The organism is Campylobacter sp. 2014D-0258, from assembly GCF_008000495.1.
In the GTDB taxonomy this organism is placed as follows: Bacteria; Campylobacterota; Campylobacteria; order Campylobacterales; family Campylobacteraceae; genus Campylobacter_D; species Campylobacter_D jejuni.
The window spans coordinates 1-164,267 of the sequence record NZ_VOAR01000029.1 but is presented as its reverse complement, the minus strand read 5'-3'; the positions used below and the strand labels follow the sequence as shown (position 1 = coordinate 164,267).

General features: G+C 30.5%; 168 protein-coding genes, 2 tRNA genes, 2 rRNA genes and 3 pseudogenes. 78 read left to right on the top strand and 97 right to left on the bottom strand.

Annotated elements, in window-relative coordinates:
* The 6 genes from SR62_RS08570 to SR62_RS08545 form a co-directional block, all read right to left on the bottom strand.
* Nucleotides 1–393 (bottom strand): 23S ribosomal RNA (locus SR62_RS08570); the annotation flags it as partial.
* A gap of 534 nt (nt 394–927) precedes the next feature.
* Nucleotides 928–1,004, bottom strand: a tRNA-Ile gene (locus SR62_RS08565).
* An 8-nt stretch (nt 1,005–1,012) separates the two neighbouring features.
* A tRNA-Ala gene (locus SR62_RS08560) sits at nt 1,013–1,088 on the bottom strand.
* A 102-nt stretch (nt 1,089–1,190) separates the two neighbouring features.
* Nucleotides 1,191–2,703 (bottom strand): 16S ribosomal RNA (locus tag SR62_RS08555).
* A 465-nt stretch (nt 2,704–3,168) separates the two neighbouring features.
* Complete coding sequence (locus tag SR62_RS08550; RefSeq protein WP_002868719.1) at nt 3,169–3,906, bottom strand: hypothetical protein; 738 nt, start codon at nt 3,904–3,906, stop codon at nt 3,169–3,171.
* On the bottom strand, nt 3,899–5,125 hold the full coding sequence (locus tag SR62_RS08545) for a membrane protein (RefSeq protein WP_002868718.1): 1,227 nt from the start codon (nt 5,123–5,125) through the stop codon (nt 3,899–3,901). The genes SR62_RS08550 and SR62_RS08545 overlap by 8 nt, the downstream gene beginning before the upstream one ends.
* A gap of 127 nt (nt 5,126–5,252) precedes the next feature.
* Here SR62_RS08545 and SR62_RS08540 point away from each other — a divergent pair, with 127 nt between their 5' ends.
* Nucleotides 5,253–5,837 carry an IMPACT family protein gene (locus SR62_RS08540; protein WP_147502357.1) on the top strand — a complete coding sequence of 195 codons (585 nt, stop codon included), beginning with the start codon at nt 5,253–5,255 and terminating at the stop codon, nt 5,835–5,837.
* A gap of 43 nt (nt 5,838–5,880) precedes the next feature.
* Here SR62_RS08540 and SR62_RS08535 read toward each other — a convergent pair whose 3' ends face one another.
* The 6 genes from SR62_RS08535 to SR62_RS08510 form a co-directional block, all read right to left on the bottom strand.
* Nucleotides 5,881–6,264, bottom strand: coding sequence for a hypothetical protein (locus SR62_RS08535; protein ID WP_002858752.1), 384 nt, complete (start codon nt 6,262–6,264; stop codon nt 5,881–5,883).
* Between the two features lie 74 nt (nt 6,265–6,338).
* Entirely contained in the window at nt 6,339–6,674 is a 336-nt protein-coding gene (locus SR62_RS08530; RefSeq protein ID WP_002859498.1) for a hypothetical protein, read from the bottom strand.
* On the bottom strand, nt 6,664–8,241 hold the full coding sequence (locus SR62_RS08525; RefSeq protein ID WP_002858735.1) for an ABC-F family ATP-binding cassette domain-containing protein: 1,578 nt from the start codon (nt 8,239–8,241) through the stop codon (nt 6,664–6,666). Before SR62_RS08525 ends, SR62_RS08530 begins: the two co-directional genes overlap by 11 nt.
* 129 nt (nt 8,242–8,370) lie before the next feature.
* Entirely contained in the window at nt 8,371–8,787 is a 417-nt protein-coding gene (locus SR62_RS08520) for a hypothetical protein (RefSeq protein WP_002824822.1), read from the bottom strand.
* Between the two features lie 12 nt (nt 8,788–8,799).
* Nucleotides 8,800–9,432, bottom strand: a complete 633-nt coding sequence (locus SR62_RS08515) for a toxin-antitoxin system YwqK family antitoxin (protein WP_002818736.1) — start codon at nt 9,430–9,432, stop codon at nt 8,800–8,802.
* A gap of 8 nt (nt 9,433–9,440) precedes the next feature.
* The gene (locus SR62_RS08510; RefSeq protein WP_002858641.1) at nt 9,441–9,668 is read right to left on the bottom strand and encodes a superinfection immunity protein; all 228 of its coding nucleotides are present in this window, start codon (nt 9,666–9,668) and stop codon (nt 9,441–9,443) included.
* A gap of 168 nt (nt 9,669–9,836) precedes the next feature.
* On the opposite strand from SR62_RS08510, the gene SR62_RS08505 reads away from it, so the two are divergent.
* Entirely contained in the window at nt 9,837–10,046 is a 210-nt protein-coding gene (locus tag SR62_RS08505; RefSeq protein ID WP_002858725.1) for a transcriptional regulator, read from the top strand.
* A gap of 88 nt (nt 10,047–10,134) precedes the next feature.
* Nucleotides 10,135–11,064: a hypothetical protein gene (locus tag SR62_RS08500; RefSeq protein WP_223209688.1), complete on the top strand. Its 930-nt coding sequence runs from the start codon at nt 10,135–10,137 to the stop codon at nt 11,062–11,064.
* A 4-nt stretch (nt 11,065–11,068) separates the two neighbouring features.
* On the opposite strand, the gene SR62_RS08495 is transcribed toward SR62_RS08500, so the two are convergent.
* Complete coding sequence (locus SR62_RS08495; protein ID WP_002855621.1) at nt 11,069–11,641, bottom strand: YceI family protein; 573 nt, start codon at nt 11,639–11,641, stop codon at nt 11,069–11,071.
* 73 nt (nt 11,642–11,714) lie between these two features.
* A complete protein-coding gene (locus SR62_RS08490) occupies nt 11,715–12,077 on the bottom strand; it encodes an HIT family protein (protein ID WP_002858673.1) in 363 nt (120 codons plus the stop codon).
* Nucleotides 12,078–12,184: 107 nt separating this feature from the next.
* Here SR62_RS08490 and SR62_RS08485 point away from each other — a divergent pair, with 107 nt between their 5' ends.
* Nucleotides 12,185–12,889 carry a putative metalloprotease CJM1_0395 family protein gene (locus SR62_RS08485; RefSeq protein ID WP_002858642.1) on the top strand — a complete coding sequence of 235 codons (705 nt, stop codon included), beginning with the start codon at nt 12,185–12,187 and terminating at the stop codon, nt 12,887–12,889.
* A 123-nt stretch (nt 12,890–13,012) separates the two neighbouring features.
* Here SR62_RS08485 and SR62_RS08480 read toward each other — a convergent pair whose 3' ends face one another.
* The 11 genes and pseudogenes from SR62_RS08480 to lgt all read right to left on the bottom strand — a co-directional run bounded on the left by SR62_RS08480 (nt 13,013) and on the right by lgt (nt 25,130).
* Entirely contained in the window at nt 13,013–13,159 is a 147-nt protein-coding gene (locus SR62_RS08480; RefSeq protein WP_002858682.1) for a hypothetical protein, read from the bottom strand.
* A gap of 31 nt (nt 13,160–13,190) precedes the next feature.
* Nucleotides 13,191–13,277, bottom strand: a pseudogene (locus tag SR62_RS09435) (hypothetical protein); the annotation flags it as partial.
* Between the two features lie 168 nt (nt 13,278–13,445).
* Entirely contained in the window at nt 13,446–15,167 is a 1,722-nt protein-coding gene (locus SR62_RS08470; protein ID WP_002872556.1) for a GMC family oxidoreductase, read from the bottom strand.
* A gap of 1 nt (nt 15,168) precedes the next feature.
* The gene (locus SR62_RS08465; protein WP_147502356.1) at nt 15,169–15,897 is read right to left on the bottom strand and encodes a gluconate 2-dehydrogenase subunit 3 family protein; all 729 of its coding nucleotides are present in this window, start codon (nt 15,895–15,897) and stop codon (nt 15,169–15,171) included.
* A gap of 135 nt (nt 15,898–16,032) precedes the next feature.
* On the bottom strand, nt 16,033–16,737 hold the full coding sequence (locus SR62_RS08460; protein WP_002889906.1) for a tetratricopeptide repeat protein: 705 nt from the start codon (nt 16,735–16,737) through the stop codon (nt 16,033–16,035).
* The gene (locus tag SR62_RS08455) at nt 16,737–18,566 is read right to left on the bottom strand and encodes a dynamin family protein (RefSeq protein WP_002875093.1); all 1,830 of its coding nucleotides are present in this window, start codon (nt 18,564–18,566) and stop codon (nt 16,737–16,739) included. Before SR62_RS08455 ends, SR62_RS08460 begins: the two co-directional genes overlap by 1 nt.
* Nucleotides 18,556–20,742: a dynamin family protein gene (locus SR62_RS08450; RefSeq protein WP_147502355.1), complete on the bottom strand. Its 2,187-nt coding sequence runs from the start codon at nt 20,740–20,742 to the stop codon at nt 18,556–18,558. The genes SR62_RS08455 and SR62_RS08450 overlap by 11 nt, the downstream gene beginning before the upstream one ends.
* 27 nt (nt 20,743–20,769) lie before the next feature.
* Nucleotides 20,770–21,495, bottom strand: coding sequence for a fumarate reductase iron-sulfur subunit (locus SR62_RS08445; RefSeq protein WP_002854302.1), 726 nt, complete (start codon nt 21,493–21,495; stop codon nt 20,770–20,772).
* Nucleotides 21,488–23,479 (bottom strand): fumarate reductase flavoprotein subunit, encoded by a 1,992-nt coding sequence (locus SR62_RS08440; protein WP_002854193.1) that lies wholly within the window; start codon nt 23,477–23,479, stop codon nt 21,488–21,490. The genes SR62_RS08445 and SR62_RS08440 overlap by 8 nt, the downstream gene beginning before the upstream one ends.
* Complete coding sequence (locus SR62_RS08435) at nt 23,463–24,245, bottom strand: fumarate reductase cytochrome b subunit (protein WP_002854660.1); 783 nt, start codon at nt 24,243–24,245, stop codon at nt 23,463–23,465. The genes SR62_RS08440 and SR62_RS08435 overlap by 17 nt, the downstream gene beginning before the upstream one ends.
* Nucleotides 24,246–24,314: 69 nt before the next feature.
* The gene (gene lgt, locus SR62_RS08430) at nt 24,315–25,130 is read right to left on the bottom strand and encodes a prolipoprotein diacylglyceryl transferase (protein WP_002854600.1); all 816 of its coding nucleotides are present in this window, start codon (nt 25,128–25,130) and stop codon (nt 24,315–24,317) included.
* Nucleotides 25,131–25,219: 89 nt separating this feature from the next.
* Between lgt and SR62_RS08425 the strand changes: the two genes are divergently transcribed.
* Nucleotides 25,220–26,119 carry a membrane lipoprotein lipid attachment site-containing protein gene (locus SR62_RS08425; RefSeq protein ID WP_147502354.1) on the top strand — a complete coding sequence of 300 codons (900 nt, stop codon included), beginning with the start codon at nt 25,220–25,222 and terminating at the stop codon, nt 26,117–26,119.
* 73 nt (nt 26,120–26,192) lie between these two features.
* Here the strand turns inward: SR62_RS08425 and SR62_RS08420 are convergent, their stop codons facing one another.
* The 8 genes from SR62_RS08420 to gatC form a co-directional block, all read right to left on the bottom strand.
* Nucleotides 26,193–26,981, bottom strand: a complete 789-nt coding sequence (locus SR62_RS08420; protein WP_002872551.1) for a shikimate dehydrogenase — start codon at nt 26,979–26,981, stop codon at nt 26,193–26,195.
* Complete coding sequence (locus tag SR62_RS08415; protein ID WP_002892632.1) at nt 26,978–27,799, bottom strand: SPOR domain-containing protein; 822 nt, start codon at nt 27,797–27,799, stop codon at nt 26,978–26,980. Before SR62_RS08415 ends, SR62_RS08420 begins: the two co-directional genes overlap by 4 nt.
* 13 nt (nt 27,800–27,812) lie before the next feature.
* A complete protein-coding gene (locus tag SR62_RS08410) occupies nt 27,813–28,358 on the bottom strand; it encodes a DUF1882 domain-containing protein (protein ID WP_002859481.1) in 546 nt (181 codons plus the stop codon).
* Nucleotides 28,355–29,599, bottom strand: coding sequence for a serine hydroxymethyltransferase (locus SR62_RS08405; RefSeq protein WP_002880821.1), 1,245 nt, complete (start codon nt 29,597–29,599; stop codon nt 28,355–28,357). Before SR62_RS08405 ends, SR62_RS08410 begins: the two co-directional genes overlap by 4 nt.
* On the bottom strand, nt 29,596–31,101 hold the full coding sequence (gene lysS, locus SR62_RS08400; protein ID WP_002880819.1) for a lysine--tRNA ligase: 1,506 nt from the start codon (nt 31,099–31,101) through the stop codon (nt 29,596–29,598). The genes SR62_RS08405 and lysS overlap by 4 nt, the downstream gene beginning before the upstream one ends.
* Nucleotides 31,102–31,575, bottom strand: coding sequence for a Fur family transcriptional regulator (locus tag SR62_RS08395; RefSeq protein ID WP_002854230.1), 474 nt, complete (start codon nt 31,573–31,575; stop codon nt 31,102–31,104).
* Between the two features lies 1 nt (nt 31,576).
* On the bottom strand, nt 31,577–32,140 hold the full coding sequence (locus SR62_RS08390) for a CvpA family protein (protein WP_002880818.1): 564 nt from the start codon (nt 32,138–32,140) through the stop codon (nt 31,577–31,579).
* A gap of 67 nt (nt 32,141–32,207) precedes the next feature.
* Nucleotides 32,208–32,492, bottom strand: a complete 285-nt coding sequence (gene gatC / locus SR62_RS08385) for an Asp-tRNA(Asn)/Glu-tRNA(Gln) amidotransferase subunit GatC (RefSeq protein ID WP_002858734.1) — start codon at nt 32,490–32,492, stop codon at nt 32,208–32,210.
* A 143-nt stretch (nt 32,493–32,635) separates the two neighbouring features.
* Here gatC and SR62_RS08380 point away from each other — a divergent pair, with 143 nt between their 5' ends.
* The 7 genes from SR62_RS08380 (at nt 32,636) to SR62_RS08350 (ending at nt 38,801) form a co-directional block, all read left to right on the top strand.
* A complete protein-coding gene (locus SR62_RS08380; RefSeq protein ID WP_002851102.1) occupies nt 32,636–33,214 on the top strand; it encodes a hypothetical protein in 579 nt (192 codons plus the stop codon).
* Nucleotides 33,211–34,209 (top strand): hypothetical protein, encoded by a 999-nt coding sequence (locus SR62_RS08375; RefSeq protein WP_002861152.1) that lies wholly within the window; start codon nt 33,211–33,213, stop codon nt 34,207–34,209. Before SR62_RS08380 ends, SR62_RS08375 begins: the two co-directional genes overlap by 4 nt.
* A complete protein-coding gene (locus SR62_RS08370; protein ID WP_002880816.1) occupies nt 34,206–34,496 on the top strand; it encodes a hypothetical protein in 291 nt (96 codons plus the stop codon). The genes SR62_RS08375 and SR62_RS08370 overlap by 4 nt, the downstream gene beginning before the upstream one ends.
* The gene (locus tag SR62_RS08365) at nt 34,483–35,112 is read left to right on the top strand and encodes a type III pantothenate kinase (RefSeq protein ID WP_002854234.1); all 630 of its coding nucleotides are present in this window, start codon (nt 34,483–34,485) and stop codon (nt 35,110–35,112) included. Before SR62_RS08370 ends, SR62_RS08365 begins: the two co-directional genes overlap by 14 nt.
* Nucleotides 35,113–35,230: 118 nt before the next feature.
* Complete coding sequence (locus tag SR62_RS08360; protein ID WP_002880815.1) at nt 35,231–36,577, top strand: FAD-dependent oxidoreductase; 1,347 nt, start codon at nt 35,231–35,233, stop codon at nt 36,575–36,577.
* 48 nt (nt 36,578–36,625) lie between these two features.
* The gene (gene pyk / locus SR62_RS08355; protein WP_002892634.1) at nt 36,626–38,068 is read left to right on the top strand and encodes a pyruvate kinase; all 1,443 of its coding nucleotides are present in this window, start codon (nt 36,626–36,628) and stop codon (nt 38,066–38,068) included.
* A 97-nt stretch (nt 38,069–38,165) separates the two neighbouring features.
* Nucleotides 38,166–38,801 (top strand): hypothetical protein, encoded by a 636-nt coding sequence (locus SR62_RS08350; RefSeq protein WP_002860276.1) that lies wholly within the window; start codon nt 38,166–38,168, stop codon nt 38,799–38,801.
* Nucleotides 38,802–38,831: 30 nt separating this feature from the next.
* Here the strand turns inward: SR62_RS08350 and pflB are convergent, their stop codons facing one another.
* From pflB to der, 5 genes are read right to left on the bottom strand one after another with little or no spacing between them, the layout of a single operon-like run.
* Nucleotides 38,832–41,294 (bottom strand): motility protein PflB, encoded by a 2,463-nt coding sequence (gene pflB / locus SR62_RS08345; RefSeq protein ID WP_002892804.1) that lies wholly within the window; start codon nt 41,292–41,294, stop codon nt 38,832–38,834.
* A gap of 9 nt (nt 41,295–41,303) precedes the next feature.
* Complete coding sequence (gene serS, locus SR62_RS08340; protein WP_002880290.1) at nt 41,304–42,539, bottom strand: serine--tRNA ligase; 1,236 nt, start codon at nt 42,537–42,539, stop codon at nt 41,304–41,306.
* A 10-nt stretch (nt 42,540–42,549) separates the two neighbouring features.
* On the bottom strand, nt 42,550–43,509 hold the full coding sequence (gene trpS / locus SR62_RS08335) for a tryptophan--tRNA ligase (RefSeq protein ID WP_002858719.1): 960 nt from the start codon (nt 43,507–43,509) through the stop codon (nt 42,550–42,552).
* A complete protein-coding gene (locus SR62_RS08330; RefSeq protein ID WP_002860280.1) occupies nt 43,506–44,003 on the bottom strand; it encodes a shikimate kinase in 498 nt (165 codons plus the stop codon). The genes trpS and SR62_RS08330 overlap by 4 nt, the downstream gene beginning before the upstream one ends.
* Nucleotides 43,990–45,372, bottom strand: a complete 1,383-nt coding sequence (der, locus tag SR62_RS08325; RefSeq protein ID WP_002892807.1) for a ribosome biogenesis GTPase Der — start codon at nt 45,370–45,372, stop codon at nt 43,990–43,992. The genes SR62_RS08330 and der overlap by 14 nt, the downstream gene beginning before the upstream one ends.
* Nucleotides 45,373–45,473: 101 nt before the next feature.
* On the opposite strand from der, the gene SR62_RS08320 reads away from it, so the two are divergent.
* The 8 genes from SR62_RS08320 to SR62_RS08285 are packed head-to-tail and all read left to right on the top strand — an operon-like array spanning nt 45,474 to nt 51,216.
* Nucleotides 45,474–46,406, top strand: a complete 933-nt coding sequence (locus tag SR62_RS08320) for a DMT family transporter (RefSeq protein WP_002865582.1) — start codon at nt 45,474–45,476, stop codon at nt 46,404–46,406.
* Nucleotides 46,403–47,218, top strand: coding sequence for a 3-deoxy-8-phosphooctulonate synthase (kdsA, locus tag SR62_RS08315; RefSeq protein ID WP_002858652.1), 816 nt, complete (start codon nt 46,403–46,405; stop codon nt 47,216–47,218). The genes SR62_RS08320 and kdsA overlap by 4 nt, the downstream gene beginning before the upstream one ends.
* Nucleotides 47,215–47,679 (top strand): 6,7-dimethyl-8-ribityllumazine synthase, encoded by a 465-nt coding sequence (gene ribE / locus SR62_RS08310; protein ID WP_002854278.1) that lies wholly within the window; start codon nt 47,215–47,217, stop codon nt 47,677–47,679. Before kdsA ends, ribE begins: the two co-directional genes overlap by 4 nt.
* On the top strand, nt 47,679–48,077 hold the full coding sequence (nusB, locus tag SR62_RS08305; RefSeq protein WP_002824771.1) for a transcription antitermination factor NusB: 399 nt from the start codon (nt 47,679–47,681) through the stop codon (nt 48,075–48,077). The genes ribE and nusB overlap by 1 nt, the downstream gene beginning before the upstream one ends.
* The gene (pyrF, locus tag SR62_RS08300; protein ID WP_002869748.1) at nt 48,074–48,913 is read left to right on the top strand and encodes an orotidine-5'-phosphate decarboxylase; all 840 of its coding nucleotides are present in this window, start codon (nt 48,074–48,076) and stop codon (nt 48,911–48,913) included. The genes nusB and pyrF overlap by 4 nt, the downstream gene beginning before the upstream one ends.
* Nucleotides 48,910–49,695, top strand: a complete 786-nt coding sequence (locus SR62_RS08295; protein WP_002824766.1) for a hypothetical protein — start codon at nt 48,910–48,912, stop codon at nt 49,693–49,695. Before pyrF ends, SR62_RS08295 begins: the two co-directional genes overlap by 4 nt.
* Nucleotides 49,696–49,750: 55 nt before the next feature.
* On the top strand, nt 49,751–50,644 hold the full coding sequence (msrP, locus tag SR62_RS08290) for a protein-methionine-sulfoxide reductase catalytic subunit MsrP (protein ID WP_002858649.1): 894 nt from the start codon (nt 49,751–49,753) through the stop codon (nt 50,642–50,644).
* Nucleotides 50,644–51,216, top strand: a complete 573-nt coding sequence (locus SR62_RS08285) for a sulfite oxidase heme-binding subunit YedZ (RefSeq protein WP_002857273.1) — start codon at nt 50,644–50,646, stop codon at nt 51,214–51,216. The genes msrP and SR62_RS08285 overlap by 1 nt, the downstream gene beginning before the upstream one ends.
* Here SR62_RS08285 and SR62_RS08280 read toward each other — a convergent pair.
* The 8 genes from SR62_RS08280 to rpsU all read right to left on the bottom strand — a co-directional run bounded on the left by SR62_RS08280 (nt 51,181) and on the right by rpsU (nt 57,749).
* A complete protein-coding gene (locus SR62_RS08280) occupies nt 51,181–52,893 on the bottom strand; it encodes an AAA family ATPase (RefSeq protein WP_002892808.1) in 1,713 nt (570 codons plus the stop codon). The two genes, SR62_RS08285 and SR62_RS08280, sit on opposite strands and share 36 nt — an antisense overlap.
* Nucleotides 52,893–53,717: a hypothetical protein gene (locus SR62_RS08275; protein ID WP_002933966.1), complete on the bottom strand. Its 825-nt coding sequence runs from the start codon at nt 53,715–53,717 to the stop codon at nt 52,893–52,895. Before SR62_RS08275 ends, SR62_RS08280 begins: the two co-directional genes overlap by 1 nt.
* Before the next feature lie 10 nt (nt 53,718–53,727).
* On the bottom strand, nt 53,728–54,204 hold the full coding sequence (locus tag SR62_RS08270) for a hypothetical protein (protein WP_002854442.1): 477 nt from the start codon (nt 54,202–54,204) through the stop codon (nt 53,728–53,730).
* A gap of 8 nt (nt 54,205–54,212) precedes the next feature.
* Nucleotides 54,213–54,704 carry a YajQ family cyclic di-GMP-binding protein gene (locus tag SR62_RS08265; RefSeq protein WP_002854188.1) on the bottom strand — a complete coding sequence of 164 codons (492 nt, stop codon included), beginning with the start codon at nt 54,702–54,704 and terminating at the stop codon, nt 54,213–54,215.
* Nucleotides 54,694–55,629: a D-2-hydroxyacid dehydrogenase gene (locus tag SR62_RS08260; RefSeq protein ID WP_147502353.1), complete on the bottom strand. Its 936-nt coding sequence runs from the start codon at nt 55,627–55,629 to the stop codon at nt 54,694–54,696. The genes SR62_RS08265 and SR62_RS08260 overlap by 11 nt, the downstream gene beginning before the upstream one ends.
* A 3-nt stretch (nt 55,630–55,632) precedes the next feature.
* Nucleotides 55,633–56,802 carry a glutathionylspermidine synthase family protein gene (locus SR62_RS08255; RefSeq protein WP_002868684.1) on the bottom strand — a complete coding sequence of 390 codons (1,170 nt, stop codon included), beginning with the start codon at nt 56,800–56,802 and terminating at the stop codon, nt 55,633–55,635.
* Between the two features lie 9 nt (nt 56,803–56,811).
* Nucleotides 56,812–57,417 (bottom strand): UPF0323 family lipoprotein, encoded by a 606-nt coding sequence (locus tag SR62_RS08250; RefSeq protein ID WP_002934929.1) that lies wholly within the window; start codon nt 57,415–57,417, stop codon nt 56,812–56,814.
* Between the two features lie 119 nt (nt 57,418–57,536).
* Complete coding sequence (gene rpsU, locus SR62_RS08240; protein WP_002780697.1) at nt 57,537–57,749, bottom strand: 30S ribosomal protein S21; 213 nt, start codon at nt 57,747–57,749, stop codon at nt 57,537–57,539.
* Between the two features lie 159 nt (nt 57,750–57,908).
* Between rpsU and ccoG the strand changes: the two genes are divergently transcribed.
* The 5 genes from ccoG (at nt 57,909) to cmeC (ending at nt 65,693) form a co-directional block, all read left to right on the top strand.
* Nucleotides 57,909–59,285, top strand: coding sequence for a cytochrome c oxidase accessory protein CcoG (ccoG, locus tag SR62_RS08235; RefSeq protein ID WP_002858753.1), 1,377 nt, complete (start codon nt 57,909–57,911; stop codon nt 59,283–59,285).
* Nucleotides 59,272–59,904 carry a multidrug efflux system transcriptional regulator CmeR gene (cmeR, locus tag SR62_RS08230; protein ID WP_002934928.1) on the top strand — a complete coding sequence of 211 codons (633 nt, stop codon included), beginning with the start codon at nt 59,272–59,274 and terminating at the stop codon, nt 59,902–59,904. The genes ccoG and cmeR overlap by 14 nt, the downstream gene beginning before the upstream one ends.
* 92 nt (nt 59,905–59,996) lie before the next feature.
* A complete protein-coding gene (cmeA, locus tag SR62_RS08225) occupies nt 59,997–61,100 on the top strand; it encodes a multidrug efflux RND transporter periplasmic adaptor subunit CmeA (RefSeq protein ID WP_147502352.1) in 1,104 nt (367 codons plus the stop codon).
* Nucleotides 61,100–64,222, top strand: a complete 3,123-nt coding sequence (gene cmeB, locus SR62_RS08220) for a multidrug efflux RND transporter permease subunit CmeB (RefSeq protein ID WP_002795255.1) — start codon at nt 61,100–61,102, stop codon at nt 64,220–64,222. Before cmeA ends, cmeB begins: the two co-directional genes overlap by 1 nt.
* The gene (gene cmeC / locus SR62_RS08215; RefSeq protein WP_147502351.1) at nt 64,215–65,693 is read left to right on the top strand and encodes a multidrug efflux transporter outer membrane subunit CmeC; all 1,479 of its coding nucleotides are present in this window, start codon (nt 64,215–64,217) and stop codon (nt 65,691–65,693) included. Before cmeB ends, cmeC begins: the two co-directional genes overlap by 8 nt.
* 22 nt (nt 65,694–65,715) lie before the next feature.
* Here the strand turns inward: cmeC and cmeU are convergent, their stop codons facing one another.
* On the bottom strand, nt 65,716–65,967 hold the full coding sequence (gene cmeU, locus SR62_RS08210; protein WP_002857293.1) for a CmeU family protein: 252 nt from the start codon (nt 65,965–65,967) through the stop codon (nt 65,716–65,718).
* Between the two features lie 127 nt (nt 65,968–66,094).
* On the opposite strand from cmeU, the gene SR62_RS08205 reads away from it, so the two are divergent.
* Nucleotides 66,095–67,441: a coproporphyrinogen III oxidase family protein gene (locus SR62_RS08205; protein WP_002851099.1), complete on the top strand. Its 1,347-nt coding sequence runs from the start codon at nt 66,095–66,097 to the stop codon at nt 67,439–67,441.
* On the opposite strand, the gene hemJ is transcribed toward SR62_RS08205, so the two are convergent.
* The 4 genes from hemJ to SR62_RS08185 all read right to left on the bottom strand — a co-directional run bounded on the left by hemJ (nt 67,438) and on the right by SR62_RS08185 (nt 70,793).
* The gene (hemJ, locus tag SR62_RS08200) at nt 67,438–67,890 is read right to left on the bottom strand and encodes a protoporphyrinogen oxidase HemJ (RefSeq protein ID WP_002854237.1); all 453 of its coding nucleotides are present in this window, start codon (nt 67,888–67,890) and stop codon (nt 67,438–67,440) included. The genes SR62_RS08205 and hemJ overlap by 4 nt on opposite strands.
* Nucleotides 67,874–68,344, bottom strand: coding sequence for a signal peptidase II (gene lspA, locus SR62_RS08195; RefSeq protein ID WP_002875814.1), 471 nt, complete (start codon nt 68,342–68,344; stop codon nt 67,874–67,876). The genes hemJ and lspA overlap by 17 nt, the downstream gene beginning before the upstream one ends.
* Nucleotides 68,337–69,674 carry a phosphoglucosamine mutase gene (glmM, locus tag SR62_RS08190; RefSeq protein WP_002875815.1) on the bottom strand — a complete coding sequence of 446 codons (1,338 nt, stop codon included), beginning with the start codon at nt 69,672–69,674 and terminating at the stop codon, nt 68,337–68,339. Before glmM ends, lspA begins: the two co-directional genes overlap by 8 nt.
* A gap of 93 nt (nt 69,675–69,767) precedes the next feature.
* A complete protein-coding gene (locus SR62_RS08185; RefSeq protein ID WP_002857587.1) occupies nt 69,768–70,793 on the bottom strand; it encodes a cytochrome-c peroxidase in 1,026 nt (341 codons plus the stop codon).
* A 199-nt stretch (nt 70,794–70,992) separates the two neighbouring features.
* On the opposite strand from SR62_RS08185, the gene plsY reads away from it, so the two are divergent.
* The 5 genes from plsY to SR62_RS08160 all read left to right on the top strand — a co-directional run bounded on the left by plsY (nt 70,993) and on the right by SR62_RS08160 (nt 74,471).
* The gene (gene plsY, locus SR62_RS08180; RefSeq protein ID WP_002860289.1) at nt 70,993–71,601 is read left to right on the top strand and encodes a glycerol-3-phosphate 1-O-acyltransferase PlsY; all 609 of its coding nucleotides are present in this window, start codon (nt 70,993–70,995) and stop codon (nt 71,599–71,601) included.
* On the top strand, nt 71,586–71,903 hold the full coding sequence (locus SR62_RS08175; protein WP_002869738.1) for a dihydroneopterin aldolase: 318 nt from the start codon (nt 71,586–71,588) through the stop codon (nt 71,901–71,903). The genes plsY and SR62_RS08175 overlap by 16 nt, the downstream gene beginning before the upstream one ends.
* A 78-nt stretch (nt 71,904–71,981) precedes the next feature.
* Nucleotides 71,982–72,653 (top strand): homeostatic response regulator transcription factor HsrA, encoded by a 672-nt coding sequence (gene hsrA / locus SR62_RS08170; protein ID WP_002857553.1) that lies wholly within the window; start codon nt 71,982–71,984, stop codon nt 72,651–72,653.
* Between the two features lie 112 nt (nt 72,654–72,765).
* Nucleotides 72,766–73,011: a YfhL family 4Fe-4S dicluster ferredoxin gene (locus SR62_RS08165; RefSeq protein ID WP_002854647.1), complete on the top strand. Its 246-nt coding sequence runs from the start codon at nt 72,766–72,768 to the stop codon at nt 73,009–73,011.
* Nucleotides 73,011–74,471, top strand: a complete 1,461-nt coding sequence (locus SR62_RS08160; RefSeq protein ID WP_002860290.1) for a Ppx/GppA phosphatase family protein — start codon at nt 73,011–73,013, stop codon at nt 74,469–74,471. The genes SR62_RS08165 and SR62_RS08160 overlap by 1 nt, the downstream gene beginning before the upstream one ends.
* On the opposite strand, the gene SR62_RS08155 is transcribed toward SR62_RS08160, so the two are convergent.
* The 9 genes from SR62_RS08155 to SR62_RS08115 all read right to left on the bottom strand — a co-directional run bounded on the left by SR62_RS08155 (nt 74,468) and on the right by SR62_RS08115 (nt 81,710).
* Nucleotides 74,468–75,265 (bottom strand): hypothetical protein, encoded by a 798-nt coding sequence (locus tag SR62_RS08155; protein ID WP_100611032.1) that lies wholly within the window; start codon nt 75,263–75,265, stop codon nt 74,468–74,470. The two genes, SR62_RS08160 and SR62_RS08155, sit on opposite strands and share 4 nt — an antisense overlap.
* On the bottom strand, nt 75,266–75,574 hold the full coding sequence (gene fliN / locus SR62_RS08150) for a flagellar motor switch protein FliN (RefSeq protein ID WP_002824739.1): 309 nt from the start codon (nt 75,572–75,574) through the stop codon (nt 75,266–75,268).
* A complete protein-coding gene (locus SR62_RS08145) occupies nt 75,574–75,996 on the bottom strand; it encodes a chemotaxis protein CheX (RefSeq protein ID WP_002854524.1) in 423 nt (140 codons plus the stop codon). Before SR62_RS08145 ends, fliN begins: the two co-directional genes overlap by 1 nt.
* A gap of 70 nt (nt 75,997–76,066) precedes the next feature.
* Complete coding sequence (trpA, locus tag SR62_RS08140) at nt 76,067–76,816, bottom strand: tryptophan synthase subunit alpha (RefSeq protein ID WP_002854645.1); 750 nt, start codon at nt 76,814–76,816, stop codon at nt 76,067–76,069.
* The gene (trpB, locus tag SR62_RS08135) at nt 76,809–77,987 is read right to left on the bottom strand and encodes a tryptophan synthase subunit beta (RefSeq protein WP_057981334.1); all 1,179 of its coding nucleotides are present in this window, start codon (nt 77,985–77,987) and stop codon (nt 76,809–76,811) included. Before trpB ends, trpA begins: the two co-directional genes overlap by 8 nt.
* Nucleotides 77,984–78,583, bottom strand: coding sequence for a phosphoribosylanthranilate isomerase (locus tag SR62_RS08130; RefSeq protein WP_002872431.1), 600 nt, complete (start codon nt 78,581–78,583; stop codon nt 77,984–77,986). Before SR62_RS08130 ends, trpB begins: the two co-directional genes overlap by 4 nt.
* A complete protein-coding gene (gene trpD, locus SR62_RS08125; RefSeq protein WP_002867764.1) occupies nt 78,570–80,171 on the bottom strand; it encodes an anthranilate phosphoribosyltransferase in 1,602 nt (533 codons plus the stop codon). The genes SR62_RS08130 and trpD overlap by 14 nt, the downstream gene beginning before the upstream one ends.
* Complete coding sequence (locus tag SR62_RS08120; protein WP_002858746.1) at nt 80,168–81,418, bottom strand: anthranilate synthase component I family protein; 1,251 nt, start codon at nt 81,416–81,418, stop codon at nt 80,168–80,170. Before SR62_RS08120 ends, trpD begins: the two co-directional genes overlap by 4 nt.
* A 202-nt stretch (nt 81,419–81,620) precedes the next feature.
* On the bottom strand, nt 81,621–81,710 hold the full coding sequence (locus SR62_RS08115; protein ID WP_042635777.1) for a hypothetical protein: 90 nt from the start codon (nt 81,708–81,710) through the stop codon (nt 81,621–81,623).
* A 122-nt stretch (nt 81,711–81,832) separates the two neighbouring features.
* Between SR62_RS08115 and SR62_RS08110 the strand changes: the two genes are divergently transcribed.
* The 3 genes from SR62_RS08110 to SR62_RS08100 all read left to right on the top strand — a co-directional run bounded on the left by SR62_RS08110 (nt 81,833) and on the right by SR62_RS08100 (nt 85,964).
* Complete coding sequence (locus SR62_RS08110) at nt 81,833–82,618, top strand: sulfite exporter TauE/SafE family protein (RefSeq protein WP_002869736.1); 786 nt, start codon at nt 81,833–81,835, stop codon at nt 82,616–82,618.
* A 72-nt stretch (nt 82,619–82,690) separates the two neighbouring features.
* Nucleotides 82,691–85,516, top strand: a complete 2,826-nt coding sequence (gene uvrA, locus SR62_RS08105; protein WP_074484204.1) for an excinuclease ABC subunit UvrA — start codon at nt 82,691–82,693, stop codon at nt 85,514–85,516.
* A gap of 4 nt (nt 85,517–85,520) precedes the next feature.
* A complete protein-coding gene (locus SR62_RS08100) occupies nt 85,521–85,964 on the top strand; it encodes a YqaA family protein (protein WP_052793950.1) in 444 nt (147 codons plus the stop codon).
* On the opposite strand, the gene SR62_RS08095 is transcribed toward SR62_RS08100, so the two are convergent.
* Together SR62_RS08095 and SR62_RS08090 are read right to left on the bottom strand one after the other, a co-directional pair.
* Nucleotides 85,920–86,927, bottom strand: coding sequence for a nucleoside hydrolase (locus tag SR62_RS08095; protein ID WP_052793951.1), 1,008 nt, complete (start codon nt 86,925–86,927; stop codon nt 85,920–85,922). The genes SR62_RS08100 and SR62_RS08095 overlap by 45 nt on opposite strands.
* Nucleotides 86,924–88,286, bottom strand: a pseudogene (locus SR62_RS08090) (MFS transporter). The gene SR62_RS08095 and the pseudogene SR62_RS08090 overlap by 4 nt, the downstream one beginning before the upstream one ends.
* Before the next feature lie 161 nt (nt 88,287–88,447).
* On the opposite strand from SR62_RS08090, the gene polA reads away from it, so the two are divergent.
* Genes polA through motB form a run of 3 tightly spaced genes read left to right on the top strand, consistent with a single transcriptional unit; the run spans nt 88,448 to nt 92,625 of the window.
* Entirely contained in the window at nt 88,448–91,087 is a 2,640-nt protein-coding gene (gene polA, locus SR62_RS08085) for a DNA polymerase I (protein ID WP_070306381.1), read from the top strand.
* A 15-nt stretch (nt 91,088–91,102) separates the two neighbouring features.
* Nucleotides 91,103–91,879: a flagellar motor stator protein MotA gene (gene motA / locus SR62_RS08080; RefSeq protein WP_002880492.1), complete on the top strand. Its 777-nt coding sequence runs from the start codon at nt 91,103–91,105 to the stop codon at nt 91,877–91,879.
* A gap of 2 nt (nt 91,880–91,881) precedes the next feature.
* A complete protein-coding gene (gene motB / locus SR62_RS08075) occupies nt 91,882–92,625 on the top strand; it encodes a flagellar motor protein MotB (RefSeq protein WP_002854333.1) in 744 nt (247 codons plus the stop codon).
* A 5-nt stretch (nt 92,626–92,630) separates the two neighbouring features.
* On the opposite strand, the gene flhB is transcribed toward motB, so the two are convergent.
* Both flhB and SR62_RS08065 read right to left on the bottom strand, forming a co-directional pair.
* Complete coding sequence (flhB, locus tag SR62_RS08070) at nt 92,631–93,719, bottom strand: flagellar biosynthesis protein FlhB (protein WP_002857279.1); 1,089 nt, start codon at nt 93,717–93,719, stop codon at nt 92,631–92,633.
* 118 nt (nt 93,720–93,837) lie between these two features.
* Nucleotides 93,838–94,434, bottom strand: coding sequence for a peroxiredoxin (locus SR62_RS08065; protein ID WP_002854219.1), 597 nt, complete (start codon nt 94,432–94,434; stop codon nt 93,838–93,840).
* Nucleotides 94,435–94,639: 205 nt separating this feature from the next.
* Here SR62_RS08065 and SR62_RS08060 point away from each other — a divergent pair, with 205 nt between their 5' ends.
* The 6 genes from SR62_RS08060 (at nt 94,640) to SR62_RS08035 (ending at nt 97,933) form a co-directional block, all read left to right on the top strand.
* Nucleotides 94,640–94,924 carry a DUF362 domain-containing protein gene (locus SR62_RS08060; protein ID WP_002854354.1) on the top strand — a complete coding sequence of 95 codons (285 nt, stop codon included), beginning with the start codon at nt 94,640–94,642 and terminating at the stop codon, nt 94,922–94,924.
* Between the two features lie 112 nt (nt 94,925–95,036).
* The gene (gene ndk / locus SR62_RS08055; protein ID WP_070318271.1) at nt 95,037–95,450 is read left to right on the top strand and encodes a nucleoside-diphosphate kinase; all 414 of its coding nucleotides are present in this window, start codon (nt 95,037–95,039) and stop codon (nt 95,448–95,450) included.
* Complete coding sequence (locus SR62_RS08050; RefSeq protein WP_002857618.1) at nt 95,451–95,804, top strand: hypothetical protein; 354 nt, start codon at nt 95,451–95,453, stop codon at nt 95,802–95,804.
* A 23-nt stretch (nt 95,805–95,827) separates the two neighbouring features.
* Nucleotides 95,828–95,974: a 50S ribosomal protein L32 gene (rpmF, locus tag SR62_RS08045; protein WP_002858674.1), complete on the top strand. Its 147-nt coding sequence runs from the start codon at nt 95,828–95,830 to the stop codon at nt 95,972–95,974.
* 5 nt (nt 95,975–95,979) lie between these two features.
* A complete protein-coding gene (plsX, locus tag SR62_RS08040; protein WP_002860304.1) occupies nt 95,980–96,966 on the top strand; it encodes a phosphate acyltransferase PlsX in 987 nt (328 codons plus the stop codon).
* Nucleotides 96,959–97,933, top strand: a complete 975-nt coding sequence (locus tag SR62_RS08035; RefSeq protein ID WP_002869731.1) for a beta-ketoacyl-ACP synthase III — start codon at nt 96,959–96,961, stop codon at nt 97,931–97,933. Before plsX ends, SR62_RS08035 begins: the two co-directional genes overlap by 8 nt.
* On the opposite strand, the gene SR62_RS08030 is transcribed toward SR62_RS08035, so the two are convergent.
* The 17 genes from SR62_RS08030 to SR62_RS07950 form a co-directional block, all read right to left on the bottom strand.
* Nucleotides 97,930–98,280, bottom strand: coding sequence for a RidA family protein (locus SR62_RS08030; protein WP_002860306.1), 351 nt, complete (start codon nt 98,278–98,280; stop codon nt 97,930–97,932). The two genes, SR62_RS08035 and SR62_RS08030, sit on opposite strands and share 4 nt — an antisense overlap.
* Nucleotides 98,277–99,353 (bottom strand): phosphoserine transaminase, encoded by a 1,077-nt coding sequence (gene serC, locus SR62_RS08025; protein ID WP_147502349.1) that lies wholly within the window; start codon nt 99,351–99,353, stop codon nt 98,277–98,279. Before serC ends, SR62_RS08030 begins: the two co-directional genes overlap by 4 nt.
* 9 nt (nt 99,354–99,362) lie before the next feature.
* Nucleotides 99,363–100,526, bottom strand: a complete 1,164-nt coding sequence (gene xseA, locus SR62_RS08020; protein WP_002859429.1) for an exodeoxyribonuclease VII large subunit — start codon at nt 100,524–100,526, stop codon at nt 99,363–99,365.
* Nucleotides 100,523–101,230, bottom strand: a complete 708-nt coding sequence (ubiE, locus tag SR62_RS08015; protein WP_002859428.1) for a bifunctional demethylmenaquinone methyltransferase/2-methoxy-6-polyprenyl-1,4-benzoquinol methylase UbiE — start codon at nt 101,228–101,230, stop codon at nt 100,523–100,525. The genes xseA and ubiE overlap by 4 nt, the downstream gene beginning before the upstream one ends.
* A gap of 2 nt (nt 101,231–101,232) precedes the next feature.
* Entirely contained in the window at nt 101,233–102,429 is a 1,197-nt protein-coding gene (locus SR62_RS08010; RefSeq protein ID WP_011049660.1) for a hypothetical protein, read from the bottom strand.
* Between the two features lie 45 nt (nt 102,430–102,474).
* Nucleotides 102,475–102,885 (bottom strand): peroxide-responsive transcriptional repressor PerR, encoded by a 411-nt coding sequence (gene perR / locus SR62_RS08005; RefSeq protein ID WP_002876900.1) that lies wholly within the window; start codon nt 102,883–102,885, stop codon nt 102,475–102,477.
* 85 nt (nt 102,886–102,970) lie between these two features.
* Nucleotides 102,971–104,818 (bottom strand): 1-deoxy-D-xylulose-5-phosphate synthase, encoded by a 1,848-nt coding sequence (gene dxs, locus SR62_RS08000; protein ID WP_002901197.1) that lies wholly within the window; start codon nt 104,816–104,818, stop codon nt 102,971–102,973.
* Nucleotides 104,811–105,641, bottom strand: a complete 831-nt coding sequence (fliH, locus tag SR62_RS07995; protein WP_147502348.1) for a flagellar assembly protein FliH — start codon at nt 105,639–105,641, stop codon at nt 104,811–104,813. The genes dxs and fliH overlap by 8 nt, the downstream gene beginning before the upstream one ends.
* A 7-nt stretch (nt 105,642–105,648) precedes the next feature.
* Nucleotides 105,649–106,677 (bottom strand): flagellar motor switch protein FliG, encoded by a 1,029-nt coding sequence (fliG, locus tag SR62_RS07990; RefSeq protein WP_002854670.1) that lies wholly within the window; start codon nt 106,675–106,677, stop codon nt 105,649–105,651.
* Nucleotides 106,677–108,359 (bottom strand): flagellar basal-body MS-ring/collar protein FliF, encoded by a 1,683-nt coding sequence (gene fliF / locus SR62_RS07985; RefSeq protein WP_002859425.1) that lies wholly within the window; start codon nt 108,357–108,359, stop codon nt 106,677–106,679. The genes fliG and fliF overlap by 1 nt, the downstream gene beginning before the upstream one ends.
* Nucleotides 108,360–108,410: 51 nt before the next feature.
* On the bottom strand, nt 108,411–109,505 hold the full coding sequence (gene hisC, locus SR62_RS07980) for a histidinol-phosphate transaminase (protein WP_002892859.1): 1,095 nt from the start codon (nt 109,503–109,505) through the stop codon (nt 108,411–108,413).
* Nucleotides 109,495–110,568, bottom strand: coding sequence for a prephenate dehydratase (gene pheA, locus SR62_RS07975; protein ID WP_002867749.1), 1,074 nt, complete (start codon nt 110,566–110,568; stop codon nt 109,495–109,497). Before pheA ends, hisC begins: the two co-directional genes overlap by 11 nt.
* Complete coding sequence (locus SR62_RS07970; RefSeq protein WP_002892860.1) at nt 110,556–111,323, bottom strand: HAD-IIA family hydrolase; 768 nt, start codon at nt 111,321–111,323, stop codon at nt 110,556–110,558. Before SR62_RS07970 ends, pheA begins: the two co-directional genes overlap by 13 nt.
* A 1-nt stretch (nt 111,324) precedes the next feature.
* On the bottom strand, nt 111,325–112,533 hold the full coding sequence (lysA, locus tag SR62_RS07965) for a diaminopimelate decarboxylase (protein ID WP_002892862.1): 1,209 nt from the start codon (nt 112,531–112,533) through the stop codon (nt 111,325–111,327).
* Between the two features lie 43 nt (nt 112,534–112,576).
* The gene (locus SR62_RS07960) at nt 112,577–113,635 is read right to left on the bottom strand and encodes an LptF/LptG family permease (protein WP_147502347.1); all 1,059 of its coding nucleotides are present in this window, start codon (nt 113,633–113,635) and stop codon (nt 112,577–112,579) included.
* 1 nt (nt 113,636) lies between these two features.
* Entirely contained in the window at nt 113,637–114,182 is a 546-nt protein-coding gene (gene pth, locus SR62_RS07955) for an aminoacyl-tRNA hydrolase (RefSeq protein ID WP_002892865.1), read from the bottom strand.
* Nucleotides 114,179–114,715, bottom strand: coding sequence for a 50S ribosomal protein L25/general stress protein Ctc (locus tag SR62_RS07950; protein WP_002791314.1), 537 nt, complete (start codon nt 114,713–114,715; stop codon nt 114,179–114,181). The genes pth and SR62_RS07950 overlap by 4 nt, the downstream gene beginning before the upstream one ends.
* 131 nt (nt 114,716–114,846) lie before the next feature.
* Here SR62_RS07950 and SR62_RS07945 point away from each other — a divergent pair, with 131 nt between their 5' ends.
* Genes SR62_RS07945 through SR62_RS07935 form a run of 3 tightly spaced genes read left to right on the top strand, consistent with a single transcriptional unit; the run spans nt 114,847 to nt 116,117 of the window.
* The gene (locus SR62_RS07945) at nt 114,847–115,185 is read left to right on the top strand and encodes a DMT family transporter (protein WP_002857302.1); all 339 of its coding nucleotides are present in this window, start codon (nt 114,847–114,849) and stop codon (nt 115,183–115,185) included.
* A 2-nt stretch (nt 115,186–115,187) separates the two neighbouring features.
* Nucleotides 115,188–115,502, top strand: coding sequence for a DMT family transporter (locus SR62_RS07940; protein WP_002857436.1), 315 nt, complete (start codon nt 115,188–115,190; stop codon nt 115,500–115,502).
* Nucleotides 115,503–115,511: 9 nt separating this feature from the next.
* The gene (locus SR62_RS07935) at nt 115,512–116,117 is read left to right on the top strand and encodes a dethiobiotin synthase (protein WP_002816248.1); all 606 of its coding nucleotides are present in this window, start codon (nt 115,512–115,514) and stop codon (nt 116,115–116,117) included.
* Here the strand turns inward: SR62_RS07935 and SR62_RS07930 are convergent.
* The gene (locus SR62_RS07930) at nt 116,104–117,387 is read right to left on the bottom strand and encodes an adenosylmethionine--8-amino-7-oxononanoate transaminase (RefSeq protein ID WP_100621790.1); all 1,284 of its coding nucleotides are present in this window, start codon (nt 117,385–117,387) and stop codon (nt 116,104–116,106) included. The genes SR62_RS07935 and SR62_RS07930 overlap by 14 nt on opposite strands.
* Nucleotides 117,388–117,454: 67 nt before the next feature.
* Between SR62_RS07930 and SR62_RS07925 the strand changes: the two genes are divergently transcribed.
* From SR62_RS07925 to SR62_RS07895, 7 genes are read left to right on the top strand one after another with little or no spacing between them, the layout of a single operon-like run.
* The gene (locus SR62_RS07925; RefSeq protein ID WP_147502346.1) at nt 117,455–118,597 is read left to right on the top strand and encodes an aminotransferase class I/II-fold pyridoxal phosphate-dependent enzyme; all 1,143 of its coding nucleotides are present in this window, start codon (nt 117,455–117,457) and stop codon (nt 118,595–118,597) included.
* Nucleotides 118,594–119,205, top strand: coding sequence for a pimeloyl-ACP methyl esterase BioG family protein (locus tag SR62_RS07920; protein WP_052775304.1), 612 nt, complete (start codon nt 118,594–118,596; stop codon nt 119,203–119,205). The genes SR62_RS07925 and SR62_RS07920 overlap by 4 nt, the downstream gene beginning before the upstream one ends.
* The gene (gene bioC, locus SR62_RS07915; RefSeq protein WP_002872410.1) at nt 119,202–119,888 is read left to right on the top strand and encodes a malonyl-ACP O-methyltransferase BioC; all 687 of its coding nucleotides are present in this window, start codon (nt 119,202–119,204) and stop codon (nt 119,886–119,888) included. Before SR62_RS07920 ends, bioC begins: the two co-directional genes overlap by 4 nt.
* A gap of 50 nt (nt 119,889–119,938) precedes the next feature.
* Nucleotides 119,939–120,688 carry a molybdate ABC transporter substrate-binding protein gene (modA, locus tag SR62_RS07910; RefSeq protein WP_002872409.1) on the top strand — a complete coding sequence of 250 codons (750 nt, stop codon included), beginning with the start codon at nt 119,939–119,941 and terminating at the stop codon, nt 120,686–120,688.
* A complete protein-coding gene (locus SR62_RS07905; RefSeq protein WP_002872408.1) occupies nt 120,685–121,086 on the top strand; it encodes a molybdopterin-binding protein in 402 nt (133 codons plus the stop codon). Before modA ends, SR62_RS07905 begins: the two co-directional genes overlap by 4 nt.
* On the top strand, nt 121,079–121,753 hold the full coding sequence (gene modB / locus SR62_RS07900) for a molybdate ABC transporter permease subunit (RefSeq protein ID WP_002901204.1): 675 nt from the start codon (nt 121,079–121,081) through the stop codon (nt 121,751–121,753). The genes SR62_RS07905 and modB overlap by 8 nt, the downstream gene beginning before the upstream one ends.
* A complete protein-coding gene (locus tag SR62_RS07895; RefSeq protein WP_147502345.1) occupies nt 121,750–122,634 on the top strand; it encodes a sulfate/molybdate ABC transporter ATP-binding protein in 885 nt (294 codons plus the stop codon). Before modB ends, SR62_RS07895 begins: the two co-directional genes overlap by 4 nt.
* An 84-nt stretch (nt 122,635–122,718) precedes the next feature.
* Here the strand turns inward: SR62_RS07895 and SR62_RS07890 are convergent, their stop codons facing one another.
* Nucleotides 122,719–123,492, bottom strand: a complete 774-nt coding sequence (locus tag SR62_RS07890; protein WP_002783228.1) for an OXA-61 family class D beta-lactamase OXA-193 — start codon at nt 123,490–123,492, stop codon at nt 122,719–122,721.
* 220 nt (nt 123,493–123,712) lie between these two features.
* Here SR62_RS07890 and panB point away from each other — a divergent pair, with 220 nt between their 5' ends.
* The 3 genes from panB to panD are packed head-to-tail and all read left to right on the top strand — an operon-like array spanning nt 123,713 to nt 125,773.
* On the top strand, nt 123,713–124,537 hold the full coding sequence (panB, locus tag SR62_RS07885; RefSeq protein WP_002783229.1) for a 3-methyl-2-oxobutanoate hydroxymethyltransferase: 825 nt from the start codon (nt 123,713–123,715) through the stop codon (nt 124,535–124,537).
* A gap of 10 nt (nt 124,538–124,547) precedes the next feature.
* A complete protein-coding gene (gene panC, locus SR62_RS07880; protein ID WP_100621791.1) occupies nt 124,548–125,396 on the top strand; it encodes a pantoate--beta-alanine ligase in 849 nt (282 codons plus the stop codon).
* Nucleotides 125,393–125,773: an aspartate 1-decarboxylase gene (panD, locus tag SR62_RS07875; protein WP_002857482.1), complete on the top strand. Its 381-nt coding sequence runs from the start codon at nt 125,393–125,395 to the stop codon at nt 125,771–125,773. Before panC ends, panD begins: the two co-directional genes overlap by 4 nt.
* Before the next feature lie 62 nt (nt 125,774–125,835).
* Here the strand turns inward: panD and SR62_RS07870 are convergent, their stop codons facing one another.
* From SR62_RS07870 to surE, 3 genes are read right to left on the bottom strand one after another with little or no spacing between them, the layout of a single operon-like run.
* Nucleotides 125,836–126,294, bottom strand: coding sequence for a GNAT family N-acetyltransferase (locus SR62_RS07870; RefSeq protein ID WP_002857453.1), 459 nt, complete (start codon nt 126,292–126,294; stop codon nt 125,836–125,838).
* Complete coding sequence (locus SR62_RS07865; protein WP_002860322.1) at nt 126,278–126,937, bottom strand: tRNA cyclic N6-threonylcarbamoyladenosine(37) synthase TcdA; 660 nt, start codon at nt 126,935–126,937, stop codon at nt 126,278–126,280. The genes SR62_RS07870 and SR62_RS07865 overlap by 17 nt, the downstream gene beginning before the upstream one ends.
* Nucleotides 126,927–127,703, bottom strand: a complete 777-nt coding sequence (gene surE / locus SR62_RS07860) for a 5'/3'-nucleotidase SurE (protein ID WP_002854555.1) — start codon at nt 127,701–127,703, stop codon at nt 126,927–126,929. The genes SR62_RS07865 and surE overlap by 11 nt, the downstream gene beginning before the upstream one ends.
* 254 nt (nt 127,704–127,957) lie before the next feature.
* Here surE and SR62_RS09430 point away from each other — a divergent pair, with 254 nt between their 5' ends.
* The 15 genes and pseudogenes from SR62_RS09430 (at nt 127,958) to SR62_RS07790 (ending at nt 145,185) form a co-directional block, all read left to right on the top strand.
* Nucleotides 127,958–128,179 (top strand): glycerol-3-phosphate ABC transporter, encoded by a 222-nt coding sequence (locus SR62_RS09430; protein WP_100621794.1) that lies wholly within the window; start codon nt 127,958–127,960, stop codon nt 128,177–128,179.
* Complete coding sequence (locus SR62_RS07855; RefSeq protein ID WP_261791853.1) at nt 128,170–129,252, top strand: MFS transporter; 1,083 nt, start codon at nt 128,170–128,172, stop codon at nt 129,250–129,252. Before SR62_RS09430 ends, SR62_RS07855 begins: the two co-directional genes overlap by 10 nt.
* 141 nt (nt 129,253–129,393) lie before the next feature.
* On the top strand, nt 129,394–130,146 hold the full coding sequence (peb3, locus tag SR62_RS07850) for an AcfC family glycoprotein adhesin PEB3 (RefSeq protein WP_002886243.1): 753 nt from the start codon (nt 129,394–129,396) through the stop codon (nt 130,144–130,146).
* Between the two features lie 96 nt (nt 130,147–130,242).
* Nucleotides 130,243–130,473: pseudogene (locus tag SR62_RS07845) on the top strand (lipid-A-disaccharide synthase); the annotation flags it as partial.
* A 29-nt stretch (nt 130,474–130,502) separates the two neighbouring features.
* A complete protein-coding gene (locus SR62_RS07840) occupies nt 130,503–132,965 on the top strand; it encodes a DNA methyltransferase (RefSeq protein ID WP_147502344.1) in 2,463 nt (820 codons plus the stop codon).
* A gap of 1 nt (nt 132,966) precedes the next feature.
* The gene (locus SR62_RS07835; protein WP_147502343.1) at nt 132,967–134,475 is read left to right on the top strand and encodes a caspase domain-containing protein; all 1,509 of its coding nucleotides are present in this window, start codon (nt 132,967–132,969) and stop codon (nt 134,473–134,475) included.
* Between the two features lie 122 nt (nt 134,476–134,597).
* Nucleotides 134,598–137,441 (top strand): DEAD/DEAH box helicase family protein, encoded by a 2,844-nt coding sequence (locus SR62_RS07830; RefSeq protein WP_002893429.1) that lies wholly within the window; start codon nt 134,598–134,600, stop codon nt 137,439–137,441.
* Nucleotides 137,438–138,532 carry a lipid-A-disaccharide synthase gene (lpxB, locus tag SR62_RS07825; RefSeq protein ID WP_052785453.1) on the top strand — a complete coding sequence of 365 codons (1,095 nt, stop codon included), beginning with the start codon at nt 137,438–137,440 and terminating at the stop codon, nt 138,530–138,532. Before SR62_RS07830 ends, lpxB begins: the two co-directional genes overlap by 4 nt.
* A gap of 11 nt (nt 138,533–138,543) precedes the next feature.
* Nucleotides 138,544–139,029, top strand: a complete 486-nt coding sequence (gene greA, locus SR62_RS07820) for a transcription elongation factor GreA (protein WP_002851733.1) — start codon at nt 138,544–138,546, stop codon at nt 139,027–139,029.
* 9 nt (nt 139,030–139,038) lie between these two features.
* A complete protein-coding gene (locus tag SR62_RS07815; RefSeq protein WP_345944266.1) occupies nt 139,039–139,797 on the top strand; it encodes a UDP-2,3-diacylglucosamine diphosphatase in 759 nt (252 codons plus the stop codon).
* Entirely contained in the window at nt 139,790–140,746 is a 957-nt protein-coding gene (locus SR62_RS07810) for a chemotaxis protein (protein ID WP_147502342.1), read from the top strand. Before SR62_RS07815 ends, SR62_RS07810 begins: the two co-directional genes overlap by 8 nt.
* A gap of 3 nt (nt 140,747–140,749) precedes the next feature.
* On the top strand, nt 140,750–143,059 hold the full coding sequence (locus tag SR62_RS07805; protein ID WP_002880525.1) for a chemotaxis protein CheW: 2,310 nt from the start codon (nt 140,750–140,752) through the stop codon (nt 143,057–143,059).
* A 4-nt stretch (nt 143,060–143,063) separates the two neighbouring features.
* Complete coding sequence (locus tag SR62_RS07800; protein ID WP_002826355.1) at nt 143,064–143,585, top strand: chemotaxis protein CheW; 522 nt, start codon at nt 143,064–143,066, stop codon at nt 143,583–143,585.
* A complete protein-coding gene (gene serB / locus SR62_RS07795; protein WP_147502341.1) occupies nt 143,585–144,208 on the top strand; it encodes a phosphoserine phosphatase SerB in 624 nt (207 codons plus the stop codon). The genes SR62_RS07800 and serB overlap by 1 nt, the downstream gene beginning before the upstream one ends.
* Entirely contained in the window at nt 144,208–145,185 is a 978-nt protein-coding gene (locus SR62_RS07790; RefSeq protein ID WP_002877809.1) for a transaldolase, read from the top strand. Before serB ends, SR62_RS07790 begins: the two co-directional genes overlap by 1 nt.
* Here the strand turns inward: SR62_RS07790 and SR62_RS07785 are convergent, their stop codons facing one another.
* From SR62_RS07785 to SR62_RS07740, 10 genes are all read right to left on the bottom strand, one after another.
* On the bottom strand, nt 145,186–145,608 hold the full coding sequence (locus SR62_RS07785) for a hypothetical protein (RefSeq protein ID WP_002851686.1): 423 nt from the start codon (nt 145,606–145,608) through the stop codon (nt 145,186–145,188).
* Nucleotides 145,605–148,874, bottom strand: a complete 3,270-nt coding sequence (gene carB / locus SR62_RS07780) for a carbamoyl-phosphate synthase large subunit (RefSeq protein ID WP_147502340.1) — start codon at nt 148,872–148,874, stop codon at nt 145,605–145,607. Before carB ends, SR62_RS07785 begins: the two co-directional genes overlap by 4 nt.
* Before the next feature lie 259 nt (nt 148,875–149,133).
* Complete coding sequence (mreC, locus tag SR62_RS07775; RefSeq protein WP_004309094.1) at nt 149,134–149,883, bottom strand: rod shape-determining protein MreC; 750 nt, start codon at nt 149,881–149,883, stop codon at nt 149,134–149,136.
* Complete coding sequence (locus tag SR62_RS07770) at nt 149,873–150,913, bottom strand: rod shape-determining protein (RefSeq protein WP_002857495.1); 1,041 nt, start codon at nt 150,911–150,913, stop codon at nt 149,873–149,875. Before SR62_RS07770 ends, mreC begins: the two co-directional genes overlap by 11 nt.
* Nucleotides 150,914–150,924: 11 nt before the next feature.
* Nucleotides 150,925–152,148: an ATP-dependent Clp protease ATP-binding subunit ClpX gene (clpX, locus tag SR62_RS07765; protein ID WP_002860329.1), complete on the bottom strand. Its 1,224-nt coding sequence runs from the start codon at nt 152,146–152,148 to the stop codon at nt 150,925–150,927.
* Nucleotides 152,141–152,932 carry an acyl-ACP--UDP-N-acetylglucosamine O-acyltransferase gene (lpxA, locus tag SR62_RS07760; protein ID WP_002861057.1) on the bottom strand — a complete coding sequence of 264 codons (792 nt, stop codon included), beginning with the start codon at nt 152,930–152,932 and terminating at the stop codon, nt 152,141–152,143. Before lpxA ends, clpX begins: the two co-directional genes overlap by 8 nt.
* Nucleotides 152,932–153,372 (bottom strand): 3-hydroxyacyl-ACP dehydratase FabZ, encoded by a 441-nt coding sequence (gene fabZ, locus SR62_RS07755; RefSeq protein ID WP_002851782.1) that lies wholly within the window; start codon nt 153,370–153,372, stop codon nt 152,932–152,934. The genes lpxA and fabZ overlap by 1 nt, the downstream gene beginning before the upstream one ends.
* 94 nt (nt 153,373–153,466) lie before the next feature.
* Entirely contained in the window at nt 153,467–154,558 is a 1,092-nt protein-coding gene (locus SR62_RS07750; protein ID WP_004309091.1) for an epoxyqueuosine reductase QueH, read from the bottom strand.
* Entirely contained in the window at nt 154,558–155,013 is a 456-nt protein-coding gene (gene bcp / locus SR62_RS07745) for a thioredoxin-dependent thiol peroxidase (RefSeq protein ID WP_002877821.1), read from the bottom strand. Before bcp ends, SR62_RS07750 begins: the two co-directional genes overlap by 1 nt.
* Nucleotides 155,010–155,216: a 4-oxalocrotonate tautomerase family protein gene (locus SR62_RS07740; protein WP_002857551.1), complete on the bottom strand. Its 207-nt coding sequence runs from the start codon at nt 155,214–155,216 to the stop codon at nt 155,010–155,012. Before SR62_RS07740 ends, bcp begins: the two co-directional genes overlap by 4 nt.
* 176 nt (nt 155,217–155,392) lie before the next feature.
* Between SR62_RS07740 and ilvE the strand changes: the two genes are divergently transcribed.
* The 6 genes from ilvE (at nt 155,393) to SR62_RS07710 (ending at nt 162,044) form a co-directional block, all read left to right on the top strand.
* Nucleotides 155,393–156,307, top strand: coding sequence for a branched-chain-amino-acid transaminase (gene ilvE / locus SR62_RS07735; RefSeq protein WP_002857493.1), 915 nt, complete (start codon nt 155,393–155,395; stop codon nt 156,305–156,307).
* 12 nt (nt 156,308–156,319) lie between these two features.
* The gene (locus SR62_RS07730; RefSeq protein ID WP_002854522.1) at nt 156,320–157,408 is read left to right on the top strand and encodes a prohibitin family protein; all 1,089 of its coding nucleotides are present in this window, start codon (nt 156,320–156,322) and stop codon (nt 157,406–157,408) included.
* A gap of 12 nt (nt 157,409–157,420) precedes the next feature.
* Complete coding sequence (locus SR62_RS07725; protein WP_002851753.1) at nt 157,421–157,951, top strand: DUF2393 domain-containing protein; 531 nt, start codon at nt 157,421–157,423, stop codon at nt 157,949–157,951.
* Nucleotides 157,951–158,460 (top strand): DUF2393 family protein, encoded by a 510-nt coding sequence (locus SR62_RS07720; protein WP_002877825.1) that lies wholly within the window; start codon nt 157,951–157,953, stop codon nt 158,458–158,460. Before SR62_RS07725 ends, SR62_RS07720 begins: the two co-directional genes overlap by 1 nt.
* A gap of 481 nt (nt 158,461–158,941) precedes the next feature.
* Nucleotides 158,942–159,517, top strand: a complete 576-nt coding sequence (locus tag SR62_RS07715; protein WP_002865872.1) for a cytochrome c3 family protein — start codon at nt 158,942–158,944, stop codon at nt 159,515–159,517.
* 10 nt (nt 159,518–159,527) lie between these two features.
* A complete protein-coding gene (locus tag SR62_RS07710) occupies nt 159,528–162,044 on the top strand; it encodes a molybdopterin guanine dinucleotide-containing S/N-oxide reductase (RefSeq protein WP_147502339.1) in 2,517 nt (838 codons plus the stop codon).
* A gap of 23 nt (nt 162,045–162,067) precedes the next feature.
* On the opposite strand, the gene zupT is transcribed toward SR62_RS07710, so the two are convergent.
* Nucleotides 162,068–162,943, bottom strand: coding sequence for a zinc transporter ZupT (gene zupT / locus SR62_RS07705; protein ID WP_002851840.1), 876 nt, complete (start codon nt 162,941–162,943; stop codon nt 162,068–162,070).
* Nucleotides 162,944–163,134: 191 nt separating this feature from the next.
* On the opposite strand from zupT, the gene SR62_RS07700 reads away from it, so the two are divergent.
* Nucleotides 163,135–164,267, top strand: a 1,133-nt coding sequence (locus SR62_RS07700) for a cache domain-containing protein (RefSeq protein WP_187106220.1), incomplete at its 3' end; no start/stop codon positions are given.

Sequence of the window (164,267 nt, the reverse complement as noted above, 5' to 3'; positions counted from 1 at the left end):
CTACTCAGGATACTGCTAGCTAAGGTTTGTTTTTCGCATACGGGACTATCACCCTCTATGGTTATACTTTCCAGAATGTTCTGCTAAACTTACCTCTTGCACATTGCAGTCCTACAACCCCCAGTGCAAGCACTGGGTTTGCCCTCTTGCGCTTTCGCTCGCCGCTACTGACGCAATCTCTATTGATTTCTTTTCCTGAGGGTACTAAGATGTTTCAATTCCCCTCGTTCGCTCCTATATAGGTAATGTATATCTCTATACATTGGGTTGCCCCATTCGGAAATCTACGGATCAAAGCTTCTTGACAGCTCCCCGTAGCTTATCGCAGTCTAGTACGTCCTTCATCGCCTTTACCAGTCAAGGCATCCACCATTCGCTCTTAGTAGCTTACCTTTTTTTACCTTTTATTATTGATTCTAAAACGCATCACTTCCTTGTTAAAGTTTTTATAATAAGACTTCTTTATCTTAAGACGGAAAGCATTCAAACACTTAATATAAAACTAAATGATTTAGTCTCAACTAAGCTGTGAGTTTGAAATTTGTCTTTAATTTATAAATCTTAAATCTAATATTCTCTTTATTCATAGAAGAGAAGACAGCTAAAAGTTAAGTTAAACTAAAGAAAAGATAAATAGGTTTTATCCTTTAACAAGTCCTGTAAAATTGTTTTTATTAAAACTTGCTTGTGACTCTTAACAATGATAATTAAAAGAACATTTAGGTTTAAAACCTAAAGGAAGTATATATATTAACATAATCATTATAAATATAAATGCATAATGTATATGCTACTTATATCTATTAAAGTATATTCTTTTATAGTTAAAGATAAAAATAAATCTAAGTATAGAGTTTATATTTTATATTTAATCTATTTTATATACTTGCTTTAGATTTTAAAGCTTCTTTATTCAAATCTTTTTTATGGTGGGCCTAACAAGACTTGAACTTGTGACCTCACCCTTATCAGGGGTGCACTCTAACCAGCTGAGCTATAGGCCCTTAATAAATGGTGGAGAATAGCGGGATCGAACCGCTGACCTCCTGCGTGCAAAGCAGGCGCTCTCCCAGCTGAGCTAATTCCCCATAAACAATTAGCTTTATCATCAATCTTTGAAATCTAAACAAGAATCAATTGAGTTTATATATTGAAGTAATAGTTGTGAGACTTATTACTTTGTACTCTAGAAAGGAGGTGATCCAACCGCAGGTTCTCCTACGGTTACCTTGTTACGACTTCACCCCAGTCGCTGATTCCACTGTGGACGGTAACTAGTTTAGTATTCCGGCTTCGAGTGAAATCAACTCCCATGGTGTGACGGGCGGTGAGTACAAGACCCGGGAACGTATTCACCGTAGCATGGCTGATCTACGATTACTAGCGATTCCGGCTTCATGCTCTCGAGTTGCAGAGAACAATCCGAACTGGGACATATTTTATAGATTTGCTCCACCTCGCGGTATTGCGTCTCATTGTATATGCCATTGTAGCACGTGTGTCGCCCTGGGCATAAGGGCCATGATGACTTGACGTCGTCCACACCTTCCTCCTCCTTACGAAGGCAGTCTATTTAGAGTGCTCGGCCGAACCGTTAGCAACTAAATACGTGGGTTGCGCTCGTTGCGGGACTTAACCCAACATCTCACGACACGAGCTGACGACAGCCGTGCAGCACCTGTCTCTAAGTTCTAGCAAGCTAGCACCCTCTTATCTCTAAAAGGTTCTTAGGATATCAAGCCCAGGTAAGGTTCTTCGCGTATCGTCGAATTAAACCACATGCTCCACCGCTTGTGCGGGTCCCCGTCTATTCCTTTGAGTTTTAATCTTGCGACCGTACTCCCCAGGCGGTACACTTAATGCGTTAGCTGCATTACTGAGATGACTAGCACCCCAACAACTAGTGTACATCGTTTAGGGCGTGGACTACCAGGGTATCTAATCCTGTTTGCTCCCCACGCTTTCGCGCCTTAGCGTCAGTTGAGTTCCAGCAGATCGCCTTCGCAATGGGTATTCTTGGTGATATCTACGGATTTTACCCCTACACCACCAATTCCATCTGCCTCTCCCTCACTCTAGACTATCAGTTTCCCAAGCAGTTTAATGGTTAAGCCATTAGATTTCACAAGAGACTTGATAATCCGCCTACGCGCCCTTTACGCCCAGTGATTCCGAGTAACGCTTGCACCCTCCGTATTACCGCGGCTGCTGGCACGGAGTTAGCCGGTGCTTATTCCTTAGGTACCGTCAGAATTCTTCCCTAAGAAAAGGAGTTTACGCTCCGAAAAGTGTCATCCTCCACGCGGCGTTGCTGCGTCAGGGTTTCCCCCATTGCGCAATATTCCCTACTGCTGCCTCCCGTAGGAGTCTGGACCGTGTCTCAGTTCCAGTGTGACTGATCATCCTCTCAGACCAGTTAAGCGTCATAGCCTTGGTAAGCCATTACCTTACCAACTAGCTGATACTATATAGTCTCATCCTACACCGAAAAACTTTCCCTACTCAACTTGTGTTAAGCAGGAGTATAGAGTATTAGCAGTCGTTTCCAACTGTTGTCCTCTTGTGTAGGGCAGATTAACTATACCTTACTCACCCGTGCGCCACTAATCCACTTCTAGCAAGCTAGAAGCTTCATCGTTCGACTTGCATGTATTAGGCACGCCGCCAGCGTTCACTCTGAGCCAGGATCAAACTCTCCATAAAAAATTATAGATAGTTTAATCTTTTTCTTCAAAGAAAAAGTTATGAAAGATTAAAAGAAAAGCTTTTAATCTTTTTAATTATTAGATTGAATAGATTTTACATAATTGCTTATGCCTAAATCTTTCTGGCTCAATCGATCACTTATTTAGATTTCAAAGATTGACTAATAAGATTTGAATAACAATACTAATTTAAAAGAACAAAACAAAAAATCATTTTTAAAAGAAAAGTTTTTAAATTAAAAAACAAGATTTATAAAAAAGCTTTTAGTTTATAAGACAAAAACCAAAAGAGTTAATTTATAAAATCTACTAAGCTAGTGAAACTTTATAATTTAAAAGATTTTAAGTCCTTTTTTCAAAAAAAGGAAATGAAAGTATAACCAATTAAACTTAAAAGTGTATTAAACAAAGGATTAAATAGTATAAATATTTGTGTAAGTATTTATATTAAGTATAATGGGGGCTATATTTTAGAGCACTCGTAATTTTTATTTTTTATATTAACAAATTGACTTTTAAGTGTTTTAAAATCTGGAATATAAACATAACCGCTAAGCGTATCTATAACGATACAAAGAGCATGCTTTTTTGATAACAAACGTATAATGCAATCTGAATTATTCTTTGCTAAAGTTTTTTCATAGGCATAATTGGCATTTTTTAACGGAGAATACACTCTGCCCATTTCATCAAATACTAATCTAGTAAATCCTGAACAAGATCCTTTGAATTCAACCTTTTCTATTCCGAATCTTTTTGTAAGATTAAATCTTTGTGTAGTTTTTTCATCATCTTTACTAATAACTCCACTTTGACCTGAATTCATTAATTTGTTATGATTGATTACATCAACAGCAATTTCTCTATCTATATTGATTTCAGTTTTACCTAAATTAGCATTTCCATCGCCATTTTTATCCAAGAAAATAGTATATGTTTGATCATAACCTGTGGCAGCTGATTTTATAAAATAAATCTGCCATTTACTTTTAAACCACTCTCTTTTTGCAATAGTCAACTCATCAACTCTTATACCTTCTTGCATCATGGCTAAACTTTGGGTATATTGGATATCATTAAGAATTTGTATCGCACCTTCTAGTAGATTGTCTTTTTTTAAGTAAAGACTGCCTAAATTAAAAACTATACCTAAAATGAGAATTATAAACACAAATTCCAACAAACTGAAAGCTTTAATCATAGTTTAAAATCTGATATACTTTTTCATATTTTCCAAGTTTTACTTTAACAATTTTTTTGTCCATATCATGCTTATCGGCTTGTTTTAAAGCTTTTAAATAAAACTTATTGCTATTTTTTATTCCATAAAATCGCAATCTTTTTTGCAAACTTGGGGCTGTTGCAAGCTCTAAAACATCTTGTTTTTTTAATTCTAGTGCCAATTCTTTAGCAAAATGATAATTATTGGCAAAATGACGATTTGGATTGTTTATAAAATAATACAATAATTGATTAGCGACGATTAAAAAGTAACAAAATATCAAAAAAATTATAGAACATTCTATAAAGATTTTATACCTTAATCGAAAAACTGGTAATCTCACCCTATAACTTTGCATTAAAGTTTTTATAAGCAAAGGAGTGCAAATAACACAAAAAGGCAAAAAATCATCTAAAAAAAGTTTTTGTCTTAAAGAAAGCAACAAACAAAATACAAATGTTACGCTCATTAAAAACCATAATAAATTTTTATATTTTTGAAAAGTCAAACGATAAATAGTATAAAAAAAATACACAAAAACCAAAGGAGAAAAACATGCAGCAAAAATTCCTAAGGTATCTAAAAAATAACCTCTTGGACGACCACCTGTATCAAAACCATAAAAACTGATACTCGCTCCAAACAAAACAAGAGATAAGGTAAATAAAATAGCATTTCTTTTATAAATCCCAAAAAAGAAAAAAGTTAAAAATAAAATATTAAAAGATTTATCAACAAATAATACTATAATCAATAATATATAAAAAAGCCATTTTTTTTCATATTCGTAAGCACATAATATAGCAAGGGTTAAAAAAATCACCAAAGATGCGGCATTAACCAGTAAAGCACTTGCAACAGTACCCGGCAATAAAACAAATAACAATAAAGAAAAAAAAGCATCAATTTTAGTTTTAGTATATTTTAAAGCTAGCAAATACAAAAGCAAACAACTTAAAAAATGAAAAAATAAAAAAGGAAGCCTTAAACCAAAATCATTTTGCCCAAAAATAAAAGTTCCAAAATGAGATATATAATAAAGCAAACTATGAGAAAAAATAAGTGATTTACCCTGCTCACCAAAATAAATATCAGCTTCATCAGCACTAATACTCAGTGTTGAAGTTCCATAAAGCAAAGCCAACAAATCAAGACTAAGTAAAATGATGATAAGTTTATAATTTTTGATTTTTTCCATAATGAAAATTTTACAAAATTAAACTTAAAATATCAATGCAAATCATACAAATATCAAATATCTTAAAAATTAACATCAAATTGATTTTAGTTTTTATAAGTATAATTTTAAATAAAAGAAGGCAAAAATGCAAACTATTGATCAAATTTTTCAAACACAAATCGATATTAAAAAATCTACTTTCTTATCTTTTCTTTGCCCTTTTAAAGATTTTAAATTTTTAATAGAAACACTAAAAAAAGAACATCCAAAAGCCGTTCATTTTGTCTATGCTTATCGTGTTTTAAATGATTTCAATCAAATTGTAGAAGATAAAAGTGATGATGGAGAGCCTAAAGGAACTTCTGGAATGCCAACTTTAAATGTTCTAAGGGGCTATGATCTTATCAATGCGGCTTTAATCACTGTAAGATATTTTGGCGGTATAAAACTTGGTACAGGGGGACTTGTAAGAGCTTATAGCGATGCAGCAAATGCTGTGATAAATAATTCTTCTTTACTTTCATTCGAATTGAAAAAAAATACAACCATTACTATTGATTTAAAAAATTTAAATCGTTTTGAACATTTTTTAAAAACTTATTCTTTTAATTTCACAAAAGATTTTAAGGATTGCAAAGCTATATTACATATCAAATTAAATGAAAAAGAGGAGCAAGAATTTGAAATTTTTTGTAAAAATTTTGCACCTTTTGAAATAGAGAAATTATAAATTCTTGCAAGTAAATATAAAAGCTCCAAAATGGAGCTTTTGATTAAATTGCGTTCAATAAATCATTTAACAAAGTATTATTCTTACTTTGTTCATTTGCACCTTGTTGTGTAAGATCATTATGAACGCTAGCACTTTGAGCTCTCATAGACAGCTCGCCTTCATTTTGTCTAAAACGATAAGCGTAAACATTTGACATTTGAGCATAATTACTTAAATTTGAATTTGAGTTTTGCGCATTGCTTTGAAAACTACTGCTAGAATTTAAAGCATCTCCGCTTGACTTCTCATCCGCCTTATTTAACATATCCATAAAATCAGAATCTCCAGATGAAGAATAATCTTCAATCTGTTTATCCACCTGTTTATACTGACCACTAATAGCATCGTATTCATACGAGCTAATCGTTCTATAATTTACCTGCATAGTTTTCTCCTTTCAAAATATGCAAAAACTATACAAGCAAAAAGCGTTCCTTTTTATGTAAAAATTAATGTTTTTTAATCATGGTGAGTAGGCAAATGCTCCACATCAAGCTCATTGTTGGCTATAAATTCCTCCTTGGCTTTTTTACAGTTTTCATCACGCATTTTGCGGTATTCATTGCGAATCGTGATTTCTTTATCGCTTAGAGGTCTATCTTCTAAAAAACTGATATGAAAATAAGTATCATCGCTCTTTGAATAAGTTTTATAAAAATCTATATAGTCAAAATAATCCTTGCCATTATCAAACTCTACGACCTCTTCTATATAAATCGTAGGTCCAAAACCCTTGTGATTTTGCGTATAGTGCCCAAAACCTGCGCTGTATTGAATTCTAAATTTAGCCATCATTTTCTCCTAAAAATTCTTGATAAGTTCCACGAAAATCCGTAAGCTTACCATTTTCTAAATGCCAAATTCTATTAGCAAAAGCAGAAACTAACTCCCTATCGTGGCTGATACAAAGCACTACACCTTTGAAATTATACAAAGCTTCACCTAGTGCAATAATACTTTCAAGATCTAAATGGTTATCAGGCTCATCTAAAAGCAAGAAATTTGGACGCTCTAGCATTAAACGAGAAAGCATTAAACGGTGTTTTTCACCCCCACTTAAACTTGCTGCCATCTTTTCTTGATCACTGCCACTAAAAAGCATTCTACCTAAACACTTACGGATTTCATCTAGATCTTTAAATTTTTCACTCATCAACCATTCATAAAGTTTCAAATTTTCACAAATTAAATTACTTGTATCTTGAGGAAAATATCCAAGCTCTATAGTTGCCCCAAGATGTATGGATCCACTATCTGGACTTATAGCATGGGCGATGATTTTTGCCAAAGTACTTTTGCCCACACCATTTGCCCCAATCAAAGCGATTTTATCATTTTTTTCTATTTTTAGCTCCAAATTTGAAAACAATTGTTTATCATAAGCCTTGCCTATACCTTTAATTTCTAAAACTTCATTACCTATTTCACGATTAGTTCTAAATACTATACTAGGATCTCTACGGCTTGAAATTTTAATCTCTTCAAGCTCTAGTTTTTCAAGCGCCTTAGCACGGCTTGTGGCTTGTTTTGCCTTAGAAGCATTTGCACTAAAACGGCGAATGAAATTTTCTAATTCTTCTCTTTCTTTTAAGGTTTTATCGCGTTTAAGCTCAGCTTGTTTTGCCAAAAGCGTTGAAGCCATATACCAATCATCATAATTTCCCGCAAAATCACGAATTTGTTTAAAATCCACATCCAAAATCCTTGTGCAAATTTTATTTAAAAAATGCCTATCATGAGAGATGACAACCAAAGTTCCTTCATGTCTTAAAAGTTCATTTTCAAGCCAAGAAATCGCCTCTAAATCAAGGTTATTTGTAGGCTCATCTAAAAAAAGCGCATCGGCACCTAAAAACAAAACTTGAGCTAACAAAACTTTAAATTTATCCGCACTTTGTAAGGTGCTCATTAAAGCATCGAAATCTTTAATCTTTAAAGAACTTAAAATTTTTTCACAACGTGTTTCACAATCATAATTTGGATCTTCTTCAGCCGTTATTATCTCAAGCTCACCTAAACGCTCATTGATCTCATCAGTAAATTCCTCGCTCATATAAAGCTTTTCTTTTTCTTTTAAGGCCTCATATAAACGCTTATTTGCACACATCACTGCATCTTTGATGGTGTAGTTTTCAAAAGCAAATTGATCCTGTCCTAAAACTGCGATTTTCAAGCCTTCATCAAATACTATTTCACCACTACTTGACTCAATTTCTCCTGAAAGAATTTTCAAAAAAGTCGATTTTCCCGCACCATTAGCACCGATAAGTCCGTATCTTTGTCCTCGAACAAGTTTTAAATTAACATTTTCAAATAAAAGCTGATTTGCAAAACGCATAGTAAGATTTTTTACTTCAACCATGATTTTCCTTAAATTTTTTACTTATAAAAATTTTTAAGAAATTGTATCAAAAAAAGACTTGAAATTAATTGAGTATAAAATATTAGTAAGTCATGAAATTAATTCTATTGACTTACTTTAATAAAAATATTATTGGAAATCTCCATTGATATAAGTTATATCTGTAATTTTCACTTGATTTATGTTAGAAACCTTATAAACAACACTCCAAAGACCTTTTCTCTGTTCCCCTTTTAATGCAGCATTAATCGTAGCCATACAAGAATCAAAATTAAGATCAAAATTTGAAATGGAATTAATTTCGATCATATCAGTGTAATTTACCATTCCATCATGCTTGGCTATTTCCTTGAGGCCTTTTGCATAATCTTCATAATCAATCCCTTGGGCTTTAAGTCCGGATAATTCATAAAGATTTTTAAAAATTTCACTAGGAATTTTTTCTTTAAGATTTGAAACAACTGCCGTATTATCACATTTGTCTAATGAGTTGGCCTGAAGCAAGGCAAACCCCATTAAGAAAAATAAAATTACTTTTTTAAACATATCTAAACTCCTCTAATTTTTAGGTTTTGCTACTAAAATACCATTTTTATATTCTTCTTCTCTTACAATCTCCCCTTTTTTATATTCTCTAAAGACTCCATTTTTAAGTCCATTTTTATAATTTTCTTCGTCTTCTAAGGCGCCATTTTCATCATAACGCTTTTGTACTCCATCAAATTTACCTTTATTATCAAAATTATAATCACACATTAAAGTTCCATTTTCATAATATTCCTTGTAATTACCTTCAAATTCTGGCATACCATCTTCATTATAGCCAAGTAGTTTTCCCTTTGCTCTCATATTTCCATTCTCATAATAGCTTGCAAAATCACCATATCCGCGATTATCTTTAAAATGCACCTCCTCAAGTAATTGCCCATTTCTAGAATATTCCCTGCTAATTCCATCTTTTTTTCCATTTTTATAATTTTCTTCAGCTCTTAGCTGACCATTGTCATAAAAAGCTCTTTTTAACCCATGTATTCTTGAATCTTTATTATAGGGAATTTCTTCTTTTAAATTTCCATTTGGATATTTGTTTTGCTGAACTCTAGCCACATCGCTAGGTTGTCCAGGAAAATCACTTCCACAACCACTTAACAACATCGCAATTAAACTACAAATGCTTAAAAATTTTGTCATTTTTTCTCCTATTTCTCATTTTTTTCTTTAATAATAATAGTTTGCTTAAAACTTCCCGTAAAAGACCATATTAAACAAACAAGCCAAACAATAATAGTCCAACCAAAAAACAAATTTAGCAAAGAAATTATCAGCCAATTAGAATGCTTTCTGCTCAAACCAATAATAGCGGGCAACATGTATAATATAAACAATAATATTGTTACAAAAATAGACCCGCCACTTGCACCTTCCATGTAATTCTCCTTAAATAAAAATTTTATAAAAACTATTATTCCATACTATAACTTAATTAATATTGAAATATTAAATATATTTTATATAAAAGATTGAATATTTCAAGTGTTTTTAATAAAGAAATTTTAATGTAAAATTTTTTAAAGGCTAAATTTTTAAGGTAAAAAATGACAAAAAAGAGCAAGCGTGATATGGCATATGAACTAGACATTGATGTTAGCACTTTATATAATTGGAGAAAATATAAACCCAATTTATATCGTATTGTTATGCTTGGCTTTAAATTTGATGAACTTTTAGATAATAGCAAAAAAACTCATGAAGAATTACTCCATATAGAACAAACCATACAAGATGAAATTGCTAAATTTAAATAAAATCCGCTTTTAAGCTTTTTTCTATACAATTATCACTTTTATTAAAATCAAGGATTTGATAATGTTTTTATTAGATTTTTTAATATCATTGAGTTTTATTTTTGAAATTTCAGCACTTGTATTATCCTTTTACTTTAAAAATTCAAAAATTTTCTTTTTAACTTTAGTGCTATTAGGAGCCAAGTTGCCTTATTTTTATACAAGTTTTTTTCAAGCTAATTTATTTGTAGCTTTATTTTTACCTATGATTTTTACTCTATTTTGCGTTGGAAAACATCATGTTTTAATTTTAAATAAAAAAAATATCGCTTCAATTACAACCCTTATTTTTATAGGCATTTTAAGTATCATTTTACCTAGAAATACTACTTTTAATAGTGCTGGTTTAGAATTTCATTTTATTGCATTAGATTTTTTTAAACCTGTGAGTGAATTAGGATTTTTATTTTTTTTAGTCGGCTTAATACTCATTTTTATCAAAACCTTTAAAACTAAAGAATATTATCTTCTTATCGCATTTTTTACTGCGTATTTTCAATTTTTATTCCAAGAAGGAGCAGGAATAAGATATTTTGAATTTGCAAGTTTGGTTTTTTGTTTTTATCTTTTAAATCACGCTTATAGGTTAGCTTTTTTTGACACCTTAACAAAGCTACCCAATGAAAAAAGCCTTACACGCTTTACAAAAGGAAAAAACAACTATATCATTGCCTTGCTTCATTTTAATGAACTAAAAGATACCAAAGAAAGCTATACCAAACTCATTTTAAAACAAATTGCAAAAATTTTAAAACGCTTTAGAGCAAAAATTTTTATCGTAGAAAATGATTTTATTTTAATTTTTAATGATAAAAATCAAGCTTTAAATCATCTTGCTTTTTTAGAATCCACCTTGAAAAACACGGAATTTAATTTAGAAAATGAAAATTTTAAACCGGATTTTAAATTGATTTGGCAAGAAAGTGAAGAAAATTTGGATAAAAATTTACAAAGTCTAAGAGCAAGACTCTTAGACTAAAAAATTATTTTTCGTTCGCTTCAACTTCGATATTTAAATTAATATCATCACTTAAAGTAATAGTTGAAGTACTTGTTGCAAATTTAAAATCAGAGCGTTTGATTTTTCCATTTAAAGAAAATCCTATTTTTTCTTTTCCATCTTTGCCTTTAGCTACACCGCCGATTTCAGCATCTAAAACGATATCTTTAGAAACTCCAGCTATAGTTAAAGTTCCTGTCATTTTGCCTTTTTCATTATCGATTTTTTCATATTTTTTCATTGTAAAAGTCATATCAGGATATTTTTTTGCTTTGAAAAAATCATCTTGTTGTAAGTGATTATCTCTTGTTTGATTTTCTGTATTTACAGATGCGATTTTTATAGTTACATCAAGCTTTTTAAATTCAGCACTCGCAGGATCAAAATCAATCACCGCAGAATAATCTTTGAAATTTCCTTTTACATTGCTAATTTGTAAATGTTTGATTTTAAAACCTACATCTGTATGTGCTTTATCTAAAGTATATTCTTTAGCAAACAAACCTGTGCTTAACAAAGACACCGCAACCAATGAACTCAATAAAACTTTTTTCATTTTTTTCCTTTTTTATAGTAATTTTCAATATAAAAATTTTATTAGATAAAACATAACAAATCATTAATAAAAATCAAAAAATTTTACTATTTAAAAATTTTACAAATTCTTCAAATTTAGGCAAATCAAGCTTTATTGTTTCTCTTTGCTGTTTTCCCCACATACACTCTGGAAAAAACGCATCTTCTTTAAATCTTGCCATAACATGAAAATGCACCCTTGGCACATAATTTGCAAAAGAGGCGATATTGATTTTTTCAGGTTTGTAAAATTCTATCATAGCCTTTTCACAAAATAAAATTTTTTCAAAAAGTTCCTTTTGCAACTCTAAAGGACAATCGCTAAATTCTTTATAAATTTCTTTAGTAAAAATTTTAAGCCAAGGCACTTGAGCCTCCTCTTTCTCTATATAAATCAAATCATTTTCATAAATCATTACATTCCTTTGAAATTGTATTTATGATTATTTTACAAAATTTATCAAATTTTTAAGTCAAAATGTGTTAAAATTCCTAAAAATTTAAAAAACAAAAAGAAGGATAAATGCAAATTAGTTCAAGTTATAACTCTTATGATTACTACTCTAGCAAACCTTCTTTTGATAAAACAAATCAATCTGATTCCACTCAAAAAGATGAAAAAAATCTTAGTGAAAATAAAGATGATAAAGAAAAAAATGGCGAACAAACCCAAATGGTTAATGGCGTAGAGCTAAGCCAAAAAGAAGTAGCTCAAGTTCGCGAACTCCAAAGTATCGATAGAAATGTAAAGGCTCATGAAGCTGCACATCAAGCAGCGGGTGGCGGCTTAGCAGGTGCTGCAAGTTTTACTTACACAAGAGGCCCTGATAATCAAATGTATGCTACAGCGGGCGAAGTTCCTATCAGCATGCAAAAAGGAAACACACCAGAAGAAACTATAGCCAATGCAAGACAAATCGCAGCAGCAGCTATGGCTCCTGCTGATCCTAGCCCACAAGACTATAAAGTTGCAGCAAATGCTACAAAAATGGAATTTGAAGCAAGAGCTGAAGCAATGAAACTTAAAGCCGAAGAAGCCAAAGAAAAAGAAGAAGAAAATAAAGAAAAAGATGACAAAAATTCAGAAAATAGCTTAGAAAAAACAGATAAAGATTCAAAAAACAACGATAAAAATTCAAATTTTGATAAAGACTTTAAAAATCTTGTCACTAGAACTTATCAACAAAATTCACAAAATAACGACATTAAATTCAGCATCGCATCTTAAAATTCTTAATTTAAATAAAAAAATTATGCCAATCTTCCTTATAAATAAAGCTTTGTTTTAAAACTAAACGGACATGTCTAAAAATTTATTTTTTTATTATCTGCTTTATCTGTATTTGTAGAATTACTTTGCTCTTCTTTTTTGGCTTCTACTTTTTTTTGTACCTTCTTGCTGTTCCATAAGCTTTAAAGTATCATATATTTGATGAACTTCCTTAGGCATACATTTATGGAAACGATGACTTGAATTTGCATGTAAAATATTTAACATTTTTTATCCTTTTTATAATTTAAATTTTTGCATTTTCAATACTTTCATCTCTAATTTTAGTAAGTGTCTGCAGAGGATTATTTCCAAAATATCTATTAAAAGAACTTAAAGTAATCATCTTGCATACCACCCTCCAAGAGCAGACTACATTTGCCTTTTTGTATAATTGTAGTTTAAATAAGAATTTACACCATTAATCATTTTTGCCTTCCTTGATATTATACTATATCGGAAGAAAATTAAAAATTTATAATCTTGAGAGTTTTCAAAAACTCTCAAGTTATTATCAAGCTAAGCTTTTTCCACTTTTATGATACTTTAAAATACCTTCAGCACAGCGATAAGCCAAAGCTCCTACAGTATCAGTTGGATTATATCCACTATTGTGTTGGAAATTTCCTGCTCCTACAACAAAAAGATTATCCGCATCCCAGTGTTGTAAATAAGTATTAACCACACTAGTTTCTCTATCTGCACCCATGGTTGTTCCACCTGTGTTATGAGTAGATTGATAAGGCACAACGCTATAATCCTTAAGATAAGCACCTTTTTTGATTGATTTTACTCCTTGCATTCTTTTTGCTACCTCAGCTGTTTTATCTGTGATAAATTTATGCAAAGCTCTATCTTGATCAGTGAAATTATAAGTTAAGCGTAAAAGTGGCATACCAAAAGCATCTTTATAAGTTGGATCAAGACTTAAATAATTATTCTTATGAGGCAAAGAAGCACCTTGTCCTGCTACGGTAATAGCTCTTGTGAAATTATAGTTTAATGCTTTTTTAAATTCAGCACCCCAAGTTGGAGCTCCTGCTGGAAGTGGGGCTGATTGTATAGGGCGAGTTCCAAGCTGAACGCTATAAATCATAGCTCCATGAAGGAATTTTTCCTTAGAATGATCAAAATTATCTCCGTTAAAATCATCACTCGTAGTTCCCAAAGCACCTGAACCCATGAAGGTGTTAAATTGCTCATCAAAGAAAGCTGTTGTACCCATGTTCATTTGATAACAATAATTTCTACCTAAAGTTCCTTTACCTGTTTTTGGATCGTATTGCTCACCTATGTTGCTTACCATTAAAAGCTTAGCATTGTTAAACATATAACTTGTAAGCACAACTATATCAGCAGGTTGAATATACTCTTTCATCGTTCTAGTATCGACAAATTTTACCCCCGTTACTTTTCCGTCTTTTTTAAGAATTTGCGTTACATTGCTATAAGTGCGTATAGTGTATTTACCTGTGCTCATAGCCTTTGGAATTACTGTGTTTAAAGGACTTGCTTTTGCGCCATACTCACAACCAAAACGCTCACAATACGCACAGTATTGACAAGGAGCTAAATCTTGACCATCAGGGTTTGTATAGCCACCTTTAGAATTTGAAGCTGGCAAACGATAAGTGTGTAAATTTGAACTTTTTGCTGCACTTTCAAATCGTTTAAGCATTTTAGTATTTTCAAGAGGTTCTTGTGGATAAGGACTGGATCTAAAAGCTCCCATTTTTTCCGCTAAAGGATTTGGCTCACCTGATACCCCACAGGTTTTTTCAAATCTATCATAATAAGGCTCCATATCCTTATAAGTCACGCCCCAATCTTGCAAGGTATAATCATTACCTAATTTATTACCATATCTTTGTTTGCTTAGGGTTTGAATTTCAAAGTCATAAGGCATAAACCTAAAAGTCCAACCATTCCAATGCACCCCTGCACCGCCAACATTATTACCCAATAAAAACGAACCCATTTTACGATAAGGTAAGGCTAAACCACTAGGATCATGGCGAAAAGTCACAGTGTCTTTTGAGCAATCTTGCATCAAACCATAATTAATCCCATATCTCCACTCATCATGGATAAAATTAAAATTTTCAGTACTTTGCATATGTCCGCGTTCTAAACTAAGTACATTCAAACCTGCTTTAGTAAGCTCTGCGGCCACTATACCTCCAGTCCATCCTGCTCCAACTGTTACTACATCTACTTTTTTTAATACTTCAGCCATTTTAATTCTCCATATCTGCTAAACCCATAGGTTCAATGTTAAAAAATTCATCACTTGCAATTTTATCCACATAGCTCATTTGTGCGCCTGGATATTGCATCATTCTCCAACCATTTTTATTATCATTTCCGCCATAAATTGGATCAGCTAAAACTCCAGCTACTGTCATATCTCTTAAAAGTGTGAAAAAATAAGAAGATTTAAAACCTGTAGTTTGAATTTTTCCTTTTTCAAAATCACTTAAAATTTTATCCTGATCTCCACCTTTAAGCAAAGAAAAAGATTTTTTATAACGCTTTTGAGCATTTTCTTCAAGAGCACGCACACCTTCTAAAAAAATATCTTTGCGTTGCATAGGAGTTTGATAGCCTTGTTCAGCTTTACCCTCAATGAAAGGTCCTTGCATATATTCTCTATCATTATAACCATAAGCACTAGCTAGCTGATTATCGATAAAATAAGGCACGCCTAAACCTATAGCTCCTTCTCCTTGCTCATCTTTAGGATAAATTCTTTCACAGGCTGCACTTAAGGTATCAAATTCAGTTTGAGTTTGAAAAAACATTCTACCTCTAACTTTATTTGATTTCCTTTGTGAAGCTTGATGCGAATGCGTAAATTCTGCTGCCTTTAAAACAGCACCGCCACCTATAGTACTAGCTGCTACTACAGAACCACCTAGAAGCCCTAGTTTAAAAAAGCTTCTGCGATCAATAATATTGTCTTGCATTACTTCTCCTTGATAATAATTTAAACAAGACTATATTAGCCCTATTAATATAAATTTAACTTTAAAAAGCGATAAATTTTGTGTTATTCTTAATTTTATTTAAGTATATCTTTGAAAGTAATGAAAATAGAACTTTTAATAAAGCTCTATATCTTTAGAATTAAGTTCTTTATAAGCTGCACAAGCTTCTTGATGTTTTTGATCACAAGCCATACCAAAATATCTTTTTGCCTTTGTTAGATCTTGTTTTTCTAGTTGATTATAGCGTCCTAGCAAATAACAAGCCTCACCAAAACCTAAAGTGCAAGATTTAGAATAAAAAGCAAGAGCAGATTTTACACTTGCTTTAACAAGCTCTCCTTTATCATATAAAGATCCTAACTGATAACAAGCTCTTGCATTTTTTAAGTCACAAGATCTTTTATAAAAACTTGAGGCCATTTGTCCATCTTTTTCTTTTTCATAAAATAAAGCTATATTATTACAACTTAACGATTCTCCTAAAGTGCAAGCTTTATTAAAAGCCAAAAGAGCTTCATTTTTATAACCTTGATTTTGCAAAAGCAAAGCCATATTAGAACACGCATTTGCTAAACCTAATTTGCAAGCTTTATCATAAAATTTATAAACTTGATTTAAATCCTTACTCACGCCCTTAGCACTTTCATGCATAAAAGCTAAAGAAAAACAAGCTTTAGAAATATCTTTTTCACAAAGATTCTTAAAAATTTCATAAGCTTTATCAAATTTATTTGCCTCGTAAAGTTTTAAACCCTCTTCTAGCTCACTTAATGCAAATAATGAATTAAAAAATAAAAATAAAGTTAAAAATATTCTCATTAATCTTCCTTTATACTTTCTCTAACATTTAAAATCTGTGCTCTTCTTTTTCGAAGTTCTGCTTTTTTAAGATCTAAAAATTTACTTTTTTCTTGGATTAAAATTTGACTTTGTTCTAAAAAATTTTTTGCAATTTTTGTCAAAATAGGTTTATTAATAAGCAAAGCTTCAAACTCATAAACATTTAATTCATTTAAAACTCTTTCATAAATTTCACTTTTTTTAGGATAAAAAAGTACAAATTCAGAACTATCAAGCTCATAAAGAACACGACTTTCATTGATTTTACGACTAAAAAATGCAAGGCTTAGTTTCGTAGCATTTTCATAATTTGTAAAAGCCTTAAGATTTAATTTTTCAAAAAATAAATCAAGCTCTAAAATACTTCTAAATAAAAGCTCCTTAAAATCTTTCAAAAAGTACTCATCACTTGCATTGCAAAAAGCTCTTAATTCACTAAAATTTTTATCACTTTGGAAAATGTGATCTTTTTGTATGTTTGAAAATTCTGCTTTAAAAAGCAAAATTTCTCTCTCAAGTATGTTTATAAAATCTTTTAATTTCATCTTGATTTCTTCAAAAGATTTATAAAGTTCATTTTTGATTTTTTTAAACTCTTTACTCATTACATCACTATTGTAAAACATCGCCAAAAAAGCATCGTCGCTTGAAATATAAGGCACTTTATAATCATATCTTGTGTATAAATCTTTCTTTAAAAATCCTTTGCTTTCTTTGTAAAAATAAGCATCTTTTTCCTTAACACTTGCAAAAATTTCACTAGAAATTCTTTCGCTAATGCTTTTAAGCTGTTCTAAAATCTGATGATTTAAAATTTCAATCTCTTTTAAAAAATTTTCATACGCTAAAAGTAAATGCTTTTCATAACTTTGAAATTGATTTAATAAACGATCAAAAATACCTACAAAAAGTTGGTTTTCATCTTCTAAAATTTCGCATAAATTTAAAATTTTTCTTTTAACAAATTTTTCTTTTAAAGCTGTTGTATCTAGCTGAGTTAAAAAATCAAGCAAAGATTGAAAATTAGATTTTTCATAGCTTTGCTCATCTTTAGCTTCTTTGCAAGAAATGGCAATAAGCTCATCAAAATATTTTAAAAATACACTTTTTGCATAATTTAAAACATTATCTAGCTCTTCTGTGTTTAATTTATCTTTTTGATTTAATACACAAATGCTATTTTCTCCTAAAAGTTCTAAATTTGCTTTTATGGCATCTTCTTCACTTTTTTTACCTGCATTATCAATTAAACTTAACCAAATCGCTCCATGAATATTTTTAAGCTCATCAAGAGTTGTTAAAGTATCATTTTCATTTGCATTTAAACCCGGAGTATCTACAAGAGTGATTTTTTCAAGTAAAGGAATAGGTGCAAAAATATGCAAACTTTTTGCTTGTTTTACTTCATTTCTTTGATCCGTATAAAAGGCTAATTTTTCTATATTTGTGATAATATCACTTCTATCTTCAAATTCTACTCTTAAAAAATATTCTTTTGCATAGCGTAAAAAAGTAGGTTTAAAAGTAACAGGAACAACACCCGTAGGCAAACAATCACACCCCAAGATCAAATTTAGTAAACTTGATTTACCACTTGAAAACTGCCCTATAATAGCGATATTAACATTCTTATCCAAAGAAAATACAAGCTCTTTTAATTCATTTTCTAAAGCATAACTTGCATGCATAAAAGGCTCATTAAGTTCCTTGCAAAGCTCTTGAATACGCCCTTTAAAACTATCATCAAAACTCACACTATAAGTATTTTCATAGGCTTTTATAAAATCATTTAAAAGATTAATCTGCATTTAAAAGCCCCATTTCAAGTTGTTTTAATTTTTCAATTTTTTCTAAATTTTCTTCAAAAGAATTTAAAATATTAATATCTTGATTTTTCAGACTCTGTAAAACTTTTTCAAGACTTTCTAATTTTGATTTTTGATTTTTTTCATAATGTTTTAATTTATCATTTAAAAACTCAAAAAATGCTCCATTGATATTTAAAGAATTTAAAATTTCGCTCATTTTAAATTCTTTAAAAGTATCAAAAATAACCATATCTAAATTCGTTTCAAGCTCATATAAATCTGATTTTAGATTGCTTAATTTTTCAATTTTCAATCTTAAAAGTGCAAATTTTTCGCTTTGAAAAATACTATCTATATTTTTTGAAATTCCATCTTTAAAACCTTCAAAACCATTATCAAAATCATCTTTTAAAAAATCATATTTTAAAGATAAATTTGTTTTAAGCTCCTCGATTTTTTTAATATTTTCAAATTTAATTTCTCTTAAAATATCATTAATCCCATCTTTTGTGGTAATATCAACTATATTTAAAATACGAGAAAGATTAAGCTTTTGTGCATTATTTTTCAAATATTTAAACTCATCTATCAAACGTTCTTTTAATTTTTTAGCCAAAAGTAAAACAAGATTATCTATGCCACTATCTATATTTTTAAGTTTTGCAACGGAATTTGAAATTTCATCTTGTGCTTCTTTTAATAAGATATTTTGCTTTTGAAGTTCAAGTAAAAGCTTTTGATTTTCTTCACTTACACCTTGTTTATTCTCCTTAATAAGACGATTTTGCATTTCATATTTGCTTAGAATATTTTTAAGTTCCAAATGTAATTCTTTTTTGTAAGCTCTTAAGGCAATCTTGCTTTTTTCTCCTGTATAAAGCTCGTTAAAAAGATAGTTTTCAAATTCTTGCATACCACTTTTTTGCAAACTTTCCTTAGGTGCTAAACCCTTATAAAAATCACTTGCCATTTTAGCACTCACACATAAAAAATCAATCTTTTCAACCAAATTTTCATCTAAATCCACAAGTCTTGATTTTAAGCTTTCTTTGGTATAAACAATGACTTCTTCTAAATCCTTTTTGCTTAACAAATCCGCTTTAGTTAAAACAATTAAAAACTTACTCAGCCTTGAATTTAAAAGACAATGCACCAAAAAGTCTGCATCTTTTTGAGTTAAGCTTTGAGAAGCATTCATTAAATGAATTAAAAAATCACTTTCTCTAAGATACTCATTTGTAACAATTTCTCTTTGAACTACAACATCATCAAGCCCTGGAGTATCAACTATAGAAATATTATTTTTTAAAAATTCTAAATGACTTTTAATTTCTATTTTTTTAATTAAAGCTGAAATTTTATTTTTAGCAGAACTGAAATTTTTAAGCTCACAAAGTGCGATATTTTGTATCAAAGGTTTATCCTTAATAAAATCTTCTATATTTACACTCTTATCCAGCTTATCAATAAATTCTTTTAAATCTGCATTAAAGTGCGAACTTTCAAGTATATTTTGCCATTCTTTTTTATCCCAAAAATATATCTTTGCTTCTTCACTCTTACCATAGCTTAATACTGTTAAATTAGCTGTTTCAGGTATGTTTGAAACCCCTAAAAAATCTTCTTTTAAAAGAGCATTTAAAAGACTTGATTTTCCTGCATTCATCACGCCAGTGATGGCTATATTAAACTCTAAATTTTGAAATTTTTCCAAAGTTTTTTGAAGTCTTGATTTTAAATTTTCATCAAAACTTAGCTTTTGAAGCTCTAAATTAATGGTGTTTAATTCTTTAAAATCATTTTGAAATAAAGCTTTTTGATCTATACTTTGAACTTTTTCTTGTAAAATAAAATCAAATATTTCGGTATTTTTCGAAATTTTTTCTAAAATTTTTAGAGCCTTAAGTAAATCTTGCTTTGAAATAAAACCTGATTTAAAAAGATTTAAAATACAAATTTGAGCATTTTGCATACTAAAAATATCCACTCTTAAATCAATTTTTTTGCAAAGCTCTTGAAATTCTTTTAAGAGAAAATATCTTTCATAATTGTCTTTATTGACACTTAAAATAATCGCACACTCGGCTGTATCAAGTTTGCTTTTATCTTGAAATTTAGCATCAAAATTTAAAAATTGGAGTTCATTTTGCCAAATTTTTTGGAATAATTCTTTCACAATCTTCCCCTTAAAAAGGGGAAAGATTTATTTATTTCTTTGAGCGACAAGTTGTCTTCTCATATAAGCGATTTTACTTTGTAAAGGTAATTCTTTAGGGCAATTATCTTCACAAGCAAGCAATGACATACAACCAAAAACACCATCATCATCGCCTACTAATTCATAAAAATCTTCCACACTTCTATGGTCATGCGGATCTTGTAAATATCTAGCTGTTCTTAAAAGCCCTGTAGCAGCTATGAAATTTGGGCGCATAAGTTTAGTTGCACAAGAAGCTACACAAATTCCACACTCTATACAACGATCAAGTTCAAAAGTTTCATCCGCAACTTCTGGCTCAATGCGTTCTTCAAGTTTAGAAATATCAGTTTCTTTTTCATTATGCACCCAGCTTTCAACACGCTTACACATGTCTTCAAACCACTCGCCTGTATTCACGCTTAAATCTTTAATATGCCTAAATGCAGGCATAGGCATAAGCTCTATCACTCCATCAGGATAATCTTTAGTCAAAGTTTTACAAGCAAGTTTTGGCACTCCATTAATCATCATTGCACAAGATCCGCAAATCCCTGCACGACAAACAAAGTCAAAACTCAGATCTGCATCCATTTTTTCACGGATCAAAGTCAAACATACAAAAACCGTCATAAAAGGAGTTTCTTCAAGCTCATAAGTCACAAAATGTGGTTTAGAAATTTTGCTTAAAGGATTGTATTTAAATGCCTTTATTGTCAATTTTCTACTCATAATCAACTCCTATTCTTTGGTTTGGTGCTTTATATTTAGCTTGCAATTCATAAGGCATTAAGGCGTTTTGAATTTCATAACGACCTTTGCCTTCAGCTTCCATTTTTTCACGGATAGCATCCACTTCAGCTTGGCGTTTTTCACTTAAAGGATTTTCTATAATATTTCCTTTAGCACCGTATCCACGGAATGCTGGTGGAATTTCCATTTTCATAATATCAAGCTCTTCGTATTCTATGCGTGGTAAGGTTTCGCCTTCTACCCAAAAAGTATTGGTTCTTTTCATCCAATTTAAATCATCTCTTTTTGGATAATCTTCCCTATAATGCGCCCCACGACTTTCTGTTCTTAAAAGTGCTCCATAAGCTACGCAAAGTGCTATTTTTAACATTCTTGGCACTCTATACGCTTCTTCAAGCTCTGGATTTGCACAATCAAGTTCTTTACAATGTACTTTAACGTCTTGAGAATCTTTATAAAGTTTTTCAAGTTCATCTACTGCTTCTTTCAAACCTTCACCTGTTCTAAAGATGGCCACCTTATCCCACATGATTTCTTTCATTCTGTTTTTGATTTCAAAAACATTATGTTTACCTTCTTTATCTACTAAAGATTTTAAATATTGATACTCTTTAGTTAAGAAGTCTTTTACTACATTTGTGTCAATTACTTCACCATTATTTTTACAATAATCTGCAAAATAATCTCCCACTATCATACCTGCTACAACAGTTTCAGCACATGAATTTCCACCTAAACGATTAAATCCGTGCATATCCCAGCAAGCTGCTTCTCCACAAGCAAAAAGTCCGTTTAACCATTGACTTTCACCCGTTGGTTTAGTTCTAATTCCACCCATAGAATAATGCTGCATTGGAAGAACTGGCGCCCAACCTTTTGGACCCTCATCTGCTGGATCAATACCATTAAAAGTTTTACAAATATCTTGTACATCGCGGAGATTTTTTTCCACATGAGCTCTTCCAAGTATAGAAATATCAAGCCATAAATGATCCCCATAAGGGCTTTTTACACCTTTGCCTTTACGAATATGTTCCATCATTCTACGACTTACCACATCACGGCTTGCAAGTTCTTTTTTCTCTGGTTCATAATCAGGCATAAAACGATATCCATCCACATCGCGTAAAATTCCACCATCACCACGACAGCCCTCAGTAAGCAAAATACCGCTTGGCACAATAGGAGTTGGATGAAATTGCACTGCTTCCATATTTGAAAGTCTGCAAAGCCCTGTTTCAAGAGCGATGGCTGCACCTGTTCCTTCACAAATTACCGCATTTGTAGTTTGTTTATAAATTCTACCATAGCCCCCTGTTGCTATCATGGTTCCTCTTGCAATATAAGCAATGAGTTGTCCATTAGTTAAATCTCTAGCGATCACACCTAAGCATTTTTTACCATCATGGATAATTCTTACTGCTTCCATTCTATCAATAATTTTTACTTGATGTTTAATAGCTTCATTTGCTACACCATAAAGCATACAATGCCCTGTTGCATCTGCGATATAGCAAGTTCTCCATTTTTTAGTTCCACCAAAATCTCTAGCATTAATAAGCCCGTGCGCTTCTTCTTTTTCTTCAATCACAGTTTTTTGTGCATTGATTACAACAGTTCTTGGACCTTTAGTAACTCTAGTCCAAGGCACACCCCAAGCCGCAAGCTCACGCACTGCTTTTGGCGCAGTTTGAGCAAACATTCTTGCTACTTCTTGATCACAGCCCCAATCACTTCCTTTTACTGTATCTGCAAAGTGAAGATCTTCATTATCACCCTCACCTTTTGCCCCATTTGCTAAACTTGCCTGCATACCTCCTTGCACCGCTGCAGAGTGAGAACGCTTCACTGGACAAATACTTAAAAGTGTTACACTTTGGCCACTCTTTGCTACTTCAATAGCCGCTCTAAGGCCTGCTAATCCTCCGCCTATTACTAAAGCATCACTATATTGTATATTCATAATTTGCTCCATTGTAGTTTTTTATCATCGCAGTAGTTTGGGTTTGATTTTGGTAGTTTTCATAACCTATTTTTATAAATGCTGCAAGACTTAACACACCTAAAACTAGGAAGAAAATACTGATTATCCATTTAGCAGTTTTAAGCTTTTTGCGACTTTCTTTTACATTTTTTCCTTCAAACCAACCCCATTTAACACAAAGTCTATAAAGCCCTATACTTCCATGAAGTTCAACACAGACTAAAAGAACAGCATAAAAAAGCCACATAAAATGACTTACAACCCTATCTCCTGACATATCGCCGCTGATTTTATCTGCATTGGTTACAATAAAAATAAGATGAGCAGAACCTAAGAAAAACATAATAAAACCTGTAAAAGCTTGAACCCACCATAACGAAGTATCGCTGTGATTCATTTTTTTACTGTGTGTTCTTAGTATTTGATACTGACGGTAATTAATAGGAAATTTTCTCATTGCAAGTAAAGCATGAACGAAAAAAACCACTAAAACACAGGCGGCTAAAAATGAAGTAAGATAACTCATAACAGGATTATCGTAAACAAATTTTAATTCTAAAAAATGCACTACAGAATTAAAAAAATCCTCACTGACTAAAATTGTAGAAACAAAAAGCATATGCACCCACATAAAAAGACCTAAAAAAAGCCCTGAAGCACTTTGGATAAAGTCTAATTTCGCAGGCATTTTACTTTTTTTGCCCTCAATGCTCTTACCCAAATAACCTTCGATAAGCTCACGCATCTTTACTCCTTTGTAAAAAGAAATTAAAAAAAATCCATTTCATTATATTACAAAAGTCTTTAAGATAGATTAAATATTTACTTTTTTAAACTTTATACAAATATAAACTAACAAAGCTGTTATAAACATTATAAAACTTAAAATTTGCCCCATACTCATACCCCATAAAACAAAACCTATACCAAAATCAGGCTCGCGATAAAATTCACATATAAATCTTGCCAATGAATAAGCACCAGCATACACAAGAATCAATTCCCCTTGAAAGCTTTGCTTAAATCTTGCTAAATAAACTATAATAAAAACAACAATACCTTCTAAAAATGCTTCATAAAGTTGCGATGGATGGCGCAATACTCCATCAACATAAATTCCCCAAGGCACATTTGTAATGCGACCAAAAAGCTCTTGATTTAAAAAATTTCCTATACGACCAAAAACATAAGCCAATGGAACACTTAAAGCAACCAAATCAAGAAAAATCCAAGGATTTGTTTTATATTTTTTACAAAACAATAAAGTAGCTATCAAAAATCCTATAATTGCTCCATGATAACTCATACCTCGAATACCTACAAATTCACCATTAATATAAGGATTAAAAATTTGCCAAGGATGAGTAATATAATACATAGTATTTGCATCATAAATCAAAATATATCCAAGTCTTGCACCTAAAATAACCCCTATTTCAACCCATATAAAATAACTATCCAAATGTTTTTCATTAATGTCTAGTTGAAATTTTCTTACAAAAAATTTAGCCAAAAGCAAAGCCAAAAGCAAAGCTATAACATACATAATGCCATACCAATGCACCTTTAAACCAAAGATGCTAAAAGCTATAACATTAAAATTTGAATAAATATGCTGCCAAAATTCCATATATCTTTCCTAATTTTCTTTTATAAAAATATAACAAAAAAACTTTAACTTGCTATAATTAACACAAACACATTAAATAAAGGTAAAAAATGAAAAAATATATTTTACTTGCTAGTAGTATGTTAATTTTAGCAGCTTGTGGGGGTACAAGTAGTAATTTTGTCAATGTTTCTATGCCAAATTTTAAACCCCAAGTTCCAACAAAGGTTGAACCTATTAATTCTGGAGTAAGCATTGCTCTTGAGCCTATTAATATAGAACAAAATAACAATTATTCTGATTATTTTGAAAATTCAGTGCTTAAAATTCGCATAGAAAAAGAAATTGATCTTTTAAAACAAAATTTAGAAGAGCAGATCAAAACCATCGCTCAACTAAAAGGCTATAAAATAGTTACTACTAATCCAGACTACACTCTTAAAAGTTCAATCAGTATTTATACGGAAGAAAAAAATGCACAAAAAACAAGCAATTTTATGAGTGGAGATTATGTAAAATCCAATTTAGGTATAAATTTTAAAGGTAAAATAGATTTTATAGATGCACACAATCCACAAAATTCAACCAATCTTTCAAGTAGTACTAAACTAGATTCTTTAGTTGCACTTAACTATCCTATTAAAAATGATGATGGGGTTAATATGTTTAAAACTACTATCTCCACTGTACCAACTCAACTCAATAAAGGTTTAGAGCAACCTGCTTTTGAAATTGATAAAAGTTTTTTAGCTTTTTATAAAAATACATTAAATACACTTTATAACAATCTACCAAAAGCAACAGACATAGACAAAACTATACCTAATACAAATAGTGGTTTTAATAGTTTTGATGGCGATGCTACCTTTGAAGAAAGCTTACCTCAAACAAATTCTAATCAAAATAATACAATTGAAAACACGCCTACACAAAATATTCCTACAAATCCATCTTCAACAAATCAAAATAATCAAAGTAAAAATCAAGATGGGGTAGAAATATTTGAATGATAAAACTTGTGAGAAAATTAAACTTTCTCACACAAAAAATAAGTTTTTCTTATGCAAAAAAATAACTATCATTCTACTTTAAAATCAATGCCTGTTGCATTGCATTTTTTATCATCTCTCTTTTATCTCGTATTTCAAAAAAAAGCTCAAAAGCAAAAACCCCTTGCCATAAAAGCATATCAAGTCCATCTTTAATTTTTAAATGATACTCTTTACACAATCTATAAAAAGGTGTTTCTCTGCCATAAATTACCTCAAAAGCAAATTTAGCTTTAGGTAAAATTCTATCTAAAAGCTCTCTATCGCAAGGTAAATTTTCATCTTTTAATCCAGCAGAAGTTGAATTTACAACCAAATCAAAGTCAAAATCTTGCAAGTTTTTATAAAGATAAGTTGGATAAGCTAAAAAATCTTTAAATCTTTCTTTACTACGATTAGCTATATACACTTCTACACCTTTTTGTTTTAATGCATAAGCAAGCGCCAAAGCTGTACCTCCAGCACCCAAAATCAAAGCTTTTTTTATATTATCAAAATCCTTAATAGCTTCTAAAAAACCTAAAGCATCAGTATTATAAGCGTAAATTTTATTTTCTTTTAAGCATAAAGTATTTGCAGAGCCAATATTTCTAGCAAAATCATCCTTCACATCAGCAATATCTAAAGCTTTTTCCTTAAAAGGCAAAGTAATATTAGCTCCACTAAGTCCTAATTTAAAAAAATCTTCTCTTAAACAGTTAGCATTTCTTAAATGATAGCGTGTATAAATGCTATCAAGCCCTAAGGCTTTAATAGCATTATTATGCATTCTAGGCGATTTAGAGTGAGAAATAGGATCGCCTATAACTGCTAAAAATTTCATTTTAAAGTAAAAGAAAAAGCATCTTTTGCAATATCCTTACGGATTTTAGCAAGTTCTGCTGCAATATCTGCCTTTTCAAATGGTCCTATTAAAACCTTGGTAATTTCTTTACCTCCAACTGTAGTTTTATAAAGTTTATAATCATAACCTTTTTGTTTTACAGAAGCAAGTTCTTTTGATTTTTGATCCAAATTACTTACTGAGAAAATTTGCACATAAATACCCGATGCTAAACCACTTGGATGTACAGGTTTAGCATCAACATTTTTAAATAAATCATTTGCATTTTGTTCTTTTTTAGGGGTTTGTTTTGCACTTTCTTTTTCTTTTTTTACAGCTGTTTGTTTTTTTGCTTCTTCTTTAGGTTTTGCAGTTTGTTTTACTTCTTGTTTAGGAGTACTTGCTTGTGGAGTAGTTTCTGAAGCAGTTGCTGTTGGTTCTGCTGGAACTTCTTGATCAGGCATAGCAAAATTTGTAGTATCATTGTTATTTGAACTAGAGGTTGTTGTATTTTGTTCATCTTGAAATTGCTTTCTTAATGCCTCAAATTGATCTTCTGCTGAAGTATTATCTGTAATTGGCATACTTTCAAAAGAAGTATCATTGTTATTGTCTTGAGTTGCCATAGGTTCACTTGGCAATACACTTTGATTTTGCGTATTTTCATCACCACTACCATTAATAAGCTTCATAACTATCATAATAGCTAAAAACAAAATAACTAAAGCAATAACTCGTAAAAGAATTTTTTTTACTTTTTCACTTTTATTACTTTTTTCTAAAATAATATCATCAAATTCATTTTTTTGATTTTCCATAATTTGTCCTTTCTTACATATGCTTAGACCAAGAACTTCCTCGTTCTTTTTGATAAACCTCATAAGGCAATATTAAAATATTAAATTCCCTAGGTACATCCATGCTAGGAAACACCTTCCATTCTACTGGCATTTTACTTGCAAACATCATTGAAAGTTTAGACGCTAAAGAATAACCTTCGTTTAACGCCGTGTGTCCTTTATGAATATAAAGATGTAAATGTCCTGGAGTTTTAGTCTTATAGGCTGTGAAATTTATAAAACCTTCTTCTCTTAAAATAAGTTGTGCACGGTGATAAAATCTTTCAGCATTAAAACCATTATAATCAAAGACAATATTTTCTACTTTATTATCTTTTGTTATTAAATCATGAGCGACAACAATTTTTTTAGCAGCGTGTTCTCTCATGACATTTAAATTTAAAGGAGCATCAACTCTTTCAAATTTATCAAAAAATAAGCGACCTCTATGTGTAATTTTATTTACAATTTTATCGCGTCTTATATAATAATGATCGCCAATTATTTTAATTAGCGACATATCCATTGGTGAAATCAAAACATAGCCCTTTCATAAATAATAAAATTACTTGCAAGTTTTTTTAATTCTTGTTTAATATTCTCTTGTAATTTTTCATTATTAATATCATCTAAAATATCTGCAATATAATTTGACACAATTTCCATTTCTTTTTCTTTAAAACCTCTGGCAGTAAGGGCTGGAGTTCCAAGTCTTAATCCACTTGTGATAAAAGGACTTCTAATTTCTCCTGGAACGGTATTTTTATTTGCAGTAATACCTGCATTTCCAAGAGCTAAATCTGCATCTTTTCCACTAAATTCACGATCTAAAAAACTCATTAAAACAAGGTGATTATCCGTTCCATCGCTAACAAGTTTAAATTTTCTATCCATTAAAACATTAGCTAAAACTTGAGCATTGGTTCTTACTTGTTTTGCATAAACTTTCCACTCATCGCTAAGATTAAATTTAAATCCTACTGCTTTTGCAGCAATTACATGCATCAAAGGACCACCTTGAATACCTGGAAAAATGGCAGAATTAATTTTTTTAGCAAGCTCTTCATCATTTGTCATAATAATACCACCTCTTGGGCCACGCAAAGTTTTATGCGTAGTTGAGCTTACTACATGAGCGTGTGGAAAAGGACTTGGATGCTCACCTGCCACAACAAGACCTGCAATATGTGCTATATCAGCAAAAAGATAGGCGCCTACTTCATCAGCGATTTCTCTAAATTTAACAAAATCAATCACTCTTGCATAAGCACTAGCTCCACAAACTATAAGTTTTGGTTTTTCTTTTTTAGCAATTTCTCTTACTTTTTCATAATCAATTCTTCCATCAAGTTCTACGCCGTAAAAACAACTTTCGTACATTTTACCTGAAGAACTTACTTTTGCACCATGAGTTAAATGTCCACCATGACTTAAATCCATTCCTAAAATTTTATCACCTGGATTAATCAAAGCCGCATAAACACCTTGATTAGCTTGAGAACCTGAATTAGGCTGAACATTAGCAAATTTACAATTAAAAAGTTTTTTACATCTTTCAATAGCTAAAGTTTCAATCTCATCAACAAATTCGCAACCACCATAATATCTTTTACCTGGATAACCTTCTGCGTATTTGTTTGTCAAGATACTTCCCATAACTTCCATTACTTCAGGTAAAGTGAAATTTTCACTCGCTATCATTTCAAGACCTTCACATTGACGCTCTAACTCTTTGTTTGTCAAATCAAAAATTTCTTTATCAAACATTTCTAAACTCATTCTTTCTCCTTTAGTTCTGATTTTAATGGACGCATTGCAGGAAACAATATCACATCTCGAATAGATTTTTTATTTGTCAAAAGCATAACAAGTCTATCTATGCCTATACCCTGCCCTGCCGTTGGAGGCATTCCATAACCCAAAGCATTTACAAAATCTTCATCCATTTCGCAAGCCTCTTCATCACCTGCATTTTTAGCTTCAATTTGTTTTAAAAATCTCTCATATTGATCAAGAGGATCATTAAGCTCATTAAAACCATTTGCCAATTCTCTTCCACAAATAAACAACTCAAATCTCTCAGCAATCTGAAAATCCTCATCGCTACGTCTTGATAAAGGACTTATGGAAATAGGAAAATCAATCACAAAAGTAGGATTGATCAATTTTTCTTCCACATAATTATCAAAAAGTTCAGCTTGTAAATGTCCAAGTTCAAGCTTTTCATTCGCTTCGAAACCATCAGCTTTTAATTTAGTAAGAATTTTTTCCTTATCTTCGATTAAATCTCTATCCAAACCACCATATTTACAAAGTGCATCTTTATAGGTTATTCTTTCAAAAGGTTTAGAAAAATCTATCATTTTTCCATCAAATTCTATTGTTTTTCCCAAATTAAGTTTATCTAAAAGTAAAGCAAAAAGTTCTTCAGTTAAATCCATTAAATCTTTATAATTATGATAAGCCCAATAAAATTCTATAGTTGTAAATTCGGGATTATGAGTTAAATCCATACCTTCGTTTCTAAAACAACGATTGATTTCAAAAACCGCCTCAAAACCACCCACTACAAGTCTTTTAAGATAAAGTTCTGGAGCAATTCTTAAAAATCTTTCTACGCCTAAAGAATTGTGAAAAGTTACAAAAGGTTTAGCATTTGCTCCACCTGCAATCGGATGCATCATAGGAGTTTCTACTTCTAAAAAGCCTTTATTTTCAAAAAAATGACGGATTAAACTCACCACTTTAGAACGCACTAAAAAATCTTTTCTAACTTCTGCATTCATTATCATATCAACATAACGTTTGCGATATCTTTGCTCAATATCTGTTAATCCATGATATTTTTCAGGTAAAGGAACAATAGCTTTTGTAGCGAGTTTTACTTCACTTGCATGCAAACTAAACTCACCTGTTTTAGTTACAAAAGGAAAACCTTTAACCAAAACAATATCACCTACTTCTAAATTCTTTTTCAAAATCGCATAAAGTTCTTCGTCTACGCTATCTTTACTAAAATAAATTTGCAAATTTGTATCTTCATCTTCAATGTTTGCAAAAATCGATTTCCCAGCTATACGCAAAAGTTTCAAACGTCCTGCAACAACAGCATTGACACTTTCATCTCTTTTTTCAACTTGCTCTAAAATATAAGAAAATTTATCCTTAAAAGTCTTTAAAGACATTTCTTTTTCTAAAAAATGAGGATAAGGATTAATCCCTAAATTTTTTAATTCCTTAGCTTTTTCTATTCTTTGCTGCTCTAAAATATTATCAAACATTTATATTTTTACCTTTGCTTTTTGATTATTACAATCACCACAAACACCATAAAGCTGCATCAAATGCCCTGTAAGTTTAAAACCATGTTCTTTTGCAATCAAGGCTTGCTGTCTTTCTATAATAGGATTTTCAAACTCTATAATTTTTCCGCAATTTTTACATATCATATGATCATGGTGAGGTTTATTGGCAAGCTCGTATTTTTTACCTGCTGAACCAAAAGAAATGGAAGTTACCATTTCTGCTTCTTCAAGCAAATTTAAAGTACGATAAACAGTTGCAATTCCTACATTTAAATCGGGTTCAGCTTGTTTGATTTCCATATATAAACTTTCGGGTGTGTAATGAGTATCACTGTGATAAAGAGTTTTTAAAAGTACTTCTCTTTGCTTGGTATATTTAAGTCCGCCTTGTCTTAATATTTTTTTAAATCTCTCAAGTAAAACATCATATTCCACATTTTCTATCAGCATATCACTCCCCTTTTTGAGTATTGTTTAAATCACTTACAATATCTTGCAACTTTTCATTAGCATGATCTAGACTATTTTCTGTTAAAGGTTGATTCATAATAAAAGATCCAGTTTCTTTAAGCAAATTCAAAGTATAGCTATTTTTAGCAAAATTATCTAATTTATCATTTAAAAAATCGATTCTTGCTACACAAAAAACTAAAATTGCAAAAATTAAAAAGATTTTTGCCCCGCCAAATATAAAGCCACCAATACGATCTAAAAAACCTAGGCCACTTAATTTAATCAACTTAGAAAGAAAATTACCTGCCAACAAACAAGCTATCCAAAAAATAATTAATATGGCCAAAAATCCAGCAAATCCAGCTAAGCTTTGATTTTCTATCTTATAAAAAGTACTTTGTATAAATTCAGCTGCTTGAGTTGCATATTTTGAAGCAATAAAAACACCACCAATAATACCCAAAAGCCCAAAAATTTCTTTTATCAAACCATTGATAATACCCTTAAGCCCTAAAAGCAAGGTAAATCCTAAAATAAAAGCATCAAACCAATAAAAATTCATTTCAATCACTCTCTGATTTTTTTTGTTTTAAATTTATTCTACAAATAAGCACTAAATGCTAAGTTAATCATTCTATGATTTTAGGAACAACAAAAAAATGTTCTTGTTTTTTTGGAGCACAATCTAAAACCTCATCAATAACATTGCTATTTCTTATCTCATCAATCCTCAAAGGAGCTCCACCTTTTATAGTACTCACAGTAATCTCTTGGGAATCTAGATCAAGTTCGTTTAATTTTTCAACAAAATTCACAATTTCACTTAACTGTGCAATGGTTTCATTTCTATTTTTTGTTATTTGTAAAGCACTTAATTTTTCAAGCTTGCTTAATAATTTCTCATCTATTTGCATTTCTTAAACCTTAATAAAAAAGTTAAAATTTTGAAAATTATATCATAAAAAGCTTTAAATTGTTTAGGATATTTTGCAATTTATATGATACAATACCATAATTTTTCTATACAAAAATAAAAATATTTTTTCAAGGATAAATTTTGGGACTAAAAGATAATTTAAAAGCTGTTAAAAATGAACTTAACACAGAAGAACAATTTATAGAAAATTTTATCAAAGGAGAGAGATTTATACGCAAGTATAAATTTTATATATCTGCTGTTGTGATAATTTTAGTTGCTTGGTTTGCTGGAAATTTTATAATCTCAAAAATAAACGATTATAAAACAAAAGAAGCAAATGAAATTTATGCCAATCTAATACAAGATCCTAGCAATAAAAATCTTTTAGAACAACTTAAAAATAAAAATACCAATCTTTACGCTATCTTTTTACTAAAAGAAAATATTAATGATTTTAATAATACAACTCTCCAAAATGAACTAAAACAAATTTATAATAATGCTCAAACAAACACTTTACTTAAAAATATTATTGCATTATCTTTAGGGGATAAATCGATATTTTTAAAAAATTATGATAAATTATTAGAAGCTTACAAACTTTTAGAGCAAAATAAAATCGAAGAAGCTAATGTTTTACTTTCTCAGATAAAAGAAAATTCAAGTTTAAATCAAATAGCTAAAAACCTCAAACATTATCAAGGCATTACACAATGAAAAAAATATTTTTAACACTATTTTGTTTAATATTTCTATGTGCTTGTGGCACCAAAAGACAATATTTTGAACCAAAACAAACCGATGGAGATTTAAGTCATAATAGCAATTTAAAAAGTAAAATCGTTGATTGGAATCTAGTTTCTGCAAAACTTAGCAATAATACAGCTATCTTAAAAAATAATATCTCCATAGACAAGTTTAAACTTCCTAAAAATTATATGCTTCTAGCTTATCAAGATGGGGAATATTTTACTGCAGATAACAATGGAAATTTAAAAATTTTTGACAATTCTTATAATGAAATTTATAATTTTCAATTTGACGCTAGTGTTGTAGGAGTAGCTTCTAATGGAGATGATTTAGCCCTTGTACTTGCAAACAATACTATAGTTCTTGCAAATCGTTCTTTGGGTATTAAATTCAGTCAAACCCTAACCTCAGCTCCAGCCCAAGACAGTCGTACCGCTAATCCTATATTTTTAGACAATATCATCGTTTATCCAACACTAGATGGTAAAATTTTAATTCTTTCAAGAAACAATCTTCAAATCATTAAAGATGTGGTTATTTCAGCAGAAAATTTTTTCAACAATGTAATCCATCTAAGTGTAATCGGAGATAAACTTATAGCAGCAACAGCTAAAAAAATCATTGTTGTAAGCCCTGCTAGAACTCTTTATCTTGACGCTGACATAAAAGATGTTGCACTTAGCGATGATGGTATTTTTATACTAGAAAAAGATGGCACTATTATTAAAACTGATTATAACTTAAGAAAAATTGCGGAAAAAAAATTTGAATTTGCTATTTTTGTAAAAAGCAATATATACAATAATTATTTATATATTTTTGAAAAAACAGGCTATCTTATCAAAATGAATCTGAATTTAGATAATGCACAAGTATTTAAACTTTCAGAAGCTGTTGATAAAATTTCTTTCATGGGAAATGGTAAATTTTACTACGGAGATAAAATTTTAGATTTGCTATGATAAAAATTTTAGAACAAACAATAAAGGCTTTAAAATTAAATTTAAAGCCCTATGACTTAAGTATGTTGACTAGAAAAAAAAGTTATATTTGCGCTAAAGATCAAAATAACATTCTTTTTATGTATACAGGAAAAACAAAATTTTTAATGAAAGATGCCTTATTTTTAGAAAATCTAGCACAGCAAATTAACATAAATAGCAAATATTTTTTTAGCATGGCTTCTCTTTGCTCTAAAGCAAAAAATCATCTAGAAATGAAAGGATTTAATATCTATGCTGCTCTGTGATATTGGGAATTCAAATGCTAATTTCCTAGATGATAACAAATATTTTACTCTTAGTATAGATCAGTTTTTAGAATTTAAAAATGAACAAAAAATTTTTTATATCAATGTCAATGAACATCTCAAAGAACATTTAAAAAATCAAAAAAATTTTATCAATCTTGAACCTTATTTTTTATTTGATACAATTTATCAAGGATTAGGAATCGATCGCATAGCAGCTTGTTATACTATTGAAGATGGAGTTGTTGTAGATGCAGGTAGTGCTATTACAATTGATATTATTTCTAATTCTATACATCTTGGTGGTTTTATCTTGCCAGGTATTGCAAATTATAAAAAAATTTATAGCCATATTTCACCACGATTAAAAAGTGAATTTAACACTCAAGTTAGTCTTGATGCATTCCCACAAAAAACCATGGATGCTTTAAGTTATGGTGTTTTTAAAGGAATTTACCTACTGATAAAAGATGCCGCTCAAAATAAAAAGCTTTATTTCACTGGTGGAGATGGGCAATTTTTAGCAAATTACTTCGATCACGCAATTTATGATAAACTTTTAATCTTTCGAGGAATGAAAAAGATTATAAAAGAAAATCCTAATTTACTTTATTAAAAATGTTACAAAAATTCTCATTGATATCAAACCTTAATGAAATTTAACTTTTTGTAAAACAAATTCAATTAAACTTCTATTTAGAAAAAAGTTTATTAAAATAAAAAAAGGAAAAACAATGAGCCAACAAGAATTTGATGTGCTTGTCATCGGAGCTGGAATTTCAGGAGCAGCATTATTTTACGAGCTTGCAAGATATACAAATATTAAAAATATTGCTTTGATAGAAAAATATAATACAGCTGCAACATTAAATTCTAAGGGAACGAGTAATTCTCAAACCATTCATTGTGGAGATATTGAAACCAATTATACTTTAGAAAAAGCGCGAAAAGTAAAAAGAACAGCTGATATGATAGTTAAATATGGACTCATGCAAAATGCGCAAAATAATTTCATGTTTTCTCATCAAAAAATGGCTCTAGCTGTTGGAGATATAGAATGTGATTATATGAAAAAACGCTATGAAGAATTTAAAGAACTTTATCCTTATATAAAATTTTTCGATAAAGCAAAAATCAAACAAATTGAACCCAAAGTTGTTTTAGGAGAAGATTGCAATCAAGATAGACCTGAAAATATCTGCGCCATGGGTGTTGAAAGTGGCGAGGTTTTTACAACTGTAGATTTTGGGAAAATGAGTATAAATCTAATAGAACAAGCACAAAAACAAAATAAAAATACTTTCGTTGCCTTTAATCAAGAAATTATTCACATAGAAAAAAAAGATGATATTTTTATATTAAAAACCTCAAATCATCAAGAATACCATGCCAAAAGCGTAGTTGTCAATGCTGGAGCGCACTCTTTATATTTAGCACATAAAATGAACTTAGGTATGGATAAGTCTTGTTGGCCTGTTGCAGGAAGTTTTTATTTAACCAAACAAAAACTTTTAAATGGCAAGGTTTATATGGTGCAAAATCCTAAACTTCCATTTGCAGCTCTTCATGGAGATCCTGATTTGCTTGCTGATATGAACACTCGCTTTGGACCTACTGCACTTGTTATTCCAAAACTAGAACGTTATCATGGTCTAAAATCAGTTCCAGAATTTTTTGAAGCACTAAAACTTGATAAAACTGTTTTAAAAGTAACTTTTAATATGTTTAAAGATGCAACAATTAGAAATTACATCTTTTATAATTATCTTTTTGAACTACCTTTTATTGATAAAAGCTTATTTGTTAAAGATGCCAAAAAAATAGTCCCAAGTCTTAAAGCAAGCGATATTTATTATGCAAAAGGTTTTGGAGGCGTAAGACCACAAGTTATTGATAAAACTAAAGGAGAATTAATGCTAGGTGAAGCAAGCATCACAGAAACCCCTGGTATTATTTTCAATATGACTCCAAGTCCTGGAGCAACAAGTTGTCTAGGAAATGCTGAAAGAGATGCAAAGCTTGTATGTAATTACCTAGGAATGGAATTTAACGAAGATAAATTTTCTTCAGAATTATTGTAATCATTTTGTTTCTATTTTTAGCTACAATAATTTCAAAAGGAGTTTACCATGCTTAAAAAAACAAAAATTGTAGCCACAGTAGGTCCAGCAAGTGAAAAGGAGGAAATTCTACGCCAAATGATTATCAATGGTGTAAATGTTTTCCGTTTAAACTTTTCTCATGGAACACATGAGTATCATAAAAAAAACTTAGATACCATAAGAAGAGTAGCTAAAGAATTGCATACTCGTATTGGAATTTTACAAGACATTAGTGGTCCTAAAATTCGTACAGGTGAACTTAAAGAACCATTTGAATTAAAAAAGGGTGATAGACTTGATTTTTATCGTGAAACAATTTTAGGGGAGAAGATTGCTCAAAATCATTATAAAATCAGTATCAATCAAAAATCCATTTTAGATATGTTAAAAATTGATGAATATATTTATCTATATGATGGATCAATTCGTGCTAAAGTAGTAAACATAGATAATCAAAAAATTGAAACCATTATAGAAAATGATGGTTTTTTAAACTCAAATAAAGGTATTAATTTTCCGAATACTAAAATCAATATTGATGTTATTACACAAAAAGATAAAAATGATTTACTTTGGGGTATAAAAAATGAAGTAGATTTTTTAGCAATATCTTTCGTACAAAATGCGCACGATATTGATGAAGTTCGTGAAATTTTAGCACAAAATAACGCAAAAATATCCATTTTTGCAAAAATTGAAAAATTTGATGCAGTAGAAAATATTGATGAGATTATTAAATCTAGCGATGGTATAATGGTTGCAAGAGGAGACTTAGGTATTGAGGTACCTTATTATAAAGTTCCTAATATCCAAAAAGAAATTATACAAAAAGCAAACAATGCCTCTAAGCCTGTTATTACTGCGACTCAGATGCTTTTTTCATTAGCCAAAAGCAAAACCGCCACAAGAGCTGAAATTTCAGATGTTGCAAATGCTGTTTTAGATGGAACAGATGCAGTAATGCTAAGTGAAGAAAGCGCTGTTGGTATAGATCCTGCAAACGCTGTTGATATAATGTGCCAAACTATAGTAGAAACAGAAAAACGCTATCCATATAACAAATTTAATGATTTTAATGATTTAGACAATACAGATAAAATCATGCGTTCTTCAGCTCATCTTGCAACAGATCTTAACGCTGATGCTATTTTTTCTTTAACAAGTAGCGGAAAATCTGCTATTAAGATTGCAAGATATCGTCCAAATATAGAAATCATAGCAGTAGGGCATTCTGAAAAAACCTTAAACTCTTTAAGTATAGTTTGGGGAGTTAATCCTGCGATCTTGGTTAACAAAAGTAATGAACTTACAGAATTATTAAAAGACTCTGTAAGATCAAGTGTTGAAAAAGGTTTTATGGATGAAGACAAATGCTATCTTCTAACTGCAGGCTTTCCAACAGGAGTAGAAGGTACTAGCAATCTTATCCGCATTCTCAATAAAGAGCAAATTGCTTATTATCTACAATAAAACATTAAATTCCTTTGAAAATAAGGAATTTAATGTCCTTATAAATTTTTTAAGTCAAAAGTCGATATAAATTAAAGCCTCACACAAAGGAGCAAATATGCAAGTGAATACTTTTTCAAATATCGCTAGCATGGCACAAACACAAGTTAGCAATAAGAAGGCAGATGATGCTAAGGAAAACACAAAAGACAAAAATGTTCAAAGTGCTAATTCTAGCAAGGATGTAGATAAAAATACCCTTGAAAAATTAAATGCACTTGGTGGAAAGGGCATTACACAAATTTACCTAGTTCAGTTTCAACAGCAAACAATGAATGCTGTAATAGGTTCGAGCAATGCCCAAACTGGACTAGATAGTCTTTTAAATGGTGCCAATTTAGATACTGCGAAATCTATACTTACAAATATTGATTTTGCATCCTTAGGCTACAGTGGCAAAAATCCACTTGATATGAATACAGATGAACTTCAACAACTTGTAAGTGAAGATGGTTTTTTTGGAGTGGAAAATACAGCCAATCGCATCGCGGATTTTGTTATTAAAGGCGGTGGCGACGATGTTGAAAAATTGAAAAAAGGTCTTGAAGGTATGAAAAAAGGATTTGAGCAAGCAGAAAAAATGTGGGGTGGAGAACTTCCTCAAATCAGTCAAGATACAATAGATGCGGCACTTAAAAAAGTTAGCGATCGCATTGATGAACTAGGCGGAAAAACTCTAGATCTTCAAGCTTAACTAAAAATGCTTAGAAATTTCTAAGCATTTTTAGTTGTTATTAATATCAAAAGTAAAAAATTCACTCTTAAAATTATTAGGTAAAGTTTTATACTGAGATATCGCAGCTTCATAGTTCTTTACTTCTTGATACAACATACCAAGAGCTGCTTTACTTTCTTTGTTATTTTTATCTGTAAGTTTAGAAAGCTGCAAAAGCGCTATAGCTGAATTTGGATTATTTGCACCTACGGCTGCTACGGCTGCTAAAAATAAAGTTTTAGTATCTTTTGCTCCATAATCATCAATCAAAGAATTATAAAGCGCATAAGCCTCCTCGTATTGCTGTGCAAAAATATCCAAATAAGCTAAAGTTTGTAAAATACCCTCATCTTTTGCTCCTGAAACATTAATCAACTCTTTAAATTTCTGTCTTTCTAAATTTAAAAGCCCTGCAATATGCATTAAATTAACATAAAATTCCCTAGCGATACTTGGCCCACCAAAAACACTACGATAATCAAGTTTTAAATTTTTAAAATGAATTTGAGCATTTTGAGCATATTCTTTAATATTTAAATTTGAATTTAAAGAATTAAAATACAAAATATTTGCCAAAATATCTTCAGGCAACTCTGAACGCAATTTAGCAATTTTCACATCTACTTGATTATTAAGGTTATTATTTTTAGCAACAATAGCTTCAAAAATCAAACTCAAAGGCGTGTCTTTTTTTGTTTCATCTAAATAAGGAAGCATAGAAATATAATTATTATTAACTAAAAATAACATACTTTTTTGCATATTAGCTTTAAAATTAGAATCGGCAGCTATATTATCAAGAATTTCATTGTAAAGTTTAGTTGTATCAATATCAATTAATTTTGCACAAAACATAGCAAAAGCACCTGCTAAGTAATTTTTAGGATTAAGATGATATGAACTTGAAAAATGCTTATAAGCAAGTTCATAATTTTGCATTTGGGCATAAGTTAAAGCCAAATTATAATGTAAAATACTATGTTCTGGATAATCCTTGATAAGTTTTTGAAATTCTTGGTTAGCAAGGCGTAACTTCTGATTTAATGCATAGTTAATAATATTGGCAATTTTTACATTGGTAGATGAAAGAGCCTTGCTTATATTAAGATAAATTCCCGCATCAGTACTATCATCAACGAAATCTGTAACATTAGCTTTTTTAATATATAAAGCAGCCTGCTTACTATCAAAAACCTGATAAGGTGCAAAATAAAAAAGCAAATCGAATTGATCTTTTTGTTTTTTTAGCAAATCTTTTGAAAAAGAATTTTGAGCAACTGCTATATTAAAAAGATCCTTATTTAAACGAACTTGAATTTTATAAGTATCTAAAATCTTATATCTATCTTTATCGTTATCATAAGAATTTTGCAAGCGCGCTAACATATCTTGATAATTTCCTGTTTTAATATCAACCAATGTTAAAGCCGCCAAACTCTGATTAAAATCTCTTTCAATTTTCATCGCTGTACTTAAAGCGACTTTAGCTTTAGCATATTCTCCTATTCTAGCGTATAAAAGACCTAAAGATAAACTAGATTCAAAATTGCCTTGAGAATTTAATTGCTGTATAGCCTTGGAATCAAAGTCCATTTTTGCATAAATTTTAGCAGACAAATACTTTGCAACATCAGAATACGGCTCCACATCTGTTCTTTGTAACATTTGTAAGGCCTCAGGGTAATATCCTTTGTAATAATTAATCAAGCTTAAATAATAATCATATAATTTTGATTTTCCTTCTTTTGGAAGATACACTTGAGCTAAATCAATATAATATCTAAATTTTTCCTTATCATTAAGCTTTAAAGCACAAACAGCAGCATTGATAGCAGCTACACTTTGATTTTCCCCATTGGCTATAGCTTTCTTGAAACTTTCAAAAGCTTCTTGGAATTTATTCTCATTCATTTGAGAAACGCCTAAATTATAATTAGATAAAGATTCGTTATATACGGCAACTTGCTCATAAACTTTTAAAGCCTGTTCAACCTCACCCTTTAAATATAAAGCATTTGCTTTTTGGATCATACCATCAATTCTTTGCATATCATTGTATTTATATGATTCATCAGGCATAACAGCAGGTTGTTCTAAAGGCTTAGAAGCTATAATATCTGGTTTAATTTTTCCTTCACTAAAAGTTAAATAAAAAAGTGTAAAAACTAAAATACAAATAATCCCCAAAGATAAACCCACAAGAGACATAAACTTACGATCTTTATACCAAGGCGTAGGCTCTTGACTTTCAACTTCTTCAAAAGTTGATACATCTTCAGGCGCACTTTCTCTTGTAAATTTAAAACCACTATCACTATTTTCTTGAGGTAATTCTTCTGGCAATGATGCAAATTCTTCATCTTCTGGAGCTTGCCCCTCTTGCCCCTTAAATCCCTCTAAACTCTCATCAAGTCTTGGTTGATTTAAGCCATCTTCGGGTTTTTCTAGTATTATATCTTCTTGTTCAGCCATCTATACTCTTTAAAAATATTTTTTCAAAGCATCAGGAATATGAATTTTTCCTTCTTTATCTTGATAATTTTCCATAATCGCTACCAAGGTTCTTCCTACTGCCAAAGATGAGCCATTAAGAGTGTGGACGAGTTCATTTTTTCCTTGTTCGTTTTTATAGCGAATTTTAGCGCGTCTTGCTTGAAAATCACGACAATTTGAAACCGAGCTGATCTCACGATATTTATTTTGTCCTGGAAGCCACACTTCAAGATCTACAGTTTTTGCTGCACTAAAACCCAAATCTCCAGTGCAAAGCATCAAATGTCTATGCGCTAAACCTAAAGAACTCAGCAAATCACTTGCACACTCAAGCATTTCATTAAACACACTATCACTTTGCTCAGGTTTAGTGATACTTACAAGCTCTACTTTTTCAAACTGGTGTTGTCTTATAATACCCCTTGTATCACGCCCTGCACTGCCTGCTTCTTTTCTAAAACAAGCACTATAACAAGTCATTTTTATAGGTAAAGTTTCACTCGCTAAAATTTCTCCGCTGTAAAGATTGGTTACTGGAATTTCAGAAGTTGAGATTAAATACAAATCCTCATCATCTACCTTATACATATCTTCTTTAAATTTTGGCAACTGACCCGTCCCAAACATAGTAGCACCATTTACCAAAAAAGGTACATTAACAAATTCAAATCCACGACTTCTATTAAAATCTATCATATAATTTACCAAAGCACGGCTTAATAAAGCTCCTTCATTTTTAAGCACACAAAAACGACTTTGTGAAATTTTTACCCCACGCATAAAATCAAGCCAATTTAAACTCTCGCCTAATTCAAAATGTTCTTTTGGAGTAAAATCAAAGCTAGGTGGATTTAAAACTTTTTTAAGCTCCACATTTTCATTTTCATCTTCACCCACAGGCACACATTCATCAGGGATATTTGGGATGGCATGAGCGATTTCCTCAAGCTCATTTTCTAAAGCATTTACTTTAGCGCTTTGCTCATTAATTTTGCTTTTATTTTCGCTTAATTTTGCTTTTAAACTTTCTTTATCTTCGGCTGTAGCAAGCTCTTTACTGAATTTATTTTGAAAAGCTTGAAATTCTTCCAAGGCTATTTTTTCTTTTTTTAAACTTGCAAAAAGTTCAGCAAGTTTTTTTAAGATATTTTCATCAACTTTTTTATTTTTTAACTTTTTAGCCACTTCATCAAAATTATTTTGCAAATTTTTTAAATCTAGCATTTTCTACTCCTTAAAGTCCGATTTTTTCATAAATTTTTTGCATTTTTTCTTGGGCGATTTTTCTTGCTTTTGTCGCACCAAAATCCAAAATTTCTTTCAAATGCGAAGGCTTTTCTAAAAGCTCATTATATTTTTCTCTTGCTTCTTTAAAATAAGCATTTACAAGCTCGTTTAAATATATTTTAAAATGTCCATAACCCTCACCACCTTTTTCATAGCGTATTTGTAATTCTTTTTGCCCTGATTCATCTAAAAAAAGCTTTGCGATTTTAAAAATATTGCAGTTTTCATGATCTTTTGGATCTTCTAAAGCGGTACTATCTGTAACTATGGAAGAAATTTGTTTTTTTAAGGTTTTTTCACTGCTAAAAATATCTATAGTATTTTGATAAGATTTACTCATTTTTGCTCCATCAGTACCCACAACCACAGCTACTTCTTCATTAACTCTCGCTTCTGGAAGGGTAAAAATTTCACCCCATTCATTATTAACTTTTAAAGCAATATCGCGTGCGATTTCAACATGCTGGATTTGATCTTTTCCTACAGGGACAATTCGTGTATCAAAAAGTAAAATATCTGCCGCCATTAAAACAGGATAAGAAAAAAGCCCATGTGAAGCACTAAGTCCCTTAGCAACTTTATCCTTGTAACTATGTGCACGCTCTAATAAACCCATAGGAGTAAATTGCGATAAAATCCAATAAAGCTCCATAACTTCCTTAACATCACTTTGCAACCAAAAAACGCTTTTTTGAGGATCTATACCAAGGCTTAAAAAAGCCGCAGCAGCTTTTAAGGAATTTTGTTTAAGTTTTTCTCCATCTTGAGAAGAAGTCATGGCATGATAATTAGCAATAAACATAAACATTTGGCTTTTTTCTTGTGCATCTACCATTTGCTTAATCGCACCAAAATAATTACCTATATGCAAATCGCCACTTGGCTGAAGGCCTGTTAATACTCTCATTTTATCACCTTTTTAATCTCGCTTAAAAGCTCATCTATATTTTTATTTTCTATATTTAAAATAAAATTTGCCTTTTGTTCATACTTGCTTAAACGCTCATTATATAATTTTTTTGCTTTAATTTCATCATAAAATAAAGGTCTTTTAGAAATTTCATCTTTGTCTAAACGCTTTTTTAAATATTCAAAATCTGCTTTTAAATAAATACAAAAACCTGCTTTTTCTAAATTTGAAACATTAACAAAACCCCCACCTGTAGCAATACAAGCTTTCTCACAAGAACTAAAAAAATCAGCCATTTTTTGCTCTTGTTCTCTAAAAAAATTTTCCCCTTTTTGTTCAAAAATTTCACTGACTTTTTGATTAAATTTTTGTTCTATTAAAAAATCACTATCTAAAAAAACAAGATCTAAATCCTTAGCTAAAGCTCTTGCTAAAGTGCTTTTTCCAGAACCCATAAATCCTATAAAAACGATATTTTTAGCTTTCATCATTTTCTTTACTGCCCTTTTTACGCGAAGCAATCACTAAAGGCACACCTTCAAAATTAAATTCTTTTCTGATTTGATTTTGTAAATAACGCTTATAGCTAAAATGCAAGGCCTTAGGACGATTCATAATAAGTGCAATTTTTGGCGGTGCTAAGTCATATTGTACTGCATAATAAATTTTAACCAATTTCCCATAATCATGCGGCAAAGGATGTGCTCTTGTGGCATTTTCTATCAAGGTATTAAGCTTAGAAGTTTGGATTTTTTGAGTGAAATTTTCAAAAATTTGCAAAATTTTATCGAGTAAAACATGCACCCTTTTTCCACTTAAAGCTGATACGCTAATCACGGGTGCGTAAGCTAGAAATTTAAAACGATCAACACGCAATTCTTTTACAGTCTTATCAAAATCCATCTCACTTTTATCCCATTTATTTAAAACAATAATCACACCCAAATAATGCTTAGCCACAAGCCCAGCAATGCGTTCATCAAGCTCGTTAAAGCCCTCATGCGCATCTAAAACCAAAAGTGCTATTTGAGAATGAGATAAAATTTTTTCCGTGCGATTTAGGGCAAAGCGTTCGAGTCCTTGAATTTTACCCCTTTTTCTAATACCTGCAGTATCAACAAATTCTATCACTTTATCTTTATGAACTACACTTTCATTAACAGGATCTATAGTAGTTCCTGCAATAGAACTTACAACACTGCGTTCTTGTTTAACCAAAGCATTTAAAAGACTTGATTTTCCAACATTTACACGCCCTACAATACCCACTCTGATATGATTTTGATCGACTTCTTTAAATTGAAATTCTTTTCCTTCTTCATAATACTCTAAAAAATCTTCTAAATTTTCTTCTTCATCGGGGATTAAAAACTCTTCATGTAAAAATTTTTCAAGCCATTCATAAAGTTCATCTAAGCCTACATTATGGGTTACTGAAAGATTAAAGATTTCCTTTACGCCAAAATTTGCAAACTCCCAAGCCCTTTCTTCATCTTTTTTATTATCTACTTTATTAATCACTAAGGCTATAGGTTTTCCAAGTTTTTTTAAAGAATAAAAAAACTGTCTATCCTCATCATCAGGCGCTAATTTCCCATCAACTAGATAAAGTATGATATCGCTTTCTTTAGCTACTTTTAAAGTGTTTTTTTTCACATTTTTAAAAAGTTCATCACTTTCATTAAGCCCTCCACTATCAATAAGCATGGCTTTTTTTGAATGAATATGAATTTGCGTTTTATTTGTATCTCTAGTTGTGCCTGAAATATCACTTGTAATAGCTATTCTTTGTCTTGCCATTCTATTAAAAAGGCTTGATTTTCCCACATTTGGCTTACCTATAAGTATAATGCTTTGCATTTTTTTCCTAGAAAATTATATTTTTAAAATTATATAAAATTTGGCTTAATATTAAGCAAAAAAAGACTAGAATTAACCCAGATTTTAGTCAAGGAAAAAAAATGCTAAAAGTAATCAAGCATAATTTAGGAATTTATTTCATGATTTTAGCATGTTTGGATTTTGCACTTATGGGAGCTTGTGCAAAAATTCTTAGCAAGGAAATGAGTTCTATAGAAATTATGTTTTTTAGAAATATCATAGGAATTTTTTTCATAGTCTATCTTTTAAAACGATCTAAGGCACATAAAGAAGGGGGATATTTTTGGCTCTTGGTATTTCGTGGAGTAGTAGGCACGCTTTCACTATATATGTTTTTCTATAATGTTTCAAATATTACACTAGGTGGAGCTTTTGCTTTTCAAAAAACTGCTCCTATTTTTATTACTTTAATAGCTTTTGTTGTTTTTAAAGAAAATATTGGCATCAAAGGCTGGATAGGAATTTTAATAGCATTTGGTGGAGTGCTTTTAATCGCTCAGCCTTGGGCTCATAATTTAAATCATTCAGGCTTTGATTTAAAAAATTCAGTTATAGGTATCACGAGTGGATTTTTAGCCGCTTTAGCTCTTACAAGTGTAAGAGAACTTAGAAAATCTTACACTACAGAACAAATTGCCTTTTCTTTTATCCTTTTAGGAACCTTAATGCCTTTAATTTCTATGATCAGTGCTGAATTTTTTGAACCACAGCATCTTGATTCTTTACATTTAGATTTCATTCTAGCACCTTTTGTGATGCCAAGTCTTACAGCTTGGCTTATCATTGCCATTATGGGAACTTTAGGCACCATTTATCAAATTCATGTCACTAAAGCTTATGGTATCGCTAAACAAGCAGGAGTGGTTGCCGGAGTTAGTTATCTTGATGTAGTATTTAGTATGATAGTTGGGATAATTTTGGGAGATAATTTACCAAGTACTATGGTTTTTTTAGGTATAATAGGCATTATTTTTGGTGGATTAATTTTAGTTAAGAACAAAGGAAAAAAATGAAAAAAATGATACTCATTGCTGGTCCTTGCGTGATAGAAAGCAAAGATTTGATTTTTAAAGTTGCTGAACAGTTAAAAAATTTTAATGAAAATCCAAATATAGAATTTTATTTCAAATCAAGTTTTGATAAGGCCAATCGCACAAGTATTAATTCTTTTCGAGGTCCTGGTCTTGAAGAAGGATTAAAAATTTTACAAAGCGTAAAAGATGAATTTGGTATGAAAATCTTAACCGATATACACGAAAGCAATCAAGCAAACCCTGTAAGTGAAGTAGCTGATGTCTTGCAAATTCCTGCTTTTTTATGTCGTCAAACCGATTTACTTGTAGCCGCAGCAAAAACTAAGGCAAAAATTAATATCAAAAAAGGACAATTTTTAAACCCAAGCGATATCAAATACAGCGTTAAAAAAGTTCTACAAACCCGTGGTATAGAAGATGAAGGCTATGAAGCTGCTCAAAGAAATGGTGTTTTTGTAGCTGAAAGAGGGGCTAGCTTTGGCTATGGAAATTTAGTAGTAGATATGCGTTCTTTAGTTATCATGCGTGAATTTGCTCCAGTTATTTTTGATGCTACCCATAGCGTACAAATGCCAGGGGCTGCAGGTGGAAGTAGCGGAGGGAAAAGCGAATTTGTAGAACCTTTAGCAAGAGCGGCAGCAGCCGTAGGCATAGATGGCTTTTTCTTTGAAACACATATTAATCCTTGCGAGGCTTTATGCGATGGACCTAATATGCTTAATCTTACACGCCTTAAAAATTGCGTTAATACATTACTAGAAATACAAAATATCATAAAGGAAAACAAATGAATATTATTGAAGGAAAATTAAATTTAGACTCAAATACAAAAATTGCTATCATTAATGCAAGATTTAATCATATCATCACAGATCGCCTTGTAGAAGGAGCAAAAGATGCTTTTTTAAGACACGGGGGCAAAGAGGAAAATCTAAGCCTTATACTTGTTCCTGGTGCTTTTGAACTTCCGTATGCGTTAAAAAAAGCTATAGAAAGCAAAAAATTTGATGCAATTTGTTGCGTAGGCGCAGTAATTCGTGGCTCAACTCCGCATTTTGACTATGTTTCAGCAGAAACCACCAAAGGCATAGCCAATGTGAGTTTAAATCATAATATCCCTGTAAGCTTTGGTGTTTTAACTACAGATACAATAGAACAAGCCATAGAAAGAGCTGGAAGCAAAGCAGGCAATAAAGGCTTTGAAGCTATGACAACTGTAATCGAGATGTTAAATTTAAGCAAGGAGCTTTAATGGCAACGCGTCATCAAGTTCGCCAAAGCGTCATCTCCTTACTTTATGCTTTTGAATTAAATTCTCAAAACAACGTTTTTGTAGATGAAATTTTAGATGAAAAAAAAATACGCAATGAACAAAAAAATTTTACTTTAAATTTATATAATGGAATTTTAGATAATTTAAACAATATTGATGAAACCTTAAATTCATTTCTAAATGATAATCAAATTACAGCTTTAGGACATGTAGAAAGAGCTATACTAAGACTTGGAGCTTATGAGTTACTTTTTACCGATACTCCTAGCGCCATTGTCATCAATGAGGCTATAGAACTTGCTAAAGAACTTGCTAATGACAATTCTCCAAAATTTATAAATGGAGTTTTAGATGCCTTAATAAAGGCTAAAAAATGAAGCTTTGTGTCGCACTTGATCTTTCTACAAAAGAAGAATGCTTACAACTTGCCAAAGAATTAAAAAATTTAGACATATGGTTAAAAGTAGGTTTAAGAGCATATTTAAGAGATGGTTTTAAATTCATAGAAGAACTTAAAAAAGTTGATGATTTTAAAATATTTCTTGATCTTAAATTTCATGATATTCCCAACACTATGGCAGATGCTTGCGAAGAAGTATCAAAACTTGGTGTTGATATGATCAATATCCACGCAAGTGCTGGAAAAATAGCCATACAAGAAGTTATGACACGGCTTAGCAAATTTTCAAAAAGACCTTTAGTTTTAGCAGTTTCTGCTCTTACGAGTTTTGATGAAGAAAATTTCTTTAGTATTTATAGACAAAAAATTGAAGAAGCTGTAATTAATTTTTCAAAAATATCCTATGAAAATGGACTTGATGGTATGGTATGCTCTGTTTTTGAAAGCAAAAAAATTAAAGAGCACACAAGTTCAAATTTCTTAACCCTTACTCCTGGAATTCGTCCTTTTGGAGAAACAAATGATGATCAAAAACGTGTTGCTAATCTTGCAATGGCTAGAGAAAATTTGAGTGATTATATCGTTGTGGGAAGGCCTATATATAAAAATGAAAATCCTAGGGCTGTATGTGAAAAAATTTTAAACAAAATACACAGAAAAAATATAAGCGAAAACGATATAGAGCAAAATTATGAAGTAATTCAGCAAAAAGAATGGGATATGTGTAATCACTTTGAAGAATGGATTAAAACTCAGCCTGATAAAGAACATGCTTTAAAAGAATTTTATGCTAAGTGTGGGATAAAATATTGAATTATCAACAATTAGAATGCGATTACTTTAATCTTTACAATCAGTTTCTTAGCGTGGATTTTCAAATTTCATTATTTGAAAAAGATCATAAAGGTTTAATTAAAGATTTTATATTTTTTTATTATCAAATTTTAAAACAAAAAGACTTGAGCTACTTGCTTGAGGTAAGAAATAAAATTTCCCTGAAAGTTTATAATTATATGCAAGAGCACTCCACTTCTCCAAAAGATTTAAGTCTTATTTGTCTAAGAGAAAATAAACATATTGAATTTTTTCAAATATTTTACAAGGCTCTCGCTTATTTTGTAGCCTTTAGAAAAAAACTTGATGGAGAACAAAAAATTAAAAATTTGATTTCAAATATCAATGACTGTTTTGGCTATCATTTCTTGAATTCTGACTTTAACAATCTTCAAAATTTTCAAAAAAGCGATTTGTTCACCTTACCCGAAAAACATCTTAAATATTTTCACTTCGCCATGATTCATCTTTGTTTCATGGTTTTAAATCCTTTAAATTTTAAAGACTCTAATCGGCATCTTGATAAAGCGATTAATTATCTTGTCGATGGAACTTTTGAAATTTATGAGCTCATCTTTAAAGAATATTTTTTATTGTTTTCAAAAGATAAAGAGCTCAAGGATGAACTTAGAAAATTAAAAAAATTAGAATTTAAAATTCTAATGCAAGAAACTTCAAAAATTAAACTACTTAATCATTATAAAGAATTTTGCGAAGAAATATTCTACAATATAGAACTTGAAAAAATCACACAAAATTAATCCTGTATTAACATTGTTATAGTTTAATAATAAAAATTTTTAATAAGGAAAAATTATGCTTATAACACCTGAAAAACTTTATAAACAAAGGAGAAATTTTTTAAAACTTGGAGCGGGTGCTTTAATAAGTTCAAGCGTGCTTGCTTCTAAACTATCTGCTTTAAATTTCACAAGCGATACTAATCCAAACAAACTTGAAATCAGCGATGAAGAACTAGCTACAAATTATGTCAATTTTTATGAATTTTCAACAGATAAAAGAAAGGCTGTATCATTGGCACAAAATTTCAATACTCAAAATTGGAAAATCGATATCAGTGGAGAAATAGAAAAACCTTTAACTTTAAGCATGGAAGATATTTTAAAATTTCCACTAGAAGAAAGAATTTATCGTTTTCGCTGTGTTGAAACTTGGTCTATGGTGGTACCTTGGGTAGGCTTTGAATTGCGTCGTTTGATTGAAATGGCAAAACCTACAAGCGAGGCAAAATTTGTTAAATTCACCACTCTTTTAGATAAGAGTCAATTTCCCGATCAAGACGCTTTATTTCCAACTATAGACTATCCTTATGTAGAAGGACTTCGCATGGATGAAGCTATGCATCCTCTTACCTTGCTTGCAGTAGGAATGTATAAAAAAGCCTTAAAGCCTCAAAATGGTGCTCCAATACGCCTTGTTGTTCCTTGGAAATATGGCTTTAAAAGTATTAAATCTATAGTTAAAATAGAATTTACCAAAGAACAGCCTAAATCCACTTGGGAAAGTTACGCTCCAAGTGAATATGGTTTTTATGCTAATGTCAATCCTAATGTTTCTCATCCTAGATGGTCTCAAGCTAACGAAAGGGCTTTAGGAGACTTCTTTACCAAGCCTACTTTAATGTTTAATGGTTATGAAAAAGAAGTGGCAAGTTTATATAAAAACATGGACTTAAAAGTGAATTTTTAATGCAGACAAAATACTTTAAATTTCTTGCTTATTTTAGCTTTATTATAAGTTTAATCTATGGCTTTTATCATATCATAAAAGCCTTTGATTTTGTAAAAGAAGCCTACATTTACACTGGAATATTTGCTTTAATCTTTTTAAATTTAAGTCTTTTATTTTCTTTACTTAAATTTAAAAAAACAAAAAATTATCCTAAAATTTTAGGTATTTTTGCAGCTTTTTGGGCGATTTTGCACTTTTTAAATTATTTTATTTTTGATAGAAATGCTCAAATTTTAAGGCTTTTTGATGATATTTCACATCGTTTATTAGAAGCAAGTGGATTTATCGCATTTTTAATCATATTTTTAATGCTTTTAAGTTCTTTTAAAATCTTTAAAAAACTTAGTAAAATCAGAAAATTAGGATATTTATGCTTAGTTTTGGCAAGTTATCATTATTTTTTAACCCCAAAAATTCCTATGTTTTGGGAATGGAGTGCTTTAATTATAGCTTTGTTTTATTTTATAGTTCGCTATACAAAAACATTAAAAAAGTTAAAATCCAACAATCTTACTTTTATCAAAACTTGAATTTAATTCTTTTTGTATGCTTTCTATAAAATCTTGCATTTTAAAAACCCCATCTTTTGATACAGCTACTTTCAAAGCCGTATTCTTCACCACCATTAAAATTTGTGCTCCACTTAATTCATAATTTGATAAAATATTTATATCAAAATCTTTTTCAAATAATGCTTTTTTAGGTAGAAACTTTTCCCAAATTTTAAGCCTATCTTTAAAATCAGGTTTTTTAAATTCTATCTTATAATCAAATCTTCTTGAAAATGCACTATCTAAGCTTTCTAAAAAATTTGTCGTAGCGATAATCACACCACTAAAACGCTCAATTTGCTCTAAGAATATATTTTGCATTTGATTATGCATTTTATCGCTACCACTACTTCCATCTACACGCGTACTTAAAAACTGATCGGCTTCATTGAGAAGTAAAATAGGACTTTGTTTACAAGTTTGCACGATATTTTTATAAGTATCAAAAATTTTTCTTACATTTTGCTCACTCTCTCCAACCCATTTGCTCAAAATTTTAGAACAGTCAAAACTAAGAACAGATTTTTTCATTGATTTAGCCATAGCTAAAGCTGACATAGTTTTTCCAGTACCAGCAGGACCATAAAAAATAATTTTAGCTTCTATATTTTTATTACTCTTTATACCCCAAGAATGAAGTCTTTCTAGGACTTTTTTATCTTGTTGTTTTAAAATATTTTCTAAAAGCTCTTTTGTATTTTCAGGCATAATAATATCATTGATGTCAGTGCTTGGTTCTATAAGCTCGAAAATATCTTGATCTTTTAAAACACTTTCAATTTTGATTTTTTTACTTTGTTTTGGTTCAAAATTTATAATTCTTTGTAAAATTTCATCAATAATAAAAAAACTTTTAGAAATATCTCCAAAAGCATTTAAATATTCATCATACTCGATTAAGTTTAAAAGAGGAGCATTTTCTTGTAATAGTTTTTTGTTTTTATGCCTTTCTAAATCATTTTCACTGATTAAAGAAAGTAAAGAATTCATTTCTCTAGAAATCGAACTTTCATTACTTAAGGCGTATTCTTCTTTTAAAAGTGCTAGAAAAATAATTTGTTCTTTATGCTCAAGATTGTATTCTTTAAAAATATCAGCCAATACATTATAAAATTTACTTTTTTTTAGTCTTTCTTTGATATGTTTTTCATAAAGTTTAATTTGATTTTTTATTTCACTATTATAAGCACTTTTTTGTATAAAACTTAATCTTTCGTATAATTGAATACGCGCAAATTCATCTTTTAAATATTCTAAATAATCTGCATAAGCCTCTTGTTTCTCAAAATTTAAATGAGGTTTTGCTTCTAAAAATTCTAAAAAATATTCACTTAGACTAAGCTCACTTTGCAATAAGGCAAGAGTTAATGTTTGAGTTTTATTATTTTCTAAACTTTTAAAAAAACTCGAATTTTGATTTACAAAACCTCTTTCGATAAGTTTTTTTAAATCCTCCAAAGCATCAAGATAAAGATACTTATCATTTCCAAAAATTGTCGATAATAAAGTAAAGGCATTGATAGAAGAAATAGAAACGACATAATTTCTACAAAGCTCTCTAAGAATCAAAGCTTCATTTTTAGCACACTTAAGCTCTTTATAAATTTGAGTATCTTCTATATTTTTCAAACTTAAAAAATTTTTTAATTTTTCCATTATTTTTTAAATTCCTTAAGCTCATCTTCATTAAATTCTACGCAAATATTTTCATCTAAAAAATGACCTTCAAAAGGTAGATAACAAATTTTTAGTTTTCCATTATTAAGCAAAAAATTATTATTAAATTGTAAATTTTGCAGATCTTCAAAACACTCATCACATGTATTTTTAAGCTTCTCATGTAAAAGATTTTGAAATTTTTGATTTTCAGTATTATACAAATCATTTAGTTTTACAAATGCGTGAGCATTAATATCATAAACAAAATTATTTAACTCTAAAATAGCACGACTCATACCATCTTCATAAAAATAATACCATTCTTCAAAACTAATTTTTCCATCTTGTAAAAAAATAGGCTTTTGGCGAATTTGCTCAAAGCTAAATACACCCTTATGAACAGGATGAAATTCTTTAAAATCATCATTAAAACCTATAAAATCAAGACTACGCTTTATACGAATGCCATCTTGCGTTTCGACAAGTTCTAAAGTAGTTGTTCCTAAATTTTCTCCTTGAAAATTTTTATTATCATATGTAAGCATTTTAGAAGAATTGATTTTATATTTTTTACGCTCATCCTGCCAAAAATCATTTGTCTTAACGAGCGGAATCTCTAAATTTCCATTTATATCATCAATAATTAAAAAACTAGAACTTGTTTGATTTTTATCCCTGTCAAAAAGTGGAGTCATAGGCGCATTATCATAAACTATGGCAAAAATTTCTTTATCCTGCAAATGATAAAAATACAATTCACCTTTATAAACTTGCGCTAAAGCTAGATTTACAAAGCAAAATACCAGTAAAAAAAATTTCAAACTCTATCCTTCAATTTTGAATATGCGTTAAGATAATTTTAGTATGTGAAATTTTATCAAAAAAACTTACTTTATTATCACAAACTTGATAAAAAATTTCATAATTTTTTGCTTTTAAATTTTGTTCAAAACCACAATCAGTTTTTTCTAAATTTTTACCCTGCCATAAAGCATTTGCCTTTAAAATATCACTTAAAATATCATCATAATATACATTTTTAAAAAATTTTTGATTAAACACTTTTTTATCATAACACACTGCATTGATACAAATTTTATCTTTGATTTTGAGTTCAAAAAAAGCTTGCCCTAGTTTATAAACTTCTAAATTTAAAGCATTATTTTCTTTTTTTAAAAAAGCTGCGTCATTGATTTTTATCATAGGAGAAGCAATCAAAACCATCAAGCTTTGACTCGAAAAATTTTGATTTTTCACACTACAAGCACAAAGAAAAAAAATAAAACACAGGGCTAAACAATGCTTCAAATTTGACCTTATTTAAGATTTTTAAAACTGATATTTAACTCTAAATCAAGCTCTTTTACAAGCTTCATCACAGCTTGTAAATCATCAATTTGTTTTGCTACAACACGAATTTCTTCACCACGAATCGAAGAATTAACTTTAAGTTTGCTATCTTTGATAGCTTTATTGATTTTTTTGGCATTTTCACTATCAATAGCATCGTTTGCTTTCAAATTTAAACGAAACATTGCTCCACTTTCACGAGAAAGCTCTTTAATAGCATTAGGATTAATTCCTCTTTTGATAAGTTTAGAAATCACTATATCTTTTAAAACATCAAGCTTTCCTTCACTAGAAGAACTGAGTTTAAAAATACTCTCTTTTTCGCTTAAATCAATCTCACACTTAATTCCTTTTAAGTCATAACGACTATCAAGTTCTTTTTTAGCTTGTTCAAAAGCATTTTTTAACTCTTGTTTATCTAAAGCTGCTGAAATATCAAAACTATGTTCACTTGCCATTTTCTATCCATTCTTTTAAATTATTATAAACTATATCCATTAAAGCATTTAAAGCCTCCTTGCTCGCCCACGCAACATGAGGAGTGATAATAAGATTTTCTTTATTTTTAATGCTTAAAAGTGGATGATTTTTCATCATAGGTTCAATTTCTAAAACATCAAGCCCTACACGAATATTTTTTTCATCTATGATTTTAGCTAAATCATTTTCATTGACAATCCCACCTCTTCCTACATTAATCAAAATCGCATTATCTTTTAAAAGCTTTAATTCTTCAAAGGCGAGTAAATTTTTGGTTTTTTCATTTAAAGGTGCGTGGATACTTACAATATCGCAAGTTTTTAATAAATCTTTTAATTCCAAATGTACAAAATCTGCGTTTTTATTAGCTCCACTCGTAGAATAATAATAAATTTCGGCTCCAAAAGCCTTTGAAATTTTTGCCACTTCTTTACCTATGGTTCCTAAACCTATAATACCATGTTTTTTACCACTTAAGGTGTTTAAATTTCTACTATAATCTGTAAAAATAGGACTTTCACACCATTTACCCTCTTTGCTCCATTTGTCATAATAAAGCACTTGATTTAAAAAAGCAAACATAAACGCAAAAGTATGTTGCACCACACTCATAGTAGAATACCCAGCAGCATTTTTTACAATAATACCTTTTTCTTTAGCATACTCAATATCGATATTATTAACCCCTGTAGCAGTTTCCAAAATGAGTTTTAAATTTTTACAAGCATCAATCACATCTTTATCAATTACAACCTTGTTTGTCATGGCGACATTAGCATCTTTTAAACGCTCTATGGTTTGCTCTTTATTTGTTGTGGTATAAATTTGCAAAGAACCAAATTTTTCAAAAACACTTAAATCATAACCCCCTAAAGTTGCCGCATCTAAACAAACAATTTTCATTTTTCAATCCTTTATAATATGTCCTACAAATTTAGAATAATTATCAAGCACAAGTCCTCCTTTTCTAAATCCTAAGCCACACCCTTCATAAGCAAAGAAAACACCTGCTTGATAGTATTCGTTTTCACATGAATTAAACTCTACATATTCTTGATAAATAGCCTTATTATTCCCATAAGGACCTACATTCTCATGCAAAGTTTTTCCATCTTTAATTATACTGATATTTGCACCTTCTCTACCAAAAACAGGTTTTTTAACATAGTTTTTACCTTCCAAAGGAGTATCTTTTGTTTCTAAAAGTAATGGATGATTTGGATAAAGTTCCCATAGAATTTTTAAAATTCCCTTAGATTGAAATAAAAGCGTATAAGCAGGATTTAAAATAATTGCTCTTTGATTACGCATGATTTGAGTTAAAAGCATGGCAAGTTCACCCTCTTCTATGGCTATATCTTCCCAAGGAATAAGCTTAAACCAATACTCATAATTTTCGCCCTCTTTAAAAATACCCTCTTCGCTAAATTCCACCTCATCCACAAAGGAAAAATTAGTTTGAAAACCTGCTTCATTGGCTATATGTGCAAGCAATTTTGTAGTGATTTCTTCTTCTTTACTTCCTGCAACACTTGAAAAAAGAATTTTCCATCCTTGATAATGCTCTTCAAACCCTTCAACACTTTCATCAAGGGTAATAAGTCTTTTAAAATTATCCATCAAACTTTCATAAATGCTATTAAATTGTGCGCTTTCATCCATTCCATTTTGTTTTAAAAGTGCCCATTGTAAAATCGCACTTTCAAAAAGAGCAGTAGGGGTATCAGCATTAAATTCTATAAGTTTTATAGGCTTGCCATCAAGTCCACCCGCTAAATCAAAACGCCCATATAAATGCCAATGAACCTCATTTTCCCAACTCATCTTAATTGCATCAATAAGATTAAAAGGAATTCCAAGCTCATCAAAACGATCATTATCAATCACTTCTTGCGCTGCAGCAATAAACATATCATAAAGCTCATTTACCGCTTCATAATAAGCATTAGCTTCACTTTCCTTAACACAAACTAACTTATTGCTAATATAATCACTTCCATCTTCATCTGTATGCCAAGAAAAACCTATATTTTCTAAATAATCTTTTTGAAGTTTATCTACTTGTAGTAATTGCATTATTTATCCTTAAGAACCAAAAGAAGAACTAGAACTTGTGGCTTTAGAGCCTCCGCCAAAAAAGCCTGATTTTTTAGCACTTGAAGCAGAGCTTGTTGTGCCTGCTTTATTAAAACTATTAACACTCCTTTGATAAGCACTTTGATTTGAAAAAGCACCGCGTTGTTGGTTGGCAAAATTTTGATTATTGAAAAGTTTTGAACCTATCCAACTTCCTAAAATAGCACCTGCAGCACTTGCGAGTAAAGTTTCCCCTAAACTCAATCCCCCACTACTGATTTGTCCATTGTCTTTAGTTAAATTTGAAGTTCCATTATCAATTTTAGCTGCTTCTTCTTTAATCAAAGTATCCATTTCTTCTTTGGATAAAATTCTTTCTGTACCATTAAGATCTTTTAAAACTACCCTTGTTTCATCACTTGGATATTGATCTTTGATTTTATACTGCCCTGGAGCTGTTTCTTCGATAATTACAAAAGCTCCTTGAGCATTAGCTGCTTGATTTAAAGTATCTGCATTGTCATTATTACTTCCACAACCTGCTAAAGCACCTCCAGCAACAGCTGCTAAACCACCTATCATACCAATTTGAATGATTTTTTTGATTTTTTTCATAAGTTTATCCTAAAAACAGAAAATTTAAATTAGAAATTTTAACAAAAAATAATAAATACTTTTTAATTTAATACCAAATGAAGTTTGTAGATATAAAAAAGCCCTTTCGGGCTTTTGGGTTAGAGTCTTGACTCGTAGCGTCTAAGCATATAAAGTCTTTTAAGCATTTTTTTGCGTGCTGAAATTTTTTGTTTTTTGCGAATTTCAGTCATAGGCTCAAAAAATCTTCTTGCTCTTACTTCAGTCACAACTAGATTTCTATCTACTTGTTTTTTGAATTTACGATACGCTTCATCAAAAGACTCGTTAGGATGCACCTTGATTCCTGGCACAGTCCTCACCACCTTTCTGTGTAAATTTTTGTTGTGAAATATAATTATAAAACACTTCTTATTAATTCTAACTTAGAAAGCATTTAAAAATTGTTTTAGTTTTTATCGGTTATAATCCTTAATTACAAAGTGCTAAAAAATTATAATTAAGGTCTAAAAATGCAAGGACACATTACAAACTATACAAAAAAACGATATTTTGTATATTTAATTGCAAGTATTATCATATTTTCCCTACCTTTCATAAGAATTAATGAGAATCATTTTTTTCTTTTAAGTTTTGATCATTCTAAATTAAACCTATTTTTTATTTCTTTTTCAACACAAGAATTTTATCTCATGCCTTTTGTTCTTATATTTCTTTTTTTATTTATTTTTTTTATTACAACTTTAGGTGGAAGAATTTGGTGTGCTTGGAGTTGTCCACAAACGATTTTTAGAGTTATATATAGAGATATCATACAAACTAAATTTCTTAAAATTCGCAAAAATATCAATAACAAACAAAAAGAATATGAGAGGCAATATTTTAAAAAATTTCTTGGAGTGATAATTTTTTATTTTATATCTTTAGTTGCTGTTAGTAATTTACTTTGGTACTTTATTCCTCCTGAAGATTTTTTCAATTATATTCAAAATCCTGGCGAGCATCTACTTTTACTTGGAATTTTATTTTGTGCTAGCTTACTTTTTACTTTGGATATTACCTATTTACAAGAAAAATTTTGTGTTTATGTCTGTCCTTATGCAAGAATACAATCTGTAATGTTCGATCATGATACAATGCAAGTGATCTACGATGAAAAACGCGGGGGCTTGATCTATGATGGACACACCAAACTTCATAAAAAACCGCCTGAGGGAGAATGCATAGGTTGCGAAGCCTGTGTTAGCATCTGTCCAACTCATATTGACATACGCAAAGGAATGCAACTTGAATGTATTAATTGTCTTGAATGTGCCGATGCTTGCTCTAAGGTTCAAAGCAAATTTAATCGTCCAAGTTTGATCAATTGGACAAGTGCAAAAGCTATTGAAACGCGTTCTAAGGTTCATTATTTAAGATTTAGAACGATAGCATATTTTATAGTTCTTCTAATTGCTTTACTGGCTTTAATCATCATGGGAAGCAAAAAAGAAAGCATGCTTTTAAATATCAATCGTAGTAGTGAATTATATAATATTTCAAATGTTAAAGGTGAATTAGTCATTTCAAATGCTTATACCTTTTTGTTTCAAAATACAGATTCTAAACCTCATGAATATTATTTTACAGCAAATTTAGAAGGAATAAATGATGGAATTGAAATCATAAGACCAAACAAACCTTTTAAATTAAAAGCAGGAGAACAAGTCAAAAAAATAGTTGTTATCAGGGCTACAAAAAATTTAGCAAATAATGATAAAAAAGACGTAATCTTTCCTTTACATATAAAAGCTTACGCAAAGGATAATGAAAAAATTTCGGTTTTTAGAAAAAGTATATTTGTATACCCTAAAAGCACTCTTATAAAGGATAAAAATGAACTCAAATAGAATACCATCACAAAAAGTTTTAGCCAGACAAGAAAAAATCAAAGCAGTGGCCTTAGAGCTTTTTTTAACAAAAGGATACCAAGAAACAAGTTTGAGTGATATTATTAAATTATCTGGAGGATCTTATTCTAATATTTATGATGGTTTTAAAAGTAAAGAAGGGCTATTCTTTGAAATTTTAGATGACATATGTAAAAAACACTTTCATCTTATTTATTCCAAAACACAAGAAATTGAAAATGGCACTTTAAAAGAAATTTTAACTTCTTTTGGTTTAGCTTTTATAGAAATTTTCAATCAACCAGAAGCTGTAGCTTTTGGTAAAATTATCTATTCTCAAGTTTATGACAAAGATAGACATCTTGCCAATTGGATAGAAAACAATCAACAAAATTTTTCCTATAACATACTTATGGATTTTTTCAAGCAACAAAATAATTCTTATATGAAAAAAAATGCAGAAAAACTTGCTGTTCTTTTTTGCACCATGTTAAAAGAACCTTATCATCATCTTAATGTTTTAATTAATGCTCGTTTAAAAAATAAAAAAGAACAAAAAGAACATGTTGAATTTGTTGTAAACGTTTTTCTAAATGGGATCAATGGATCCAAAGCTTAAAAATAATTTTATTAACCAAAATTAAGATATAATTAGCCAAAAATTTTTGTAATAAAATTACAATTTTTAATTTAATTTTTCAAGGCAAAACCATGAAATTATTTCAAAAAAATACTATTTTAGCTTTAGGTGTTGTGCTTTTACTCACTGCTTGCAGCAAAGAAGAAGTACCAAAAATACAAATGCCGCCTCAACCTGTAACAACCATGAGTGCTAAATCTGAAGATTTACCACTTAGTTTTACTTACCCTGCTAAACTTGTCAGTGATTATGATGTCATTATAAAACCTCAAGTTAGCGGCGTAATAGTAAATAAACTTTTTAAAGCTGGAGATAAAGTAAAAAAAGGACAAACATTATTTATTATAGAACAAGACAAATTTAAAGCTAGTGTTGATTCGGCTTACGGACAAGCTTTGATGGCTAAGGCAACTTTCGAAAATGCAAGCAAGGATTTTAATCGTTCTAAAGCTCTTTTTAGTAAAAGTGCAATCTCTCAAAAGGAATACGACTCTTCTCTTGCTACATTTAACAATTCAAAAGCTAGTCTAGCAAGTGCTAGAGCACAGCTTGCAAATGCAAGAATTGATCTAGATCATACCGAAATAAAAGCTCCTTTTGATGGTACTATAGGAGATGCTTTAGTTAATATAGGAGATTATGTAAGTGCTTCAACAACTGAACTAGTTAGAGTTACAAATTTAAATCCTATTTACGCAGATTTCTTTATTTCAGATACAGATAAACTAAATTTAGTCCGCAATACTCAAGATGGAAAATGGGATTTAAGCAATATCTATGCAAATTTAAATCTTAATGGAGAAACCGTTCAAGGCAAACTTTATTTTATTGATTCTGTTATAGATGCTAATAGTGGAACAGTAAAAGCCAAAGCTATATTTGACAACAACAACTCAACACTTTTACCAGGTGCTTTTGCAACAATTACTTCAGAAGGTTTTATACAAAAAAATGGCTTTAAAGTGCCTCAAATAGCTGTTAAACAAAATCAAAATGATGTTTATGTTCTTCTTGTTAAAAATGGAAAAGTAGAAAAATCTTCTGTACATATAAGCTACCAAAACAATGAATATGCCATTATTGACAAAGGATTGCAAAATGGCGATAAAATCATTTTAGATAACTTTAAAAAAATTCAAGTTGGTAGCGAAGTTAAAGAAATTGGAGCACAATAATGTTTTCTAAATTTTTTATCGAAAGACCTGTTTTTGCTTCAGTTGTTGCAATTATCATTTCTTTAGCTGGAGCTATAGGTCTTACAAATTTACCTATAGAACAATATCCATCTTTAACCCCTCCTACGGTTAAAGTAAGTGCAACTTACACAGGAGCTGATGCACAAACCATTGCTTCAACAGTTGCAAGTCCTATCGAAGATGCAATCAATGGCGCAGATAATATGATTTACATGGATTCAACTTCAAGTTCTTCAGGAACTATGAGTTTGACTGTTTATTTTGATATCGGTACAGATCCTGATCAAGCCACCATAGATGTTAATAATAGAATTTCAGCCGCAACTGCAAAAATGCCAGATGCAGTCAAAAAACTTGGAGTAACAGTTAGAAAAACTTCCTCAACAACACTTGCTGCAATTTCTATGTATTCAAGTGATGGCTCAATGAGTGCAGTAGATGTATATAACTATATCACTTTAAATGTTTTAGATGAGTTAAAAAGGGTTCCAGGAGTTGGAGATGCAAACGCTATAGGAAATCGTAATTATTCTTTAAGAATTTGGCTCAAGCCTGATTTATTAAATAAATTTGGAATCACAGCTACTGATGTAATTTCTGCGGTTAATGATCAAAATGCCCAATACGCAACTGGTAAAATTGGCGAAGAACCTGTAACCCAAAAATCCCCTTATGTTTATTCAATCACCATGCAAGGAAGACTACAAAATCCTAGTGAATTTGAAAATATTATTTTAAGAACAAATGATGATGGATCATTTTTAAGACTTAAAGATATAGCTGATGTAGAAATAGGGTCACAACAATACAGCTCACAAGGACGATTAAATGGCAATGATGCAGTTCCAATTATAATCAATCTTCAATCAGGGGCAAACGCATTGCATACAGCAGAACTTGTCCAGGCTAAAATGCAAGAACTTTCAAAAAATTTCCCAAAAGGTTTAACATATAATATTCCTTATGATACAACAAAATTCGTGATAGAATCAATCAAAGAAGTAATTAAAACTTTTATTGAAGCTTTAGTTTTAGTTATTATTGTTATGTATATGTTCTTAAAGAATTTCCGTGCAACGCTTATTCCTATGATAGCTGTACCTGTTTCATTGTTAGGAACTTTTGCTGGACTTTATGTTTTAGGCTTTAGTATTAACCTGCTTACACTTTTTGCCTTGATTTTAGCTATAGGGATTGTTGTAGATGATGCGATTATAGTTGTAGAAAATATTGATAGGATTTTACATGAAAATGAGCAAATAAGCGTAAAAGATGCTGCTATCCAAGCGATGCAAGAAGTTAGCTCTCCGGTTATTTCAATTGTTCTTGTGCTTTGTGCTGTTTTTGTACCAGTTTCTTTTATATCAGGTTTTGTTGGAGAGATTCAAAGACAATTTGCTCTTACCTTAGCTATATCTGTAACCATATCAGGTTTTGTTGCTCTTACCTTAACACCTTCTTTATGTGCACTCTTTTTGCGACGTAATGAAGGAGAGCCATTTAAATTTGTAAAGAAATTTAATGATTTTTTTGATTGGAGTACCTCTGTATTTAGCGCAGGAGTAGCATATATCCTAAAAAGAACCATTCGTTTTGTTTTAATTTTTTGTATTATGCTTGGAGCAATTTTTTATCTCTATAAAGCAGTACCAAATTCTTTAGTTCCTGAAGAAGATCAAGGTTTGATGATTAGCATTATTAATCTTCCTTCAGCTTCAGCACTCCATAGAACAATTTCAGAGGTTGATCACATAAGCCAAGAAGTTTTAAAAACTAATGGAGTTAAAGATGCAATGGCTATGATAGGATTTGATCTTTTTACAAGTTCACTCAAAGAAAATGCCGCTGCAATGTTTATAGGTTTGCAAGATTGGAAAGATAGAAATGTAAGCGCTGATCAAATTATAGCCGAACTTAATAAAAAATTTGCTTTTGATCGCAATGCTTCAAGTGTATTTATAGGCTTACCTCCTATACCTGGATTAAGTATCACAGGCGGTTTTGAAATGTATGTTCAAAACAAAAGCGGAAAAAGCTACGATCAAATTCAAGAAGATGTAAATAAACTTGTAGCAGCAGCCAATCAAAGAGAGGAATTATATGGGGTTCGAACTACTCTTGATACGAGCTTTCCTCAATATAAACTCATCATTGATAGAGATAAACTAAAGCATTTTAATTTAAATATGCAAGATGTTTTCAGTACAATGAATGCAACCATTGGAACATATTATGTTAATGATTTTACTATGCTAGGTAAAAATTTCCAAGTAAATATCCGCGCAAAAGGTGATTTTAGAAATACACAAGATGCGTTAAAAAATATTTTTGTAAGATCAAATGATGGAAAAATGATACCACTTGATTCTTTCTTAACTTTACAAAGAAGTTCAGGGCCTGATGATGTAAAACGATTCAACCTTTTCCCAGCAGCACAAGTTCAAGGTCAACCCGCACCAGGTTATACTTCAGGCCAAGCTATAGAAGCGATTGCTCAAGTAGCAAAAGAAACTTTAGGGGATGATTATTCGATAGCTTGGAGTGGATCAGCTTATCAAGAAGTTTCTAGTAAAGGAACAGCAAGCTATGCTTTTGCTTTAGGCATGGTATTTGTCTTTTTAATCCTAGCTGCCCAATATGAAAGATGGCTTATACCTTTAGCAGTTGTAACAGCTGTGCCTTTTGCGGTATTTGGATCATTTTTATTGGTATATTTAAGAGGATTTAGCAATGATATATATTTTCAAACAGGACTTTTGCTCTTGATTGGACTTTCAGCTAAAAATGCTATCTTAATCGTAGAATTTGCAATGGAAGAGCGCTTTAAAAAAGGTAAAGGAGTTTTTGAAGCAGCTGTTGCAGCAGCAAAACTTCGTTTTCGTCCTATCATAATGACTTCTTTGGCATTTACTTTTGGGGTCTTGCCAATGATTTTCGCAACAGGAGCAGGAAGTGCTTCAAGACACTCTTTAGGAACAGGGCTTATCGGTGGAATGATCGCAGCATCAACTTTAGCGATATTCTTTGTGCCTTTATTTTTCTATCTTTTAGAAAATTTTAATGAATGGCTAGATAAAAAAAGAGGTAAGGTTCATGAATAAAATAATTTCAATTAGCGCTATAGCAAGTTTTACTCTTTTGATTTCAGCTTGCTCTTTAAGTCCAAATTTAAATATTCCCGAAGCAAACTATAGCATTGATAATAAGCTTGGAGCCTTATCCTGGGAAAAAGAAAACAATAGCTCTATCACAAAAAATTGGTGGAAAGAATTTGATGATGAGAAATTAAATCACGTAGTTGATTTAGCTCTTCAGAACAATAATGATTTAAAACTTGCTTTTATTCATATGGAACAAGCTGCTGCTCAATTAGGTATAGATTTTAGCAGTTTGTTGCCAAAATTTGATGGTAGCGCAAGCGGAAGTCGTGCAAAAACACCTACAAATGCTCCAAGCAACCGCACTGGGGGAGTAAGCTATGGCAATGATTTTAAAATGGGACTGGATTTAAGCTATGAAATCGATCTTTGGGGAAGATACCGCGATACTTATCGCGCTTCAAGATCAGGCTTTAAAGCCAGTCAGTATGATTATGAAGCTGCGAGACTTTCTATAGTTTCAAGCGTGGTTCAGACTTATTTTAATTTTGTAAATGCAAATGAAAATGAAAAAGCTTTAAAAGATGCTTATGAATCTGCACAAGAAATTTATCAAATTAATTATGAAAAATTTCAAGTAGGAGCAGTAGGAGAATACGAAATCGCGCAATCAAGAGCAAATTTAGAAAGTACTGCTTTACAATACAATGAAGCAAAATTAAATAAAGAAAACTATCTTAAAGCTTTAAAAATTCTAACTTCAAATGATTTAAACGATATTCTTTATCAAGATCAAGCTTATCAGGTTTTTAAACTCAAAGATTTTGATATACCGAGCGGAATTTCAAGCACTATACTCTTGCAGCGTCCTGATATTGGATCTTCTTTAGAAAAACTTACTCAACAAAATTATCTAGTAGGAGTAGCTCGCACAGCTTTCTTGCCTAATCTTTCTTTAACAGGCTTATTAGGATTTGAAAGCGGGGATTTAAATACACTTGTGGAAGCGGGCTCTAGGACTTGGAGTATAGGTGGGAATTTCGTAATGCCAATTTTCCACTGGGGAGAAATTTATCAAAATGTGAATTTAGCAAAACTCAACAAAGATGAAGCTTTTGTAAATTATCAAAATACCTTAGTTGCAGCTTTTGGAGAAATTCGCTATGCTTTAATTGCAAGAAAGACTATTCGCTTGCAATACAATAACGCACAAGCAAGCGAATTATCCTACAAAAGAATTTACGAAATAAGCAAAGAGCGTTATGATGTGGGCGAAATGTCTTTGCAAGACTATCTACAAGCGCGTCAAGACTGGTTAAATGCTACAGTTGCTTTTAATAATACCAAATATTCTTATGCTAATTCTATAGTAGATGTAATCAAAGCATTTGGTGGAGGATTTGAGCAAAGTGAAGATACGAGTAAAAATATAAAAGAAGAATCAAAAAATTTAGATATGTCTTTTAGAGAATAGTTTGTTCTATTCTCTAAATAAATTAAAAATCTTTGTCTAAATCTGCATCTGTAATTTCATAAGCCTTGTAAATAGCAGGCAATAATTTTCTTATAGCATAATCAAAATGATAAAATTGCTTATATACCTCTTCTGGATTTAAATTTTTAGCATTCTTAAAATCAAATACTTCAGTATTATTGATTTTGGCAATATTTTCATCAAAATAAGAGTAAAACTCTGCTCTTTGTTTAAACAAAGCATTTAAATTTTGAACAATTTTGGCTTTATCCATTTTATATCCTTTTTAAATAATTTAAAAACTTAATCCCATTTTTTATTTAAGAAATAAAAAATTTACTCCTATTTTAGCTAAAAATTGATAAAGTTATATCTTAAATATTTTAATATATAGGCCACTTATGAATTTATTTCAAAATTTAGCTTTAAAATACTCTCATACTATGATGGAAAAATCCCTCCAAAAAGGTTTCAATGTCGAACTTTTAAAACAACCCGAAGAAAAAATTCCAAAACAAGACAAAAGCTATATGCTTTATGCCCATGTACCTTTTTGCCATACTTTTTGTCCTTATTGTAGCTTTCATAAATATTATTATGATGAAAATTTAGCCAAAGTATATTTTCAAAATCTTAGAGAAGAAATTAAAATCATGAAAAATAAAGGTTTTGATTTTACCTCCATGTATGTGGGTGGTGGTACAACACTGATTGATGAAGAGGAATTATTAAAAACCTTAGAACTTTGTAAAAAGTTATTTAATATAAAAGAAATTTCATGCGAAAGCGATCCAAATCATATTGATCCAAATAAGCTTTCTATGTTTAAAGGTATAATTGATCGTTTAAGTTGCGGGATTCAAAGTTTTGATGATGAAACTTTGAAAAAAGTGGCAAGATATAATAAATTTGGTTCATCTAAAGAACTTCAAGAAAAAATTTCAAAAGCTTTAGGAATTTTACCTATTTTTAGTATAGATCTTATTTTCAATCTTCCAGGACAAAACGAAAAACAACTTTTAAATGACTTAGAAATTGCTAAAAATTTAGCCCCGCAACAAATCACAACCTATCCTTTAATGAAATCAAATCTTACCAAAGATAATATCGCTAAAAGTCTAGGAGTGAGCATTAAAGATAATGAATTTACTTATTATCAAATCATACGAGAATTTTTTAAAGACTATACCCAAAACAATGGTTGGAGTTTTTCTTTAGAAAAAAACAAGCTTAATGACGAATATGTCAGTTCTCATCATGAATACCTAGGAGTAGGCAGCGGAGCTTTTAGCTTTTTAGATGGGGAGCTTTTAATCAATGCATTTAATCTAAATGATTATGCTAAATTTATACAAGAAAAACAAAATGCTAATATAGCCAAAGCTTGTTTTGATAAAAAAGAAATTATCAAATATGTCTTTTTAACTGAAATTTTTTCAGGGAAAATAGAAATTGATAAATTTAATAAAACTCTAAATTGCAATCTCGAAAAAGAACTTTTCATAGAACTTTTAGGACTTAAAACAAGTGGTGCCATCATAAAAGATCAAAATGCTTTAATCGCAACTGAATTTGGTCAATATCTTTTTGTGGTTTTAATGAAAGATTTTTACACAGGAATGGATCTTGTGCGCGCAGTATTTAGAGATGATAAGCGTCTTAAAAATAAAGATTATATCGATATCATGAAAGAAAATATTGATCCGCTTAACTCCGCTAGTATGGAATTTAAAGCGGAGACAAACTAAAAGGGACGAACAACCATCATTAAAGCGATGATAATAAACATTATAGTTGGAAATTCATTATAAATTCTAAAATATTTTCCACTTTTAGTAGAAGTATCATTTGCTAAAGCTTTTAAACAATAATAATTATGTATATGAAAAATAATCAAAAGTGTAACACAGGTAAGTTTAACATGCATAAAACCCGCACCTACCATTAAAACTTCCTTATGAGCATGCAACATTAAACTTCCTGTGATTAAAGTCACAATCATGGCAGGAGTTTGTATATAATAATAAAGCTTTCTTTCTTGAATTTTTACAACCTCGACAAAACCTTTATTGTCTTTATGTTCAGCATGATACACAAAAAGACGAGGTAAATAAAAAAGACCCGCCATCCAAGAAACAAATGCCAAATAATGCACCCATTTAATCCAAAAATAATAATCATTAATCCATTCTGTCATCTTTTTTCCTTTTTTTAAATATTTCTTGTATTAAAATCAAAGCCACACTTATATTTATCATGACATCTGCAACATTAAAAATAGCAAAATTAAACCATTTATGCCAAAAAAACATATCCACTACACCTCCATGTATAAAACGATCCAATAAATTTGAAACGCCGGCACCAAGCATCATTCCAAAAGCTATGCTATGAGTTTTTAAAAGTGTTCTTTGCCAAAAAAGATAAATAAAAAGCACGCCAATTAAAGCAAGATGTAAATATTTTAAATTATGTTCTAAAAAACTCAACATTGAAAAAGCTACGCCTGTATTTAGAGCATAAGTTAAATCTAGGTATTCACTCTGCCATCTAAATCCTGCTAAAGTTAAGGATTTTACCCATTGATCAAGGGCAAAAACCAAAACAAAGGCACCCCAAAAATAAAAAATAAATTTAAAAGTTTTAGTCATTTAAAGCTTTCTTAAAAAACTCCACAACATTTTTCATTTCTTTTTCTAAGAGCTTAATATCTCTGGCTTCTAGTAAAAGTCTTATCAAATTTTCTGTTCCAGAATAGCGAAATAAGGTATTAATATTTTTATTTTCTAAATCTTTTTTTAATTCTTTTAAACCTTTAATTTTATCTAAATCTTTTTTTTCTGCAATTTTAAGATTGGTTAAAAGCTGAGGATAAGGTTTGACTTGACCCAAAATAGAGCTTGCAGATTTTTTCTTAGAAAGCATTAAAGCACTAAATTGCAAAGCAGCTATCAAACCATCTCCAGTTTTTGCATAATCACTAAAAATAATATGCCCACTTTGCTCTCCACCAAAATTTCCACCATTGGCTTTTAATTTTTCAAGCACATATTTATCGCCCACATTACAAGTATCAAGTTCTATACCATGTTTATTTAAAAATTCTTTTAAAGCACCATTACTCATTATAGTGGCTACAACACTTGATTGTAATTTACCTTGTTCTTTAAGATAAAGTGCTAAAACCCCTAATAAACTATCTCCATTAGCCACTTCGCCTTTTTCATCTACAACCACCAAACGATCTGCATCACCATCAAAAGCAAAGCCCACATCTGCACGCAAACGCTTTACCTCAGCAGCTAAATTTGCAGGATGTAAAGCTCCACAATTTTCATTGATATTAAGTCCATTAGGTTTATCGCTCATTACTATAACTTCAGCACCTAATTCCTTAAAAACAGTAGGTGCTACCTTATAAGCTGCCCCATGAGCCACATCTAAAACCACACGCAAAGACTTTAAAGTAAGATCTTTTGGAAAAGAATTTTTAATAGAAACAATATACCTTCCTATAACATCATCAATTCTTTTCGCTTGACCAATTTTCTCCATATCTACCTTAGAGGCTTGTATAAGCTTATCATCAAAATAAATTTCTTCTATTTTTTTCTCTATATCTTCACTGAGTTTGTTTCCATGAGCATCAAAAAATTTAATACCATTATCATAATAAGGATTGTGAGAAGCTGAAATCATAATCCCTGCATCACAACGCATATCTTCAGTTAAGAATGCAATCGCAGGAGTTGGCATAGGACCAATTTGTATAACATTATATCCTATAGAAGTAAGCCCTGAAACAATAGCATTTTCTATCATATAGCCGCTTCTTCTTGTATCTTTTCCTACTAAGATATTATTAGTAATACTTTTATCTTTAAAATAAATACCCGCAGCCATTGCTAAACGCATAGCCAAAAAACTATCTAAAAATTCACCCGCTTTTCCACGAACTCCATCAGTTCCAAAAAGTTTCATTGCAAACCTTTCTAGCAAAATTTAAAGACAATTATAACAAAACTAAGATAAAGAAATTTAAACAAGCTCTAAAATTAGAGCTTGTTTGGAACCTTATAGTTCAGGTTTAGGAGTTTTTTCAGTAGAAATAGGAAGTTGTGGATAAACAATTGCTGGTTTTGTTCCTGTTAAAGATTTTAAGAAAGTTTCAATACTTTTTGCTTCTTTATCAGAAATTTTAATGCCAAGTTGCACACTACCCATTTCCTTAATAGCATCTTTTAAATTCCAAATCGCACCATTATGAAAATATGGAGCAGTTTCAGCAACATTTCTTAAAGTTGGAGTTTTTACCATGCCATTTGCATCACCTTTAAAATCACCTAAATTTGCAAATTTATATTTACCAGCAACTTCAAACGCTTGCATATTGCCACCTAAATTCACACCATTATGACAAGCTACACAACCTTTATCTATAAAAAGCTTTAAGCCTTTTTGTTCTTCTTTTGTTAAAGCTTTTTCATCGCCTTCTAAAAATTTATCAAAACGAGATGGAGTGATCAAAGTTCTTTCAAAATTTGCAATTGCATCAGCAATATTGTCAAAATTTACACCGCTTTTACCATAGATTTTTTTAAACTCACTCACATATTCAGGCAAAGATGAAATTTTTTCTACTGCAAGTTTAGCAGGAGTTGCCATTTCAGGATCAGCTTGGATTGGACCTTTAGCTTGATCGGCTAATGTTCCTGCACGACCATCCCAAAATTGAGTATTATTTAAAACTGCATTATAAACTGTTGGTGAATTTAAATGATGAGGATTTGCTGTCCATTTATGACCTATTGCAGTACTGATTCCATCTGTTCCACCAAGTCCTACATTATGACAGGTATTACAAGAAATGATACCACTTTTTGAAAGACGTGGTTCAAAATAGAGCTTTTTGCCAAGCTCTGCTTTTTCAAGAGTAAATTCACTAGCCTTTACTCCATTTTGTTTTAAAATTTCATCAACGCCTTTTTGATCTTTTGGTAAGGCAACAAGACCTGAATTTTTAGCTTCATCTATAAGACTTGCAGCATTTAAGCTTGAAAAAGCAACTAAGGATGCGATTAGCAATGATTTTACTTTCATTTATAAACTCCTATTAAAGATAAATTAAAATAAAATAATAATCATTTAGAGCTTAAATAAAAATAAATATTATTAAAAAATATTTACAATTAATTAATACTATTTTTATCTTAAAAATTATTTTTTGTTTATTTATTTTCATAAGATATAATTTTTAGTTATAAATCTTAAAATTTTAAGATGATTTGAAAAGGATATTATGGAAAATTTAATAATTTACGCTTTTATATATCTTTTAGGTTCAATCCCTTTTGGGCTAATCCTAGCTAAATTTTTTGCTAAAACTGATATCAAAAAAGAAGGTTCAAAAAGTATAGGAGCAACCAATGTTTTAAGAGTAGTAAAAGAAAAAAATCCCAAACTAGCAAAAAAACTTGCCATTGCTACAATAATTTTAGATTTTGCAAAAGCAGCTATTCCTTTACTAATCTTGAAATTTCTTCATTATGATCAAGCTTTGCTTTGGAGCGTCGCAGTTTTGGCTATTTTTGGACACTGTTTTTCAATTTACTTGTTATTTGAAGGAGGGAAAGGCATAGCAACAGGAGCAGGCGCTATGATAGTTTTACTTCCATTGGAAGTGCTTACAGCATTTATTGTGTGGGTAGTTATTGGAAAAATTTTTAAAATATCTTCGCTAGCTTCTTTGGCAGCGTTACTTGCTTTTGTTATAAGTTCTTTTATATTTAATTATGACTTAGAAATTCATACACATGCACCCGTTTTCATTATCGCTTTTATTATAGTATATAAACATCTACCTAATATTAAAAGATTGATTTTTAAAGAAGAATGCAAAGTCATATAAAAATAAAATTTCACTTTAAGTGTATTATTGGTATATTAGATTTCGAAAGAAAAAAAAAACAAAAAATTATTATCAAGCTTAAAGCTAAAGCAAATGAATTTTTAAATTATGCAGAGGTAATTACCAAAATTAAAACATGGTATAAAAAAGAAGAATTTTACACCCTTGAAGAGTCTTTAGACTTTGTAAGCTTAAATTTAAAAAAAGATTTTCCTAATTTAACCAATCTTAACATAAAAATTTTCAAACCCCATATAATAAAAAATGCTACAGTTGGGGTTAAATTGAAAAAAAAATATTAATTTTTTTTTAAAGATATCTAAACATTTACTTAAGCTATGATATAATTCTTTAAATTTTTCTTAATAAGGATAGAACAAATGAGAATTTTAGTTATAGAAGATGAGATTAGCCTAAATAAAACAATTATAGACAATCTTAATGAATTTGGTTATCAAACTGATTCTTCTGAAAATTTTAAAGATGGAGAATACTTTATCGGCATTAGACATTATGATTTAGTTTTAGCAAACTGGACTTTACCTGATGGAGATGGAGCGGAACTTGTTAACACTATTAAGCATAAATCTCCAAGAACTTCGGTTATGATTATGTCTTCAAAAACAGACAAAGAAACAGAAATCAAAGCTTTGAAAGCTGGAGCTGATGATTTTGTTAAAAAACCTTTAGATTTTGATATTCTACTCGCAAGAATTGAAGCAAGACTAAGACTTGGCGGAACCAATGTTATTAAAATTGAAGACTTAGTTATTGATCCAGATGAGGAAAAAATTACTTATAAAGGTCAAGATATAGAACTTAAAGGAAAACCTTTTGAAGTTTTAACGCACTTAGCAAGACATTCGGATCAAATTGTATCCAAAGAACAACTTTTAGATGCCATCTGGGAAGAACCTGAGCTAGTAACTCCAAATGTTATCGAAGTAGCTATCAATCAAATTCGTCAAAAAATGGATAAACCATTAAATATATCTACCATAGAAACAGTTCGTCGTAGAGGATACCGTTTCTGCTTCCCTAAAAAATCTTAACAATTTTGCACCTTCGGTGCAAAAAATTTATCTTTATTTCTATTTTTATATTTTATTTAAGTTTGGTTATTGTATAAACTAAAATTATTTTTTAAATTTTTGAAAGGTTATGATGTCTCTTTTAATTACAAAAGACTGCGTATGTTGTGATGCTTGCAGAGAAGAATGTCCTGATGAAGCTATTTATGAAAATAGTCCAATTTATGTAATAGACCCTGATCTTTGTTCAGAGTGCGTTAATGATTTTTCAGAGCCTGCCTGTATTGTTGCTTGCCCATATGAATGTATCATTCCTGATCCTGATAATGTAGAAACTATAGAAGAATTAAAACTCAAACATAGAGATAGAGAATTTTAATGGCAAAAAAAACAGCCGTTGTTGATCTTGGCTCAAACTCCATTAGAATGGTGATTTTTGAAAAAACTTCTAGATATGGTTTTTATACAACTTACGAATACAAACGCAAAGTAAGACTTGGAGAAAATGCTTATAATAATGGCAAAATTCTCCAAGAAGAAGCCATGCAAAGAGCCGAAGATGCCTTAGCTTTTTTCAAACAATGCGCTTTAAAGCATAAGTGCAAAAAAATATTTATAGTAGGCACATCAGCCTTAAGAGATGCCCCAAATTCAAAAAATTTCATTAAAAGAATCAAAGATAATCTGTCTTTAAATATACGCTGTATAGATGGAAAAAGCGAAAGTTACTTAGGTGGTCTTGCAGCTCTAAATTTATTAAGTCCTTTTAAAGATGGAACCACTTTAGACATAGGTGGTGGTTCTAGTGAATTGTGTTTAATAAAAAATAATAGAATTATTTCTTGCATATCTCTTGATATTGGCACTGTTAGGCTAAAAGAATTGTTCTATGATACTGGAAAAATGGATTCTTTAGAAGAATTTATAAAACCAATTTTAGAACAAATTCCTAAAGAATTTTGCAATCAAAACCTTATTGCAATAGGTGGAAGCTTAAGAGCAATATCTAATTCCATCATGCAAAAAAATTCCTATCCACTGAAAAATTTACATGATTTTCGCTATATGCTAGATGAAGAAAAAGGGCATATTTTAAAAATTTTTAATTCAAACTTAGACTCTTTAATCAATTTTGGCATAAAAAAGGATCGTTTTGATACCATTAAAGAGGGTATATTTATTTTTTTAAAGATTGCGGAAAAAATAAAAGCCAAACAAGTTATCACGAGTGGGGTTGGAATCAGAGAAGGAGTTTATTTGCAAGATTTACTTCGTCCTAAAATCACTTTTCCACCAAATTTTAATCCTAGTTTAAAATGTTTACAAGATAAATTTTTACAATCAAAACAAAAAAATAAAACTCCACATTTTGCTCTGCAAATTTTTACAACCCTTAAAAATCTTCATAAACTTAACGATAACTATAAGCATACTTTACTAAATGCTGCTAAATTATGCCATATTGGAGAATATTTAAATTTCTATTTTGCTAATGAACACTCTGCTCATTTTGTACTAGGTGGATTAAATTATGGATTTTCACATAAAGAAAAAGCTTTAATTGCTAGCATTATTAAGCTTAATGGAAAAAAAGTTAACCCTTATAATCTTGAACCCTATAAACAACTTTTACCCAATATTCATACCATTTCATGGCTTAATTTTATTTTGTGCCTAGCTAAAACTTTAAGCACAAATGAAGATAAGATTGATTTTGCTTTTGCAAACAATACTCTTTATATATATCAAGAAAACAAAATTCTTAATTTACCCAAAGATGAGCTCAAAAAAATTGCAAAACCAGCTACCATAGCATTAGCAATCAATCAAAAAATTTAAGATTTTTTACCTTTTTGACGCTGCTCTATAAGATTTTGAATTCTTTTTTTATTCTCTTCAAAAAAAGAATCAAAATTTTTCTCTGTTTTTTCTATATGTTTTATTGTTTGTTCCTCTGGAATTTCAACACTTTCTAAAAGCACATTGGAATTACCTATTATCATTGTATAACGTTTATTAGCGTGATCAAAAATAACAAGTTGATTATTTTTATCTAAAAATCTTTGGAAAATCATAGTAAAATCTCTAGAAACATTGTTATTTTTATAAACCATAGTCTTTTTAAACCACCAAAGCACTATTAACAAAATAACTAAAATTAGCATTACTAAGATATAATTTGTATAATCATACCCTTCTAAACTTGTACTTTTTGGTTTAGGCATTAATTCTTGAGAATTATTCACAGTAGTTGTAGGTACAGATTCGATATTTGCTTTTCCTTGCTCTATAGCTCGTATCCTTACTCCAAATTTATCATTGATAGAGCTAAGTTCTAAATTAATATTTTGTTTGTTTTGTAGCATAATATAGGTATTATTATTTTTAGAACTAATACTAATTTTATCTACAAGTTGAGAGTTAAGTTCTTTTAATTCATCTTTAGAATACGTTAAATCACTAAAAGTTAAAAGAGTTAAATTTTTTTCTTTTTTTTGAGAAATCTTGCCATTATAGGCATTATCAAAAGAAAGCATTAAATCTACTCGATCATTTCTATCGTAGATATTAAAACTAATCAGCTCAACACTATATAAAGGTAAAATTAAAAAAAATAATACTAGCAATCTCATTTAAATTTCTTTTTTAAAGTATTGAAGCACAGTCTTAGAATCCAAAATTTCATTAATTCTTATAGCGAGATTTTTTTCATAAACCATAACCTCGCCTTTGCCAAAAATTCTTTTATTGATATAAAGCTCAACGCTTTCTCCAGCAGGCTTTTCAAGATCAATAACCGAACCTACTTCAAGTTTTAAAAGCTCCGCTACACTCATATTTGTAGTTCCAAGCTCGCTTACAAAATCTACTGTAATATCTAAGATATCTTCATAAGATTGTAAAAGCCCATGATGAATGTTAAACTCTATATCATCGCTCATTATTTGCAATATCCTATTCTAAAATAACAATTTTCAAATTTATAAGTTAAAGCTTCATCTAGAACTATTTCAGAAAAATCAACTTTTCCTAAATATTCCGGAATTCCGAGTTTATACTCGTCATCACCCTTGGCATCATTTAACAAATTTTTAGCATAACCTATAATCTGATTGGCACATTCTTTAGTTAAATCGCACCAGTCATCTTCTTTAAATTTTTCATCATTAATTAAAATTTCTGCAATTTTTTTTAAAAATTCTTTTGGAAAAAATAAATAAAAATTACATTCTCCTTCGCTTTTGCCCATGATAGGAATACTCGCTCCATAAAGTTCACCGCTTATATCTTGAGCTGCTTCAATGCGAAGTCTTAAGATATGCTCGCAAAAATGAGTGATGGAATACTCAAGAATCTTTAACATAACTACCGCCTTTATAAAAAACTTAATTTAAAATTATAGTAAATATAAAATAAAAATATGTTTTAAAATTTTATTTTTTGAAAATTTCTTCAATATCTTTCATTATTATATCCAAATTTCCTTGTTTAAAACACTTTACTATGCTAGTTCCCACAATCACTCCGTCAGCAACTTTTCTCATTCTTTTTACATCTTGATTATTTTGAATGCCAAAGCCTACAAAAATAGGCAAATTTGTAAAAGATCTGATTTCTTTTACTTTATCTTGTAAGATTGCTTCTTCGACACTTTTCGTACCTGTAATACCTATGCTTGCTAATAAATAAATAAAACCTTTAGCATGTTTTACTAACTTTTTAACCCTTTCTTTAGGGGTTGTAACACTTACAAGTGTAATTAAAGCTATATTATATCTTTCACACTCTTTAATCAAATCATCACTTTCTTCAAAACTCAATTCAGGCACAATCAAAGCACAAATCCCTAAAGATTTTGCTTTTTTCACAAATTTTTCCAAGCCATAAGAAAAAATTAAATTATAATAAACCATAAAAACCAAAGCTTTTTTAGTTTTTATCCTAGCTAAAAGCTCAAAAACACTATGAATATCCACGCCTTGATCAAGAGCTATTTTTGCCGCATCTGCAATAATCTCACCATCGGCAATAGGATCACTATAAGCAACACCAAGTTCTAAAATATCAATAGGACTTTGATCCAATCTTTGCAAAAAAGCTTCACTTGTTTGAAGATTTGGATAACCTAAAACCGTATAAGCCACATTTGCATTTTCTTTATAAAATTTTCTAAAATCAACCATAAATCACCCCTTTTTTATAATCTTTAATCATTTGCATATCTTTATCTCCCCTGCCTGAAAGATTTACTACTATCACGCTTTTCTTTTTTAAAGTTGGACAAAGTTTTTCTAAAAATGCCAAAGCATGCGAACTTTCAATCGCTGCAATAATACCTTCTTCTTTACAAAGTAATTTTAAAGCCTGCATACATTCTTCATCACTTATAGCATGATATTGCGCTCTTTTGCTTTCAAATAAAAAAGCATGCAAAGGACCAATTCCTGGATAATCAAGCCCTGCAGAAACACTATGTACAGGCAAGATATTGCCTAAATCATCTTGTAAAACCTTGGTTTTCATACCGTGAATAATGCCTGTTTTTCCCTTATTTAAAGTCGCTGCATGATAAGGCGTATCAATGCCAAGCCCCCCTGCTTCAATACCTATAAGTTTAACATTTTCATCTTTGATAAAATCATAAAAAATCCCAGCTGCATTGCTTCCACCCCCAACAGCTGCGATAATATAATCTACTTTTTTATTGAGTTTTTGAAGTTGCATTTTGCATTCTTTTCCTATAATACTTTGAAAATGCATTACCATTTTAGGATAAGGATAAGGACCTACCGCACTTCCAACCACATAAAAAATATTTTTAATATCTCCAACCCAAGCTTGAATAGCCGCAGTAGTAGCTTCTTTTAGAGTTTTAAGCCCACTTTGTACTGCATGAATTTTAGCACCCAAAAGCTCCATTTTATAAACATTTAAAGCCTGTCTTTGCACATCGGTTGCCCCCATATAAATTTCACATTCAAGTCCTAAAAGTGCTGCTGCAGTGGCTGTTGCAAGCCCGTGTTGACCTGCTCCTGTTTCTGCTATGATTTTTTTCTTTCCCATTTTTTTTGCTAAAAGGGCTTGAGCGATGGCATTATTGATTTTATGTGCTCCGGTATGATTTAAATCCTCGCGTTTTAAATAAATTTCATGCTGATATTTTTTGCTTAAATTTCTAGCAAAATAAAGTGGAGTAGGACGCCCTACATAAGTTTTTAAAAGCTCGTTTAATTCTTTTTTAAAGAGTTTATCTTTAGAAAATTTCAAAAAAGCACCTTCTAGCTCATTTAAAGCAAACATTGCACTTTCAGGCAAAAACTGCCCACCAAAATCCCCATAATACGCTTTTTTCATTTTTTCAACTCCTTTAAAATTTGTTTTATTTTGTTGATATCTTTTAAGCCTTTTTCATCTTCAAGTTTTGAATTAAGATCTAAAATTTTAGCTCCCGTTTGTACAGCCTTATGAACATTATCCAAACCTATGCCTCCAGCTAATGCAAAATCTTTAGTATAAGAACCTAATAAAGTCCAATCAAAACTTATTCCATTACCGCCCTTTAAAATTCCCTTAGCATCAAAAAGTACTAAATTAGCAAAAATTTCACTTTTTAAATCTAAACTATTTTCCACACTAATCACCTGCCAAACAAAAACATTTTGCACCTTTAAAATTTCAAATTCTTCTTTGGTAATAGTGCGATAAATTTGTATCCCATCAAGCTTAGCTTCTTTAATACATCTTAAAATTTGTTCCAAATTTTCATCTACAAAAACACCGACAACTTTTTTATCTTTTTCATGAAAAATTGCACTTAAATTTCTTGCTTGTTCTAAACTCACTCTTCTTGGACTTTTAGCAAAAATAAGTCCAAAAAAATCAATATTTAAAAAAGCTAAATCTTTGGCATTTTTTTCATCTTTAATACCACAAATTTTAAGCTTTAGCATAAGCTTGATACTCCTTAAAATATTCTATAACCTTACCTGAATAAATGGCTTCTAAAATCATATCTTTAGCCACTAAAGGCGAACTTGCTTTATTGGCTGTATAAAGTGCAAACATAGCATTTAAAACTACCAAATCAAATTTTGCCCCTTGCATTCTACCGCTTAAAATATCTTTTAAATCTTTAGCGTTGTCATATGCACTAGATCCTATGATTTCACTATGAAAAGCTCTTTTAAAACCAAATTGTTCAGGACAGATAGAATACTCTAAAATTTCTCCTTCACAAAGCTCATAAATTTTACTTTCATCGCAAATACTAAGCTCATCCATACCATCATTTCCTCTTACCACTAAAGCTTTTTTGCGTCCTAAATTTTTTAAAACCTCTATCAAAAGCCTATGCACAGGTGCGTGATAATTTCCCATAAGTTGATATTTTAACTTTAAATTAGGGTGCAATAAAGGACCTAAAACATTAAAAACCGTTCTTACTCCAAGTCTTGATCTGACCTCTTTAAGTTCTCCTACCAAAGGATGAAAAAATGGAGCATGTAAAAAACTAAGCCCTTGATTATTTAGTTGTTTTAAAACTGATTCTAAAGTGTTTGGAGTAGTTATATTTAAAGCTTCTAACACATCTGTACTTCCGCTAGAACTTGAAATGGCACGATTTCCGTGTTTGGCTACTTTTACTCCTAAAGCTGCTAAAATAAAAGCACTAGTCGTAGAAACATTGATACTTTTAAAACCATCTCCACCTGTTCCACAAATATCAATCATCTCACTCTCATCACTAAAAGTTTGAGAATATCTTAAAATTTGTCTTACAAAAGCACTTAAAGATTTTTCGTTTAAAGACTTTTCAGTGATTAAAATCAACAAAGCCGCTACTTGTAAAATTTCATAATCTTTAGACATAATAATCTTACAAATTTGCTCAAAATCATCGCTTTGTAAAAAATGATTTTCACTCATTTTTTGCAAATAAAAACTTAAAGGATTTTCTTGTTTTTGTGGTTTTTTTATATCTTGTTTTAAAAAATTAGAAAAAAGTTGTAAGCCATATTCACTAAAATAGCTTTCAGGATGAAATTGCACACCATAATAAGGTAAATTTTTATGTCCCAAAGCCATAATCACACCCTTTTCATCAAGGGCTAAAATTTCAAGCTCATCACTAAGCTGTTTAACCTCTAAAGAATGATAACGCATTACACTAAAATTTGAAGGCAAATTAGAAAATAATTCATTTTCCCTGCACTGTTTTATCAAAGAATTTTTTGCATGCATAGGCTCTTGCATCTTAACCACTAAAGAATCAAAAGCTAAAGCTAAAGCTTGATGCCCTAAGCAAATGCCCAAAACAGGGATATTAAGCCTTGCTTTAAAAATTTCAAGACAAATCCCACTTTGACTTGGATGCTTTGGACCAGGACTTAAAATAATATGAGTAGGATTTAAATTTTTAATTTCACTCAGAGAAATTGCATCATTTCTTCTTACTAAAATTTCATCATTGCTGAGTTGCTCTAACATGCTTTTAACATTAAAAACAAAAGAATCATAATTATCAATTAAAAGTATCATTGATTTTCCTTTTTTAAATTTTCAAAAGCTACCAAAAGCGCCTTGCGTTTAGCACAAATTTCTGCATATTCTTTTTGACTCTCACTTTGCAAAACAATACCCGCCCCACTTGCCAAATAAGCCTTATCTTGAGTAAAAAAAGCGCAACGGATTAAAATCGCTAAAGTTATGTCTTCGTTAAAATTTAAAAATCCTACTGCACCACCATAAATTCCACGATCGCAATCTTCAAGCTCGCTAGTGATCTCTAAAGCTCTTATTTTAGGAGCTCCGCTTAAAGTTCCCGCTGGAAAAACTGCTTCAATCACATCAAAAATACTCGCATCTTCTTTCATATTGGCATACACTTCACTCACTATGTGCATTACAAATTTATTTTTAATAATAGAAAAAAGATTTTCCACTCTTGTTTGAGTGCCAAATTTAGAAGCATCATTTCTTGCTAAATCTACAAGCATCTTATGTTCACTAAGTTCTTTTTCATCACTTAAAAGATCTTTTTCTAAAGCTAAAAGATCACAGTTATTTTCCAAATTTCTAGTTCCAGCAATAGGGGCTAAATAAATCTCTCTTTTTTTAATTTTCAATAAAAACTCTGGAGAAGAACCCAAAACAACACCATATTTACTTGGAAAATAAAACATATAAGCGCTTGGATTTAAAGCACTTAAACTCTCATAATAATCAAAAGCATTTACTTGATGTTTGATACAAAGTTGCTTACTTAAGACCACTTGAAAAATATCTCCACTTAAAAGATATTCTTTGGCTTTTTCGCACATTTTTAAAAAATCATTTTTTTCATCTTCTAAAGAATTTAAAATTTCAAAATCATTTTTTTGTTTCTTTTTCATTGGTTCAATATCATCTTTTAAATATTCAAAATATTTTGAAGCACCAAATTTAAAAAACATCTTGCTATTTTTCTCATAAATCAAATAAGCTTTAGCATTGGCAAATAAAAATAAAGGAAAATCATAATTTTTCTTAGAAGAAAGTGGAATTTTTTCAAACAAAGATACAAAATTTGCACTAAAAACTCCAAAAAATCCAGCAAAGTCGCAAATTTTATTCTTGCTTAAAGCTTCATAATATTTTGCCTTAAACTCGCTAAAGGATAATTCATTAGCATCTAAATAATCACAATCAATCCCTATAATTACCTTAGTCAAATCCTCTGCAAAATAAGAATTTTCAAATTTTTCAAGGATTTGTCTGTAATAAAAATTTACATTTTTAACAAACATAATAAACCTTTTTTTAAAAAAAATAAATTAAAATAATATTAAAGAAAAAATTTAGATAAAAAGAAGTTTAGAAACGCCAAGAGCGAAGAGTGTGTGTAAGTTTTAAAATCAAAGAATTACTAAAAAAATCATTTTCACTCATCTTTTACCTTTCTTATAAAATATTTCAAAAATTAAGACTTTTATGAAAATTTTTAAAGTCTTAATTAATTTTAATCAATAAATATAAATTTTGCTTTAAATTTAAAATAAATATTATAAAATCTTTATATTTTATAATATTTTGAAACATTTTTACGATGCTTAAAGTTACCAAAAAAATATTCTATTGTTATAAAAAACTAAGATAATACTTAGCTTAATAAGATAAAATTATTCCGTATTTGAAATATTTAATATTTTTTAGGAAAAGCTATGGAAATCACAGATTTACCTTATCTAATCATAGGAATCATTTCAGGTATTGCTTCTGGACTTTTTGGCATTGGTGGAGGTATGATTATCGTTCCTTCTATGTTCGCACTTGGAGCAAGTGCTCACCATGCTATCGGAATTTCAGTATTGCAAATGATTTTTGCAGCAGTTTTTGGCTCTTATATTAATTATAAGAAAAAAAATCTAAATCTTAAAGATGGTATTATGATAGGTTTTGGAGGGCTCATAGGGGCAAGCTTTAGCGGAATGCTTTTAAAAGCTTTAAGTGATGTAGCTCTTACTAGCGTATTTTTGGCGGTAAGTTGTATATTTTTTATCAAATATGCTTTTGGAATTAAAGAAAACATTGTGCAAAATCAAAGAAGCGTTTGGGTAAAGAATGTCATTTTATTTATTGCTGGAGCTTTTACTGGTATTTTTGCTATTTCTTTGGGAATTGGTGGCGGACTTTTAATTGCTCCGATTTTAGCTTATTTTTTAGGCTATGATAGTAAAAAAGTTGTTTCCTTATCCTTGTTTTTTGTTATTTTTGCTTCAGTCTCTGGTATTATATCTTTTTCAAATTCTGGAGTTATAGACTCTGAAGTTATTCATAAAGGAATACTAGTAGGTATAGCTTCTATGGTTGGAGTTTTTATAGGAATTAAAATCATAGAAAAAATGCATATTTCAGCTCATAGAAAAATTTTACTTTGCGTATATACCTTATCAATACTTGGAACCACCCACTCTTTGCTTAATAAGCTAAATTTTATAAATTTTTAACTTGGATTTATCCAAGTTCTTTTAATATTATTATGCTAAAATCTTAAATTTATTTAATGTTTAGGAAAGACTATGAACGATACCATAAAAATCATTGGCGCAAGAGAAAATAACCTAAAAAATATCCACCTTGAAATTCCCAAAAACAAACTCATTGTTTTTACAGGACTGAGTGGGAGTGGAAAATCAACCCTTGCTTTTGGCACTCTTTATGCCGAAGGACAACGCCGTTACATAGAAAGTTTAAGTGCTTATGCCAGACAATTTTTAGATAAGGTGGGCAAACCTGATGTCGATAAAATCGAAGGTTTAACTCCAGCCATTGCCATAGATCAAAAAACCACTTCTAAAAACCCACGCTCGACTGTGGGAACCATCACTGAAATTTATGATTATCTAAGACTTTTATATGCAAGAGTGGGCATTCAACATTGTCATCAATGTGGACAAAAAATCTCATCTATGAGTGTAAGTGATATAGTCAGTGAAATTTTAAAATTTCCAAAAGGTGCAAAAATCATCATCTACGCTCCACTCATACGAGAAAAAAAAGGAACTTATGCAGATTTACTTGAAAATTTACGCAACAAAGGCTATGTAAGAGCTCAAATTGATGGAGTTTTAGTAAGACTTGATGAAGAAATTGAACTGGCCAAAACCAAAAAACACACCATTAAACTTGTCATAGATAGGCTTGAAATTCAAGAAGATTTACTTTCTCGTCTTGCAAGCGATATAGAAAAAGGCTTACAAGAAAGCTTTGGAGAAATAGAAATAGAAGTTTTAAATCATGAGGAAATAAACCTTAATAAACACTATCATTTTAGTGAGCATTCAGCTTGTTTTGATTGTAAAATTTCTTTTGTTCCACTTGAACCTTTAAGCTTTTCTTTTAATTCTCCAAAAGGAGCATGTGAAGCTTGCGATGGACTTGGAATTCGTTATACTTTAGATATGAAAAAAATCATCGATGAAAATTTAAGTCTCGAAAACGGTGCTGTTAAAATCATGTATGGTTTTAATAAAAGTTATTATTATAAATTCCTAATCGCCTTTTGCGAACAAAATGAAATTCCTATCAAAATACCTTTTATGCAATTAAACGAAGAACAAAAACGCCTTGTATTGTATGGTAATGCCAAAACCATAGAATTTCTTTGGAAAAGAAATCGTCTAAAACGCACTTTTGAAGGCGTGGTTAAAATGGCTTATGAAATGCTAAAAGATGAAAAAGATTTAGCCGAATATATGAGTGAAAAAATTTGTAAAGACTGCGGTGGGCATCGTTTAAAACCGGAAAGTTTAGCCGTGAAAGTAGCCAAAAAAGGCTTGGGTGAAATTTTAGATATGAGCATAGAAGATAGTACGGCCTTTTTTGCAGATGAGAAAAATTTTTCTTATTTAAGCGAGCAACAAAAACTTATTTCTAAACCTATCCTAAAAGAAATCAACGAAAGATTGTTTTTCTTGTATGATGTGGGACTAGGTTATCTTTCCTTAGGGCGCGATGCAAGAACGATTAGTGGGGGTGAAGCACAAAGAATCCGCATAGCTTCACAAATTGGCAGTGGTTTAAGTGGAGTGATGTATGTCTTAGATGAGCCTAGCATAGGACTTCATGAAAGAGATACTGCAAAACTGATTAAAACTTTAAGAAATTTACAACAAAAGGGCAATACCCTAATTGTCGTAGAGCATGATAAAATGACTATAGAAGAAGCAGATTTTATTGTAGATATTGGCCCAAAAGCAGGAAAATTTGGAGGTGAGGTTGTATTTAGTGGAACTTATAAAGAACTTTTAAAAAGCAAAAGCGAAACTGCACTTTATATGAATGGTAAAAAACAAATTTCACAACTTCAAAACAGAGCACAAAAAGAATGGCTTGAACTTAAAAATGTAAATATTAACAATATCCAAGATTTAAGCGTAAAATTTCCTTTACAAAATTTAGTCGCTATAACAGGAGTTTCAGGTTCTGGAAAAAGTTCTTTGATACTTCAAACCCTACTTCCTTTTGCACAAGAGGAATTAAACCGCGCTAAAAAAGTTAAAAAACTTGGTGGGGTGCAAATAGAAGGACTTGAAAAACTTGATAAAGTTATTTATCTTGATCAAAGCCCAATTGGACGCACACCACGTTCAAATCCTGCCACCTATACAGGCGCTATGGATGAAATCAGAAATCTTTTTGCCGCCACTAAAGAAGCTAAAATGCGTGGTTATAAAGCAGGACGCTTTTCTTTTAATGTAAAAGGGGGAAGATGTGAGAAGTGTAGCGGAGATGGAGAAATCAAAATAGAAATGCATTTTTTACCTGATGTTATGGTGGTTTGTGATACTTGCGGGGGCAAACGCTACAATGATACCACGCTAGAAATCAAATATAAAGGCAAAAATATCAGTGAAATTTTAAATATGAGTGTTTTAGAAGCGAGTGAATTTTTTACAGCCGTTCCTAAAATCAAACAAAAATTAGACACTCTAGTAAAAGTGGGCTTAGATTATCTAACCCTAGGACAAAATGCCACCACCTTAAGTGGAGGTGAAGCACAAAGAATCAAACTTGCCAAAGAACTAAGTCGTAGCGATACAGGAAAAACCCTTTATATACTTGATGAGCCTACAACAGGACTGCATTTTGAAGATGTTAATAAACTCATCTTAGTTTTACAACATTTAGTTGATCTTAAAAATTCGGTTTTTGTGATAGAGCATAATTTAGATGTGATTAAAAATGCTGATTATATTATCGATATGGGGCCTGAAGGCGGAGTTAAAGGTGGAAAAGTTATAAGCACAGGAAGCGTGGAAAAAGTCGCTAAAGAACACAAAAAAACCCGTTCTTACACAGGATATTATCTAGACTTAGAGCTTAAAAATACACAAAAATCATAATTTTATGTTTGATTTTTTATATAATGATATAAGTTATTTAGGACTTTTTATAGTGTGTTTTCTTTCAAGCACACTATTACCCTTAGCAAGCGAAGCCTTTGTTTTAGGCTTTATAAAACTTGATTTTAATCCAAATTTGATACTTATCATAGCCACTTTGGGTAATACCTTAGGAAGTTTAAGTACTTATGCTTTAGCGTATTTTGGAAAAGAAAAAATTTTAGAAAAATACTTTAACAAATCCTTAAAAAAATTAGAAAATTTCAATGCTAATTTTGCTAAATTTGGAAGTATATTTGCTTTTTTTACTTTTTTACCTTTAGTGGGAGATCTTTTTGCCTTAGGACTTGGTTTTGCGAAATATTCTTTTTTAAAAACTATATTTTTTATCTTACTTGGAAAATTAAGTCGTTATGCTTTCATAATTTTCATAGCAAACTCCTTTTAAAAGCCTCTCTTTTATAAGTTTTAAAAGCTTTGTATTGTCTACATTTTTTAAAACTTTAACACAATTTTTAGTGCTTAAATCCACCCCCATACTCATTTTTGGTTCTTTAAAACAACGCCAACTCATACCTCTTGCCAAAGAACTATCACAAATAACATCAGCATAACACTCATCAAAATCTGCAATACTAGAATCTAATGCATAAGCTATCGTTAAAGCGTCATGCATCCAAGTTCCCTTTGTACCACGTGTTTTAGAGGCATAATCAATCCAAACACCTAAAGTTTCAACGATAAAATCGCATAAAATATTCTTAGCTTGCAACTCTTTTAAATCCTCATGAGTCAATAAAGTCTGCATGGTTACATTATAAGGTACGAGTGTAATTTTAGCTCTTGAATTTAACACTATACTAGCCGCCTCAGGATCAAAACCAAAATTTGTATCCTTAGTGTAATAAGGCATATCAAAACTACCGCCCATAATAAAAAGCTCTTTAAGATTTATATCAAAATCTTTAAAAATTTTCATAGTCATAGCGATATTTGTCAAAGGTCCTATCGCACAAATAGAAATTTCTTTAGGATTTTTACTCACCAACTCACCCATTTTAAAAATCGCATCAGGATTTATATTTTCTAAAATTTCGGGACTTTTTATATTTTCCCAAAGATATTCAAGTTTAAAATTTTTTACACTTTCATCAAGTCTTTGACGCCAAGCTTTACTTGGTTCTTTTAGGGCTTCATTCGCTCCTAAATAAACAGGAATATTTAAATTTAAACGTTTAAATAAATCCTTAGCCACACTATAGGCAACAAGGCTTGGAACATTACCGCAAACTGTGCTTAGCATTTCAAGTTTGATTTCTTTAGATGACAAAATCAAAGCAAGCGCTAAACCATCATCGGTATTTGCTCCTGCAATAGCATTGCCTATATCCGTGTCTAAGATAAGTCTCATATCGCATCTTCTATTTTATTTAAATCTCTACCTCTAGTTTCTGGCGCAAAAAATGTAGTCACAAAACCTATACCTGCAGTTAATACAAAATATGTCGCAATAGGCCACCAAGTGCCATAATACGCAAGCAAAGCAGAAGCCACCATAGGCGCTGTTCCTCCTGAAAGAATAGAACCTAGCTCCTTAGCAAAAGCCATTTTTGTATAACGGTTTTTTACCCCAAAAAGCTCCACACCCCAAGCCGCTTGCACACCAAAAATCCCTAAAGATGCTAAAGACATACCTACAATAATAGTTAAAATCACAATAATTTCATTTTTACTATCTAAAAGCATAAAAGCAGGAAAAGCATAAATCATCAAAAGCAAACAAAACATTCTATAAGTAATACGTCTTCCAAATCTATCACTTAAATAACCTGCCAAAGGAATAACCAAAAAACCCACCAATGAAGCTATCATCACCGCTGTAGTGGCAACTGATTTGTCTAAAAGTAAAATTTTAGTCACATAGCCTACAATAAAACCTTGTGCAAGATAAGAAGGTCCATTTTCACCTATTCTTAAACCCACCATAGTCCAAAAAGCACGACTTCTTTGCCAAAAATTTCTTTCATCTTTTTTCATATGCTTTTCGTTATTAAGACGCAATTTCATCATTTCATTTTTTTGCTTTTCAAAAACAGGAGTTTCTTTGACATGAAAACGAATATATACAGCAAAAAGAGCGATTAAAATACTTCCCATAAAAGGAACTCTCCAGCCCCATTCTTTAAAACTTGCTTCATCCATTTGCACCATCAAAAGCCATACAAAAGACGCAAGCAAAGTTCCGCTATTTGATCCTAAGGCAATCACAGAAGAAACAAGCCCTCTTCTCTTGCTAGGAGCATATTCTCCTAGCATAACTGTTCCACCTGAAAGTTCAGCTCCTGCACCAAAACCCTGCATAAAACGTAATATAACCAAACAAATAGGCGCCCAAACACCAATCACTGCATAGCTTGGAATAAAACCTATAAGAGTAGTTGAAATTCCCATTAAAGCTATTGTAGCCATCATAACATTTTTTCTTCCGTGTTTATCACCTAAATAACCAAAAAACAAAGCCCCAATAGGTCTTGCAATAAAACCTATGCCATAAGTTACAAAACTAAGCAAAAGTGCAATTACTGGAGTTTGCTCAGGAAAAAACACTTCTGAAAAAATTGTTGCAGCTGCTAAACCATAAAGTGCAAAATCTGCATATTCCATAGCAGTTCCCAACCAGCAAGAAAAAACTGCCTTTTTAAAAACTTTCCTACCTTCAGGTGTGTTAAAATTCTTAATCCGCAATTCCATCAATTTGCTGATTTGTCATTACATTATCCTTATATTTTAATATATTTTTTTATAAATAATTTGTAATTATGGCTAAAAATTGCAGTGTTTTTGCTTAAAGATCTTAAATTGTAGACATTTTAAGCAAAATTTTGAAATAATACAACTTAAAAATATATTTTATCAAAAGAAGAAATTATTATGAAAACTTTAACCATTATCGATACTTTTGGATTTTTTTTCAGACTTTACTACGCATTAAAAGGTTTTAAAAATTCACAAGGACAAGCTAGTGGAATGATTAGCGGTTTTGCAAATTTTATTTATAGCTTAAAAAATGAACATAAAAGTGATTATATTGTTTTTGCATTAGACTCCAAAGGAAAAACTTTTCGTAGCGAAATTGATCCAAACTATAAACAAAATCGCACTCCACCACCACCTGAACTTCTAGAACAAATTCCAATTTGCATAGAGATGATAGAAAAAATGGGTTTTATAAGCGTTTCTCAAGAAGGTTATGAAGCCGATGATATCATTGCTTCTTTTGTAAAAACTTGTGAAGATAGGGATATTTTTGTACGCATTATCACTCAAGATAAAGATCTTTATCAACTCATAAAAGATGGTAAAACAAGCATTTACAGTCCTATTTCTAAAAACGACTATGATGAAGCAGCGTGTTTAGAAAAATACGGAGTAAAACCTAATCAAATCAGAGATTTTTTAGCTCTTTGCGGAGATAGTTCTGATAATATTCCAGGCGTTAAAGGTATAGGCGCAAAAGGAGCCAAAACCTTACTTGATGAATTTGGCAGCATAGAAGGAATTTATGAAAATTTAACCCTAGTACGCAACGAAAGAAGTCGTAACTTGCTTTTAGAGGGTAAGGAAAATGCATTTTTAAGCAAAAAATTAGCCTCTTTGTATGAAAATTTAGAAGTGCAAGATCTTATAGAAAAAGCAACTTATCCTGATGAAGAACCTCTTTTAAAAATACTTGAAATTTTAGAACATTACGAACTTAATACTTTGCTTAAAAAACTGCGTCAACATCCTGATAATAAAGATAAAAATTTAGGTTTTAAGGCCACTTTAATACAAGATGAAAACAAACTTTTTGAAATTTTAAATACTCTTGATAAAGAAAGTATTATTGCTTTTGATACCGAAACTACAGGACTTGATACAAAAGAGGCAAAAATTGTTGGTTTTAGTTTTTGCATGAGTGAAAACGAAGCCTTTTATGTGCCTTTAACTCATAATTATCTTGGAGTAGGTGAGCAAATCTCATTGCAAAGTGCCAAAAAAGCTATAGAAGTAATCTTTAATCATTTTGTTATAGGACACAATCTCAAATATGATTTTAAAATCATTCAAAACAATTTTGAATTAAATTTACCTCAAAAATACGCAGATACAATGATTTTAGCATGGCTTAAAAATCCTTCTTTAAGAGTAAATATGGATGATTTAGCTTTAAGACTTTTTAATTATGAAACCTTACATTTTGAAAGCCTTGTTAAAAAAGGAGAAAATTTTGCAAGTGTAGAACTTGAAAAAGCTTGCAAATACGCCGCAGAAGATGCTTATATCACTTTAAGATTTTATCTTTATTTTTTAAAAAATCTTGAAACTCCTTTGCTAGAACTTGCTAAAAACTGCGAATTTGATTTCATTAAAATCATTATGATGATGGAAGAAAATGGGATAAAACTTAACACAAATGCACTTGAAATCCTTATGAAAAAATTTGAAAATGAAATCAAAAATTTAAGTGAAGAAATTTATACTCTTTGTGAGGATAGATTTAACCTAAACTCACCTAAACAAGTAGGTGATATACTTTTTGAAAAACTTAAACTTCCAAGTGGAAAAAAAGGAAAAACAGGATATTCTACCGATGAAAAAGTTTTAAATGCACTTTTAGATAAACATCCTGTAATTGCTAAAATTTTAGATTATAGAGAACTTGCCAAACTTTATTCCACTTATTGCGAACCTTTGTTAAAACTAGCGTTAAAAGATAAAAATTCACGCATTTATTCAAGTTTTTTACAGACTGGAACCGCTACAGGACGCCTTTCATCTAAAGATCCAAATTTGCAAAATATTCCTGCACACGGACAATACGCAAAAGATTATAAATCTTGCTTTGTAGCTAAAGATGGATTTAGTTTTATCTCTCTTGATTATTCTCAAATCGAACTGAGAATGCTTGCGCATTTTAGCGAAGATGAAAAACTTTTAAATGCTTTTGCTAACGATGAAGATATACATGCAAGAACAGCTATAATGATTTTTGGAGAAAGCAATTATGAAACCAGAAGTGTTGCAAAAAGTATAAATTTTGGACTTATTTATGGCATGGGCTATAAAACTTTAAGTCAAAATTTAAAAATAGAAGCTCATTTAGCCAAATCTTACATAGAAAAATATTTTGAAAATTTTACTAGTATTAAGAAATATTTTGAAACAGTTAAAAACGAAGCTAAACAAAATGGCTTTATCACTACTTTAAGCGGTCGCAAGCGTTATTTTGATTTTGAAAACGCAAAACCTATGCAAATTGCCATGTATGAAAGAGAAAGCATTAATTCAATCTTACAAGGCTCAGCAGCTGATGTAATCAAACTTGCAATGCTAGAAATCAATAAAGAATTAAATGAAGACAAAAAGCTTATTTTGCAAATTCACGATGAATTAATTTTTGAAGTAAAAGATGATTTATGTGAAAATTTTGTAAAAAAAACTAGAGATATTATGGAAAATATAGTAAAATTAAAAGTAAAATTAAAAACAAGCTCAAGTATCGCCAAAAATTGGGGCGATTTAAAATAATCAAGGAGATATTTAATGGATCTTTCAACCATACTGGGAATGGTGCTCGCAGTTACTAGTATTTCAGTAGGAGATATATTAGAAGGAGGAAATCCTTTACATGTTATTCACCTTTCTTCCTTTCTTATAGTTATGCCAACGGCTGCATTTTGTGCAATGACTTCTACACATAAAAAAATCGTAAAAGCAGCTTATAAAGAACTCAAAGTTGTCTTTAAAGGTTCTGGAGTAAATCTACCTGAAAGGATAGCCCAGTTAATAGAATTTGCCATTATTGCAAGAAGAGATGGACTTTTAGCATTAGAATCAAGAACCAATGAGATTGAAAATGAATTTTTAAAAAATGCTATGATGATGCTTGTAGATGGTAAAAGCTTTGAAGAAATTCACGAAAGCATGGAAATACAAACCGAACAACTTGAAGAGCATTATAAAGAATGTGCAGAATATTGGATAGTATTTGGAGAAACTTGCCCTACTATGGGACTTGTTGGTGCGGTTTTTGGTCTTATTCTAGCTCTTAAATTGCTAGATAATCCTCAAGCAATGGCAGCGGGTATTTCAGGTGCTTTTACAGCTACGGTTACTGGGATTTTTGGTGCTTATGCACTTTTTGCACCTTGGGGAAGAAAAATGAAAGCTAATGGAATGGATCTTGTAAAAGAGCAAATTGTCATCACTGAAGCCATAAAAGGAATTGCAGAAGGTGCGAACCCTAGAGATTTGGAAGCTAAGCTTTTTAATTTCTTAAGTCACGATGATCCAAAAATTTCACAATTTGACAAAGGTTAAAAATGGCCAAGAAACATAAATGTCCAGAATGTCCTGCAGGTGAAAAATGGGCTGTACCTTATGCAGACTTTCTAAGTTTGCTTTTGGCACTTTTTATTGCTCTTTGGGCAATTTCTAAAACAAATCCTGCTAAAGTAGAGGCTTTAAAAACCGAATTTGTTAAAATCTTTGATTATACCTCTACTCAAACAGTCAAAGAAGAGAGTAAAACCCAAGAAAAATATAAGGGTGCAGCAAAAGAAGAAAGCGATGAACTCAAATCGTTAAAACAAATGACTATGACACAGCAAGAAACTATCAAACGTCTTCAAGCAGCTCTAGATCAAAGCGATAATCAGGTTGCTCTTAACCTTCCATCTAAAGTTGAATTTGAAAGAGGTAGTGCTCAAATCGTTTCAGCTGATATACAAGATTATTTAAAACGTATGGCTGAGCTAACAACATATTTGCCACCTCAAGCAAAAATAGAAATTAGAGGCTATACAGACAATAGCGACTCTATTATAAGAAGTTATGAACTCGCCTACCAAAGAGCGGAAAATGTATTAAAATATTTTATAGAAGGTGGAGCAAATTTGAAAAATATTAGCATTAAAAGCTACGGGCTTAATAATCCTATCAATGGAAATCCACAAGCTCTAGAAAATAATAGAGTAGAAATATATTTTAAAGTCGATACGGCAGATACAAGCACTCAAAAATCAGTTCTTGAACTTATCAATAAAATAGGAACTAAAGCACCTTAAAAGTTTTAGTTTCCTTTTTTTACTTGACCAGCTAAACGACTCTTATTATTTGTATTATAAACAAATCCTAGCACCTCAGCTACAGCTTTAAACATTTCCCTAGGAATGAGATCATTAACATCACAAGCTTTATAAAGCTCCCTTGCTAAAGGAGGATTTTCATAAACTACAACATTATTTTCATAGGCTACTTGTTTTATACGAAGTGCGAGAAAATCCACTCCTTTGGCAACAACTCTAGGAGCTTGTTCTTTACTTGTATCATAACGAATAGCTACGGCATAATGAGTTGGATTTGTAATCACTACATCCGCACCTGCAACATCTTGAACCATGCGGCGACGGGCAGCTTCCATTTGAAGTCTACGAATTCTACCTTTAACCTGAGGATCTCCTTCCATTTGTTTATATTCATCTTTTATTTCTTGTTTGCTCATACGCAAACCTTTAAAATACTGAAAACGCACCAAAAAAACATCTAAAACAGCAATAATTAAAAAAGCAACTATAACAATAGCTGCTAAAACAATAGCCCTATCTCTTAGCCAAGTAAGCTGTGCAACCATAGTATAAAGCTCAACTCTTGGAAGCTCTTGCATAAATTTAAGCAAAACTATAAAAGCTATAGTAAAAACAATACCCACTTTTAAAATAATTTTTATACTTTCAACAATTTTTTTCAATGAAAAAAGGTTTTTTAAACCTTTCAAAGGATTGATTTTTCCTAAATTTGGCATAATAGGTTTGGTTGTAAAAATAAAACCAAATTGCATAATATTTCCCAAAACCCCAGCAATCATAATACTTAAAACAATAGGTGCAAGAATAATTAAAACCTCAAAAATGCTTTTAATCATAATGGCTTGAATAATACGCAAATCAAATTCAACACCAATAAAACTTTGATAGTATCTATATAAATTTACAATTCTCTCGCCCATAAAACTCATCATAAATAAAGTTATAGTTACTCCAATTATCAAAGTTACAATAGCTGCCGCATCTTGAGACTTTGGAACATTACCTTCTTTACGCGCATCTTCTATCTTTTTGGACGTGGGTTCTTCTGTTTTTTCTTGATCTTCGCCTGCCATATTTTAGCCTAAATAAAAATTTTAATATGTGTGTAAAATTATAGTAGAAAATTTATGAATTTCAATTAAAGAATAAAAATGAAGAAAAAGCCTCGTAAAGAGGCTTTATACTAAGAAATTAAAGTTTAGCTTCGTTTTTGCCAAGATATTCAGCCACGCCTTTAGGGTTAGCTTTCATACCTTCATCGCCCTTATTCCATCCTGCAGGACAAACTTCACCATGCTCATTTGTAAAAAGCATAGTATCAACCATTCTTAACATTTCATCTATATTTCTACCTAGTGGTAAATCATTAACCACAGCATGGCGAACTGTTCCATCAGCATCAAGCAAGAACGAACCACGAAGGGCAACTGCTTCTGCATAAAGTACATCAAAATTTCTAGCAATCTGCTTAGTTAAGTCAGCAACAAGCGGAAATTTAACCTGACCAATACCACCTTGATTTACCGGAGTATTTTTCCAAGCAAAATGTGAAAATTCATTATCTCCTGAAATTCCAATTACTTCAATGCCACGATTTTTAAATTCTTGATATCTTTTGTCAAAAGCTATAATTTCTGAAGGACAAACAAAAGTAAAATCTTTTGGATAAAAGAATACTACCGCTCCTTTTGGACCTATGTTTTTATAAAGATTAAAATCTTGAACAATTTCATTGTTTCCCAATACTGCTGGAGCAGTAAAATCTAAAGCTTTTTTAGTAACTATCATATTTTCTCCTAAATAATAAATTTTATTGATAACGAAATTATATCGTTTAAATCTTTATTTTTTTTTAAATATCTAAAATAATATTAAAAATTTAAGAAAGTTATAATTATTATCAAATAATGTAAATTTTTGATTATCAAAATTTACATTATTTAAGAATTTTATGCTAAAATCTTTTAAATCTTAATATTAAAAAGGAGAAAAAATGGCTGTAAAAATTACAGATATATGTATTGCTTGTGGTTCTTGTATTGATGAGTGTCCAGTGAGTGCTATCGTTGATGATGCTAACAATCCAGAAGGTGAAGATAGATATTATGTTTATGCAAACAAATGCGTTGAATGCGTAGGACATAATGATCAACCAGCTTGTGCCAGTGCTTGCCCAACAGATGGATGTATAGTTTGGAGTGCTGTAGAATCAGGACAACCAAGTCGTGATAATATTGGCGCTGATATGAGAAGTGGGGACACTCCAGTTTTTGCATAGTTTTAAAAAATTAAAAAGCTAGAGATTCCTAGCTTTTTCTTTTAATTTAACTTTCTTTAAACAAATTCAAGTATAATTTTAAGCTTTATTAAAATAAGGAGTTATTACAAAGATGGAAAAAACTTTATCTATAATTAAACCTGATGCTGTTAAAAAAGGTGTTATAGGAAAAATTTTAGATCGTTTTGAAAGCAATGGATTAAGAATCGCTGCAATGAAAAAAGTTCAACTTAGTAAAGAACAAACTGAAAATTTTTATGCTGTTCATAAAGAAAGACCTTTTTTTAAAGACTTGGTTGAATTTATGATTAGCGGTCCTGTTGTTGTTTCTGTACTAGAAGGAGAAGGTGCTGTATTAAAAAATAGAGATTTAATGGGAGCGACAAATCCTAAAGAAGCTAAAGCAGGAACAATTAGAGCCGATTTTGCTGAGAGTATTGATGCTAATGCTGTTCATGGAAGTGACAGCTTGGAAAATGCAAAAATAGAAATTGATTTTTTCTTTAAACCAAATGAAATTTGCTAAATGAAAATCCCTTTTTCTAAGATTAATACAAAGGAATATCCTTTTAAACTTAATCTTGAAAATATGATTTTTGAGGGAAATTTAGTAAAAATAAATCCTAAGCTTGTTAAAATAAATGCTATTATGCAAGGTTTTATCTATAGACCTTGTGATAGTTGTGGAACTGAGTTAGAACTTGAAATTAAAGAAAATTTAGAACTTTTTGCAAGTGATGGTATTTTTAAAGATGAAGCAAACGAATTGAGCAATACTATAGAATTTTTCGATGGACATATTGATTTAATAGAAGTTGCTATTAGCGAGCTTGAAGCTTATTTGAGTGATTATTTTTATTGCATAAATTGCAATAATTAATTAAATTTTATAAAGGAGAAAAAATGGCAGTACCAAAGAGAAGAGTGAGCAAAACTCGTGCAGCTAAACGCAGAACTCACTATAAAGTTAGTCTTCCTATGCCTATAAAAGACAAAGATGGAAGCTACAAAATGCCTCACCGTGCGAATCCAACAACTAAGGAATATTAAAATCAATGATTAACATTGCCATTGATGCAATGGGTGGTGATTTTGGAGAAAAACCCATTATAGAAGGCGTTTTAAAGGCACTAGAAGCAAAACCTTTTAACGCTATCTTAGTGGGAAATTCTAAAATTCTAAAACCTTTAATACCAAAAAAATTAGAACAATATATACAATACGAAGAAGCTAGTGAAATTTTTTCGATGAATGGAAATGCCACAGATGCTTTAAAAAATAAAGAAACAACCATATACAAAGCTATTAATTTATTAAAAGAAAAAAAAGTAGATGCTGTAGTTTCAGCGGGTCATAGTGGAGCAAGTATGTCTTTGGCTACCTTAAGGCTTGGAAGACTTAAAGGTATTTCAAGACCTGCTATTGCCACTTTAATGCCAAATATCGTTAACAGAACTTTACTTTTGGATGTTGGAGCTAATACAGATTGTAAAGCTGAAAATTTATTTCAATTTGCCATAATGGGTGAAGTTTATGCTAGAGAAATTATGCAAATTCAAAAACCACGCCTTGCTTTACTTTCTAATGGTGAAGAAGAATGCAAAGGCAATGAACTTACCAAAGAAAGTCATCAGCTTATGAAAAAAATTCCAAATTTTATAGGTAATGCTGAAGGTAGAGATATTTTCAATGGTGAAATAGATGTTTTAGTCTGCGATGGTTTTGATGGAAACGTTATCTTAAAGGCTTGTGAAGGTGTAGCAACAGCTATTTTTCAGCTTCTAAAAAACGAAGTAAAGCAATCTTTTATTTCTAAAATAGGTGCTTTACTTATGAAGTCATCTTTTAAAAAATTAAAAAAACACACAGATTGGCAAGAATATGGCGGAGCACCCCTTCTTGGAGTTAATGGCTGCGTGATCATAAGTCATGGAAAAAGTGATTCTAGAGCTATTAAAAATGCAATTTTTCAAGCTATAAATTTTAGCCAATCTCATATCAATGAACTTATAGAAAATGAACTTGGGAAATACAATGCTTAAAGCCGGTCTTAAAAGTATAGCTTCTTATATTCCAGAAAAAATTTTAAGCAATGCTGATCTTGAAAAAATAGTAGATACCACCGATGAATGGATCACTAGACGCACAGGTATTAAAGAAAGACGCATTGCTAGTGAAAATGAAAATTCTAGCGATTTGGGCACAAAAGCTGCATTAAAAGCCATAGAAAGAGCAAATTTAAAACCTGAAGATATTGATGCGATTCTTGTAGCCACTTTAAGTCCTGATTATTTTACTATGCCTTCAACGGCTTGTAAAATTGCTTCAAATTTAGGACTTGTAAATATTAGTGCTTTTGATATTTCAGCAGCTTGTTCTGGTTTTATCTATTTGCTTGAACAAGCTAAAGCCTTAGTAGAAAGTGGTTTGAAAAAAAATGTTTTAATCGTAGGAGCTGAAAAAACAAGTTCAATTATGGATTACAATGACAGAAGCATTTGCATACTCTTTGGAGACGGTGCGGGTGCTGGAGTTGTAAGTTTGGACAATGAAAATCATATCCTTGATGTACATACTGCAAGCAATGGTAATTATGGAGATCTTTTAATGACTCAAAGATCGCAAAAATCAAGTCTATGTCAAACACTTTCTATGCAAATGAAAGGCAATGAAGTTTTTAAAATAGCAGTAAACACGCTTAGCAATGATGTTGTAGAAATTTTAGCTAAAAATAACATTTTAGCACAAGAAATTGATCTTTTTATTCCTCATCAAGCTAATCTACGCATCATTAAAGCCGTCCAAGAAAAACTCAATCTAAGCGATGAAAAATGTGTGATTACCGTACAAAAATATGGCAATACTTCAGCTGCTTCTATACCTATGGCAATGAATGATGCCTATGAAGAAGGACGACTTAAAAAAGGAAATCTGATCTTACTAGATGCTTTTGGCGGTGGTTTTACTTGGGGATCTGCGCTTTTAAAATTTGGAGGAGAGAATTTTTAATTCTCTCTTAGCTTTCCAAAAGCTTGAATTTCTACCAAATAACCCTCTGCTAAAGCACTTCCTACACAAGCTCTAACAGGTTTAGGATAATTTTTAATCCAAGCATCATAAGTTTCATTCATTGCATCAAAATCTTGCATATTAGCTAACCAGATTTGAATTTGAATCAAATCTCCTTTGCTTGCGCCTATTTTTTCAAACAAAGCATCAAGTTCTGCAAGTGCTTCTTTGGTTTGTTTTTTAATATCTCCGCTAGGTTCAAAAGCCACTTGTCCTGCAGTCTTAAAATATTTATCAAAAACAATAATTTGCGACATTCTATCGCACTCATCAAAACGCTTTATCATACATATTTTCCTTGAAATTCTTTCATAAATTCACACAAGGTTTTTACCTGATCCAAATTAAGCGCATTATAAATACTTGCACGAATTCCTCCTAAAATTCTATGTCCTTTAAGTCCTATCATTCCAGCTTCTTCGGCTTCCTTTACAAAAAGAGGCTCTAAATCTTTATTTTTAGCAATATTAAAACTCACATTCATTAAAGATCTGTCCTTTTTATCTGCATGTCCTTTATAAAATCCATTACTTAAATCAATACACTCATAAAGCATAGCAGCTTTTTGAGAATTTTTCTCATGTACTTTATCAAGTCCGCCTTGATTTAAAAGCCAATCCATTTCAAGATTAAACATATAAATGGCAAAGGTTGGAGGCGTATTAAACAAGGACTGATTCTCAGCATGAGTCAAATAATTTAACATACTAGGAATTTGTTTATTTTTAGATCTTTCTAACATATCTTTACGGATAAAAATACAACTTAAACCCGAAATTCCAGCATTTTTTTGCACTCCGCCATAAAAAAGAGCAATATTTGAAAAATCTACTTTTCTAGAAAAAAAATCACTCGATGCATCCACAATCAAAGGAGTTTTAGTTTTAGGATAATTTTGATATTGAGTGCCGTAAATAGTATTGTTAGAACAAATATAAGCATAATCAGCATTATCTCTAAATTCCACTCTAGGAATATGATTAAAATTACTTTCCTCGCTACTTGCTACGGTTTTAACATTGACACCTAAAATTTGTGCTTCTTTAATTGCTTTTTTTGTCCAAACTCCTGTATTTGCATATTCACAAACCCCATTTAAAGCCAAATTCATAGGAATCATAGCAAATTGTAAACTTGCTCCACCTTGTAAAAATAATACTCCATAATCATCATTTAACCCGTAAAGTTTTTTAGCTTTCTCTTGTGCTCCAAAATGCACTTCTTCAAATACTTTTGTGCGGTGAGAAATTTCCATTATAGAATAACCCCTACCCTGATAATCACAGAGTTCTTTTTGAGCTTGCTCTAAAATTTCTAAAGGTAAAGTCGATGGCCCTGCACTGAAATTGATTTTTCTCATAATCTATCCTTATAAAATTTTTGCTTCTTTTTGAGAAGTTTGAGAACTTAAAATAACGATATCATCACTCTTAAGATCTTCTAAATTTGCTATTTTACCATTTTTTCTGATACAAATAAACTTTTTGCTTTTATTAAAAAAATTCTCATGTTGCAAATAAGCATTTTGCAATTTATCTAATTTTAATTCATTATAACGCATTTGATTTGCCAATAGATGATTTAATTGCTTTTCTATATTATGGCTTTGTTTTATTTTTTCATCTATTATTTTTGGCAAAGAATTAAATTTGAAAAATTTGCTTAAATTTAAAAGCAAATTTTCATAATTTTGTATTTTATAATTCCAAAGTTGCATTAATTTTTCTTCCATTAAATCCAAACTTTGCTCTATATCCAACTTAGAATAAAACAAAGTATCTATAGCAGCTGAAGGCGTTGGAGCTCTAAAATCTGCAACAAAATCACTAATAACATAATCAATCTCATGTCCTATGGCTGAAATAATAGGAGTTTTTGCTTTAAAAATCTCTCTTGCTAAATTTTCATCATTAAAACAAAAAAGATCTTCTCTGCTTCCTCCACCACGTGCTATAATAAGAACATCTAAATCCATATCATCGGCTTTTTTTAAAGCTTGTATAAGAGAAAAAGGAGCATTATTTCCTTGAGTTAAAGCATCAAAAATATAAATTTTTGCCAAAAAATATTCTTTTTGGTGAATAAGTTTTAACATATCTTGCAAAGCAGCAGAAGTTTTTGAAGTGATAATGCCTACTTTTTTAGGAAATTTTGGCAAAGATTTTTTAAAGCGTGGATCAAAAAGTCCTTCTTTTTGCAAACGCTCTTTTAAAGCCAAAAACTGTGCTTCCAAATCCCCAAAACCTGCTTTTTTCATACTAGTAGCGATAAATTGATAACGACCACTTTCAGGATATAAACTTACACTTCCACAAAGCTCTAAAAAATTCCCCACAGCTGGTTTAAATCCGACTTTTAAATTAGCTCCTTTAAACATAGCACAAGCAATGCTTGATCTTTCATCTTTTAAATCAAAATACCAATGTCCTGAACCATGCAAAGTAATTTTTGAAATTTCTCCACTTAAAACTATATCATCAAAATGTGTTTCTAATAAAGCCTTTGCTTTAAGATTTAATTCTGTTGGTGTCATAGTTTTTTTGCTATAAACATTGAACTCACGCCAAAGCTAAAACTTTTATAATCAAGTATTTCAAAACCAGCATTTTTAAGTTCTAAGATGAACTCTTCCTTACTTAAAAATCCTTCAATAGAGTTTGGCAAATACTCATAAGCACTTTTATTTTTACTGATTATCCCACCTATACTTGGTAAAATATTTTTAAGATAAAAATCTCTACAAGCTGCTATAAATCCACCCTTTTCTCTTTTTGTAAATTCCAAAACTACCAAAATACCATCTTTTTGAAGTACTCTAGCAAATTCACTTAAGGCTTTTTGTCTTTCTACAACATTGCGAATGCCATAACTAATGCTTAAAATATCTAAACTTTGACTTTCTAAAGGTAAATTTTGCGCCCCTGCTTCTATAAATTCGACATTTGGAAATTTTTCTTTTGCAACATTTAGCATGCCACTACTTGGATCAATACCTTTAATATTTAGAATATTTTTTTCCATTTTTAAAGCACTCTCTTGCCAAATCTCTATCATATCCCCTGTGCCACAGGCAATATCAGCGATTTTTAAATCTTTTTTTAAATACAAACTCATCACTCTTTGACAAGCTTTTTTGCGCCACGCTACATCAGCTCCAAAGCTTAAAATTCTATTCGCCTTATCATAAGTAGGTGCAATTTGATTAAACATTTCTATAATTTTTTCTTGTTTTTGCATTTTTATCCTTTGTAAATTTTCAAATTTTTACTTGATTTTTTAAGCAATTTACAAAATTTATTTTTATTATTGATTATTTTGGAAAAAATATTTTTATCCCTATCTTTGCAATATTTTTCATAAAGTTTGTTTAAATTTTTTATCTCTAAAAAACGATAAAAATATTCTAAAAATATTGCCAATTCAAAAAAACTATTTTCAAAAAGCTCTAAATCAAAATTTTTTAGTATATTTTTTCTAAATAAAATAATTTTTTTTCTAAGTTCTAACGCAACAAGTTGTTTAAAAAACCTATCTTTGCAATCACCTTCATAAAAAGAATTTTCCTTTATGAAAAAATCAAAATCATTAAACAAATCTTGGATTTTTTCATCGCTTAAAAATAGTAATAAATCTTGATTTGAATTTTCACTTGCTAAAATATCTTGAGTTTTTTTCGTTATATCTTTAAACTTTAAAGCCAAAATATTACTCAAATTTTTATCTAAAATAGTATTCATACTTGATAAAACTATATACAAGCTTCTTGAATAAAATAAAAATTCACATAAACTTTGCTTATCTTTTCTCTCTAAAGATAAAGTCCAATAAAATTTTAATTTTTTAAATAAATAAAATAAAAAAATTCTAAATCCATCATAAGCATTAATATAATTTGGAAAATCCAAGCTAAAATTCTGATTTTTTTCTATAATTTTAAAACATTTCTCTATATCAAAATTTTGATATTCAAAACCATATAAAACGATATGTTTAGAATTTAAATCATGATGTAATTCTTTTTGAATTTTAAAATCTTTAGGAATTTTAAATTCATTGGAACTATCCAAAGTTGGAAAAAATATTTTTAAAATACAAATTTTAGGCTCTTCATAAATATCAATATAACTTTTTAAAGAGCAAAATTTAAATTCGAAGCGTTCTTTTTTAATACTCTTTCCTATAATCTTTTTTCGAGCTTTTTCAAATTTTTTTTTAGAAATTTTCTCTTCTTGATTCTGTTCTAAAATTGAATTATTAAATTTTGTAATTTTATAAAATTCATTGCAAAAACTTTGAAATTTAACACTATGATTTGAAGTTATTTGAGTATAAAAAGTTTCAAATTTAGAATTTCGAAAAGGTATATTATCTTTTTTTAAATTCTCTAAAAGAGTGCAATCAGATAGTAAAAAGTTTTTTTGAATTTCATAAATCATTAAAATAACCCTTAAAATATATGGGTTATTTTAACCTTATTTTGCTTAATGACACTTTTTGCAACTATCAACATAAGCACAAACAGACAGATGATTGACGAGATTGCCTATCTTTTTTTCTAAATGCTCTTGATATTCATAAAGCTTAGCATCTTTAAAACTTAAATCCTCTATACCACCACATTTGGTGCAAACAACATGAATATGTTCTTCTTCATAGATATCGTAACAAGTTTTTTGATTTAAAACATTGATTTCAACAACTAAACCTTGTTCTTGTAAAGTATTAAGATTTTTATAAACCGTCGCTAAAGAGATTGAAGGGTATTCTTTTTTAATTTCTGTATATAATTCATCAATATTAGGATGCTCATGTCTTTTTAAAATTTTTAAAACACATAGTCTTTGCGGAGTAGCTTTTAACTCATGTTTTTTAAGCATTTGTAGTAATTCCATTTTATTTATTCCTTACTTTTTTAAGTAAAAATAATAATAAAATTTTTATTAAAAGAAGTTTATATTAAATAATATTTTTTATTATTTAATGATAAAATTTTAAAACTTTCGTCAACAAGCTATTGACATCTTTTTCTAGATTTTTTTCCACCTCACTTGTTTTTCCATGTTCAATAAATTTGTCTTCATATTCAAAGCTAACAACTTTTACATGCAAATCATATTTTTGTAAAAAATTATTAATTAAACTTTCTATACCGCCAATTTTAACATTTTCACTAAAAATAAACCAAATTTTACTTTTTTTAGCAAGCTCACACAAAAGCTCTTCATCTAAAGGTTTAGCAAAAATTAAATCAATCAAATTAGCATTATTATTCATTTCTTGCAAGGCTCTTAAGACTTGCCACGCTTTTGCCACACCTTGTCCATAACCTAAAAAAGCAATTTCACTACTATTTTTTACAAGCCATTGCGCCTTACCAAGTTTTATCTCACAAGGATTAAATTCTTTATCCAAAATAAAACTCCCTCTAGGATAACGAAAAGCAATAGGTCCTTGATGTAAATAAGCATACTCCATTATATTTTGCATCATTTGTTCATCTCTTGGGGCTAAAAGAGTGAAATTTGGCAAAGGAGCTAAAAAACTAAGATCAAAAACACCTTGATGCGTCTCCCCATCTTCGCCTACTATCCCTGCCCTATCCATAGCAAAAACCACATTTAAATTCATAATCGCACAATCATGGATCACTTGATCATAAGCACGCTGCAAAAAAGTGCTATATATTGCAATAAAAGGTTTAAATCCTTCTTTTGCCATAGCGGCCATAGAAGTTACTGCATGCTGTTCTGCAATAGCCACATCCCAAAAACGATTTGGATATTTTTCTATAAGCTTATCAAGACCTGTTCCACTTGGCATAGCCGCCGTAACCCCAACAATATTTTCATATTTTGAGGCTAAATCAAGCAAATTCTTAGAAAAAATTTCAGTAGCAGATTTTTTAGTATCACTTTTTTTAACACTCTCTCCACTATCTATATCAAAAGCTCCCACCCCGTGCCATTTAGCATGTTTTCCTTCAGCTAAAGCATAGCCTTTACCTTTTATAGTTTGAGCATGTATCACACAAGGCTTTTGCATAGCTTTTGCTTGTTTTAATGCAGAAATAATTTCACCTAAATTATGTCCATCAATAGGCCCTATATATTCAAGCCCTAATTCTTCAAACAAAAGCCCAGGAGTAATAAGTTTAAAACTCTCTTCAAAACGCTTAGCCATATAAGTAGCACTATCAGGCAATATATCCAACATTTTAGCAATACGCTTTTTAAAACTTTGATAAAACTGCGTTGCCATAGCCTGAGAAAGATACTTTGAAATTGCTCCAATTGGTTTTGAAATACTCATTTCATTATCATTTAAAAGTATTACGCAAGGAAATTTAGAATCACCCAATTCATTTAAAGCCTCATAGGCCATACCCGCACTTAAAGCACCATCTCCAATCAAAGCAACAGGAATACGCTTTTCACCTTTTAAAGCAATGGCCTTACAAGCACCTACTGCCAAAGAAATAGAGGTGCTAGAATGCCCTGCTACAAAATAATCTCCCTCGCTAGGTTTTGTATAACCACTTAAACCATTGATTTGTCTTAAAGTATCAAATATTTCTTCTTTTCCGCTTAAAAGCTTGTGTGTATAAGACTGATGCGACACATCAAAAATAAAAGGATCTTTTTTTGCATCAAAAACCAAATGCATTGCTATACTAAGTTCTACAGCACCCAAATTTGAACTTAAATGCCCACCATTTTTACTCACAACTTGTATGATTTTTTCACGCATAGATGCTGCTAAATTTTCTAATTCTTTTAAACTTAGCTTTTCTAACTCTTCTTGAGTATGGACAAATTTTTTACTCATTATTCACCATTTTTTTAATTTTAGCTAGACGAGAGTTAAGATTGGATTCTATATTACCTGCGTCACTTATAATAACAACACTTCCTTTGCTAATTGCATCATCAAGACTTATTTTAATATGGGCATTCTGATCAAATTGCTCTTTTAAATACTCATAATCCTCTGCATTAACCTTAAGCTCAATTGCACTAGCGCCCTTAAGCTCGCCGATTAAATCTTTGGCCAAAGCATAAGCTATCTTACTTGAATTTAGTTCAAGTTCTTTTAAGATTACTTCTTTAGCGATATCTATAGCAGTATCTGCTAATTCTTTCTCATTTTTTTCTATGAAATTTTCAAGATTTTCGCAAGCATTATCGAGTTTGGCTATACTTTTTAAATACTTATCTTTAAAATCACTCAATTCCTTTTGAAATTCTTCTTTTGCTTTCTCATAACCTTCTTTGGCAAATTTTTCTTTAGCATTTTCAAGTTCTGAATTTAAGCGGTTATTAAATTCATTCTCTTGGCTTTCTATTTGCATTTGAAGTTTAATAATATTGCTTGACATTTCATCTGTTTTTTTAAGCAAATCTTCAACAAAGCTTGGTTGAAATGTTGGAATTTGAGTTTCCATAACAGCTTGCATAGGGGTAATAGCTTGATTTTCTTCAACTGGTTTTTCGTCATTTAAAGATATATTAGCATTTTCTTCATCTGGAGTTTGAGTATGTTTTTTTTCACCTGTATGATTATCAAATTCTGAAATAACTTTAAAACGATATCCTTCAACAACATGCTGATCAGAAGCCCCACCAGAAATTACATTGCTACGATTAACCATCTCTCACCTACTCTATCATTTCATCCGCATCGCCTGTTTGAACAAGACCTTGTTCTGCAAGTTTTTGCACCACTTCAACAACCTTTCTTTGTGCATCTTCAACATCTTTAACACGCACAGCACCCAAAAAACCCATTTCTTCAAGAAAAGCTTCGCTTGCACGCGTAGACATATTGGCTAAGAATTTTTGCTTTAACTCTTCACTTGCACCTTTTAAACCTATCATTAAATCACGCTTATCAGCTACTTTTAAAATTTCTCTTATAGCTTGAGTGCTAAGTTTTTGTATATCATCGAAAGTAAACATAAGCTCTTTAATAGTCTCTGCTAAGCGTTCATCACTTTGTTCAATATAAGTAATGGTTGATTTGCTTGCTTTTTGACCCAAACGATTAAGCACTTCTGCTACCGCTCTTGGGCCGCCCACTTCAACCTTATAAGAGGTAAGACTTTCAAGCTTGCTTTCTAACACTGCAGAAACTCTTTTAATAATACTTGGAGAAATATCGCCAAGATTTGCCATTCTTATAACCACCTCAGCCCTTAATTCATCACTAAAATACTCTAAAGTTTCTGCCGCATGAATAGAATCCATGTGTGCCAAAATAAGAGCGATGGTTTGTGGGTGCTCTTTGGTAATAAAGTCTGCAAGTTGCTGTGGTTTAATTTGCGCCAAATAAGCAAAATTTTGATTATTCTCCATACTTTTAGTAAGTTTTTCAAGAATTTTATTTGCAATCTCTGGCCCAAAAGTACGAAAAAGTATTTCTTTAGCATATTCCAAACCACCACTTTTAATATATTGATTTGATTGAAGCAGAGTGTAAAATTCTTCTAAAACCGCAGTAGCTACGGATCTATCAACATTTTTAGCCATAGCAATATAACGTGAAATTTCTGTAATTACATCAATTTCCATATGTGAAAACACAGAAGTTGTTGCATCTTCGCCAAGTTGTATAAGAAATATCGCTACCTTCTCAGGCATCGATAAATCATCATAGACCATTTTTTGTTCTTCACTTAGCTTTATCATCACATATCCTTTTCGCCAAATTCACTATCATTTTGAATTAAGTTTTGTAAAAGTGCTGCAATTTCCTCGCCTTTATCACTTACTAAACCACGCAATTTTTCAAGTAAAACCTCATATTGAATAGAATCTTCATTAAAATTATCCCCAAAACCAAGTTGTTCTTCAACTTTTTTCCTTGCTGCATTAAATTTTTCCAAAGCATCTTCAGCATCATCTAAAACAGCATTTGGACCTTGCTGCATTTCTTCTTGCGCTGCGACATCTTCAAGCATTTTTTGAGTAAATGGAGCAATGACTTTTTTGTAAAAAATAAAAAGTAAAATCGCTGCAATAAAATACTTAACTGGTGGAATAAATGGCTCAACAAAACGATTGTAAAAAGTTTTAACTTTACTCTCAACTCTAATCGACTCACGATGAAATGGTAAATTTTGCACTACAACACTATCACCTCTAGTAGCGCTAAAATTAATAGTATTTTTAACTATACTCTCAACACTTGCAAGCTCTTCTTTAGTCAATGGAACATATTCGCTTTTCACATCCCCATTTTCATCAACCACATCTTGATATTTTCCATCTATAGTGACAGCTGCTGAAGTGCGTAAAACTGTTGCAAATTGTTTTTTGGTATTTGTAATAGTTTTAGAAAGTTCATTGTTTGTAGTAACTTGATTTTTTTTATAAGTGTCAATTTGACCCTTATTGTCAAGTCCTTCAACAGGACCTATATTAGAAACAGCACCTGGAACACCCTGAATTTCTGGATCTTTTCTACCTGTTCTTTCCTCGTTTAAAGTTTGCTCACTACGCACTATAGGATTTGGATCATAAATTTCACTTTGAGATTCTTGCTTGGAAAAATCAAAATCTATATTTACACTCACTTTTACTTTATCCATGCCACCTGCAAAAGGAGCTAAATTTTCTATAATCTTATCTTCTAAAGCTTTTTCTTGATCACTTTTAAATTTAATTTGCGCACGAACCAAGTCATCTTCATATGCTTCTTGCTCATCTAAAGGCACACCACTTTGATCACTAATCTTAACATTTTCTTTAGTAAGTTTTGGAACTGCCGCTGAAACAATATTTTTTATACCATCAATTTGTTTTCTAGTAAGCTTTAAGCCTTCGCGAACATTAACAACAACTGAAGCTGTAGGCGGAATTTGCCTTTCGGTAAAAACACTATCTTTAGGAAATGCTATGTGTACAACAGCACTACGAATAGGTTCTAAAGTCTCAATAGTTCTTGCAAGTTCACCTTCTATGGCTCTTTGGTATTTTACCTTTTGCTCTTCATTTGTAGCTCCAAAAGCTTGAGTATCAAAAGCTTCAAAACCCACGCGACTATCTTTTATAAGACCTTCGCTTGCAATAAACATTCTTTGACGATAAACCTGATCTTGTGGAACTAAAATTTTATTTTCACTTTCTAATTTATAGGGAATATTATTTTGTTCAAGTTTAGCTACAATTGCAGCAGAAGAACTTGGGCTTACATTTTCAACTAAAACTGCATATCCATTATTTGCATTACTACCACTTCCACGAAATAAAGCTAAAAAAACCAAAAACCCAACCACAACTATAATAGATGCAGCAATCACTATACGCTGCTTGCGAGTTAAATTTTGATAAAGTTGCCCAATTTGATGAAGCATATTTTTAAAATCCATTAATTCTCATCCCTTAGTTTAGCGAATTTTACATATTTTTATTTGATTTATCTATCTTAAAATCTTATCAAATTCTGTAAAAAATTTTTCATTTTCATAAGATGTTCCTATAGTAATGCGTATAGCATTTAAACCATAGCTTTTTAAATTTCTTATTATTATACCCTTTTTAAGCAATTTTTCAGACAAATCTGTACTATTTTTTTCATCAAAAAAATAAGTGATGAAATTTGTATAACTATCGATAATTTTGATATTATGTTTTTTGGCAAATTCTTTATAAAGCTCCATTTGAGAAAAATTATTCTCTAAAGTTTTTTCAGTAAATTCATCATCATTTATTGCTGCAACTGCTGCTTTTAAAGCAAGATTGCTCACATTAAAAGGAGCACGAAGCTTGTAAAATGCACTAATAATATTAGCATTAGCTATGCCATAACCAATGCGTAAGCCTCCTAATCCATAAAGTTTAGAAAAAGTTCCCAAATAAAGTACATTGTCAAATTCTTTAATCAATTCACAAGGTTCTAAATGTTTTTTGCTATCTTTAAAACTTGCAAATTCATTATAAGCTGCATCAATCACAACTAAACAATCCTCATCCACACCTTTAATAAACTCGGTCGCCTCACTTGCATCCAAACACTCGCCTAAAGGATTGTTTGGTAAGCATAAAAAAATAAGTTTAATTTCATCTTTGTGCGTTTCATAAAGTTTTTTAAACTCATCTAAATTATGAGTAATACTTTGAGTTTTATAACACTTTGCACCACATTGTTTGGCATAAATTTCATACATAGCAAAGGTAACTCCAGCTTGCAAAAAAGCATTTTTAGAATTTAACTTAGAATGTATAGCAAATTCAATCACTTGATCACTGCCTGCACCGATAATGATATTTTCATTTTGAACTTTGTATTTTTGAGCCAATGTGCTTTTAAGTTCTATCATACTATCATCAGGGTAAAGATGAGCTTTGTTTGCATTTTGTCTTAAGCATTCTATGGCTTTTGGTGGCGTACCAAAAGGATTTTCATTACTTGCTAATTTTATCACTTCTTTAACGCCATATTCTTTGGCAATAACTTCTATATCTTTTCCGGGTTCATAATTGCTTAAATGATTTAAAAATTCATTAAATTTCATCTTTTTCTCCTGATAAATAAGATCCAAGCCAAACAATCTCTTGTATATCTTTTAAAGCTTTTTTTACATTTTCATCATCAATATGTCCTTCAAAATCTATATAAAAACTGTGTAAAAATTCTTTTGATTTTACAGGACGAGATTCAAGCTTGGTAAGATTGATATTTTCTTTTTTAAACTGCTCTAATAAAAAGCTAAGCCCACCAGGTTTATGTGCTGTGTGTGCTAAAATAGAAGTTTTACAATTTGGCATTTTAGGATTTTTAATATCACTTAAAATTAAAAATCTTGTTTTATTAGCTGCATTATCTTCTATTTTATCAAAAAGCACAGGCACATTATAAAGCTTAGCAGCTATTTTAGAACAAATTGCTGCTGCATATTTATCTTGAGAAGCCAAATAAGCCGCATTAGCCGTAGATTTTGAAGGAACAAATTCTATAGCACTAAGTTCATGACTTTCTAAAAATTTACGACATTGATTATAGCCTTGCGGATGCGAATAAATGCGTTTGATTTCTTTTAAATTTTCATTAATCCCCACAAAAGAATGATGAATATCCATATAAATTTCGCCAAAAATTTTAAGCTCATTATACTTACCTAGACAATCTAAAGTAATACCTACTGCACCTTCAGTATTATTTTCTATAGGTACAACACCGTATTTTGCTTCTTTGTTGCTTAACTCTTTAAAAACATCTTCGATATTAGCCAAGGCTATATAACGACTCATCGCACCAAAACGACTTCTTGCTGCTTGATGAGTATAAGTTCCCTCAGGCCCTAAATAAGCTATAGTTTGAGGCATTTCTAAATTTCTTGAAACTGCAAAAATTTCTTGATAAATTGCCTCTATGGCATTTTGATCTAAAAGTCCTAAATTTGCATTTTTTAAACGATTGATAATGGCTCTTTCACGCTCAGGACGATAAATAGCTCCCCCACTGCTTTGTTTAAGCTCGCCTATACTTTTAACATAAGTCATTCTTTCATTTAAAAGTTCTAAAATTTTATCATCAACCGCATCGATTTTATTTCTAAATTCTTCTAAATTTGGCATTTTAGCTCCTTTAAAAACTCAAAAACACTAGGATAAACTCCATCAAGCAAATCCGTATCAAGCCCTTTTGTGTCGCTTATCTTTCCGCTTAAAACCAGCAAGGTTTTCATGCCAAGTTCTTTTGCCTTAAGCAAGTCTCCTCTAAAATCATCACTAATGATTTTAATATCTTCAAAATCGATTTTTGAATTTTGTTTTCTTATCAAATTTAAAGCTTCTTTATAAAAAGCAATGCTAGGCTTACCCACAACCTCGTATTCAAAATCAATAGCATTTTTAAGCATAGCCATAATGCTACCTACACCAGGATAAGGCCTACCATCTTTTTTATAAATGCTAGTTTCGTGCATAGCTATAAACCTAACTTCTCTTCTAGCCAATTCTATCATACTAGCAAAATCTACAAATTTAAAATCATCATAACTAGCTACAAGCACAGCACTAGGATTTACAAAATCAAGTTCAAAACCAAGATTTTCAAGACTTTTTACAAACTCATCTGCACCAAAAGCCGCAACTTTACAAGGTTTTAAAAGGTGTTTTAAAACGCTAAAAGGATCAATATAAGCATTTTCTTTTATAGCCAATCCTTTTTGCTGTAATTTTTCTAAAAAATCAAGTTTTTTTGTATTGTTAGTAATGATAAGATAAGGAAGATTTTTTGCATTTAAAAAATCGATCAATTCTTTAGCACCATGGATTAAACTCTTATCATGATCAGAAATTAAAGTCCCTTGAACATCTAAAAAAAACATTTTAAGCCTTTAAAAATTTCTCTTCTAAAACGATTTGATCTTCAAAATTTTCTCTTTGACGAATCAATCTTACCTGTCCTTCTTCAAGGGCTAATTCGCAAACTTTATTACGAGTGTTGTAATTACTGCTCATGCTAAAACCATAAGCTCCAGTATTTTTAATAACCATTATATCGCCACTTTGAGTGCTAGGTAAAGACCTTGCTTTAGCAAAAAAGTCTCCACTCTCACAAATTCCACCTACAACATCACATAAACTCTCTTGGGCTTGATTATAAGGTAAGATTATTTCATGATAAGCCTCGTATAAACTTGGGCGTATAAGATCATTCATCGCTCCATCTACTACAACAAAACGCTTGGTTTTATTTTGTTTTTCATAAAGTACTGAACAAACAAATTCTCCACTTTTAGCAACTAAATACCTTCCAGGCTCCATTCCTATGGTTAAATCAAGCCCATGAAGTTGTGCTAATATACCTTGTGCATAATTATAAAGATCAGGTTCACACTCATCTTTTTCATAAGCTACACCCAAACCACCGCCTATATCAAAAAATTTAAGGTCGATTTGCAAGGCTTTTAACTCTCTTACAAGTTTTGCAACAATGCCTGCTGCTTCATGAATGGGAGAAATATCTAAAAGTTGCGAACCTATATGAAAATGCACTCCAACGGGCTCTAAAAAAGATGAATTTTTTGCATAAAGATACATTTTTCTTGCTATATCAATTTCAACACCAAATTTATTTTCATTTAATCCTGTAGAAATATAAGGATGAGTTTTTGCATCAACATTTGGATTAACACGAATACTGATTCTTGCCTTTAGATTAAGTTCTTTAGCCACACTTTCTAAAAGCATCATTTCAGCTTCGCTTTCAAGGTTAATATATAAAATATCATATTCTAAAGCTTGTCTTAACTCTTCTTTGGTTTTTCCTACTCCACTAAAAATAATCTTATAAGCTTTTGCTCCTGCTTTTAAGGCACGCTTTACCTCGCCTATACTCACACAATCAAATCCACTATCTAAATTTGCAAGCATTTGCAACAAACTTAAATTTGAATTGGCTTTTACAGCGTAAAAAATTTGAGATTTTCTAGCCTTAAAAGCCTCTTTGAGATTTAAAAAACGCTCTTTTATAAAATCAAAATTGTAAATATAAAAAGGGGTATTAAATTCTTGTTTTAATTGTTTATAATCCATATTTAACCTTTAATTTTTATAATTTTACTACACAAAGCTTAATTTATCGATGCTTATAATACATATAAGCACTTAAACAACCCAAAATTATAATAGGCACTACAATGCCAATTTCACTTGCAATCACACTATTTTCGCTTAATCTAGTAAGCAAAAACAAGACTCCCCAAATCATCAAAGTCGCTACAAAAGCTACAAAAGTTACAATAGCAAGATTAAAAAATCTTGCTATTACAGGAAAAAAATAATACATAATAAGCATTAAAAATGGTGCAAAAAAAGGAGTAAAAACAAATTTATAAAGATTGATTTTAAGAGTATCTGTATTGACATTTTGCGCCTTAAAAAGCTCAAAACTTTCAAGTGCATCAGATATTGAATAATCACTATTACTAGCAACCCCTTCTATAATCTTTGGTTTAAAACCCTCAAGTGATTTAAGCTCGGAGAAATCTTGTATCTTTAAACCATCATTAGCAAGTTCATAATTTTTAGGTAATAATGTAATATTACCATCTCGCAAAATCCAGCTTTCACCTTCAAAATGGGCATTTTTAGCACTTACAAAAGAGCTTAAATTTAAATCATTGATATTAAAAATTTTTATATTTTGAGCACTATTTTGTCCATTGTTTATCTTTGAAATATAAACAAAATTATTGTTAAATTTCAAAAACACTTCTCCACTTTGATTCATAATAGTGCCATTTTTTAAAATATTTCTCTTATAATCATTTGCATAAGCAAAAGAAGTAAAATTCAATCCTATATAAATACAACAAAAAAATAAAGCCCATAAAAAAGGAAATAAAATAACATAATTTCTGCTCAGTCCTAACGCATAAAGACTTACAAATTCATTTGCTCTGATTATAGAAATCAAAGAAACTACCAAAGCAAAAATCAAAGAAATGGGTAATACATAAGGCACTGCCGAGAAAGATAAAAACATAACATAAAGCAAATCAAGATTTGCGGCTTTTGGTAGATCTTTAAAATTTAAGAGCAAATCAATACCGCAATAAAAACCAAGTAAAGAAAAAAATATAATAAAAAAATTTTTTAAATAAATCCCTGAAATAAAACGAAAAAATATCCACATCTTAAGCCTTTAGGCTGTATTTGGATGATATAGCAGACAAATCATCATTTTCAATAAGCTCAAGCAAAGCTTTTTTTGTATGCTCTAAAACTTTGCTTAAAGTTATTTCTTCTTCGGCTTTAAACTTGCCCAAAACATGGGAAATCACATTTTCACCCTTTCCCACTCCTATACGCACTCTTTCATAATCATTTCCACATAAAGTATCTATGCTTTTAAGCCCATTATGTCCACCACTTGAACCGCCTTTTTTAAAGCGCAAGGCTCCTAAATTTATATCTATATCATCATGGATAACTATCATTCTTTCGCATTTATAAAAATCATTCACTGCTTTTACACTAAGTCCTGAATTATTCATATAAGTACTAGGTTTAAGAAGAAGCAAAGAAGAACCTATTTTAAAAAGTTCTCCTTTAAATTTAGAGTTTGTAAGATTTGTAAAATTGCTTTCTTTTAAAAGCAAGTCAATTAGCATAAAACCGACATTATGACGCGTATTTTCATACTCTACGCCTATATTGCCAAGCCCTACGACTAAAATCATCTAGCTTTTTCTACACCTACAACCGCTACTCTATCAGCATCAATCATAGTTACTCCCGCAGGAACTACAATATCACGAACAAGCAAAGCATCACCCACATCAAGCTTACTTACATCAAGTTCGAAGAAATTTGGCAAATTTTCAGCTGCACATTTTACTTTTAATCTTCTTTTTGATTGGATTAAAACACCTTTATTTTTAAGACCTATAGCTGTTCCTGTGATTTTAACTGGAACCATGTATTTAGAAATCACACCTTTTTGTGCAACTTTTAAATCCACATGTTTAAGTTCTGCAGTTACAGGATCTTTTTGATAATCCACAACTACAACGCTTAAAGTTTGAGAACCTACTTTTACATCAAAAATTAAAGTAGTTTTTTTACGAACTTCCTTAATAAACTCATTTACTTTAAAAGCGGCATTGATGTTTTCTAATCCTTTTCCATAGATGTTTGCGATTAGATAACCATCTCTTTTTAAAGCTTTAGCAGCTTTTCTACCGATACTCTCTCTAACGATACCTTCTAACATCTTTTGTCCTTTCTTAAAAAATGAGCTTTGATTATATCTAATTTTGGCTTATGGAAAAGTAAATTTATAGCTTCTTTTAATTTCTTTAAGATATAATTTGTTTTATAAATTATGTTAATTTAAGGCTTCATGTGAATGAAAAATTCAATATCAATATAGCTTGGTTTTTAATAATCTTAGGCGGGATTATAGAATGTTTTTGGGTAAGTGGACTTAAGTATTCTACAGAAATTTGGCACTATATTTTAACAGCCATTGGGGTTTGTATTTCTTTTACTTGCTTTTTAAAAGCTTGTGAAAGACTTGAAGTAAGTATTACTTATAGTGTTTTTGTAGGCATTGGCACTATTGGGGTGGTTTTAAATGAAATGTTTATTTTTAACGAGGCTGTTTCTATAATTAAACTTGTGCTTATAGTGATTTTACTTTTAAGCATTATAGCCCTTAAATGGATAAGCAAGGAAGCTTAAATATGGAATGGTTTTATTTGTTTTTAGCTACTGCTTGTGAAATTTTTGGCGTGGTGATCATGAAAGAACTTGTAAGCACTAAAAATAAGCTTTACCTTTTGGCTTTGATAGTGTGTTTTGGATTTTCTTTTACTTTTTTAAGTTTAAGTATGCAAAATATCGCTATGAGTGTTGCTTATGCTATATGGACAGGAGCTGGAACTGCTGGTGGGGTAATGATAGGAGTACTTTTTTATAAAGAAAGTAAAAGTTTTTTAAAACTTTTTTTAATCACTGTGATTATTGCTTGTACAGTAGGTTTAAAATTTCTTTCTTAAGGATTTTTTGTGCAAATTTATGTGAGTGGAATACATACTGATGTAGGAAAAACACATTTTAGTGCAGCTTTTTGTGCGAATTTTAACTATGATTATTTTAAACTCATTCAAGCAGGAACTCCAACAGATAGTGAGTTTATTGCAAAATTTAGCCCAAAAACAAAGATTTTTAAAGAAGGTATTTTTTTGCAAACTCCAGCTTCTCCTCATCTTGGAAAAATCAAAGAAAAGCTTGATTATAAAGCCTTAGATATCATTTTACCAAAAAGCAAAAACCTACTTATTGAGCTTGCGGGTGGGCTTTTTTCTCCTATGGATGAAAATTACACTATGATTGATTTTGTGAATATTTTCAAACACCCTACGATTTTGGTAGCAAAATACTATCTTGGAAGCATTAATCATATCTTGCTTAGCATTGAAGCTTTAAAGCAAAGAAATATCAATCTTTTAGCCCTTGTAATGATGGGTAAAAAAGATATCTTACAAGATGATTTTATAAAAAATTATGCAAAAATTCCTATAATCAATCTTGATTTTTTTGATGAAAATAGCATTTTAAATAAAGATTTTAAAGAGCAAATGCAAGAAATTTTACAACTTAAAATTCCTTAAAAATCTGCTCTAAACTCTCTAGTACATAAACGATTTGTTCTTTTGTGATGATGTAAGGAGGCATAAAATAAATCGTATTTGCTAAAGGTCTTAAAAGCAAACCTTTTTCTAAGGCTTTTTGAAATACAAAAAGTCCTACGCGTTTATACTTGGTGCTTAAAATATCAAAAGCACTGATCATCCCGCAAGTTCTAAAATTACCCAAAAAGTCAAATTTTTCAAGTCTTGAAAATTCTTTTTTGATAAACTCGCTTAAAATTTGATTTTTTACTAAAATATTTTCATCCTCAAAGATATCTAAAACCGCATTTGCTGCCGCGCAAGCTAAGGTATTTCCCGTATAGCTATGAGAATGTAAAAAAGCCTTTTGGCTTTCATAAGTATCATAAAAAGCATTATAAATTTCATCTCTTGTAAGCACTACAGAAAGTGGCATAAATCCACCCGTTATCCCTTTTGAAAGGCAGATAAAATCGGGGCTTTGTTTGCATTGATGTAAGGCAAACAAAGTTCCTGTGCGTCCAAAGCCCACTGCAATTTCATCAAAAATCACTTGCACTCCAAATTTATGGCAAAGCTTTATGGCCTCATCAATAAACCTTGCTTCATACATATGCATATTTCCTGCACATTGTACCAAGGGTTCAAGTATAAAAGCACAAATTTCACTTGCATTTTTTTCTAAAATATCTTTTAAAATTTCAAGCTCTTTAGTGTAGTCTTTGCCTTGTGGCACAGGCGTGCTTAAACACTCTAAAAGCAAGGCTTTGTAAGTATCTTTATAAAGCGCTACATCGCCCACACTTAAGGCTCCTAAGGTTTCACCATGATAAGAATTGCTTAAAGATAAAAATTTACTTTTTTTCACTCCCTTATTTAAATGATAATGAAAACTCATTTTAAGTGCTACTTCAATAGCACTTGATCCATTATCTGCATAAAAACATTTGTTAAAATTCCTGCCTACTTTTTCGCAAAGTCTTGCAGAAAGCTTGATAATGGGCTCATGTGTAAAGCCTGCTAAGATCACATGCTCTAGCTCATCAACTTGTTTTTTAATGGCATTTGCGATTTTTTCATTACAATGACCAAAAAGATTGACCCACCAAGAACTCACACAATCCATATAAGCTTTATCATCAAAATCATAAAGCCATACACCTTTTGCTTTTTTTATAGGAATTAAAGGTAGGGTTTCGTGATCTTTCATTTGTGTGCAAGGGTGCCAAATGTATTTTAAATCGAGATTTTTTAAGATTTGATTTTGCATTATAACTTCTTTTTTAAAAATATTTTGGCAAAATAATACTTTAAATTTTTAAATTTACAGGAAAAAAATGAAGCTTGAAAAAATTTTGCAAGATCTAGAGCAAAATCACAATCTAAGAACTCTAACACCTTTAAAACATGAAAATAAATTTGTTTATAAGCAAGATCACAAACTTTTAAATTTAGTAGGAAATGATTATCTTTATTTGGCGTCTTCCAAAGAGTTAAAAGCTGAGTTTTTAAACACCCTAAAAGAACAAGATTTGTTTTTTTCAAGTTCGAGTTCAAGAAGTTTGAGTGGAAATTTTGAAATTTATGAAAAATTAGAAAGTTTTTTAAAGACTAAATTTAAAGATAAGGAAATTTTACATTTTAATAGTGGCTATCATCTAAATATCTCTTGTATAGCAGCACTTTCTAGCGTTTCTAAGACGCTTTTTCTAACCGATAAATTTATTCATGCAAGTATGATTGATGGCTTAAGACTTGGCAGGGCTGATTTTTTTCGTTTTCATCATAAAGATATGAATCATTTAGAGAGTTTAATCCAAAAACATTATGAAAATTATGAAAATATCATCGTTTTAAGCGAAGCTTTGTTTAGTATGGATGGAGATTTTAGCGATTTTAAAACTTTGTGTGAGCTTAAAAAACATTATGATAAAATTAAGCTTTATATAGATGAAGCACACAGCGTGGGTTGTTTTGATAAAGAGGGTTTGGGGCTTGTTAAAAAACTAGCCTTAGAAAATGAAGTGGATTTTTTGGTTTTTACCTTTGGAAAAGCCCTTGCTTCCATAGGTGCTTGTATGATATGTGATGAAAAATATAAAAAATTTTTCATCAACAAAGCTAGAGCTTTTATTTATTCTACAGCCTTGCCACCTATTAATGTAGCTTGGACACAATTTATTTTTAAAAAAATACCTTGTTTTAAGAAAGCAAGAGAAAAACTAGAACTTTTAAGCACTTTTTTTAAAAGTAAATTGCAAGAAAAAAATCACACTGTTTTAGGCGATGCTTATATCATTTGCTTACTTTTAGGTGAAAATAAAAAAGCCTTAGAAATTTCACAAAAACTCCAAAAAGCTGGATTTTTTGCTCCTGCGATCAAAGAACCTACTGTGCCAAAAAATACAGCTAGAATTCGTTTTTCTTTGCACGCAGGACTTAACACAGAAGAACTTGAAAGGATAATAGAGCTTTTATGAAATATGAATTTTTATGTAAAAATCCTGATTCAAAAAAACTTATAGTGGTATTTGGAGGGTTTGCTTCACATCCTAGTCATTTTTCGCATTTAAAAAGCGATAAAAATGTGATTTTATTTTATGATTACAAAAATTTTGATTTAAATTTTGATTTCAAAGCTTTTGATGAGCTTTTTTTAATCGCTTTTTCTATGGGAGTTTGCGTAGCAAATAGACTTTTAAAAGAGCTTCATTTTAAACAAAAAATAGCCATAAATGGCACAAATTTAGGCATAGATAAATTAAAAGGAATTCATCCTACAATTTTTAAAAAAAACCTGCAAAATTTTAAATTAAAATATTTTAAAGAAGTTTTATTTAAAGAACGCAAAAGCTTAGCCAAAGATTTTATTTTTAAAGATGAAAAATCTTTGAAAATAGAGCTTGAAAAACTTTTTGACTTTGCTTTAACAAAACAAGAAGAAAATTTGCTTTGGGATAAGGTTTATTCAAGTAAAGAAGATGAAATTTTTCCACCAAATGCCTTGAAAAATAGTTTTAAAAATTTGATTTTTTTAGATGAACCGCATTTTGCTTTTTTTCATTTTAAAATTTGGGATGAGCTTTGAATTTTTTAAAAGCAAAAGATTATGAAAAACATGCAAAAGTGCAAGATTTCATGGGTTTAAAACTTTGTGAAATTTTAAAAGATTTAAAAATTTCACATTTTGAAAAAGTGTTTGAATTTGGTTGTGGTAGGGGTGAATTTAGCAAAAAACTTCAAAATTTCATTACTTTTAATGAGTATTTAAAAAACGATATTTTAAACTTTAAAGAAAATTCTAATATTTTAATTTTTGATATGAATGAAATTGCAAAACAAGATTTAAGTAAAGAGAAATTTGATCTTATTGTTTCAAATGCAACTTTGCAATGGCTTGATTTAAAACGCATTATACTAAGTCTTAGAAATATGCTAAATCAAAATGGAATTTTACTTCTTTCTACTTTTGCAAAACAAAATTTAAAAGAAATCAAACAAAGTACGGGGTTTGGTTTAAATTATTTTAGCTTAAATGAATTAGAACAAATTTTTAAAGTCTATTTTAATGAGGTAAAAATTACTCAAGAACTCGTAGAATTAAGCTTTGATAATGCTTTAGATGTTTTTAGACATTTAAAATTAAGCGGGGTAAATTCTTTAGGTTTTTATCCTTTAAATAAAGGTTTTTTAAAAGAATTTGAAGAAAAATTTCAAAACAAACTCACTTATCATCCTGTATTTATTTTATGCAAAAATGATATAAAATGATTTTTTTGTGTTATAATCCAAAAATTAAATTTTTACACAAGGAAAACTAAATGAAAAAGTTTATAGTATTTTTTGGGATTTTGCTTTTTGTTTCGTGTTTAAATGCACAAAATTTAAGCATTTTCGTGGCTTCTTCAGCTTCAAAGGCAATGAGTGAAGTTAAAGATGAGTTTTTGAAAACACATCCAGAAGATAAAATAGAATTGGTTTTTGGTGCTTCTGGAAAATATTATGAGCTTTTAAAACAAGGAAGAGAATTTGATCTCTTTTTTTCAGCGGATACTAAATATGCTAAGGCTATTTATGATAATAAAAATGCCTTAATAAAGCCAAGAGTTTATGTTTTAGGAGTTTTGGCTTTGTATAGTTTGGATGAAAATTTACTCCAAGGAGGCGTTGAAAATTTAAAAGAAAAGGCAGGTAAAATCACGCATCTAAGCATAGCCTATCCTAAAGTAGCTCCTTATGGAATAGCGGCTAAAGAAGTGCTTGAAAATTTGGATTTAAATGAACTTTTTAAAGACAAAATCGTTTTAGGTGAAAATATCTCAGTGCCTGTTTTACATGTAGATAGCAAAAATTCAGATATAGCTATAGTGGCTTATTCTTTAGTTTCTCCTATCAATCATCCTAAAGGTAAAACAAGTATTATTAATCCAAAGTATTTTAGCCCTTTAGAACAAAGTTATGTCATCACAAAATATGCTAAGGATAAAAAATTAGCCTTTGAATTTAGCGAATTTATTGGCTCTTCAAAAGCAAAAGAGATTTTTAAAAAGTATGGATTTAGCACACCATGAACCTTATAAAAGGACAAATTTGTGAGCTTTTAAATCAAGAGGATATAGTTATTGTTAAAATACTTTCTAAAGAGGTGATTTTTAGTGTTTTAATGCTTGAATTAAAATCTTTAGAAAATTTAAAAATTGGTGCGAGTGTAGAACTTCTTTTTAAAGAGCATGAGCTTTGTTTTAGCACAAGTAAAACTCTTTTAAGTGTTGAAAATTCTTTTTTAGCTAAAATTACGAAAATTAAAAAAGGCAAACTTTTATATCAAGTATTTTTTGATTTTAAAGGTAACGAGCTTTCTGGTATCATCACCAAAGAAAAAGCTTTAGAACTTGAAATTTGTGAAAATCAAGAATGGCTTTGTTTTGTAAAAGCAAATGATATTGTATTAAGGAGTCATAGTGCTTGATCCAGCTTTTTTACAAACCCTTTATCTTACTTTTAAACTTGCTTTTATCACGACTTTTATTCTTTTTTTTATTGGTGTTTTTTTAGCTTATTTGTTAAGTTTTGTGCGTTTTCCTTTTAAAACAATCCTTCAAAGCTTTATTTCCTTGCCTTTGATTTTACCTCCTAGTGTTTTGGGATTTTATTTGCTTGTAACTTTTTCGACTAATAGTTTTTTAGGGCAAGTTTTAAAAGAATATTTTAATCTTTCTTTGGTTTTTAGTTTTGAAGGTCTTGTTTTTGCTTCTTTGATTTTTTCTTTGCCTTTTATGGTAAATCCTTTACAAAGTGCCTTTTCATCGATTAATCCAAATTTGCTCGATGCTTCTTATAGTTTAGGTAAAAGTAAAATTTATACTCTTTTTAGAGTAATTTTACCTAATTCTAAAGTAGGAATTTTTAGTGCTTGTGCGATGAGTTTTGCTCATACTGTGGGTGAATTTGGAGTAGTGATGATGATAGGAGGACATAAACAAGGTGAAACTTTAGTGGCTAGTATAGCTATTTATGATGAACTTGAAATCTTAAACTATAGCTTAGCCCATCAATATGCTTTTATATTGTTTATTTTTTCTTTTTTAGTACTTTTTAGTCTTTATTTTATCAATAAAAAAATGAGTTTTCAATGATAAGAATTGATATCAATCATCCTATGAATACCGCTAAAGGAAGACTGGATTTAAATTTTAAAAAAGATATAGAATTAGGAAAAATTACTGCACTTTTTGGCGAAAGTGGAGCAGGAAAAACCACTCTTTTAAAAATCATAGCGGGACTTATAAAGCCTAAATTGGGGCGTATAGAAGTAGATAATGAACTTTGGTTTGATTCTTCAAAAAATTTTAGTTTAGCTTTACAAAAAAGAAAAATTGGTTTTGTTTTTCAAGATTATGCGCTTTTTCCAAATATGAATATAAAAGAAAACATCGCCTATGCCGCTAGTTCTAAAGCAAAGGTTAGCGAGCTTTTAGCCTTAATGAAGCTTGAAAATTTAGCTAAAATTTATCCTAAACATTTAAGTGGGGGGCAGGCACAAAGAGTAGCTTTAGCAAGAGCTTTAGCAAGAGAACCAAAAATCTTGCTTTTAGATGAACCTTTGAGTGCTTTGGATTTTAAAATGCGTGCCAATTTACAAGATGAATTAACCAAGATTTTAGAGTATTTTAAAATAAGTACTTTATTGGTAAGTCATGATCTAGCTGAAATTTATAAGTTAAGTCATAGAATTTTAGAGCTTAAAAACGGAAAAATTATTAAAGATTTTCCTAAAAATGAATTTTTTACTCATTCAAATATCAGCGCAAAATTACGCTTAAGTGCAACTTTGCTAGAAATTAAAAAAAGTGATATTTTAGTGGTTTTAACCTTGCTTTTAAATCAAGATATTATTAAAATCACTCTTAGTGAAGAGGAATTTCTAAAAGCTTATCAAGATGTAAAAATCGGCGATACGCTTTTGCTATCCATAAAAGCCTTTAACCCTATCATCGTAGGAAAACTTGATAAATAAGAGCAAAAATTTAATTTTTTAATGAGTACTTTAAGTGTACGCAAATCATACAATTAAGTATTTTTGCATTTTACGAAATACTCACTAGCCATCATTTTTAACTTTTTTTACAAGTTCATCTAAATATTTTTCTAAAATTTTTTCTCTTTTATATAAATCTTCAAATTTATCAATATCTAAATTTAGCGCGAAAGCCTTATATTTATTTTCATCTTTTAAATACACAAAACCTACAATCCAAGCAATTTTTTGCTCATCATTAAAACCTGTTTTTCCAAAAAGCTCTAAATTTTCCATATTTTTTAAATAAATCATTTCCTTAACACTATTCATTGCTTCTTGAGAAAAAGGTAAGCTATTTTGTGAAAGTCTAAAAAGCAAAATTGCTTGTTCTTTAGCGCTTATTTTTAGTGAGTTGTCAAGCCAAAAAGTATCGATCTTGGAAATTTTAGCATTACCATAATGAAGCTTGTTTAAATATTCTTGCATAGTTTTGATACCAATTCTTCTTGCCACTTCTTTAAAAGCAAGAACATTAGAATATTTTATAGCTGAACTTAAATTCATATCTTGCGCCCAAGAAGATAAAAATACTTTTTCACCTCTATAGTGATAAAAAATTTCTTTTTTAGTTTTTATCACACCACTATCAAGTGCAATTAGAGCATTAAAAATTTTAAAAGTGGAAGCGGGAGAGAAAGTCTCCATAGCCCTTGAAAAGTCGTTACTCGCCCAAGTTTTTCCATCATAAAAAACAAAAGTGCCGCTTGTATTATACTCTTTAAACCAATTATTTAATATCTTATCTTGCCCAAACACTAAATTTAAGAAAAGTAAAAATAAAGTTATTTTTTTCATAAAATATCTTTCTATTTAAATAATTTTAAACAAAATACTTTTTAAAGCTTTATTTTATTTAAATATCCTTTAACATGAACTGAAATTTTCTAAATATTGTAACCATTAAAGCAATCCATCGATTAAATATAACTTACTTTATCATTCATTTACTATTTATGAAAAATTATATGCTAGTTTTTTGCTTATTATTTTATAGCTAAAAATTGAGGTATGCAAAATGAGAAAAAGTATGATTAGTTTTTTGGAAAAAAAGGCCAAAAATGAAAAAATAACCATGGTAAGTGCGTATGATTATCATAGTGCAAGAATTTTAGACAATAGCGATATAGATATTATATTGGTTGGAGATTCATTAGCCATGACGGTACTTGGTATGCAAGATACTTTAAGTGTTACTATGGATGAAATGTTGATTTTTACCAAAGCTGTTTCTCGCGGAGCTAAAAAGTCTTTCGTACTTGCTGATATGCCTTTTATGTCTTATCAAAGTTCAGATCGTGACGCTATCTTAAATGCCTCAAGATTTATCAAAGAAAGCCACGCAAATGGGGTAAAAGTGGAAGGGGGTATAGAAATCGCAAGTAAGATTAAATTGATTTCCCAATCAGGAATACCCGTCGTTGCTCACCTAGGACTAACCCCACAAGCTGTAAATATGCTAGGTGGCTATAGGGTTCAAGGTAAAGATTTACAATCAGCCCAAAAAATTATAGATGATGCAAAAGCTGTGCAAGATGCGGGTGCTTGTATGTTGGTTTTAGAATGTGTGCCTGTAAAACTAGCACAAAAAATAAGCTCTATTTTAGAAATTCCAACAATCGGCATAGGTTCAGGCAAATACTGCGATGGACAAGTTTTAGTTTATCACGATCTTTTGGGTTTAAATAAAGATTTTAAAGCAAAATTTGTAAAGCATTTTGATAAAATTGATCCTCAAGTAGGAGTTGAAAAATATAGAGATGAAGTTAAAAGCGGTATTTTTCCTTCCCAAGAGCACAGCTTTGATTATTTAGATGATGAATTATTAGATAAATTATACTAAGGATACAAATATGCAAGTCATTACTTCTGTCAAAGAAGCAAAACAAATTGCAAAAGATTGGAAATCACATCAACTTAGTATAGGCTATGTTCCAACCATGGGTTTTTTACACGATGGACATTTAAGTTTAGTCAAACATGCCAAAACACAAGATAAGGTTATAGTAAGTATCTTTGTAAATCCTATGCAATTTGGGCCTAATGAAGATTTTTCTAGTTATCCAAGAGATTTAGAACGCGACATTAAAATGTGTCAAGATAATGGCGTTGATATGGTTTTTATCCCCGATGCAACTCAAATGTATCTTAAGAATTTTAGCACCTATGTAGATATGAATACGATCACTGATAAACTTTGCGGGGCTAAAAGACCGGGGCATTTTAGAGGCGTTTGCACGGTTTTAACTAAATTTTTTAATATCCTAAACCCTGATATAGTCTATATGGGGCAAAAAGACGCGCAGCAATGCGTAGTCGTTAGGCATATGGTTGATGATTTAAATTTTGATTTAAAAATTCAAATTTGTCCTATCATTAGAGAAGAAGATGGCTTAGCTAAAAGCTCTAGAAATGTATATCTTAGCAAAGAAGAAAGAAAAGCGTCACTAGCTATATCTCAAAGCATTTTTTTGGCTGAAAAATTAGTCCGAGAGGGAGAAAAAAATACTTCTAAGATCATCCAAGCTATGAAAGATATTTTAGAAAAAGAAAAACTAATCAAAATCGATTATATAGAATTAGTCGATTTTAACACCATGGAAAATATCGAAAATATCACTGATAATGTTTTAGGAGCGGTGGCTGCTTTTGTTGGAAAAACAAGACTCATTGATAATTTTTTAGTACAAGGATTAAAATGAATATCACTTTACTCAAATCAAAAATACATCGCGCAAGCGTAACAGAAGCTAGGCTTGATTATATAGGAAGTATAAGTATAGATGAAAAATTATTGCAAGCGAGTGGAATTTTAGAATACGAAAAAGTCCAAGTAGTCAATGTCAATAATGGCGCTAGATTTGAAACCTATACCATAGCCACGCAAGAAGAAGGAGTTGTATGCTTAAATGGTGCTGCGGCTCGTCTTGCAGAAGTGGGAGATAAGGTGATCATCATGTCTTATGCTGATTTTAATGAAGAAGAAGCAAAAACATTTAAACCAAAAGTTGTTTTTGTGGATGAAAATAACACTGCTACAAAAATAACAAATTATGAAAAACACGGAGCTATTTTCTAACATCTAGCTATTTTTGTAATTTTTTCTATCTTTTAATCCATTATTTTTGCTTATCTTAACTTCTAGTTTTTATAAACCACATCTTTTTTCATTAAAAATTTTTTTAAATTTTGTCCCTCTTTGATAACCTTGTTTTCCCTTATAAGTTCAAAACCATTTTTTAAGAAAAAATCTTTAGCACTTAAGGATGCGAAAGTGTAAATTTCATTATGCAAATAAGTTTTTAAAATAAAATCAAGTAAATTTTGTGCTAAACCTTGTCTAACAAAATCAGGATGAGTAAAAAGCAAATCAAGCAATTTCTGCTCTTGTTTAACACTTATAAAACTTGCGATTTTTCCTCTTTTTTCATAGACAAAGATCTCATCATATTTAAATTTTTCTTCCCATTGTTGTCTATCAATTTTAATCCAAGCACAAATTTGATCTTTTGTATAATCCTTAGCACAAAGTGTTTTTACGCTTTGCTCAAAAAGCGACAAACAAGCATTTAAATCTTTAATATCAGCTTTTCTTAGCAAGAACTTTTCTTAATGCCAAGCTGGCTAGGGCTAAACCAAAAGATGCAGTCACACCCATAAAAGATCCAAGATCTTTACAATGCGCTTCCTCATCTGAAAATACCACATCAAAATTTCCCTTAAAGCCTGATTTTCTAAGCTCATAACGAAATTTTTTCGCTAAAGCATCGCCGTGAGTTTTAAAAATACTTGTAGTTTTAATGCGTGTTGGATCAAGCTTTCTAGCTCCACCTGTTGAGGAGATAAAAATTTGTTTTTTAAAATCTATAAGATGAGCCAAAGCTACTTTTGCAGGAATATCATCAATGGCATCTATGATAAGATCAAACTCGCTTAAATCAAAATTTTTTAAAAAATTTTCATCGATTTTACTGACTATACCTTTAACCTTATAAATTCTTTCAAATACTTTAGCCTTTTCTTCGCCTATATTTTCGCTATGAATTTGGCGATTTTGATTAGTGATTTCAAATTTATCCGCATCGATTAAAGTAAGGTTTTTAAAACCACTACGATAAAGCGCATCAACGCAAATTCCACCCACTCCACCAAGTCCGCAAACCAAAACTTTTGTTTGTGAAATTTTTTGAAATTTTTCTTCTCCAACTAGCCATTTTATACGTGTAAATCTATCATTCATCATTTGCCTTTAACCATTTTTTAACTTTTTTCATTCTTTCATAAGCTGTAAGATCCAGCATTATAGGTGTTATTGTAGCGTAGCCTTTTTTAAGTAAGGCAATATCGCTATTTTTCTCATCTTCAAAGTCTAAATTCGCCGCTGCAAGCCAATAGTACTCTACTCCTCTCGGATTGACATTTGAATGGGCTTCAAAATTATAAACCCTTTTGCCTGCTTTACAAATTTTAATGCCTTTGATTTTTGATTTTGCAGGAAAATTGATATTTAAAAATTCTTTTTTTTCCAAAGGAAAACCTTTATCAAAAATATTTTGAATGATTTTTTTGGTAATTTGTAAAGCATTTTTATAGTCTAGTTCTTTTTCGCTTTTTTTATAAAATTGAGAAAGAGCGATAGCAGGAATTCCTTGTAAAACCGCCTCCATAGCTCCTGCGCAAGTTCCTGAGTAGGTAATATCCTCGCCTACATTAGCACCTTTATTAATCCCACTTATTACAAGATCAGGCAAACGCTTTTTGTATAAAGCATGCAAAGCAAGATAAACACAATCTGCTGGAGTGCCATCATCAAGTTTGTAAAATCTTTTTCCCACTTTAACAAAACGCAAAGGTTTGGTTAGGGTTATAGAGTGCGAACAAGCTGATTTTTCACTAGCAGGAGCTACTATGGTGATCTTGGCTTTAAATTCTTTTGTTAACATCTTAATGAGTTTTTTAAGTCCTTCGCTTTCATAACCATCGTCATTAGTGATAAGAATTTCTTTCATTGTCTTCCTTGCAAAAGATAAAAATCTGGATTTTAACATATTTTTTTAAAGCTTCATAGTATAAAATTTTAATTTTTAAATTATATAAATTTCGTATTATTTTTAATTATTTTTTTATTTTATATCGATTAACATTATTTAAACTATAAAAATATAAAGTTAGTAAGGATGGTTTAAATATGTTTGATTTTTTCAAACCTAAGGCAAAAGCTATTAAATTTCCTCTTTAGGAAATTTTACCTAGATATTACAAAATGAGAACTTGGAGTTTAAGTGGGGTTTTTATAGGATATATGGGATATTATCTTGTGCGAAATAATATCACTCTTTCAACTCCATTTATACAAAATCAACTTAATCTCAGTAAATCAGACATCGGAACAATCACAGGCTCAATGCTTATAGCTTACGGGATTAGCAAGGGTGCAATGAGCGTTATAAACGACAAAGCTGATCCTAAAAAATCATGGCTTTAGGTCTTATTTTATGTGCTCTTGTAAATGTTTTACTTGGTTTTTCAAATTCTTTTTACGCTTATGTAGGTTTTGTTATCGCGCTTGGGGTTTTTCAAGGTATGGGGGTAGGTCCTTCTTTTATCACTCTTGCAAACTGGTATCCTAAAAAAGAGCGGGGAATTTACACGGCCGTTTGGAATATCTCACATAATATAGGAGGCGGGATAGTTGCTCCTATAGTTTCGCTTTCAGGTTTTGCTTTGGCAGCATTATTGGGTGTGAGTATGGCAAATTTTAACGAAACATATTGGCACATGAATCATTTTTATACTCCTGCTGCTTGTGCAGTTATCATTAGTCTTTATGCGCTTTATGCAGTTAAAGGAAATCCTAAAAATGAAGGTTTGGTTGATATTACTGAAATCAATGAAATGCGAGGGATTAAAACAGAAGAAATCAAAGCTATAGAAACTCCAAATTTAAGCAGTTTTGAAATTTTTTATCATTATGTACTTAAAAACAAAAATGCTTGGTATGTGGCTTGGATGGATACTTTTGTTTATATGGTGCGTTTTGGGCTTATTTCTTGGCTTCCTATTTACTTGCTAGAAACAAAAGGCTTTAATAAAGAACAAATAGGTATTGCCTTTTGGCTTTTTGAATGGGCTGCTATACCTTCTACTTTACTTGCAGGATATATTTCAGATAAAATTTTTAAAGGCTATAGAATGCCTCCTGCTATAGGCGCCATGGTGATTATTTTCTTTATGATTATTGGATATTTTACTTCAAATAATCTTTATATGGTTATTTTCTTTGCAGCTATGGCGGGGTGTTTAGTCTATATACCACAATTTTTAGCAAGTATGCAAACTATGGAAGTCGTTCCTGCTTTTGCAGTAGGATCTTGTGTAGGACTTCGTGGCTTTATGAGTTATGTAGTCGGCGCTTCACTTGGAACAAAAGCTATAGGTTGGGCTGTGGATTACTATGGTAGTTGGAATGCTGGTCTTATCATGCTCCTTAGTGCTTGTATTCTTTGTATACTTTGCTCTACTTTATGTCATTTTAGCGCTAAAAAGAAGTATCAATAACAATTTTAACTTTTGCTTGCAAAAATACCAAGCAAAAGTTAGATTTTAATAATATTTTTGTTACATTATAACTATTTATTAACATATAATTTCTAAAATCTTACCTTCAATCAATAAAAATTTATCATAAAAGGAAATACTATGAAAAAAATTATTACTTTATTTGGTGCATGTGCCTTAGCTTTTAGTATGGCAAACGCAGATGTAAATCTTTACGGACCAGGTGGCCCACACACGGCCTTAAAAGATATAGCAAGTAAATATAGCGAAAAAACAGGCGTTAAAGTGAATGTAAATTTTGGTCCTCAAGCGACTTGGTTTGAAAAAGCTAAAAAAGATGCAGATATTTTATTTGGCGCTTCAGATCAATCGGCTTTAGCTATAGCAAGTGATTTTGGGAAAGATTTTAATGTGAGTAAAATCAAGCCTTTGTATTTTAGAGAAGCCATCATACTTACTCAAAAAGGCAATCCTTTAAAAATCAAAGGTTTAAAAGATTTGGCCAATAAAAAAGTAAGAATCGTTGTGCCTGAAGGTGCTGGAAAGAGCAATACTTCTGGAACGGGAGTTTGGGAAGATATGATAGGTAGAACTCAAGATATAAAAACCATACAAAATTTTAGAAACAATATCGTAGCTTTTGTTCCAAATAGTGGAAGTGCAAGAAAGCTTTTCGCACAAGATCAAGCCGATGCTTGGATCACTTGGATTGACTGGTCAAAAAGCAATCCTGACATAGGAACTGCCGTAGCTATAGAAAAAGATTTGGTTGTTTATAGAACTTTTAATGTGGTAGCTAAAGAAGGTGCGAGCAAAGAAACACAAGATTTTATTGCTTATTTAAGTTCTAAGGAAGCTAAAGAAATTTTTAAAAAATACGGCTGGAGAGAATAAATCTTCATACACGCTTTTTAGCGTGTATTCTTGCATAACTTCTTTTAATTAAGTCAAAATAAGATAAAATGTTTAAAATATTGATAAGGAAATTTTTTGAAAACCTTTTTAGTTTGTGCTTTAGAGCCTTCAGCAAATTTGCATTTAAAAGAAGTTTTAAAAGCTTATAAAAAAGATTTTGGTGAATTTGAACTTCATGGGATTTATGATGAGAGTTTATGCAAAGAATTTGATTTAAATTCTAAACCACTTTATAGCTCACATGAATTTAGTGCTATGGGTTTTATAGAAGTTTTACCTTTGATTTTTAAGTCAAAAAAAGATATTATTTTAACTTGCAAATATAAAGGTAAAGTATGAATTATAAAAAAGCATTTTATTCAAAATTAGAGGATTGTTATTTAGGTGCGAAAATCAAAAGCTCGCAAAATCAAGCTAAAAATGGTTTTACAAATTTACTTGTTATAAAAGAAAAATATTTTCAAAAAATCAAAGACTATTTAGATACACAAAAGCTTTATACAGATACTTATAATAAGCTTTATAATTTTTTTAGCACTTATTTAAACGAAACAGGAACGCCGTTTTTTTACGATACGCCTATGTATAAAAATATCTATGCAAGGGTATATTCAAACTCAAAAGACACAAGTCTTTTTTATAAAACACAAAATTTATACTATGTAAAATCAGATACTATTTACAATCCTTTAAGCTTGCAAAGTGAAGATAAAAAATATACTTTAAATTTTCTTACCGATGAGTATGAGCAAAATGCTGATAATAATAAAAGTAAAATCAATTTTTATTTGCAAAATATACAAGATGATAATATAAACATAAAAGTGATAAATTCTAAAAATAATGATGGCGCAAATGTATTTAAACAAAACTCAAGTGAATTTAGCGATGTTTTTTTAAAGACTTTAAAAAATGCACAAATAAACATAAAAGAAGAAGAGCTAAAAAAGCTTTTTAAAACTTATAAAAAACAAAATGAAGTAGATTTTTTCATACATAAAAATGCGAAAGAATTTTTAAAAGAACAATTTGATTTGTGGTTGTTTTCTTATGTGAATGATAGCATTACTGAATGGACTAAAGAAAAGATAGATGAGATCAATGATCTAAAACAAATCGCTTTTGATATCATTGACTTGATAGCTGACTTTGAAAATGAGTTAAAAGCTATATGGCTAAAGCCAAAATTTGCTAAAAATGTTCACTATGTATTTAGCTTAGATACTATTAAATCATACTCAAATAACGCTGATGAAATTTTAAAATCCATCTACAAAGATGTAAATTTTAATGAGCAAATCGCGGAATGGGAAGAATTAAATTTCATAAATGATGAATTTGATATAAAAGCCATAAACGATGAAAAATACAAATTCTTACCATTTGATACAAAGTATTTAAGTGAAGAAAACTACTATAAACTTTTAAGTGCATTTGATAATTTAGATGAAATTTTAAACGGAGAGCTTGTAAAAGCAGATAATTTTCAAGCACTTAATTCTTTAATGCCAAAATATCAAGGTAAAATAGATCTAATCTACATAGATCCGCCATTTAACACAGGAAGCGACTTTGACTACAAAGATAAATTTCAAGATAGCACTTGGCTTTCTTTAATGCACAATCGCTTGGAGTTGGCAAAAGAATTTTTAAGTGATAAAGGAAATTTTTATTTGCATTTGGATGAAAATGCTGATTATTTTGGGAGAATTTTACTGAACGAATTTTTTGGAGAAATGGAGTGTAAAAAAATTACATTTGATACAAATGCCACCAAAGATGAAGAAGCTGATTTATTTGGATATAAAAGCTTTGGTAATAATTTTGTTTTAAAAAGCTCAACTATTCTTTTTTTGAAAAAAACAAATAGCATTTTCAATAAACTGTGGAAGCCAAATAGAAATTCTTCTTTGTTAAATTTGGGGCAGCTTGATTTAATAGGAATTTCTACAATTGAAACACCTAAGAAAATAACAGATTATGAATATTATGTTCAAATATGGAAAAATGGTAAATTATGTCATGAAAAGATTGATATTAAAGATGAAAAAATATATCCATTGGGTGATATTTGGAATGATTTGTATTCTTTTACTCAATCTGAAATGAGAGTTAGTGAAAATATATCTTTTTATAGCTCACAAAAACCGGAAAATATGTTAAGAAGAATAATACAGTCTAGTTCTGACGAAAATAGTGTTGTAATGGATTTTTTTGTAGGTAGTGGAACTACTTTGGTGGTATCTCATAAATTAAATAGAAAGTATTTGGGTGTGGAAATGGGAGAGCATTTTTATGAAAAATATTTGACATTTAATAAAGATACTAAACAATACGAATATAGACTAGGTTTGCTTGGAAGAATGAAGAATGTTATAGCTGGCGATATTGAATTTTACGCTATAGACAAAAAAAGAAGATCATCTCTTTCTAAAATGATAAATTTTAAAGGTGGTGGTGCTTTTAGATACTATGAGCTTGAAGGCTATGAAGAAAGTTTAGAAAATTGTGAATACAAACTTGATGAAAATTCACTCATAGATTATAGAAAATCACGCAAACTCATAAAAGCACTCAAAAAAGGTGAAAATATATGCCTTGATATGAATGCTTACGATAAAGAATTAGATATATTTTTAACGATGTCTAATCTTTTAGGACTTAAAATCAAAAATATTTTTATAGATAACAACGGCATAAAATCTTGCAAATTTGAAAACGATGAGGTTATAAATTTAGAAAATATAGACTTAATTAAATATCCAAAATTAAAAAATCTAATTTGGTGGGAAAAATAAAGTGAAAAATATAGCAATTCTAGTGGGAAATTCTGAATATCAAAATTTAAATAAATTACATTTTTGTAGAAAAGATATTAGTTCTATGCAAAAAATATTAAGCTTGAGTAAAAAATTTGAAATTCATATTTTTGAAAATTACCAAAGTGAACAATTAAAAAGTGGACTATCAAAAATTATTAGAGAACTTGAAAAATCCAAAATCAATGAGTTGCTATTTTATTACACTGGACACGGAGTATTTAAAGAGCAATTTTATTATTTACCAATTAATTTTACTGATAAGCAATTTGAAACAACAAGTTTATCTAATAATGAATTGGATAATATGCTTAAAAGTTTAGATACGGAAATGGTAATTAAAATAATTGATGCTTGTCAATCGGGACAACAATATATCAAAGAATTTAAGCAAGCGTATATTGAAAAAAGTTTAACTCAACATTCTTTTAAAAAATGTTATTTTTTCTTTTCTTCTATGAATAATCAATCTTCGATGGGCGATGATAAGGGTAGTTATTTTACAAATGCTGTTATAGAATCAATTTTGGCGCATAAAACAGATTCTATTCGATATGTAGATGTTCAATCCTATATTGTCGATTATTTTAGTGATAAAAATGAACTTCAAACACCATTTTTTGTACATCAATCTAATGCAACTGAAATTTTTCTCAGTGAGCTTACATCTATACAAAAAGAATTTGAAAACATTAATCTCATGGCAAATAATGGTGAAGACATTATTCAAGAAATAGAAAATAATAAGGTTGATATAGCAGAACAGCTTAAATCTTTATCTAAAAAGTATATAGTCAAGGATGTAGCACGAGAAAATATTGAATATATTTTTGATGAAAATAATATCAATAATATGTTTAATGATGATATAAAGTTAATTTATGATATAAAAATCGAAAAACTCAATGATTATAATATTGATAATATTAATAAATTGTATAATGAAATAGAAAAAAATAAAAAACATTTTTTTATTAATCTTGGATATAGACAAGAGACTTATATTACTACAGAGTGGGCTCCAAAAAGAAAGAAACCTCGAAATGCTTATGAGGCAATGTTTGGACAATCATTATCAGGAACTATTGGATTGTTTGCAAGAGAAGAATATGAAGAAAAAGAGGTGCAAAAATACAGAAATATAGTTAATTCTATTTGTTTAGTAGATGATATTTTGCCAATAGGTATTGGTATATCTCTTAATCCCAAAGAAAATATTAATAATGTTAATAGATATTTGATAAATATTATTAATTTTCATAATAATCTTGATATTGTTTTTTATAGTAATATAATTGAATATTATCAAAACAATTGGTGTGGTTGGGATAAAATAAATATTGAAGATTGGATAAAAAGCAAAGAAAGTTTTTGCGATAAAGATAAGATCTTAGATAAAATTCAAATAATAATAAAAAACTATAATCAAAAAATTATTGATAATATTTTTAATATTTTAAAACAAGAAGGTTTAAAAATTAGAGAGTAAATAGCAATTAAAAATATTTATAAGAATATAAAATTTTCAAAAGAAAAAATGTAAATAAAAGCTTACTTATAAGATGAAAAATTCTATAAGAAATATATAAAGAAGTTTTTAAAGGAAAAGTAATGGCTAAAGCAAAGCAAAATATAAAAAAACATTTATTGTTAAATAAATTTATAAATGATAAATCATTAGTGCAAAAGCTTGATGAAAGTTACGATTTTAAGAGCTTTTCTCAAACTATAAATTTGCAATATTATCAGCAAGAAAGTGTTAAAAATGCTTTAGCTATACTCTCTTTTTATATGAAAGATGAGTTAAATTCGCATGAATATAATCAAGAACGCAGAAGACTTTTAGAATTTTATCAAGATGAAAGTGAGAATTTAAAACTACAAAAAGAACATATCGCAAGAGCTTCATTTTGGATGGCTACAGGAAGTGGTAAAACTATAGTTATGATTAAACTTATAGCTTTGATACATGAATTTATTAAAAATAATCAATTACCTAAAAAACCCATCATGCTTTTAGCACCAAATGATAAGATTTTAAATCAATTCAAAGCAAATATAACTAAATACAATAATTATCACAGCAATTTTATCAAAATAAAAGATTTAAAAGATTTTGAAAGCATAGAAAAAGAAGCTAGTTTGTTAAATGAAGCGGTGGTGTATTTTGCAAGAAGTGATTTACTTGAGAGTGAAGAAAATGTAGGCAAAGATAAAAAAGCAAAAAGATTAAATTATAAAAATTATCTTAATAAAGATGGTTGGTATATATTGTTAGATGAAGCTCATAGAGGCGATAGTAAAACATCACTAAGAAAAAACTATTATCATGAGCTTGCTAGAGGTTTTATCAAAGAAGATGAATTTCCAAAAGGCTTTGTTTTTAATTTTTCTGCCACTTTTGAAGATGAAATAGACTTTATAACTTGTGCTTATAATTATAATCTTCAAAAATTCAATCAAGAAGGATATGGTAAAAATATAGCAGTTTTAAATGAGAATTTAGATTTTAAAAGTGAAAATAACGAAGAAGTAAAAATTAAAACGATTTTAGAAAGTTTTATAATATTCAATGCGATCGTAAAATCAAAAGAAGAATTGTTTTTAAAAAGATCAGACTTTAAATATCATAATCCTTTAATCATAGCAGTTTCTGATAAAGTAAATACTCAAGATGCGGGTATAAAAGCATATTTTAAGGCAGTGTATAATGTATTAAAAAATAAAGTAGATATAGGTAATATAGCTTTAGAGCTTTATAAAAAACTTCAAAATCAAAATTTGCATTTTGGTATAAATACGCTAAGCAATGATTTTTTGAAATATATAAAAAATGCAAATAACGATGAACTTAGAGAAAATATTTTTTATGCAAACGCAAATGCAAATTTAGAATGTTATAGTATTAAAGGAAATGATAAAGAATTAGCTTTTAAGAGTAAAAATTCAAACAAACCTTTCATGCTTTTAAATATTTCAAATGCAAAAGAATGGGAAAAAGATTTTTTACTTGAGCTTGGGGTAGAAAGCATAAGCGATATATCACAAAGTCATTTTGAAAACATCAATAGCTCACAATCTTCTATCAATATAATGCTAGGAAGTAAGGTTTTTTCAGAAGGTTGGGATAGCAATCGCGTAAATTTAATTTCTTTTATCAATATAGGCAGTATTAATGCTAAAAAATATGTTTTACAAACTATAGGAAGAGGTGTTAGAATAGAACCTTTCTTAAATATAAGAAAGAGGTTAAATACTTTAAAAGAGATGTTTAAAATTGATGAGCGATGTGTAAATTTAGCATGTAGTTTAGAAACTCTTTTTGTAATGGCAAGTGATAATGAAGCCATAAAAGCTATTATAGAGGGTATAGAATGCGAATTTATGGAAAGTAGGCATTTAAAAGGATTTAAAGAAACAAAATTGTCGTTTAATTTACCTGTGCCAAAATACAAAAACGAAGCAAAACTAAAAAACATTTATAAAATTTCAGAAAAAGAAGCAAAATCTTTAAAAGAATTTATAAAATCTTATGATGAGGATGTTTTGATTTTAGAGCAGTGTTTGTATAAAAATTTTAAATATTCTACATTAGAAGAATTTTATAAATTTAGCGATGGTAAAGAAAGTAAAATACAATTATCAGGAGATAGAGTAGAATTTAATGAAAAAACAACCTTAAAAACAATCAATAGTGTGTTAAATTCTAATGCTAAAGTTTTGGATAAATTTGTAAAGCTAGAAGAAGAAATAACACACCATAGAAATATACAAGCAAAGTTAGATTTTGAAACTGTTCAAAAAATTAATAAGACTATAAAAGATGTTTTAAATGCAAAAAGCGAAGATGAATGGAAAGCAGACTTTGAAAATAAAAAAATAAATTTAGATGAGCTAATGCAAGGTATAAAAGAAAGTCAAAAAAACAAGGAAGTGCAAAATTATATAATTAGTGCAAAACTTAGCACGCATTATTACAACCCTTTAATCATTTACAATAAAAATGATAAAGAAAATAAGATTAATTTTGCCATTTCTAATAAAAGTGAAAAAGAATTTTTGGAAGATTTGGAAAGTAATTTAAATTTGTCTTTTTTTGAACAATATGAATGGTATTTTTCTAAATTGATAGAAAATCAAGATGAAATTTATATCCCTTATTTTGATGAAGAACAGCAAAAAGAAAGAAAATTTTACCCTGATTTTATATTTTGGTTGAAAGACAAACAAAGTGGAGATTTTTTTATATATTTTATAGATCCAAAAGGCTTAAAAATAGAAGATAATCCTAGATTTAAATTAAAAGGCTTTAAAGCAATATTTGAAAATAAAAATTTAACTTATGAAGATAAAAACATAAAAGTAAATTTATTTTTTTATAACAAAAATATCAACAACACTTCAGAAGAAATAAAAGATTTTGTTAGATCAAATATAGAGGATATTTTCAGATGAAAACCTTTTTAGTTTGCGCCTTAGAGCCTTCAGCAAATTTGCATTTAAAAGAAGTTTTAAAAGCTTATAAAAAAGACTTTGGCAAATTTGAACTTCATGGGATTTATGATGAGAGTTTATGCAAAGAATTTGATTTAAATTCTAAGCCACTTTATAGCTCACATGAGTTTAGTGCTATGGGTTTTATAGAGGTTTTACCTTTGATTTTTAAGTCAAAAAAAGCTATAAAAGAGCTTGTAAATTTAAGTTTTACTCAAAAAATGGATGGGATTTTATGTATAGATTCGCCCGCTTTTAACATACCTTTTGCCAAGGCTTTAAAAAAAGCAGGTAGCAAAATTCCACGCATTTATTATATCTTGCCTCAAGTTTGGGCGTGGAAAAAAGGTCGCATACCTATCATAGAAAGTCATTTTGATATTTTAGCTTCTATTTTGCCCTTTGATAGTGAATTTTTTAGTAAAAGCACTTATGTAGGCCATCCACTTTTAGATGAGATAAAAGAATTTAAAAATCAAGAAGACATTAACAATATACTTTCAAAAAAAGATGATGAAAAAACTATAGCCTTTTTACCAGGTTCAAGGCGTAGTGAAATTAGGCGTTTGATGCCTATTTTTAAAGAACTCTCGCAAAAATTTAAGAGTGAAAAAATTCTTTGCGTTCCCCCGTTTAATCTTGAAAAATTAGAACTTTATGGTGATATTGGCGAATTTAAGATAGAAAGTAATACCCCAAAAGTGCTTAAAAAAGCTGATTTTGCCTTTATTTGTAGTGGAACGGCTACTTTAGAGGCGGCTTTGGTGGGAACTCCTTTTGTTCTTGCTTATAAAGCAAAGGCTATTGATATTTTTATTGCAAAACTTTTTGTAAAATTAAAACACATAGGACTTGCAAATATTTTTTGTGATTTTGCTAAAAAAGAAGCTTTAAATCCTGAATTTTTACAAGATAAAGTCAATGTTTTAAATTTATATGAAGCTTATAATAAATATGATTATAAGGCATTTTTTGCTAAAGTTGATTTTTTAAAAGAATATTTACAATTTGGAAGTGCTAAAAATTTAGCAAAAATCCTAAGCGAAATATAAAAGGATAAATCATGCAAAAAGAACCAATGAGTCAATTTGGCTATGATAAATTAGCCGCAGAATTAAAAGATTTAAAAGACAATCAACGCCCTGCCGTTGTAATAGAAATCGATACAGCAAGGAGTCATGGGGATTTGAAAGAAAATGCGGAATACCATGCTGCAAGAGAAAAACAAGCTTTGATAGAAAGTCGTATTGCAGAGCTTAGTGACTTGCTAGCAAGAGCTCAAGTGATCGATCCTTCAAGCTATGAACATGATAGTGTGAAATTTGGTTCAAGTGTTGTGATCATGGATTTGGATACAGAAAAAGAAAGTAAATATACTTTAGTAGGAATTTGCGAAGGAGATTTAGATAAGGGTTATATTTCCATCGCATCTCCAATAGCAAAAGCTATGCTTGGGAAAAAAGAAGGAGATGATTTTAAAGTGCGTTTGCCAAAAGGTGAGAGTGAATTTGAAATCCTTTCTATAAATTATGAGCCTTTGAAATTTTAAGGATAAAAAATTTTACTACAAAATGGAGCGATTTTAATCGCGGATGCTCATGAAAATGAACAAAGAAAGGGATTTTGGGAATTTTTACAAGCCTTAAAAAAAGGTAAAATTTCCACCCCTCAACTCATACTTATGGGTGATATTTTCGATTTGCTTATAGGCGAAATCTCTGCTACACATGAATTTGCTAAACCTTACATAGAACTTTTAGAAGAACTAGCCTTAAAGATTGAAATTATCTACTTAGAAGGCAATCATGATTTTAATCTTTCTTGTTTTTTTAAAAGGGTAAAAATTTTTAACTTACAAGAGCAGCCCATAAAGCTTAATTTGCATACAAGTAAAGGTAATAATCTTGTTTTAAATAATGCTTTTATAAAATTAGCTCACGGAGATATTTTTTTACCACCTCTTTTACAATCTACTCTTAAAACATTAAGAAATCATTATTTGCTTGTATTTTTGAATTTTTTAAATATTATTACTCGTAATTTTATTTCAAATAAAATTCTTCAAAATCAAAATAAAAAAAACCTTTTTTATCAAATAAAAGATTTTGAAAATTTAGCGAAAAAAAGATATGAAAAATATGAAAATTTAGGATTTTGGGTATGTGAAGGACACTATCATCAAAATCATCAAATCAACAAAGAAAACATTAAATATCTTAACTTAGCTAGTTTTGCATATGAGAGAAGTTTTTTTGTAGTAGAATATCAGCAAGAAATCAAATTTCGAGAACAGAAATTGAGGGGTCAAAATGTTTGATGAAAATATCGTGAAAACGGGTTCAAATGAAATGGAGCTTGTCGATTTCCGTATCTTTAAGCAAGGGCACGATAAAGTCTATGAAGGAATTTATGGTGTAAATGTTTCTAAGGTAAGGGAGATTATAAAAATCCCAAACCTTACAGAACTTCCAGGTGTACCTGATTACATCGAAGGTATCTTTGATCTTCGTGGAGTGGTTATACCTGTAGTCAATCTTGCCAAATGGATGCAAATCACTGAGCCAGAAAGCACTATGCTAAAACCTAGAGTTATTATTACTGAATTTAGCAATATTCTTATTGGTTTTATAGTTCACGAAGCAAAAAGAATTCGTAGAATAAACTGGAAAGATATAGAACCAGCAACTTTTTCTACAGGATCAGGTGCTTTAGATAAAGGTAAAATCACAGGTGTAACACGCATTGAAAATGATGAAGTGTTGCTAATTTTAGATCTTGAAAGTGTTGTTGAAGATTTAGGAATTTACGCTCCAAAAACAGATATAGATTTTGGAAAAATAGAAAAATTTACTGGAACAGCACTTATACTTGATGACAGCATGACTGCTAGAAAACGCGTCAAAGAAATGATGCAACAGATGGGCTTTCAAGTTGTTGAAGCTAAGGACGGCGTAGAGGGCATAAACAAATTAGAAGAATTAAGCCAAGTTTATGGTGAAAGTTTAAATGATACTTTAAAAATTATAGTAAGCGATGTCGAAATGCCACAAATGGATGGTTTCCACTTTGCTGCACGCATTAAAGAAGATCCAAGATTTAAAGATATTCCTATAGTCTTTAACTCGTCTTTATCAAATGAATTTATGAATGAGAAAGGTGTTCAAGAAGCTGGTGGAGAAGGCTATCTTGTCAAATTTAACGCTAGCGATTTCTTCAATGAAATTGCAAAGGTTATTAAAAAACATCAATCTCAAGAACAGGGGTAAAATATGGAAGATATGCAAGAAATACTTGAAGACTTTTTGGTTGAAGCTTTTGAGCTTGTTGAGCAAATCGACCATGATTTAGTAGAGCTTGAATCAAATCCAGAAGATTTAGAATTATTAAATAGAATTTTCCGTGTTGCACATACGGTTAAAGGATCATCAAGTTTCTTAAATTTTGATGTTTTAACAAAGTTAACTCACCACATGGAAGATGTTTTAAACAAAGCAAGACATGGCGAGTTAAAAATAACTCCAGATATCATGGATGTGGTTTTAGAGTCTATTGATAGAATGAAAACTTTGCTTAATTCCATTCGTGATAATGGCAACGATACTGCTATTGGTATGGATATAGAACCAATTTGCGCAAGATTAACAGCTATTTCAGAAGGAGAGTCTCCTGTTGCGGCAACAGATTCAAATGAAAAATCTACTCCACAAGCAGAACCAGAAGCACCAAAACAAGAAATAGCTACTCCAGAACCTGAAGTAGATGTTAATCAATTAAGTGATTCTGAAGTTGAAGCTGAAATAGAAAGACTTTTAAAAGTTAGAAAAGCTGAAGATCAAGCTCGTCGCGCACAAAAAAAACAAACAACAAATGCGGCACCTAAACCGACTAACAATACAGCAAATAAACCTGCGGAAAGTGGAGAGAAAAAAGTTCCTGCTTCAGGTAGTAATGCTAGCAGTATGGATCAAACCATACGCGTGGAGGTAAAAAGATTAGATCACTTAATGAATCTAATTGGGGAGCTTGTTTTAGGTAAAAACCGTTTGCTTAAAATTTACGATGATGTTGAAGAGCGTTATGAAGGAGAAAAATTCCTTGAAGAACTTAATCAGGTTGTAAGTCAATTAAGTATTATTACAACTGATGTTCAGCTTGCTGTAATGAAAACAAGAATGCAACCTATAGCAAAAGTTTTCAATAAATTCCCAAGAGTTGTTCGTGATTTGAGTCGTGAATTAGGAAAGCAAATAGAACTTGAAATTACAGGTGAAGAAACTGAACTTGATAAATCTATCGTAGAGGAAATTGGCGATCCTATCATGCATATGATTAGAAATTCATGTGACCATGGTGTTGAGGATCCAGCAACTCGTGCAGCTAATGGAAAACCTGAAAAAGGTATAGTTCAACTTAAAGCTTATAATGAAGGCAATCACATCGTTGTAGAAATTACAGATGATGGTAAAGGACTTGATCCAAATGGCTTAAAAGCAAAAGCTATAGAGAAAAATTTGATTACCGAAAGAGAAGCAGATCAAATGACAGACAAAGAAGCTTTTGCTTTGATTTTCAAACCTGGTTTTTCAACTGCGGCTAAAGTAACAAATGTTTCAGGTCGTGGCGTAGGAATGGATGTTGTTAAAACCAACATCGAAAAACTAAATGGGGTAATTGAAATTGATAGTGAGTTAGGTAAAGGAAGTTCATTTAAACTTAAAATTCCTCTTACCTTGGCAATCATTCAATCTTTACTTGTAGGAACTCAAGAGGAATTCTATGCAATTCCACTTGCAAGCGTTCTTGAAACAGTTAGAGTGCCAATTGATGATATCTATACTATCGAAGGTAAAAATGTATTACGCTTAAGAGATGAAGTGCTTTCTCTTGTGAGACTTTCAGATGTATTTGGAGTTAAACAAGTCCTTGAAAGCGGTGATCAAACTTATGTCGTTGTTATAGGGGTAGCAGAAAGCAAGCTTGGTATTATAGTAGATACTCTTGTAGGACAAGAAGAAATAGTTATTAAATCCATGGGTGATTATTTACAAAATATCCAAGGCATAGCAGGAGCTACAATCCGTGGTGATGGTAGAGTGACATTAATCATTGATGTAGGTGCTATGATGGATATGGCCAAAGAAATTAAAGTTGATATTAAAGCGCAATTAGAATCAAGCGCGAAAAAACCTAAAGAACAACCAAGTGATTATAAAGTCTTAATTGTAGATGATTCTAAAATGGATAGAACCTTAATGCAAAAAGCTTTAGAACCGCTAGGAGTTAGTTTAGTTGAAGCAACAAATGGTGTTGAAGCATTGAATATTATAAAATCTGGCGAACATGATATTGATGCAATGCTTATAGATATCGAAATGCCAAGAATGGATGGATACACCTTAGCTGGTGAAATTAGAAAGTATTCTAAATATCGTAACCTACCACTCATTGCAGTTACTTCAAGAACAAGTAAAACTGACCGCTTAAGAGGTGTTGAAGTGGGTATGACTGAATATATCACTAAACCTTATTCTCCAGAATACTTGGAAAATGTGGTTAGAAAAAATTTGAAACTAGGATAAGAATATGAGTAATGAAAAATTAGAGCAAATTTTGCAAAAACAGCAAACTCAGATGGCTGGTCCTGATGTCGATCAAAGAGAAGATGATATCATCCAACTTGTCGGCTTTGTAGTTGGAGATGAGGAATATGCGATTCCAATTCTTAATATACAAGAAATCATTAAACCTATAGAATATACTAGAGTTCCTAGTGTACCTGATTATGTTCTAGGGGTTTTTAATATGCGTGGTAATGTTATGCCACTCATTGATCTAGCTCAACGCTTTCATTTAGGAAGTTCTAAAATGACACCTCAAACAAGATATATTGTTTTAAGAGGTGAGACAAATGGAACTGGAGTTGGAGGAAATGCTGGTTTTGTTATAGATAGATTAACTGAAGCAATTAAAATTCACAGAAACAGAATCGATCCACCACCTGAAACTTTAGTTAAAGACAAAGGTATGATTTATGGTATAGGAAAAAGAGATGAAAATATCTTAACTATACTCAAAGTAGAAGCTTTACTTAAGCGCGAATTTTAATGATTAAACTTTGTGTTTTTGACTTTGACGCTACTTTAATGGATGGTGAAACCATCGATATTTTAGCTACAGCGCATGGCAAGGGTAATCAAACAAGCGAAATTACCCGCCATGCCATGGCTGGAGAGCTTGATTTTTTCGAAAGTCTTCAAAAACGAGTAAGCCTTTTAAAAGGTATGTCTTATAAAAAAGTTTTAGAATTAGGTAGCACACTTCCACTAATGCATGGAGCACATGAACTTATCCAATATTTAAAATCTAAAAATATACATATTGTTATTTTTAGCGGTGGTTTTCATGAAGGCATAGATCCTGCTATGCAAAAACTTGGAATTAACCTTAGTTTTGCAAATTATCTGCATCATAAAAATGACATTTTAACAGGGCTAGTTGGTGGGGAAATGATGTTTTCAAATTCAAAAGGCTTAATGCTACAACGATTAAAAAGCTTTTTAAATTTGAAAACAGATGAAGTGATGTGTGTTGGCGATGGGGCAAATGATTTGGCAATGTTTAACGAAAGTGGATTAAAGATTGCATTTTGTGCTAAAGAAATTTTACGTTCCCGAGCTGATATTTGCATAGATATAAAAGACTTAAAAGAAATAATAAAGGTAATATAATGAAAAATTTTTCTCTTTGGTGTGATTTTATAGAAAATAGTTTTTTAGATAATGAATTTTTAAATTTATTATCACATGGAATTAATGGTGCTACTTCAAATCCTGCTATTTTTAAAAATGCTATTTTAAATTCTCCAATTTATAAAGATAAAATTCTTAAATTAAAAGGAAAAAGAACAAAAGATATTTATGAAGAATTAGCAATTTCTGATATTCAAAAAGCAGCTGATAAATTAGCCCCTCTTTTTTATCAAAAAAATGATGGATTTATAAGTATTGAAATAGATCCAAGACTTCATGATAACACGACTCTTAGTTTAGGCGAAGCTAAAAGACTTTATAGTGCTATTAGCAAAGAAAATGTAATGATTAAAATTCCAGCTACAAAAGCTTCTTATGAAGTAATGTATGAACTTATGAAAAATGGTATTAGCGTCAATGCTACCTTAATTTTTTCTCTTGAACAAAGTCAAAAATGTTTTGAAGCTTTAAATGCAGGTTTAGTCGAATTTAGAAAAAACAATATAGCCTTAAAAGAACAAAATACTAGAACACCACAAGCTGTTATAAGTATTTTTGTAAGTCGTTTTGATAGACTTTTAAATCCTAAAGCCAAAGAGCAAAATCGTATTGGAATTTTAAATGCAAATTTAGCTTATAACAATATCTACTCAAAAAATGAACCTAATATTCGCGCCTTGTTTGCAAGCACTGGAGTTAAAGGAGATGATCTGCCAAAAGACTATTATATCAAAGAACTTCTTTTTGAGAATTCTGTTAATACTGCTCCTCTTGATGCAATAGAGGCATTTAAAGGAAAAATGGATTTTAAAAAACCTTTAATGAATTTTGAAATTTATACAGAACTTAATCAAATCATTTCTCAAAGTGAACGAGAAAAAGCTTGCAATGATTTGTTAAGCGATGGCATAGAGCAATTTTGTATTGCTTTTGAAGATATTTTAAAAGCTCTTTAATTAACGTATTTTTATCATTTTATTCTTTGAAAGTTTTAATATTTTTGATGGGATATTTTCGAAAAATTTCTCATCAAGTATTATATCAGCAACACTTCTAGCCCATTCTTCATCAAATTCTTTTCCATGCTTGTTTGCCGAAGATGAATAAAAATAGCCATTTTTACTTAAAAAATTCGCATGTTTACACTCTTTCACAATACGAATGGCCTGATTATTTGGATAAATAAAAGTTGTTTTTTTAGAACGACGTACTAAATTTTTAAAAGATTTTGGAATTCTTGCTAAACTTTTTAACTCGCAAAATTTCGCAGAAGTGATTAAGCAAGGTTGATTTTTATCTCTACCTTTTAAAGCATTAATCTCTTCTAAATTTTTACTTAAAAATCCTACCGTAGTATCTGTTTGAGCTAAATAAATCAAGATTTAAGCCACTCTTGCAAACTCTTTACATCTAGGCAAGATTTACTCTGTATAGCTTTAATCGATTTTGCACCTGCTAAAGCTGATCGTAAATTTGTAAAATAAGGTATTTTAAAACGAATAATATTTTCACGAATTTTTTTCGTATCACCTTTAAAACTGTGATTATCACTTGTATTGATAACTAAGTGAATTTCTCCATTTTTCAATTTATCTTCAACATTGGGGCGTCCTTCTGAAATTTTATGTACAAGTTCGCACTCAAAACCACTTTCTAAAATTTCCTTACAAGTTCCCCCTGTTGCCATAAGCTTAAAGCCAAGCTTTACATATTCTGCAGCGATTTTTTTGGTATATTTTTTATCCTTATCTTTTAAGGAGATAAATACCACGCCTTGCTCTGGCAGATGATTAAACGATGCGATTTGACTTTTTGCGTAAGAATTTGCAAAATCCTTACTTATACCCATAACTTCACCCGTTGAACGCATTTCAGGGCCTAATTCTAAATCACTTCCGCTAAGTTTTGCAAATGGAAATACTGCTTCTTTTACGCTCATATATTTTGGAGTTTTAGGGCGTAAAATTTTAGTATCAAAATTAACCACTTTGAAAGTATCATAAAATTTTAAAGCTTCTTTTAAATTTCCTTGCCACATCACACGCGTTGCCACTTTTGCTAAAGGAATACCCGTAGCTTTACTAACAAAAGGCACAGTACGACTAGCTCTAGGATTTACTTCTATCATATAAAGCTCATTATTATGTAAAGCAAATTGTATATTTAAAAGCCCTACAACTCCTAAATTTAAAGCAATATCTGCGGTTTTTTGTGCAATAAATTCTTGCATTTTTTCATCGATATTACAAGGTGGTAAAGAACAAGCACTATCGCCTGAATGAATTCCTGCTTCTTCTATATGCTCCATAATTCCTGCCACATAAACATCTTTGCCATCACAAATCGCATCAACATCAATTTCTGTAGCATTGTCTAAAAACTGATCGATCAAAACAGGACTTTTATCACTCACATCCACAGCTTCTTGCATATAGAGTCTAAGTTCGGCCTCATCATTTACCACACGCATCGCACGCCCACCTAAAACATAACTTGGTCTTACAAGCACAGGATATCCTATATCACTAGCTTTAAGCACCGCTTCTTCCACACTTGTTGCAGTGGAATTTTTTGGCTGATTAATACCTAGCTTTGTAATAAATTCAGCAAATTTCTTTCTATCTTCTGCCATATCAATTACTCTTGCACTAGTACCTATAATTTTAGCTCCAAAAGCGCTTAAACGCTTAGCAAATTTCAAAGGAGTTTGTCCGCCAAAATGCACAATCACTCCATCAGGTTTTTCACGCTCAATCACCGCTCTTAAATGTTCAAAATCAATAGGCTCGAAATACAAAATATCACTTGTATCATAGTCAGTCGAAACGGTTTCAGGATTACAATTATACATAATAGTTTTAATACCCATATCTTTAAGCGCAAAAGAAGCATGTACGCAAGCATAGTCAAATTCTATACCTTGTCCTATGCGGTTTGGCCCCCCGCCTATAATCATCACTTTTTTTTCTTTTTTATCCTTAGCATCGTTTTTACTTTGAGTAAGTTCGCTTACATTAATACTTGAATAAAGATAAGGAGTTAAAGCTTCAAATTCACCCGCACAAGTATCCACTTCGCTAAATTCTGCAATGATTTTTTGCTTCATTCTTGCATAATAAATATCATTTTGGCTTAATTCTAAATTATCTTTCAAATTTACAAGCAAGGCTATCATTTTATCTGAAAAACCCATAGTTTTTGCTTTTCTCAAAGGAGCTTTATTGTTTAAAATATCCATATCAATTTGCTCTTCAAAATCTACAATTTCTTTAATCTGTGTTAAAAACCAAGGATCTATTTTACAAAGCTCATAAAGTTCTTCTACGCTAAAACCTTCTCTAAAAGCTTGAGCAACATAAAGCAAACGCTTTTCATTGGCATTGCGAATTTTAAAAACAAGATCATTTCTATCTTCAAATTTTACTCTATCAAAACCACTCAAAGAACGCTCAAGAGAACAAAGTGCTTTTTGTATACTTTCTTTAAAAGTACGTCCTATAGCCATCACCTCACCCACACTTTTCATAGCTGTACCTAAAGTTGTGTTTGCCCCTGGAAATTTTTCAAAAGTAAAGCGAGGAATTTTTGTTACAATATAATCAATCACAGGCTCAAAAGATGCAGGAGTTCCTGTAATATCATTTTTAATCTCATCTAAACTAAAGCCTACTGCCAAAAGTGTCGCAACCTTTGCTATAGGATAGCCCGTTGCCTTAGAAGCTAAAGCACTTGATCTTGAAACTCTTGGATTCATTTCTATAACTATCATTCTTCCATTTTTTGGGTTGATAGCAAACTGCACATTACTTCCGCCTGTATCTACGCCAATTTCACGCAAAATAGCAAAAGAAGCATTACGCATAACTTGATATTCTTTATCCGTCAAAGTTAATGCTGGAGCTATTGTAATACTATCTCCTGTATGAACTCCCATAGGATCGATATTTTCTATACTACAAACTATGATACAATTATCCGCTCTATCGCGTATAACTTCCATTTCATATTCTTTCCAACCCAACAAACTTTCTTCAATCAAAATTTCATGGATAGGCGATAAAGCTAAAGCAGTATTGGCAAGTTCTTTAAATTCGTCCATATTATAAACCACACCACTTCCAGTACCTCCTAAAGTATAAGAAGCACGGATCATCAAAGGAAAGCCAATTTCATCTACAGCTTTTAAAGCTTCATCATAATTATACGCATACATCGATTTTGGCAAATCCATGCCGATTTTTTTCATACATTCTTTAAAGACCTGACGATCTTCACCTTTTTTAATCGCCTCAGGGTTTGCACCTAAAAATTTCACATCTCCTAAAAGTCCACTTTCATAAACTTCCATAGCAACATTTAACGCTACTTGTCCACCCATGGTTGGTAAAATTGCATCAATTTTTTCTTTTTTAATAATACTTAAAATACTTTCTTTTGTTATGGGTTCTATATAAGTCGCATCTGCAAATTCGGGATCTGTCATGATGGTTGCAGGATTTGAGTTGATTAATACTACACGATATCCTAATTCTTTTAAAGTCTTTGCGGCTTGAGTTCCAGAATAATCAAATTCACAAGCTTGTCCTATCACAATAGGACCACTTCCTATAAGTAAAATGCTTTTAATATCTGTTCGTTTTGGCATAAATTTTCCTAAGAGCATAAATTTGGGCTGATTATAACAAAAATTAGTTTTATAAACTTTGAAATTATCGATATAATTTAAAAAATAAACACTCTGCTTTTAATCTAGGAAATAATACATAAATAAATTTAAGATTTTTTATAAAATTCTCATTCGATTATAAAAATTTATTTGATAATTTAACAAAATTTTTAGCATTAAACAAAGTTATAATAATTAGCAAAAATATAGAAAATTTTTAAAAAGTCTAATCCTTGACTTATAAATTATCTACTACATATAAATAAGCAGGAATACTAATCTTAACATAAGGCTTTACTTCTACACTTTGATACATATCTTCATCATCAATTCTATTCACAATCCCAACAGGTATATCTGAAAAGAAAATATTATCAAGTCCACTTGTTAAAATTTCATCTCCGATATTAATTTTTGCCCATTTTGGAATAAATTTAACCACAATCCTGCCATCTTCACCTTGGATTAAACCTGGAGCTTTGGATTTTCCTATATAAACAGAAAAAACACACTGATCATCACCTTGTAAAAGAGCCATTGCTCTACCATTTTTATTAATAGCTATACCTGCGGTATATCCTTGATATATCAAACCACGATTTTTACCAACGGGAATTTTACTCCAATCTAACCATAATTTTTTATAATCATTCAATTGAACATAAGAAATAACTCTAGTTAAAGAAACTTGAGGTAAATATTTTGTAGAATTTTGATCCTCTAAAATACGATTTAATTGATTTGCAAAACTAGTTACCTTTACAGCAATATCTTCTAATTCTTTATTTCTAGCTTTTAGTTGCTGAATTTGATTTGCTTGATTAAAGTGTTCTGAAATTTTTTTTCCCAAATAATCTTTAATATTATAAAAATTACCTATAACAAAATCATTAACACGGAGAACATTTTGCTTGATAAGTCCTCCATAATAAAAAGATATAAAAACCAAAAAGGCCAAGACAAGAACATAAAAAATCTTATTCTTCATTGGTTAATTGTTGCAATAATGAAATTTCCTCTAAAGCTTTACCCGTTCCTTTTGCTACAGCTAAAAGCGGTTCATCTGCGATATAAACTGGCAAACGTACAATTTCACTTAAGTATTTATCAAAACCACGAATCAATGCTCCACCACCTGTTAAAACTACACCATTTTCTACTATATCACTTGCTAAATCAGGCGGCATCATTTCAAGAACCATTTTTAAAGCATCAGCAATTTCTTTTAAATACTCACGCATTGCTTCTCTTACATCTTCACTTGTAAGTTCAATACGACTTAAAAGTCCACTTACTTGATCGCGTCCTTTTACCACCATAGAAAGCTCTTTTGGAAGTTGTATTGCTGAACCTATAGTGATTTTGATCTCTTCGCCTGTTCTTTCACCTATGATAAGATTGTATTTTTCTTTTACATAATTAACTATACTCATATCAAGCTTATCTCCAGCCGTACGAATAGACTTTGAAATCACAAGTCCACCCAAAGAAATCACTCCAATCTCAGTAGTTCCACCCCCTATATCTACTACCAAATTTCCTTTAGGCTCTTGTATAGGTAAACTTGCACCAATAGCTGCTGCCATAGGCTCTTCAATCAAAAATACCTCTCTTGCACCTGCGCTTAAAGCACTTTCTCTTACCGCTTTTCTTTCTACTTGAGTTAAACCATAAGGAACAGAAATGATAATTCTAGGACGTAAAAAACTTTTTCTACGGTGTGTTTTTTCTATAAAATAGCGGATCATTTTTTCAGTCATATCAAAATCTGCAATCACGCCATCTTTCATAGGACGAATAGCTTCGATATTGCCTGGAGTTTTTCCCACCATATCTTTAGCTTCTTTACCTACGGCTAAAATTTTTGCTTTGGAACCATACCTTTCTCTTTCAACTGCCACAACAGAAGGCTCATTTATCACTATACCCTTATCTTTTACCAAAACTAGGGTATTAGCTGTTCCTAAATCAATCCCCATATCACTAGAAAAAAATCCTATAAGTTGATCTAATATCATTTCTATCCTTTTTAACTTATTTTTCTTTTTATTAATAATGCCTTTGCATTGTCTTTAACAACTTCTTTGGTTATTACAATATCATAGTTTTTATACTCTGGTAATTCAAACATTAAATCTACCATCATTTCTTCTATAATACTTCTAAGCCCCCTAGCCCCTGTTTTTCTCTCCAATGCAAGTTGTGCGATAGCTCTTAGGGCATCTTCTTCAAATTTTAAATTCACTCCATCAATAGCAAAAAGCTTTTGATATTGCTTAATAATGGCATTTTTAGGCTCAGTTAAAATTCTTACCATATCTTCTTCATTAAGCTCATTTAAAGATGCAATCACATGCAAACGACCTATAAGCTCAGGAATCAAACCAAAATGCACCAAATCATCAGGTTCAATTTTCTCAAGTAAAGCTTTATTTTCTTCTTTTGCATCATCAAAAAAGCCCACAACTTTATCGCCAAGTTTTCTTTTTAAGATAGTTTCCAAACCATCAAAAGCTCCACCACAAACAAATAAAATATTTGAAGTGTCAATTTGTATAAACTCTTGATTTGGATGTTTTCTTCCCCCTTTTGGTGGAATATTTACCAAACTTCCTTCGATAATCTTAAGTAAAGCTTGTTGCACGCCCTCTCCACTTACATCACGAGTAATAGAACGATTTTCACTCATTCTAGCAATTTTATCAATCTCATCAATAAAAACTATACCTTTTTGAGCTCTTTGCACATCTCCATCTGCAGCTTGTAAAAGACGTGTTAAAATATTTTCCACATCCTCACCTACATATCCTGCTTCAGTTAAAGAAGTTGCATCACAAATTGCTATAGGTACATCTAAAAATTTAGCTAAAGTTTGTGCCAATAAAGTTTTTCCACTTCCTGTTGGCCCAACAAGTAAAATATTTGACTTAAAAAGCTCTGTATCATCATCTTGAAGTTCGGCTTTAAAAAGTCTTTTATAATGATTGTATACTCCAACACTAAAAACTTTTTTAGCTCTATCTTGTCCTATGACATAACGATCTAGATAAGCTTTTAATTCTTTTGGAGTGATATCTTTAAATTCTGTATTATGGCTTTGTTTAGGTTCTTTAAATTCTTTTTCTTCTCCATAAATAATACTATAAGCACCTTCAACGCAATATTCACAAATAAAAGCATCATCATTTTCATTTGCTAAAATTCTTCTTTGTGGATTCTCCACTTCATTGCAAAAACTACATTTTCTAGGCATTATTTTTACCCCTATAGACAGGAATTCCGCGCTTTGTTTCTAATATAAAATGGCACATTTTTTTAACATTTTCACTTTCTTGATTTTCAAGCAAATTTTTAGCATTTTCTTTTAAGTCTCCTTGTCTAAATAAAGTTTTAAAAGCTCTGCTAAGTCTATCTACTTCATCTTTATCAAAACGACGACGAATACCTACTAAATTTAAACTTCTAATACTTGCACGATTTCCTTCTGCTAAACAAAACGGTACTATATCCTGAGAAAGTGCACTTGCTCCTGCTATCATACAACCCTCACCTACTTTGACAAATTGATGAATAGGTGTAAGCCCGCCTACAACCGTAAAATCTCCAAGCTCTACATGTCCTGCTAAAGTTGCATTATTAGCTAAAATAATATTATTACCTAAAAGACAATCATGAGCAATATGACAATAAGCCATAATAAAAGCATTATCGCCTATACGAGTAAAACCATCTCCTTTAGCTGTACCTGAATTTATCGTTGCAAATTCTCTAATAGTTGCGTTTTTTCCTATAACAACACCGCTTTTTTGTTCTTCTTTATAAGATATATCTTGAGGAATATCACCTACTATGGCATAAGAAAACACACGAGAATGATCGCCTATAGTTGTATCTGAAAGAATTCGAGCACCTTGTTTGATGACAACATCATTACCTATTTTAGTATCTTTACCTACATAAGCATAAGCTTCTATTACAACATCGTCACCAAGTTGTGCACCCTCTTCAATCACCGCACTTGGATGAATTTTTTTCATTATTTATCCACTATCATAGCTTTAAGCTCGGCCTCTGCAACTAAATTTCCATCTACAAAAGCTTGCCCTTTAAAAATCCACATATTACCACGATTTTTAACCACGCTCATTTCATAATCAAGCCTATCTCCAGGACGCACAGGATTTCTAAATTTTGCTCCATCTATGCCTGTGAAATAAACTACTTTACTTTTTGGATCCACTTTATCTTCCATACTTTCAAAAGCTAAAACTCCACCTGTTTGAGCCATACCTTCTAAAATCAAAACTCCAGGATAAATAGGATGCCCTGGAAAATGTCCCATAAAAACATGGTCACTTATACTGATGTTTTTATATCCTCGAACCACTTCTTTAACTTTTAATTCTGTAATTTTATCTACTAGTAAAAAAGGATAACGGTGTGGTAAGATTTCTTGAATTTGCATTACATCTATCATTATTAAATTAACCTTGAAAACAATTAAAAATTTTATTATATAAAAAAATCATTAAAAATTACATTAACAAAAAAAGTTTTTCTTAATAAATTTCTTAAATTTCTACAAGCACCTCTTGATTATCATGATAAATTTCACTTTTTGCTATCACTTCATATATTGAAGGTAAAATATTTTCAAGGATGATAATAGGGCTAAGATTATAAGTTCCAAACAATTTATTGCGCCATTTAATTTCTGCTTGCACACTCAAAGGTCTTTTTAAAAAATCTTCAAAATTTTTCCATTTATTTTTAAAAAATGTATTAAAACGCCAAAATTCTACAAAAACCATTTCATCTTTGGTGCTTCTATAAAAACCTTCTTTTAAATTCTGTTTTAAGCTTTCTTCATTTAAAGAAAATCTTGTATAAGCGTTTTTAAAATGCGAATAAAATAAAATATGAGATTTAACAGGCTTTTTATCTAATTTTATCAAAGCGCTTAAAAGACGATAATTTAAAAATTTCTCTCTTAAAATTTCAAATTTTATACCCTTTTTTTCCCATAAAACTACTTTTTTATAAAGAGCTATTCTTGCTTCTATACTTGCAGGTAAAATTTGCTTATTTACAGAAGACATTAATTCATCAATGAAATTCTTATCTTGTTTTTGTTTTTTAAGCCCATAAATACAACCACAATAGTTTTGATGATAGAGCATTTCTTTTTTTGCTAAAGCAAACTGCCTTTGAGTGCCACCATTTTTACGAAAATCAGGAGCTAAAAACTCCACCCCATAAGGCTCACATTCTTTTTGTAAAGCATTTTTTAACTGTTCTAAATCTTTTTTAGGGCTGGTTAAAAGCGTAGTAGTAAGCTTTTTTTCTCCTATTTTAGCAGCAAATTTAACACTAGATCCCATTCTTACATCAAAGCAAATTTCACACCTTGCACCTTTTTCAGGCTCATCTTCATAACCACGCACAGCATTAAGCCATTTTTCATACTCATACTCACCTTTATAAAGCTTGATGCCAAGTTTATCACAAGATCTTTTTACATCTAAAAATCTTAGTTCGTATTCGCTTAAAGGATGGATATTTGGATCATAAAAATATCCTATGATTTTTTCATCAGGATAAGTCTTTCTAAGTTCTTCAATAAAATAATGACTATCTACACTACAACAAATATGCACCAGCATTAAAGACTTTCAAGCACTTTTAAAGCATGATCTTTTACACGAACATTACTATAAATTTGAGCAATCTTACCTGTTTCATCGATAACAAAAGTAGAACGAATGATGCCTTCATATTCTTTTCCGTAATTTTTCTTAAGCCCCCAAGCTCTATAAGCTTTAACAACTTCTTTTTCGCTATCACTAAGTAAAATATGCTTTAAATTAAATTTAGAAATAAATTTTTCATGACTTGTCACACTATCAGGACTAATACCAATAATCACTGCATTTTTACCACCAAATTTATCATAATTTGCACTAAAATCACAAGCTTCTGTAGTACAACCTGGGGTATTATCTTTTGGATAAAAATACAAAATCACCTTTTTGCCAATAAAATCTTTTAATGCTATTTTTACCCCATCTTGATTTAAAAGCTCAAATTGAGGTGCCTTATCTCCTATATTTAAACTCATTTATTTGCCTTTGCTTTGATAGCTTCTACACTTTCTCCGCCAAAGCCTATGTCATAATTTTCCACATCTTCTAAAACCACAACAACTCTTTCTTTACTTTTATTATATTTCGTGCTTAAAAGTTCAGTAATATCAGCTATAAGTTCCGCTTTTTGTTCCTTGCTTAAAGACGGCTTTGCTAATTTGATATTTACTAATGGCATAATTTCTCCTTTTTTAACGATAATTTTTCATAATTATTTCAAAAAATACCTAATATTTTTTTTAACAAAAAACCTTAATTTAATAAAAGCTTATTGTTAGTATATTTTTGATAAAATCCCGATTTATTCTTAAAATAATATTTTTTAAGAAATAAACAACTATAAAAGGTAAAAAAATGATCTCAGCAGATAAAATTTGGATGGATGGAAAATTAGTTGATTTTAAAGATGCAACTTTGCACTTTTTAACCCATTCTTTGCATTATGGCAATGCTGTTTTTGAAGGAACTAGAGCCTATAAAACAGATAAAGGCTTAGCAATTTTCAGACTTGAAGATCACACCAAAAGACTTTTAGAGTCTGCAAAAATTACTCTTTTAAATTGTCCTTTTTCTCAAAAAGATCTTGAAAATGCACAAATTGAACTCTTAAAAGCAAACAATTTTCAAAGCAATGTCTATATCCGCCCTCTGATTTTCTTAGGCGATGGAGTTATGGGACTTTATCATATAAAAGCTCCTGTAAGAGTTGGAATTGCAGCTTGGGAATGGGGTGCTTACCTTGGAGAAGAAGGTTTAGAAAAAGGCATAAAAGTAAAAATTTCGTCTTTTGCAAGAAATAGTGTTAAATCATGCATGGGAAAAGCTAAAGCAAGTGCAAATTATCTTAACTCTCAAATTGCAAAATTTGAAGCTATTGAAGCAGGATATGAAGAAGCTTTAATGCTTGATGAAGAAGGTTTTATCGCAGAAGGAACAGGAGAATGTTTCTTTATTGTAAAAGATGGGGTTTTAATCACACCTCCAAATGATTTTTCTTTAAAAAGCATTACTCAAGATACAGTGCTTAAAATCGCTCATGATCTTGGTATCACCGTGCTTCGCCAAAGAATTTCAAGAGATGAAGTTTATACTGCTGATGAAGCATTTTTTACCGGAACAGCCGCTGAAATCACACCTATTAACAATATTGATGCAAGAATAATAGGAAATGGTTTAAGAGGATCTGTAACTAAAAAACTTCAAGATGCTTATTTTGATGTAGTTTATGGACGCAATGAAAAATACGCATCTATGCTAACTTATATTTAAAAAAGGAAATAAATGCCAGCTGATTTGAATGATTATTTCAATAAAAAAAATGGAAATTCTAACAATAACGGAAACAACAACCGTCAAAATTTCAATTTCAAAGCACCAGAATTTAATTTTAAAGGTTTTGGGAAATTCTCTCCATTTGTTTATGGGGTGATTATTATTATCTTATTTTTAATCGTTGCAAAACCTTTTATGGTGATAAATTCTGGGGAAATGGGGATTAAATCAACAACAGGTAAATATGACCCAAATCCATTAGAACCAGGACTTCACTTTTTCTTACCTTTTGTACAAAAAATAACCATAATCGATACTAGAGTAAGACAAATCAACTATGCTTCTATAGAGGGAAGTAATGAAAATTTATCTTCAGGTTCAGGTGTTATTAATAAAAATAGTATTTCTGTACTTGATTCTCGTGGATTGCCTGTATCTATTGATGTTACAGTACAATACCGTTTAAATCCTTTGCAAGTTCCTCAAACCATAGCTACTTGGAGCTTAAATTGGGAAAATAAAATTATCGATCCAGTTGTTCGTGATGTAGTGCGAAGTGTTGTAGGAAAATATACAGCCGAAGAACTTCCTACTAATCGTAATACAATAGCCGCTCAAATAGAAGAAGGTATAAGAAAAACCATAGAAGCCCAACCAAACGAACCTGTAGAACTTCGCGCTGTACAACTTAGAGAAATTATTTTACCTTCAAAAGTAAAAGAACAAATCGAACGCGTGCAAATTGCAAAACAAGAGGCTGAAAGAACTAAATATGAAGTAGAAAGAGCTAATCAAGAAGCCTTAAAAAAAGCTGCTTTAGCTGAAGGGGAAGCAAATGCAACCATAATCAGTGCCAAAGGTAAAGCTATGGCTGTTAAGATAGAAGCAGATGCACAAGCTTATTCTAATAAAGAAATTGCAAACAGCTTAAACACCCCTTTGCTAAATTTAAAACAAATTGAAACTCAAAAAGAATTTAATGAAGCCTTAAAAGTCAATCAAGATGCTAAAATTTTCTTAACTCCAGGTGGAGCAGTGCCAAACATTTGGGTTGATACCAAAGATGCTAAAAAGCAAAGTGCTGCCAACATGAACTAAAAGGATACGCAAGTGGAAAAACTAAGAGAAATCGTGCTTTTTTACACTACTCATTTATATTTAGTAGATTATATGCTGATTTTATTAGTTTTTTTTCTCTTCACTTGTGTTTTACTTCTTTGTGTATTTTTACGCCATAGGCCTATAGCGGCACTTTTTATTATCGCATTTGATATTATTATTTGTTTTTTAGTTTATATCTATGGGTATAAACTAATAGACAATGAAGTAAGAACTCGAAAAACCGCTATTACAGATCAAAAAATGATACAAAGCTCAAATGATTTAATTGTTGATTTTAACATTACAAATAATTCAAAAAATAATTTTAAAGAATGTAAAATTACAGCTAAAATTTTTGCAGATAAAATACCTAATGATAATATCATAGAAGAATATAAAAAGAAATTTATCCCTTTTAGACAAAAAAGTAGAGAAATTAAAGATCTAAAGAAAAACGCAACCCAAGTTCAAAGAATTGCTTTTGAAAATTTTAACTATGAAAATAACTATACCATACGCTTAGTTTCGGAGTGTTTTTAATGCATTTTACGATTTTTCATATTATAGCTTTTATCATTTTACTTATTTGCTTTGCCTTGATTTGTATTTTAATCTTTCTAAAAGTCAAACAGAAAGAAATGGCTTTGATTTCTTATACCATAGCTACTATTTTTACCGCACTTTTGATATATTCTATTTTTCTAACAATCAATCAATTCACCACTCAAGCCGATCTTAGCAAACTAACCTACACAAGAGATCTAAGACATGAGAGCGTTATAGTAAGTGGAAAAGTTCAAAATCTTACTAAATTTGAAATCAGAAAATGCTATTTGATACTTAGCATATTAAACCAAAAACAAGTAGGAGGAGAAATTTTCAATGATAAAAATGTCCGTAACGCTAAAATGCAAAATACAAGTGTTTCTTATACTATAGAAATCATAGACACACTCCCAGGTAATACCTATAAAGAATTTAGAGCCAATGTTCCTTTTCCTCCAAGTTTTAATAATCCTGAATTTTATCACACCTTAAAATGTATTTGATTCAAGAAATCAACTAGCAAAAATTCTAAAATACATTAATTATTCACATAACAAAACAATAATTCCACTATAAATTATATAAATATTAATAATAATTTAAGTTTTATTAATATAATATTTATTAATATGCAAGATAAGGAGTCAATCAACCTTTAAATCTAGAAGCACTTTACTAAATGAGAGTAAAAATGGGAGGGAAAATAAAGCTATAAAAAGCTTATACCTTAAAACTCAACGAGATCAAAATGGGCTCAGAAGTATTAATCTGAGCTCAAAACAAACTTTTTTTTATAATTGAAGTTTTATCTTTTCTAAAAAACAATAAGTAAAATATAATTAACTCAAAATTTATTATATCAATAAAGAATAATATTAAAGCACTAAAAATAAGTAATCTTAGTAAAAATTATACAATTAAGTAATAATTAAATTGCATAGTATTAAAATACATTTACATCAAATTTATATTAAGGAATTAGTAATGAAAAAAATTTTCATTTCTTTTGTTGTCCTAGCGACATGTTTATGGGCAAAAAATACCGCCTATACCAATGAAGTTGTATCGCTTTATCTTAATAAAGATGATACTAAAGTCATAGGAAGACTTTTACCTACAAATCCTTTTGAAGTGTTAAAAAACGAAAATAACAGGGTTTTGCTAAAAATTGATGGTTATGTAAATCCTAAAGCACCTTCTGTGATTTATTTCAATGACTCTCAAAGAATTATTGTTGCAGCTTTTTCTAAAAATACAAAATTAAATTTCTCTCAAAGAATAACTGGAAAAAATGGCAAATGGGATAAGGTAAGCCTTGAAATTTGGGCAGATAAAAAAGAATTTGTCAAAGACAATAAAGAAATGTTAAATCGAGCCAAAGAGCTTTTTGTAAATAACTGCGGAATTTGTCATGCTATCCACAAAGAAAAAGAATTTACAGCTAACGCTTGGCCTGCAATTTTCCGTTCTATGGCTGATAGAACAGGTATTGATAAAAAAGACAGATGGCTAGTTATAGAATACTTACAAAAAAACGCAAAAGATTTTAAAACAAAATAAGGAGAAAAGCATGCTAGATAGAAGAAAATTTTTAAAAATTGGAGCGAGCTTAAGTGCTTTACCTCTCATCCCAAGCTTAAGTGCAGGAAAAACCGTAGAAGCTTCAAAAGTTAACCTTGGACTTGTAAAAAATGGAGAAGTGATCACCGCAGCACACTGGGGGGTTTTAAAACTCACTATAAAAGATGGCAAAATAGTAAAAAGCGAACCTTGGGAAAAAGTTACAAAAATGGATAATCCTTTACAGCACTATACCGCCGATATGGTTTATAAATCTCGTGTGAAATACCCTTATGTGCGTAAATCCTACCTTGAAAATCCTGACAATCCTAAACCTGAGCTTCGCGGAAAAGATGAATTTGTTCGCGTAAGTTATGATGAAGCAGTCAAACTTATCGCTAAAGAGCTTAAAAAAACAAGAGATAGTAAAGGTGCAAGTGCAATTTTTGGTGGAAGTTATGGCTGGAAATCAAGTGGAAATATGCAAAACTCACGTATCTTGCTTCATAGATTTTTAAATGTAACAGGTGGATTTGTAGGAGCTACAGGGGACTATTCTACAGGAGCTTCTCAAGTGATTATGCCTTATGTTGTAGGATCGATTGAAGTTTATGAGCAACAAACCTCGTGGGAAAATATCTTAAGCGATTCTAAATATGTTGTGATTTGGGGTGCTGATCCACTTTCTACTTTACGCATAGCTTGGACTTCAAACGAACAAAGAGGTTTGGCATACTTTGAAAAACTTAAAGACAGTAAAATCAAAGTAATTTGTATAGATCCTGTAAAAACCACTACAGCAAAATTTTTAAATGCCAAATGGATAGCTCCACGCCCAAATACCGATGTAGCTTTAATGATGGGCATGGCAAGCCATTTAATCGCTAAGAAAAAAGTCAATTACGAGTTTTTAGACACTTACACTACAGGCTTTGATAAATTTAAAGACTATTTAGAAGGCAAAGAAGATGGAGTGAAAAAAGATACCAAATGGGCAAGTAAAATTTGCGGTATCGATGAAAAAACTATCAAAAATTTAGCTGAAACTTTTTATGATAATTCTACTATGATTATGAGTGGTTGGGGTATGCAAAGAGCACATCATGGCGAACAGCCTCACTGGATGTTAGTTACTCTTTGTGCGATGTTAGGACAAATCGGCACAAAAGGAGGCGGTTTTGGACTAAGCTACCATTACAGCAATGGCGGTGTTCCAACTTGCAAAGGCGGAGTTATCGGCGGTATGACAGCAGGTAGCTTAGGGATTTGGAAAAATGGTAAATTTAAAGGTTTAGCAAAAAGCGAAACTTCAAACGAAGGTGCAGAATGGCTTCAAAATGCAGCGAGTTATTCTTTCCCTGTAGCAAGAATTGCTGATGCTTTACTTCACCCTGGAAAAACCATAGATCACAACGGCTCTAAGCTTACCTATCCTGATATTGATTTTATTTACTGGGTAGGCGGAAATCCTTTAGTACATCATCAAGATACCAACACTAATGTAAAAGCATGGAGAAAACCACGCACCGTTGTGGTAAATGAAATTTACTGGACTCCAACAGCTAAAATGGCAGATATTGTTATGCCTGTAACTTCATCTTATGAAAGAGATGATATTACCATGACAGGAGATTATTCAAATATGCATATAGCTCCTATGAAACAAGCAGTTGAGCCTGTGGGTGAGAGCAAAGATGATTATGTAATTTTCTCTGATATTTGCAAAATTTATGGAAAAGATGTCTTTAATGCCTACACAGAAAATGGCAAAAAAGCTAAAGATTTCATCAAAGAATACTACAACAGTGCCCTAAAACAAACTCAAAGTTTTGGCGAAGCTTTTGCTACTCCTATGCCAAGTTTTGAAGAATTTTGGGCTAAAAATGAACCAATCACTTTTGAACCAACAGCTGAAAGTTTAGAATGGACTCGTTTTTCAGAATTTATAGAAGATCCTATCTTAAATGCTCTGGGTACAGATTCAGGACTCATTGAAATTTACTCAGAAACGATTAAAAATTATAATTATGATGATTGCAAAGCCCACCCTACTTGGTTTGAGCCTATTGAATGGCTTGGAAATGCAAGCAAAGAAGCACCTTTCCACTTGCTTACAAATCACCCAAGAGATCGCTTGCACTCTCAACTTTGCCACACAAGCTTAAGAGATACTTATGCAATAAAAGATAGAGAGCCGATTTTAATCAATTCCAAAGATGCAAAAAAACTTGGTATAAAAAATGGCGATGTAGTGCGTGTGTTTAATAAACGCGGTGAAGTTTTAGCAGGGGCGGTTGTAAGTGATGAAATCATGCAAGGGGTTGTAAGACTTTGCGAAGGTGCTTGGTATGATCCTAATGAAAACGGACTTTGCAAATGTGGAAATGCAAATGTTTTAACCATGGATATACCAACTTCAAAACTTGCCAATGGCAATATCTCTCACACAGGGCTCGTAAACATAGAAAAATTTAAAGGTGAATTACCAAAACTTACTGCCTTTAGTGCCCCAAAAGGTGCGAACTAAATTTAAGAAAGCCGCAAGGCTTTCTATTGTCCAAGCAAATTTAAACTTAAAGCCATTATTGCCATTCCTGCGATAAGTCCATATAAACTATCATGAGCCTTATCATAAGTTTTTGCAGCGGGCAAAAGCTCATCAAGAGATATAAAAACCATAATTCCTGCAATTACAGCAAAACTTATAGCTAAAGTAAGATCGCCTATAAAAGGCAATAAAATCAAAGCTCCAACAAAAGCACCCAAAGGCTCTGCAAAACCCGAAAGAGCTGAATAAATAAAAGCTTTTTTCTTATCTCCTGTAGCATGGTAAATTGGCAAACTCACAGCCAAACCTTCAGGGATATTGTGTATAGCCACAGCTATAGCTATAGCAATTCCTAAAGTAAGATTATCAAGACTTGAAATAAAAGTAGCAAAACCTTCTGGGAAATTATGTATAGCAATAGCCAAAGCTGTAAAAATCCCTGTACGTTTTAAAGCTTTAGTATTGATCTGATGCAACTTTTCTCCAGGATGAAATTTCGGAGGATTTTGTCCTTTTTGGGGTAAGGGACAAATTTTTAACTCGCTTAAATCCTCTTTAGGTTCGTGAGGATTGACATCTTCGGGGATTAATTTATCAATCAATAAAGATATTAAAATTCCACCAAAAAAACAAGCTAATCCCAAAAGCTCAGCCCAATGCGAATCATAGTGATTTTTAAAATCTTTAAGTGCAGTAGGTAAAATTTCCATGAAAGAAATGTATATCATTACTCCAGCTGAAAAACCAAGCCCCAAAGAAAGCACTCTTAAATCATCTTTTCTGGAAAAAAAGGCTATTATAGAACCTATAGCCGTAGAAAAACCTGCAAAAAGAGTCAATAGCATTGCGATAAAAATTTGTTCGAATGTAAATTGCATTAATATTCTTAAATAAATAATATTTTAAAACTCTTTATATTTATAAAAAGTTAATACTTGGTAAAAATATACAAAATAATTAAAAATTTTTGATTTTTTATGTAAAAAATTCACTTTTTATACGCTTTTTCTCTTATTTTTTGCTAGAATAATATTTTTATTTTATTTTCAATATAAATATAGGAGTTATAATGCAAAAAATGAATTCAGGCAAATCCGTTGGAGTTTCAGTCAAACTTACGCTGTGGGTTGGAATTTTAGTTGTATTAATTTTAGCAATCACAAGTACCGTTAGTTACTTTGATGCCAAAAATCACACATATGAATTACTAAAAGAAAATCAATTAAAAACTATGGATGATGTTAAAGTAACTTTTGAAAACTATTCCAAAAGCAAGCAAAAAGCTATAGAGGTTCTAGCATATGAAAGTGCTAAAAAATTAGAAGATGAAAATATTTCACTGCTTCTAGATTCTTTTAAGAAGGCGTTTGATTTTGATATTGTTTTTATTGCGTTTGATAAAAACAACAAAATGCTTTTGTCAAATGGAACAATTTTAGATAAAAAATCAAATTTTGACATTACAAAACAAATTTGGTATCAAGAAGCAAAAAATAACAAAGGCATCACAATAACTCAACCATATAAATCCCCTATAGATCAAGAGATTGGTATAACTTATGTTTTCCCTATTTATAAAAATAATCAACTTATAGCTTTCGTTGGAGGCGATTACAATCTAGATAAATTTTCCAAAGATGTATTATCTTTAGGACACTCATCAACTACTTATGCTGCTGTTTATGACTCTGAAGGAAGAATTATTTTTCACGAAGTGCTTGATAGAATTTTAACAAAAAACACTTTAAGCGTTAATATTGCTAACGCCATAAAAGAAAACCCTGAATATATAGATCCAAATAAGAGAGATATTCTTTTTCCTGTATTTGATGATAAAGGTATCAAATATGAAACAATGTGCGATACAAGTTCCAATGGATTATATCGTATTTGTGCTGTAACTTTAGATAGTAACTATACTTCCGCTGTTAATTCCATTTTAATGAAACAAGTTATAGTCGGTATTATAGCTATAATCATAGCTTTAATCTTGATTAGATTTTTAATCAGCAGAAGCCTCTCCCCACTTGCAGCTATCCAAACAGGTTTAACTTCATTCTTTGATTTTATCAACCATAAAACAAAAAATGTTTCTACTATAGAAGTAAAAAGCAATGATGAATTTGGACAAATCTCAAATGCTATCAATGAAAACATTCTTGCTACTAAAAGAGGCTTAGAACAAGACAATCAAGCCGTTAA

Bases quoted from the DNA above. Each gene is read 5' to 3' on its own strand.
- SR62_RS08550 (WP_002868719.1), bottom strand. From the start codon at position 3,906: ATGATTAAAGCTTTCAGTTTGTTGGAATTTGTGTTTATAATTCTCATT.
- SR62_RS08545 (WP_002868718.1), bottom strand. From the start codon at position 5,125: ATGGAAAAAATCAAAAATTATAAACTTATCATCATTTTACTTAGTCTT.
- SR62_RS08540 (WP_147502357.1), top strand. From the start codon at position 5,253: ATGCAAACTATTGATCAAATTTTTCAAACACAAATCGATATTAAAAAA.
- SR62_RS08535 (WP_002858752.1), bottom strand. From the start codon at position 6,264: ATGCAGGTAAATTATAGAACGATTAGCTCGTATGAATACGATGCTATT.
- SR62_RS08530 (WP_002859498.1), bottom strand. From the start codon at position 6,674: ATGATGGCTAAATTTAGAATTCAATACAGCGCAGGTTTTGGGCACTAT.
- SR62_RS08525 (WP_002858735.1), bottom strand. From the start codon at position 8,241: ATGGTTGAAGTAAAAAATCTTACTATGCGTTTTGCAAATCAGCTTTTA.
- SR62_RS08520 (WP_002824822.1), bottom strand. From the start codon at position 8,787: ATGTTTAAAAAAGTAATTTTATTTTTCTTAATGGGGTTTGCCTTGCTT.
- SR62_RS08515 (WP_002818736.1), bottom strand. From the start codon at position 9,432: ATGACAAAATTTTTAAGCATTTGTAGTTTAATTGCGATGTTGTTAAGT.
- SR62_RS08510 (WP_002858641.1), bottom strand. From the start codon at position 9,668: ATGGAAGGTGCAAGTGGCGGGTCTATTTTTGTAACAATATTATTGTTT.
- SR62_RS08505 (WP_002858725.1), top strand. From the start codon at position 9,837: ATGACAAAAAAGAGCAAGCGTGATATGGCATATGAACTAGACATTGAT.
- SR62_RS08495 (WP_002855621.1), bottom strand. From the start codon at position 11,641: ATGAAAAAAGTTTTATTGAGTTCATTGGTTGCGGTGTCTTTGTTAAGC.
- SR62_RS08490 (WP_002858673.1), bottom strand. From the start codon at position 12,077: ATGATTTATGAAAATGATTTGATTTATATAGAGAAAGAGGAGGCTCAA.
- SR62_RS08485 (WP_002858642.1), top strand. From the start codon at position 12,185: ATGCAAATTAGTTCAAGTTATAACTCTTATGATTACTACTCTAGCAAA.
- SR62_RS08480 (WP_002858682.1), bottom strand. From the start codon at position 13,159: ATGTTAAATATTTTACATGCAAATTCAAGTCATCGTTTCCATAAATGT.
- SR62_RS08470 (WP_002872556.1), bottom strand. From the start codon at position 15,167: ATGGCTGAAGTATTAAAAAAAGTAGATGTAGTAACAGTTGGAGCAGGA.
- SR62_RS08465 (WP_147502356.1), bottom strand. From the start codon at position 15,897: ATGCAAGACAATATTATTGATCGCAGAAGCTTTTTTAAACTAGGGCTT.
- SR62_RS08460 (WP_002889906.1), bottom strand. From the start codon at position 16,737: ATGAGAATATTTTTAACTTTATTTTTATTTTTTAATTCATTATTTGCA.
- SR62_RS08455 (WP_002875093.1), bottom strand. From the start codon at position 18,566: ATGCAGATTAATCTTTTAAATGATTTTATAAAAGCCTATGAAAATACT.
- SR62_RS08445 (WP_002854302.1), bottom strand. From the start codon at position 21,495: ATGAGTAGAAAATTGACAATAAAGGCATTTAAATACAATCCTTTAAGC.
- SR62_RS08440 (WP_002854193.1), bottom strand. From the start codon at position 23,479: ATGAATATACAATATAGTGATGCTTTAGTAATAGGCGGAGGATTAGCA.
- SR62_RS08435 (WP_002854660.1), bottom strand. From the start codon at position 24,245: ATGCGTGAGCTTATCGAAGGTTATTTGGGTAAGAGCATTGAGGGCAAA.
- lgt (WP_002854600.1), bottom strand. From the start codon at position 25,130: ATGGAATTTTGGCAGCATATTTATTCAAATTTTAATGTTATAGCTTTT.
- SR62_RS08425 (WP_147502354.1), top strand. From the start codon at position 25,220: ATGAAAAAATATATTTTACTTGCTAGTAGTATGTTAATTTTAGCAGCT.
- SR62_RS08420 (WP_002872551.1), bottom strand. From the start codon at position 26,981: ATGAAATTTTTAGCAGTTATAGGCGATCCTATTTCTCACTCTAAATCG.
- SR62_RS08415 (WP_002892632.1), bottom strand. From the start codon at position 27,799: ATGGAAAATCAAAAAAATGAATTTGATGATATTATTTTAGAAAAAAGT.
- SR62_RS08405 (WP_002880821.1), bottom strand. From the start codon at position 29,599: ATGAGTTTAGAAATGTTTGATAAAGAAATTTTTGATTTGACAAACAAA.
- lysS (WP_002880819.1), bottom strand. From the start codon at position 31,101: ATGTTTGATAATATTTTAGAGCAGCAAAGAATAGAAAAAGCTAAGGAA.
- SR62_RS08395 (WP_002854230.1), bottom strand. From the start codon at position 31,575: ATGCTGATAGAAAATGTGGAATATGATGTTTTACTTGAGAGATTTAAA.
- SR62_RS08390 (WP_002880818.1), bottom strand. From the start codon at position 32,140: ATGAATTTTTATTGGTTTGATGCTTTTATTTTAGGATTTACCTTGCTT.
- gatC (WP_002858734.1), bottom strand. From the start codon at position 32,492: ATGCAAATAGATGAGAAATTATTAAGCAAGCTTGAAAAATTAAGTGCT.
- SR62_RS08375 (WP_002861152.1), top strand. From the start codon at position 33,211: ATGAAAAAAATATTTTTAACACTATTTTGTTTAATATTTCTATGTGCT.
- SR62_RS08370 (WP_002880816.1), top strand. From the start codon at position 34,206: ATGATAAAAATTTTAGAACAAACAATAAAGGCTTTAAAATTAAATTTA.
- SR62_RS08365 (WP_002854234.1), top strand. From the start codon at position 34,483: ATGCTGCTCTGTGATATTGGGAATTCAAATGCTAATTTCCTAGATGAT.
- SR62_RS08360 (WP_002880815.1), top strand. From the start codon at position 35,231: ATGAGCCAACAAGAATTTGATGTGCTTGTCATCGGAGCTGGAATTTCA.
- pyk (WP_002892634.1), top strand. From the start codon at position 36,626: ATGCTTAAAAAAACAAAAATTGTAGCCACAGTAGGTCCAGCAAGTGAA.
- SR62_RS08350 (WP_002860276.1), top strand. From the start codon at position 38,166: ATGCAAGTGAATACTTTTTCAAATATCGCTAGCATGGCACAAACACAA.
- pflB (WP_002892804.1), bottom strand. From the start codon at position 41,294: ATGGCTGAACAAGAAGATATAATACTAGAAAAACCCGAAGATGGCTTA.
- serS (WP_002880290.1), bottom strand. From the start codon at position 42,539: ATGCTAGATTTAAAAAATTTGCAAAATAATTTTGATGAAGTGGCTAAA.
- trpS (WP_002858719.1), bottom strand. From the start codon at position 43,509: ATGAGAGTATTAACAGGCCTTCAGCCAAGTGGCGATTTGCATATAGGT.
- SR62_RS08330 (WP_002860280.1), bottom strand. From the start codon at position 44,003: ATGATGAAAGCTAAAAATATCGTTTTTATAGGATTTATGGGTTCTGGA.
- der (WP_002892807.1), bottom strand. From the start codon at position 45,372: ATGCAAAGCATTATACTTATAGGTAAGCCAAATGTGGGAAAATCAAGC.
- SR62_RS08320 (WP_002865582.1), top strand. From the start codon at position 45,474: ATGCTAAAAGTAATCAAGCATAATTTAGGAATTTATTTCATGATTTTA.
- kdsA (WP_002858652.1), top strand. From the start codon at position 46,403: ATGAAAAAAATGATACTCATTGCTGGTCCTTGCGTGATAGAAAGCAAA.
- ribE (WP_002854278.1), top strand. From the start codon at position 47,215: ATGAATATTATTGAAGGAAAATTAAATTTAGACTCAAATACAAAAATT.
- nusB (WP_002824771.1), top strand. From the start codon at position 47,679: ATGGCAACGCGTCATCAAGTTCGCCAAAGCGTCATCTCCTTACTTTAT.
- pyrF (WP_002869748.1), top strand. From the start codon at position 48,074: ATGAAGCTTTGTGTCGCACTTGATCTTTCTACAAAAGAAGAATGCTTA.
- msrP (WP_002858649.1), top strand. From the start codon at position 49,751: ATGCTTATAACACCTGAAAAACTTTATAAACAAAGGAGAAATTTTTTA.
- SR62_RS08285 (WP_002857273.1), top strand. From the start codon at position 50,644: ATGCAGACAAAATACTTTAAATTTCTTGCTTATTTTAGCTTTATTATA.
- SR62_RS08280 (WP_002892808.1), bottom strand. From the start codon at position 52,893: ATGGAAAAATTAAAAAATTTTTTAAGTTTGAAAAATATAGAAGATACT.
- SR62_RS08265 (WP_002854188.1), bottom strand. From the start codon at position 54,704: ATGGCAAGTGAACATAGTTTTGATATTTCAGCAGCTTTAGATAAACAA.
- SR62_RS08260 (WP_147502353.1), bottom strand. From the start codon at position 55,629: ATGAAAATTGTTTGTTTAGATGCGGCAACTTTAGGGGGTTATGATTTA.
- SR62_RS08255 (WP_002868684.1), bottom strand. From the start codon at position 56,802: ATGCAATTACTACAAGTAGATAAACTTCAAAAAGATTATTTAGAAAAT.
- SR62_RS08250 (WP_002934929.1), bottom strand. From the start codon at position 57,417: ATGAAAAAAATCAAAAAAATCATTCAAATTGGTATGATAGGTGGTTTA.
- ccoG (WP_002858753.1), top strand. From the start codon at position 57,909: ATGCAAGGACACATTACAAACTATACAAAAAAACGATATTTTGTATAT.
- cmeR (WP_002934928.1), top strand. From the start codon at position 59,272: ATGAACTCAAATAGAATACCATCACAAAAAGTTTTAGCCAGACAAGAA.
- cmeA (WP_147502352.1), top strand. From the start codon at position 59,997: ATGAAATTATTTCAAAAAAATACTATTTTAGCTTTAGGTGTTGTGCTT.
- cmeB (WP_002795255.1), top strand. From the start codon at position 61,100: ATGTTTTCTAAATTTTTTATCGAAAGACCTGTTTTTGCTTCAGTTGTT.
- cmeC (WP_147502351.1), top strand. From the start codon at position 64,215: ATGAATAAAATAATTTCAATTAGCGCTATAGCAAGTTTTACTCTTTTG.
- cmeU (WP_002857293.1), bottom strand. From the start codon at position 65,967: ATGGATAAAGCCAAAATTGTTCAAAATTTAAATGCTTTGTTTAAACAA.
- SR62_RS08205 (WP_002851099.1), top strand. From the start codon at position 66,095: ATGAATTTATTTCAAAATTTAGCTTTAAAATACTCTCATACTATGATG.
- hemJ (WP_002854237.1), bottom strand. From the start codon at position 67,890: ATGACAGAATGGATTAATGATTATTATTTTTGGATTAAATGGGTGCAT.
- lspA (WP_002875814.1), bottom strand. From the start codon at position 68,344: ATGACTAAAACTTTTAAATTTATTTTTTATTTTTGGGGTGCCTTTGTT.
- glmM (WP_002875815.1), bottom strand. From the start codon at position 69,674: ATGAAACTTTTTGGAACTGATGGAGTTCGTGGAAAAGCGGGTGAATTT.
- SR62_RS08185 (WP_002857587.1), bottom strand. From the start codon at position 70,793: ATGAAAGTAAAATCATTGCTAATCGCATCCTTAGTTGCTTTTTCAAGC.
- plsY (WP_002860289.1), top strand. From the start codon at position 70,993: ATGGAAAATTTAATAATTTACGCTTTTATATATCTTTTAGGTTCAATC.
- SR62_RS08175 (WP_002869738.1), top strand. From the start codon at position 71,586: ATGCAAAGTCATATAAAAATAAAATTTCACTTTAAGTGTATTATTGGT.
- hsrA (WP_002857553.1), top strand. From the start codon at position 71,982: ATGAGAATTTTAGTTATAGAAGATGAGATTAGCCTAAATAAAACAATT.
- SR62_RS08165 (WP_002854647.1), top strand. From the start codon at position 72,766: ATGTCTCTTTTAATTACAAAAGACTGCGTATGTTGTGATGCTTGCAGA.
- SR62_RS08160 (WP_002860290.1), top strand. From the start codon at position 73,011: ATGGCAAAAAAAACAGCCGTTGTTGATCTTGGCTCAAACTCCATTAGA.
- SR62_RS08155 (WP_100611032.1), bottom strand. From the start codon at position 75,265: ATGAGATTGCTAGTATTATTTTTTTTAATTTTACCTTTATATAGTGTT.
- fliN (WP_002824739.1), bottom strand. From the start codon at position 75,574: ATGAGCGATGATATAGAGTTTAACATTCATCATGGGCTTTTACAATCT.
- SR62_RS08145 (WP_002854524.1), bottom strand. From the start codon at position 75,996: ATGTTAAAGATTCTTGAGTATTCCATCACTCATTTTTGCGAGCATATC.
- trpA (WP_002854645.1), bottom strand. From the start codon at position 76,816: ATGGTTGATTTTAGAAAATTTTATAAAGAAAATGCAAATGTGGCTTAT.
- trpB (WP_057981334.1), bottom strand. From the start codon at position 77,987: ATGAAAAAAGCGTATTATGGGGATTTTGGTGGGCAGTTTTTGCCTGAA.
- SR62_RS08130 (WP_002872431.1), bottom strand. From the start codon at position 78,583: ATGCTAAAGCTTAAAATTTGTGGTATTAAAGATGAAAAAAATGCCAAA.
- trpD (WP_002867764.1), bottom strand. From the start codon at position 80,171: ATGATACTTTTAATTGATAATTATGATTCTTTTGTTTTTAATGTTAAA.
- SR62_RS08120 (WP_002858746.1), bottom strand. From the start codon at position 81,418: ATGTTTGTTAAAAATGTAAATTTTTATTACAGACAAATCCTTGAAAAA.
- SR62_RS08115 (WP_042635777.1), bottom strand. From the start codon at position 81,710: ATGTTTCAAAATATTATAAAATATAAAGATTTTATAATATTTATTTTA.
- SR62_RS08110 (WP_002869736.1), top strand. From the start codon at position 81,833: ATGGAAATCACAGATTTACCTTATCTAATCATAGGAATCATTTCAGGT.
- uvrA (WP_074484204.1), top strand. From the start codon at position 82,691: ATGAACGATACCATAAAAATCATTGGCGCAAGAGAAAATAACCTAAAA.
- SR62_RS08100 (WP_052793950.1), top strand. From the start codon at position 85,521: ATGTTTGATTTTTTATATAATGATATAAGTTATTTAGGACTTTTTATA.
- SR62_RS08095 (WP_052793951.1), bottom strand. From the start codon at position 86,927: ATGAGACTTATCTTAGACACGGATATAGGCAATGCTATTGCAGGAGCA.
- polA (WP_070306381.1), top strand. From the start codon at position 88,448: ATGAAAACTTTAACCATTATCGATACTTTTGGATTTTTTTTCAGACTT.
- motA (WP_002880492.1), top strand. From the start codon at position 91,103: ATGGATCTTTCAACCATACTGGGAATGGTGCTCGCAGTTACTAGTATT.
- motB (WP_002854333.1), top strand. From the start codon at position 91,882: ATGGCCAAGAAACATAAATGTCCAGAATGTCCTGCAGGTGAAAAATGG.
- flhB (WP_002857279.1), bottom strand. From the start codon at position 93,719: ATGGCAGGCGAAGATCAAGAAAAAACAGAAGAACCCACGTCCAAAAAG.
- SR62_RS08065 (WP_002854219.1), bottom strand. From the start codon at position 94,434: ATGATAGTTACTAAAAAAGCTTTAGATTTTACTGCTCCAGCAGTATTG.
- SR62_RS08060 (WP_002854354.1), top strand. From the start codon at position 94,640: ATGGCTGTAAAAATTACAGATATATGTATTGCTTGTGGTTCTTGTATT.
- ndk (WP_070318271.1), top strand. From the start codon at position 95,037: ATGGAAAAAACTTTATCTATAATTAAACCTGATGCTGTTAAAAAAGGT.
- SR62_RS08050 (WP_002857618.1), top strand. From the start codon at position 95,451: ATGAAAATCCCTTTTTCTAAGATTAATACAAAGGAATATCCTTTTAAA.
- rpmF (WP_002858674.1), top strand. From the start codon at position 95,828: ATGGCAGTACCAAAGAGAAGAGTGAGCAAAACTCGTGCAGCTAAACGC.
- plsX (WP_002860304.1), top strand. From the start codon at position 95,980: ATGATTAACATTGCCATTGATGCAATGGGTGGTGATTTTGGAGAAAAA.
- SR62_RS08035 (WP_002869731.1), top strand. From the start codon at position 96,959: ATGCTTAAAGCCGGTCTTAAAAGTATAGCTTCTTATATTCCAGAAAAA.
- SR62_RS08030 (WP_002860306.1), bottom strand. From the start codon at position 98,280: ATGATAAAGCGTTTTGATGAGTGCGATAGAATGTCGCAAATTATTGTT.
- serC (WP_147502349.1), bottom strand. From the start codon at position 99,353: ATGAGAAAAATCAATTTCAGTGCAGGGCCATCGACTTTACCTTTAGAA.
- xseA (WP_002859429.1), bottom strand. From the start codon at position 100,526: ATGACACCAACAGAATTAAATCTTAAAGCAAAGGCTTTATTAGAAACA.
- ubiE (WP_002859428.1), bottom strand. From the start codon at position 101,230: ATGCAAAAACAAGAAAAAATTATAGAAATGTTTAATCAAATTGCACCT.
- SR62_RS08010 (WP_011049660.1), bottom strand. From the start codon at position 102,429: ATGATTTATGAAATTCAAAAAAACTTTTTACTATCTGATTGCACTCTT.
- perR (WP_002876900.1), bottom strand. From the start codon at position 102,885: ATGGAATTACTACAAATGCTTAAAAAACATGAGTTAAAAGCTACTCCG.
- dxs (WP_002901197.1), bottom strand. From the start codon at position 104,818: ATGAGTAAAAAATTTGTCCATACTCAAGAAGAGTTAGAAAAGCTAAGT.
- fliH (WP_147502348.1), bottom strand. From the start codon at position 105,641: ATGGTTAATCGTAGCAATGTAATTTCTGGTGGGGCTTCTGATCAGCAT.
- fliG (WP_002854670.1), bottom strand. From the start codon at position 106,677: ATGATAAAGCTAAGTGAAGAACAAAAAATGGTCTATGATGATTTATCG.
- fliF (WP_002859425.1), bottom strand. From the start codon at position 108,359: ATGGATTTTAAAAATATGCTTCATCAAATTGGGCAACTTTATCAAAAT.
- hisC (WP_002892859.1), bottom strand. From the start codon at position 109,505: ATGAAATTTAATGAATTTTTAAATCATTTAAGCAATTATGAACCCGGA.
- pheA (WP_002867749.1), bottom strand. From the start codon at position 110,568: ATGCCAAATTTAGAAGAATTTAGAAATAAAATCGATGCGGTTGATGAT.
- SR62_RS07970 (WP_002892860.1), bottom strand. From the start codon at position 111,323: ATGTTTTTTTTAGATGTTCAAGGGACTTTAATTTCTGATCATGATAAG.
- lysA (WP_002892862.1), bottom strand. From the start codon at position 112,533: ATGGATTATAAACAATTAAAACAAGAATTTAATACCCCTTTTTATATT.
- SR62_RS07960 (WP_147502347.1), bottom strand. From the start codon at position 113,635: ATGTGGATATTTTTTCGTTTTATTTCAGGGATTTATTTAAAAAATTTT.
- pth (WP_002892865.1), bottom strand. From the start codon at position 114,182: ATGATTTTAGTCGTAGGGCTTGGCAATATAGGCGTAGAGTATGAAAAT.
- SR62_RS07950 (WP_002791314.1), bottom strand. From the start codon at position 114,715: ATGTTAGAAGGTATCGTTAGAGAGAGTATCGGTAGAAAAGCTGCTAAA.
- SR62_RS07940 (WP_002857436.1), top strand. From the start codon at position 115,188: ATGGAATGGTTTTATTTGTTTTTAGCTACTGCTTGTGAAATTTTTGGC.
- SR62_RS07930 (WP_100621790.1), bottom strand. From the start codon at position 117,387: ATGCAAAATCAAATCTTAAAAAATCTCGATTTAAAATACATTTGGCAC.
- SR62_RS07925 (WP_147502346.1), top strand. From the start codon at position 117,455: ATGAAGCTTGAAAAAATTTTGCAAGATCTAGAGCAAAATCACAATCTA.
- SR62_RS07920 (WP_052775304.1), top strand. From the start codon at position 118,594: ATGAAATATGAATTTTTATGTAAAAATCCTGATTCAAAAAAACTTATA.
- modA (WP_002872409.1), top strand. From the start codon at position 119,939: ATGAAAAAGTTTATAGTATTTTTTGGGATTTTGCTTTTTGTTTCGTGT.
- SR62_RS07905 (WP_002872408.1), top strand. From the start codon at position 120,685: ATGAACCTTATAAAAGGACAAATTTGTGAGCTTTTAAATCAAGAGGAT.
- SR62_RS07895 (WP_147502345.1), top strand. From the start codon at position 121,750: ATGATAAGAATTGATATCAATCATCCTATGAATACCGCTAAAGGAAGA.
- SR62_RS07890 (WP_002783228.1), bottom strand. From the start codon at position 123,492: ATGAAAAAAATAACTTTATTTTTACTTTTCTTAAATTTAGTGTTTGGG.
- panB (WP_002783229.1), top strand. From the start codon at position 123,713: ATGAGAAAAAGTATGATTAGTTTTTTGGAAAAAAAGGCCAAAAATGAA.
- panC (WP_100621791.1), top strand. From the start codon at position 124,548: ATGCAAGTCATTACTTCTGTCAAAGAAGCAAAACAAATTGCAAAAGAT.
- panD (WP_002857482.1), top strand. From the start codon at position 125,393: ATGAATATCACTTTACTCAAATCAAAAATACATCGCGCAAGCGTAACA.
- SR62_RS07865 (WP_002860322.1), bottom strand. From the start codon at position 126,937: ATGATGAATGATAGATTTACACGTATAAAATGGCTAGTTGGAGAAGAA.
- surE (WP_002854555.1), bottom strand. From the start codon at position 127,703: ATGAAAGAAATTCTTATCACTAATGACGATGGTTATGAAAGCGAAGGA.
- SR62_RS09430 (WP_100621794.1), top strand. From the start codon at position 127,958: ATGAGAACTTGGAGTTTAAGTGGGGTTTTTATAGGATATATGGGATAT.
- SR62_RS07855 (WP_261791853.1), top strand. From the start codon at position 128,170: ATGGCTTTAGGTCTTATTTTATGTGCTCTTGTAAATGTTTTACTTGGT.
- peb3 (WP_002886243.1), top strand. From the start codon at position 129,394: ATGAAAAAAATTATTACTTTATTTGGTGCATGTGCCTTAGCTTTTAGT.
- SR62_RS07840 (WP_147502344.1), top strand. From the start codon at position 130,503: ATGAATTATAAAAAAGCATTTTATTCAAAATTAGAGGATTGTTATTTA.
- SR62_RS07830 (WP_002893429.1), top strand. From the start codon at position 134,598: ATGGCTAAAGCAAAGCAAAATATAAAAAAACATTTATTGTTAAATAAA.
- lpxB (WP_052785453.1), top strand. From the start codon at position 137,438: ATGAAAACCTTTTTAGTTTGCGCCTTAGAGCCTTCAGCAAATTTGCAT.
- greA (WP_002851733.1), top strand. From the start codon at position 138,544: ATGCAAAAAGAACCAATGAGTCAATTTGGCTATGATAAATTAGCCGCA.
- SR62_RS07810 (WP_147502342.1), top strand. From the start codon at position 139,790: ATGTTTGATGAAAATATCGTGAAAACGGGTTCAAATGAAATGGAGCTT.
- SR62_RS07805 (WP_002880525.1), top strand. From the start codon at position 140,750: ATGGAAGATATGCAAGAAATACTTGAAGACTTTTTGGTTGAAGCTTTT.
- SR62_RS07800 (WP_002826355.1), top strand. From the start codon at position 143,064: ATGAGTAATGAAAAATTAGAGCAAATTTTGCAAAAACAGCAAACTCAG.
- serB (WP_147502341.1), top strand. From the start codon at position 143,585: ATGATTAAACTTTGTGTTTTTGACTTTGACGCTACTTTAATGGATGGT.
- SR62_RS07790 (WP_002877809.1), top strand. From the start codon at position 144,208: ATGAAAAATTTTTCTCTTTGGTGTGATTTTATAGAAAATAGTTTTTTA.
- carB (WP_147502340.1), bottom strand. From the start codon at position 148,874: ATGCCAAAACGAACAGATATTAAAAGCATTTTACTTATAGGAAGTGGT.
- mreC (WP_004309094.1), bottom strand. From the start codon at position 149,883: ATGAAGAATAAGATTTTTTATGTTCTTGTCTTGGCCTTTTTGGTTTTT.
- SR62_RS07770 (WP_002857495.1), bottom strand. From the start codon at position 150,913: ATGATATTAGATCAACTTATAGGATTTTTTTCTAGTGATATGGGGATT.
- clpX (WP_002860329.1), bottom strand. From the start codon at position 152,148: ATGCCTAGAAAATGTAGTTTTTGCAATGAAGTGGAGAATCCACAAAGA.
- lpxA (WP_002861057.1), bottom strand. From the start codon at position 152,932: ATGAAAAAAATTCATCCAAGTGCGGTGATTGAAGAGGGTGCACAACTT.
- fabZ (WP_002851782.1), bottom strand. From the start codon at position 153,372: ATGATAGATGTAATGCAAATTCAAGAAATCTTACCACACCGTTATCCT.
- SR62_RS07750 (WP_004309091.1), bottom strand. From the start codon at position 154,558: ATGCTGGTGCATATTTGTTGTAGTGTAGATAGTCATTATTTTATTGAA.
- bcp (WP_002877821.1), bottom strand. From the start codon at position 155,013: ATGAGTTTAAATATAGGAGATAAGGCACCTCAATTTGAGCTTTTAAAT.
- SR62_RS07740 (WP_002857551.1), bottom strand. From the start codon at position 155,216: ATGCCATTAGTAAATATCAAATTAGCAAAGCCGTCTTTAAGCAAGGAA.
- ilvE (WP_002857493.1), top strand. From the start codon at position 155,393: ATGATCTCAGCAGATAAAATTTGGATGGATGGAAAATTAGTTGATTTT.
- SR62_RS07730 (WP_002854522.1), top strand. From the start codon at position 156,320: ATGCCAGCTGATTTGAATGATTATTTCAATAAAAAAAATGGAAATTCT.
- SR62_RS07720 (WP_002877825.1), top strand. From the start codon at position 157,951: ATGCATTTTACGATTTTTCATATTATAGCTTTTATCATTTTACTTATT.
- SR62_RS07715 (WP_002865872.1), top strand. From the start codon at position 158,942: ATGAAAAAAATTTTCATTTCTTTTGTTGTCCTAGCGACATGTTTATGG.
- SR62_RS07710 (WP_147502339.1), top strand. From the start codon at position 159,528: ATGCTAGATAGAAGAAAATTTTTAAAAATTGGAGCGAGCTTAAGTGCT.
- zupT (WP_002851840.1), bottom strand. From the start codon at position 162,943: ATGCAATTTACATTCGAACAAATTTTTATCGCAATGCTATTGACTCTT.